The organism is Bradyrhizobium betae, assembly GCF_004123905.1.
GTDB lineage: Bacteria > Pseudomonadota > Alphaproteobacteria > Rhizobiales > Xanthobacteraceae > Bradyrhizobium > Bradyrhizobium betae_A.
Genome location: NZ_MZXW01000035.1, coordinates 387,641 through 598,801, shown reverse-complemented (window position 1 = coordinate 598,801; position 211,161 = coordinate 387,641). Strand labels below are relative to the sequence as shown.

Below are 211,161 nucleotides of genomic sequence, written 5' to 3'. Positions count from 1 at the left end.
GAGCAGCTGGCCGTCAGGCCGCTCGACCGCGACGGCCGTTACGGTGTCTTCTTTGCCAGCTGGCAGGTCGGCTCAATCGACTTGACCCGCGGTCAAACTGTCAGTGATGTGTCCGAACAACCGTCAGCTATGTCCCCGGTCTGAACATCAAGCCGGGCGATGACAGCGAGGATGTCGGTGCAGATGCGCGCGCAATGACTAACCAATCCGCCAACATGGAACCTGATGCGGCGGCTGGTCGCAGTCCTGCCGCCTTGATTCCGGCCCACCCGGCTTTAAGTGTGGGGAGAACAAGAATCCGGGCCCCTCTGGCGAGGACGCCGACAATGTCGGCAAACCTCGCGATGTCGGATGACCTGTCCCGCGCGAATGCGATGGATCGGCCGATCGTCGGGCCTTCTTGAGTTCCTTCCGACCCAATCGTCCCCATCGCAGCTCCGTGCGGCCATTCCGCAACATTGAGGAGCAACGATGTCTGACGCCAAATACTCCAATCCGATCGAGATCACCGAACCGTCGAGTCTGAACGAGCAGGCTGCGGTGGCGCTGGTCATCGCCGGTGCGCTCGTTGCGGTCGCCGACCGCCGTGTCTCGCCGGTCGAGCGCGACGAGGTGATCCGCTTCATCAGGGATCGTGGATTGGCGCCGCACATCAGCGACGAGCGGCTGTTCGCGATGTTCGACGAGCTGGCGGAACGATTGGAGGAGCCGGACTTTGCCAATGTGGTGATCGATACGCTGCGGCCGGTCTCGAACATGCCGCTCTCGTCGCACCTGATCGAGCTGTCGGAGCGCGTTGCGGCTGCGGACGAGGACGTGCATCCCCACGAAGTGCAGGCGATCAAGCTGCTGCGCCTGCTGACGCAGGTGTTGCCGCGGGCAAAGCAGGTCGGGCCGGGTGCGGTGAGCACCGCCCCCAAGGAGTGAGCATGAGCGCAGCATCGGACGAGCATACAACGAGGGACGAGGGCACCAATGGCCAGATGGCCGGCGGTGACCCGCGCCTCGACAAGCTCGTCCATCGCCTGCCGCCGCGCGTGGGTGACACCGTCTCCTATCTGCTCAAGCCGTCCAGCCGCTGGGTGAGGATTCCCTCGGGCGCGCTGCTCGTGGTCGGCGGCGTGCTCTCGTTCCTGCCGGTGCTCGGCATCTGGATGCTGCCGCTCGGCCTCGCACTGCTCGCCGAGGACGTGCCCGCGCTGCGCTCCTCCCGCTCAAAGGTCTTCGACTGGATCGAACGCAAGAAGCCGCATTGGCTCGATCCGTCCGCACCGAAACAAGATCAATCATGATTGAATTCATCACCGCTGATGCGCTGAGTGCGCTGCTTCAGGTCGTCCTGATCGACCTGGTGCTCGCCGGCGACAACGCCGTCGTCATCGGGCTCGCCGCCGCCGGCCTTCCGGCCGAGCAGCGCCGGCGTGCCATCGTCGTCGGCATCATTGCCGCGACCGCACTGCGCATCGTCTTTGCCGGCGTTGCGACCCAGCTGTTGCAGGTGATCGGCCTGTTGCTCGCCGGCGGCGTGCTGCTGCTCTGGGTGTGCTGGAAGATGTGGCGCGAGCTGCGCGAGCAGGCCGCGCACGCAGAGCTCGCGTTCAACCATGGCGGCGGCGGAAGCGCTGCGCCAGCACCGCGAAAGACCTTCGGCCAGGCGGCGGCGCAGATCGTCGCTGCCGACGTCTCGATGTCCCTGGATAACGTGCTCGCGGTGGCGGGCGCCGCGCGCGAGCATCCGTACATCCTGGCCTTCGGCCTGCTGCTCTCGGTCGCGCTGATGGGCGTCGCCGCCGATCTGCTCGGCCGCGTGCTCCAGAAGCAGCGCTGGATCGCCTATGTCGGTCTTGCCATCATCATTTACGTCGCCTTCGAGATGATCTATCGCGGCTCGCTCGAGCTTGCGCCTGTCATTGCGAGTCTCTGAGGCGACAACTCTTAATCCGCAATCCGGAGTGATCCATGACGTCTGAACCCAAAGCACCTTCGGCGCTCTCCGCGCCGCGGCCGCAGATCGGCCCGTTCGCCCAGCTGATCTTCGGCTCGCGCTGGCTGCAAGTGCCGCTCTATGTCGGCCTCATCATCGCGCAGGGCGTCTATGTGCTGCTGTTCCTGAAGGAGCTCTGGCACCTCGTCGTGCATTCCTTCGACGCCAGCGAGCAGCAGATCATGCTGGTCGTGCTCGGGCTGATCGACGTCGTCATGATCTCGAACCTCTTGGTGATGGTGATCGTCGGCGGCTACGAGACGTTCGTTTCCCGGCTGAACCTGAACGGCCATCCCGACGAGCCGGAATGGCTCAGTCACGTCAACGCCAGCGTGCTCAAGATCAAGCTGGCGATGGCGATCATCGGCATCTCCTCGATCTCGCTGCTGCGGACCTTCATCGAGGCCGGCAATCTCGGTACCACGCGCAGCAATTTCACCGAGAGCGGAGTGATGTGGCAGGTGCTGATCCACCTGACCTTCATCATTTCCGCGATCGGCATCGCCTGGGTCGACCGCCTCAGCGAGAGCGGTCACCGCAAGCAGGCGGGGCACGGCTGAGTGCCGTGTTTGTCCGGAGCTGTCTCACCGGTACGAGCTCTCGTCCGCAAAATCACGGGCCTGCGCCAGCGTCCCGGATGGCATCTCGCCGAACGTCGTCTTGTAGAGCTTCGAGAATTCGCCCATGTGCCAGAAGCCGTTCGCGAGCGCAGCGGCCTTCACGCTCATTCCGTTGCCCCCGGTCATCAGCTGCGTGCGGGTCGACCAAAGCCGCTTTAGCCTGAGATGGTGATGCAGGCTGACGCCATGCACCGCCTGTGTCGCGCTCTGGAGCGTGCGGACGGAGACGCCGAGCGTGTTGGCGAGGTCGCCGCTGTACAGCGGGATGCTGCCGGATAGCATGGCGGCCTCGTCCAGCCGTGCGACCAGCCTGCGTTGCTTGTCGAACGACCCGCGGCGGAGATCTTGCGCATCGACGGGGGCAAGCGCGGCATCGAGGCTAGCGAGAAGCCTTTCCTGAACTGGCCGGTTGATGGCTTCGAATTGCCTCGGATCGTTGCACCGCGAGGCGAGGCAGAACATGTCGAGGATGGCTGCCCGCAGGCGCGCCATCGCGTCGTCGTCGAGGCGCGTGAATTCGAGCCCGGTTTCATAATCCGCCCAGCCGCGATGGCGCATGTCGGAGTTGAAGCGCAGCATCAGATAGGTGTTGGGATGATGCTCGACCGCCTCGGTGGCGACCTTGCCGCGCACGATTCCGATCATCGAATTGTCGATCTCGCACCCGTTGGCGATGAAATGACAGGCCAGCGGGATGACGAGGCCGACGCCGTGGTCGGTGCCGACATCGGCCTCCAGGCGACGGGCGAAGGTCCGTTGCAGCACGAAGAGACCCTCCTGCAGCGGCAGGATGGCGCGGTGCAGCGAGAAGTGGCGCGGATCGAGCGGCGTGCTGGTGCTGCCGCCGAGCACCTCGCTCGGACGGAAGGTCTCGAACTCGGTGTAGTGCTCGATGCCCAGAACTCGCGACGGCTTCAGCCAACGTACCGGCATCTCGGGGTCCCAGTGAGTTTGCGGCGTTGGGGCGTGCCGGCGTGTCGATCTCGCGCGCGCGACATCGGCCGCAAATGTTGCCGGAGCAACCGTGCTTCACGCAAGTCCGCAAGACCACGGGCGCGGCGTCACGACGTCTGCGGATAGGCGACATTCTCCCGCCGTTCGCGCTCGCCGAGTTCGCGCACCAGCTCTTGGAGAAAAGACTCAGTGTAGGCGGGCAGGGTGCGTTCGGCGCGGACATAGATGCCGAGATCGGACCAGACGGGGCTGCCGGCATTGTCGAGCGGCAGGAACACGAGCTGGCTGTCGCGCGACAGGCGGCCGATGCCGAGCTGGGTCTGGAAGGCGACGCCGACGCCGCGCGCGGCAAGCTCGCGCATCAGGTCGATCGAGTTGGCCTGGATTGCCGGCTCCGGGGTCTCGGAGAGCTGGGCGATCAGCGGCTGGAGCAGATGGTAGATCGACAGCTCCGGCAGTGCCTGGATGACGGGGAAGGCGAGGCACTGCTCCAGCGTGACCGTCTTGCGGCGCGCTAGCGGATGCTCGCGCGCGACGAGCGCGCCCAGGCGAAAGCGCTTCAGCGCGACCTGGCGCAGGTCCGGAGGGTGCCGAAGCGCGATGGCAATGCCGATATCGGCTTCCCCGCGGCTCAGCGCCTCCAGCACGTCCGACGAGCCCTTCACCTCGGTGGTGAAGCTGACCCGCCGGGCCCGGCCGCGATGCGAGGCGATCAGGTCCGGCAGCACCGATTCAGTGAGCGACTCGATACAGGCGATGCTGACGGTGCCGTGCCAGGCGCCGGAGAGGGACGCCACGTCCGAGCGGAAGCGGTCTAGGTCCTGGAGCACGTTCATGACATGCCGGGCCAGCATCTCACCGACCGTCGTCAGTGTCAGTCCGCGTGCATTGCGCTCGAACAAAGGTGATCCAACCTCTTGCTCCAGCTTGAGAATTTGGCGGCTGACGGCCGAGGAGGCAACGTTCAGGACGCGCGCTGCGGCGCGGATCGAGCCAGTGCGGCGGACCGCATGGAAGTACTGGATGGCCGGTGAGTGAAATCGCATGGAACCCCCGACGACACTATAGCTGTTGCCGAAACGGCATCAACATGTACGAAATTCTCTGCCTTTTGAGAGCGCTACTTTCACCCTAGTGTCATGTGCGCACGGGCCTGTCGGGCCCGCGCCGCGACGCGCCCGCAACGATGCGGCAGGGGATTTTGGGGTGAACGAGAACATCGCTTGCGAGCTGGAGCACGGGCCGGACACCCGTCTGGTCGATCGGCGTCGGGCAGCTGCCTATGTTGGCGTGACCGCGGGCCGTTTCGAGCAATTGGTGCGCGACAACGTCGTGCCGCCGCCGGTCATGGTGGACAACAAGCGGCGCTGGCCGATCGCATTGCTCGATGTCGCCAGGGAAGCCGTCGCCGGCAGCATGCCGTGCCTGCCAGCGGTCGTGGCCGATGTCGTCGCCGAGGCGCGTCCCTGCGAACGGGACCCGGCGCCGCCGTCGCATGAATTGCCCGACCAAGCCTGGTTCGAGCAGCGCGTCCGGTTCGTTCAGCGCGTGCGCCGGTCGCTGCTGTCGGGCAACGAGATCCGCCTCTTGCGCGAGTTCAAGTTGCTCAAGCTGAATGAAATCAGCATGTTCGGCTACTATGGCAGCTTCGAAGCGTTGATGGTGCGCGGCTACATCGTAGAGATCGACCGCAAGCCACCGTCGAGCCGTCCGCTGGTGACCTATCGCCTGACCGACCGCGGCGAGCAGGTGGTGTCGGCGCTGAAGGACCAGCCGTTGATCTGACCTTCTATTTGAAACTCCGGCGCCTCGCGCTCGCAGCCGAGCTTGACGCTCATGCCGCCGGCGACCCAGTGCTTTGTAGCCGCGCGAGATCGAGCCGGCATTACGCAATTGAAACGCGGCTTGAGAATAGAATTGCCGATTGATTGGGGCGGGCGCTAAAAACATTGCCCAATCCGCCTGAACTAGAGAATCGAACTGCCAGCTCGCCAGCCTAAAGTTTGTGGGTGTGCAGAGGTGGCAGGCGATGAACGGTGTTCGAACAGGTTTCCTGGATTCGATCGGCAACACGCCATTGATCAGGCTGCGGAGGCCCTCGGAGGCGACGGGCTGCGAAATCTACGGCAAGGCCGAATTCCTCAACCCCGGCGGTTCGATCAAGGATCGCGCGGCGCTGGCGATGATCAACGATGCCGAGCGATCCGGCAAGCTGAAGCCGGGCGGTGTCATCGTCGAAGGAACGGCCGGCAATGTCGGCATCGGCATCGCGCTGGTGGCGAATGCACGCGGCTATCGCAGCGTGATCGTGATGCCTGACACGCAAAGTCAGGAGAAAAAGGACATGTTGCGGCTGTGCGGTGCCGATTTGCGCCTGGTGCCCGCCGTGCCGTATTCCAATCCCGGTCATTACGCGCGCTATTCCGGTCAGCTCGCGGAGGAGCTCGGTGCGTTCTGGGCCAATCAGTTCGACAATGTTGCCAATCGGGAGGGCCACTATCGCACGACCGGTCCCGAGATCTGGCAGCAAACGGGCGGACGTATTGACGGCTTTACCTGTGCCGTCGGCAGCGGCGGTACCTTGGGTGGGATCGCGCGAGCGCTCAAAGAACGAAATTCGCACATTCAAATCGCGCTCAGCGATCCTATGGGGGCGGCGCTCTATAACTGGTTCACCAAGGGCGAGCTGACGACAGAAGGAGAGTCCATCACTGAAGGTATCGGGCAAATCCGCGTGACCAGGAATTTGGAAGGCACGCCGATCGATATCGCCTATCAGATCACGGACGAGGAGGCCTTGCCTGTTCTGTTCGACCTGATCGCGGATGAAGGACTGGTGCTCGGCGGCTCGAGCGCGATCAATATCGTCGGGGCGATGCGGCTTGCGCGCGACCTCGGCCCAGGCAAAACCATCGTGACCATTCTCGCGGATGGCGGACAGCGCTATCAATCCAAGCTGTTCAACCCGGAATTCCTGCGCCAGAAAAACCTGCCCATACCACGTTGGATGGAATAGCAGGCCGCGGGCCGAATGATCATCCGTTCACGATCTGCGCGAACGGGCGATGTCGCTCCTGAGCGCTTCCAGCTCCTTGTGCACGGCGCGCGCGGCGTCGCGCTCGATCTTGCGGTAGCGCGCAACAAGTTTTTCGCCGAAGGGCGTGAGCATCGCGCCGCCGCCGTTCTTGCCACCAGCCTGCGGTTCGACCACGGGATGGCCGCACATTCGGTTGATCTCGTCGACGAGATCCCAGGCGCGCTTGTAGGACATGTCCATGGCCCGGCCGGCCGCCGAGATCGAGCCTTGCTCGCGGATCTGCTCCAGAAGCTCGATCTTGCCGGGCCCGATCCGATCCTCGCCGTCGAGGTCGATGCGAAGGCTCAGTTGGGGAAGCGATTTGGCGCTGGCGCGCGACATGGTGGATTCTCTTGGGCCAATTGCAGCAGAGACTGCCATTCTTGCCTGTCGCGGACAAGGCGAGGGCGCCATGCATCATCGCACCGCGTGCATCTCCAGAAATGCCTTCACGCCGGTCACCGCACCCGTATCCGATGGCACGTAGCCGGGCAGCGTCGCGATCGCCGCGCGAAAATCGGCGCTGCGGATGATTTCGAGGATGCGCTGCATCGGCCCGGTATCGAGGAAGGCGCGCTTGCAGACGAAGAAATAATCCTCGGTGAGGATGCGGATGAAATCGAGACCGAAATGCCGGGCGGCGGCTTCGACACCAAAGCTCGCATCCGCCATGCCGCTCGCGACATAGGCGGCGACGGCGGCGTGGGTGAACTCGATCTGCTGTGCGCCGTTGATCCTGCTCTCGTCGATGCCGTTTGCGGCGAGCAGCTGATCGAACAGGAGGCGCGTGCCGGAATCGTGGTCGCGGTTGACGAAGCGGACGTTGGGTCTGGTGAGGTCATCAAGCGAGGCGATGCGCAGCGGATTGCCGCGCGCCACCATCAGGCCCATCTCGCGGGTGACAAAGCTGATGATGCGGTCCTCGCGCGGATCGAGCCATTCGCGCGCCGCCTTGATGCCTTGCGCACGCAGCGCGCCGTGCGGCAGATGCAGGCCGGAAAGGTCGCAGGCGCCTTGCGCCAGCGACACCAGCGAATTCTGGTTGCTGACATAGCGCAAATCGACGCCGATGCCGGGCTCGCGATCGAGGAATTCGCGCAGCTTTGCCACCGCAAAGCCGTGGCTCGCATGCACCCTGATCACCGAAGGTCGCTGCTCGAGGAATGGCTTGATCTCGCTTGCGAGCTCCTGCGCCAGGTTTTCGAGCTGCGGCCCGAGGCGGGCCTGCATGCGTTCGCCGGCCCACACCAGCCGCTCGCCGAACGGCGTCAGCTTTGAGCCCTTGCCGCGCTTGGTCTCGACCAGCGGCGTGCCGAAGAACTCCGACCATTGCTCGATCAGATTCCAGACGTGGCGATAGGAGAGATGCACATCATTGGCCGCGCTGGTGATCTTTCCGGTCTTCCGGATTTCGTTGAGGACGCCGATCATGATGATGGCGGTGCGCGGGCTGCCCTCGTGGCGAAACCGCCAGACGGCCTCGATCTCGATCTGAAGCATTCGCTTTCCTTATGAACTTCGCTTCATATGTTGAGCGTCCATTTGCACTCCATATCATATTTACTCGGGGCAATTGTGGCCTAGTCTGGTATACCAGATCAGGAGAAAATATGATGTCTGTTGCATATGACTTTGCGCACTCGCCGGCGACCGAGTTCATGTCCCGGCCACAGCATCTGCTCATCGACGGCCGCCGCGTGCCCTCGAGCTCCGGCCGCACCTTCAACTCCCTCAACCCCGCCACCGGGCAAATCATCGCCACCATCGCCGAGGGGGGCGAGGTCGATGTCGAGCTCGCCGTGGTTGCCGCGCGCCGGGCGTTCGAAGGTCCGTGGCGCACGATGCGGGCCTCCGAGCGCGGGCAGATCCTGCTGCGCTGGGCTGACCTGCTCAAGGCGCACGCCGAAGAGATCATCGAGTTGGAGTCGATCGATGCCGGCAAGCCGATTTCCGCGACGGCGCGCCAGGACTTTCCCGCCGCCGTCGACACGTTGATCTACTATGCCGGCTGGGCCGACAAGATCAGCGGCGACGTCGTGCCGGTGCGCGACGATGCTCTGACCTACACCGTGCGCGAGCCGGTCGGCGTGGTCGCGGCGATCGTGCCGTGGAATTTTCCGCTGATGATCGGGATGTGGAAGCTCGCGCCGGCGCTGGCCTGCGGCTGCACCGTCGTGATGAAGCCGGCCGAGCTGACCTCGCTGTCGGCGCTGCGCATCGCCGAGCTCGCGCTCGAAGCGGGCCTGCCGGCGGGCGTCTTCAACGTCGTGACGGGACCGGGCCGCGTCGTCGGCGATGCGCTGGTCAATCACCCCGATGTCGACAAGGTCACCTTCACCGGCTCGCCCGGTGTGGGGCGCGGAATCATGAAGGGCGCTGCCAGCAATTTCAAACGCGTCTCGCTCGAGCTCGGCGGCAAGTCGGCCAATGTCATTTTCGACGACGCCGATCTTGAAGCCGCCAGCAAGGCGGCGGGCTCCGGCATATTCTTCAACGCGGGCCAGGTGTGCTCGGCCGGCTCCCGCGTGCTGGTGCAGGAGAGCGTCTACGACGAGGTCGTCGAGCGGATCGCGGCGCGCGCCAAATCGCTCAGGATCGGCGATCCCCTTGATCGCAAGACGGCGCTCGGCCCCGTCATCTCCGAGAAGCAGATGAAGTCGATCCTCGACTATGTCGACATCGGCCAGAAGGAGGGCGCGAGACTCGTCACCGGCGGGACGCGGGTTGGCGAGCGCGGCTATTTCATCGGCCCGACCGTGTTCGCCGATGTCGAGCACGAGATGCGGATCTCGCAGGAGGAGATTTTTGGTCCCGTCGTCAGCGTCATCAAGTTCAGGGATGAGGCCGACGCGCTCAGGATCGCCAACGGCACGGCCTACAGCCTCGCCGCCGGCGTCTGGAGCCGCGACATCGGCAAGCTGCAGCGTTTTGCCAAGCGGGCGCGCGCTGGCACGGTCTGGATGAACACCTATGGCTATACCGACGTGCGCCTGCCCTGGGGCGGCGAGCGCGACTCCGGCCTCGGCCGCGAGCACGGCACCGCCGCGATCGACAATTTCACCGAGCCCAAGGCGGTGTGGATGAACTTGGCCGTTTGATTTGGCCGTCTGATACCTCCCGAGCGGCCAAGCCTGGAGCCCGCCTGATCCGCCCGGTCAGGCGGGCTCTCTTTTTGAAATCGATAAAATTGTCTGCAATCCGCTCAGGCGCGGCAAACCCTGCGGATAAGAACCGCGCGGCCTTAAACCTCGGCTTTGGAACCGACGTGCATCCTGCCCGCAACAGGTTGGGGCATCAGCATGTCAGTTCTCAGGGAGATCGTCGCGGCGGTTGCGGGAGTCTACGCGCTCCTGTTCGTCTGCGACGCATTGTTCGGCGTCGGCGAGGCGCGCTTCGACGATTCCTATTACAGCGCCAGTTTTTACGCGCCGAAGCCGAAGGAGTTCCGCTTCGCCGGCGACACGCCGCCCGCGGTCCGCATCAGCGACGCCTTCGCGCAGTTCTCGGCCAGCGTGGCCAAGCCGAACAAGCGCTACTCGTCGCTGACGACGATCATTCGCTAGGCTTCCCCCTGAATCCATTCCGCGACGCCGCGCCACAGCGTGTCGCGGTGCTCGGGGCGGAAGAAGCCGAAATGGCCGATGGTCTTGGCGCCGACGTCGGACGGCTTCACCGTCAGCACCTCCGGCTTGATCGCGGTGAAGCCGCTGGTGAGCAGCTCGACTGCGGGCCGCGTCGCCCAGGGGTCGTCGGAGAAGCAGAGCGCGCGCAGCTCGCCCTTGAACTTTGCAAAGTTCTCCAGCGCGGGCAGTTTTGAATCGAAGAGATAGCGGGGGCTGGAGACCCAGTCGGCCCATTGCAGGAACACGCCCTTGGGCAAATCCTCGCCGATTCCGGCCCAGCCCGGCGCATAGCCGAGTGCGTGCACCAGCGGCACGCCGACGAAATTCATGAACGCGAAGACGCGGTATTTCTCCGGCGAGGTCATCAGCCGCCAGGTCGCCGCCTGCGAGGCCACGAAGGCGGCGCGCGAGATGTCGGTGTTGTTCTCGATCAGCCCGAGCGCCTGGCCGCCGAAGGAGTGGCCGACATAGGCAAGGGGCAGGGTGGTGTAGCGCTCGCTCATCCAGCGCACCGCAGCGGTGACGTCTTGCGCGGCCCAGTCCGACATCGAGGTCTTGAAGCCGACCAGCGATTTCGGCTGGTTGTAGCCGACCATCGCCGGCAGCCGGGAGTCGCCGATGCCGCGATAGTCGTAGGTCATGACCGCGCAGCCGCGATGGGCAAGGTAGGAGGCAAAGCCGCGATAGATTTTTCTCGGCACGGCGGTCGCCGAATTGATCAGCACGGCATGGCGCTTGGTGCCGCGCGGCAGGAACAGGGTGCCGGTCAGCGCATACCCGTCGGTCGCCGGGAAGCTGATCTCGTCGATGAAAACGTCGTCGCTTGCGCCGTCCATGGGCCGCCGGTGTCCTGACCGAGTTTCCTCAATTCCGCAGCAAATGCGAATTCGGCTTTGCCCGCAAGGGTTTGCAGTGCGAAATGGATTTACAACTGGCGGCCGGGGATTAGCCTGTGTATAAGGCGGCCCTCGCAACCCACAGATCAGGTTGTGCTTTTTGCTTCACGGAGAGATTGCGATGTCCGAGCGGTGGACGCCCGAGTCCTGGCGCAGCAAGCCGGTGCTACAGGTGCCCGGTTATCCCGACGCCAAGGCTTTGGCCGACGTCGAGGCGCAGCTTGCGACATTTCCCCCGCTGGTGTTCGCGGGCGAGGCGCGCAACCTGAAGAAGGCGTTGGCGCGCGTTGCGGCCGGCGAGGCCTTCCTGCTCCAGGGCGGCGACTGCGCCGAGAGCTTTGCCGAGCACGGCGCCAACAATATCCGCGACTTCTTCCGCGTGCTGCTCCAGATGGCCGTGGTGCTGACTTATGCCGGCGCCGTCCCAGTCGTGAAGGTCGGTCGTATCGCCGGTCAGTTCGCAAAGCCGCGCTCGTCGCCGACCGAGAAGATTGATGGCGTCGAGCTGCCGAGCTATCGCGGCGACATCGTCAACGACATCGCTTTCACCAAGGAAGCGCGCGTGCCGGATCCGCAGCGCCAGTTGATGGCCTACCGGCAGTCGGCCGCGACGCTGAACCTGCTGCGCGCTTTCGCGACCGGCGGCTTCGCCAATCTCGGCAGCGTGCATCAGTGGATGCTCGGGTTCCTGAAGGATAGTCCGCAGTCCCGCCGCTACAAGGAATTGGCCGACCGCATCTCGGACGCGCTCAACTTCATGCAGGCCTGCGGCCTCGACCTCGAGAGCCATCCCGAGCTGCGCGCGACCGACTTCTACACCAGCCACGAGGCGCTGCTGCTCGGTTACGAGCAGGCCATGACGCGCGTCGATTCCACCACCGGCGACTGGTACGCGACCTCCGGCCACATGATCTGGATCGGCGATCGCACCCGCCAGCTCGATCACGGTCATGTCGAATATTTCCGCGGCATCAAGAACCCGATCGGCCTCAAGTGCGGCCCGTCGCTCAAGCCCGACGAGCTGTTGAAGCTGATCGACGTGCTCAATCCGGACAACGAGCCGGGCCGGCTGACGCTGATCAACCGTTTCGGCTCCGACAAGGTCGCCGATCATCTGCCCGGCCTGATCCGCGCCGTGAAGCGCGAGGGCAAAGTGGTGGTCTGGTCGTGCGATCCCATGCACGGCAACACCATCACCTCGACGTCGGGCTACAAGACGCGCCCGTTCGACCGCGTCCTGTCCGAGGTGAAGTCGTTCTTCACCATCCACGCGGCGGAAGGCACCCATGCCGGCGGCGTGCATCTGGAGATGACCGGTCAGGACGTCACCGAATGTATCGGCGGCGCCCGCGCGATCACCGACGAGGATCTCAACGACCGCTACCACACGGTGTGCGATCCCCGTCTCAACGCCGAGCAGTCCATCGACATGGCTTTCCTGGTCGCCGAGCTCCTCAAGCAGGAGCGCGCCGGCAAGGCCAGGCCGATGCCGGCCGCAGCGGGGCTCTAGGACCTTGCTGCGGATCTGGAAGGCTACGCTCAATTCGCGCAACGGACTGGCCTTTGCGTTCCGCTCGGAGCAGGCCGTCCGCGAGGAGATTGTCGCGCTGCTGTTGTCGCTGCCGCTCGCCTGGTTGGTCGGCACGACCGCAACGCGCGCGGTCGAGCTGGTTTGTGCGGTCGCCTTCGTGCTGGTGGTCGAGCTGCTCAACACCGCGATCGAGAAGCTCGCCGATCGCCTGACAATGGATCACGACAAGCAGATCGGGCGGGTCAAGGACATGGGCTCGGCCGCCGTCGGCGTTGCACTGCTGATGGCCGGGGCATTCTGGATTTTGGCGGTCGTCGAGCGACTGGGTTTCATCTAGCCGGATGACCGGAGTAGGGCGGCCATGACCGAACGTCTCGACGCATTCGCGGTCACGCTCGCCCAGCTCAATCCGACCATGGGCGACATCGACGGCAATGCCGCCAAGGCGCGGGCCGCGCGTGCGCGAGCTATCGCGGATGGCGCCGATCTCGTGCTGTTTCCGGAATTGTTCATCACCGGCTACCCGCCGGAAGATCTGGTGCAGAAGCCGGCCTTCCAGGCCGCCTGCCGCGCTGCGATCGAAAGCCTCGCCCGCGAGACTGCCGATGGCGGCCCGGCGATGCTGGTCGGCACGCCTTGGGTCGAGGACGGCAGGCTCTACAATGCCTGCGCGCTGCTCGACGGTGGCCGCATCGCTGGCCTGCGCTTCAAGTGCAATCTGCCGAATTACGGCGTGTTCGACGAGAAGCGGCTGTTTTCGCGCGGGCCTGCCGCAGGCCCCGTGACCGTGCGCGGCGTGCGTATCGGCGTGCCGATCTGCGAGGACATCTGGCTGGATGAGTCCGAAGACTACGAGAACGTGGTCGAGACGCTGGCCGAGACCGGCGCCGAGATCATTCTGGTGCCGAACGGCTCGCCTTACGCCCGCGACAAGAACGACGTGCGCCTGTCGGTCGCGGTCGCGCGGGTCACCGAGAGCGGGCTGCCGCTGGTTTATCTCAACCAAATCTGCGGGCAGGACGAATTGGTATTCGACGGCGCTTCCTTCGCTCTGAACGGCGATCTCTCGCTCGCGGCGCAATTGCCGGCGTTCGAGGAGAGCATCACCACACTGCGCTTCACCAGAAACGGCGACGATTGGCGCTGCAATGGCCCGATCACCACGCTGCCCGAGGGCGACAAGGCCGACTACGCGGCCTGCGTGCTGGGCCTTCGCGACTACGTCGCCAAGAACGGCTTTCCAGGTGTGCTGCTTGGCATTTCCGGCGGCATCGATTCCGCACTGTGCGCAGCGATCGCGGTCGATGCGCTCGGCGCCGATCAGGTGCATGGCGTGATGCTTCCTTTTCGTTACACCGCACCACACTCGATCGCGGACGCTGGCGAGCTCGCCGGCCATCTCGGCATCCGTTACGAGGTTTTGCCGATCGCGGAAGCGGTGACCGGGTTCGAGACCATCCTGTCCGGCATCTTCAAGAACCTGCCGCCAGATATCACCGAGGAAAACCTCCAGGCGCGGACCCGAGGCACGGTACTGATGGCGATCTCCAACAAGACCGGGCTGATGGTGGTGACGACAGGCAACAAGTCGGAAATGTCGGTCGGCTACGCCACGCTCTATGGCGACATGAATGGCGGCTTCAATCCGATCAAGGACATCTACAAGACGCAGGTGTTTCGGCTGGCGGGCTTGCGCAACAGCTGGAAACCCGACGGGGCGCTCGGGCCGGCCGGCGAGGTGATCCCGCCCGACATCATCACGCGCCCGCCGACCGCGGAGCTGCGCGAGAACCAGACCGACCAGGATTCGCTGCCGCCTTACGAGGTGCTCGATGTCATCCTCGTGCGTCTCATTGAGCGCGAGGAGCCGCTCGATAAAATCATCGCTGCCGGCTTCGACCGTGAGACGGTCACCCGCATCGACCATCTCCTCAATGTCGCCGAATACAAGCGCCGCCAGGCCGCGCCCGGTGTGAAGGTGACACCCAGGAATTTCGGCCGCGACCGCCGCTATCCCATCACCAACCGCTTTCGCGACAGGGGCGAGCCGCTGCCCGCTCCGGACGAGACGCTGGTCTCGCGCGCCAACGGCGCCTCGGCGAACGCATATGATGGTTGAACGCCCGATCCGGGCGGCAAGACGCAGCTAGGCCGGGGTCGCGAAAAACATGACCCGGAGGAAGTGCGTATACTCGGACTCGAGCACCATGATCGACACAAAGACCAATACCGCCACCGGCGGTAGCAGGATGGCATAGGCGAGGGCCAGCCGCTCCCAGGCCATGTGCATGAAGACGGCAACGATCAGGCCGGCCTTCAACATCATGAACAGCAGGATCAGCGACCATCTCAGACTGCCCTGCAGGCCAAAGTAGTCGACCAGGTAGGAGCAGGTGCTGAGCACGAACAACCATGCCCAGACGACGAGATAGAGCTTGATCGGGTGCTGCTGGCCCTTGGCGTGTGCCGCCGCAGGTGCGACCGCGTCGTGCACATGATCTTGGAGCTGGCCTTCCATCTGTACAGTGGCGTTTGTCATATGCCGACCTCACCAAAGATAGAAAAAAGCAAAGATGAACACCCACACGAGATCGACGAAGTGCCAGTACAGGCCGGTGATTTCGACGATCTCGTAATAGCCCCTCCGGCTCGTGAAAAAGCCGCGCCTTCCCACATCAAAATCGCCTCGCCAGACCTTGCGCGCGATCGCGATCAGGAAGATCACGCCGATCGTCACATGGGTGCCGTGGAAGCCGGTGATCATGAAGAAGCTCGAACCGAACTGCGCCGCGCCCCACGGATTGCTCCAGGGGCGAACGCCCTCCATGATCAGCTTGGTCCATTCGAAGGCCTGCATGCTGACGAAGGTCGCGCCGAATGCCGCCGTGACCAGCATCAGGATTGCGGTCCTGACGCGATCCCTGCGGTAGCCGAAATTGACGGCCATCGCCATCGTCCCACTGCTGCTGATCAGGACGAAGGTCATGATGGCGATCAGGATGAGGGGGATGTGCTTGCCGCCGAGATTAAGTGCAAAGACCTCGCTTGGGTTCGGCCATGGCACGGTCGTCGACATCCGTGCGGTCATGTAGGACAGGAGGAAACAGCTGAAAATGAAGGTGTCGCTGAGGAGGAAGATCCACATCATGGCCTTGCCCCAGGACACGTTCTTGAAGGCTCGCTGATCCGAAGCCCAGTCCGCGGCGATGCCTCGCCAGCCCGGAAGTCGCCCAGCACCTGGGCCTGTATTCGTCAGAATGGTCTCAGCCATCTGGTTTCGCTCTCCCTAGCTCAGCAACTGGCGACAAATGTCGACGAAATCGTTCGTCCAACCCGTCAGGAGACCGAGCAGGACAAGCCAGACCAGCAGGAGGAAATGCCAGTAGATGGCGCATAGCTCGATGCTCAGATGCATCTCGTCCGTCGCAGCGTTACGGTGCCATACCTTGGCTGTGGTCCTGCCGAGCGCCACCAAGCCGCCGGTCAGATGCAGCCCATGTACCGCGGTGATCATGTAGAAGAAGGCATTGGCCGGATTGGACGCCACGAAATAGCCAGCGGCGCTGAGCTGTTGCCACGCCACAAGCTGCCCCGCGAGAAACGTGATCGCTGCCGCGCCACCGGCGAGCAGACCGACGATGACGCCGTCGATGTCGTTCCGGCGCGTGGCAACGTACGCCCATTGCAGTGCGACACTGCTTAAGACCAGCACGCCCGTGTTGAACCACAGCACCGTCGGCACCGGCATTGTCCGCCAGTCCGCCATGTTCATGCGCATGGAATAGGCGCTGATGAAGAGTGCAAATAACGAGCCGGCGACAGCGAGGAATACGCCAAGTCCGACCTTCGCTGCCGGCCAGGTCGTTGCGTCCGTGCCAGGGAAGTCATCGATCGGACCTGCCTCCAGCCACGGTTTCGCAGTCAACCGTTGCTGCGAGAGCCACCATCCCGCGATGACCGCGATCACGGCCAGGAACAGGATAACGGCGCTCACGGAGTAGCTCCCTGAACGGCCCCCGTCGTGGGCGGCTGGTTCTGTGGAATGAAATCCTCCGCAGCACCCGGCACGCTATAGTCATAGGCCCAACGATAGACGATCGGGAGCTCCTTGCCCCAGTTGCCGTGCCCTGGCGGCGTCTCCGGCGTCTGCCATTCCAGCGTCGTTGCTCGCCAGGGATTACCCCCCGAAGGCGCACCCTCGAACAGGCTCCAGGCCAGATTGAACAGGAACACCATCTGGGCGAAGCCGACCGTCAACGCGACCACGGTGATAAACTCGTTCAGCGAGTGGGCCGACGGCGGAATGAACGCCGCCTCGCCGAGTTCGAAGTATCGGCGCGGAACGCCGAGCAGCCCGAGATAGTGCATGGGGAAGAAGATCAGGTAGGCGCCGAGGAACGTGACCCAGAAATGAAACTTGCCCAGAACATCGTTCAACATTCGTCCCGTGACCTTCGGGTACCAGTGATAGATCGCCCCCAGCACGACCATGATCGGCGCGACGCCCATCACCATATGGAAATGCGCGACGACGAACATCGTATCCGAAAGGGGCACGTCGACGACGACGTTGCCGAGGAATAGACCGGTCAACCCACCGTTCACGAAGGTGACGATGAAGCCAAGGGCGAACAGCATCGGTGGTGTGAGATGTATGTTGCCACGCCACAAGGTCAGGACCCAGTTGTAGACCTTGAGGGCGGTGGGAATGGCGATGATCAGCGTCGTCGTGGCGAAGAAGTACCCGAAATATGGGTACATGCCGCTCACGTACATGTGGTGCGCCCACACGACGAAGCTGAGCGCACCAATTGCCACGATGGCCCAGACCATCATGCGATAACCAAAAATGTTTTTTCTCGCATGCGTGCTGATCAAGTCGGAGACGATACCGAAGGCGGGCAACGCGACGATGTAGACTTCGGGGTGACCGAAGAACCAGAACAGGTGCTGGAAAAGGAGCGGGCTGCCACCGCCGTATTTACTGAGTTGGCCCATCTCGACCAGAGACGGCATGAAGAAGCTGGTTCCCAGTAGACGGTCGAGCAGCATCATCACCGAGCCGACGAACAGCGCAGGGAAGGCCAACAGCGCCATGACGGTGGCTGTGAAGATACCCCACACCGTCAGGGGCAGACGCATCAAGGTCATGCCGCGGGTGCGCGCCTGCAGCACGGTCACCACGTAATTCAGCCCGCCCATGGTGAAGCCGATGATGAACAGGATCAGCGAGGACAGCATGAGGACGATGCCCCAATCCTGTCCGGGCGTGCCGGAGAGAATCGCCTGCGGCGGGTACAGCGTCCAGCCGGCGCCGGTGGGGCCACCGGGCACGAAGAAGGTCGAAGCCAGCACCAGGACCGCGAGCAGATAGATCCAGTAACTCAGCATGTTCACATAGGGGAAGACCATGTCCCGTGCGCCGACCATCAGTGGGATCAGGTAGTTGCCGAAGCCTCCGAGGAACAAGGCGGTGAGCAGATAGATCACCATGATCATGCCGTGCATGGTGATGAACTGGAGGTATTGGTTGGCATCGATAAAGGAGAACGTGCCTGGAAATCCCAGTTGCAGTCGCATCAGCCACGACAGCACCAGGGCCACGAGCCCGATGGCAGAGGCCGTCAGCGAGTACTGAATGGCGATGACCTTGGCATCCTGCGAAAAGACATACCGTGTCAGCCAGCTCTTCGGATGGTAGAGCTCGACATCGGGCGCTTCGGCAGGCGGAATGCCTGCGATCCTGTCATATGGAACATCGACCATAGAGTACCTCCTCGGTCGTTTCCTTCGGGCCAATGAGTTGGCTCACGCGCCCGATCTATGTTCGCAGCGGCATCCCTATTTGCCGCCGGATTGGTACGTCGCTCTCACGACGGCCGTTGGGCCAGATAATTCCGCAAACGTCTTCTGCTGATCGAGCCAGGCGTGATAGTCGCTCTCTTCCTCGATGATCACCTTGGCCCGCATTTGATAATGAGCGGCGCCACATAGCTCCGCGCAGAGAACATCAAAGGTCCCGGTTCGGATCGGCCTGATCCAGAAATAGGTGACCATGCCCGGGACCATATCCATCTTGGCCCGGAACTCCGGCACATAGAAATCGTGCAGGACGTCGACCGAGCGGAGCAGAACCTTGACCGGCTTGCCGATTGGAAGATGCAGGTCGCCGTTCTCGACCACGACGTCGTCCTGGCCATGCGGATCGTCGCGATTGAGGCCCATCGGATTATCTGGATTGATGTTGCGGACGTCGGACGTGCCCAGCCGACCATCCTTCCCCGGCAAGCGGAAGCTCCATTGCCATTGCTGGCCCATGACTTCGATCTCGGTGGCGTCTGCGGGCACCGTCACGAACTGGTGCCAGACGACCAGGCCGGGTGCGAGCATGGCGGCGACGCCGACGCCGGTCCCGACACTGAGCCACCATTCAAGTTTTTTGTTTTCGGGATTGTAGTCTGCCTGTCTTCCCTCCCTGTGGTGGAAGCGAAAGACGCAATAGGCCATGAACGCAACGACCGCGGTAAAGACGAACCCGGTGATCCAGAACGTGATGTTGATCGTCTGGTCGATGTAGCTCCAGTTGGTGGCGATGGGCGTCCACCACCACGGACTGTAGAGGTGAAACAGCACCGAGCCGATCGCGACCAGAAGCAGTAGTAATGCGACAGCCATCCTGATCCATCCTTGCCATCAAAGGCTGCGGATACGAATCCAGGGCGGAGCTCACGTCTGTCGCGATGGCGACTTTTCTATGCTGACCTTTTCGCTGCCGACATATGCGCCATCGCCGCGCCTCTTGCCTCGCCCATTCAACCGGTCGCGACATTAAAGAGAAACATCGCGACCGCTGGGGCGTCCAGGCTTTTAAAATGATCCCCCGCGAACCCGGCGTCAATAGCATGTCAACGCGCTTAGGCGGCGTGGGCGATGTTGCCGTGCGAGCTGGCGCGCGTCAGTCGCATGCTCGATGTGATGCATCGCACAACATATGCGATGCACAATTCCCTCAGCCGGGAGTGCTGGTCATTCCAAGTCGCGCGCGCTAAGCTCGGGGCGCAGGTCGCGACGGGTTTCGTCCGGCTAAGCTCCTTCCTCGTTGAGCCTGGAACTGCCGTACTCGGCCCGATCGCGTCTCCCGCACACAAAGGCGGATACGCGTGGCCGGAAAGCGCGCCGATCGCCGCCGCGACTTTCAGCAGAGGAGGGTGTGTCGATGGCCACTCTTTATTCCGACAACATCGTAAAGCGGCACCTGTTCGGTGAGGCGGCCTCTTATCCCATTCGCAAGATCGGCTTGTCCGACCTGAGAGAGGTGCTCCGCCTGGGCTGGGAAGATTTCCAGGCGATGCCGAGTCACGCACTCGTTGTTTGCCTGATTTATCCCGTTCTCGGTCTCGTCCTATTCAGGATGGTCCTTGGCTATTCGGTCCTTCCGCTGCTGTTTCCGCTGGCGGCCGGGTTTGCCTTGATCGGTCCCTTTGCTGCGATCGGTCTCTACGAACTCAGCCGTCGCCGCGAGCGCGGCGAGGAGGTCGCGGCGTGGGACGCGATCAAGGTCCTGCGTGCACCGTCCTTCGGCGCCATGCTCGAACTCGGCGTGCTCTTGCTCGTCCTGTTCGGGATCTGGATTGGTGCCGCGAACGCAATCTATGTCACCATCTTCGGTCACGCGGCGGCTGCCAGCATTCCCGACTTCGCGACCCGCGTGCTGACGACGCCGGAAGGATGGTCGCTCATCATCGTCGGTTGCGGTGTCGGCTTCCTGTTTGCGGTTGCGGCCCTATGCGTCAGCGTCGTATCGTTTCCGTTGATGCTTGATCGTCATGCGACGGCGATCGATGCGATCCGCACGTCGTTGCGGGTGGTGGCTGCCAATCCGGTTGCGATGGCGGGGTGGGGGCTGACCGTCGCGGCGCTGCTCGTGATCGGCTCATTGCCGCTCTTCGTCGGTCTCGCGGTCGTCCTGCCGGTGCTCGGTCATGCCACCTGGCATCTTTACCGGAGGGTGGTCGAGCCGAATCCGAATCCACCGGACGAGACGCCGCTTCCGCCGAAGGGAAAGCGCTATGCTGCGGACTTCCCGGCCAATCTCTTTCCTTGGAGCCGTGAGGGCGAGCAGTAACGGCGAGCGAGCCGATTCCTTGCGGTCGGCTTCGCCCGGTTAGCAGCGGACCTACTGTTTCGGTGGGATGAAGGTCGGTCCGACCGAGCGGATCGGCTTGTTCTCGGTGGTCGCGGCCGTGCCGGTGTCGGCCGGCGGCGTGGTGGCGGGCGCGCTGGCAGTCGCAGGCGCCGGAGCTGCGCCTTTCTTCGCCGTCGTCGCAGGCGCGCCCTTGTTGAGCCGCTGCTGCTGCATCTTCTTGGCGCTCTCTTCGGTGACGATGATGTCGCCCTGCTGCTCGGCGGCGGCCTTGTCGTCGGCTGATTTCAGCGCATCCGCCCAGGTCTGGCCCGCCGCCTTGCAGGAGCAGGACGGGTTGAACTCGCTGCGGAATTTGAATGCGGTCGGCAACGCCGTGTAGGGCTGGCCTCCGATCGAGACCGCCGAGTTCATGTCCTCGCCGGGATTGCGATGGGTGTAGAGCACGGCTTCCGCGGCCGGGCACAGCGCCTTGCAGGTCTTCTCGTCGTCGGGGAAGCGCGCGGGGACCGTCGCAAACGAGACCGGGAAATAGGCGCCGTCGCAGGTGCGCACGCACACGGTGCGATAGGTGCCGGATTGCGGGCCGAGATCCGAGGGCGGGCCGCCTTGCGGATTGTTCGGGTTGTTGTTGCCGCCGAACAGATTGGTCAGAAAATTGCCGCCGCCTTGCGACTGCGCGGCGTTGGCATATTGCGGGCCGCAATTGTTCTGCGCCAGCGCCGCCAGCACCGAGCGGCGCTGGTTGTCGCGTTCCGGGCTGAAGCCGCCGGGGCCGCCGCCGCGCAGGCGCTCGAGGTTGCCGGTGATCTGATCCAGATTGGCGCGCATCTGCTGGATCTGGGTGTTGACTGGACCGCATTGCGCCGACTGGCCGTTGAACAGCGAGAAGAAGCCGGAGGAATCGCACCCCATGCGCTTGGCCTGCATGGTGACGCGGTCGAGTTCGGCCTGCTGCTTGGCCTGGGAATCCTGGTAGCGGCGGATCTGGTCTTCGCGCGCGGGGTCACCGCCACCGCCGCCACGATCGAGCCCGGCGAGCTGGCCTTCCAGCCGCGAGCACATCGGATTGGGTCCGAGCCCGTTCTGGCCGGGCTGAGGCGGCGGGCCGGGCGGGCCGGCCTGCGCGAAAGCGGCGTTGACGAGCATGACGGTGCTCAGGAGCACGGTGCAGGCAAGGATCGAGCGGGCACGGGAGAGAGACAAAAATTCAGGCATATCCGCCATTCTAGCGAGGTCACGGCCCAGCGTGAGTTGGGGGGCCGACGCGCGCCCTCCCATAGCCGCTTCCTGCGGCATCGTCACGTCGTTTCAGGGGCCGAAAACTGGTCCTAAGGTCCGCCAGCTCCGAGGGAATTCAGCGCTGGCAGGTGATTGCGACATATTCGTCGCAATGGCCATGGGAGCAGTTTGCGCCGGTTTTGGGGACGGAGCCGGTAATTTCGTCGGGATCGACCCGGCGATAGCTCGATGCCTGGGCAAAATCCCGTGACTGGCAGTAGGTCCGCGCGGCCTGCGCGCCGCATTTGTCGCTCTTGGCCAGGCACTGGTCGACGCCGTAGCCGTCCGCCTGGTTGGCGATGATGAAGACGCGGGTCTCGGCGAATGCGCTGGATGAAGCAAGGATGGAGGCGCAGGAAATGAGCGCGAACAATGATCGCATGAAAACACCGGGGGCAAAAAGAAGGAACCGCCAGTTCCAGAATGGCCTCAAAAGGTTAAGGATAATGGAACCATCATGGCGGGAGGCTGCGCATTGCGGGCAGCAGACGGCTTTTTGGCGGCTCCCTTGACGCAAGGGCCCCTCGTGGCCCATATGTTCCCGCATGAACGGTCTCCTCGCCATTTGCACCATTTGCGAGATTACGAGCTAGCGATTCGCTGGCTGGAGCCGTCTTTTCTCAAAACCATTGAGAGCACTGGACGCCCGGCCGAGAGGGATGGGTTGTCATGGAATTGCGCCTTTACGATACGCTGACCAGGGAGAAGCGGCCGTTCGTGCCGCTCGATGCGAACAACGTCCGCATGTATGTCTGCGGACCGACCGTCTATGACTTCGCCCATATCGGCAATGCGCGGCCGGTGATCGTGTTCGACGTGCTGTTTCGGCTGCTGCGCCACATCTACGGCGAGGCGCATGTCAAATACGTCCGCAACATCACCGACGTCGACGACAAGATCAACGACCGTGCCGCGCGTGATTTTCCAGGGCTTCCGCTGAACGAGGCGATCCGCAAGGTCACCGAGCAGACCGGACAACAGTTTCACGCCGACGTCGATGCGCTTGGCGCGCTGCGGCCGAGCGTCGAGCCGCGTGCGACCGAGCACATCGTCGAGATGCGCGAGATCATCGAGCGGCTCGTCAAAGGCGGCTTTGCCTATGTCGCCGAGGACCACGTGCTGTTCTCGCCGCAGGCGATGAACGCGGCCAATGCCGGATTGCCGCGCTATGGTGCGCTGTCCAATCGCTCGCTGGACGAGATGGTCGCCGGTGCCCGCGTCGATGTCGCGCCCTACAAGAAGGGCAACACCGATTTCGTGCTGTGGAAGCCGTCCAAGCCGGGCGAGCCGTCATGGCCGTCGCCGGCGGGGATCGCCGCACAAGGACGTCCGGGCTGGCACGTCGAGTGCTCGGCGATGGCCTGGAAGCATCTCGGCGAATACTTCGACATCCACGGTGGCGGCATCGATCTCGTGTTTCCGCATCATGAGAACGAGGTCGCGCAGACCTGCTGCGCCTTCCACCGCGAGCGCATGGCGAACTACTGGATGCACAATGGCTTCCTGCAGGTCGAGAGCGAGAAGATGTCGAAGTCGGTCGGCAACTTCATCACCATCCATGAGCTACTCAAGGACTGGCCCGGCGAGGTGCTGCGTCTGAACATGCTCAAGACGCATTACCGCTCGCCGATCGACTGGACCATGAAGTCGCTGGAGGAGAGCGCCAGGACGCTCGACGACTGGTATCGCGTTGCCGCCGACGTCGCGCCGGGGAAGCCGGCTGCGTCCGTGGTCGAGCCGCTGCTCGATGACCTCAACACGTCGCTCGCGATCGCGGCGCTGCATAGCCTGCGCAACAGCGATGCGAGCGCCTTGGCGGGCTCATTGCGGCTGCTCGGCTTCTTCTCCGAGAGCGCAGCACAGTGGGAAAGTCGCAAACAGCAGGCCACTGGCGTCGATGCCGGCGAAATCGACCGCTTGATCGCGGAGCGCGCGGCTGCGCGTGCGCGAAAGGATTTCAAGGAATCCGATCGCATTCGCGACGAACTCGTCGCCAAGGGCGTCGTGCTGAAGGACGGCAAGGATGCCGACGGCAAACCGGTGACGACATGGGAGCTCGCGTGATGGCACAAGCGCTGCCAAAGCCTGCGTTGCGGCCGTTTTTGCCGGCCGACGTTCCGATCCTCGCCGCGATCTTTGCAGCAAGCATCGAGGAGCTGACCGGCGACGACTATAACGAAGCGCAGCAGCAGGCCTGGATGGAGGCGGCGGAAAGCGAAGAGTTCGGCAAGCGGCTCGGGGCGGACCTGACGCTGGTCGCGACGCTGGAGGGCTCGCCCGTCGGCTTCGCCTCGCTGCACGGGGCCGATCACATTCGCATGCTCTATGTTCATCCGGCGGTGAGCGGACAGGGCATCGCGACGATGCTGGTCGACGCGCTGGAGAAGCTTGCCGGCGGCCGTGGTACGGAAAAGCTGACGGTCGACGCCAGCGATACCGCGCAGGGCTTTTTCGCCAAGCGCGGCTATGTCGCCATGCAGCGCAACAGCATCACCGTCAACGACGAGTGGCTCGCCAACACCACCATGCAGAAGACGCTCGGCACCGGACCCGCGTCGGGAGCGCTGCAATGAGCAAGGAGCGCCTTTATCTGTTCGATACCACGCTGCGCGACGGGGCGCAGACCAATGGCGTCGACTTCACATTGACCGACAAGCAGGTCATCGCGGCGATGCTCGACGATCTCGGCATCGATTATGTCGAGGGCGGCTATCCCGGCGCCAATCCGACCGACACCGAGTTCTTCGGCACCAAACCCAAGCTCAAGCACGCACGCTTCACCGCCTTCGGCATGACGCGCCGGGCCGGGCGCTCGGTCTCCAATGATCCCGGCGTCGCCGGGCTTCTCGAAGCGAGGGCGGATGCGATCTGCTTCGTGGCAAAATCCTCAGCCTATCAGGTACGTGTTGCGCTGGAGACGACTGGGGACGAAAACCTTGCCTCGATCCGCGACAGCGTCGCGGCGGCGAAGGCGGCCGGCCGCGAGGTCATGCTCGACTGCGAGCATTTTTTCGACGGTTACAAGGAAGATTCCAGTTTTGCGTTGGCCTGCGCCAAGGCTGCCTATGACGCCGGCGCGCGCTGGGTGGTGCTGTGCGACACCAACGGCGGCACCATGCCTGATGAGATCGAGGCCATCGTCACCGAGGTGACGAAGCAGATCCCCGGCGATCATCTCGGCATCCACGCCCATAACGACACCGAGCAGGCGGTGGCCAATTCGCTCGCCGCGGTGCGCGCCGGCGCGCGGCAGATCCAGGGCACGTTGAACGGTCTCGGCGAGCGCTGCGGCAACGCCAATCTCTGCTCGCTGATCCCGACGCTGAAATTGAAGACGGCGTTTTCGGACGCCTTCGAGATCGGCGTCACGGCAGAGAAGCTGGCAACGCTGGTCAAGGTCTCGCGCACGCTGGACGACATGCTCAACCGCGTGCCGAACCGGCATGCGGCCTATGTCGGCGAGAGCGCCTTCGTCACCAAGACCGGCATTCACGCCTCCGCCGTGTTGAAGGATCCGCAGACCTATGAGCACGTGTTGCCGGAGCTGGTCGGCAATCACCGCAAGGTGCTGGTGTCGGACCAGGCCGGCCGCTCCAACGTCATCGCCGAGCTCGATCGCGCCGGCATCGCCTATGAGAAGAGCGATCCGAAGCTGACGCGGCTGGTCGAGGAATTGAAGGAGCGCGAGGCGCAAGGCTACGCCTATGAATCCGCCAACGCCTCGTTCGACCTCTTGGCGCGCCGCACGCTCGGCAAGGTGCCGCATTATTTCGAGGTCGAGCAGTTCGACGTCAATGTCGAGCAGCGCTACAACTCGCACGGCGAACGCGTCACGGTCGCGCTCGCAGTGGTCAAGGTCGACGTCGCCGGCGAGCATCTGATTTCGGCCGCCGAAGGCAACGGCCCGGTCAACGCGCTCGACGTTGCGCTCCGCAAGGATCTCGGAAAATACCAGAAATACATCGAGGGCCTGACGCTGATCGACTACCGCGTGCGTATCCTCAACGGCGGCACCGGCGCGGTGACGCGCGTGCTGATCGAGAGCGAGGACGAGACCGGCGATCGCTGGACCACGGTCGGCGTGTCCCCGAACATCATCGATGCCTCGTTCCAGGCGCTGATGGATTCGGTGATCTACAAGCTCGTGAAGTCGGGCGCACCGGCGTAAGGGACGGTGTAGGCAGCGTCGGCGCCACAAACGCGTCATTGCGAGCGAAGCGAAGCAATCCAGGATCTTTCTGCGGGGGCAGTCTGGATTGCTTCGCGACGCTCGCAATGACGAGGAGGAGAGAGGGAAGCGCGACAATGATCGACCACATCTCCGTCGGCGTCAGCGATCTCGATCGCTCTGCAAAATTCTACGAAGTCACGCTCGTAGCCCTCGGCCTCACCCGCCTCGTCACGCGGCCGCGCACGGTCGGCTTCGGCAAGGCCTATCCGGAATTCTGGATCAATCTGCGCGAAGGCATGCCGCCCGTAGCACCGGAGAGCGGCGTGCACATCTGCCTGCGGGCAAAGACGACCAGCGAAGTCGATGCGTTTCATGCCGCAGCGCTTGCGGCCGGCGGCGCATCCGACGGCGCGCCGGGTATCCGCCCGCACGACCGTGTGCGCTACTACGCAGCCTTCGTCACCGATCCCGACGGCAACCGGATCGAGGCGGTGACGTTTCCGAGTGAATAGCGGTCAGAGCTTGCGTGCCACTTCCGGCGCGAGCTGCTTTTCCGCGTCAGCGAGCTGTGCCACCGCCGATTTCAGCTTCGGCAGGATCTCCTCGATGCGATCGGCCTTGAGGATGTCGACCGAAAGGCCGGCGCGGATGAACTCGGTCTGGCGCATATGCGACAGCAGCGAGAACAGCGGCTCCCAGAAATTGTCGATATTGGCGAGCAGGACGGGCTTGGCGTGACGGCCGAGCTGCTTCCAGGTCAGCTGCTCCACCAGCTCTTCCAGCGTGCCGACGCCGCCGGGCAGCGCCACGAAGGCATCGGAGCGTTCGAACATCAGCCGCTTGCGCTCGTGCATGTCGGGGGTGACGATCATCTCCTGCACGCGGGTCAGCGCGTTCTCGCGCTTGCGGAGGAATTCGGGAATGATGCCGGTAACGGTGCCGCCGTGATCCAGCACGGAGGTCGCGACCGAGCCCATCAGGCCGAGCGAGCCGCCGCCATAGACCAGGCGGATGTTGTTCTCGGCGAGGGCCTTGCCGAACGCCTTGGCGCCTTCGGTGAAGCGGGGATTGGTTCCGGGGCCGGAGCCGCAATAGACACAGACGGTTTTGATCGTGCTCATTGGTGCCATGATGCATTGCAGCGAAGGGGCGTCAAGCCCCTCAGGTGATTCGGACTACCCGGAAATCTACCGGTAAATGGCGACAAACAATCAAAGATTCGCCATCTGGCGGGGTGCGCTCGCCGCCGGAAGCTTCTATATGACGAGCGAAAATCGCAAATCGCCCCGCGCCCGCATCCGGCGGGCCCCTAGGTTTCTTGATGAGCCCACCCCATTCGCCAGACGTTCCCGACGCGCCCGATCCCTCAGCCGGGACGCTCGAGCGGGCGACCCTGATGGGCACGCTGGCGCATCTGTGGCCCTATATCTGGCCCGGCGACCGTTTCGACCTGAAGATGCGCGTGGTCTGGTCGATGGTACTGCTGCTCGCGGCCAAGCTGATCACGCTGACCGTGCCGTTCAGCTTCAAATGGGCGACCGATGCGCTGACCGGCGCCAACACCGCGCCGGTTGCGGCCGACAATTGGCACCTCTGGGTGATTGCCTCGCCGTTGTTGCTGACCGCGAGCTACGGCGTGATGCGCATCGTGATGGCGGTGCTGACGCAATGGCGCGACGGCATCTTCGCCCGCGTCGCCATGCATGCGGTGCGCAAGCTCGCCACCATCACCTTCATCCACATGCACGAACTGTCGCTGCGCTTTCACCTGGAGCGCAAGACCGGCGGCCTGACGCGTGTGCTCGAGCGCGGCCGCGAGGGCATCGAGGTCATCGTGCGCATGGTGATCCTGCAACTGATCCCGACCATCGTCGAGGTCTCGCTGCTGATGGCCGTGCTGCTCTGGCAGTTCGACTGGCGCTACGTGCTGACGACACTGATCACGGTCGCGGTCTACATGTACTACACCTACATCGCGACCGAGTGGCGGATCGGCATCCGTCGCAAGATGAACGATTCAGATACCGAGGCGAACACCAAGGCGATCGATTCGCTGCTCAATTACGAGACCGTGAAATATTTCAGCGCCGAGACCCGCGAGGCCCAGCGCTACGACAAGTCGGTCGCGCGCTACGAGGAGTCGAGCGTCCACGCCTATACGTCGCTCGCGGTGCTCAACACCGGACAGGCCGTGATCTTCACGCTGGGGCTGACCGCGACCATGCTGATGTGCGCGATCGGCGTGCGCAACGGCACCAACACGGTCGGCGATTTCGTGCTGGTCAACGCCATGATGATCCAGCTCTACCAGCCGCTGAACTTCATGGGCATGGTCTATCGCGAGATCAAGCAAGCGATCATCGACATCGAGAAGATGTTTGGCGTGCTGGGACGCGAGGCCGAGATCAAGGACGCGCCCGACGCGAAACCGCTGGTGATTTCGGCCGGCACGGTGCGCTTCGAGGACGTGCGTTTCGCCTATGAGCCGTCACGGCCGATTCTCAAGGGCATCAGCTTCGAGGTGCCGGCCGGCAAGACGGTGGCGATCGTCGGCCCCTCCGGCGCGGGCAAATCGACCATGTCGCGGCTTCTGTTCCGCCTTTATGACATCTCCGGCGGCAAGATTTTGATCGACGGCCAGGACATCCGCGGGGTCACGCAGGCCAGCCTGCGCGCCTCGATCGGCATGGTGCCGCAGGATACCGTGCTGTTCAACGACACCATCCGCTACAACATCCGCTACGGCCGCTGGGACGCAACCGACGCCGAAGTCGAGGAGGCGGCACGGCTGGCGCAGATCGACCATTTCATCCGCATGGCGCCGATGGGCTACGAGACCCAGGTTGGCGAGCGCGGCTTGAAGCTGTCCGGCGGCGAGAAGCAGCGCGTCGCCATTGCGCGCACCGTGCTGAAGGCACCGCCGATCCTGGTGCTGGACGAGGCGACCTCGGCGCTCGACACCCATACCGAGCACGAGATCCAGGGCGCGCTCGAGCGCGTGGCGAAGAACCGCACCTCCTTGGTGATCGCGCACCGGCTTTCCACCATCGTCGGCGCCGACGAGATCATCGTGCTGGACCAGGGCCGGATCGCCGAGCGCGGCACCCACGCCAAGCTGCTCGCCCTGGGCGGCCTCTATGCCAGCATGTGGAACAGGCAGCGCGAAGCCGAGGCGGCTCGCGAGAAACTGGCCCAAATGGCCGACAGTAGCGAGGCCCCCAATCGGGAGCCGCCGCCGGTCCAGGACGCCCTCGTGGCGCCTGCGGCGGCGGAGTGACCTTGTCTCCGGTCCCAACTCTGGCCTAAACAACCGCGCGGGGCACCCCGCGTGCCATGAACTCCTAGGCGGCAAATAGCGATGTCCATTCTCGATTCGATCCAGCGTCAGATCCCGCCGATCCACAGGGAAGGCTATCCCTTCATCGGTGGCTTTGCGCTGGCAAGCCTGCTCCTGTTCTGGCTGTGGTCGCCTCTCGGGTGGATCGGCACCATCCTGACCGTGTGGTGCGCGCTGTTCTTCCGTGACCCCGTCCGCGTGACACCGGTGCGCGAGGGGCTCGTGGTGTCACCGGCCGACGGCCGTGTCTCGATGATCACCATGGCGCTGCCGCCGGCGGAGCTCGGGCTCGGCGACCGGCCGTTGCCGCGCATCTCGGTGTTCATGAGCGTGTTCAACTGCCACGTGAACCGCAGCCCAATCGCCGGCAGGGTGGACCGCATCGCCTACCGGCCCGGCCTGTTCATCAACGCCGAGCTCGACAAGGCGAGCGAGGACAATGAGCGCAACTCGCTGGTGATCACGACGCCGTCGGCGCGGATCGGCGTGGTCCAGATCGCAGGTCTCATCGCCAAGCGCATCGTCTGCTTCGTCAAGGAAGGGCAGGCGATCGGCGCCGGCGAGCGTTTTGGCCTGATCCGCTTCGGCTCGCGGCTCGACGTCTATTTGCCTGTTGGCACCAAGGCACTGGTGTCGGAAGGCCAGACCGCGATTGCCGGCGAGACGGTTTTGGCCGACCTCTCCGGGGACGACCCAAGCCGCGCCTACCGCGCCAATTAACCATTAGTCGGGTCCACTGGGGCCTTCCGCCGCGATGGCGGAGGGGAGCGCGGCTTGCTATATCTCGCTTGAGATAAGGACGAGCCATGCAGACGCCCTATGATTTGAGAGATCCCGACGTGCGCCGCCGGCGGTTCCGCCCAATCCCGGTGCGGATGCTGGTGCCGAACGTCATCACGCTGCTGGCGATCTGTGCCGGCCTGACCGCGATCCGGCTGTCGATCGAAGGGCGGATGACGCTCGCGGTCTACGCCATCGTGTTCGCAGCTGCGCTCGACGGCATCGATGGCCGCGTCGCGCGGCTGATCAAGGGGCAGTCGAAGTTCGGCGCCGAGCTCGACAGCCTCGCAGACTTCGTCAATTTCGGCGTGGCGCCCGGCTTGATGCTGTATTTCTGGCAGCTGCACGAGCTCGGCAATGCCGGCTGGATCGCGGCCATGGTGTTTGCAATCTCCATGTGCCTGCGGCTCGCGCGCTTCAACGCCACACTGGACGATCCGAACAAGCCGGCCTTCGCCGCCAATTTCTTCACCGGCGTGCCGGCGCCTGCCGGCGCGATCACCGTGATGTTGCCGATCTACGCGGCATTCCTGGATCTGGGGCGCTGGCCTGCAGCCCTGACGGCCGGCTACACGCTGCTGATTGCTTTCCTGATGGTGTCGCGCCTGCCGGTGTTCTCCGGCAAGAGCATGCGCATGCGGGTGCCTCCGGAGCTGGTGTTGCCGGCGTTCGTCGCGGTGGTCTTCTTTATCGCGCTTCTGATCAGCTATCCCTGGTACGTGCTGTCGATCGGCACGGTGCTGTATCTCCTCGCTTTGCCGCTCGGCTACAAATCCTACCGCGACCAGGCGCGCGCGATGGGAGGCGCCGCGCCGTCGTCGGGAGGCGAAGTCCCGTCGCCACCCTCAGCGCCGACGATGGCCAATTTGTCGGAGCCGCCGCACGACGACGACCGGCCCGGACGGCTGCACTAAAGCGCGATGAGATTTGCCGGAACCGTCATCGCGCTTTAGGTCTTTGTTCGAGCATGATCTTTTCGGAAAACCGCTGCGCACTTTTCCGGATCATGCTTTAGGCGATTTTCGCGGATATCTGCCATGAGGCGCGCTGAGTTGGGTTGAGGCCCGATCTCGGCTATATCGCCTGTGCCGGCGGCACCGCGCCAACAGCGGCCGCCAATCTGGGAGAGAACGCCGTGACTGATACCGCGACCGGGCCGCTGCCCGCTTCCGTCCTCGAAGCGCTGGGCCGCTATGATACGCCGACGATCTGCAACGCCATGGAGATCGTGGCGCCCGAGCGCCGCCTGATCGGCTACACCACCAAGCAACTGGTCTGCCCGTTTCCTGACCTGCCGCCGATCGTCGGCTATGCCCGCACGGTCGCGATCCGCTCGGTGCTGAAAAACTCGCTACCAGCGGAAGAGCAGTCCAAGCGCCGCATCGACTATTACGAATATGTCGGCACCGGCCATGGTCCGCGCATCTCGGTGATCCAGGACATCGACGGTCCCGATGTCGGTTACGGCGCATTCTGGGGCGAGGTGCAGAGCAACGTGCACAAGGCGCTCGGCTGCCTCGGCGTCATCACCGACGGCTCGATCCGCGACATCCCGCAGTGGGCGCCTGGCTTCCAGGCGCTGGCCGGCTCGATCGGCCCGTCGCATGCCTGGGTGCATGCCGAGAGCTTCGGCGGCGAGGTGCGCGTCGCCGGCATGACGGTGAAATCGGACGACCTCGTCCACGCCGACCTGCACGGCGCCATCGTGATCCCGCTCGACATCGCGGCAAAGCTGCCCGAGGCTGCCGAGCTCTGCGGCCGCCGCGAGACGCCGATCCTCGAGATCGCCCGCAGCCCCGACTTCTCGCTGGAGAAGCTCAAGGCCGCGCTGAAGCGCTCGGCGGAGATCCACTAGGCGATCTATGGCCGCGATGCCGACCGTCCTTGTTCCGTCAGGAGCAGGACGGCCTGATCCGGCTCACCGAAGACCGCGGCGGCGCATCCGATCAGGGTGAAGCCGCCCGCAAGATCCCACAGGGTGACGTTGTCCGCATTGTCAGGGACGTCAATCAAGCGCGCTGCGATCACGGCGAAGGCGGCCTCGGCAAAGAGCAGAAGGCTGAATGCCGGCAACACCAGCTCCGGTTCGAGCAGATGGAGTGCCAGCACCGCGGGCAGCGCGGTGAGAAGACCGAACAGCATCAACATTGCAGAACGGGCTTTCGCGATGGAGCATGCCGAATGGCCATAGAATACTGCAGGATCTCTCGTCGCGGATGTGGCGCAGGGCCGCAGTCGGAGGGCGCACAATGAACATGAATGGCAAGACAGTTCTGATCACCGGCTCTACCGACGGTGTGGGCCGCTACGTCGCGCGCCGGCTGGCTGAAGAAGGTGCGGAAGTCTTGATCCATGGCCGCGATGCGGGGCGGGCAAGGGCATTAGGCGACGAGATCGTAAGGGCCGGTGGTTCCGCGCCGACCTTCTACCAGGCCGACTTGTCATCCATGTCGGGCACGCGTGCGCTCGCCGAAGCCGTCATGCGCGATCATCAACGTCTCGACGTCTTCGTCAGCAATGCCGGCATCGGCTCGCAGAACGATGGGCCGCAACGGCAAGTCAGCGCAGACGGTCACGAGTTACGCTTCGCCGTGAACTATCTGTCGGGCTTCCTGCTCGTCCGTCTTTTGTTGCCGCTGCTCAAGGCCGCGGCGCCGTCGCGCATCGTCAACGTGGCCTCGCTCGGTCAGCATCCGATCGATTTCGACGACGTCATGATCACGAAAGGCTACAGCGGCTCGCGCGCCTATGCGCAGAGCAAGTTGTCGCAGATCATGTTCACGATCGATCTCGCAACGGAATTGAAGGGCGCCGGCATCACGGTCAATTCGCTCCATCCCGCGACTTATATGAACACCACGATGGTGCGCGCCGGCGGGATCAGCCCGATCTCGACGGTGGAGCAGGGCGGGGCGGCGATCCTGCATCTCGTCGAAGGCGACGACGTCGCGGCCAAGAGCGGGTTGTTCTTCAACGGCATGAACGAGGCGCGCGCCAATCCGCAGGCCTACGATGCCGACGCGCGCAGGCGCCTGCACGCGCTCAGCCTGGAGCTGACGGGCCTGTCCTCCTAGCGCGCGGCAGCTATGACTGCCGCAGGCATGGCCACCGTCATTCGGTGATCAAGCCTCTGTTCGCGCGATCTGGAAATTCAGCGCTGTACCTCTGAACGGACGGTCTTCACCACCGCCCTGTCCATGACCGATAGCCCAATGCCGCGGCCAGGAGAGCTGCTCTACTCCGCGCGCGGTCGCAGAGTGGAAGGACGACCAACGTGGCGTGTTGTGGTGACGGTACAATAGGCCGCCAGGGCCCATGTCCGGATATATCAGGATGTGGATGTCGAAACTCTCACCGTCCGGAAAGTCGGGTCCAAACCAGTAGGATGGGCTACGCCCGGGATCACGGCCGACGATGGCTGTCAGAGTCTGCCTCGGCCCCCGAAGTCCCAGCCAGAACGGTGCGATCGAGCCGGGCGCGAAAGCCGTAAAGATCGTCTGCGCCGATGCGACATCGGTCGTGGCGCTTTGCCCCGTCAGTCGCAGCTCAATCCGGCATCCGCTCTGCACCGGGCCAGGGAACGTCGCCTCCGCTTCGCCGCGTGGCAGTTGCATCCACTGGGCAGGATGAGGATCGAGCGGAGGCCATTCCAACCTCTCCCTCACGGCACCGTCGATGTCGAGCACCTGGTAACGTAGGCCTTGCTCATCAAGCGCGGCCTGGACGCAATGCAGGTATTCAACGCCCTCCGGCATTCTGTGAGCCGTTCCAGCGCCTGCCGTACAGATTTGCAGGACGCCGCTGTGCGCCTGTACGTCGAAAGCAAGGATGTGGCTGCAGAGGTAGGCAAGGACGTTTTCGTTCACAAGAACGTCCCAGAACGGACGCGTGTATTCGTGGCCGATCTCGCGCTGATACGTGCCGGTAAAGCCATTGATGGGAAACACCGGATGATGGCCAAGGACGAGCTTGTGCCGGGCATCGCGATGAGCCCTCAGCGTTGCCTCGAGCCAGTCGATCTCGACATGTCCCTCACCTCCGAGGCCGCTCCAAAGCGTGTTGACGAATACCATCAACAGGTCGTCGCGCCGCACAAAGTAGGAGAGACCAGCTTGCCCTGGCGGTCCGTTCTTCGGCAAGTCGAGCAGGGTACGGAATACCGCCTCGCTCGTCAGGTCGTAGGTCGTATGATTGCCGGTCGTGTGCCAGACGGGGATGGCTGCACGATCAAGCCACGCCATTTCCGTGTCGAACCAATATCGCCACTGCGTGCGCAGAGCGTCGGCATCCGGGGTTAAGCCAATGATTTCATCGCCTGGAAAGAGAATAAATTCAGGCTGTGGTTTCAGGCGTTGGACAACTGCGTTGACCGAGGCGAAGGTCTTTTCGTGCAATGCGCCCGGCACGCCCGAGCAGGAGTCACCATACAAGACAAACTGGTGACCTTTGCCGCGTGGAAGAATCGCGGGAATAGAATCGTTCACGGAGGTGATGGCCTTTGCATTGCGGTGATCGGCTCGGAGCATGGCGATTTCCATTGAAGGCGGCAATGGTTCGTTTTCGACCCCAGCGCGCGCCAATCATGGTTAGCAAAGTGTTGAGATTCCTGTCGGCAGCCGGCAAAGCGAGCGTCCTTTCCGTACGCTGCGTCGGTCTGGCGCGCCGGCTCAACTTAACCTTTACGCGGCTTTAAGGGCGGCGCTCTAGGTTTCCGATGCGGTTCGGGGTTGGGCCGCACCATCGGCCAGGACGGCCGTTGTTGCGTGTGCGTTGGAGTCTCCCATGGATATCATGACGGGCGTCGGCCTCGTGGTGGGCATGATCGTCATCGCGACGATGGTGTTTCTGGGCGGCGATCTGCACATGTTCATCAGCGAGCATGCGGCGATCATCATCTTCGGCGGCTCGGCCGCGGCGACCATGATCCGCTTTCCGCTCTCAGTGCTGATGCACGGCCTGCCGCTCGGTATGAAATTCGCGTTCACGATGAGCCGGCTCTCGGCCCACGACCTGGTCGATGAACTCGCCCGCATCGCCGAGATCGCCCGCAAGCAGGGCCCGGTCGGGTTGGAAAAGGTCGAGACCGACGAGCCGTTCCTCGCCAAGGGCATCCGTTACGTCGCCGACGGCTACGACCTCGATTTTATCAGGGACAATCTGGAACGCGACCGCGACAATTTCCTGATGCATCTCAACGAAGGCAGCAAGATCTACCGCGCCGTCGGCGACTGCGCGCCTGCGTTCGGCATGATCGGAACCCTGATCGGCATGGTGCAGATGTTTTCGAACATGTCGGATCCCTCGAAGCTCGGCCCCTTCATGGCGACCGCCCTGCTGGCAACTCTGTACGGTGCGCTTGTCGCGAACCTGCTCTGCCTGCCGATCGCCGACAAGCTGCATGGCAAGCTGATCGACGAGGAAACCAACCGCACGTTGATCATCGACGGCATCCTGATGATCCGCGACTCCAAGAGCCCGACTTTGGTGCGCGAAATGCTGCTGGCCTATCTGCCCGAGAAGCACCGCCACGCCGAAGGCGAGCCGGTTCCGGCGTAACGCCGGACGCCGGGATCTGACCCATGGCAAAGAAGAAACGCGAAGAAGCACATGGCGGCCATGGCTGGTTCGTCACGTTTGCCGATCTGATGGCCTTGCTGCTGGCGTTTTTCGTGATGCTGGTCGCATTCTCCACCCAGGACGCCAACAAGTTGAAGATCGTCGCAGGCTCCATGCGCGACGCCTTCGGCGTCCAGAGCGAAGCGCGCTATGCCGGCATCGTCGAGTCCGACGGCCTGCCGACACGCGCGCGGCTGAAGAACGTCGATCACATCCAGCCTGAGGATGCCTCCAACACGCCGACGCCGGATCAGGAGGATCACGACAAGACGTCCGGTGCGAGGCTCAAGGTCGACCGCAATTTCGCGCTCGCCGCCGCCTCACTGCGCCAAGCCTTGCAGGACATGCCGGAACTGACCGAGATGTCCAAGCACATCATGTTCGAGGAGACCAAGCAGGGTCTTAACCTTGAGATCGTCGACCAGGACGGCCGCTCGATGTTCGCCGACGGCTCCAAGGTGCCGTTCGACCGCACCCGCCGCCTGATCGAGAAGCTCGCGATCCCGCTCAAGGCCACGCCGCTGCGCGTCTCCATCGCCGGCCATACTGCGGCGGGCTTCGTTCCGACCCGCAGCGACTACGGCGCCTTCGACCTGTCGGCCGACCGCGCCAATGCCGTCCGCCAGATCCTCGAGCGGGAAGGCCTGCCGGCCTCCCACATCTTCGCCGTCTCCGGCAAGTCGGACACCCAGCCGCTGTTTCCGGACGATCCCTCGCTCGCCGCCAACCGGCGCGTCACCATCACCCTGATGCGGGAAGATCCGCCGCTGCCGCCGAATTTGAAGCCGTAAGGCAGTAGGACACTTGCGCTACCATTTTACCTGAGGCATGTCGTCGCGCAGGCGGTGACCGTTGCTGTGACGTCACAGCATCTGCCTCGCCGCCTGCTATGGTGGCGTGCCGATTGACAGGTGCGCCGGAAGCGTCAAAAGGCGCCGGATCAAATTCAGGGACGAAGCGTTTTTTACCTTCATGACGGCGAGCATCACACAGGCCGAGACCCAGGACGGGCCGGTCACCTCGGGCTTTTGGTCCCTCACTCTCGGGAGCATCGGCGTCGTTTTCGGCGACATCGGCACCTCGCCGCTCTACGCATTCCACGAGGCTGTCCGCGGTGCGGCCCATGGCGAGCCTGTGACTCGGGTGATGGTGCTTGGCGTGCTCTCGCTGATCCTGTGGGCGCTTTTTATCGTCGTCACCGCCAAATACGTCCTGCTGCTGCTGCGCGCCGACAACAACGGGGAGGGCGGCACCCTTTCGCTGATGGCGCTCGGCCAGCGCGCGCTCGGGCGGCGAAGCTGGTTCCTGCTCGCGCTCGGCGTGGTCGGCGCCTCCATGTTCATCGGCGATTCCATGATCACCCCGGCGATCTCGGTGCTGTCGGCGGTCGAAGGCCTCAAGCTCGTGACGCCCGCGTTCGAGCACTACGTCGTGCCGCTCACCGTCATCATCCTGGTATTGCTGTTCGCGGTTCAGAGCAAAGGCACTGCGCTGGTGGCATCGGCCTTCGGTCCGGTGATGGTGATCTGGTTCACCGTCCTCGCAGTGACGGGCGCTGTCCACATCGCCGACGATCCGTCGGTGCTCGCTGCGATCAATCCCTATTACGCGCTGCAATTCCTGCTGTCGCACGGCACCATCGGCCTCGTGACGTTAGGCGCCGTGTTCCTGGCGGTGACTGGCGGCGAGGCGCTCTACGCCGATCTCGGCCATTTCGGCCGCAAGCCGATCCAGTCGGCCTGGATGTTCTTCGTGCTGCCCTCGCTGCTGATCAACTATTTCGGGCAGGGCGCGCTGGTACTGTCGGATCCGAGCGCGATCGAACATTCCTTCTACCGCATGGTGCCGGAGCATCTGGTGCTGCCGCTGGTCGGGCTTGCGACCGCGGCGACGGTGATCGCGAGCCAGGCGGTGATCACCGGCGCCTATTCGCTGGTCTATCAGGCCGTGCAACTCGGCCTGCTGCCGCGCTTCGAGGTGCGCTTCACCTCCGAAACCCACGCCGGCCAGATCTATCTGCCGCGCGTGAACCGGCTGCTGCTGATCGGCGTCATGCTGCTGGTGTTGCTGTTCCACACTCCCAGCAATCTGGCGTCGGCCTACGGCATCGCGGTTTCCACCACTATGGTCGCCGACGGCATCATGGGCTTCGTCGTGATCTGGAAATTGTGGAACTGGCGCGCCGCGACGGCTGCGGCCGTGATCGTGCCCTTCGTTGTCGTCGACATCAGCTTCTTCAGCGCCAATCTGCTGAAGCTGCTCGAGGGCGCCTGGGTGCCGCTGCTGTTCGGCGCGGCCATGGCCGGGACGATCTGGACTTGGCGCAAGGGGACCGGCATCCTGCTCCAGAAGACGCGCCGGATCGAGGTGCCGCTCGACGACTTGATCCGCAGTCTCGAAAAGCGCCCGCCGCACATCGTCAAGGGCACCGCGGTGTTCCTGACCAGCGATCCCTCTTTCGTGCCGACCGCGCTGCTGCACAACCTCAAGCACAACAAGGTGCTGCACGAGCACAACGTGGTCCTGACCATCGAGACCGCGCACACGCCACGGGTCGATCTGTCCGAGCGGTTCCGCATGGAGAAGATCAGCGAGAAGTTCTCGAAGGTCCGGCTGCGCTTCGGCTACATGGAGCAGCCGAACGTGCCCAAGGCGCTCGCGATCGCGCGCAAGCAGGGCTGGCAGTTCGACATCATGTCGACGTCGTTCTTCGTGTCGCGGAGGTCGCTGAAGGCCTCCGCGCAGTCGGGCATGCCGCTGTGGCAGGACCATCTGTTCATCGCGCTGAGCCGGTCTGCCAACGACGCCACCGACTATTTCCAGATTCCGACCGGCCGGGTGGTTGAAGTCGGCACCCAAGTCACCATTTGAACGCAATCGGCAGACCCATGCGAATTTCGCATGGCAAGGGCCCAAAATCGGGCTAGGCTATGCCGGCAGCGCAGGCCTATAAGCCGCGCGCTCTTCCGCCGTTGTGCAGTGAAGCATTTTAGAGGCCATCAGGCTCTCCCATGACAAGTGACGTAGCGATTTCCGCCCCGGAAACGGCGGCGGCCAATGGGCATGGCGATGCCCACACCACGGCCGGTTTCGGCGCGCTGACGCTCGGCAGCATCGGGGTCGTCTATGGCGATATCGGCACCAGCCCGCTCTACGCGTTCCGCGAGGCGGTGATGGCGGCCTCGGGCGCGGAGGGGCTGCCGACGCCGGCGGCCGTACTCGGCGTGGTCTCGCTCATCCTGTGGGCGCTCATCGTCGTGGTGACGCTCAAATACGTCGTGATCCTGCTCCGCGCCGACAACAATGGCGAGGGCGGCACGCTGGCGCTGATGGCGCTGGCGCAGCGCGCGGTCGGCACCGGGGGGGCGACCATCGTCCTGCTCGGCATCATCTCCGGCGCCCTGTTCTACGGCGATGCCGTGATCACGCCGGCGCTCTCGGTGCTGTCGGCGATCGAAGGCATGAAGGACGTCACGCTGCACTTCGAGCCCTACATCGTGCCGCTGACCGTGATCATCCTGGTCCTCCTGTTCGCCGTGCAGTCGCGTGGCACGGCCCGTGTCGCGGCCTTCTTCGGCCCCGTGATGTGCGTCTGGTTCGCGGTCATTGCGGTGGCGGCGATCCACCCCATTATCGAGCAGCCGCAGATCCTGTTCGCGCTCAACCCGCTCTACGCCGTGTCCTTCATGCTCCACCACGGGATCATCGGCTTCGTGACGCTGGGCGCCGTGTTCCTGGCGGTCACGGGCGCCGAGGCGCTCTATGCGGACCTCGGCCATTTCGGCAAGCGGCCGATCCAGACCGCTTGGCTGTTCATCGTGCTGCCATCGCTGGCGCTGAACTATCTGGGGCAGGGCGCGCTGGTGCTCGGCGATCCCGGCGCCATCGTGAGCCCGTTCTTCCAGCTCTTCCCGCAAGGCTTTTTCCGCGGCTGCATGGTTGTGCTGGCGACCGCCGCCACCGTGATCGCGAGTCAGGCCGTCATCACCGGCGCCTATTCGCTGACGCGCCAGGCGATCCAGCTCGGGCTGCTGCCGCGCTTCGAAATTCGCCATACGTCTGAAGCCCATTCCGGCCAGATCTTCATCCCGCGCATCAACCAGCTGCTGCTGGTCGCGGTGGTGCTGCTGGTGCTGTTGTTCCGCTCCTCCAGCGCGCTGGCCTCGGCCTATGGCATCTCCGTCACCGGCACCATGGTGGTCACCGCGATGATGGGCTTTGTCGTGATCTGGAAGGTGTGGCGGTGGTCGCCGTTCGCAGCGGCTGCCCTGATCATTCCGTTCCTGTGCCTCGACCTGACCTTCCTCGCAGCCAATCTGCTCAAGGTGTTCGAGGGCGGCTGGGTGCCGCTGGCGCTCGGCGCGCTCATGATCATGCTGATGTACACGTGGCGGCGCGGCAGCCGGCTGCTGTTCGAGAAGTCGCGCAAGCTCGAATTCCCGCTCGCCGATCTCGTGGCGATGCTGGAGAAGCGACCGCCGCAGCGCGTGCCCGGCACCGCGGTGTTCCTGACCTCGGACCCGCTCAGCGCCCCGACCGCGCTGATGCATAGCCTGAAGCACTACAAAGTGCTCCATGAGAAGAACGTCATTCTCACCATCGAGACCGCGCAGACCCCGCGGATCGATTTGGCCGAGCGGGTGAAGCTGGAGCAGATCTCACCGACCTTCTCCAAGGTGACGCTGAAATTCGGCTTCATGGAATCGCCCAACGTGCCGAAGGCGCTGGCCATCGCCCGCAAGCTCGGCTGGCAGTTCGACATCATGTCGACCTCGTTCTTCCTGTCGCGGAGGGCGCTCAAGCCCGCCGCCCATTCCGGCATGCCGCGCTGGCAGGACCGGCTGTTCATCTCGCTCAGCCGTTCCGCCAACGACGCCACCGACTATTTCCAGATCCCCTCTGGGCGCGTGGTCGAGGTCGGCACCCAGGTGACGATCTAACTCCGACGTCGTCGCCCGGCTTGACCGGGCGACCCAGTATTCCAGAGACGGTGCGGCTAGAACCGAGAAGCCGCGGCGTACTGGATTCCCCGCTTTCGCGGGGAATGACACCGAACGAGTGGGTGAGACGTGAAGCAGGAGCTTCAGACATCCTGAAACCCCACTTCAAGTCGCTGCGATTTAGCTTTAACTTGCGCAAGCCAGCTCAAGCCTTTGTAGCGCTTGATTTTCGCTGGCTGAGAGGCGAGGTTGCCGCCCGCCGGGATCGCCCCGGCAAAGGATACGCGACGTTGGAGGATGATGTGGCAAATCAAGTACAGGATCTGACCCCGGACGAGGTTTCCAAAGGTGTCGCGGAAGGCCGCTATCTGCTCGTCGACGTGCGCGAGCCGAACGAGGTCGAGGCCGAGGCCTATCCCTACGGCGTGGTCGTGCCGCTCTCGACCTTCGATCCCAAGGCGATCCCCGATCCCCAGGGCAAAGAGGTCGTGTTCGCCTGCCGCTCCGGAAAACGCTCGGTGACGGCCTCGCTCGCGGCGCAGGCGGCGGGCCTGCCCTACGACAAGCATCTGGCCGGCGGCATGCTGGGCTGGAAGGCGGCGGGTCTTCCCAGCAAGGTCGGTGACTGACCTGCCGATGTCCAAAAGCTCGTCCCTGAACACGGTCTTCGCCGACCTTCCCGTCACCATCTTCGAGGCGATGTCGCAGGCCGCGCGCGACAACAATGCCATCAATCTCGGCCAGGGTTTTCCTGACGATCCCGGCCCCGAGGACATCCGCCGCGCCGCGGCCGACGCATCGCTGAACGGCTATAACCAGTACCCGTCGATGATGGGCATCCCGGAGTTGCGGCAGGCGATCGCAACCCATTACGGCCATTGGCATGGGCTCAAGCTCGATCCGATGAGCGAGGTGATGGTCACCTCCGGCGGCACCGAGGCGCTGACCTCGGCCATTCTCGCCGTGGTCCAGCCGGGCGACGAGGTGGTCTGCTTCCAGCCGGTCTATGATTCCTACCTGCCGATCATCCGCCAGGCCGGCGGCATTCCGCGCCTGGTGCGCCTTGAGCCACCGCACTGGCGGCTGAATGAGGACATGCTGAAAAGCGTCTTCAATTCAAAGACCAAGGCGGTGCTCTTCAACAATCCCCTGAATCCGTCCGCGGTGGTCTATCCGCGCGAGGACCTCGAACTCTTGGCGCGCTACTGCCAGGAGTTCGACGTCATCGCGATCACCGACGAGGTCTGGGAGCACGTCACCTTCGACGAGCACAAGCACATCCCGCTGATCACCATCCCCGGCATGCGCGAGCGCACCATCAAGGTCGGCTCGGCCGGCAAGATCTTCTCGCTCACGGGATGGAAGATCGGCTTCGTCTGCGCCGCGCCGCCGCTGCTGCGGGTCGCCGCCAAGGTGCACCAGTTCCTGACCTTCACCACCGCGCCGAACCTGCAAGCCGCAGTCGCCTACGGGCTTGGCAAGCCGGACGAGTATTTCCTGTCGATGCGCAAGGATCTGACGCGGAGCCGGGACCGCCTGACCATGGGCCTCGAAAGCCTCGGCTTCCCCGTGCTGAAGTCGCAGGGCACCTACTTCCTCACCGTGGACCTGTCGCCGCTAGGGCTCAACGAGAGCGACACCGAGTTCTGCTGGCGGATCGTGAAGGACTACAAGGTCGCGGCGATCCCGGTGTCGGCCTTCTACGAGCAGGACCCGGTGACCTCGGTGGTGCGCTTCTGCTTTGCCAAGAAGGACCAGACGCTCGACACCGCGCTGGAGCGGCTGTCGGACGCGGTGCGTGGACGCAAGAGGTAGACAGAAATGACGAACGTCAGCCGCTCTTGGCGTTGCTTTTCCTGGCTTTGCCTTGGTTTTGCGATCGCAGCCGCGCTGACGCTTTCCGCTCCTGCAAAGGCCGAGGAGCGCGTCGTCAACTTCTACAACTGGTCCAACTACATGGCCCCCGATGTCCTGGAGGCCTTCACCAAGGAGACCGGCATCAAGGTGGTCTACGACACCTTCGATGCCAACGAGACGCTGGAGACGCGCCTGATGGCCGGCAAGTCCGGCTACGACGTCGTGGTGCCCACGGCCTATTTCCTGCAGCGCCAGATCAAGGCCAGCATCTTCCAGAAGCTCGACAAGGCGAAGCTGCCGAACCTCGCCAATGCGTGGGGCGTGGTGACGCAGCGGCTCGGCATTTACGACCCCGGCAATGTCTACGCCGCGAACTACATGTGGGGCACGACAGGCATCGGCTACAACGTCGCCAAGGTGAAGGCCATCCTCGGGCCCGACGCGAAGATCGACAGCTGGGACATCGTCTTCAAGCCGGAGAACCTCGCCAAGTTCAAAGACTGTGGCGTCCACATGCTCGACTCCGCCGACGACATCTTTCCGGCGGCGCTGAGCTGGCTCGGGCTCGATCCGAACTCGACCAGGCAAGCCGACCTCGAGAAGGCCGCCGATGTCGTCGCCAAGGTTCGGCCCTCCGTGCGAAAATTTCACTCCTCCGAATATCTCAGCGCGCTCGCCACCGGCGAGATCTGCTTCGTGGTCGGCTGGTCCGGCGACATCATGCAGGCCCGTGCGCGTGCGGCGGAAGCCAAGAGCGGGGTCGAGATCGGCTACACCATTCCGAAGGAGGGCGCGCAGATGTTCTTCGACAATCTCGCGATCCCCGCCGATGCCAAGAATGTCAAAGAGGCCTACGAGCTGATCAACTATCTCTATCGCCCTGATGTGGCCGCCAAGAACTCGGACTTCCTGTCCTATGCCAACGGCAATCTCGCCAGCCAGAAGCTGGTCGACCCAAAAATACTGAACGACAGGAACATCTATCCGGACGAGGCGACGCTCGCAAAACTGTTCGTCATCACGGCGCGTGAGCCGGCGACGCAGCGGATCATCAACCGGCTCTGGACCAAGGTGAAGACGGGGCGGTGAGGCGCGGCAGATTCTTAGATCTACAGCCGAAATCTCAGTCTGAGGCTTCGCCGCAGATCGTACCAGATGATATACGCCGGAAGCAGTGCCAAGAACATGCTCAGGCATGATATCAAGAGCCAATCGATTATCGTCCCTGGAGCGCTGGCGAACCAGCCTTCCGGCTGAACGGATCGTTCCGAACGCGGCAGCAATGAGAGCTCGGCCCAAACAAAGACGGCAAGGCCGACAATCGAGCTCGCTATCAGGGCGTAGCGCTTTCGATCGAAGCCGAACACCCATCGGATGAGATGAAGCAGTGCAAGGAAGGCGACGAAGGCGTAAATAAGCAAGGCAGCGTATATTGCCGCTACTGCTAGAGGCCTTAGCAAATAGATCATCGTCTCGAATTGATGGGAAAAGTATGCCCATACTATCTGAGGGATTCCAATACACAGTCCGAGAATTCCAGCGGCGACGACTATCCGCACAATGGCTGGACGTTTCCGGTGTGCGGATTTCAAGGGCTCCGTCGCAAAAAGATTAAATGCGACCGCGGTCGTCGAGCCAATCAACACGGTTTGAGTTAGGACTGCATAGTATTTCAGAATGCTTGTGCCGAGCGAATTTGCATCAAGGCTAGCGCGTAGGAAATTTGTTGTGTCGGCACCCAAAAGCGAAATCGGTAATTCAAAAGCTGCAACCGACACAACGCTAAATGCAGAAAAGAGACTGACCCGAACCGATCCAAACATTCCAGGCAGGTAAAACCAAAATTGGGAGCAGGCAACTATCGTGCAAAGAAGCAAAAAGAACGCATTCTTGAAAACGTGAATGATCAGGATAAACGAACGATCCAAAAGCGTGTCTCGCTTTAATGGATACTCAGACATAATTTCACGAATAGCAAAATCGGGAAAGAATTTCATCGGTACCTTCAGAGCCAGAGCCACGGCAACAAACGGGACCGCGTACTCAGCAATGTCTTCTAGAACATAAGATCCCACCAAAGATGCTGGCCCACCAATCCGTCCGGCGAATCCAAATGTGTCGGGCAAGAAATCCGGAACGATGGAGAGAAGCGGCAAGCATATGAAAAGCCAGGAGGAAAAGACTGCAAGGCCTCCAATAGCCAACACGTCTTCAAGAGAAGGCTTCATATCGAAGATTTCCTTGGCCGTGAACCGTACAGGCAAGCAAGTAAGAAAGAATGCAACTATAAGGTGCCACAGCGGATGCGGTACGCAACAGGAAATGTTGCCGCGGGCTGGTCGAGCATGCGTAGCGCTAGGCGCCACAACCGTACCTCGGTGTGATTTGGACAATGTGGATATTGGGCTCGATCTCTGAATGGTCGAAGGCACTGCAACAGCGGAGCGAAGGTGAGCGGGTCTCCTTGAACCGGAGGGGCAAGGAGGGAGGGGCTCAGACTTCAGACCGGAGCAGCCTTGCTCAACTTCATGCCCTCAGCGAATGCGTCGGATCGACCTTTGTGTAGGGTGGATCAATTCGTTCAGGCCACGATCGACGCAGGATTGCAGGAGCAGTGAACGGGGCGTAGGCCGAAGCGCCTATCGCCACCTGCGATGCAGCCACAGCCACTGCTCGGGATGCTCGCGCACCCAGCTCTCCACCACATTGGTGATCGCCTGCGTCGTGCCCTGGATGTCGATCTTGCCGTCGGCACCGCGCACCGGCGGGACTTCCTCGGTGAGCTCGGCGGTGAAGCGGCCGCCGGGGAGGCGGATGATGCGGACGCCGTGGATCGGGCATTCGACCTGGCGCAGGAGGCGCGCCAGCATCGGGTTGGCGCGGGTCTTGCGGCCGAAGAAGGTGACCTCGACGCCGCCGGTCAGATACTGGTCGATCAGCATGGCGACGTGCTTGCCGTCCTTGAGCGCCTGCGCGAGCCGCAGCGGCGCATCGCGCCCCGCCGGGATCAGCGTGCCCATGTTGACCTGGCGCATCTCCTGGATGATGCGATCGGCGGAGGCGATATTGGGCCGGCGGTAGAGGATTGCAGCGTCCAGCCCGTGCGCGACGGCCGCCAGCGCCGGTAATTCCCAGTTGGCGAGATGCGAGGCGAAGATCAGCGCCGGCTTGCCGTCGTCGCGGATGTGGTCGAACAGCTCGATGCTGCGCGCCGGGAGTTCGATCCTGCTGTTCTCCGGATGCGCGCGGTCGTAATCCCAGACGTGGTCCATATGGGCGAATTCGGCGCCGACGCGGCCGAGATTGTCCCACACGCCCATCAGGATCGCTTCGATCTCTTCCGGCGATTTCTCGGGAAAGGCCGCGGTGAGGTTGGCGCGGCCGATGCGGTGCTCGCGCAGGCGCGGGCCGATGGTCTTGGTGACGCGCGCGAAGAAGTCGGAGGTCTTGGCCGGATCGAAATAACGCGTGGCGCGCAGCATGCCGACGGTGGCCGCACCGATCAGGCCGCCGCCGATCGATTTGGCGGCCTCCCGCGCGCGGGCCTTCGTGCTCGCAGGAAGCAGCGCCATCCGTCCGGTCAGGCCGGTTCGCGGGTCAGGATCAGCGAGGCGTTCTGGCCGCCGAAGCCGAACGAGTTCGACATGACAGCGGTGACGCGGGCGTCGCGCGCCTTGTTGCCGACGACATCAAACAGGATCGTAGGATCCGGAGTATCGTAGTTGATCGTCGGCGGGATGCGCTGATGCTCCAGCGTCAGCAGCGAGAAGATCGCCTCGACCGCGCCCGCGGCCGAGATGGTGTGGCCGACCATCGACTTGTTGGAGGTGACCGGAATCTTTGTGACGAGTTCGCCGAACACGGCCGATGTCGTGTTGTACTCCATCTTGTCGTTCTCGGGCGTCGCGGTGCCGTGCGCGTTGATGTGGTCGATCTGGTCCGGAGTCATGCCGGCATCGGCCAGCGTCTTGTTCATGCAGCCGATGATCGGCTTCCCATCAGGCGACGAGCGGGTGCGATGGAAGGAATCGGTAAGCTCGCCGCAGCCGGCGATCACACCGAGAATTTTTGCGCCACGCGCGACAGCAGCCTCGTAGCTTTCCAGCACCAGCGCGCCGGCGCCTTCGGCCATGACAAAACCGTCGCGGTTCTTGGAGAAGGGACGGGAGGCCGCCTGCGGCGGATCGTTCTGGGTCGACAGCGCCGAGAGCAGCGAAAAGCGCACCAGGGCTTCCGGATTCACGGTGCCGTCGGTCGCGACGCACAGCGCGGCATCGGTCTCACCGCGACGGATCGCCTCGACGCCGAGCTGGATCGAGGTGGCGCCGGATGCGCAGGCCGTCGACAGCGAGATCGGCGAGCCCTTGGTGCCAAAGGTCTCGGCGAGGTGAGCGGCCACCGAGCCGAACATGAAGCGGTGGTGATAGGCGTTGTACTTGCCGCCGCCCGAGATGCGCAGCAAATCGTCATAGGTGAAATCCTGCGCGCCGACGGCGCGGCCGAGCTCACGGCGTTGCGGCCACTCGACCTCGACTGGTGCAACCGCCAGGAAGAGGGGGCCGGGGAAATCGGCCTTGGCGCCGATGCCGGCCTGCGCGAGCGCTTCCTCCGTGACCAGCTCAGCCATCCGCTCGGACAGGCCGGTGGAGGAGAACGGATCGACGCTGACGAAATCAACCGTGCCGGCCATCGTCGTCCTCAGGCCGTCGACCGGAAAGCGCGTGATGGTGCGGATGCCGGATTCACCGGCGACGAGCTTCGCCCAATTGTCGGCCTTGCCGTTGCCGAGCGAGGTCATGATGCCCATGCCGGTGACGACGACGACGGGACGCCCGAGTTTGTCGCGTGGTGCAGTCATGTCGATCCCCCGCTTGAACTAGCTTACGGCCTCGACCAGCGCCATGCCTTCGCCGCGCCAGTGTCCGGCCCCCACCACCACAATCTGGGTGGGCGCTCCCTGCATTTCAATCTCGGTCCCCGTGGAATCGTTCGGCGGGAACAGCGCGCCGCGCGAGATCGACAGCGCGGCCAGCGCAAGGCCGAGCGGAAATTGCGTTTCCATGGTGTGACCGAACATCGTACCGGTCGAACGCACGGGGAAGTCGGTGTGCTGCTTCAGGAAGCCGCGCTCCTCGCTCGTCGCCGGCTCCGCACCGGTTGCGCCCGAGATGATCGCGCCCTTGCCCTCGCGCTTGGGCAGCTTGTCCCAAAGCTTCTCCAGCGTCGCTTCCATGTCGCCGGACTGCTTGCGTCGGGCCAGATCAGTCACCACGCTCGACAGCTTTGCGTAGGGCTTGGCGCCGCGCGCTTCGGCGTGGGCCCTCGATTCCAGCACCAGGAAGGCGCCGGCCGAGCCGAGCGCGAAGCCGGCGTGGTCCTTGCGCGCCCAGACGGGTGCGAACTTGTTCTTGAGGTTAAAGTCGCCGAATTCGTAGAGGACCATCAGGTCCTTGCGCTCGCCATTATGCGAGCCGCCGACCAGCGCGATGTCGCTCTCGCCCGAGGCGATGCGCGACAGCGCGATGCGCGCGGCATCGGCGCCGGCGACCTCTTCGCCCATGAAGGTGCGCGAGGTACCGCCCAGACCGTTGACGATGGCGATGTTGCCGGCGAGCAGATTGGAGAGCTGGGCCAGGAACAGCGTCGGCCGCAGGTCGCTCATCAGCCGCTCGTTGAGGAAGCCCGGCGCATTGGCGCCCTTGGCCTCGGCAGTCAGCACGCCGGTGTCGACGTTGAGATCGCGTTCGCCGCCGCCGGCGGCCACCACCATGTCGATCTTCGACAGGATGTCCTTGTTGCCCTTGATGCCGGCCGAGTCGAGCGCCAGGCCCGCGGCATAGACGCCGATGCGCTGCCAGGCTTCCATCTGGCGCTGGTCGCCCTTCTTCGGGATCTGGCTGTCGAAGGTCACCGGCATCAGGGGATGCACGATGAAGGGCGCAAAGCCCTTCTCATCGACATTGATGCGCTTCTCCTGGAGCGCGGCCCAGTTGGCGTCGAGACCCTCGCCGAGCGAGGTCGCAAGTCCAATGCCGGTGATCCAGACTTCCGTCTGGCCGGGCTTCGCAGCGGTGTCGGTCATGGCGATACGGCCTGTAGCGGAAAGCCGACGCGTTGTGCGACCGCGTCCATGTATCCGCGCATATCGGAATTGGGGAAGGGGATCAGCGTGAAGGTGAGCTGCGAGTTCGCACGCAGCTTGCCGCCGACCCGGATCTTGGCCTCGGTCATCGCATAGCCCGAGCCCTCATGGGCCACGCTTGCCTCGAGGGTCATCAGGTCACCCGGAAACACCGAGCCGCGCACCTTGGCTTCCTTCACGGCGGCGAGAATCGGCATGCGCTCGAACTTCAAGACGCCAAGCAGGAGAAAGCCCGAGGCCTGTGCCATCGATTCGATCAGGAGCACGCCCGGCATCAAGGGATAGCCCGGGAAGTGACCCTCGAAGATGGTGCTCTCCTTGGGGACCTGGGCTTCGACGACGATCGTCTTCTCGTCGACCTTGAGGTCGACGATGCGATCGATCATGTGGAAGTATTCGAGTTGCATGATCGCCCGATTAGGCGCTCGCGCCCTTGGCGGCAACCAGTTCGTCGATGCGGGCGCACAGATTCTTCAACACGAAATACTGTTCCGTGGTCGCCTTGCCGTCGTTGACCTCCTGGGTCCACTTTTCGAGCGGCAGCTTGATGCCGAACTGCTTGTCGATCGCAAAGGCGATATCGAGGAAATCGAGGCTGTCGATGCCGAGGTCATCGATGGCGTGGCTATCCGGCGTGATCGTGTCGCGCGGGATGTCGCAGGTTTCAGCGATGATCGTAGCGACCTGATCGAATGTGGAGGACATCACTAAGCCTTTGATATATTGCGGGTATTTGTCAGATTTTCCAGAGTGGAACGGTGGGTTGGGCATCGCGCCCCGATGACGCCCTCAAACCCCCCTCTGGCCGGGTCGAGAGCCCGTATAACGGAGCGCCGCCCTGAGTTCAATGGAGCCGGACGGGGCGGGGGACAGGGCTGGGGACGCCTGCCAGAACCCATTTTGCCGGGGACCGGCGGCGGGCGGGGCCTAGATGTGCGGCGTCGTGATCTTGACGCAGTCGCGGCGGCCCATCAGCACGCAATCCTGGGTCCGCCTGAGGTCGGCGATGCTCACGGCGAGCCAGATCCCGATCGCGGTCAGCGCGATGGTGAAGGCGAGAGCTGCGATGTTGGCGAGCATGCGGTGGCGGAATTCGTTCGGCTCGGTGCGAGGCTGCTCGTAGCGGGACAGGTCGAGCGGCTCGGGCTCGGGTGCGATGCGCAACGGCCGCACGGTGCCGTTGCCCCGGTGGACCGCCGGGGAAGGCGAGGTGCGCGGCCTGAATTGGAGCACCCGGTGCTCGTCATCCGAGCTTATGGGCCGCTGGATTTTCATGGTGTGAGGATCACTCCGAAGCAGCGATTTTTAGATAGCACACGTGGTGAAAGCATTGCAGGAAATCTTCTCAACGCGCACGTGCATTGCGCTTTCGCACTATCTTTCATGGGGCTGCGAGCGGTCGCGGCGTGGCGCTGTCATCCCGGCGTCAGGAATGCGCGGGTTGCGTTGCAGCAACCGACATCGAACCCGCACGCGTGAACAGCGGCTTGTGATCCGCGCCCCGACCGAACGCATTTTGCCGCCGCGATGCTCGTGGCATAGTCCGGGGAACCCGGTCCGCCGGTCCAACGATGCGAGGGACTCTTCGACCATGACCACCACCAACGCGCGCGAACCGCGAGTGCACCCGGTGCCGATCCTGTCGCTTCGGCCGACGCAGATGACGGTCGGCATGCGCGAGGTCAAGGAGAAGCGCAAGCGTTGGCGCGAGCATGGCAAGAATAAGCAATCCGACCTGCTCGGCACCCACATGATCCCCGTCGTCCACGGACCTGACGGGCGCTATTACGTGATCGACCATCATCATCTCGGCCGCGCGCTGCATGACGAGGGCGTCAAGCAGGTGCTGGTGACCGTCGTGGGCGATCTCAGGATGGTCGAGCGCGAGGCGTTCTGGGGCGTGATGGACAACAAGCGCTGGGTCTATCCCTACGATGCCAAGGGCGAGCGGCGTCCGTTCCGCGACCTGCCGAAATCGGTCGTCGATCTCAAGGACGATCCGTTCCGGAGCCTTGCCGGCGAGCTGCGCCGCATGGGCGGCTTCGCCAAGGACACCACGCCGTTCTCCGAATTCCTGTGGGCCGACTATCTGCGCCGGAAATTGTCGCGCAAGGCGGTGGATGCCAATTTCGACAAGGCGCTCGAAAAGGGTTTGGCCGCGGCCAAGAGCAAGGATGCGATCTATCTGCCGGGCTGGTGCGGCCCGGCGGAGGACGATTAGGCGCGCAACGCTCGCATCAGTCGCGCTGGAAGATCTTGGCGCCAGGATAAGCGCGACGGGCGTAAGTCACGACCAGCGCGCGGTCCTGGGTTTCCAGGAACGGCGTTCGGATCTGGCTTGCCCCGACGATCAGGTGCCACAGACCATTGAGCTTCCGGATGACGATTTTCATTTGAGTATCCTCGATCACTCCGCACTTCATCAGACGCTGCTTGTCGCGGTCGTCTTGCGATTCACGATCGTGATGGCGCGCTCCTAATTCCCGATGCGGCTCGCGCCCGCTGCAAGACGACGGCAATACTTATGAGTTGGTTACGGCGGGCGGCCCGATAAGCCGGATGTCATCACAGGCGCTTGAGCGAAGTCATTTTCAGCGGCGACGAAACCGTCCTGAAACAAAGCCGTCCCATCTCTATCGGGTGGTGGAGTTTACACAGGAGGCGGACATGCGCCGTCTGGTTTTCGTTATTGCCTTGCTCGCGGTCGCTTCAGCGGGAATCTCGGCATCGTTCGCCGCGGTTCATCACGCCAAGACGTTGACATTCTCCGAGCGCTTTGCCCCGGCGCTCGAGTTGATGGGCAAGCGCTAGCGGCATAGCGCTTCGCAGCCGCAGGCGACGCTGGTCATTTCGGGTCTTGAACGCGAGGTGACGACAGCATGCGCTCCATCTCGGCGGCGGCTTCGCCGTCGCGCACCTTTTGCAACAGCGCGTGGCGCTCGACACCGGCTGGCAGCCTTCTGGCGGCGGCGCGGGCGTCCTGGGTGAATTTGTTCAGGCGCTCCTGGAGTGAGAGGACCGGTCGCGTGCGATTGCGCTTCTTGGTCATGAATTGCCCTTTCCTGCACCAAACACAATCACGCCCCGGCAAGCACCGTCCTTAACTTTTGTTGGAACTGCGAACCGATCGCGGGCTTTTCATAGGATGGCGCCGCGAGTTCGATGACTCGCAAATTGCCACGAGTTCGAATTTTTGGTCCGGAGGGAGCCGTGCCCAGCGATGCGATCCGCGCGGCGCTTATCAAGCGTCTGCGCATCTCCTCCGCAATTGCAGACGAGGACATCGCGGAGATCGAAGCCCTTCCGATTTCCGTCCGGCACTTCCCGGCGGAACAGCCTGTGGTACGTGATGGCGAGCGGGCGACCAACTGCTGCCTGATCGCCGACGGTTTTTGCGCACGCTCCAAGACGATCGCGAACGGCAAGCGGCAGATCCTCTCGATCCATATCCCCGGCGAGATTCCGGACCTGATGAGCCTGTTCCTGCACGTGATGGATCATGACCTCGCGACGCTGACGCCGTCGACCCTCGGCTTCATCAGCCACGAAACGCTGCAAAGGCTGCATCGCCGTCGGCCGGTTGTCGCCGAGATGTTCTGGCGGGACACGCTGATTGACTCCGCGATGTTCCGCGAATGGATCGTCAATGTCGGCCAGCGCCCGGCGCCCGCGCGTCTTGCCCATGTCATGATCGAACTGCGTGAGCGACTCAGGATCATCGGCCGCCTGGACGGCAACAATTTCGAGATGCCGCTGACGCAGGAGCAGATCGGCGAAGCCCTGGGGATCACCGCCGTGCACGCCAACCGCGTCATCAAGCAATTGCGCCAGGAAGGCATCGTCGATCTGCACCGCGGCCGGGTCACCGTACTGGACGAACGCAAATTTTTGGAATTGGCGGATTTTGACAACCGTTATCTGCACCAGTCGCCAACGCTTTGAGGGCGCCCGATGCCGCGATTCCATTTCGACATTCACGAGAACGGCCATCTCACTCCGGACGAGGACGGCCGGGTTTTTGCCGACGGGAACGCCGCACGCAAGGAGGCGGTGCTGACCGGCGCCTCGATCGCCCGCGACGCCTTCACCACCGGCAGCTCGCATCGCATCGTCGTCGACGTCCGCGAGGAGGGCGCGCCGTTCCTGAAAGTGTCGATCACGCTCGAGGTCGAGGAGGCCTAGGACGCGGACGGGCTTGATCTCCCGCAAATCCACTGGGATGCGCACTGTTAAGGTCTGCCGGCATGATTGCCCGGAGACCTCACCGTGAGCGCGATCTTTCGCATTCTTTTCGTCGTTGCCGGCGCCATCACCGCGCTGTTCGTTGCGCGTGATGCGCTGAACTTCACCATCATCCAGACCTTTGTCGCCGTTCTGCTCGTCACCGCTATCGTCGGTTTGGGAAGTTTCTGGAGCCAGCGGCGAAGGACGTGACGGATGCGAAGGCCGTGTGCTGATACAGCCGGACTAGGTCCGCGGTGGCGCGTCCGGCGACGTCTCAGAGCTGCGCGTCTCGTCCTTGCCGCCGAGGATCCGGTGCAGCCGGCGTTCGATGCGGCGGCCGATTGTCAGCAGAACGAAGGCCAGCGCCAGCGCGACGACGACGATCTTCCATTGCCCGGCACCGCAGACGATGCCGAGGCAGGCGGCGAGAAAGGTGCAGGCGGCGCTGGTCAGGCCGCGGACACGAAATCCCGTGCTCTGGTGCACGATGACGCCGGCGCCGAGAAAACCGATGCCGGTGAGGATGCCCTGGATCACCCGGCTCGCCGCATCGGCGACCTTGGCGGGTTCGGCGAGCTGCAAGGCGAGCAGCACCACGGTCGCGGTGGAGAGGCCGACGATGCCGAGCGTCTTCAACCCGATCGGCTTGCCGTGCAGGTCGCGATCGAGCCCGACCGCTCCGGCAGCGACAGTCGCGGTGCCGAGACGCGCAATGATTTCAGGCCAGTCGAGCTCCGTCATTGCTTTTCAGTCACTTCTTGGGAAGACGTCCCATCAGGTAGAACTCCTCGTTCGGCCGCATGCCTGTGAAATTGGCCAGCCGATTCGACAGGGCGAAGAAGGCCGAGATCGCCGCGATGTCCCAGATGTCGTCGTCGCTGAAGCCGTGGGGCGCGAGCGCTGCGAAATCCTCCTCCGAGACGCGCTGCGCATCGGCCGAGACCTTCATTGCGAAATCCAGCATCGCCTTTTGCCGCGGCGTGATGTCGGCCTTGCGGTAGTTCACCGCGACCTGGTCTGCGATCAGCGGGTTCTTGGCGCGGATGCGCAGGATCGCGCCATGCGCGATCACGCAATATTGGCACTGGTTGGCCGCCGAGGTCGCCACCACGATCATCTCGCGCTCGGCCTTGCTGAGGCCGCCGTCCTTCTCCATCAGCGCGTCATGATAGGCGAAGAAGGCGCGGAACTCGTCGGGGCGGTAGGCCAGCGTCAGGAACACGTTCGGCACGAAGCCGCTTTTTTCCTGCACGCCGAGGAGGCGCGTGCGGATGTCCTCGGGCAGCGTGTCGAGGGCGGGAGCGGGGAAGCGTTGCGCGGCGGGTTTTGTCATGGGGATGGATTCCGGCTTGGGGCCGGGAACCATAGTCGATGCGGGCGGCGGGCTCAACGCGCTGCTCTCGTGCCCCGGACGCAGCGCAGCGCTTCTTCAGCGGTGCGCTGCAGAGCCGGGGCCCAGAATTTTGGAGGGCGGTGATTGTGGCGTGGGTCCCGGATCTGCGCAGCAGCGTTGCACGCTGCAGCGCGTCCGGGACACGGGACTGTGCTACCGCAGCGGCTTCTTCAGCAGCGAGAAGCGATCCGGATCGAGCCCCATCGAGGGCTGCAGCATCGGTGTCTCGGCCGGGGCGAGCGTCTTGGCCGGCGGGGCGGAGAACACCGGGTCGTTCGGCGTGTCGCGCTGCGAGGTGGCGCCGCGCCAGCGTTCGAGCACCGCGCCGACGAAATGCATGTCGTGGCCTGATGTCACCGACGGCACGCTCGAGATGGTGGCCTCGCCGCGCGGCAATTGGTGCGGCGGCACCTCCTTGAAGCGCAGGCGGGTCGGCAGTGCGACGCCTTCGCCGAAGGCCAGCACCTCGCGGGTGCCGAGCGATGGCACGAAGGAGAGCAAGTTCGCGGCCGCGTCCGACACGGCGGCGCGCAGCAGCGCCTGGTCGCGTTCGTTGGCAAGACGCATCGTGAACAGCGTGTTGCACTGGGAGATGATGGTGGCGTCGAGTTCTGCCGGGCGCTGCGTGATCAGGCCGAGATAGACGCCGTATTTACGGCCTTCCTTGGCGATGCGCGACACCGCCTTGCGGGTCGGCCCGAAGCCGACATTGCGGTCGGCGGAGGCGTAACGGTGGGCTTCCTCGCAAACGAACAGCATCGGCGACACCCCGTCGCTCCACAGGCCGAAGTCGAAGGCCATGCGGCACAGCACCGAGACGACGGAATCGATGACCTCGGCCGGAAAGCCCGCGAGCTGCATCACCGTCATCGGCTTGCCGTTGGCGGGCAGGCGGAACAGATGGCTGATCACCTCGGCCATGGTGTCGCCGCCGACATTGGCGTTGTCGAACATGAAGGCGTAGCGCGGGTCGTTGCGCACCGCTTCGATGCGCGAGATCAGCTTGTGATAGATGATGCGCGAGGAGCGGTTTTCCAGCTTGCCCATGCGCTCGTCGATCAGCGAGATCAGATCGACCAGGCGGTAGGGCACCGGCGTATCGACGGTGAAGCCGATCTGTTTTGGATCGATGCGCTTGAGGCCGAGGCGATCGGCGTTCTGGTACTGCGTGTAGATGCCCTTGGCGATCGGGATCACCTCGGCGAGGACGTCGAGCTCCTCGGGCACGCCGGCGCGGCCGCCGAACAGCACGTCGACGATTTCCTCGAAATTGAACAGCCAGAACGGCAGCTTCAGGTTCCGCGGGTTGAGCACCAGCGCGCGGTCGCCGAAGCAGCGGCCATATTCGTTGTGCACGTCGAGCAGGAAGATGCGCAGGTTCGGGCGCGCTTTCAGGATCTCGTTGAGCAGCAGCGACACGCCGGTGGATTTGCCGACGCCGGTCGATCCGAGCACCGCAAAGTGCTTGGACAGCATTTCCTCGATATCGACATAGGCGATGACCGAGCGATCCTGCTGCAGGAAGCCGACATTGATCTGGTCCGACCCGGTCGGCGCGTAGATCGTGCGCAGCTCCTGGCTGGTGATCAAGTCGACGGAATCGCCGATGGTCGGATAATTGGTGACGCCGCGCTGGAATTTGGCCTTGTCGGCGGCGTTGAGGATCTCGCCGAGCAAGTCGACTGAGGCGATCGCGATCAAATTGTCGCTGCTCGAGAGGTTCTCGCAGGACACCTCGGTGATCATGGCAACGATGACCGAGCTGGCGCAGCGGATGCTGACGAACCGGCCGACGGTGGCCCGAACTTCCGAGACCGGCATCCGGCTTTCCGCCAGAAGCCCGACCCGGGCGAGCGATCCGCGAACCGAAATCACGCGTCCAAAGGATGTCACGATGAATGAACCTGGCAAGAGCGAGGAGTTTGCCCGACTATGCGTGGACGGGGCTGCACAAACTGTTAAGCGGCAGGGGCGGGAGCTTTGTTAAATCCGCGACAATTCGGCTAATAGAGTTGTTCCTAATGCATACTTGCCGGCGAAATTGGCCGGAAAATGCTGCTTTTCCAGGCCGATGGCCCGAAAGGGGCTTAAGGAAGGTTTTACCATTCGAGCATCGGGTTCCGTCCGTTCGGAGGATCGTCGCCGGGATGCTTCTCCCGACCGTGGAGCCGGTTTGTTGACGGGACCTAATCATTTGTACATTAGTACAAATGACCCGGCCGGCCATGCGTCTGCCATGCCCAGGAGGAACCCATGCAGCCCGAACCGATCCTCGATCTGGCCCATCTCGGCCACATGGAACTGCTGACGCCGAAGCCGGACGAGAGCCTGAAATTCTTCGTCGACGTCATGGGCATGACCGTCAGCGGGCAAAAGGGCGAGTCGGTCTATTTGCGCGGCTGGGACGATTACGAGCGCTATTCGCTGAAGCTCACTGCGTCGAAGACATCGGGCATGGAGCACATGGCGCTGCGCGCGCGCAGCCAGCAGGCGCTCGAGCGCCGCGTCGCCGCGCTCAAGGGCTCCGGCTTCGACATCGGCTGGATCGACGGCGACATGGGGCAGGGGCCGACCTTCCGCTGCCGCGATCCTGACGGTCACATCGTCGAGCTCTATTACGAGACCGAATGGTACCAGGCCCCGCCGGAGCTGAAGCCCGCGCTGAAGAACCAGGCGCAGCGCTTTCCGGCGCGCGGCGTCAATGTGCGCCGGCTCGACCATCTCAATTGCCTCGCCGTCGATATCAAGGCCAACCGCGAGTTCTTCGAGAATTACCTCGGCTGCCGCCTCACCGAGCAGATCGTGCTCAATGACGGCCGGGAAGCGGCGATGTGGCTGACCATGTCGAACAAGAGCTACGATTTCGCCTATTCGCTCGATCACTCAGGCACGCCCGGCCGCTTTCACCATGTCACCTACGCGCTCGACAGCCGTGAGGAGATTCTTCGCGCCGCCGACATCTTCCTGGAGAACGGAATCCACATTGAGACTGGGCCGCACAAGCACGCGATCCAGCAAACCTTCTTCCTCTATGTCTACGAGCCCGGCGGCAACCGCGTCGAGGTCGCCAATGCCGGCGCGCGCCTCATCCTCGCGCCGGACTGGAAGCCGATCGTGTGGACTGAGGAGGAACGCAAGAAGGGCCAGGCCTGGGGCCTGAAGACGATCGAGTCCTTCCACACCCACGGCACGCCGCCGGTGGAGGCAAAGAAGCACGGCTGATTTAGTGCGCTGAGGTCCGCACGCGCGCGACCGTCTCGCGGACGCCGGTCCAGGCCGGCTTGGCCGGTGCGAACTGCTTGCGCAGGAAGCCGACGAGTTCCTCGACCTGCGCGTCGCTCATGCTGTTCCTGAACGCGGGCATGTAGCCGAGATCGCTCGACACGGGATCAGTGATGCCGTGCAGGATCACCTGCACCAGATTGTCCGATGTCGCGCTGTGCAGATTGCTGTTGAGCGCGAGCGAGGGCCGGCTGCCGAACAGCGGCAGGCCGCCGACCTCGTGGCAGACGGCACAGGCGCCCTGATAGAGCCGCGCACCGGTGGACGAGGCAACGGTGACTTGCGTTGCGCTCTCAAGCGTCGCTGCCAGCACGGGCGCATCGGCCGCTTTGTCGTTGAACGAATTGAGATAGACCGCCATCGCGCGGATGTCGGGGTCGGGCAGGGCTTTGAGATCCCTGACGATGGGCGCCATCGGGCCGGCGGCGACGCCGTGATAGCGGGAATGGCCGGTGCGCAAATAGGCAAACAGCTCGTCCTCGCTCCACGGGATCGGCGCGTGCGACAGCGAGGTCAGCGGCGGTGCCTCCCAGCCCTCGGCAAAGCCGCCGGCGAGATAAGCCTGGCGCCGCTCGGCGCCGAGCGCGTTGCGCGGCGAATGGCATGCGCTGCAATGGCCAAGGCTCTCGACCAGATAGGCGCCGCGATTCCAAACCTCGGACTTGGCGGGATCGGGCGTGAACTCTCTCGTCTGGTGAAACAGCGCGTTCCAGCCCGCCAGCAGCGGACGGAGGTTGAACGGGAAGGCGAGCGTGTTCGCGGGCGCGGTTGCGCGCACCGCGGACTGCGCCATCAGATAGGCGTAGAGCGCCTGCATGTCGGCATCATCAGTCTTTGAAAAATGCGTGTAGGGGAAGGCGGGGTAGAGCTGCCGTCCGTCGCGATGCAGCCCGTCGCGCATCGCGCGCTCGAAGGCGGGATAGGACCAGGCGCCGATGCCGGTCTCGACGTCAGGTGTGATGTTGGTCGAGAAGATCGTGCCGAACGGCGTCTCCAGCGCACGGCCGCCGGCGTTGGGCACGCCGTTGATCGTGGTGTGGCACTCCGCACAATTGCCGAGCGCGGCGAGCTGCTGGCCGCGGGCGATAGTCGCTGCGGAATAGACCGACGCATCGGGCCGGGCGATCGGCGCGATGGCACGGCCGGGCAGAAGCGTCGCACCGATGCCGATCGCGGTGGTGCAGAGGGCGGCAATCGTCGCAAAGATGCCGGCGTGTTTGGCGAACGGATTTTCCCAGACGCGCGACGGCGGCGGCGCCGGCGGGGGCAGGGCCTGCGGCGTGCCCGGTGCATCGCCGCGTAGCCCTTTCAGGATACGTTCCGGCGTGAACGGCGGCTCGCGGAAGCGCACGCCGGTGGCATCGAAGATCGCATTCGCGATCGCCGCCGCGCTCGGCACCGAGGCGGACTCGCCGACGCCGAGCGGCGGCTGATCGGAGCGCGGCAGCATCAGGACGTCGATCTTGGGCACATCGGGGAAGGGGATGATCGGATAGGCGCCCCATTCGCGCGCCGCCACCGCGCCGCGTTCGAACGAGACCTCCTCCATCAACGCGCGGCTGGTGGACTGGATGACGTTGCCGTGGATCTGATGGCGCACGCCATCCGGATTGATCATCAACCCGGAATCCTGCCCCGCGACGACGCGCGTCACGCTGACGTCGCCAGTCGCTTTGTTCACGGCGACGTCGGCAACCCAGGCCGACCATGCCGCGCCGTAGCCTGGAAACTTGCTGTGGACGTAGAGGGCATAGGCAAAGCCGCGGCCATGCACGATATCGCCGTCCTTCTCCTCACGCATCGGTCGTGGCGTCCAGCCTGCGCGTTCAGCCACCGCATTGACGAGATCGACGGCGCGCTGGTCCTTCAGGTAGCGCAAGCGATATTCGATCGGGTCGACACCGGCTTCGGTTGCGGCCTCGTCGATATAGGACTCGTGGGCAAACGTGTTCGGCAACGCCGAGACGCCGCGGAACCAGGAGGCGCGCACGATCGGCGCCATGTCATGGGCAACGACGCGCATGTGATCGTAATCGTAGGGCGGGATCGCGGTGCGGTCGCCCATCTCGAGCACCGCGGGTTCGGATGAGATGCGCCCGGTGAGCAGCAGCGCCAGCGTCGGTGCTGCGTTCGACGGATAGCGCGTGGCGAGATCGTATCCGGCGATGCCGCCTTCAGCGTCGAGACCGCCATTGACGTCGATGAGCTGCGCAGTGCCCTTGGGCTCCCAGGCGTGCTCCTGCTCCCGCGTCAACTGCACGCGCACGGGACGGCCGACCGCGCGGGACAGCAGCAGCGCGTCGGCGCTGACGTCGTCGGCGCAGTTGCGGCCGTAGCAGCCGGCGGCTTCCAGCCGGATCACCTCGACCTCGCTCTCGGGACGCTCGATCAGCAGCGCCAGATCGTTGCGCAGCACGTGCGGGTTCTGTGTGCCCGACCAGACGCGGATGTTGCCGTCCTGGAAATCGGCGACCGCACAGGACGGGCCGATCGAGGCGTGCATCTGATACGGCCAGACGTAGGTGCGCCGCATCGGCCTGGCCGCGCCTGATATCGCCGCATCGACGTCGCCCTTGTCGATCAGCGTGCGCGGCGTCGATGGATGGGCGCGCAGTGCTTTCTCGACATCGGCGAGATCGGCGAGTGTGGGCGTCGGCTTCCAGCTCACCGCGAGCTGCTCCGCCGCGCGGATCGCATTCTCCTCGCGCTCGGCGACGATACCGACGAAATCACCGATCTGCACGACGGCAACGAGGCCGGGAATGTCGCGCACCGAGGCCTCATCGACCGCGATCAGGCTGGTGCCGACGAATGGGCCGGCATCGACGCCTGCATAGGGCGGGCGCACGACTCGGCCATGCAGCATGCCGGGCAAGCGGATGTCGTGCACAAAGGTCAGCTCACCCGTGGCCTTGGCCGGAAGATCGACGCGCGGCATCGACTGGCCGACGATGGCGTAATCGCCCACCGCCTTGACGGCAACGTCGTCGGCAAGCTCAAGACGAATGGTCTCGCCGCCGATCAATTCGCCATAGCTGACGCTGCGATTATGGCCACGGATAAGCCCGTCTTCGATTGTGAGGTCAGCCGCCGGAAGCTCCAGCCGCTCGGCCGCGCGTGCGATCAGGAAGTGCCGCGCCTGGGCTGCGGCCTTGCGCAAGGGAACGGCGGTGATCTGGATGGTTTCGCTGGCGATCGTCGCGCCCTGGTTCGGCACCACGGCGGTGTCGCCGAGCACGACGACGACGCGGGCAAGGGAGACGTCGAGCTCTTCGGCGACGATCTGGCCGAGCGCGGTGCGGATGCCGGTGCCGAGATCGACATGGCCGTTATAGGCGCTTACCGAGCCGTCCGCGGTGATGCGGATGAATGTCTCGGATGTAATCTCGTCCACGGTGCGGACGACGACGAGCGAGCCCCGCTCAGCTCCGTTCGAGAGAGGGGAGGCCATCAATCACGGGCCTCGGCAAGCTGGCCCGATGCGCGCATGACCGCGCGCAGGATTTCGACATGCGCGCCGCAGCGGCAGAGATTGTAGCGCAGTGCGGCCAGCGCCTCCTGCTCTGAAGGCTGCGGGTTGATCGCGAGCAGCGCCTTGGTGGTCATGATCATGCCGTTGAGGCAGTAGCCGCATTGCGCGGCCTGCTCGTCGATGAAGGCCTGTTGCACGACGTCTGGCTTGTCGCGCGTGCCGAGGCCTTCGAGTGTCACGATGTCGCGCCCGACGCAGCCGCCGATCGGAATCACGCAGGCGCGCGCGGCTGCGCCGTCTATCAGGACAGTGCAGGTGCCGCATTCACCGAGGCCGCAACCATATTTCGGTCCGTTGAGCGCGAGGTCGTTGCGCAGCACGTAGAGCAGCGGCGTCTGCCGCTCTGCCGTGACCTCGTGGATCCTGCCGTTCACGGTGAGGCGGATCGGTGTCTGCGTCATCATCTTTGCCAAGCGCTCGATCAAGTCATCTCAAAATCTACGTCGCGACGATACCGTTTGTACACAAACGTGCAAGCCGTGCATGCCGCACTGCAACGCGACTGCCCGCTTTGTGGACAAAGCGGATAGGCAAATGAGGTTTTATGCGGCAGGCGCATCTTTTGCGCTGCACCGCCGCTTGACAGCCCAGGGGACCGCGCGCAACATCGTTCGTATACGAATGATAACCGCGGTGTCCGCTGGCTCTGGCATGGTGATGGAAACAACGAGCGCTGCCATCGACAAGATCCGCTGCGATGCCTGTCCGGTGATGTGCTACATCAAGCCGGGCGCGGCAGGCGCCTGCGACCGCTATGCCAACCATGACGGAAAGCTCGTTCGCGTCGATCCGCATGTGATCCTGGAGCGCACCGTCTCGCATGGTGGAAAGCTCGTTCCGTTCAGCCGCACCGAAGACTGGGACGGCAAGATCGTCCATGAACCCTCGACCTTCGTCACCGCGATCGGCGCGGGCACGACCTATCCCGACTACAAGCCGGCGCCCTTCATCGTGTCGTCCGAGATCGACGGCGTCGACATGGTGACCGTGGTCACCGAAGGCATCTTCTCCTATTGCGGAATCAAGGTGAAGATCGACACCGACCGCTATCTCGGCCCGGAAACCGCGACCGTTCGCGCGCAGGGCGAGGCGGTCGGCCACGTCACCACCAGCGAATATGGTTCGCAGATGCTGTCGCTCGGCGGCGTGCATCATCTGACCGGCGGCTCCAAGAAGGAGGGCCGCGTCACCTGCGACACGCTGATGGACCTCGCCAATTGCAAGGCGGTCGAGCTGACCATCGACGGCGGCGCCAGCGTCGTGGTGCAGGCTGGCCAGCCGCCGATCGTCAACGGCGTGAAAGAAGAGCGCATGCGCGTCGGCTGCGGCTCGGCGACGATCGGCATGTTCGCCAAGCAATGGCACGGCAAGGTCGACGAGGTCGTCGTGGTCGACGACCACATCACCGGCGTGCTCAGCGAGCATCAGGCCGGCAAGCTGCTCGACATCGCCGACACCGGCATCAAGATGAAGGGCCGCCGCTCGACGCCCGGCCGCTATTTCCAGGTCGCCGATCCCGGCACCGGATGGGGCGGCACCAACATCTCTGATCCGCTCGCGATCCTCGGTCCGTTCGACGCCAAGGAGGCCAGGGCCGGCCTCTCGATGCTGATGGTCTCCACGACCGGCGAGCATTCGTCCTATTACGTGCTCGACGAGGCCTTGAAGCCGGTCGAGACCGAGATGCCCGCTGACCTCAAGTTCTCGGTCGAGCGCATCCAGGAGAATTGCGAACCGGCGTTGTGCACGGTGCTGTTCATGGCCGGTGCCGGCGGCTCGCTGCGCGCGGGTGTCACCGACAATCCGGTGCGGCTGACGCGCTCGGTCAAGGACGCGCTGACGCGGGTCACCAGCGGCGGCGCGCCGGTCTATGTCTGGCCCGGCGGCGGCATCACCTACATGGTGGATGTGACGCAGATGCCCTCAGGCGCGTTCGGCTATGTGCCGACGCCGGCGCTGGTTGCGCCGATCGAGTTCACGATGAAGCTGTCCGACTACGCCGCGCTCGGCGGGCACATGGATTATGTCAAACCGCTCTCCGAGGTGCAGAGCGGCGATGATGTCCGCCAGCTACCCTGGCAGAACCCGATTCCGGGGCCGCGGGCATGACGCGGCTCCCGCAAATCGCATTGCTGTCTGATGGCCGGCGGCTGCATTTGCAGGATGGACCGATTGATTTGATCGTTGAGGCGAGGGGGCGCGCGGATGCCGTGCGCGCGGCTTACGAGGCTGCGGCGCGCCGTTTCACCGGGCTACTTGACGAGCTTTGCGCGGAACTGCCGGAATTGCGGACGTCTGCCGAGAGGCAGACTTCGCTGAGGGGCGTAGTGGCGCGGCGGATGCACGCAGCTGTCGCGCCCTATGCTCCTGATTGCTTCATCACGCCGATGGCGGCAGTTGCCGGCAGTGTGGCGGAAGAAATTCTCGGCGCGATGACCGGCGCGGCGTCGCTCGACCACGCTTACGTCAATAATGGCGGCGATATTGCCCTTCATCTCGGGCGCGGCGAGCATTTTTCGGTCGGTCTGATGGATCGGCCTGATCGTGAGGGTGTCATGCGCACCATGCGGGTCGATTCGAATGACGCTGTGCGGGGCATCGCGACCAGCGGGCGGCACGGCCGCAGCTTTTCGCTCGGCATTGCCGATGCGGTGACGGTGCTCGCCGTGACGGCATCGCAAGCCGATGCGGCAGCGACGGTCATCGCCAATGCCGTCGATCTGCCCGGGCATCCCGCCATCACAAGGCTACCCGCCAACGAGCTTCAGCCCGACAGCGATCTCGGCGCGCGTCTTGTCACCCGCGCTGTCGGTGAATTGTCGCAGAACGAGATCACCGCCGCGCTGGAATCTGGCGCGGAATGTGCACGGCAATTAATCGATCGCGGATTGATCGAGGGGGCCGTGTTGCAGCTTTGTGGTGATATGCTCGTCATCGGACCGAAAGATATTGAACGGCAACGACCGCGCCCGGCTATGTTGGAGAATGCGGTTCATGCCTGAGCAGGGAAGCGAGACATGAGCGCGATCATTCGCAAGATCGTCACCGTCGTCGAAGAGACGCAGATGGAAATGGGCCGCCAGGTCTCGCCGCCGACCCGGCGCGCCGCTGCGATCGCCGTGATCGAAAATCCCTTTGCCGGAAAGTATGTCGAGGACCTGTCGCCGCTGATCGCGATCGGCGAGGAGCTCGGCGAGCTCTTGTCGAAGCGCGCGGTGGCCGCGCTCGGCATCGATGGCGCGAGGGCGCAGAGCTATGGCAAGGCCGCGGCTGTCGGCGAGAACGGCGAGCTGGAGCATGCGGCCGCGATCCTTCACCCGAAGATGGGCGCGCCGGTGCGCAAGGTCCTGAGCAAGGGCGCGGCGCTGATCCCGTCGTCGAAGAAGCGCAGCGGTCCGGGCACGACGCTCGACATTCCGCTCGGCCACAAGGATGCGGCCTTCGTGCGCAGCCATTTCGACGGCATGGAGGTGCAGATCAACGACGCACCGCGCGCCAACGAGATCATGGTCGCGGTCGCCGTCACCGATAGCGGCCGTCCGCTGCCGCGCGTCGGCGGGCTGACGGTCGCCGAGATCAAGGGCGAAGACGGTTTGAAATAGAAGACGTAGAGAGAGTTCAAAACTGGAGGTTGGGATGCGAGCAAAGAATTACTTCGTCGGCGCGGCCTTCGCGCTTCTGGCGGGCGGCATGGCTCATTCGGCCGTGGCGCAGGAGATCAAGATCGGCGAGATCAACAGCTATTCGCTGCTGCCGGCGTTCACAGAACCCTATCGCAAGGGCTGGCAGCTCGCGGTCGAAGAGATCAACGCATCAGGCGGCATCAACGGCAAGAAGCTCGTCGTCGTCTCCAAGGACGATGGCGGCAAGCCGGCGGATGCGCAGACCGCGGCCAATGAGCTCGTCTCCAGCGAAGGCGTCGCGATGCTGACGGGCACGTTCCTGTCGAACATCGGTCTCGCGGTCAGTGACTTCGCCAACCAGAAGAAAGTGTTCTTCCTCGCGGCCGAACCGCTGACGGACGCCGTGACCTGGGCAAAGGGCAACAAGTACACCTTCCGCCTGCGTCCCTCCAACTACATGCAGGCTGCGATGCTGGTGGAAGCCGCCAGCAAGTTGCCCGCAAAACGCTGGGCGACGATCGCGCCGAACTATGAATATGGCCAGTCGGCAGTCGCCGTGTTCAAGAAGCTGATGTCGGAGAAGCGCCCGGACATCCAGTGGGTCGACGAGCAATGGCCGCCGCAGGGCAAGATCGACGCGGGTCCGGTGGTGCAGGCGGTTGCGGCGGCCAATCCCGAGGCGATCCTCAACGTCACCTTCGGTCCCGACCTCGTCAAGCTCGTGCGTGAAGGCAACACCCGCGGCGTGTTCAAGGGACGCGAGGTCGTGTCCTTCCTGACCGGCGAGCCCGAATATCTCGACCCGCTCAAGGACGAGACGCCCGAGGGCTGGATCGTCACCGGTTATCCCTGGTACTCGATCAAGACGCCCGAGCATGACGCGTTCCTGAAGGCCTATCAGGCCAAGTACAACGACTATCCGCGCCTCGGCTCGATCGTCGGTTACCAGACCATCAAGGCGGCCGCGGCCATCCTGGCGAAGGCCGGCTCGACCGATACCGACAAGATGATCGCAGCGGCCGAAGGCCTCTCGATGCCGTCGCCATTCGGCGAGATCACCTTCCGCAAGATCGACCATCAGTCGACGCTCGGTGCCTATGTCGGCAAGACCGCGCAGAAGGACGGCAAGGGCGTGATGGTGGATGCCACCTACAAGAAGGGCGCGGACTATCTGCCCAGCGACGCCGAAGTCGAGAAGTTGCGCCCGAAGGATTGATCTCTCTTTCCTTCTCCCTCTCCCCACCCTTCGCGGGGAGAGGGTAGGGGTGAGGGGGAGCCTCCGCGAGGGAGGTGAGAGACGACTCGCGGAGGCTCCCCCTCACCCGAATTGCACCGGACGATGCTTCGCATCGCCGGGCACAATTCGACCTCTCCCCGCAAGCGGGGCGAGGTGACTCAAACACCTGACCCGGACCGCCGATGGCCTTTTATGTCGTACAGTTTCTCACCGGTCTCGCTAGCGCAGCGTCGCTGTTTCTGGTGGCCTCGGGCCTGTCGATCATCTTCGGCGTGACGCGGATCGTGAATTTCGCGCATGGCGCCTTCTACATGATCGGCGCCTACATCGCCTTCACGCTGACGGAGCGTTTCTCCGGTGCGTTCGGCTTCTGGGGCGGCGTCGTTGTCGCAGCCCTTGCCGTGGCGCTGATCGGCGTGCTGGTCGAGATGGTGCTGCTCCGGCGCATCTATCACGCGCCCGAACTGTTCCAGCTGCTCGGCACCTTCGGCCTGACTCTGATGGTCGAGGATCTCGTGGTGCTGATCTGGGGGCCTGACGATCTCGTCGGCCGCCGCGCGCCGGGCTTCAAGGGGGCGGTCGACTTCTTCGGCCAGAACATTCCGAGCTATGATCTGTTCCTGATCGTGCTCGGGCCGGTCGTACTCGGCATTCTCTGGCTGCTATTCCAGCGCACGCGCTGGGGCGTGCTGGTGCGCGCGGCGACGCAGGATCGCGACATGGTCGCAGCGCTCGGCGTCAATCAAAAATGGCTGTTCACGAGCGTGTTCGCGGTCGGCGTCTTCCTTGCGGCCCTCGGCGGCGCGCTCCAGATCCCGCGCGATGCCGTGCATCATGCCATGGATCTGCGCATCATCGTCGAGGTCTTCGTCGTGGTGGTGATCGGCGGCCTCGGCAGCATTATCGGCGCGTTCGTCGCGGCCGTGCTGGTCTCCGAGCTCAACGCGTTCGGCATTCTCATCTTTCCGAAAATCTCGATTATCCTGGTCTTCCTGGTGATGGCGGCGGTGCTGATCGTGCGGCCCTGGGGCCTGTTCGGCAAGCCGGAAGCGGCCGCGCGCAAGACGCCTGGCCTGACCGTCAATCCCTGGCGGCCGTTGACGTCGAATGAGCGGCTGGCCTCGCTGGCGGCGTTGGTCATCGCGGCGATGCTGCCGCTGTTCGCCGGCAATTACGCGCTGACCGTCGGCTCTGAGATCGCGATCTTCGTGATCTTCGCCGTCAGCCTGCACTTCCTGATGTCGGTCGGCGGGCTCGCGTCCTTCGGCCACGCCGCGTATTTCGGTCTCGGCGCCTACGGCGTCGCGTTCCTCGCCAAGATGGCGGGTCTGCCGATGATCGTGTGCCTCCTGCTCGGACCGCTGCTCGGCTGCATGGGCGCCGCGGTGTTCGGCTTCTTCGCCGTGCAGCTCTCCGGCGTCTACTTTGCGATGCTGACGCTCGCCTTCGCGCAGATCGTCTGGTCGATCGCGTTCCAATGGGTGAGCGTAACGGGCGGTGACAATGGCATTTTGAGCATCTGGCCGGAAAAATGGGCGGCGAGCCCGTCGCACTTCTATTGGCTGGCGCTCGGCGTCGCCGCGCTCGTGACCGTCGCGCTGCGGATCATGGTGTTCTCGCCGTTCGGCTATGCGTTGCGGGCGACGCGCGACTCGGTGCTGCGCAGCGAGGCCGTCGGCATCAATGCCAAGCGCATCCAGTGGACCGCCTTCGTGATCGCGGGCACCACCGCCGGCATCGGCGGCGCCCTGTTCGCCTACCTCAAGGGCAGCGTCTTCCCGGATAATCTCGGCATCTCGCTGTCGGTCGATGCGCTGGTCATGGTACTGCTCGGCGGCGTGGAGACCGTCTCGGGCGGGGTGATCGGCGCGATCGTCTACAAAGCCCTCAACATCTGGCTGGTCAGCCAGACCGATCTGTCGAAGCTGGTGCTCGGCGGCTTCATCGTTCTGATCGTCGTTGTCTTCCCCAAGGGCATCGTCGGCATGCTGGAGATGCTGGCGCAGCGCCGCCGGAAGTCATCGCCGCCGGGATCGCCTCTCATTGCCAAGCCGATCGAGTCCGCCGAATGAGCGTCGCGCCCCCACTTCTCGCGGTCGAAGGCCTGACCAAATCCTATGGCGGCATCCATGCCGTGCGCGGCGTCTCGTTCTCGCTGCGATCAGGCGAAATTCTGGCGCTGATCGGCCCGAACGGCGCCGGCAAGAGCACGTGCTTCGACATGCTCAACGGCCAGAACAAGCCGGATACCGGCCACGTCCGCCTGCTCGGCGAGGAGACCACCGGCAAGAAACCGCGCGAGATCTGGCGCATGGGCGTGGGCCGGACCTTCCAGATCACCGCGACCTTCGCGACCATGACGGTGCGCGAGAACGTGCAGGTCGCGCTGATCTCTCACGGGAAGCAGTTGTTCAATCTCTTCGGCTCGGCCCCAAACTTCGACCGCGGGGAGGCTGGGCGTCTGCTCGAACTCGTCGGCATGGGTGGCTACGCCGATCGTCCCTGCGGTGAGCTTGCCTATGGCGACCTCAAGCGGCTCGAGCTTGCAGTCGCGCTCGCCAACCAGCCAAGACTGCTGTTGATGGACGAGCCGACCGCCGGCATGGCGCCGCGGGAGCGCGTCGATTTGATGCGGCTCACCGCGCAGATCGCGCGGGAAAAATCGATTGGCGTGCTCTTCACCGAGCACGACATGGACGTGGTGTTCGAGCATGCCGACCGCATCATCGTGCTTAACCGCGGCTCGCTGATTGCCGAGGGCTCGCCGGCCGAGGTGCGGAGCAATCCGCAAGTGCAGGCGGTCTATCTCGGCGAGGGCTTGCTCTACGATGGCGAGCATCGCGAGGGGGCCTCGACATGAAGCTCACGGTGCAGGACCTCAACAGCCATTACGGCCCGGCCCATATCCTGTTCGACATCGGCTTCGAGGTGGGCGAGGGCGAAGTGGTGGCGCTGCTGGGCCGCAACGGCGCCGGCAAGTCGACAACCTTCCGCTCGATTGTCGGCCTCGTCGCGCAGCGAACCGGCCGTATCATGTTCGAGGGCAAGGATGTCTTGGCCCGTCCGACGCACGAGATCGTGCGCGACGGGCTTGGCTACGTGCCCGAGGAACGGCGTATCTTCACTGATTTGACGGTGGAGGAGAATCTCGAGGTCGGCCGCCAGCCGAAGCGCCCGAACGCGCCATACTGGACCCGCGAAAAACTGTTCGCGCTGTTTCCAAATCTGGGCGAGATGAAAAACCGCCCGGGCGGCCGCATGAGCGGCGGCGAGCAGCAGATGCTGACGATCGCACGCACGCTGATGGGCAATCCGTCGCTGGTGCTGCTCGACGAGCCCTCGGAAGGCCTGTCGCCGAAAATCGTGGAGCAGATGGTCGAAGCCATCCTGACCATGAAGAAGGAGGGCGTCAGCATCGTCGTCTCCGAGCAGAATCTGCACTTTGCGCGGTTGATCTCCGATCGCGCCTATATCATCGAGCGCGGCCGCATCTGCTTCGGCGGCACCATGGCCGAGCTCGATTCGCGTCCGGACATCCGCGACGCGCATCTGTCGTTGTGACGACAAAGGGAAGGGCGGCGAGCGGATGGCGAGAAGCGTTGCGGCGAAGAAGAGCGTCAAACCGGCAAAACCGCCTTACGTGCTCGACGAGCAAGTCGGCTTCATCCTGCGCCAGGTCTGGCAGCGCCACAGCTCGATCTTCTCCCGCGACATCGGGACCAACATCACGCCGACCCAGTGGGCGGCCTTGTCAAAGCTCGCCGAGACAGGGGCGTGCTCGCAGAACCAGCTCGGGCGTCTCACGGCCATGGATGTCGCGACCATCAAGGGCGTGATCGACCGCCTCACGGCGCGCGGCCTGACCGAGACCAGCCAGGATCCCGAGGACGGACGGCGGCTGCTGGTGAGCCTGACGCGCGCGGGTCAGCAGCTTGCGGAGAAGGTCGCGCCGAACGCGCTCGCCATCACCCGCGAGACGCTGGCGCCGCTCGACCCCAAGGAGCGCGAGATGCTGATGGCGCTGTTGAACAAGCTGCGGTGAGGAAGGTGCCGTAGGGTGGGCAGGATTTCGCTTTCCGCTCGCATTGGCTATTGTCCGACCGTCACCCTGAGGCGGCCGCTTCTTCAGCGGCCCTCGAAGGGCGACGGCCCAGCCGCATCGTGGCCGTTCATCCTTCGAGGCTCCCCATGGGACGCGTTGCGTCCCATGCCTCGCACCTCAGGATGACGGGCAACGCAAAGCAAAGCAGTGATGAGCACACTTTCGCTTTGCTCTCCTTGAACAAGCTGCGGTGAGGCGCGACTAATCTCGATGAGGATGTTATCGAGGTCTAGCGGCATGAGAGCGGCGACGCGATTTGCGATGGTTCTGGGTCTCGGTGCCGCGCTGGCGGGCGAGTGCGCTCCCGCCTTTGCTGCGCAGCCTTACGAAGGCTTCTGGGCGTCGACTAAAAAGGATTGCCGCGATCAGGACAGCGCCAACCGCATGAGCATCGAAGGCGGCAATCGCTTGTACTGGTACGAGACGCACTGTCGCGCCAGTGAGATCACTGCCGACGGGAAACTCGGCTGGAAGATGCGGCTTGCCTGCGAAGGCGAGGGCGAGAAGTTTCGCTCCAACCCCCGGGTGTCCATCGCGGCGGATGGCAAGCTCGTGATGGACAACGGCCCGGTCGGACGCGACAAGCGCCAGACCTATGTGCGCTGTGAGATACCCAAGGAAGCACCCAAGTCGCGTTGATCCGCTTCAAGTCTTTCCCGGCCATTTCGCCCGGTAGCGGATCTCGCTGCCATCGCCGAGCCGCCGCCATGTTCCTAACTCCGGCGTATGCGGTGCCCGGGCCGTCAGATCGATCGGATAGATCCGGCTCGGCTGGCCCTGGATGGTGACGGCCAGCTGGCGGTGCGAGGTGCGAAATGCCAGCTCGACCTCGCCTGCGATGACGGGCTGGTCGCCGTCGCGATAGAAGGCGGCGGGGGTGACTTCGCCCGGCATGGTGTTGAGGTCGGTCTGCAATTCGATGGTGATGCCCTGCGCTGATGTCGGCACGGCTACGCCGGCCGGAAAGCGAACCTCGAATACGAGCAGGGGATTGGCGCCGTTCCGGTTGAGCCAGGGCGTGGCCGTCATGTACGCGACGCCGATGTAAGTGGCGGCGGCGGCAACGCAGAGCAGGGCGACGATGCCGAGCGACTTCAGGCTGTTGCGTGTGACGCCGCCGTTGCTTGCATCCTTGCCTGAACGCGTCACCAGCCAGCTGGCAAAGACCACGCCGGCGATCGCGCCGATGGGGCAGTAGACGAACAGTGCCAGCAGACCCGATGTGATCGGGTCCGCGCGGTTGCCGAAGTCGAGCAGGGAGAACAGCGCAAACATCGCGATATAGCCCGCCACCGCGCCGGCAACGCCGGCGGCAATCCGCGACGAATTCTTCATGTCTCCCTCGATGGTCCAGCAATGAACTGCCGCCACCAAGGGCTGCCTGCGTTAGACGCAGCAGGCAGGAGACTTGTTCAACGCGTTCGAGGGTAACGCGAAGCGCCGAGCCGCTCCGGCTGCGTCACTTCGCCACCACCTCCGGCACCTTGCCGGCCGGCGGGGTGTTGCGGCTGCGTTGCGTCCGCACGATGCCGTCGATGATGGTCATGCCGATGCCGGGGAGGTCGCCGAGCTGCACGCTCTCTAAAATGGTCTTGCCGGGGGAGTGCTGCGCCTTGTCCATGATGACGAAATCGGCGGAGCGGCCCACTTCAATGAGGCCGCAGTCGAGCTGCCGCATCCGCGCGGTGTTGCCGGTGGCGAGACAAAACGCGAGCTCGGCGGGCAAGTCACCGAGCGCGGACAGCATCGAGACCATGCGCAAGATGCCGAGCGGCTGCACGCCGGAGCCGGCCGGCGCATCGGTGCCGAGGATGACGCGATGCAGGTCGCCCATCTCGCGCGCGATGCGAAGTGTGAACAGGGCCGAGCGCTCATTGCCGTTGTGCACGATCTCAAGGCCACGCCTGCAGCCCTCGCAGATGCAGCGGATCTGGTCGTCGGGGAGGGCAGTGTGGCCGCCATTGATGTGGCCGATCACGTCGGTGTCGGCTTCCAGCACCACGTCCTTGTCGATCAGGCCGGAGCCGGGGATCGAGGGGCCGCCGGTGTGGATCGTGCTCTGGATGCCGTATTTGCGCGCCCAGCCGACCATTTTTCGCGCGGTGGGTCCATCCTTGACGCCGCCGAGGCCGACCTCGCCGAGCAGCTTGACGCCGGCGGCGGCCAATTCCTTGAAGTCTTCTTCGACCATCTCGCATTCGATCACCGGCGCACCGGCGTGAACCTTCACGCCGCCTGGCCGCAGATTCCAGAATGCGCGCTGGGCGAAGATCGCCATGGCTTTCAGTCCGACGACGTCGCGGGGGCGGCCGGGCATGTGAACTTCGCCTGCGGAGATCATCGTGGTGACGCCGCCATGAAGGTTGCTGTCGATCCAGCCGATCTGGTTCTGCCGGGGCGTCCAGTCGCCCGCAACGGGGTGGACATGGCTGTCGATCAGCCCGGGCGCGACCGTGGTGCCGTTGGCCTCGACGATGGTGGTCGCGCCTTCGGTGTTGAGGTCCTTGAAGCGGCCGATCGCGGTGATCTTGCCGTTCTCGGCGACGATGGTGTCGCCATCCAGGATCGGCTTTTCCAGCGCTCCCGACAGGATCAGGCCGATATTCCGGATCACGAGCTTCGAGGGTCCGGTGGCCTGGGGTGCGTCATGCGCCATGGAAGGGGTCCTTATCCTGAACTGCAACGCTTGCGATCTTGAGCAGCCTTGACCCCGGGAGCAAGCGGGATTATTCATTAGTACACGAATGATCGTGTACAAACGACGCATAGCTGCCCGCCTCGAAAACCGCATTGACGCGACACGGATAGGTGAGATGAGCAATTTCAATCAGGAAAGCGTTTTGAGCGTCCACCACTGGACCGACACGCTGTTCTCCTTCAAGACCACCCGCAGCCCGACCTTCCGTTTCCGCAACGGCGAATTCACCATGATCGGGCTCAAGGTCGGCGAGAAGCCGCTGCTGCGGGCCTACAGCGTCGCCAGCGCCAATTACGAGGACACCCTCGAATTCTTCTCGATCAAGGTGCCCGACGGTCCGCTGACCTCGCGGCTCCAGCATCTGAAGCAAGGCGACGAGATCATCGTCAGCCGCAAGGCCACCGGCACGCTGGTGATCGACAATCTGGAGGAGGGCCGCAACCTCTACCTCATCGGCACCGGCACCGGCCTCGCGCCGTTCCTGAGCGTGATCAAGGACCCCGAGACCTACGAGCGCTTCGAAAAGGTCGTGCTGCTGCACGGCTGCCGGCATGTGAAGGAGCTCGCCTATGGCGAGATGATCACCGAGCATTTGCCCAAGGACGAACTGCTCGGCGAGTACATCAGCAACCAGCTGATCTACTACCCGACCGTGACCCGCGATCCCTTCCGCAACCGCGGCCGCATCACTGACCTCATCACCTCGGGCAAATTGTTTTCCGATATCGGCCTGCCGGGGCTGGAAGCCGCCCATGACCGCGTCATGATCTGCGGCAGCCCGGCGCTGGTGGCGGATACCCGCGTGCTCCTCGGCGAGCGCGGCTTTGTCGAAGGCAACCACGGCGAGCCGGCCCAGTTCGTGGTCGAAAAGGCTTTTGCCGAGCGCTAAGTCCACAAGCCGAGCGGGAGAAGCCGTATTTTCGCCCTCGGGCGGGCGTTGCGGCGCCGATTCGGCGCGCGATACACTGTGGGAGCGAATCACCGGAGTTCCCACATGGTTGCGGACAGCGACAGCAACATCGCCTGGCACCGGGTTCAGTTGAAGAAGAACCGCGCCGAGTTGAAGGCGCTCGAGACCGCGCGCTTCACAATGGGCGAGATCGCGTCCTCGAAGCGCGACGGCCAGACCCAGAAATCGGTCGCGGAACTCAAGCGCAAGATCGCGCAGTCCGAGCGCGCCATCGCCGATCACGACAAGCGCACGCGCCGCCCGCTCGGCACCGACGTGCAAAGCCTCAGCAATGGCAGCTGGAGCCATTGGGACTCCTATACCAACCAGCAGCAGCGCAAGACCGGTCCGCGCTCGCCGGGGCGGGGTTAGTTCCGCTGCGCGAAGGACGAGCTCCGGCCCCTTGAGCCTGTGACGTCGCTCACCATCTCGTTGAGGCACCCCTAACCACTCCGGTGATCCCATGGCACCGCGCCTCGATTTCACCAGCGAGGCCTTCTTCCGCGATCCGCCCAAGGCGATCGCGGCGCTGCGCGCCTACGGCCCCGTAGTTGCGACGCGATTTCCGCTTGTTGGCGACGTCTGGATCACCACCACGCACGATGCGACCGCGCAGGTGCTGAAAGACAGCACGATCTTCACGCTGCGCAAGGAAGATGGCGACGTCGCGGGCCTGCGCTGGTGGATGCCGGGGCTTGTCAGGACCATCGCCAACAACATGCTGACGATGGACGAGCCCGACCACACAAGGCTGCGCAGCATCGTGGACGAGGCTTTTCGCCGCCGCGCCATCGTCGCTATGGAGCCGCGCATCCGCGCCATCGCGGACGGTCTCGCCGATGAGCTGTTCGCCAAAGGAAGCCCGGCCGATCTCGTCCAGCGCTACGCACGCATCCTGCCGCTCTCGGTGATCTCCGAGCTGCTCGGCCTGCCGCAGGCCGACCGCCCGCGATTCATCGCCTGGGCCAATGCGATGTCTTCGTTGACGGGCATCGTCAGCTTCTTTCGCCTGCTGTTCGCGTTTCGCAAGATGCGGGGCTACCTGGAAGAGCAGTTGCGGCTCGCACGCGTGCAGGGCGGCGAGGGCCTGATCGCCGAACTTGTCCAGGTCGAGCGCGAGGGCGGCCAGATCACGCCGGACGAAATGGTGTCGATGGTGTTCCTGCTGCTCGCAGCGGGCTCAGAGACCACCACGCATCTCATCAGCGGTTCGATTTACGAGCTGCTCAGGAATCCGGGTCTGCGCGACTGGCTGGAACAGGACTGGGGCCGCGCCGGGCTCGCGGTCGAGGAGTTCTTGCGCTTCGTCTCGCCGGTGCAATTCTCAAAACCGCGCTATGTGCGGCGGGAAGTCGAGCTCGGTGGCGTGCGCCTGAGGAAGGGCGATCGCGTCATGGTCATGCTCGCTGCCGCGAACATGGATCCGGCGGTGCACGAGCAGCCGGAGCGGCTCGATCTCGAACGCAAGCCCAACCGCCACATCTCCTTCGGCACGGGAATCCATTTCTGCCTCGGTCATCAGCTCGCGCGGATCGAAGGTGCGTGCGCGCTCCAGGCGTTGTTCGCGCGCTGGCCACGGCTCGGTCTCGCTGTCGATCCGTCGCAGGTTCATTGGCGCAAGCGGCCGGGGCTCCGCGCGATCGCAAAGCTGCCCGTTGTGGCCGACGCCGGTGAGCGGCGTCAGCCAAGTGCGGCGGATGTGCAGCAGCGGCTCGCAAGCTGAGGGAACCACGATCGTCGTTCCCCGAGGAAACCGCGAAACAAACCCGGCAGTGCAGGCGTTGGCGAGATGCGGACAACAATGATGGAGTCATCCATGCCCCACGGAGGCAAGACGCATATCGGCTCAGGTGCGCACGGCAAGGGCGCAGGCAACGGAGCGCTGACTGACATTCCCAAGGACAAGATTGGCGACAACATGATCCTGTCGAACCGCGACAAGGCGCAGCATTCCGACATTCGCGGCATGGACAGCAAGTTCATCCAGACCGAACAATATCAGGACCATTCGGCCAACCGGCTCACCGACGACGATGACGCCGACGACTAGGCGCGCTCAGGTGCCGGTCGACTTCTTCGCGGCGACGAGATCGCGCTCCCAGCCGAATACGGAGCGGCCGTCGAGGTCGGGCGAGGCCGCGCGCTCGCCGGCGATGTAGGCCTCGACTGACGGCCCTCGTGCGGTACGCTCGAGCCGGCGCGCCTGATCGTCGAGCCGCTTGACTGCCTGCATCTCTTCCTCGCGCCCGAGCTTGGCGTTCTGGATCGCACTCTTCAGCACGCGAATGGTCTCGTCATAGACCTTGATCGGGACGGGGTAGGGATGCCGGTCCTTGCCGCCATGGGCGAGCGAGAAGCGCGCGGGGTCGTTGAAGCGGTAGGGCGCGCCGTGCACGACCTCGGCGACCATCGCCAGCGAACGCACGGTGCGCGCGCCGACGCCGGGCGTCAGCAGCAGTTCCGGGAAGTCGACGGGGCCACGCTCGGCGGCGGCGGCCAGCGTGCCGTGCAGGCGCCGCGCGAACACGTCCTTTGGTCGCACGTCGTGATGATCAGGCATGATCAGATGCGGCAGCATCGCCTGCGCCGGCTCGGGCGCAGTGCCGGTCAGGCGCTCGAATTCGGTGAGGATGCGATCGGGGCCGAGATCGCTCAGAAGCTCGAGCTGCGCAGAGCGCGAGAGATCGGCGCGATGGTCGGTGAGATTGACGATCTCGCCCTGCTGCGGGCCGTCGATCGCGCTGTGCGGCGTATCGACAAAGCTCTTCAGCGACTCGGAATGCCAGTGATAGCGGCGGGCCTGCCGCTTGTCGCCGTTCATGCCCTGCTGCACGACGGTCCATTTGGCGTCCGCAGTGACGAAGAAGCCGTGCAGGTAGAGATCAAAACCGTCCTGGACGGCCGCGCTGTCGACCTTGGCCACCAGCCGGCTCGCGCGCGTGAGGCTGACGCTATCGAAGCCGACGCGGTCGCCGAGCTGCATCAATTCGTCCGGCGTCTTGCGCGAGTGCTGGCCACGGCCGCCGCAGACATAGATGCCGAGCTCATCCTGGAGCGGGCCGAGCCCGCGCTTCAGCGCACCGATCACGGAGGTGGTGATGCCGGAGGAGTGCCAATCCATTCCCATCACGGCGCCGAACGATTGGAACCAGAACGGATGCGACAGCCGCTGGAGGAACGCATCGCGGCCGTAATGATGCACGATCGCCTGTGTGACAATTGCGCCCAGAGACGCCATGCGGCTCGCGAGCCACGGTGGAACCCGCCCGGTGTGGAGAGGAAGATCGGCGCTGCCGGTACGTCTGGTCATGAATGCCCAATATTAGCGCAGTTCGGCGACGGTTGCACCTGCGGAATGCTGCACTGCACGGAGCGGGGGAGCGAAGCCCGGCGGAATGCGTTGGCGAGAGGCAAATGCAATTCCGGGGGACATGAATGAACAGGCAGGCGCTCATGGCCGACATCGAGAAGATGTTCGGGTGGATACCGTCATGGTTCATCGGCCTCGGCCTCGTTGCCGGGGCGATGTTGCTTGCGCTGTCACTTTATCGGCTTGCCGTCTGGCTGCTCAATCGCACCTTCGGAACCCGGCTGCCGCTCTTGAGCGTGTTCATCGAGCGCACCTCGGGCCCGGCGCAGCTGGCGCTGTGTCTGGCCGCCGTTGCGCTGGTGCTGCCGCTCGCGCCGCTTGACAGTGCGTTCCGCACCCCCCTGACGAGCCTGTTCGTCGTCGCCTTCATCGCGCTGATCGGCTGGATCTCGATCCGGGTCGTCGACATGAGCGCGGCGCGCTATCTCCAGAATTTTCGCGACGTCACGGAGAATTTCGTCGCGCGCAAGCATGTCACGCAGGTGCGCGTGTTCAAGCGCGTCACCGACACCATCATCGTCATCATCACGGTCTCGACAGCCTTGATGACGTTCGACTCCGTCAGGCAATACGGCGTCAGCCTGTTCGCCTCAGCCGGTGCCGCTGGTATCATCGTTGGTCTTGCCGCGCGGCCGCTGCTGAGCAATCTGATCGCCGGCGTGCAGATCGCGATCACCCAGCCGATCCGGATCGAGGATGCCGTGATCATCGAGAACGAGTGGGGCTGGGTCGAGGATATCGCCTCGACCTATGTCGTGATCCGGCTGTGGGACTGGCGGCGTATGGTGGTGCCGCTGTCCTACTTCATCGAAAAGCCGTTCCAGAACTGGACGCGCGACACCGCGTCCCTGATCGGCGTGATCGCACTCCATGTCGACTACCGCGCTGACGTGCCGCGCATCCGCCGCTGGCTGGAGGGCGCGGTGAGGGAGGCCGAGCTCTGGGATGGCGCGGTGGTCAACCTTCAGGTGATCGACGCGGATTCGCGCACCATCGAGCTGCGCGCGCTGGTCAGCGCGCGGAATGCGCCGCAATCCTGGGACCTGCGCTGCGAGATGCGGGAGAAGCTGATTGCTTTCATCCGCGACGAGATGCCGGAAGCCCTGCCGCGCGAGCGCGCCATCCTGATTCCGCAGGGAGGCAGCGACGACGCCGAGTTCCTTCAGCGAGCCACTGCGCCGGAGAAGATGCGGGCGGGCGCCCACAACTGACCGGCGCGAGGCTTCTTATTGCCCGTCGCTTGGAGACCTTACTGCGCGCGGATGTCGGCGGCCTTCAGCACCGGCTCCCATTTGGTCGCCTCGGCATGCATGTAGGCATCAAACTCCTTGGCCGAGGAGCCGACGGGGGCTGCGCCGATCTTGCCGAGCGTCGACAGCACGTTCGCATCCTGCAGCGCTGCCTTCAGATCGGTCTCAAGCTTCGCCACGATCTCCGGCGGCATCTTTGCAGGCCCAAGAACACCCCACCAGACCGAGACGTCGTAGCCAGGCACGCCTGATTCCGCGACCGTCGGAACGTTCGGCAATGTCTTGGAGCGTTCGGCCGAGGTCACCGCGAGCGCGCGCACCGGGCCGCCCTCGAGCTGGCTGATCGCTTCCGCGAGTGGGTTGATGCTGAGCGGGATATCGCCGGCGATGACGGCGGTCAGCGCCGGCGCGCCGCCCTTGTAGGGGATTGAGACGATCTTGGTGCCGGACATGTATTTCAGAAGCTCGCCGGCGAGATGCGCCGAGGTCCCGTTGCCGGACATGCCGTAAGAGAGCTTGTCCGGCTCCTTCTTGGCAGCAGCCAGGAGATCACTGAGCGTCTTGTAAGGGCTGTCCTTGGCCACCACGATCGCGAGCGGCGAGGACGCAACTTCTGTGATCGCGGTAAAATCCTTGAACGTGTCGTAGGGCACGCTCGGATAGATGAACTGGTTGAGCGGATGACCGCTCGCGACCAGGATCAGCGTGTAGCCGTCGGGCGCGGCCTGCGCCAGCGTCTGCGAGGCGACGATGCCGCCGGCGCCGGGACGGTTGTCGATCACCGGTTGCTGGCCCCAGGTCTTGGCCAGTGCCTGGCCCAGCGTGCGCGCGAGCACGTCGACCGCGCCGCCGGCCGCGTAGGGCACGAGGATGTGGACCGGCTTGCTCGGATAAGTGTCGGCGGCCTGCGCGGCGCTACTCGCGAGCAGCAGACCGGCGCCGAGCATCCAAGCGCCGACCTTCTTGTTCAAACCCAGCATTATTCAGCACTCCTTGGGGCATTCACGTCCGCGCGGTGGTCTTCCGAGCCGCTCCCGGACATTGCCCCGTGGTTTTTGTTGACGAGACCTGATCTTTTGTACGATAGTACAAATCACATGGTACGCAAGCCCACCAGCAAGGAAACGGCCCGCAAGCCGAACATGCGCGAGGCGATCCTCGCCGCGGCCGAGGAGCTGTTCGCCACCAACGGCTTCAACGCTGTTTCGGTGCGCGATATCGCGCAGGCGGCCGGCGCCAATCCCGGCAGCGTCACCTATCATTTCAAGACCAAGGACGGCCTGCTGCTGGAGATCTACCGGCGCCATTGCGGGCCGATGAACCTCCGCCGTTCCGAGCTGCTCGCCGCCGCCAGGCGCGTGCGCGATCTCCAGGACCGGCTCGAGGCAGTGGTGCGGGCCTATGTGGTGCCGGCCTTCACCTCCGGCAGCGATCTCGCCGGCGGCGGCGCGCGTTTCACGCGGCTGCGTGCCGTGATGTCGGCGGAAGGCAACGAGGTCGCGCGAAAAATCATCGCGCAGACTTTTGACGACACCAGCCACGCCTTCATCGACGCGATCCACGACAGCCTGCCGCACATTCCGCGCACCGATATCGTCTGGCGCAGCCATTTCCTGCTCGGCGCACTCTATTATTCGCTGGTGACGCCGGACCGCGTTTCGCGGCTGTCGCGCGGCGAGGCCGACGGCAGCGACGCCGCCAGCGCCATCGAGCAATTGGTGCAGGCCACCGTGGCAGCGTTCCAGGCACCGGCGCTCGATCAGGCCGCACCAGTGCGGCGGCGGCCGGTCGTCAGCAGCAAGACTTGAAGGAAGCGGTCTCGCTCTGCGGTTGAAGTGATGACGATGACATACACACCGACCATTCCGCCGCCCGATCCGAACACGCGCACGCCGAAATTCAAGCTGCCAAGGCTGTCCTGCGACGCGCATTGTCACATCTTCGGCCCTGGCGCCAAATACCCTTACGCGCCTGATCGCTCCTACACGCCGCCGGATGCGCCACTTGAGGACTTTCGCACGCTGCACGCCAAGCTCGGGGTGGAGCGCGCCGTCATCGTCAATGCCAGCGTCCATGGCACCGACAACACGGTCGCGCTCGACGCCATCGCGCAGAGTAAAGGGGCCTATCGTGCGGTCGCCAATATCGACGGCGCCATCACCGAGCGCGAGCTTCGTGTGCTGCATGAAGGCGGCTTCCGCGGCTGCCGGTTCAATTTCGTCCGCCATCTCGGCGGTGTCCCCGACAAGGGTGTGTTCGATCGCATCGTCGCGATGGTCGCGCCGCTCGGCTGGCACATCGATCTGCATTTCGATGCGATCGACCTGCCTGAATATGCCGACATGCTGACAAGGCTGCCGCTGAGCTACACCATCGATCATATGGGGCGGGTGAAGGCGTCCGAGGGGCTCGACCAGCTGCCGTTCAGGATTTTGATCGAGCTGATACAGCGTGACGAGAAATGCTGGGTCAAGATCTGCGGCTCCGAACGTGTCTCCTCGGTCGGCCCACCGTTCGCCGATGCAGTGCCGTTCGCGCGAAAGATCGTCGAGACCGCGCCTGACCGCGTCATCTGGGGCACCGACTGGCCGCATCCCAACGTCAAGGTGATGCCGAATGACGGCGACCTCGTCGATTTGATCCCGCTGTTCGCGCCGGAGCCGGAGTTCCAGCAGAAGATCCTGGTCGACAATCCCGCGCGGCTGTTCGAGTTCGACCGATGACGGCTCTCGCGATCGACAAGCCGCGCGCCCGCGCCTGGTGGAAGGAGCTCTGGATCCAGGTGCTCATCGCCGTGGCGGCCGGCATCGCGCTTGGCATCGTCAATCCCGAGGCGGGCGCCAAGATGCAGCCGCTCGGGGATGCCTTCATCAAGGCGATCCGGATGCTGATCGCGCCGATCATCTTCTGCACCGTCGTGAACGGCATCGCCCACATGGCCGACATGGCGCGGGTCGGGCGCGTCGCGGTCAAGGCGATCGTCTATTTCGAGATCATGACCACGATCGCACTGATCATCGGTCTCATAGCGGTGAACCTGCTCAAGCCCGGCGTCGGCATGAACATCGATCCCGCCAGCATCAATGCCAGTGCGGTCGAGCCCTACGTCAAGCAGACCGCGGTGATCGGCTTCGTTCCATTTCTCCTCAACATCGTGCCTGCGACATTCATCGGCGCCTTTGCCGAGGGCAACATCCTCCAGGTGCTGTTCATCTCGGTGCTGTGCGGCTTCGCGCTGGTCCAGCTCGGCGAGCGCGCAGCGCCGCTGGTCAGCCTGATCGACATTGCCGCCAAGATGGTGTTCGCCGTGGTCGGCTTCGTGATGTGGGCCGCGCCGATCGGCGCGTTCGGCGCCATTGCCTTCACGGTCGGCAAGTTCGGCGTGGGCTCGCTGGCGTCGCTCGGCAAGCTGCTGGGCGGCTTCTACCTTACTTGCGTCATCTTCATCGTCGTGGCGCTCGGCCCGGTCGCGCGGCTCTGCGGCTTCTCGCTGCTCAAGCTGATCCGCTACATCTGGGAAGAGCTGCTGATCTGCATCGCGACGACATCGTCCGAGACAGTGTTGCCGCGGATGCTGACCAAGCTGGAGAAGGCGGGCTGCGAGAAGAGCGTGGTTGGGCTGGTGATCCCGACCGGGTATTCCTTCAATCTCGACGGCACCTGTCTCTATCTCGCCGCTGCCTCCGTGTTCCTGGCGCAAGCAACCAATACGCCGTTCGGGCTCGCCGAGCAGATCGAGCTGCTGCTGATCCTGCTCGTGACCTCCAAGGGCGCGGCGGGGATCGCGGGCGCCGCCTTTGTGGTGCTGGCGGCGACGCTGTCCGCCACCGGCTCAATCCCGGTGACCAGCGTCGCGCTGGTACTCGGCATCCATCGCCTGATGTCGCAGGGGCTGACGCCGACCAATCTGATCGGGAACGCGGTCGCGACCATCGCGATTGCCAAATGGGAAGGCGCGCTCGACAGCGAACGCCTGAAGCACGTGCTCGACGGTGAGGAGCCTGCGGCCACTGCCGCCTGATGAATTGGCTGCCGGCATGACGCAGGCGGCCTATGATGCTTACGAATGAAGAGGGGAGTTCGTCCCATGAAAACAGGTCTCGTGGTCACGGCACATCCAGGCGATTTCGTCTGGCGCGCCGGCGGCGCCATCGCGCTGCATGCGAAGAAGGGCTATCGTATGAGGATCGTCTGCATGTCCTTCGGCGAGCGCGGCGAGAGCCAGTTCGCCTGGAAGGAAAAGGGCGCGACGCTGGAATCGGTCAAGGCCGGCCGCAAGGACGAGGCGGAGCGGGCGGCAAAGCTGCTCGGCGCCGAGATCGAGTTCTTCGACTGCGGCGACTATCCACTCAAGCTGACTGAAGCGCATTTCGACCGCATGGTCGACATCTACCGCGAGCTCAATCCGAGCTTCGTGCTGACCCACGCGCTGGAAGACCCTTATAATTTCGACCATCCGAACGCAGCGCATTTCGCGCAGGAGACCCGTGTCGTTGCGCAGGCGATGGGCCACAAGCCCGGCGCGCAGTACAAATATTCGGCGCCGCCGGTGTTCCTGTTCGAGCCGCACCAGCCCGAGCAATGCAATTACAAGCCGGATTTGCTCCTCAAGATCGACGAGGTCTGGAAGGAGAAGTACGAGGCGTTCCAGATCCTCGCCGCACAAAAACATCTCTGGGGCTATTACGAGCGCGTCGCGCTCAACCGCGGCATCCAGGGCAGCCGCAACACCGGTGTGCCCATGACCTATGGCGAGGCCTATCAGCGCCTGTTCCCGACGGTTGCGGAGGAGCTGGCATGAAGCCGGTCGTCGTTCGCAACATCAAGCGTGCCGATCCCGCAGGGATGGCGGACTACGGCGTCTCGACCGTGCACGAGGCCTACGGCCGCATCGGCCTGATGAAGCCTTATCTGCGGCCGGTCTGGGCGGGTGCGTCGATTGCCGGTCCGGCGGTCACCGTGCTGGCGCAGCCCGGCGACAACTGGATGATCCATGTCGCGGTCGAGCAGTGCAAGAAGGGCGACATCCTCGTCGTCGGCTGCACCACCGACAACACCGATGGCATGTTCGGCGAGCTGCTCGCGACCTCACTTCAGGCGCGCGGCGTGCAGGGGCTGATCATCGATGCCGGCTGCCGCGACGTGAAGGCCCTCCACGAGATGAACTTTCCGGTGTGGTCGCGCGCGATTTCAGCCAAGGGGACGGTGAAAGCGACGCTCGGCTCGGTCAACATCCCTGTGGTCTGCGCCGGCGTCAACGTCGATCCCGGCGATATCATCGTGGCAGATGACGACGGCGTCGTGGTGGTGCCGAAGCGGTACGCCGCCGAGGTCGCCGAGAAGGCCAAGAAGCGCAACGCGGACGAAGGCGGCAAGCGCAAACGGCTCGGTTCGGGCGAGCTGGGCCTCGACATGTACGGCATGCGCGATGCCCTGGCGAAGGCCGGGCTCGTCTATGTCGACAATCCCGAGGATGTCTGAAGAGGAGCGGAGCGGGCGGATGGATCGTGTCAAGCTGAAGGCCGTGCTCGGCAGTCACCCCCACGTCCAGGCGGTGAAGAGCGGCGCGCTCCGCTCTGACCTCTTCGATCTCGACTTCATCGAATACACGCCGACCAACACCGCGTTCAAGCCGATGGTGCGTGAGCAGGCCTTTGACGTCTGCGAGATGGCGATCGTCACCTATCTGATGGCGAAGGCCCACGGCAAGCCGCTGGTGCTGTTGCCGGCGACTATGATGGGCCGCTTCCAGCATTCCTATGCGCTGTATAATCCGGCGCATGGAACACTCGGGCCGGGCGATCTCGAAGGCAAGCGCGTCGGCATCCGCTCGTTCACGACGACAACGGGCGCCTGGATCAGGGGCATCCTCGCCAACGACTACGGCGTCAATCTCGACAGGATCAAATGGGTGACCTTCGAGGATCCGCACGTCGCCGAATATGTCGACACCACCGAGCGGGCGCCGAAGGACAAGAAGGTCTTGCAGATGCTGCTCGACGGCGAGATCGACGCCGTGCTCGGGGAGACGTCTAACGATCCCCCGTTGAAGTCGCTCTTCCCTGATCCCGCAGCGGAGGCCACCAAATGGTACGCTCGCCGCGGCGTCGTGCCGGTCAATCATCTCGTGGTCGTGACCGAGCAGCTTGCGAAATCGCGGCCTGATGTGGTCGCGGGCGTCTATGATCTGCTCAAGCGGAACAAGGAACAGATGGGCACCGCGGCAACGCCTGACTTCGTTCCATTCGGGATCGAGGCCAACAGGAAGCCGCTCGAGCTGATCGTCGACTACGCGTTCCAGCAGGCGCTGATCCCGCGCCGCTATGCGGTCGAGGAGCTGTTCGACGCAACGGCACGAGGATTGAATTGATGGCGGATCCCAAGCGGTGGCAGATCGGGCTGGTCGGTTATGGTGAGGTCGGCCGCATCCTGGCCGAGGATTTGCGCCAGCAGGATATCAAGGTCTCAACCTACGACATCAAGCTCGGAGGTGAGCAGGGCGTTGCACTGAAGGAGCATGCGGCGAAATTCGGCGTTTCGCTCGCAGCGTCTCACGCCGAGCTAACCGCGAAATCCGACTCCATCATCTCGGCCGTTACGGCGAGCCAGGCCGTGTCGGTCGCAAAGGCCTGCGCGGCCGCGATCAATCAGGGCACCTGGTTCCTCGATTTCAATTCGGCCTCTCCCGGCGCCAAGCAGCGCGCCGCGGCGCTGATCGACGGCGCCGCGGGGCGCTATGTCGAGGGTGCGGTGATGACGTCGGTGCCGCCGTATCGCATCAAGGTGCCGCTGCTGCTCGGCGGCCCTGGCGCCAGGGAGCTGGAGCCGCTGCTGAACACGATCGGCTTTGCGGCGAAGGTTGCGAGCGACAAGCTCGGTGTGTCCTCGGCCGTAAAAATGTGCCGCAGCATCATGATCAAGGGCCTGGAGGCCATGGTCATCGAAAGCTTCACCACCGCGCGGGCCTATGGCGTCGAGGATGCCGTGCTCGCTTCACTGACGGAAACCTTTCCCACGATCGATTGGGAGAAGCAGGGCGCCTATTTCTTCCAGCGCGTGATCGAGCACGGCCGCCGCCGCGCCGAGGAAGTCCGCGAGGTCGCAGAGACCGTGCGCGAGGCGGGGCTGACGCCGTGGTCGGCGCAGGGCACGGCCGAGCGTCAGGCCTGGGTGGCCGATCTCGCCGACGAAGGCCTGTTCGGAACGAAGGGTACGAAGGAGTTCGCCCGCAGCGCCGACTGGCGCACCGAGGCGGATCGGATCCTGGCGAAGATCAGGCGCCAGGGGTAGCGCGGCTTCAGGCTACGACCGTGCCGCGATAGTTCAAGACTTCGTCGCGAGCCTGCTCGATCAGCTCAATCAGATACCTTGATTTGCGGGCGAGTTGGTCTGTCGCCGGTTGCACGCGAAATTCGGCGAGCACCGCCCGGATGCATTTGGCTGCTGCGTCGAGGGTCCAGAGCGCGCGGGTCATGTCGCCCTGCGTCTGGATCGCGGACAGATCCAGATCCGACAGAACGTGGCCGATGCCGTCGAGCCGATTGGCGGCGGCGTCGGCGGGCGTGTTGGCCCGCATGGAATGATAGTCGATGCTGCTGAATGCGCTGAACATACCCATACTCCCCATTGAACGCTAATGGTCAGTGCAGGTCCCAATTAGGATCAGCGAGGGGCGACTCGCAACGCGTTGAGCTACGGACCGGGATTCTACCGGACTCGGGTGAGCCGAGATCGGCGGTAAAATCGGATGGGCGCGTCAGCTGCGCTTCCCCACAATCTTACCGTTGGAGGCGGCCAGCCTGCCTCCCTTGTAGACGGCGCGCCCCTGAGGCACCGCGACCACGGCCTCGGGCACGTGTTCCGCATTCAGCGTCACGAAATCGGCCTTGGCGCCGACGCGGAGGCCGTATCCTTCGAGCCGCAACGCCCTCGCGCCTGATGCGGTCACGACGTCGAATGCGGCGCGCAGCTCTTCGTCGATGTTGAAGCCGGAGCGATAGCCGAGCGTCGTGGCCCGGCGCAGCATGTCGCCGTCGCCATAGGGCCACCAGGAATCGCGGATGTTGTCGTTGCCGCTGAAGACGGTGACGCCGGCGTTACGCAGCGCCAGGATCGGCGGAAACGGTCGGGCGCCTGGCGCATTCGTCATGATTGCAACGCCGGAGCTCGCGAGGTTGTCGGCGATTGTCTTGAGGTAGTCTGCTGAGATATCGCCAAGCCCGTAAGCGTGGCTGATGGCGACGCGACCCTCCATGCCGAGTGCGCGCGTGCGCGCTGCGATCTGCTCGATCTCGAACGCGCCAAGCGTGCCCATGTCGTGCAGATGGATGTCGACATCGACACCGTGCTTGTCGGCGACGCCGAACACGACGTCCAGATGTTTCTCGACGTCGCGATCGAAACTCGCGGGATCGAGCCCGCCGACGAGGTTGGCGCCAAGGCCAATGGCTTCGTCGAGCAGCTGCGGGGTGCCCGGACTCGCGAGGATGCCGCTTTGCGGAAAGGCGACGAGCTGGATGTCGATCAAGCTGTTGTACTCTTCGCGCACGCGCAAAATTGTTTCGAGCGATTTCAGGCCGACCGAGCCGTCGACCATGACATGGCTGCGCATCTGCGTGGTGCCGTGGCCGATGCAGAGGTCGAGCTGGTTGCGCGCACGCACATCCATCGGTGCGGCCTCGGCCATGTTCTCGGCCTGGAAGGCGACGCGCTCATGCACGTTGAAGCCGTTGGGGCATGGCTTGTGCGGCTTCCAGGCATCGCCATAGAAGCTGGTGTCGAGATGGATGTGGCCTTCGACGAAGCCGGGAACGACGAGGGCGCTGTTGAGGTCGATGGTCTCGTTCGCGGCCGGACGCTCATCGACCGACGTGATCGCCGCAATGCGTCCGTCCTTGACCGCGAGGTGATGGCGCAACCCGTCGTCGAAGCGCGCGTTCAGGAAGATCGTGTCGAAGGCCATTTTGGTTCCTCCGTTGGTCGATTTAGCTTCGTGGGCGGAACAGAGTAGGCCGCTGCCGTGCAAACGTCTGCCGGCCAGCCTTGAAGCCCATCACGATGTCAGGCAGCTCCGCGATGGCGAAGCGGCTGTCCTGCGTATCAAGCGCGATGAGATCGGCGGGGTTGCCGACCTTGATGCCGTAATCGCCAAGGTTCATCAGCCGCGCCGGCAGCTCGGTGACGAGATTGAGGCAGGTGTCGAAGTCGCTGACGGAGGCGTGCGCGACATTGGCGTAAAAGTTCGCCATCCGCAGCAGCGAGGCGTCGCCGAAGGGCGTGAAGGGATTGAGCACGTTGTTGGTGGCGACCGAGCACAGCACACCGTCGGCTGCGAGCTTGTGGGCGAGGGTCAGCCCGCGCGGCGCGTTGTGGGTGGCTTCGCGTCCCATGAGATAGAGATCGGTTGCCGGCAGCACGGTGACGGCAACGCCGGCCTTTGCCAATTGCGTGGTGGCGGCCTTCATCCGCTCTGGCGGCAGTGCGGAGAGTTTTGTGGCGTGTCCAATCGCGACGCGGCCCCCGTAGTTGCGCCGCTCGGTCTGCCGGCAGACCTCGTCGAGGTGCCACCAGGAAGGGTCGAGATCGAAATCGAGATGGAGATCGACATCCACGTCAAATTCCTGGGCGAGGTCAAAAATGCGTTCGAGATGGGCGTTGGGGTCGGTGTCCATATAGGGACAGCCGCCGATCGCCTCGCCACCGTCGCGCAGCGCTTTGACCAGCAACTCTTCGCTGCCGGGATCGTTGGTCAGGCCTTCCTGCGGGAAGACGCAGAGCGAGAGGTCGATCGCCCAGGCGTAATCGCGCTTGAGCGTCTTGATCGCCTCGAAGCCGCGGAGGCCGATGCGCGGGTCAATTTCAACATGCGTGCGCATCCGCGTCGTGCCGTGCACGATGGCGCGTTCCAGCACCCGCGCGCCGCGCGCGTAGACGTCCTCGACGGTAAAATCCTTCTTCATCCCGGCAACGGCGCGGATGGCTTCCGAGACGCTGCCGTGATTGTGCCCGCAGCGGCCGAGCAGGCAGGCCTTGTCGAGATGGATGTGGGTGTCGACGAAGCCGGGCAGGGCAAGGTGTCCGCCGACATCGACCTCCACGGCCCCGCAGGCAAGCTTTTCGCTGCTTAGGCTGGGCTCGATCGCAACGATCCGGCCGCCTTTCACGCCGATATCGACGGGCGCGGCGGATGAGCGCAACAGCGCGTTACGGAAGATCAGGTCGAAGGCGGTCTGGCTGGTCATGGCGTCGGATTCAACTGTGATAGCCTAGCGGAAGGTTTTGGCGTGGGCAGCTCCAGATTGTGTGCAGTGCTGGCGGCAGGTTGTTTAAAAAATGTGCATACAGTTGGAGCCATGAATTGTATGATATCGACAGCCTCAGGAAATCCGCCAAGTGAGCCCGATATGTCCGCCCCTGCAAAAGCCGAACGCCCCAAGACCGATGCCGAGATCGTGGAGGCCTATCTCACGGCCTCGATGATACCCGATCCCGATGCTGCCGCGGTCTACATGAAGCCGGGCACGGTGATCACGTTCACCGGTGGACGCGAGTTCGATCATCCGCGCGGGCCGACCGGCTTCAACGCCAAACGCTATCGCTGGGTCAAGAAGAAGATGGACCGGTTCGACGTCTGCCCGGGCGCGGACGAGACCGTCGTCTATAGCGTCGGCACGCTCTATGGCGAATGGATGGACGGCACGCCGTTCGAGGGCAATCGCTATGTCGATCGCTTCGTCGTGAGAGGCGGGCAGATCGTGAAGATGGATGTCTGGAACGACAGCGCCGAGCGAATCCTCGTTCAGCGCGGCATCGAGGCTTAACCCCTTCGCGCGACTTTCGGCAGCTTGACGACGCGGTCGCTCGCGACCTCGTCGGCATAGGGCGCGAGAATATCCAGCAGGTCGCGGCCGCGCTGCGGAGTGGGGGCGACCAGCGCGCGATTGGCCACGGAATCGAGGTGATGATGCATCAATTCCATCACCTTGGCCTCGTCGCCCTTGGCGAGCGCGGCAATGATGGCGCGATGCTCGTTGATGGCGCATTCGGTTGAATGCGGCCGGCTGTAGAGCGACAGCGTCAGGCAGCAGCGATAGGCGACCTCGCTGACATAGCGCACCAGGATCGGGCTGCTCGTCATCTGCGCGAGCAGGATGTGGAATTCGGTGGCGAGCCGGATCGAGACCGCATCGGTGCCGCCGCGCGCGCGGTCCTCGGCGTCGACATGGTCGTTCAGCTCCGAGATCTGGCTCCTGGTCAGCTTGCCCGCGAGCTGGCGCACGACGAGCCGCTCGAGCTCGATGCGGATATCGAAGGCATCGCGCGCTTCCTGCCAGCTTGGCGTCGCCACCACCGCGATCCGGTTGCGGCGGAGCTCGACCAGGCCTTCGGCCGCGAGCTGTCCCAGCGCGTGGCGTGCAATGGTGCGACTGACGCCAAAGCGCTCGCCGAGCGAATCCTCGGGCAGCTTTGCGCCGGGCTCCAGCGCCTGCTCGATGATCGCGCGCCTGAGCGCGCGGCAGATCACGCTGACCTTGTCTGATGATTCAGAAGTCTTGCTAGTGGGGCGCGCCGCCATCGGCGAATCCTTGCGGGAAGGGACGAGGCCCCATCTTTAGCATAGCCTCGGGCGATCCAGCGCCCCAATTGCATGCAGTTTGGTGTCCGGATTGCCCAAAACGAATCCCGCCATTTGGCGGGCGGTTCGGTCAGACCGTCGATTTTGCTGAAGTCTAGGGCTGGCATCCAGCTTGCATGCACTTTGGCTGTGATGCGCATGCAACCCAACGCCCAGTTTGACGGCCAGCCTGTTCCCGAAGGCTCCGGCCCCGTTGCCATCGAGCTGTCCGAGGCCTCCGTGACCTTCGGGCGCGGCGACCGCGCCGTGCCCGCGCTGTCGAAGACGAGCTTGAGGATCGCCGACGGCGAGTTTGTCGCACTGGTCGGGCCATCAGGATGCGGCAAATCGACCATTTTGCGTCTCGTCAGCGGCCTGGTGCAGCCGACCAACGGCGTCGTCATTGTCGGCGGCCGCGAGGTTGCGGCGCGGGCGCTGCGGGTCGGCATGGCGTTCCAGAATCCGACCATGCTGCCGTGGATGACGATCGAGCGGAACATCATGCTGCCGCTGAAGATCGTCGAGCCGTTCCGCTCCAATTTTCGCAGGCTGCGCAAGACCGAGTTTCGCGACAAGGCCAATGCGCTGCTGGAGCAGGTCGGCCTCAAGGGATTTGGCAGCAATTATCCCTGGCAGCTGTCCGGCGGCATGCTCCAGCGCGCCAATCTCTGCCGTGCGCTGATCCACGAGCCGCGCATGCTGCTGCTCGACGAGCCCTTCGGCGCGCTCGACCAGTTCACCCGCGAGGAGCTGTGGGCGATCCTGCAAAACCTCTGGATGACGCACAAGCCGACGGTGCTGCTGGTGACGCACGATCTGCGCGAGGCCGGCTTCCTTGCCAGCCGCATCTGCGTGATGAGCGCGCGTCCCGGTCGCATCCTCGACGACAGTCGTGTCGAATTCGCGCGGCCGCGTACTGTCGCCATGACCTTCGAGCCGGATTTCGTCGCGCTGAACCAGAAGCTGCGCGCCTTCATCGAGGATGCCCGCAGCGCGGCCCAAGGCAGCGCGGCCCAGGAGGGGACAGGCTGATGATGTTCGGGATCAATGTCAGGCAGAAGGCGTGGTCGGCGGGGCTGATCGTGCTGTTCTTCGTTGCCTGGGAATTGTTCTGCCTGGTGACCGGCATGTCCGATCTGGTGCTGCCGCGGCCGTCACAGGTGTTCGTGACGCTGTGGCAGCGTTTTCCGGTGCTGTGGCCGCACATCGTGCAGACATTGGCGACCACGATGCTCGGGTTCGTGCTCGGTGTTGCCCTCGGCGTCGCCCTCGGCGCCATCATCGGCGTGTCCAAGACCGCCTATGACACCTGTTATCCGCTGCTGATCGGCTTCTCCTCGATCCCCAAGGTCGCGGTGGTGCCGATCTTCGTGCTGTGGTTCGGCTCCGGCACTGTGCCGGCGGTGCTGACGGCGCTCTCGATCTGTTTCTTCCCGATCGTCGTCAACATCGCAACGGGCTTGGCGACAACCGAGCCCGAGCTCGAGGACGTGCTGAAGGCGCTCGGTGCCAGCAAGTTCGACATCCTCTGGAATGTCGGCCTGCCCAGGACCATGCCGTTCTTCTTCGCCTCGCTGAAGGTCGCGATCTCCTACGCCTTTGTCGGCGCGGTGCTGTCGGAGACGGTCGCCTCCAACCGCGGCCTCGGCAACGTCATGATGTCTGCGTCCTCCAATTTCAACGTGCCGCTGGTGTTCGCCAGCCTGTTCGTGCTCGCCGCTCTCGGCGTCGCGCTCTACGTCGTTTTCTCGCTGATCGAAGGGCGCGTCACCGGCTGGGCCACGCGCAAGAACGACGTGATCGCCACCTGATTTTTCTGAACCGTCACGCAACGAAGCTTGAGGAGGTCTCGATGTTGAGAAAAGTAACTGTCGCGCTGCTGGGATTGGCCCTGTCCACGGGCGTCGCCGCTGCCGAAGACACCACGATCAAGTTCACGCTGGGCTGGAAGACCCAAGGCAGCGACGCCGCTTTCTTCTATGCCAAGGACAACGGCTACTTCAAAGAGGAAGGCCTCAACGTCGTGATCGACCAGGGCGAGGGTTCCGGCGCCACCGTCACCCGCGTGATGTCGGGCGCCTATGACGCCGGCTTCGGCGACGTCAACGCCATCATCCAGAACGCCTCGACCAAGCCGCAGGAGGCGCCCGTCATGGTCTACATGATGTGGAACCAGCCGCCGTTCGCGATCGTCGCCAAGAAGACCAGCGGCATCAACACCATCAAGGATTTTGAGGGCCACACCCTCGGCGGCGCGCAGGGCACGCCGACGACGCGCCTGCTGCCGGTGTTCACGCGCAAGAACGGGCTCGACGGCGAGAAGATCAAGATCTCCAATATGGCCCCGAACCTCCAGGAGCCGATGCTGATCAAGGGCGACATCGATGCCGCGCTCGTCTTCAACATCACCAGCTATTTCAACCTGGTGCTCAACCGCCAGGATCCTGACAAGGATTTTAAATGGTTCTCGTTCGGTGAGTATGGCCTCGACCTCTATTCCAACGGCGTGATGGTCTCCAAGAAATTGATCGCGTCGAACCCGAAGGCGGTCGCGGGCCTCGTGCGCGCCATCAACAAGGGCGCAATCGCGGTCGCCAAGGACCAGAACGCCGGCATGAAGGCCGCGCTGAACTACGACAATCTGATCGACGTCGCGGTCGAGAAGCGCCGGCTGCAATATTCCTTCGACAAGCTGATCGTCTCGCCGGAGATGAAGGAGATCGGCATCGGCGACATCAAGGATGACCGCATGACGCGCGCCATCGGCATCGTGGTCGAGGGCTATCAGCTCGCCCGCGCGCCGACGCCGGCAGAAGTGTTCTCGCGCGAGTTCCTGCCGCCGCGCGCGGAGCGGGAGTTGGTGTATACTGCCAACTGATCTTGGAGCGACGGTCATGGCCACGGAGATTTCGGCAAGCAGCCTGTTCCGTGGCCCCGACCTCGGTGCCGCCGATAATGTCGTGCTGCGGCACGACGGCGGTGTCATCACTGACATTTCGGAAGGAGCGCGGGCCGCCAGCGGCCCGCGCTCCTTCGTCATTCCAGCCTTCGTCAATGCCCACGATCACGCCCGCGCCACCGCGTCATCCTTCGGCGCGATGGGCATGCCGCTGGAAAGCTGGATTCTGCGGACGGCTCTCGGCACGCCGGTCGATCCCTATTTGACCGCGGCGTCCGCGCTGGCCCGTGCGGCCAAGGCCGGCTGCGCGGCGATGATGGTGCACTACACCCGGCCCAGCGGGACGATGCCGTTGCTCGACGAAGCCAAGGCGATTGCGCGGGCGGCATCCGACGTCGGTATCCGCATCGCCTTTGCGCTCGCTGTACGCGACCAGAATCCGATCGTTTATGGTGATGCCGAGCCCGTGCTCGCTGGCCTCCCCAGCGACGACCGCAAGACCATCGAAGACCTCTTCGTTCGCGCGCCGATGTCGCCAAGAGCGTATATCGAGCTGACCGATGCGATTGCTGCGGCCATCGCAGGCCCGATGGTCGACGTGCAGCTTGGGCCCGCAGGCGTGCAATGGTGCTCGAAGCCGCTGCTGGAGGCCGTCGCCGAGAACTCGGCGCTGACCGGCCGCCGCATTCACATGCATCTGCTGGAGACCGTCTACCAGCGGGCCTGGGCCGACCAGAACTTTCCGGACATGGTGCGGTGGCTGCGCGATATCGGATTCCTTTCGGAGCGGCTGACGCTCGCGCACTGCATTCATGCCCGGCCGGACGAGCTGGAGATGATCGCGGCCTCCGGCGCGCGCATCGTCACCAATTTCAGCTCGAACATGCATCTGCGCTCGGGGCTCGCCCCGGTCGCCGCCGCGCATCGATGTGGCTGCGCGATTGCCGTCGGTGTCGACGGGCTCGCGCTCGACGAGGACGACGACATTTTGCGCGAGATGCGGTTGGTGCAGATGGTCCATGGCGGCCTCGGCTTCAAGCCGACATGGACGCCGGCCGAGCTGTTCGCGCTCGCCGTCCGCAACGGACGCCGCGCCACTGGCGCGCCGGGGAGCGGGGAGTTGGCTGTCGGCAATCCCGCTGACTACGTCGTGATCGACCTCGATCGGCTCGACCGCGACCGGATCATGCCTGTTGATCCCATGGCGCTGCTGTTTGCGCGCGGCAACGCATCGTTGGTGAAGGAGGTCGTCGTATCAGGCAAGACGATCGTCAGGGACGGCGTGCCCGCAGGCGTTGACCTGCCGGCCATCGAACTGGAATTGCGCGCGATGTACCGCGGCAATGTCGGCAAATTCGAAAATTTCCAGCGAATGTGGCAACCCTTGTCGGAGCGGCTATCCGGTTGGTTCGAGCAGCAGCTCAGCTGCGAATAGGGCGGGCACGACCGTCGTCCCGGCCGATATAAAACCGCGATAGCTGATAGGCGGAACCTTGTCTGGCGATTGGTCCGGCTCTGGGCTATCACATGCGCGGCTGCGCGCCGGCGTAGCCGATATCTCTTGAGGAGCCCCCGATGCGTCTTCCCACCATTCTCCTGGCCGTCACATGTCTTGCCGGCGCAGCGTCCGCCGAAGACCTCACGGGCACGCTCCAGAAGGTGAAGGAGACGAAGAAGATCACGCTCGGCTATCAGGAGGCATCTGTGCCCTTCAGCTATCTCGACGGCAACCAGAAGCCGGTCGGTTTTGCCATGGATATCTGCCTCAAGATCGTCGATGCCGTGAAGAAGCAGCTCGGCATGCCCGACATCGCCGTCGATTATCTCGCCGTGACCTCGTCGAACCGGATTCCGCTGATGGTCAACGGCACGCTCGACCTGCATTGCTCGGCGACCACCAACAATGCCGATCGTCAGAAGCAGGTCGCCTTCACCAACACGCATTTCCTCAGCGCGACGCGGTTCGCCGCCAAGAAGGCGGCGAAGATCAACACCATCGACGATCTCAAGGGCAAGTCGGTCACGGCGGTGGGGGGATCGGTCAACCTGACCCAGCTCGCCAAGGTCAACACCGAGCGCAATCTCGGCATCAAGATCATGCCGGCCGTGGACCAGGCCGAGGCCTTCCTGCTGCTGGAGACCGACCGCGCCCAGGCCTACGCGCTCGACGACGTCCAGCTCGCGGTCGCGATCGCCCGCTCGAAAGAGCCCGCGCTGTTCATGATCAGCGAGGAGACCTTCTCGAAGGCCGAGCCCTTTGGGATCATGCTCCGCCGGGAGGATGCGCCGTTCAAGGCGCTGGCCGATCGCGCGACCGCGGAGCTTTACGCGAGCCCGGAGATCGAGGTCTTCTACAAGAGGTGGCTGGAATCGCCGACGCCGCCGAACGGCCTCAACTACAACGTCCCGATGTCGGCCGCCTTGCGCAACGCCTTCAAGAAGCCGAGCTCGAGCGCCGATCCGGATGTCTATGTGGTGAACTGAGGCGAGGGCGGCTTTGTTGTTGGTCTCATGACTGCGCTGTCCTTGTTCGCATTTACGTGATCGATCGCAATATGCCGGACTATATAGTTGCAGGCTAATAGTTCGTGTCCTACCTAATTTGGCATGGCGCCCTCGCAAGGCTTTATCCACGCCGAACTCGGCCGGCTCATCGCGCGGCTCGCGCGTGTGTGGCGCCATGAGTCCGATCAGGCGCTGTCCGATCACGGCTTGTCCTATGCGACCGCGATCCCGCTGCTGGTGCTGTCGCGCCAGGGCGAGACCGTGCGGCAGGGCGTGCTCGCCGACGAGCTCGGCATCGAGGGACCGTCGCTGGTCCGGCTGATCGATCTGCTCCAGGCCGAGGGTCTGGTGGAACGCCGCGAGGACCCGACCGACCGCCGTGCCAAAACGCTCCATCTGACGCGGGCAGGCGAGGCCAAGGTCGAGGAGACCAACCGCGTGCTGCGGCGGGTGCGGGCAAGCCTGCTGAGGGATATCGGGGCGGACGAACTTGCGATAACCTTCGAGACGCTCCAGCGCATCGAGCAGCGGGCCAGCCGCCTGCATCAAGCCAAGATGTTGTCCGAGGCGAAATAATCATGCGCGCAGGTGAGCCGTTCCTGGTCCGCCACGCGGACCTCGTTTTCGCGTTGAAGACGTTCGCCGCGTCGATGCTGGCGCTTGTCATCGCACTGGCCATGGATTTGCCGCGGCCCTATTGGGCGATGGCGACGGTCTACATCACCTCGCAGCCGCTGGCGGGTGCGACCAGCTCAAAAGCCTTCTTCCGCGTGCTGGGCACGCTGGCCGGCGCGACCATGACGGTGGCGCTGGTGCCGAACCTGATCAATGCGCCGGAGCTGCTCTGCCTCGCCATTGCCCTCTGGGTCGGACTTTGTCTTTACCTGTCCCTGCTCGACGGAACGCCGCGCAGCTACGTGTTCATGTTGGCGGGATATACGGTCGCGCTGATCGGCTTTCCTGCGGTGTCTGAGCCTGGCGCCATCTTTGACACCGCGGTATCGCGGGTCGAGGAGATTTCGCTCGGCATCATCTGCGCCAGCCTCGTCTCGACCATCATCTTTCCTCGCAGCGTTGCACCCGCGGTCGCAAGCCGGGTCGATCTCTGGCTGGCCGATGCGCGTCGCCTCAGCCAGGCCGTGCTGTTGCGCGAGGGCACCAGCGAATCGCGCCGCCCGAGGCGTCTCAAGCTCGCGACCGATATCGTCGAGATCGGCACGCTCTCCACCCATCTTGCCTATGACCGCCTGACCGACCGCAATGCAGTGAACGGCCTCGGCGAAATCCGGCTGCGCATGCTGATGCTGCTGCCGGTGATCGCCTCGCTGGAGGATCGGCTGGCGGCGCTGGGGGAAGAAGCTTTGCGCCGGCGGCCCGAGTTGAAGCGGCTGTTGGAGGACCTCGCGCAATGGATCACGAGCGATGTCGGCGCACGGCAGCCGGCCGAGCGGATCCGCGCTGCGATTGCGGAGCAGCAGGCTGTGCTCGACGACAGCGCCGACTGGGAGCGGATCATCACCACCAGCCTGTTGTCGCGGCTGCGCGAGCTGGTCGACCTCTCGCGCGACTGCCGCGTGCTGACCGAGGCGATCGCCGACAACCGTCATATCTCCACCGTCGATCTGGCATTCCATTCCGAGGCGGGTGCGAGGTCGGTGCGCCATCGCGACCGCGGTCTCGCATTGTGGTCGGCGGCGGGTGCAGCCACGGCCATCCTGATCTGCTGCGTATTCTGGATCGGCACCGGCTGGCCGGACGGAGCATCGGCGCCGATGATGGCGGCGGTCGCGTGCTCGTTCTTCGCCGCCCAGGACGAGCCCGCGCGCTTCATCCGCAGCTTTGGCCGGTGGTCGCTGGTCGCGATCGTCGTCGTCGCGATCTATTTGTTCGCGGTGGTGCCCGCGATCTCCCATCTCGAAGTGCTGATCGTCGCCCTGGCGCCGACGTTCCTGCTCTATGGCTTCCTGATTGGCCGCCCCGCCACGGCGGGCACCGGCATGGCGCTCGCGGCCAACACCGCGACCTTGCTCGCGATCCAGTCGACCTACAGCGCGGATTTTGCGTCCTACGCCAATTCGGCCGTCGCCTTCTTCGTCGGCGTCGTCGTCGCCGAGCTCGTGACCCGGATCGCGCGCGGCGTCGGCGCCGAGTGGATCGCCAATCGCCTGGTGCTGTCGAGCTGGAAAACGATCGCGGTCGCCGCCGAGCGTCGCGGCAAGCGCGATCGCGCGGAGTTCGCAGGCTTGATGCTGCATCGGCTCGGGCTGCTGGTGCAGCGTATCGCCTATCTCTCGGAGAGCGATCGCCGCGACACCGACAGCCTCGTCCAGCTCCGCATCGGTATCAACATCATCGATTTGCGCCGCGCGCGTTATGGGCTTGCGGCGTCCACCATTGCCGTCATCGACGACATGCTCGACCAGCTCGCCGTCGCCTGCCGCAGCTATGCGGGGGAGGGAATGCCGGCCGCCTTGCTGACAAGCGTGGACCGGGCGTTGGCCCGGGCGGTGAAAGATCCGAATGACAACGCACGCGAAGACGCCCTGATCGGTCTCGTCGGCATCCGCCGAGGCCTGTTCCCGGACGCGCCGGCCTACCGGTCGCGTGCGGGCGAGAGTGTTGCGGCATGAGATATGTGATCGACATCTACGGCGTGCTGGTGCCGTCGCTTCTGCTGTGGATCATCGTCGCCTATGTGCTGAGCGCGATTTTGCGCCGGCTGATGCAGCGCTTCGACTTCTACCGGCTGGTCTGGCACCGGGCCTTGTTCGATTTCGCCATTTTCGTCTGCCTGCTCGGCGGCGTCGTCTATCTCTCGGAGTTTTTGCCATGAAGGGGAATTTCGCCTGGCTTGGCCGCCTTGCGCTGACCGTGCTCGCCGTTATCGCGGCGCTTGCCGTCGGCCGCGAGCTCTGGATCTACTATATGGAGCAGCCCTGGACCCGCGATGGCCGCGTCCGCGCCGACGTCGTGCAGGTGGCACCCGATGTGTCCGGCTTCGTCACCGAGGTGCTGGTCAAGGACAACCAGAAGGTCCGTCGTGGCGACGTGCTGTTCCGGATTGATCGCGAGCGTTTTGCGCTGGCGCTGCGACAGGCCGATGCGTCAGTTGCCGGTCATCAGGCCACGCTCGATCAGGCCAATGCCGATTTGAAGCGCTACAGTGCGCTGACCACCGATGCAGTATCGCAGCAGAAGCAGGAGCAGGTGCTCGCCACCCAGCTCCAGGCCAAGGCGTCGTTCGACGCGGCCGTCGCCGATCGCGCGGTCGCCCAGCTCAACCTCGACCGCAGCGAGGTTCACGCGTCGGTGAACGGCGTGATCACCAACATGGATCTGCGCCCTGGCGCCTACGTTTCGGCCGGGAAGGGCGTGATGGCGCTGGTCGATACCGACACCCTGCATGTCGAAGGCTATTTCGAGGAAACAAAGCTCGCGCGCATTCGCGTCGGCGACAAGGTGCAGGTCCGCCTGATGGGCGAGAAGATCACGCTGTCAGGCCGCGTCGAAAGCATCGCCGCCGGCATCGAGGACCGCGACCGCGCCGAAGGTGCCAGCATGCTCGCGAACGTCAACCCGACTTTCAGTTGGGTGCGGCTGGCCCAGCGCGTGCCGGTGCGGATCGCGCTGGATCCGGTGCCTGACGCAGTGTCGCTTGTCGCGGGGCGATCGGCGACGGTAGAGGTGTTGGATTAGTCGCGCGCTTTGCGCTGCGCATGACTGCGCCCTCTCCCCTTGTGGGAGAGGGCATCTACCCTCCCGTCGTTTTTGCCAGCTGAGCGCCTCTCAAGCGTTCGAATATTTCTTCAGCTCGAACCTTGCAATCTGGTTGCGATGGACCTCATCCGGGCCATCCGCCAGCCGCAGCAGCCGCGCGGTCGCATAGGCTTGCGTCAGCCCAAAATCATTCGACGTGCCGCCGCCGCCATGGGCCTGGATCGCCCAGTCGATGACCTGGCAGGCCATGTTGGGTACGGCGACCTTGATCATCGCGATCTCGGCTTTCGCGACCTTGTTGCCGACCGTGTCCATCGCATAGGCGGCGTTGAGTGTCAGGAGCCGAGCTTGCTCGATCATGATGCGGGCTTCGGCGATGCGCTCCTGTGTGACCGTCTGCTCCGAGACCGGCTTGCCGAAGGCGACGCGGCTGCGGACGCGGCGGCACATTTTTTCCAGCGTGCGCTCGGAGAGGCCGATCAGCCGCATGCAATGGTGGATGCGGCCGGGGCCGAGGCGGCCCTGCGCGATCTCGAAGCCGCGTCCTTCGCCGAGCAGCATGTTCTCCTTGGGTACGCGGACATTGGTGAAGATCACTTCGGAGGCTCTGTCAGGCACGCCGTAGAAGCCGAACACGGGCAGGGGCCGCTTCACCTCGATGCCCGCCGTGTCCATCGGAACCAGGATCATGGATTGCTGCTTGTGGCGGTCCGCATTGTCAGGATCGGTCTTGCCCATGAAGATGCAGATCTTGCAGCGCGGATCGGTCGCGTTGGTCGTGTACCATTTGCGCCCGTTGATGACGTAATGGTCGCCGTCGCGCACGATCGAGCTTTCGATGTTGGTTGCGTCCGACGATGCGACGGCGGGCTCGGTCATGGCGAAGCAGGAGCGGATTTCGCCCGCGAGCAGCGGCTTCAGCCAGCGCTCCTTGTCCTCTTTCGTGCCGTAGCGCTCCAGCACCTCCATGTTGCCGGTGTCGGGCGCCGAGCAGTTGAACACTTCGGGCGCGAGATGCGAGCGGCCCATCACCTCGCAGAGCGGGGCATATTCGAGATTGGTGAGGCCCGCGCCGTGACTGGACTCCGGCAGGAACAGATTCCACAGACCTTCCGCGCGTGCCAGCGGCTTCAGCTCCTCGACAACGGGATAGACTTTCCACGGCCCGAGCTCTTCCGCCTCGTGATAGAAGCGCTCCTCATTCGGGTAGATGTGCCGGTCCATAAAACTTTCGAGCTTGCGCTTGAGCTCGACGACTTTGGGCGACATCGGGTAGAGCATCTTCGTCTCCTTGAGCGATCGGCGGCCTATGCGATTTCCAGATAGTCCGGCCCGGGCAGTTCTGGGAAAGGCGCCGTCGGCAACGTCTGGTACCAGAACGCGACCGAGGCGATGTCGTCCTTCAACGGAAGATATTTTCCGTCCCTCGCGCCGGGCAGCCAGCCCAGCGCCTGGATCGTCACGCGCAGATCGCTCTGGAAGCGCACGGGATCGGGGATGTGCCAGCGATACAGGCCAAAGCGCTGCTGCGATTTGTAGACGCCGTCGGGGCGGATCACCTGCGGCAGGCCGGCATAGGGCGTAGTGAACTCCAAATAGCGGGATTGCCCCTGGCCGCCATGCGCGACGTGAGGATCGAAATTATAGGCGCCGCAGAAATAATCCTCGGTGCCGGTGCCGCAGATCGTCGGGAATGCGCCGTCGCCGTCGATGAAGAATTTGATCTCGCCTTCGCCCCACCAGCCATTGTTGTTGACGCCCCACGCCATGTAGGTGCCGACATATTGGCCCGCGCCCTTGACACCATCGAGGATGGTGTAGACCTCCTTGTAGGGCAGCGGATTGGTGCGCCGGAATTGCGCATGGAAATAGGCGCAGTCCTCGGGCACGTCGGTCAGCGTATAGTTGATCTGATAGTAGACGGTCAGCTGCTCCTCGCTGCGGTTCTCCAGCGTGAAGCGAGCGCGCTTGCGAAACGGCATTTCCCAATAGCAGTTGAAGGCGCGGCCGGGATTGACGCAGACCGCGAGCGAGGACACCTGTGCAAACTCCTCCCAGCCGCAGGCGAAGAAATCGCCGGCCGGGCATTCGACACTCGGCTGTTCCTGATCGTCCCAGTAGATGCGTAGGATCGAATGGCGCAGCCGTCCGCGCGCCAGCGTCATCCAGATCTGCTGGATCGCGCCCTGGCCCTGGATCTCGGCGAGGGTAAAGGTCGCGCCGGGTTCGATGATGACGTAAGGAGAGACCTTCCAGCCCTGGCCGAGATCACGGGCCTGGCGTGCGGCCGGGCCGTCGACGGACATGCCGCCCTTGCCCTTCTCGCCCGAAAAGTTCTCGGGGCTGATCGAGCGCGTCTGCGCGTTCGACAGGCGCGACAGATTGCCGAGATGCAGGCCCAATCCGGAAAACGCCATGGTGTCCTCGATAAGGGGTTAGCGAGATCGAGATATATCGCGCCCGAATTGACCAAAAGATGAAGACGATCGCGCACAGTGAGGGGCCGGAGCGCGATCGCGGGCCGGCTCTCAAGCGACGCGGTATTCCCTGAACTTCTCGCGCAGCGCCGATTTGAGCACCTTGCCGGTGCCGGTCATGGGGAATTCGTCGAGGAATTCGACCGCGTCCGGCATCCACCAGTTCGCGATCCTGGGACGCATGTGGTCGAGCAGGGTCTTGCCGTCGACGGTCGCGCCTTTCTTGCGGACGACGAGGAGCAGGGGGCGCTCCTGCCATTTCTCGTGCGATATCGCAACGACGGCGGCTTGCAGCACGTCGGGATGGGAGAGCGCGACATCCTCGAGCTGGATCGAGGAGATCCACTCGCCACCGGACTTGATCACGTCCTTGGAGCGGTCGGTCAGCGTGACGTGGCCTTGGCTGTCGATCACGGCCATGTCGCCGGTGATCAGCCAGCCGTCGCGGTCGAGGCCTTCCTCCAGCTTCATGTAGCCCGAGGCGACCCACGGTCCGCGGGCGCGCAGATGGCCGACGGTCTTGCCGTCGCGCGGCAACTCGACGCCGCTATCGTCGACGATACGGAGGGCGGTGCCGAAACAGGCGCGGCCCGAGACCTGGCGCCGGTCGAATTTTTCCTTGTCGCCGAGATGCTCCGAGCCGGGACGCAGGCCCGGCATCGAGCAGCCCAAGGCTTCCGTCATGCCCCAGGCCTGGATGTAGTCGACATTGTGCTCGCGCTTGAGCTTTTCGACCATCGCGCGCGGCGGAGCTGAGCCCGACGACAGCGTCGCACGCAGCGTGGAGAATTTGCCGCCCGTGCGTCCCAGCCAGTCGAGCAGGATCAGCCAGAAGCTCGGCACGCCCGCCGACAGCGTCACCTTCTCGCCTTCGAGCAGTTCATAGAGCTTGTCGGGCTCGTAGTTGCGGCCGGGCAGCACCAGCTTCGAGCCGGTATAGGGCGCGGTGAACGGCATGTTCCAGCCATTGCCATGGAACAGCGGCGCCATCGGCATCATGACCTCGCGCACGCCTTCAACGTGGCCCGGCAGGAAGTCGAAATTGCAGCAGGTCATGGTCTGCAGGATCGCGGCGCGGTGCGAGTAGATCACGCCCTTGGGATTGCCCGTCGTCCCCGAGGTGTAGCAGATCGTGGACGCCGATTTTTCGTCGAACTCCGGCCAGGTGAAGCCGGTCTCGTTCTCCTTCGCGAGCAGGTCTTCGTAGCAATGGACATTGGCAAGTTTCGTCTCCGGCATCCGCTCACGCGAGGACATCACGACGTAAGCCTCGACCGTTGTCAGCTGCGGCGCGATCGCCTCGACGATCGGCAGCGTGGCGCGATCGATGAACAGCAGACGGTCTTCAGCGTGATTGATGATGTAGACGAGCTGCTGGGGAAACAGCCGCGGGTTGACGGTGTGCAGCACGTAGCCCATGCCCGGCGCCGCATAGAACATCTCGAAATGGCGGTGGGTATTCCAGGCCAGTGTGCCGACGCGATCGCCTTGCGTCATGCCGAGCCGCTTCAGCGCCAGCGCCATACGCTTGATGCGTGGATGGGCGTCCGCATAGGTATAGCGATGGATGTCGCCCTCGATCTCGCGCGCGACGATCTCGGCCTCGCCGTGATAGTCGGCGGCATATTGGATCAGGCCGCTGATCAGAAGCGGCATGTCCATCATCAATCCCTGCATGGTTTCCTCCGGATCGCCACGTCGTTGCGTGGCATAGGCGTATGATTTGCGCGCGAGGTTAGCGGAACGTCACGCGGCGTTCACGCAAAAAACGGCAGGCACGATTGCATGCGTCACTTTTTCAGGGCTAACGTGCGCTGAGCTGCCGGCGAAGCAGCATTCGCCGTGGAGGAAATGGATGTCAGCGGAAAGACACAAGACCGGTGCAGCCGGCGACTCTACGGTCGATATAGCCTCACTCCGTGCGCGCTATCGCGACGAGCGTGATCGCCGTTTGCGTGCCGAGGGCAAGTCGCAATATGTCGAGGTATCAGGCGATTTTGGCCGCTATCTCGACGATCCCTGGGCCGATCCCGGGTTAACGCGCCAGGCCATCAGCGAAGACACCGAAGTGCTCATCGTCGGCGGCGGCTTCGGCGGGCTTCTCTGTGGCGCGCGCCTGCGCGAAGCCGGCATCGATGATTTTCGTATCGTGGAAAAGGCGGCCGATTTCGGTGGCACCTGGTACTGGAATCGCTACCCCGGTGCGGCCTGCGATACCGAGAGCTATATCTATCTGCCGTTGCTCGAAGAGACCGGCTACATGCCGGTGCGGAAATATGCGCGGGCACCCGAGATCTACGAGCACTCCCGCCGTATCGGCCGTCATTTCGGTCTCTACGAGCGCGCGCTGTTTCAGACCATCATCTCGCGGATGGAATGGCAGGAGCAGGAGGCGCGCTGGCTGGTCGAGACCGATCGCGGCGATCGGATCCGCGCGCGCTTCGTCATTCTGGCCGGCGGACCGCTGAGCCGCCCCAAGCTGCCGGGTATTCCCGGCATCGACAGTTTCAAGGGCCACAGCTTCCACACCAGCCGCTGGGACTACGGCTACACCGGCGGTACCGCCGAAGGCGGTCTCACGGGCCTTGCAGACAAGCGGGTCGGCATCATCGGCACCGGCGCCACCGCCGTGCAATGCGTGCCGCATCTCGGCCGTTCGGCAAAGGAGCTCTACGTCTTCCAGCGCACGCCCTCGGCGATCGGCGTACGCGACGACCGGCCGACCGATCAAGGCTGGGCGCAAAACCTCAAGCCCGGCTGGCAGCGTGAGCGCATGGACAATTTCACCGCGGTAATATCAGGCGAGCCGTTCGAACGGGACCTGGTGCAGGACGGCTGGACCGGCCTGCTCGGCGAGATATTGCTCGCGCCGCGCCATCAGCCGCAGCCGGTGACCTCGATGGAAGAGGCGCTGAAGGTCATCGAGCAGGCCGATTATCGCAAGATGGAAGAGATCCGCGCGCGTGTGGATGCCATTGTAAAGGACGAAGCGGCCGCAGCTGCGCTAAAACCCTGGTACAAGGCGTTCTGCAAGCGGCCGTGCTTTCACGACGAATACCTCGACACGTTCAATCGTCCCCACGTGCATCTCGTCGACACCAAAGGGCAGGGCGTCGAGCGCATCACGGCGAATGCCGTCGTCGCCGACGGCAAGGCCTATGAGCTCGACTGCCTGATCTATGCCAGCGGGTTCGAGGTCGGCACCGATTACGCGCGCCGCATGGGTTTTGAGGTCTATGGCCGCGACGGCATGAGCCTGTCCGAACGCTGGCGCGACGGTGTCAAGACGATGCATGGCTTCTACAGCCGCGGCTTTCCGAACTGTTTTCTGATCGTCACCGTGCAGGCCGGCCAGAGCGCCAACTTCCCGCACATCATCGACGAGCAATCGCAGCACATCGCCTATGTGATTGTGGAGGCGCGCAAGCGCAAAGCGCGGACGCTGGAGCCGACGCTGGCCGCCGAAAACGCCTGGGTCGAGGAAGTCGTCAAGGCCGCAATCGGGCGCCAGACCTATCTCGCCGAATGCACGCCCGGCTATTACAACAATGAAGGCGTGTTCGATCCGATCGCGGCAAGAAACAGCCAATACTGGCGCGGGCCGGTGGCATTCCTGCGGCTGCTGGAAAAGTGGCGCAAGGAGGGCAATCTGGAAGGCCTCGAACTGTCGTATGATCACGCCATGGAGTCGGCGCCTTCGTCCGGGTAAGCTCGGGGATCGGATCGCCGCAGACAGAGAGGACGTCAGACATGATCAGGGGCAGGACTGTAGCTGGGGCGGTGTTTGGCGCGATGGCGTTGCTCGGTTGTCTGGCGCCCGCCGCTCACGCCGCCACCTGCGGCAACGGGCCCGGCGGCTTCGAGGCCTGGAAGCGCGAGTTTTCCGCGGAAGCTCAGGGCAAGGGCATCGGCCAGACTGCGATCTCGGCCCTGATGCAGACCAACTACGCCAGCGCCACCATCGCTGCCGACCGCGGCCAGCGCAGCTTCCAGCTGTCGCTCGATCAGTTCCTCGCCAAGCGCGGTGCTACCACCATCGTCGCCAAGGGGCGGCAGCTCAAGAACTCGCAAGGCGCCTTGTTCGCCTCGATCCAGCAGCGCTACGGCGTTCCGCCCGGACCGCTGATTGCGATCTGGGGCATGGAGACCGGCTTCGGCAGCCAGCGCGGCAACCAGAACATGCTGTCGTCGATCGCGACCCTTGCCTATGATTGCCGCCGTCCCGAATTCTTCACCGACCAGCTCTATGCCGCGCTGAAGCTGATCGACCGCGGCACGCTGTCGGGGGCGACCCGCGGCTCCATGCATGGCGAGGTCGGCCAGACCCAGTTCATGCCCAAGAACATTTTGGCCTATGGCACCGGCAATCTCGAGGTTGCCGCCAATGCGCTGAACTCGACCGCGAACTTCCTCAAGGCCCATGGCTGGCGTGCGGGAGCCGGTTACCAGCCGGGCGAGGCGAACTTTGCCGCGATCGAGGCCTGGAATGCGGCCGGCGTGTACCAGAAGGCAATTGCGTTGATGGGACGGCAGATCGACGAAGGTGGGGCGGCTGCTTCGCGCTGAGGTGAGCCCCGAAAACGCTCCGGCTCAGCAAGGCGTGATGCGCCGACGCAAGAAAGTTGTTGCCATCAGGAACTGACGGCATGAGGTTTGCTTTGTTGGGATTCAGGGCTGGGCATGAGGAGACTCAACGATGGCAACCCAGATCGTGATGGACCAGACTGGCGATACCCGCCACGAGTTTGATCCTGGCAATGCCGAAGCGCTGGCGCGGGCCGAACAGCGTTTTCGGGAGCTGACCGGAGCCGGCTTTACCGCCGCCTTCCGCACCGGGCCCGGTGAAGTGACCCGTATCAAAGCGTTCGACCCGACCGCGCAAGAAACGCTGTTCTATCCCCGCCTGGTCGGCGGTTGATCTGAGCTGCTCATGTTCGCGGCACTGTGGTTCCGCGCGCCGGCGCGTGCCCGTCTGCATGCGCTGCGCGAACTCTACCGACGCTTCTTCGGCGAGAACACGCCGGATGCGCGCGGTCGCCGGCTTTTGGCCGAGTGGTTGTCGCCGGCGCAACGCGACCAGTTCGAGCAGCACCGGTATTTCGACGTGATCGGCTGTGATACCGGCAAGAGATACCGCATCCACTACGGCACCGCCGCTAATGTCCACGAGATCGACGATGCCGGACTTGCGACGATGGGGTGGTGCTTCGTCCCGTCAGGCTTTCTCGTGCCCGGCGACGTGATGCTCGCGCAGAAGATCGCGCTCGAGACGGACGAGAAGGGCGCATTGGCCCTCGCCAACCGGTTTCCGCCGGCGACGCATTCGGAGCACTTCTACCGGCGGCCGTTCTAGCCTTGGGAAGGCGAAGCCTTCAGCTGTGCGTGGTGCGATAGGCATCCAACGCATGCGCCGCAAAGACGCCGACGCTGCAAAGCGCAAGCAGGGCTGAGATCATCTCGATCATAGCTGATCCTCCCCCAGTGGCTGGGCGACGAGGTTCCGGCAGCAGGAATAATCGTAGATCAGGTCGAGTAGGAATTGCATGGTGGCCGTCCCTGTATTTATTTTGACAACCACTTAACCGGCGAACTGTTTCAGGCGTGTTTCGTCGCACCGGGAATGCGGTTTCGTGGGGGAACCCCGGGCTGGTTTGTGCGGCGCGAAGCCGCTATCTCCGCTCCTGCTCAATTCCTTCAGCCGCGCAGTTCGGGCAGGCGGCGCATCACATTGCGAGGCAAAATCATGGCACAAAAAACCTTGGCGCATGAAATCATGGCGCAGGTCGAGTGGTTCGACGATCTCACCGTCGGAATGCGGTTCAAATCGCCTGAGGTCGAGGTCACCGAGGCCGACATCAAGCGCTTTGCCGCCGAGTTCGATCCGCAGCCGATGCATCTCGACCATGAGGCAGCGAAGCAGACCCTGTTCAAGGGGCTCGCCGCGTCAGGATGGCACACTGCTGCGATGGCCATGAACCTTGCGATCCAGGCCCGCCCGTTCGGCCCGCATCCGCTGATCGGCGCCGGCGTCGACGGCCTGCGCTGGACCATTCCGGTGCGCCCCAACGACCGCCTGCATCTGGTCGGCGAGGTCATGAGCCTGACGCCGTCGAAGTCGAAGCCGCAAGGAATCGCGCTGGTGAAATGGACGATGTTCAACCAGAACGGCGAGGAGGTTTACACCTTCACCCCGATCGCGATCGTGCCGCGGCGGGTGTAAAGCCGGCGCCTGAAACCCTTGCGGGCCGCTGGCAGAGGTGATCATCTCCGCGTGGGGAATACGCTGGAGGCTGACATGAAACGATTGCTTTTCGTCGCCGGAATGCTCGCCGGCGTCTTGAGCGCAGGCGCCTTGACCACAAGACCCGCGCTCGCGCAACAATCCAAGGTCGGCGACTGGACCATCGAGAAGCGCACGCAGGACACGCATTGCAATGCGAGCCGCGGCTACAAGGACAAGGACGACGAGAACCGCGACTACGTCATCGTCGTCACCTATTCCGACAAGGCGATCGTGATCGTGATGATCTATGACGGCTGGGAGTGGGACAATGTCGGCGAGATCCTCCGCGCCGATGTCGGCACCGACGATGCCGACATCATGAAGAAGGCGAAGTGGGAGGTGATGGACAAGACCACCGTGCGCGGCATCTTCGAGTACGATCAGTCGATCATGGACCGGCTCTCGAAGGCCAAGCGCCTCACGCTCGATTTCGAGGACGATGACGACGACAGCATCGAGATGCAGATCCCGCGTGCCGGCGAGGCGCTCGCCGCGCTGAAATTCTGCGAGGAGAACCGGAAGTAAATTGCCGGCGGCGGCTGCGAGGCACAGCTGCCGTAGGGTAGGCAAAGCGCAAGCGTGCCCACCAATTCCACATTCGACGCAAGATGGTGGGCATGCCGCTTGCGCGGCTTTGCCCGCCCTACGAGAGCAGACGTGACGCGAGCTGCTCACCGCCTCAGCGGGAACTGGGCAATAAAATCCGGCGGCAGCGCGCGAGCGCGTGACCCAACGCACACTGTCCGCGCGCTGTGCGCATTTATCCTAGTCTTTGGCGAAAACGTCCAAGCCGCACCCAGCGGTTGACGTTACGCAAGGACGATGTTCGATATTCCAGCATTTCGCTGCAACGTCTTTTCCGCGCCGAGGATGGTGCTCTGCCATCCCGTTTCCTTCACCAATTCCCGATGCGCCTGTCTCGTTCGCCACCGGGGCAACACGCAGATCGCATTGTTCTCCCGATGACGATCCTGCAGGCAAACCGGTTCTCGTCGCTGGTCGGCGAGATCTACGACGCGGCGGCCAACCCCGCGCTGCGCAGCGCCGCGCTGGAGCAGGTTTCGAATTTCGTCGGCGGGTGTGCCGCGACCATCCTGTCCAGAGACGCAGCCGGGCTCGCGATCGAGATCCACCAGCATTTCGGCACCGACCCGCGGTTCCGTCAGCTCTATCGCGACAGATATGTCGAGCTCGATCCGCTGCTCGACCGCCATCTCCATTTCGCCGCGGACCAGACGGTCGGCGTCACCGACATCATGCCGCATTCGGACTTCGTGGCGACCAGCTTCTATCGCGAGTGGGTGGAACCGCAAGGCGCGATTGATCTCGCAACCGTCGCGCTCGAGAGGTCGGGTGCGCGCACCACGATCCTGCAGGTGCTGCGTCACCGGTCGCGCGGCACTGTCGACGACGCCATGCGCGAGCGCATGCGGCTGCTCGCGCCTCACCTCCAGCGTTCCAGGGTCATGGGCCGCCAGATCGGGGCGCGCTCGCATACCGTGGACGATCTTGCCGATGTCCTGGACGGGCTCAGCACGGCGATCTGCCTGCTCGATGCGGAAGGACGGGTCGTGCATGCCAACGCGGCAGGCCGCCGGCTGTTTGCCGATGCCAATCTGCTCGCGATGGTCGGCGACAGGATCGTCGCCCGCAACACCCAGACCGACAAAATATTCCGCAGCCTGCTCGAAATCGTCTCCAGCAGCGAAATTGAGTCCGCACCTCGTCGGCAGGTCGGGCTCGCAACGTCGATCGACGGCGAGCATTATCTGCTTCACGCCTCCGCCTTGAAGCGGGAGCGCCATCTGTCGCGGGATATTGCAACCACCGTGCTGTTCGTTCAGAAGGCGTCGATGGTGTCATCGCTGGTGCCCGATGCGATCGCCGCGGCGTTCAGGCTGACGCCGTCGGAATTGCGCGTCATGATGGCCATTGTCGAGATCGGCGGCGTTCCCGACATTGCGGCCAAGCTCGGCATCGCCGAGACCACGGTGAAGACGCATCTCGGCCGGCTGTTCGAAAAGACGGGCGCCGGCAGACAGGCGGATCTCGTCAAGATCGCGGCCGGCTTTGCCGCGCCATTCGTTCAGCGGACGGGCAGCGGCAACGACACGATGTGATCCATTTCACATCGCGACCCCCAAGACTGCGCGATCTCAATCCATTGTGATGAGCAAGGGCCGCCGGTCCTCCGAACGTACGACGCGCATCATTTGATACTTTCGTATATCGCGCCGCACTCGACATGCGCCGCGTGCGCCACGGAGACGATGTGCAATGCGTATCGAACGCGAGGCGGGGCGGTGGTGCATGGCCGAGGCTTGCTCGTTGGTTGGAGAGGTTGCAGTGAGCGGCAAGGAAGAATTTTCGATTTTCAATGTTTCAACGGACCACATTCCGGAAGACGAGCGCGTGCCGCTGCTGCGCGAGTTCTACTGCCGTGGCGTGCTGAAGGCGGAGGTCGAGGCAAAGGAGGGAAGGCCGGCCGCGGCGAGCTTCACCTCGCACGTCCTGCCGGAAGCCCAGTTGCTGATCGGAGGATTGTGCGGGGCGCGGGTCATTCGGACGAAGCAGCTGGTTGCGGATGGCGACGACAGCCTCGCCCTGATCCTGAACAGGTCCGGCGTTCTCGGGATATCCGAGCGAGGACACGATCTGAGGCTTCAGGCGGGACAGGCGGTCCTGACGAGCGCGGAGGACGTCACGACCTTCGAGCGTCTCTCGCTGGGAAGTGGTTTCTCGCTGCGCGTGCCCCGACGCGTGCTGGCTCCGATGATCGTGGACGTGGACGATGTGGTGATGCGCGTCATCCCGGAGACCGCCACAGGGCTTCGGCTGCTCGTCGACTATGCGATGGCACTGGTGCACGAAAAGGCGTTGGCGGTGCCGGCGTTGCGACAATTCGGCGTCGCCCATCTGCATGATCTCCTGGCGCTGGTTCTCGGCGCCACGGATCACGCGAGGGAATCGACCGGGCGGCGGGGCATCAAGGCGGCGCGACTCCAGAAGGCGAAATTCCTCATCGTCAACAATTGCTGGCAGCAGGATATTTCGGTGGCGACGGTTTCCCAAGAGCTCGGCGTGACTCCGCGCTATCTCCAGCGGCTGTTCGAGGCTGACGGCAAGACCTTCTCGTCGTTCCTGACCGAGCAGCGTCTCAAGCGCGCCCATCGCATGTTGCGCGAGCCCGATTTCGCCGAGCGTCCCGTGAGCTCGATCGCCTACGACGTCGGCTTCGGCGATCTCTCTTATTTCAACCGCTGCTTCCGGCGCGCCTATGGCGCGACACCGAGTGACGTCAGGAGCGGCGGGGCGATGTGACCGCGCGCGGCTGAATTCAAACAACTGCCGATTTCAACCAGCAGACAGGGATCTGACGTGATCCTTGATTGCGAAGCCATGACCCAAGTGTTGCGTGCGGCATCCGCAGCCGGAGTGTTGAATGCGCCGTTTCTTTTTCGACCTCCTGGTCGGCAACATCGTGAAGATCGACCCGGGCGGCATGGTGTTCGAATGCGCGGAAGCGACATTCGTGGTGGCCAACGAGATGGCAAACCATCTGTTCGTCTGGCGCGATGATCTGCGCGACCGAGATGCCTGGATCCGCGTCAGGGACAACAGCGGGCGCGAAATCTATCGCGCCGCGGTCTGGGCCGAGAACGCGGAGAAGGCGGGATGGGACCAGGCCTGAACCCCGCTGGCAGTGTCGCAACTTTGCACCACTGACGGCCGAAAGGGCAACAGTTCGCTCTGAGCTGAGACCCGGTCGCATCAGTCCAAGTCGGAAGATGCCTGTCCTTCTAGCTTAGCGGTCAGCGATTCACAGTTGGCTGCGGCGTCCTCGTCCGATCGGAGGAGGACGGTTGCAATAAGCCTGCACACCTGCACGCCAGTCGTGCTGCAGGCTCGATTGGGGAATAAAAATGAAACGACGACTTCTCGCAACCGTCAGCCATCGCCTGCTGCGAATCTCCGTGCCGGTCGTTCTGCTGGCGCCGTGGATCGCGGTCGACCGGGCGAAGGCGGCCTGTTCGCCGGTAGCACCGGTAAACAACGCAGCCATTGTCTGCTCTGGAAACGTCGACACGCAGCAAGGCGGTGTTACCGGATACGGGACCATCAACGACAACAACAACACCTACCAAGTCGAAGCGGGGGCGAATGTTCACGGACCATCCTTCGGCATTGAGACTGGCTCGGGGGGCGTAGTAACCAATTTCGGCACAATCGACGGAGCCGGCGCGGCCGGCCTCAGGGCCGGCAATGTCACAGTCGCCAATGCCAGCGGGGCCACGATCTCGGGCTTCAGTGGCATCACGGCATCGACGCTCAATCTCGACAATGCAGGGACGATCACCAGCGGTCTCGGAGGGCGCGGCATTGAGGCGACTACTGTCACCGTGAGCAATGCTGGCATGATTGCCGGTATTGGTGCGGATTCCACCGGAATCCAGGCAACGATGTTGAACGTGACTGCGAATACCGGCACGATCGTCGGCGCCCGTTTTGGCGTTTCTGCGACGGCCGACGTCGCCGTCGCCAACAATGGAAGCATCAGGGCAACTGGTGCAAGTGGCGTAGCCGTTTCCGCCAGCGGCAACGCCTCGATCGACAACCGCGGGACCATCTCGGCGGTGGCGGCCGGGGGCATCGCTGTCAACGTTCTTGGTTCGGTTACGATGACCGCCAACACGTCACGTATCGAGGGCGACGCAATCGGTGCCAATGCGGGAACCGACGCCACCATCAACAATACGGGCCAGATCCTGGCGAACGCCGCAAACGGCATCGCCGTCCGAGTCGTCGGCACCGCCACAATCACCAATGCGGGCGACATCAACGCGCTCGCTGCGGGCGGCGTCGGCATCAAAGCAGGAACAGTCGTTTTGACCGCCAATTCTTCTCGCATTTCCGGAGGACGCAGCGGAATTGATGCTAACACCGCAACTATCACGAACAGCGCTGGCGGTACGATATCGGCATTTGACGCCGGCGGGGTTGCCCTCAAAGCGGTAACGGCGACCGTCTCGAATGCCGGAAGCATTACGGCCTCCGCCACTGGCGGTGTCGGAATCCGCGCAAGCACGGTGAACGTCACGTCCAACACCGGTGTGATCGCAGGCGAGAGCGGCGCAATCATGTCAGTCTCCGGGGCGGTGATCGCCAATAACAATGCCGGAGGCACAATTCAAAGCGCGAACGTCAACTCGACAGCGATCTCTTCTGTGACGGACGCGAACGTGGCAAATGCCGGTGCGATCAAGGGCGGCGTGACCGGCGGAACAGCCATTCACGCGACCGATACAGCGACAGTCGTGAACGCCGCCGGGGGCCTCATCTCCGCCGGGCTGTTTGGCATCGACGCCGATAAGGTCTCGGTCAACAATGCCGGCGTTGTCGAGGCAACGGGAGCGGGGGCTGCGATCAATGCCACGACCGTGAGTGTCACCAACTCAGGCACGCTTCGCGCGGCGACCGGGACCGTCGTTGAGGCTTTTGCTGCGGTGGCTTTGCAGAACTCCGGCACGATCAGCGGTGCCGCCGGCGCAAATGGTATCCTTTCCGGCGGCCAAGCGGATGTCGTCAACTCCGGGTCGATCACGGGAAAGAACGGCATCGTGACCGGGGGCGCGCTCAATCTGACCAACATGGCGGGCGGCACTATTGCCGGCACGATCGAAGGTGTTTTCGCTCAGGGCGTGGCCGTGATTGGCAATGCCGGCAATATCTCGGGAGGTGTGCTCGGTGTCGGGACGAATACCGACGCTACAATCGTCAACTCGGGCTTGATTTCCGGCCAGACCGGTCTCCGCGTGTTTGGTGCAGCGAATATCACGAACTCCGGCACAATCACCGGTACCAGCGGCACGGCGATCAAGCTGACGAACGCGGCCGACACTCTGACATTGCTGCCGGGCTCGAGGATCAACGGCGTGGTCGATTTCGGCTTCGGTGCCGACGTGATCAACGTCAACCTCACCCCGTTGAGCAGCAAAGTGTCGTCGCTGACGACCGTCGCGCTGCCGACCTTCATCAACTTCAACGGCACCATCAACACTAACGTCTCCGGCGGAAGCTTCAACGGCCCCTCCGTCGTTTCCGGCGGCGCACTTGCAACGCTCGATCCCACCGCGCTGGCGCAGACCGATCGCACGCTGATGGATTTTACCGGCGGCGTCTCGTCGCTGGTGCAGGGCCGGCTGAGCGGTGGTGGGACCGCCGGCAGCGACATGATGGCGATGGCCTATGCGCCGGAGACGGCGCAGGCTGGTCCCTTCACCAAGGCGCCGCACAGCCTCTGGACCGATCCGGCGCCGATCACGGTCTGGGCTAACAGTTTTGGCGGCCAGCGTATCCAGGACGAGACGGCCTCGACCTTGCGCGCGACCTCGACGGCGTGGGGTGGGGCGATCGGCATCGACCGCAAGGTGCAGCCGAACTGGCTGGTCGGCGCCTTCCTCGGCGGCGGGCAGGGCGGTCTCTCGGTTGATCTCAACTCGCAGTCGGTGGATACGAACTATGTCTTCGCCGGTGCTTACAGCCGGTTCGAATGGGCCGCGCAGTTCTTCGACTTCACGATCCAGGGCGGTAATGCCGACAACAGATCGCGCCGCCTGGTGCTGAACAATGCCGCGGTCGGCGGCATGGAGACCGCGACCGCCAACTACAGCGGCTGGTATATCAGCCCGGAGGTTGCCTATGGCACCAAGCTCGACATCGGCAACGGCTATTTGCTGACGCCGACGGCGCGGCTGCGCTACGTCGCGGGCCGGTTCGATAGCTACAGCGAAACCGGATCGGCGCAGGGGCTGTCGGTCGGCAGCCGCACGCTCCAGGACTTCGAGGAGCGCGGCGAGGTCGATCTCTCGCGGGTCACGAGCCTCGCCGGCGGCGAGCTCAAGGCCAACATCCATGGCGGCGTGATCGCGCTCCAGCGCGTCGGCGACACCAATATCAACACGGTGCTGCTCGGACAAAACCTCTCCTTCGTCACGCCGGGCAGCCGCAGCACCGTCGGCGCGGTCGCCGGCTTCGGCTTCGATTATCGGACGACCAGGAACGTGTCCGTGTTCGGCGCGGTGGAGGGCATGATGATGTCCGATCAGAGCCGCACCGGCACGGCGAAGGGCGGTGTTCGCGTCGCGTTCTGAGCCGGCACCAGCCCGTTGGCTTGAACGCGACGCCCGCCGGCCGGGCGCCATCCGCCCGGCCGGCGCCTCCTCCGATCGGAGGATGCCGCATGCACTGGTTGTGCTAGGCTTGGTGATATTGATCACTCTGGCCATTTAAAACCCATGCACGGACCTCGGAAGCTGCCGGAACTGGTCGAGTCCATCTATGACGCGGGGCTCGACCCCTCGCTGTGGGACAATGTCGTCACCGGCATTCGCGATTTCGTCGGCGGTCAGGCCTGCGGGCTGTTTTCCAAGGATTCGATCAGCAAGTTCGGCGTCACGCACTATTATTGCGGGGCGGACCCGCACTACATCCAACTCTATTCCGAGACCCATTCGAAATTCGACCCGCTGACGGTGCTGCCGCCACACGGCCGGATCGTCAGCATCCCCGAGCTGGTCAATTTCGAGGAATATCGGAGAGGGCGTTTCTACCAGGAATGGATGCGGCCGCAGGGGTGCAGCGATGCGGCCAATGTCGTGCTCGACAAGTCGAATGCGAGCTGCCCGGTGATGATGACGGTGTTGTCCGGCCGGCGCATGGTCGATCCCGCGATGAAGCATCGTCTCTCGCTCATCGTCCCGCACGCCAGCCGCGCGCTGCTGATCAACCGCGCCATCGATTCGAAATTGACCCTGGCGACCGCGCTGGCCGACGTCCTGGACAATCTGGCATCCGGCATCTTCCTGCTCGATGCGGCTTGCCGCCTGGTGCATGCCAATTCCGCAGGGCATGCCTTGCTCGCAGCCGACGACGTGGTTCGCGCCGTCGCAGGACAGCTCGTGACCTGCAGCCCGGAGGCCAATCAGACGCTGCGCGAAGCATTCGCGACGCGCAATGACGTTACTCGGCTTGCCGCCAGGGACCGTGCGATTCCGCTGCTGTCACCCACGGGCGAGCGCTATGTCGCGCATGTTTTGCCGCTGTCGTCCGTGCTGCGGAACGGTAGCGAGCAAGTGGTCGATACTGTCGGTGCGCTGCTGCTGCGCAAGGTGTCGCTCGGCGGGCAGTCCTATGGCGAATTGATTGCGCGGACCTTCGATCTCACGCCGGCCGAGCTGCGCGTGTTCCTCTCGATCGTCGAGGTCGGCGGCGTTCCGGAGACGGCGGCCGCGCTGGGAATTGCGGAAACGACCGCGAAGACGCATTTGCATCGCGTCTTCGCCAAGACCGGGGTGTCCCGGCAGGCCGATCTCGTCAAGCTCGCGGCCGGGTTCTCCAATCCGCTGGTCCATTGATCGTTGAATCGCCGCCGGAGTTGAACCTTTTGCTCCCGTGATCGACTCACAAAAGCCGCCGGGCACGAAGAACATTTCGCTGTCTCCATGTGACCATTGGCTCTTCCGATGCCCCGACCTCCCAAACAGTCCGAGTTGATCGAGAATATCTATGACGCTGGTCTCCACCCTGAGTTGTGGGGCGATGTCGTCGTTATGCTCAACGCGTTCGTCGGCAGCCAGGCCTGCGGCCTGATCTCGAAAGACCCGGTCAGCAAATCAGGCGCGACGCATTATTACTGCGGCGTCGATCCGCACTACATCCAGCTCTATGCCGAGACCTACGCGCAGTATGATCCGCTGGCGCGGCTGCCGCGGTACGGCGAGGTGCGCAACATCCCCGATCTCGTCGATTACGACGAATATCGCCGTGGCCGTTTCTATCAGGAATGGCTGCGCCCGCAGGGCTGCATCGATGTCGCCAACGTGGTGCTGGAGCAGTCGAAGTCGCCATGCCCGATGCTGATGACCGTGATCCCGGGCAGGCAGATGCTCGACGCGGAGCAGCGCGCGCGGATGCAGTCCCTGGTTCCGCATGCGAGCCGGGCGCTGCTGATCAACAAGGCGATCGAGCGGAAGCAGCAGCGGGCGACCGCGCTCGCCGATGTCGTCGACCGGTTGAATGCCGGCGTTATCCTGCTCGATGCAGCCTGTCATATCGTCCACAGCAATCCGGCCGCGGAGACGATTTTGGCCGCCGACGATGTCCTGCGGTCGGTCGCAGGCCGGCTGGTGGCAAGGTCCACTGCGGCGAGTTCAGCGTTGCGCGATATCTTCCGCGACGCCGGCGGGGTTGCCCTGGCTGCGGCTTCGGGGCGGAAGATTCCGCTGATGTCGCATGACGGCTCCCACTACGTCGCGCACGTCATCGCGCTGCCGTCGCTGCTGCGCGAGGGCGCGGCCGAACGCACGTCCGCCGTCGGGGCCCTGTTCATCTGGAAGGCGGAGCTTGACGGCCGCTCCTGTGCGGGCGTCATCGACCGCACGTTCGAACTCACGCCTGCGGAACTCAGGGTTCTACAATCGATCGTCGAGATCGGCGGCGTGCCGGAGACGGCTATCGCGCTCGGCATCGCCGAGACCACGGTGAAGACGCATCTGCATCGCGTGTTCGCCAAGACCGGCGTTTCGCGCCAGGCCGATCTCGTCAAGCTCGCGGCCGGATTCTCCAATCCGCTCGTGCACTGACGCGCATGCGGGTCGCTCCAGCTCGCAATAGGTTCAATCAGGAGCATCATTAGAAAGTTATCGCGCGTCATTCGATTGGGTGACGCGACTTTCGGCGTTCTCACCTACGAGACGTCATACGATCTGTTGTTTGACGCGTTCGATCGTTGTGTGAAGCAACTCACTGCAAGCGGGAGTGAATCCCGTCAATCTCGCCCACAGGTTGAGAGGAGATTGTCATGCGAACAAGGTTACCGAATTTGGCAGGCCGGTTCCGCAGCATTGCCGCGCGGGCCGGCGCGGCGTTCCACGTGCAGCGCGAGATCGAGGCGCGTCGCGCGTTGCAGCGCTACCGCCACCTGCTGGAGCAGCCGCACGACACATTGCCTTTGAATGAAATCATTCCGGTCAGCAACGAAGAGGACGTTTCAGGACATGCCTACGGATCTGATGCGCACGAGCGCGCCGCCGGCCACCCCGCGTTCGAACGCGCGTAACGCCAACATCGTTGCGGTCGCGCTGACCGCCGCACTGGTCGCGCTTCAGCTGGTCGGGCTCGCGATGCTGGAACGGTCTCACGCGCAGCCGGTCTCGTCGTCGCAGGTGAGTGGAAGCGAGCCGGTGCTCTGCACCGGCAGCGTCGAGGTCCCCGTACCACAATCGCATTACGATTGATCCGAGAGGACGCATCGTGCCTGACATCGCAACCAGCCTTCTGCTCAGCGTCGCCGTGTTCGCAGGCGCCTTCGTCTCGGGTCTCTCGGGCTTCGCCTTCTCCGCGGTGGCGGGCGCCATTCTGCTCCGGGTGTTTCAGCCGCTGGAGGCCGTGCCGCTGATGATGGCGTGCAGCATCGGCGTGCAGGCGACCAATCTGTGGGCGCTCCGGCGCAACATTCGCTGGGAGGGCAGCCTGCTGCTGATCGTCGGCGGATTGATCGGCGTTCCCATCGCGGTGTCGCTATTGCAGTCAACGGACACACATCTGCTCCGGCGCGGTTTTGGCATCATCGTCGCATTGTACGCGGCGTACATGCTGCTGCGGCCGACGCTGGTGACGGCCAGTGAAGCCGTCGGCCGCCACTGGGTCGCGCTGATCGGATTCGGGGGAGGGCTGGTCGGCGGGCTCACCGCCATGCCCGGGGCGATCCCGACGATCTGGTGCGACATGCGCGGCATGCCCAAGAGCGAGCAGCGCGGCCTGGTACAGCCGTTCATTGCGGCGATGCAGCTCTTTGCGATCGCGCTATTGGTCGGGCACCAAGATCTCTCGTCAAAAGTCTTGGTCGATCTCGCGATCAGCCTGCCGGCGTTGTTCGCAGGTTCGGCGCTCGGCGTGATCGCCTTTCACCGGGTCAACGAGACGGTCTTTCGCAAGACCGTGCTCGTTCTGTTGTTGATCTCGGGGATTTCCCTGATCTAGTGACCCGCAGTTTGAATCGGCGCCGCGCTGATGTCGCTGCCGTGATGCACCAGCGGCTTGTTGCCGGTGACGGTTCGCAGCAGCACGTAGAACACCGGCGTCAGGAACAGGCCGAACACGGTGACGCCGATCATGCCGGAGAACACCGCGACACCCATCGCGCGCCGCATCTCCGAGCCCGCGCCGGTCGAAAGCACCAGCGGCAGCACGCCCATGATGAACGCCATCGACGTCATCAGGATCGGGCGCAATCGCAGCCGGCTCGCCTCGATCGCAGCCCGGATCGGCGTGCGTCCGGCGAATTCGAGCTCGCGCGCGAATTCGACGATCAGGATCGCGTTCTTGGCCGAGAGTCCCACCAGCACGATCAGGCCGATCTGGGTGAAGACGTTGTTGTCGCCCTTGGAGATCCAGACGCCGAACATTGCCGCCAGCAGGCCCATCGGCACGATCATGATGATCGAGAGCGGCAGGGTCAGGCTCTCATAGAGCGCGGCCAGCACCAGGAACACCAGCAGGATCGCCAGCGGGAACACCCAGAGCCCGGAATTGCCGGCGATGAACTCCTGATAGGTCAGGTCGGTCCATTCGAAGGCAAAGCCTGGCGGCAACGTCTCCGCCGCGATCCGCGTCGCGACTTCCTGCGCCTGGCCCGATGAGAAGCCGGGCGCGGCGGCCGCGTTGATGTCGGACGACAGGAACCCGTTGTAGCGGATCGCGCGCTCGGGCCCCGCGCTCTGGCGGATCTTCAGCAGCGCCGACAGCGGCACCATGTCGCCGGAGGACGAGCGCACCTTCAACTGCCTGATGTCGTCGGCCCGCGCGCGGAACGGCGCATCGGCCTGGACGTAGACGGAGTAGGTGCGGCCGAATTTGTTGAAGTCGTTGACGTAGTAGGACCCCAAATAGATCTGCAGCGTGTTGAACACTTCCGTCACGGGCACGCCCAACTGCAGCGCCTTGGTGCGGTCGATGTCGGCGAACAGCTGCGGCACGTTGACCTGGAAGCTCGAGAACACGCCGGCGATCTCCGGCGCTTTCTGCATCGCCGCCATGAACGCTTTCGTCGCCTCGTTCAGCGCGTCATAGCCGAGACCGGCACGGTCCTCGATCTGCAGCTTGAAGCCGCCGATAGTGCCGAGACCGTTGACCGGCGGCGGCGGGAACATGGCGATGAAGGCTTCCTGGATCCCGGCGTATTTCTTGTTGAGGTCGGCGGCGATTGCATTGCCGCTCAGTTCGGGACCCTTGCGCTCGTCGAATGGCTTCAGCGTCGAGAACACGATGCCGGCGTTGGAGGAGTTGGTGAAACCGGCGATCGACAGACCCGGGAACGCGACCGAACTCTCGACACCGGGCTGGGTCAGCGCGACGTCGCTCATCTTGCGGATCACTTCTTCGGTGCGGTCGAGCGCAGCACCATCGGGCAACCGCGAGAAGCCAACCAGATATTGCTTGTCCTGGCCCGGCACGAATCCACCAGGCACTTGCTGGAACAGGAAGGCGGTCACGCCGACCAGCACCACATAGAGCCCCATCACCGCGGCCTTGCCCGAGATCACCTTGGTGACGGTGCCGCTGTAATTCTCCGAGGAGCGCGTAAAGGCCTTGTTGAAGCCGCGGAAGAACCAGCCAAGGCCCTTTTCCATGATGATCGTCAGCCGGTCCTTCGGCTCGTTATGCCCCTTGAGCAGCAGTGCCGACAGCGCCGGCGACAGTGTCAGCGAGTTGACGGCCGAGATCACGGTCGAGATCGCAATCGTCAGCGCGAATTGCTTGTAGAACTGCCCGGTGAGGCCGGAGATGAAGGCGAGCGGCACGAACACCGCAATCAGCACCATCGCAATCGCAATGATCGGCCCCGAGACTTCGCGCATCGCCTGGTAGGTGGCATCGCGCGGCGACAGCCCGCCCTCGATGTTGCGCTCGACGTTCTCGACCACGACGATGGCATCATCGACCACGATGCCGATCGCGAGCACCAGGCCAAACAGGCTGAGCGCGTTGATGGAGAAGCCGAACAGGTGCATCACTGCAAACGTGCCGACGATTGACACCGGCACCGCGAGCAGCGGAATGATCGAGGCGCGCCAGGTCTGCAGGAACAGGATCACCACCAGCACCACCAGCGCGATCGCCTCCAGCAGCGTGTGGATCACGGCCTCGATCGAGGAGCGCACGAACTGGGTGGGGTCGTAGACGATCTGGTAGGACACGCCCTCCGGCATGTTCTTCTTGATCTCGGCCATGGTGGCGCGGACGTGATCGGAAATCTCGAGCGCATTGGAGCCGGGCGCCTGGAAGATCGGGATGGCGACGGCCTGCTTGTTGTCGAGCAGCGAGCGCAGGCCGTATTCGGAAGCGCCAAGCTCGATGCGGGCGACGTCGCGCAGCCGCACCACTTCGCCGCGCGTGCCGGTCTTGACCACGATGTCGCCGAACTGCTCCTCGTTGGCGAGCCGCCCTTCCGCATTGACGGACATTTGCAGATCGATACCCCTGACATTCGGGGAGGAGCCGACCACGCCGGCGGCGGCCTCGACGTTCTGCGCCTGGATCGCCTTGACGATGTCGCTGGCGGTCAGGCCGTGCTCGGCGGCCTTCTGCGGATCGACCCAGACCCGCATCGAATAGTCGCCGGCACCATAAAGCTGCACGTCGCCGACGCCATCGATCCGCGCCAGCCGGTCCTTGACGTTGAGCACCGCGTAGTTACGCAGATACGTCATGTCGTAACGGCCGTTCGGCGATAGCAAATGCACGACCATGGTGAGGTCGGGCGACGACTTCTTCGTGATGATGCCGAGCTGGCGCACCACGGCGGGCAGGCGCGGCTCGGCCTGCTGCACGCGGTTCTGCACCAGCTGCGTCGCCTTGTCAGGATCGGTGCCGAGGCGGAACGTCACCGTCAGCGTCATCGCGCCGTCGGTGGTCGCCTGGCTCGACATGTAGAGCATGCCTTCGACGCCGTTGATCTGCTCCTCGATCGGTGTTGCCACCGTCTCCGCGATCACCTTGGGATTGGCGCCGGGATAGGTCGCGCGCACCAGCACCGAGGGAGGCACGACATCGGGGTACTCCGAGATCGGCATTGCGAACAGCGAGATCAGCCCCGCGAGGAAAATCAGGACCGACAGCACGCCGGCGAAAATCGGACGATCGATGAAGAATTTTGAGAGATTCATGGCCTTGCCCCTGCGCGAGAGACAGCTCTCCCGTCACCGGGACGCGAGCTGTGCCCGCGACTCCGGAATCGGGATGCGATGTCTTGGTCGTTATGACTTGATCATTCCGGGCGCGCGGCCCGGAATGAGGTAACTAGCGTTGCACCACGTCCTGGTCGCTGTGGTTCGATGCCTGCTGCCCACGCGCGCCCATCGCGGCGACCTCCGTCTTGAGGAGGGCGCCGGGACGCACGCGCTGCAAGCCGTTGACCACGATGCGGTCGCCGGGCTTCAGGCCCGTGGTGACAATGCGAAGACCGTCGACAGCGCCACCAAGCGTGATCGGACGATAGACGGCGCGGCTGTCGTCACCGACCGCCATCACGAACTTCTTGTCCTGGTCGGTGCCGATCGCGCGTTCGTCGATCATCACCAGCGCCTGCTGCTTGGGCTGGCCCATGCGCACACGGGCGAACTGGCCGGGGATGAGACGCCCGTCGTCGTTCCGGAACACCGCGCGGACGCGGATGGTGCCGCTCTGGCCGTTGACCTGGTTGTCGATGAGCTGGATGTGGCCCTTCGCCGAGAGGCCGCCCGACGTCGCCATCTCCACCGGGATCTGGTCGAGCTTGCCGCGCTGCCCGGAAGCGTCTGCGATCGAGTTCAGTGCGCGCAACACCACTTCTTCATCCGCATCGAACGAGGCGTAGATCGGATTGACCGAGACCAGCGAGGTCAGGACCGGCGAGGCGGTGCCGGCGGCGACGAGGTTGCCGACGGTGATCTCGAACTTGCCGACGCGGCCGTCCACGGGCGCGCGCACCTCGGTGTAGTCGAGATTGAGCTTTGCGGTCTGGAGCGTCGCTTCGGCTGCCTTCACATTCGCGATGGCTTCGCGATTGGCGTTGTCGCGCTGGTCATAGTCACGCCGCGTGACCACGGCGTTACCGACCAGCTGCGCGCCGCGCTCGAGCTCGCTCTGGGTGAAGACGACGCGCGCTTTCGCAGCCTCGAGCTGGGCGGCGGCCTTGTCGACCTCGGCCGCGTAAGGCGCCGGATCGATCTTGAAGAGCACGTCACCGGCCTTCACCAGCGCGCCTTCAGTAAAATTGGTCGAGAGGATCGCACCCGCAACGCGCGGGCGAAGCTCGACGCGCTGGATGGCCTCGAGCCGGCCCGAAAAATCGTCCCACAGCACGGTCTGCTTGGGTTCGATCAACGCGACGGTGACGGGCACGGCTTGTTCAGCCGCGGCGGCCGTTGCCGTCGCCTGGGCTGCACGGAAGTAGTGGCCGGTCGCGATCGAGCCGGCTGCGGCGAGGACGCCCACGATGGCGACGCCGCCGAGAAGACGGCGGACACGGCCCGGGCGAGAGGTGTTTTGGGACGGGGGCATTTGCGCGCTCCAGATATGTAGTGTTCACTACAGATGTGGATCTGGATATCGCAGCGCAAGATACTTATGTACCGTTCACTAAGAAAATTGTAGCCGCTTACCGCAAGAGTTGGCAAGCGGAACAGAAAATAAAGTGAGAACAAATAGATAGGGTCGGGTGTTAGGTTGAGGGACGGCGCCGATTCCAAGGAGAACAGGCACATGGGCATGGGACGCCCCCGCGAATTCGACGCTGAAATGGCGTTGGACCAGGCGATGGAAGTGTTTTGGCGCCATGGCTATGAGGGCGCCACCATTGCCCAGCTGACCGAGGCCATGGGCATCAACCCCCCGAGCCTCTACGCCTGCTTCGGCAATAAGGAAGGCCTGCTGAAGGCCGCGCTCGACCGCTACACCAAATTGCGCGGCGTCTGGATGGACGAGGTGGTGGCCGCACCGACCGCCCGCGAGGTTGCCGAGCGGATGCTGATGGGCATCGCCGACAAGCAGACCGATCCCGCCAATCCGCCCGGCTGCCTGCTGGTGCAGGGCGGCATCGCCTGCGGCACCGGCTCCGAAAACGTGCCCTTCGAACTCGCCGCCCGCCGTGCCCAGAACGAAGACCAGCTTCGCGACCGCTTTGTTCGCGCTAAGGCGGAAGGCGATCTCAAGGAGAGCGCGGATCCCGCCGCGTTGGCGCGCTATGTCTCGGCAGTGGCAGTCGGCATGGGCGTGATGGCGTCGTCAGGCGCGGATCGTGAAGCGCTGCGGCAAGTTGCCGATGTCGCCGTGCAGGCGGTCGAGGCGCAGTCGGCGGCTGAGGAGAGGCGAGTGGCAGGTCTCCGTGGGTGAACGATCATCTGCGCGCTCGGGGCCTGGTAACCGCTCAGCTCAGGTCGTGCAGGTCCTTTCCAAGCGGCGGTGTTAGACGAAACGTCGAGAATACGACTTCGAGCCCCGCGCGTTCGGGTGTGCAGGCCATCGGCCCCACAAGGTATGAGCTTGCGCTCGGAAACGGCGCGAGCCGCGTGAGAGGCCAGTACTTGCCGTCGGCCGAAACTTGCAGACGAAGGACGCCGTCGGCGACGGTTGCGCGCATCCAGAAGTCACCGGCGTCATGCTCATAGGGCGCCGTTGCCCAGTCCGATCGCCCATCCGTTAGCACGCTCGCGAGCATGGCGCGGCCGTCCGAGAGTTCGATCCCGGCCTTGACCCAATGGTGCGCGTCGATGCGCACCATGATGCCCGCCTGATCGTAGAGCGCCTGGAACTGACCCTGAACGCGCAAACTGGCGGTGAACGCCGCGCCGGTTGGAAAGCCCAGGAAATGCCCGCTGTCGCGATTGAAGCCGTAGTGGGTTTCGCGCCAGAAGTCGGAGCCTTTGTCAGTGACGATCCGGAGACTATCGCCCTCTGCCGTCCATCGTTCCGGTTCATTTAGCCACACACCATCACTTCTGCGGAAACTCATTTCTCACCTCGATTGCCGAAGTCTGCCGGGCTCGATCCATCGGCTGGCCAAGCATGGCATTGTGCAAACTGAGATCGCGGAGGCAACCTCGCCGGCCCGGATTTTTCGCGGCGGCTGGGGGCCAACGTCGCGTGCTGCGCTCGAGGCGCGATCGGCGCGGAATGAGGTCGCGATCAGTGAGCGCAGCAACGTATGACGCTCCGATGTGAGCATCGGAGCGTCCGCAGTGCAGGCCACCAATCGTCAGGACGCTTCCTTGAGAACCGGTGCCGCCGTTTCCTCGGCCTTCAGCTCCTCGAGGCTGCGATGCCTGGGCTCGATGCCCAGCGCCCAGACCGTGATGATCTGCACCACCAAGAGACCAATCATCAGCGCCATCACGCCGGCCACGCCGCGCGACTCGAACAGCGACACCACGAGGAACGGCGTGACGATGGTGGCGCCGCGCCCCAGCGTGTTGACGATGCCGGACGCGCGCAGGCGGACCTCGGTCGGAAACAGTTCGGGGATGTAGATGCCGAACAGGAGCGCGACCAGGACGTAGATCGGCACCGTCAGCGCAAAGCCCACCGCCGGCAGCAGGATCGGATCCGAGATCATGGGGTAGAGGATGCCCAGCGCCACCGTGACAAGGGACGCGCCGATGATGGTGGGTTTGCGGCCCCAGCGGTCGGCGGTCAATGCACCGATGGCCGAGCCGACGGGGGCGCCGAGTGCCATCAGCAGCGAATAGCCGAACGAGGTCGCGATCGAGAGGCCCTGCTTAACGAAGAATACGGGCAGCCAGGTCACGAAACCATAGAGCAGGGTGTTGATCGTGATCAGGCAGACGGCGCCGACGATCATCCGCGACAGCAAAGGCGCGGTGAACAGCGTGCCGAGATCGGCGGAGACCGGCGCCGGCAGGACGGGCGAGGGAGCAGGCAAGGGTTGGCCTTGCGCCGCCTCCTTCTCGATGGCTTGCATCAGCGCTTCCGCTTCTGCGGTGCGCCCCACCGCTTCCAGCCAGCGCGGCGATTCCGGCAGCGACTTGCGCATGTACCAAACCACCAGGGCGCCGACGCCGCCGAGCACGAACATCGAGCGCCAGCCGAATTGCGGCACCACCACGGACGCAATCAACAGCGCCACGGGCAAACCGGTGACGACGCACACGGTCGTGAAGCCGAGCCATTTGCCGCGGGTGCGCGCGGGCACGAATTCCGTCATCGTCGAATAACCGACGACGTTCTCGGCGCCAAGACCGACGCCCATCACGAAGCGGCAGGCGATCAGAAAGGCCATGTTTGGCGAGAACGCCGCGGCGAGCGAAGCGATGCCGAAGAGGAGCAAATTGAATTGATAGGTGAAGCGGCGTCCGTAGCGGTCGCCGAGGAAGCCGGTGCCGAACGATCCCAGCATCATGCCGACGAAGGTCGCGGAGATGAAAACAGCGTTCTGTGCGAGGGTCGAAAAGCCCGTCTTCAGCGTGACGCTGAGCACGGTGCCGGCGATGTAGATGTCGAAGCCATCGAAAAACATGCCGATGCCGATCAGCAGCATGATGCGGCGATGGAATGGCCCGATCGGCAGCCGATCGAGACGGCTGCCTGCGTTTACCGGTGTCGACATATACGCTCTCCCCTGACTGTTATTCTGGTTGATGCGGCCGCCTTCTATGAGCGATCTGCCGCTGGTCGTGTCTGGCTAGTTCAGTCGCTTCTGGTTGGCCGTGTCGCGATACCAGTCGAATGGCTGCTCGTGGGTCGCGACCATCACGCTCTTGGTGTTGAAGTGGTCGTTAAAACTCTCGGTGCCGCATTCGCGGCCGATGCCGGACTCGTCGACGCCGCCCCAGGGCGAGGCCGGATCGAGCCGGTGGTGATCGTTGATCCAGACGATGCCGGCCTTGACCGACGCCGCGACACGATGGGCGCGGGCGACGTCGCGGGTGCGGATCGCGGCAGCAAGCCCAAACGGCGAGTCGTTGGCCAGCCGCAGCGCATCGGCCTCGTCCTTGAACGGCGTCACCGAGGTGAAGGGCCCGAACACTTCCTCCTGGAAGATGCGCATGTCGGATCTGACGTCGGCGAACACGGTCGGCTCAACGAAATAGCCGTTGTCGTGACCCGGTACCTTCGCGGCAACGCCGCCGGTGACGAGACGCGCGCCGTCGGCATGACCGTAGCCCACGTAGGCGAGAACACGGTCGCGCTGCCGGGCGGAGATCACGGGGCCCATCTGCGTGCTCGCATCGAAGGGATCGCCGACGCGGATGGTGCGGGTCTTGGCCTGCAGCTTCTCGACGAACTCGTCGTAGATCGAGGCCTGGACGATATGGCGCGAGGCGCAGACGCAGGTCTGGCCGGCGCCGATGAAGGCGCCGAACGCGGCGTAGTTGACGGCGCGGTCGACGTCGAAATCGTCGAACACCATCACCGGCGTCTTGCCGCCAAGCTCCATGGTCTGATGCGCAAACACCTTTGCGGCCGCGCTGCCGGCGATGCGGCCTGCCTCGGTGCCGCCGGTCAGGACCAGCTTGTTGATGTCGCCATGCTCGGCCAGCATCTTGCCGGCGTTTTGGCCAAGGCCGAGCACGATGTTGAAGACGCCGGGCGGAAGGCCCGCTTCGGTGAAGATCTGCGCGAGCTTCAAGGTCGTCAGCGGCGTGTATTCGGACGGCTTGACCACCGTGACACATCCGGTCGCCAGCACCACGGCGAGCGACTTGCACAGGATCATCAGCGGATGGTTGAACGGCGTGCAATTGGCGACGATGCCGATCGGCGTGCGGAGCGTGTAGTTGAGATACGCGCCTTCGACGGGGATCACGGAGTCGCGGCGCGCGAGCGCAACACCAGCAAAGTACCGGAAGAAATCGGGCAGGCGGGAAAGCTGGGCGCGGGTTTCATTGATCGGGCGGCCGTTGTTGAGGGTCTCCAGCCGGTACAGGCTGTCGAGGTTGGCCTCGAACGCATCGGCGAGCTTGTTCACCAGCCTGGCCCGCGTGCGCGTGTCCATGCCACCCCAGGCCTTGCCTTCGAACGCGGCGCGGGCGCTTTTCATGGCGCGGTCAATGTCTTCGGCGGTCGAATTGGGGATGCGGGCGATCACGTCGCCGGTCGCTGGATTGCGGACATCAAGCATCGCGCCGTTGCCGGCTTCGACCTCACGCCCGTCGATGAAGTTACCATGGATTTCGACGTCGATGGACGCAGGCTTGGAGGAAATATTCATGATGACCTCTCTTCGACGATGACGGCGTTGCGCCTCAGCGCCGGCAGCACCCGTTTTTCGGTGGCCCCGATATGGGCCTTGATGATGCGCGCGGCGGTTCGGGTCTCGCGGCTCTGCATGGCGTCGATCAGGGCGACGTGCTCGGCGACGAGCTTTGCGGGGTCGTGGCCTTTCAAATTGGACACGCTGACGCGGACCAGCCGGTCGGCCTGGCCGATCAGGTCGCACAGAGCCGTCGCCATGCGGCGATTGCCGGACGCATGCGCGAGCGCGGTGTGAAAGCCGCGATTGTAGGCGATGAAGTCTTCGTGGTTGCCGGCGAAGCGGCGAAATTCGTCGAGCGATTTCAGAACGCTGTCGGGCGCGCGCTCGATCGCCTCGGCAACGCAGGCCGGCTCCAGCGCTAGACGGAAGCGCAGGAGATCGCGGGCGTCGGACAGCGAGATCGGGGTGACCCGGTAGCCCTGGCGCGGCTGCACCGTCACGAGGTGCTCGCGCTGCAGCCGCAGAAGCGCGTCCCGGACCGGTTGCCGGCTCACCTCATAGAGCTCGGCCAACTCCTGCTCGCGCATTTCGTCACCCGGCGCGAGGCGGCATGCTAAAATATCAGAGCGAAGCTGATCGTAGATGTTTTCGCGCAAAAGCATGTTATTTGGCCTCTTCTGGTGCCTAATATCTCAATCGTGATATTTCACGTCAAGGGCTAAAAGCTTGAATTCCCTGACAGTTGATTTATCAGTCAGGGCCTCCACGGCATGCAAACGACCGATAAAGTTGAAGGAAAGACCGGACATGGACAGGCTTCTTGCCAACGGGACCGTCAACGCCGCGCAATCGGGCGAGGGGCCGCCGCTGTTCCTGTTCCACTCGCTGCTGTCGGATCGCGCGAGTTTTGACGCGATCGTGCCTGACCTCGAAAAATCGTTTCGGACCATCGTGCCGGAATTGCCGGGGTTCGGCCGCTCACGTGCGGTCGAAGGTGGACTTGCCGCCATCGCGGACCGGATGGCCGAGGCCGTGAGGGATGCTGCGGCCGGCGCGCCGGCGATCGTGCTCGGCAACGGCTACGGTGGCTTCGTCGCCTTGCAGATGGCGATCCGTCATCCCGAGATCGCCAGCAAGCTTGTTCTCGCCGACAGCGGCGCAGCATTCTCGGAGCCCGGCCGCGACGCGTTTCGCAACATGGCGAAGGCATCGCGCGAGAAAGGCCTGGAGGCGATCACCGACGTCGCGATGCGTCGCCTGTTCGCGCCAGAATTTCAGGCGCAGCACCCGGAACTGATGCAGGATCGCCGTGCGGCGTTCCTGCGGACGGATCCTGATGTGTTTCGCGCTGCGTGCGACGCGTTGGCAAGCCTCGATCTCCGCTCAGAACTTTCCGCGGTGAAAGTGCCGACCCTCGTCCTGGTCGGCGAGCACGACGAAGCGACGCCTCCGCCGATGTCGCATGAGCTGGCCGCCGGATTGCCGCGCGCCGAGCTCAAGATCCTCGAGGGTTGCGCGCACGTGCCGCAGCTTCAATCGCCGCGCCAGTTTCTCGGAGCTCTCGAGGGTTTCTTGCCCTGATCGACAGCCACGCTTCGAAGCGGCGATGCCTTCCGAACGGTTAACGGCGTCGGCTCGGCGGCGAATTCGCGATTTCGGGATGATGCAATTCTCCTCCTGTTTTGCCCGACGTGTCAAACGCCCTCGCTGGCAAGGCCGCACCCATGCGGCGCGAAATTCTTCAGTGATTTGTACTGTGCATGGGGTTGTTTTCACGTTTTTTAGTTTGAACCGTCCCGGCCGTCCGCATTGAAGCGGACCTCCTAAGAATTTTTACACACAGTTCTGGCACGCTCCCGCGCGTCAAATCCGCAACCCGCATCGTCGCGTCTCATTGCGCGCACGAAAAGACGGGACCCGCGGGAATCGAGGGGGCGTGAGCCATGACTGCACTTGCTTCGGACGCCGGTCGCGCCAGGAGCGGGATCGTACCGATCCTGCTGTGCGTCGTGCCGTTCAGCCAGATCCCGCTCGATGCCTACACGCCCGGCCTGCCACAGATGGTGGTGGATCTCGCAACCGATTCCGCCTCGATGCAGAACACCGTCACCGCCTACATGCTCGGCATGAGTTTGGCGCTGGTGCCGGTCGGCATCGCCTCCGATACGCTCGGCCGCCGCAACGTCCTGCTCGCGGGGCTCTCGGTGCTGATCGCGATGAGCATCGCCTGCGCGCTCGCGACCAGCGCCTCGCTGCTGCTTGGCTTGCGCTTCCTGCAAGGCGTCGGCGGCTGCACCTGCCTCGTCGTTGCCTATGCGGTGGCGGCTGATTGTTTTCGCGGCCGTGAGCTCACGGCGATCTCCGGCCTGCTTGGCGCTGCCTGGGGGCTCGCGCCTGTGCTTGCGCCGGCGGCCGGCGGCTTCATCGTCGAGCTGACGTCCTGGCGCGGCGTCTTCGTCATCATTGCCATTGCAGCGGCTATCGTCGCCGCGATCGTCATGCTGCTTCTGCCGGAGACGTTGCCCGCGGAACGGCGCGCACCGTTCGACCCGCGCCGCACCGCCGGCATTTTGCGCGATGCGCTGGTTCGTCCCGGCTTCCTGGCCTTCGTGCTGGTGTTCGCCGCGGCGGCGAGCGCGCAGCTGGCGTTCGGCGTCGTCGCGCCGTTCTTCTACCAGACCGGTCTCGGCTATTCGGCGGCGATCTACGGCCTCGTTGCGCTCGGCCTTGGTGGCGTCAATCTCGCCGGCGAGCTCGGCTGCGCGCATTCCGCGAGCTGGATGCCGGCCCGCGTGATGGGCTTCGGCGCCTTCGCGCTGTTCCTCGCCGGTGCTGCGGTCCTGACCGTCACAGGCATGACCGTCGGTCTCGATTTTGCGTCGATCACGCTCGGCGGTGCGCTGGTGCTTGGCGGCTGCGGCGTGCTGTGCCCGATGATGTACGGCATGGCGCTCGGCCTGTTCGAGCGCGACCACGGCCTGATCGGCGGCCTCATCAGCGCGCTCTGCTATCTCGCGGTCAGCGGCGCCATGGCGATCGCGGCGGTGCTGCCTGAAGCCACGCAGGCGCCGATCGGCTGGCTCTATCTCGGCCTCTGCGCAATTGCCGGCACGCTGCTCGCGGTCTCGTTGCCTTCGGCGCAGCACGCCACACAGACCCAAGAAGGAACATCCTCATGACCACCGTCGGTATTCGCGGCACGTTCTTCGACTTCGTCGACGATCCCTGGAAGCACGTCGGCAACGAGCAGGCCGCCGCGCGCTTTCATCAGGACGGCCTCATGGTCGTCACTGACGGCGTCATCAAGGCGTTCGGTCCCTACGAGACGATCGCCGCCGCACATCCTGGCGTGCAGGTCACCCACATCAAGGACCGCATCATCGTTCCGGGCTTCATCGACGGCCACATCCATCTGCCGCAGACCCGCGTGCTCGGCGCCTATGGGGAGCAGTTGCTGCCGTGGCTGCAGATGTGGGTCTATCCCGAGGAGATGAAGTACAAGGACCGCAACTACGCACGCGAGGGCGTGAAGCGTTTTCTCGACGCGCTGCTCGCCTCCGGCACCACCACGTGCCAGGCCTTCACGAGTTCCTCGCCGGTCGCGACCGAAGAGCTGTTCGACGAAGCAGCCCGCCGCAACATGCGCGTGATCGCGGGCCTCACCGGCATCGATCGGAACGCGCCGGCCGACTATGTCGATACGCCCGAGAATTTTTATCGCGACAGCAAGCGGCTGATCGCAGAGTATCACAACAAGGGCCGCAACCTCTACGCCATCACGCCCCGCTTCGCCTTCGGCGCCTCGCCGGAGCTGCTGAAAGCGTGTCAGCGCCTCAAGCACGAGCATCCGGATTGCTGGGTCAACACCCACATCTCCGAGAACCCGGCCGAATGCAGCGGCGTGCTGGTCGAGCATCCGGATTGCCAGGACTATCTCGGTGTCTACGAGAAGTTCGACCTGGTCGGGCCAAAATTCTCCGGCGGCCACGGCGTCTATCTCTCGAACAACGAATTCCGCCGCATGTCGAAGAAGGGCGCGGCGGTGGTGTTCTGTCCGTGCTCGAACCTGTTCCTCGGCAGCGGCCTGTTCCGTCTCGGCCGCGCCACCGATCCCGAGCATCGCGTGAAGATGTCGTTCGGCACTGACGTGGGCGGCGGTAATCGCTTCTCGATGATCCACGTGCTGGACGATGCCTACAAGGTCGGCATGTGCAACAACACGCTGCTCGACGGCAGCATCGATCCGACGCGCAAAGACCTGGCCGAGGCCGAGCGCAACAAGCTCTCGCCCTATCGCGGCTTCTGGTCGATCACGCTCGGCGGTGCCGAGGGTCTCTACATCGACGACAAGCTCGGCAATTTCGAGCCCGGCAAGGAGGCCGATTTCGTCGCGCTCGATCCCAACGGTGGCCCGACGGCGCAGCCCTGGCATCAGTCGCTGATCGCCGATGGTGGCGGGCCGCGCTCGATGGACGAGGCCGCGAGCATGCTGTTCGCCATCATGATGGTCGGCGACGATCGCTGCGTCGACGAGACCTGGGTGATGGGCAAGCGTCTCTACAAGAAGAGCTGAAGCGGACCGCCGCGATGAACGGATCACCTGACACGGCTCAGCCGGTCGCCCTCGTCATCCAGCGTCGCATCGCGGACGACGGCTTTGCCGCGTTCGCGCGGTGGAACGGCGAGGTCGGCGAGGTGCTCAAGTCCTGGCCCGGCTTCCTCAGCCAGGAGGTGGTGCCGCCACAGCCGCCTGCGCATGTGGACTGGGTGACGATTGTGCGCTTCGCGAGCTCGGCCGCCGCACGCGCCTGGCTTCAGAGCGAGGTGCGGACGAAGCTGATCGGGCAGGTGCAGCGCTACTTCGTCGGGTCGGAGGATGTCCACATCCTGCCCGACACCGGCGTTCAGCGCGACAGCGCGGTCTCCGCCGTGATCTCCTTCAAGGTGCCTGCTGGATTGGAGGACGCCTTCCTCACCTGGCAGCAGCGCATCCAGGCGGCGGAAGCCGAGTTCAAGGGCTTCCTGCGCCATAAGATCGAGCGGCCGATTCCGGGCCTGCATGACGAATGGATCGTCATCCTGTCGTTCGACAGCGATGCCAACCTCAATGCGTGGCTCGACTCGTCCTTGCGGCAGACATTGCTGAGGGAGGGCGCGCGCTTCAACGCCGACATGAACGTGAAGCGGGCGAGCTACGGCTTCAATTTCTGGTTCCCTTCCGGCAAGACGAAGGCGCCCGAGCAGGGCCCTGCGCTGATCTGGAAGAGCAACCTGATTGTCCTGCTGGTGCTCTATCCCGTGGTCTACCTCTGGGGCTATTTCATCAGCCATCCGCTGATCGATAGCCACGGCGTGCCGATCTGGCTGTCGCTCTTCGTCGGCAATCTCGTCAGCACCCAGCTGCTCGGCTGGTGGCTCGTGCCCGCCGCCTTCAGGGCGTTGGACTGGTGGGTGACGCCAAAGGCGACGCTCGGCCGCCAGATCGCGGGCTACGCGCTTCTTGCCACGCTCTACGCTGCGTTGATGGGCCTGTACGCGCTGCTGCTCGCATGGCATTGGGGACGCTGAGGCCCACCAAGGTGCCGCTGGATGCGTGACCATGTTCGCCCTGACATTTCTCGGGACCTCCGCCAGTGTTCCCTCCGCGAAGCGCAACCATCCAGCCCTGCTGGTAGAGGTGGCCGGCCAGCGCATGCTGGTCGATTGCGGTGAGGGCACGCAGCGCCAACTGCTGCGCAGTGGCGCCGGCTTCCGGCGGCTTGACCGCATCCTGCTGACGCACGGCCATCTCGATCACGTGCTCGGCATCCCCGGTCTGTTCTCGACGCTGCGCTTGCGGCAGAGCTCCGATGTGATGACCATACATGGCGGCGCGGAGACGCTCGACATCGTCATCCGCATGCTGGCGGGCATCTGGGGCGAGGGCAGGGCGCCGGTCCCGGTGGAATTCGCGGCGCTGACCGAAGGGCGGTTCATCGAGGCCAGCGACTTCACCATCGACTGTTTTCCGGTCCGCCACCGCGACACCGATAGTTTTGGTTTCGTCTTCCAAAGCCCCGCGCGCCGTCACCTGTTGTCCGATCGCCTTGCTGCGCTTGGTGTCCCCGACGGTCCCTTGCGCGGAGAGCTGGCCGCGGGACGGCCGGTCATGACCGGTGATCGTACGATCGATCCGGAAGACGTTTTGGGGCCGCCGAGCGGCGGCAAGAAGCTCGTCGTGATCGGCGACACCGAAACCACGGATGGGCTTTCGAAAAGTGTCGCTGACGCCGACATGCTGGTGATCGAGGCGACGTTCCTCGATCGCGACGCCTCGACCGCGCGGGACTATGGCCATCTCACGGCAGCCGAAGCCGCTGCGTTTGCCGCTTCAAACAACGTCAAGCAGCTCGTGCTGGTCCATATGTCAGGGCGTTACGAGGACGAAGAGATTCTCGCCGAGGCGGCAAGGATTTTTCCGAACAGCAAGATCGCGGCCGATTTCGATCACATCGTGATCTAGACCGCCCTCAGCCCGACAAGCCCGACTTGATCGCGAGATCCTGCACCTGCGTCGTCACCTGCATCAGCCGTGGCAGCGCCTGGTCGCGAAAGGCCGGCATGTCTATGCGCATCGCATCGACAGTGACGCTCAATCCGCCGATCACGAGACCCTGGGCGTCGAAGATCGGCGTTGCCAGCGTGCGCAGGCCATAGGCATTCTCGCCGTCGGAGACGGCATGGCCCTTCTTCTTCACCTGATCGAGCCGGGCAAGCAGCGCATCGAGATCGGTCAGCGTTCGCTCCGACAGCTTGACGCGGGGGCGCGCTTCCAGCCGCGCGATCTGTTCGTCCCTTGCCAGATGCGCCAGCATGACATGGCCGAGCGCGGCGCTGTAGGCGGGAATGCGCGAGCCCGGCCGGCGATCCATCTTGTGGCGGTCGAGGCCGGCGCCGATGCGTGCAAGATAGATCACGTCGCCGCCGTCGAGGATGCCGAGCGAGGCGGCATCGCCGACATCAGGCACGAGGCCGCGCAACAGCGGCTCGACGATGGTCCGGAGCGATCCGTGCGACAGCACGGTGTAGCCGAGGTCGAGACAGGCCAGGCCAAGGCGGAACCGGCGGCTCTGCGGCATGGCCTGGAGATAACCCAGTTCGACCAGGGTCTGGATCAGGCGGAACGCGGTTCCGCGATCGAGATCGGCGCGTGCGGCAATCTCACTCAGGGTGAGCTCGAAGGCCTCGCTGGTGAAACTCTTCAGCACGGCGAACGCCTTGCCGACGGAGGCGACGTAGTTCTTTGGGTTTTTCGACGTCGTTTCCGCTGCGCGCTTTGCGGCCTTCTTTTCCGCCTTGGCCATGCTCCAATGCCCTGCCATGACAGCCGTCGCCCTTGACGCGGCGGCGGCCTGATCCTACCAACGTGGCAGATCATAACAAATGTTCGCAATCCGAACAACATCGATTTGACGATCGGAGGAAGTTTGTCGACATCATCGCTGCACCCTCATGGCGTGTTCTCCGCCGCGCTGACGCCGCTCGACGCCGAGCTCGCCCCCGATCATGCGCGCTTCATTGCGCATTGCCGTTACCTGCTCGACGAGGGCTGCGATGGCATCGCGCTGCTCGGCACCACCGGTGAGGCGAACTCCTTCTCGGCCGCCGAACGCGCCGCACTGCTGGAGGCAGTAGTCGCCGGCGGCATCGCGCCGCAGCGGCTGCTTCCGGGCACCGGCGTTGCCGCGCTCACCGAGACCATTGCGCTGACGCGTCATGCGCTGTCGGTCGGCGTCGACACCGTCGTGATGCTGCCGCCGTTCTACTACAAGGGCGTCAGCGACGACGGCATCTTCGCGTCCTACAGCGAAGTCGTGCAGCGCATCGGCGATGCCAGGCTCAAGGTCGTGCTCTATCATATCCCGCAGATGTCGGCGCAGCCGATCTCGCATGCGCTGATCGAGCGGCTGCGCAAGGTCTATCCGGCCACCTTCGTCGGCATCAAGGATTCCTCCGGCGACTTCGCCAACATGACCGCGATGGTCGATCGCTTCCCGGGCTTTGCGGTTCTGGTTGGCGCCGATCCGTTGCTGCTGCCGCTACTGCGCAAGGGCGGGGCGGGCTGCATCACCGCGACCTCCAATCTCATCGCGCGCGACCTTGCCTATGTCTACAAGCACTTTCGCGACAGCGACGATGATGCGGCGCTCAAGGCGGCACAGGCGCGCATCGTCAAGGCGCGCGAGCTGGTCTCGCGCTTCGCGCAGATGGCCTCGCTGAAGGCCATCGTTGCCGAGCGCACCGGTCAGGCCGGATGGCAGCGTCTGCGGCCGCCGCTGGAATCCCTGCCGCTGGCGCAAGTGAAAGAGCTGCTTGCGGATGCCGCTGCATTTGCGGCCGCTGCCGTCTAGACTTGGCGCGGGCGACGAGACGATCCGATGTCCTGTTCTCTTGAGGATGCGCTGGCCGGGCTCGCTGATATTGTCGGCGACAAATACGTCGTCGCGTCCGGACCCGACCAGGAGCCTTATGTGGTGGACTGGCGCGGGCGCTATCGCGGCCGCGCGGTTGCGGTGGTGAAGCCCGGCTCGACCGCCGAGGTCGCCTCCGTCGTGAAGTTCTGCGCGGCGAGGCGGCTCGCCATCGTGCCGCAGGGCGGCAACACCGGCATGTGCGGGGCTGCGACGCCGGACGATCGCGCGGGCAATGTCGTGATCCGGCTCGACCGCATGCGGGCCGTGCGTGACGTCAGCCCGCTTGCCAACACGATCACCGTGGAGGCCGGCTGCATCCTCGCCGAGGTGCAGAACGCGGCGAGGGACGTCGATCGCTATTTCCCGCTGAGCCTGGGTGCCGAGGGCTCTTGCCAGATTGGCGGCAATATCGCGACCAATGCCGGCGGTACCGCCGTGCTGCGTTACGGGCCGACGCGCGATCTCGTGCTCGGGCTCGAGGTCGTGCTGCCGGACGGGCGAATCTTCAACGGCCTGCGCGCGCTGCGCAAGGACAACACCGGCTACGCGCTCAAGCAGCTCATCATCGGTGCGGAGGGCACGCTCGGCATCGTCACCGCGGCGGTGCTGAAACTGTTCGCGCCGCCGCGCAGCTCGGCTCTGGCGTTGCTGAAATTACGAGGCGTCGAGCAGGCGCTGGAGATCATGGCGCGCCTGCGCGGCGCGGTCGGCGACCGGCTCGGCAGCCTCGAGATCATGTCGCGCTCACAGATCGAGGCGATCGCCGCGACGGTGCCGCACGTCACCGTGCCCTTCGAGCTGACGACGCCGTGGTATCTGATCGTTGAGCTGACCGACACGCTCGCAGGTGTCGATCTCGACGAGCCGCTTGCCACGGTGCTGGCGGACGCCATGGAAGCCGGGCTCGCCGAAGACGTGATCCTCGCAACCAACCTCGCGCAGGCGAAGGCGATCTGGGCTGTCAGGCACAGCGTGTCCGAAGGCAACAAGCGCAGCGGCTATGTGGTGTCGCATGACAGCGTGGTGCCACTGGAGCGCCAGGCGGCCTTCGTCAACAATGTCGAAGCCCGGATCAAGGCTGCCGTGCCGCATGCGAACGTCGTCATGCACGGCCATATCGGCGACGGCAATATCCATGTCGTCGCCCTGATCGACCGCGTGCATTGCCTGGACCCGGACGCTACCGCCGCACTGGTGGCTGCGATCAACGAAATCGTCGATGACGAGACCGCGGCGCAGGGCGGAGCGATCAGCGCCGAGCACGGCATCGGCATCACCAACCGCGGCCGGCTCGCCCGTGTCGCCGATCCCCTCGACATCGCGCTGATGCGCGACATCAAGCGCTTGCTCGATCCGAACGATCTGATGAATCCGGGCAAGATTTTCGGCGCGGGAGCAGCAGGACGATGACGAATGTCCGCCTGCTCGCTGACGATCTCACCGGTGCGCTCGACACCGCGGCGGAGTTCGTCGGCCTGTGCGGACCGTTCGACGTCACCTGGCCGGAGGCGCCCGCGGCGCAACGTTCCGGCAGCCTCGCGATCGACAGCGGGACCCGCGAACGATCGAAGGCCGAGAGCGTCGAGATTGTCGGACGGCTGGCGCCGCAGCTCCAGGGAGCGACGATCGCCTACAAGAAGGTCGACAGCCTCCTGCGTGGGGCGTGGGCGGCCGAGCTTGGCGCCTGCCTGCGCAGCGGCCATTGGGCGTCCTGCGTGGTCGCGCCAGCCTTCGACTATCAAGGGCGCCGCACCGTCGGTGGCCAGCAATTTGCCCGCACGGTGCAAGGCGAGTGGCATCGCGTCGGCGACAATCTGCTGGATCAATTGAGACAGGACGGCATCGATGCGCGGCCGGGGCAGATGGAGACCCTGTCGCAGGGCGGCGTTCAGGTGTTCGATGCCGAGAACGATCTTGATCTCGACCGCGTTGTCGAGATGGCGTGCCGCATGCCGGGGCCGCTGCTTTGGTGCGGAAGCGGAGGGCTGGCAGGCGCGCTTGCCCGCAGTCATGGCGCCGCTGCGCCGTCGCAGTTGAAACGGCCGGTATTGGGGCTGTTCGGCTCCGACCAGGCCGCCACCGCAGCACAACTCGCGGCGTGTGGCGAGGCGACCATCGCGCTTGCCGAGGGTGAGGGCACGGCGCGTGTCCAGCGCAAGCTGGTCGACGACGGCGTGGCGCTGGTGAAATTCGCGCTCGCGGATGGCCTGTCGCGCGTCGAAGCGGCGCAGCGCATCGCGCGCGAGCTGACGACGCTGATTGCGACGCTCGATCCGCCCGGCACCTTGATCGTCGCTGGCGGCGAGACCCTGAAGGCCGTATGCATTGCGCTCGGCGCGCATGCGCTCCAGGTGACGGGACGTATCGTGCCGGGGTTGCCCCGCTCGGTGCTGCAAGGCAGCCGGTGGGCCGGCGTCGACATCATCTCGAAATCCGGTGCATTCGGCCCCAGCGAGCTGTGGCGCGACCTGCTCCGGGACAATCATCTGCTCAGAATGGAGAGTCCGATATGACCTCTCGTCATCTTGCCATCACCATGGGCGATCCCGCCGGGATCGGGCCGGAGATCATCGTCAAGGCCTGCATCGGGCTGAAGGACCGGATCGCAACGGGCGATCTGCGCTTGCTGATCATCGGCAGCGGCACGGCGCTGGATGGCGCCAAGGCCGCACTCGGCGTCAACGTCGCGATCCCGCAAGTGACGGCCGACGATCGCGAATGGCCCAACCTCTGTTACCTGCAAGCCGATGCCGAGGGAGATCCGATCAAGCCGGGCGTGCTCAGTGCCGATGGCGGCCGCTTCGCCTACAAGGCGATCGAGCAGGGCGTGCGCCTGACGCAGGCCGGCCGGACTGGCGCCATCGTCACGGCGCCGCTCAACAAGGAAGCGCTCAACAAGGCTGGCTATCATTTTCCCGGTCATACCGAAATGCTGGCGCATCTCACCGGCGTGCGCGGCTCGGTGATGCTGCTCGCCCACGGCAACATGCGCGTCAGCCATGTCTCGACCCATGTCGCGCTGGAGGACGTGCCGAAGCGCCTGACGCCGGAGCGGCTGCGCATGGTGATCGACCTCACCAACGATGCCTTGCTGCGGCTCGGCATTGCCAAGCCGAAGATCGCGATCGCCGCCCTCAATCCGCATGCGGGTGAGGGCGGCCTGTTCGGCCGGCAGGATATCGACGTGTCCGCGCCGACGATCGCCAAGGCCGTTGCCGACGGTCTCGACGTCGTCGGCCCCGTACCCGGCGACACCATCTTCGTCAAGCTGCGCGCCGGCCAGTACGATGCGGCGGTCGCGATGTACCACGACCAGGGGCACATCCCGGTCAAACTGCTCGGTTTCCAGGTCGATCCCGCGACCGGCCGCTGGCAGGAGCTGTCCGGCGTCAACATCACGCTGGGTCTGCCGATCATCCGCACCTCCGTCGATCACGGCACCGCCTTCGATATCGCCGGCAAGGGCATCGCCAACGAGCACAGCCTGATCGAGGCCATCGACTATGCGGAACGGCTGGCGGCCGGCGCCTCTGCATCAAAGTCATGAGATCGAGCCCAGCTATGACCAACGCTTTCACGCCCATCGAAATCCAGCGTCCCACCATCCTCGAGTTCGGCAACGGCACGATCGGTGCTGCGGCGCGCTTCGCCGAGCGGATCGGCGCCAAGCGGCCGCTCGTGATCTCCGACCCGTTCAATGCGCGCCGCGTCGACACGCTGGCGCTGCCGGGCGCCGTAAAAGTGTTCGGCGACGTCAAGCCCGAGCCGGATCTGCCGAATCTCGAGAAGGCGGTGGCGATGGCGAAAGAGGCCAGGCCCGATCTCGTCGTCGGCTTCGGCGGCGGCAGCGCGATGGATCTTGCAAAACTGGTCGCGGTGATGTGCACGAGCGATGTGCCCTTTGCCGACATTGTCGGCCCGGAGAAGGTGGCCAGCCGCAGTGTTGCGCTGATGCAGATCCCGACCACGTCAGGCACCGGCAGCGAGGCCGGCACCCGCGCGCTCGTCACCGACCCCGTCAGCCAGAACAAGCAGGCGGTGCAGAGCCGCTTCATGCTCGCCGATATCGCCATCGTCGATCCCGACCTGACCATGACCGTGCCGAAGGAGGTCACTGCGGCAACCGGCGTCGATGCGCTGGCGCATTGCGTCGAGGCCTATACCAGCCGCAAGGCGCATCCGACCATCGACCTCTATGCGCTCGAGGGCGCGCGGCTGGTCGGGCGCTACCTCGCGCGCGCAGTGGCCGACGGCGGCGATCGCGAGGCGCGCGCCGGTCTTTCCCTGGCCTCGCTCTATGGCGGCTATTGCCTCGGACCGGTGAACACCACCGCAGGCCATGCCGTGGCTTATCCGCTCGGCACCCGCCATCACGTCGCGCACGGGCTCGCCTGCGCCGTGATCTTTCCCCACACGCTGGCCTTCAACATGCCGGCGGTGGAGGCGAAGACGGTCGCGGTGCTAGCGGCGCTCGGCCTGCCGGAGCAGCGCGATCCGAAGCATGCATTCGAGGCGACCTATGGGTTCTGCAAAAACCTCGGCATCGAGATGCGGCTGTCCGCGCTCGGCGTGCCCAAGAATGATCTCGGCGTGATGGCTGACGAGGCGCACGCCATTCGCCGCCTGCTCGACAACAATCCACGCGATTTGAGCCGGGATGCGATCCTGAACATGTACGAGGTCGCGTTCTAGCGCGCCCGCGGCGCGCGGCAGCCAATCAACGACACAGTGAACGTAGAGGAAACTTCGATGAGATCGATGTGGCTTGTTCTTGCCTCAGTGATGCTGCTGGCGACGTCGCCGGCGAAGGCGCAGGACGGCTATCCGTCCAAGCAGGTGACGGTGATCGTTCCCTTCGCCGCCGGCGGTACCGCCGACATCTTCGCGCGCATGGTCTCGAACCATTTGCAGATGAAGTTCGGCAAGCCCTTCGTGGTGGAGAATGTCGGCGGCGCCGGCTCGATCCTCGGCGTGACGCGGCTGGCGAAATCCGCGCCCGACGGTATCACGCTCGGCCTTGCCAGCACTTCCGCGCTCGCGATCAATCCGTCGCTCTATGGCCCCAAGCTCAGCTACCAGCCGGACAGGGATCTGGTGCCGATCGCCCAGATCAGCGTCGTGCCCAACGTTCTCGTGGTGAACCCCGACAAGATCAAGGCGCGGACCGTGCCGGAGCTGATCGCCTATCTGAAGGCGAATCCGGACAAGGTCTCGTTCGGATCGGCCGGCGTCGGCACCTCGCAGCATCTGTCCGGCGAGCTGTTTCAGCAGATGACCGGCACCAAGATGGTGCACGTGCCCTACAAGGGCTCGAGCCAGATGCTGACGGATCTCCTCAGCGGCCAGATCGATCTCGCCTTCGACAACGTGCCGTTGCTGCTGCCGCAGGTGAAGACCGGCCAGCTTGCGATGCTGGCGACCGCAACGCCGAAGCGTGCAGACTTCGATCCGCAAGTCCCCGCCGTCGCCGAATTCCTGCCGGGCTTCGAAGCGGTCGCCTGGCACGGCTTCTTCGTGCCCGCGGGCACGCCGAAGCCGATCGTCGAAAAGCTCTCCGCCGAGATCCGCGCCTATATGCAGCAGCCGGAGACAATGCAGAAGATGGCCGAGCTCGGCGCCACCCCGGTCGCGGTGGATTCGGAGCCGTTCGCAGCCTACATCGCCTCGGAGACCGCGCGCTGGAAGAAGGTGATCGAAGCGGCGAACATCAAGCTGGAGTAGGGGCTGGCTGGCGGGCTCCAGGGCGCGGGTCGCCGACCGGGATTGACAAGAAGGCTCGACGCTCAGCTGATGAACTCGCCGACCCAGTGGTGCCTGACAGCCTCGACGTGCCAGCCGAGCGCGCGCCGCGCGTTCGGCGAGGGATCCGGCATGTCGCAGCGGGCATGGCTATCCGGGCCCTTCGCGCTGTGGGCGTGGCGTCCTTCGCTCCGCAGCTGAAGCGTACCTTGTGACTCGAAAATCCGACAATAGCCGTCGGTCGGGAGAAATGCGCCCGCGATCGGAAAATGGGTCGGCTGCTGCCGGACCATCAGGAACGTGAGCTCTTCGGCTGTTTCCGAGAGGAGAACGCCAACCGCCGTGTTGATCGGCGCGAGGCCGATCGGGGCGTCGGCATCGAGCTCGACCTTGCCGGCCGCACTTGCGATGGTAACGAATTCCGAGCCTGGACCGCAGCGCGATACGATGATCCATCGCCGGGTCTTGCGTTGGATCGCAATCGGTCGGTGATAGGCTGCAAAGGAGAGTTCAGCAGCCATTGCAACGACAAAACCATTTTTCCACATACCGGCCATCTAAAGCATTGCGGTCGGTCCGGATCATCATGCCGCGGCGTGAAGCCAGCGTGAATTCGCACGGTTGCGGCCAAATCGCACGATTTCTTCGACCTTTCGCCGGGCCTTGGTGGCATGCTGGGGATCGGGCCTATACCTTGCAGGGGTCGTGGAACTCGACCGATGGACGCACCGAACGCAACCAGTCAGTTCGAGCGGTTGGCCGCATATCTGGCGGGCCCGCCCTCGTCAGGCCGCGACGGCGGCCTCGATGCCATTCTCGAGAAACTCGAATATCTCCCGCTGGAAGCAGCGGAGCCATCAGAAACGCGGAACCGCATTGCGCTGCTCCGGGCCGCGGCTGGATTTTCCGATGTCTTCCAGCTCGTCTCCCGTGACGCGCCGGGAGTGGTGTTTTTCGGCGCGGACATCAGCGCGGCCGGTGTCGATACCACCTTCTCGTATCAGGCTCGCTTAAGCGCGTCCGGTGCCGGTCTGTCGCTTCGTCAGGCGTTCGAATCATGTGTCGGGGAAGGGGTCGAGTACCTCTCGCAGTTCGAGACGGCGTCGGATCGGCTTCAGCGCGGCGCGATCGAAGATGGTCTTGACGCCTTCGATCCCGCATCGCGGGCGGTCCTCACTGAGGTCATGCGATTGTCCGCGCATCGCGACGTCGACTGGATCGATGCGAGGCAGCTCACGAGCGGCCGGTCGGTGCCGTTTCCGGCAGACCTTTGCCTGCGACGCACGCCGGAGCGCCGTGCGCTCACGCCGCCATTCAGCCTGAGCTCGGGCTGCGCGGCCGGACCTTCCTTTGAGGCGGCCGCATTGCATGGGATGCTGGAGCTGGTCGAGAGGGATGCCGCCAGTCTCTGGTGGCGCGGCGGCGTTCGCGGACGGCTGGTTGCGCTCGAAGGACATGCGATGGCGGCGGGCGCAGCGTTGGTGGCACAGGCACGCCGCGGCGTCACGACGAGACGGACCTGGCTCCTCGACATCACCACCGACATGGACGTTCCCTGCATTGTCGCGATGTCCTGCCGTCCGGACGGACGAGGGTTCGCCTGTGGGCTTGCGGCCCGCCTGAGCGTCGAGACTGCGGTCCGCTCCGCGCTGATGGAGATGTGCCAGATGGAGTTGGCCTATGCCGTCGTGGAGCAGAAGCGGCGGGAAGGAGGCGAGGCGGCGTTGAACGAATATGATTGTCGCCACGTCGCCCGCAGCACACTGATCGATGCGGCGAGCTGCGAATTGCTGCATCCGGTCGCACCAAGCCGGCCCATCGCCGAGTTCGGCCCGGGCCCTCCGGCGCGGCAGCTTGACGCGCTCATCGAGAGATTGTCCGCCAGGGGCGTCGAGACGTTTGCCGTCGATCTGACCCGTCCCATGTTCGGTATTCCGGTCGTGCGGATCGCCGCGCCGGCGCTCCAGATGGAGCCGTCCGAAGTCGCGACCGAACGCCTGGCGTCCGCGCGAAGCCGGACCGGCGGGGGCGACACCTATACACGCGGAGTTAGTTTGTTATAGTCGCTGCACTTCGCAAGTGCGGTTTATCGAGGCGGATCGGAAGTGAGCGCTCGAGTACCTCTCCCGAAGTCCCTTGCAAGGGACGGTGGAATTCCCAAGCCGCGCGAAAGCCTGACAATTTCTGTTTTGGGCGGCCTGTCCGTCGCATTCGCGGGCCGGGACATTCGCATCAAGAGCCGAAAGTCGCGCGCGGTTCTCGGCTATTTGGCCCTGACGGACCGCCACCAGGAAACGCGTGAGCGTCTGGTCGGGCTGCTGTGGAGCGAGTCCGACGAGTACAAGGCGCGTGCATCGCTTCGCCAGGTCCTCCATGAGTTGCGGGAGACCTTTCTGGAAGCGGGATACGAAGGGTTGCAGATCGAAAAGATGCTCGTCGAATTGGAGCGCGACCGGCTTCAAGTTGATCTCTGGGACGCCTTGCGGGAGGCCGAAGCCCAACATGCGCATCCAGCCCTGATGAGTGCGCCCGGACTGATGGAGACGCTCCTCGAAGGGCTCGACGATATCGACCCTTCGTTCCGCGTCTGGCTTCTCGCCAAGCGGCAGACCTTCCACGATCGCATTCTGCGTGCCCTTGAAGGCGGCCTCAGGAGCGTCGAGCTTGCCGCGGCAAACCGGCGCGAGCTGGCGCAAGCGATCCTCAGCCTCGACCCGACCCATGAGGAGGCGTGCCGCTACGCGATGCAGACGCGCGCGGAGGAAGGAGATCTGTCCGGCGCGCTCCGCGCCTACAGGACCTTGTGGAATATCCTCGACGAAGAATACGGCATGGAGCCCTCGGCCAAAACCCAGCAATTGATCGCCGACATCAAGAACGGTCAATTCGAGGGCGAGGTCGTGTCCATTGCGGGCGAACTTGGGTTGCGGGACAGCGCCCCGGCGCCGCCTTCCGACGAGACGCTGCGACAATCGCCGGCATTGTCCCGGACGGCTGCCAAGATCGCGATCCTGGTCGATCCTTTCAGCATGAACGGCGTGAGCGCCGATCGCGTCCATCTCGTGACCGGTTTCCGTCATCACCTCATCGCCTGCCTGACCAAATTTCGCGAATGGTATGTCGGTGACGGCACCGCGCAGCAGCCGCCGGAGTCGGGAGAGCGGGCGGCAGCCTCGCGCTATAGCGTGGCGGCAACCGCCTATCAGGCGGGTGACACGATCAGCATGGTGCTGACGCTGCGCGAGACGAATACCGGCGTCTACATCTGGAGCGACACGTTCGAGCTGAAGCTCGAGAACTGGTTCCAGGTCCAACAGAGGATCGTTCAGCGCACGGCGCTGTCGGTGAACGTCTACCTGTCCACCGAGAGGCTGACACGCGTGGCCACGGCGCCGGACGTGTCGCTGGACATATATGACCGCTGGCTCCGCGCGCAGGCGAGTTTTGGCAGCTTCAGCGCCGAAAATTGGCGGGAGTCGATCGCGCTCCTGACTGAGGCGATCAATGTCGCGCCAAACTTCTCTCCCAGTTACAGTGCGTTGGTTCAACTCAACAACACCGAGCATCTGGTCTTTCCCGGCCTGTTCCGCAATTTGACCAAAGCGAGGTCCACGCTCGAGCTTGCAAGAACGGCGGTGCAGCTCGATCCCGTCGATTCCCGGGCTCAGCTCTGCCTCGGTTGGTCGCAGGCGATGCTGATGCAATATTCGGACGCCAGCGCCCATATCGATCTCGCATGCGAACTCAACGGCAATGATCCCTGGACGTTGTTGTCGGCGGCTTCCTGCCAGGGTTTTTGCGGCAATTTCGAGCGTGGCACCGAACTCGTGGCGGAAGCTCTCAAGGTATCGTGGACACCGCCGCCGCTGCACTGGCCCTATAGAGCCGTGCTCCAATTCATGCGAGGCAACTACCAGGAGGCGATCGAGGGGATCGATCGCGCCAGCAACGTGGCGAAAACGCTTCCGGGCTGGAAGGCGGCCGCATTGTTTCATCTGGGAAGAACGGAGGAGGCGCGCCTCGAGGCGAGGAAGTTCCTCGACGGCATCCGCGCGATGTGGTTTGGCAAACCACCCAGCGACCGCGAGATCGCACTCTGGTTGCTCCATGCTCATCCGATTGCCAGACGCGAGGATTGGGAACGCCTGCGCGATGGAATAGGCGGCGCAGGCGTTCCGGTTGTCGACCTCAGGCATCACGCCTGGTGAGCACGCGTCGGCTCAACCGCAGAACTTGATCGTGTACTCGCCGACGCGCTTGGAATGGAAGAGCAGCCTGCCGTCGGGGGTGTCGTTCTCCAGATTGCTGTCCTTCATGTCGTCCGTGTAGAACAGCGGCAGCGGATAGTTTGCCGAGCCCATCAATGCCTTTTCGGTCTCGGCGAGCACGTCGGCGTCCGGCAGCTTGATGAGCAGTTTGCCGTCCTTGTAACTGGGCTGGATGAAGTTGATCTCGGTGAACGGGCGGGGGAATGTCGCTATCACGCCGTAGTCGTCGAGCTGTTTCTGGAATTCGGCGATGGTGGCCGGGCGCGTCGTCGGATCGCGTGCCCACTTCTTCACGAGGTCGCCCCAGACGTCATAGTTCACAATCTCGAACATCTCGGTTTGCATGACAATCTCCCTTGGTGTGCGACCGGCGGAATTGCCGGCCGTCAAATAAACGTCGGATCAGCATCTCGCAGGTTTGCGATGTCGGCGACGAACGGGACGAGGTCGCCCATGTTGTCGAGCTCCGGCACGAAGTCGAGTCGGTTGGCCGCGTAGATGCGCGACGACAGGCGGGAGAGCGCCTCCCTGAGTGGGCTCGATGCGGTTTCGTCCGGTATCCTGCCTTCGAGCATCGCTCCGAAAATGACCTCGGCAACGATGATCGAGCCCAACGTGCCAAGTGTCTTGCCCTGTTTCGCCGGATCATTGGGACCCGCGGCTGCTTCGAACAGAATGTAAAAGGACAGCGGCGGGTCGTTTGCGAGGGTCTGAATGTCGGCATCGGTCAGCTCGCCGCGGTTCTGCTCGAGCCAGGCTCGCAGCTGCGCCACGCGGTAGCCGCGATCCTCGAGCAGCGGATCGCTGCCGATCAGGGAGGGCTGGCGCGATCTGATCTCGTCGACGAGGCTGTTCACCGACCACAGGCCGGCGAAAGCGGCACTCATCAGATCCCTGTACGCGAGGCCCCATGCGCCGTCGCGCATGATCGGGGGAAATAGCGTCCTGTCGGAGAGCTGGCCGCTGAAATGAGGGCTGATGCGCATGCTCGATTGCGGTCGAGGTCTGCCCGGCACGTCGAAGAAGTGCGACCAGCTCGCGATCCATTTCCGATGCAATGGCATATTGCCAGGCGCGGAATAGGACGTCGCGCGCAGCACCTCGCCGAGCGCGAAGGCGTTGGCGGGATTGATCTGGTAGCTGTCGCGAACCATCGCGTGCCCAAAGCGAAACGCGGCATGCGTGAATTCCAGCGGTATCGACGATCCGCGAAAGGGGTGCTGCGCGGAGGAGGCACTCAGCAGGTGAGGCTGATCGACATTGTACCTATTGTAGATCTTGCGGTTGAGGACCCTGCGCATCACGTCACGGCGTATGATGTGGCGATAGATCAGCGTGGCTGCGCCGCGTGCGCAGAGAAATGCCTTGTCGGTCGCGGCCGTGTCGGACACGGTCGTGCCGGCCGTCGGTGGTGAGAGCTTGGCCAGCAGACCGTTGTGCAAATGGTGGAACAGCGTCGTGAGCTGGGACAGGATCGCATGATCGTCGTTGCGCTGGTCGGCGATCATGACATCGGTCAGCCGTTGCGGCTGGCTATTCGGATCCCAGGGGCAGGCCACGCGCGCGATGTCGCGGCCTTTCGGATTCATCGCGACCGGGTCGTCGCTGTTGACCTCGCCGCCACCCAGACGCAGCCTTGAGCGCGCGGCCTTCGGCCTGGCTTCGTAGGCAAACGGGCATACTTCGGGACCCCCGCCATAGATCGTATCCAGCTTCAGCCGGTAGGCCCGGTCGTTGCGCACGCCGGTTGCCGTATTTTCGAGCACCGACAGCGGGAATGAGGTCTGGACGAGGTCGTGCGCGACCAGCTGGAGGAGATAAGTATATCCGGCCGGAATGTCGGCATTTTCGAGCGGGCCTTGTCCGCCCTCCCATACCGGGACGACGAGCATGCGTCTGGCCAGGCGCTCCATCAGGCTCCGCAGCCGCTCCTTGCTCTCGTCCGTCCTGAGCGGATCGTCGCCGTCGACCTTGAAACGCTTCTCCAGTGGCAATGTGTCGACGTCTGACAGGAAATGCCGGAAGCCTGAAATGCCTGGCTCGGGTGGAGCGGATACTGCGGCCGGTAATGCGTCGGCCCTCAGCGGAGCGGACAATTGGTGGTCGCTGGTCCCGGCCCGCCTTGCGTCCGTGTCACCGCCGAGTCGCTCTCGTGCGATGGAGAAGCCGCCACCATGTCTGCCCATTGTTGACCTCCCGAAGTCAAGGGCGATCCTATTTTCGGCAACGTGATTTGAACGTGAATCGATCCTGCCCGGGAGCGACGAACCGCGATCCGTCGGCCGGATGTGTCATGGAGAGTGGCGCGAGCGCGGCGAGCAGGCCCGCCCGCGCTCACGTCGTCAGGAGATCATATCGGATTCACGGGCCATTCACGTTTCGCTTCGCTTCGCCGGCCTATGTTGCGTCCGTGACTGAAGGATCGCGCAACTTAGCATAGGAAGGACTCGTCATGGCTGTCCTGCTGAGAAACACCTTCAAGGCCTGGATCGACCGCGCACCGGGCGCGCCGCCGAAGCTGGTCATGACCGGCAACGTGCGGGTCCCGACCAACGGCTGGCAGGCCCGGCTGACCAAGCGCTCGCCGCAGGGGATCAATCCGAAGATCCTGATCCTCGACGTGAACACCGAGCACCCGGGCGGCGTGGGGCAGGAGGAGATCACCACGATCCCGCTGCGCTATGAGGAAAGCCCGCCGCAGGACGAGTACGGCCAGGTGATGATCGCGAACGGCCGGGGCGAAATCGTCGTCTGCGTTGGCCGCACGCTTTAGCCGGACGGTCGCGCCGGTGGTGTTCCGGCCCGCCAACGCGGTTGCGGGAGCGATCCACCGCAGCGCTTGCCAGCCCAGATGCGAGCGGGTAGAAGGCTGCCACGCCTGAGCCGTGATTTGCGCCCAAACGCGCTTCCGGCCGCAGTCGGACAAATGATCAAGTCGTTGAATTTGTTCGGCTATTCCGTTGGGGAATGGTGTAACGGTAGCACAACAGACTCTGACTCTGTTTGTCTTGGTTCGAATCCAGGTTCCCCAGCCAATTCCGGGCGCTTTTCCCACCTCGTGATTTTCGCCCCGGGGCCGCACCCTTGTAAAACTTCGCCCATCGCGACGGTTTGCCTCATCTGAAATCGCATCGTCCGGGTCGGATCGCCGCGCGCCCCGTCGTCCTTGGGACGCATAACCCAAGGAGATCCGTGATGCCCTATGTCGATGGTTTCGTGCTGGCGGTGCCGAAGGACAGGATCGAGGCTTACAAGGCCCTGGCGAAAATGGCCTGCGCAGTCTGGATGGAGCACGGCGCGCTCGATTACGTCGAATGCATCGGTGACGACGTACCCTATGGCGAGCTGACGTCGTTTCCGCGCGCGGTGATGGCGAAGGAGGACGAGGTCGTGGTGTTCTCCTGGATCGTCTACCGCGACCGAGAGACGCGTGATGCCGTCAACAAGAAGGTGATGGCGGACGAGCGGTTCAAGGGCGCCGACATGCCGTTCGACGGCAAGCGCATGATCTATGGCGGTTTCACGACACTGCTGCGGGCGAGCGAGATGGGTAGCTGAGCCCACGCTTCGTAGGGTGGATTAGCGATAGCGTAATCCACCTCTTTCATCCCCGCAGAGACAGACAGTGGTGGATTACGCCTGTCGGCTAATCCACCCTACGACCGCTCTTCGGGTTGTCTCACGCGAACAAAGCCACGGCAGATAGAGCGCGGCACGCCCGCGCGTCATTGCTGCTCCCTCATGCAGCATCGTCGCAATCCGTGTCACCTTGCCGGTACTCGGCTGGCATGCCATCCTCTCACCGCCAGGCATAATCAAACGGAAGCGGGCGGCTCGCCCAAGCCTTCCAAAAAATCTTGGTTGGGGAAACCCTTTGGGAGGTCTGATTTCATGAATTTGAAGCACGTCACCGGGCTGCTTTGCGCGGCCGCGATGTCCCTTGTGTTGGCCGCCGGCGCCCAAGCCGAGGACAAGGTCGTCAAGATCGGCGTGATCCTGCCGATGTCGGGCGGCACGGCCTCGATCGGGGCGCATGCCAAGGCGGCGCTCGAGGTCGCCACTGATATCGTCAACAACGCCCATCCCGAGCTCGGCAATCTGCCGCTGGCGAAGAACGCAGGCCTTGCCGGCCTCGGCGGCGCCAAGATCGAGGTCGTCATCGCCGACAATCAGGGCAACCCGGCGACCGGCCAGAACCAGGCGCTGCGCCTGATCACGGAAGACAAGGTGGCAGCTGTGTTCGGCGCCTACCAGTCCGGCATCACGCTGACCTCGAGCGCGATCGCCGAGAAATACGGCATTCCCTATCTGAACTCGGAATCGGTCGCCGCCAATCTCACCGAGCGCGGCTTCAAATGGTTCTTCCGCACCACGCCGATCGCGACCGATTTTGCCAAAGCCTATGTCGACTTCCTCGCTGATATGAAGGCTGCCGGTGCCAAGACCGATGCGATCGCACTGGTCCATGACAACACCGAATACGGCACCTCGGTCGCCAACACGATCGCCGGCGCCTTCAAGGAGAAGGGCCAGCCGGTCGCGCTCGACGTCGCCTATCCCGTCAATGCGACGGACGTGCAGGGCCAGGTGCTCCAGCTCAAGGACAAGAAGCCCGACGTGATCATCATGATCAGCTACACGTCGGATGCGATCCTGTTCGCCAAGACCATGCAGTCGCTCGACTACAAGCCGGCGATTCTGCTCGCCGACGATGCCGGCTATTCCGATCCGTCCTTCATCAAGGCGGTCGGCAAGATCTCGCAGGGCGTGTTCAACCGCTCGTCCTGGGCCGTCGGGCCATCAGGTTCGCCCTCGGCCATCATCGCCGACATGTACAAGAAGAAGAGCGGCGAGGAGATGGATGACACCGTCGGCCGCCAGATGCAGGGCTTCTTCGTGCTGGCGGATGCCATCGACCGCGCCGGCTCGACCGATCCCGCAAAAATCCAGGCCGCGCTGAAGGCGACGGACCTGAAGCCCGAGCAATTGATGATGGGCTACAAGGGCGTGAAGTTCGACGACAAGGGCCAGAACGTGCTCGCCTCCGGCCTCATCATCCAGCTCCAGGACGGCGAGAATTACACGGCCGTCTGGCCGAAGGCCAATGCCGAGAAGCCGCCGGTGCTGCCCTACAAGGGCTGGTGAGAGTTTTTGGAGGCGGGGTCACGCGCCCCGCCATTTGCCAATTGATTTGATCAGAGCAACGCGGCTCATGTCCTTTGTCCTCGTGCAGGTGATCGTCGGCGGGCTCCTGCTTGGCGCCGTCTACGCCCTGTTTTCCTCGGGCCTCACGCTGGTGTGGGGCATGATGAACATCGTCAATTTCGCGCATGGCGACTTCGTCATGCTCGGCATGTACGTCGCCTATGTGGTCTATACCCTGATGGGGGGCGGACCGATCCTCGGCGCGCCGCTGGCGACGCTGGTGCTCGCGACCGTCGGTGTCGTGGTCTATTTCGCCCTGATCCGCGGCATCATGAAGGGGCCGATGCTGGCGCAGATCCTCGGCACCTTCGGGCTTGCGCTGCTGCTGCGCTATTCGGTGTTCTGGTGGTTCGGCGCCAACTTCCTGTCGATGCCGCCGAACATTGTCGGCGGCACCTACGCGTTCGCAGGCTTGCGTATCGAGGCCTCGCGGTTGCTGGCTGGCGTCGTCGCGCTGCTGGTGACGCTCGGCCTGCATCTGCTGCTGACCCGTACCTCGCTCGGCTCAAAGATGCTGGCGGTGGCGGAGGACCAGACCGCAGCTCAACTCATGGGCATCCGTCCCGATACCATGCAGGCGATCGCCTGGGCGATCGCGGCGGGCGCCACTGGGCTAGCCGGCGCGCTGATCGCGAACTTCTTCTATATCGTGCCGACGGTCGGCGAGACGCTCGGCATCGTCGCCTTCGTCACGGTCTCGCTCGGCGGTTTTGGTAGCGTGCCGGGCGCGCTGGTCGCGGGCCTCTTGATCGGCGTGATCGAGTCGCTGTCCGGCTATCTGATCGGCGCGATCTACAAGGATATCGTCGTCTATGTCCTGTTCCTGCTCTTCCTCTCGTTCCGGCCACAGGGCCTGATGGGCAAGATGTGATGAGAAAGCTGTGATGCGGCGCTGGATCTGGCTCTCGGTCGTCGCAGTCTTTGCGATCGCCTATCCGCTGCTGCTGTCCTCGCCGTTCCAGCAGCGCCTGGGCGCGCTGGTGCTGCTCTATGCGATTGCGGCCTCGGCCTGGAACATCGTGGGCGGTTACGCCGGCCAGGTCTCGGTCGGCCATGTCGTGTTCTTCGGCTGCGGCGCTTATGCCGCGATGGGCTCCTACGCAAAATTCGGCCTGTCGCCGCTATTCGGCATTCCCGGCGGCATCGTGATCGCGGTCGGGCTCGCCGCAATCATCGGCGTGCCGACGCTGCGGCTGTCAGGCCATTATTTCAGCATGGCGACGATCGCGGTGGCCGAGACGATGCGGCTGATCGTGACCAACACCGACTGGCTGGGCGCCGCCGTCGGCCTCTCGGGTCCGACCGTGCCGCGCAACATCTTCGATCTCTCGTTCCTGTCGTCGCTGCCGTATTACTATCTCTTCCTGTTCGTGCTCGTGATCACGCTGTTTATCACCTGGTGGATGACCAACAGCCGGATGGGGTTTTACCTGCGCGCGATCAAGGATTCCGAGCGGGCCGCGCGCTCGCTCGGCGCGCCTGCCAGCCGCACAAAACTCTACGCCTACATGCTGAGTGCGGCGCTGACGAGCGTCGCCGGTGCGCTCTATGCGATGATGTTCGGCTTCGTCGATCCCGAGTCAGGGCTTGGCATCCTGATCTCGGTCAAAATCCTGATCATGGCAGCACTCGGCGGAGCGGGGCTGCTGTTCGGGCCGCTGGTGGGCGCGGCGATCCTGGTGCCGCTGGAGGAGATCTCCAACAGCTGGCTCGGCGGCAAGGGCGCCGGGCTCACCTTCGTGGTCTATGGCGCGATCATCGTGCTGATCGCGCGGTTCCAGCCGGGCGGCCTGCTCAGCCTGTTCACGCAGCGAAGAAAATCCAAGAGCGACACAGAATCCAAGAGCGACACAGGAGCGGGCCATGCTCCTTGAAGCGCGCGGCATCACAAAGGCGTTCGGCAGCTTCAAGGCGGTGGACGACGCGTCCGTGACGCTGGAGCAGGGCGACATTCTCGGCCTGATCGGCCCGAACGGCGCCGGAAAATCCACCTTCTTCAACTGCCTCACCGGCGATCTCAAGGCCACCTCGGGCCGCGTGCTGTTCGAGGGGCGCGACATCACCGACTTCACGCCGGAGCAGCGCGCTGGACTCGGGCTCGCGCGTACTTTCCAGGTGCCGCAGACGTTCGAAGGCATGACGGTGCTCGAGAACGTCATGATCGGCGCCTTCCTGCGCACCTCGCATCGCAAGGAGGCCGAGACCAAGGCGCGCGCCGTGCTGGAGCGTGTCGGCATGAGCAGGCTTGCGGATGCGCCGGCGCGCTCGCTCGGCACGCCCGGCCGCAAGCGGCTGGAGATTGCGCGCGCACTTGCGACCGAGCCAAAAGTGCTGCTGCTCGACGAGGCCATGGCCGGCCTCAACGCGCATGAGGTGAGGCTCGCGATCGATCTCGTCCGCGACATCCACCGTTCCGGCATCACGCTCGTCATCGTCGAGCACATCATGGAAGTGATCATGTCGCTCGCGAGCCGCGTGATGGTGTTTCACCAGGGCAAGGAGATCGCCCGCGGGTCACCTCGCGAAGTCACCTCCAACCCCGCGGTGATCGAGGCCTATCTCGGCAAGCGTGCGGCCAAGGCGGCCGCCGGCCACACGCCGGTCGAGCTGATGGGCGGGCCGGACCTATGAGTGGCGCGCTGCTGCGGATCGAGCATCTCGAAGTACGCTATGGCGACCTCATCGGCGTCTCCGATGTGTCGCTGGAGGTGCCCGAAGGCAGCGTCGTCGCGCTGCTCGGCTCCAATGGCGGCGGCAAGACCACGACGTTGAATGCGATCGCCGGACTCATTCCCGTGCATTCCGGATCGATCAGCTTTCGCGGCGAGGAGATCGCCGGCCAGAAGGCGTTTGCGATCGTGCGCAAGGGCCTTGCGCTGTCGCCGGAAGGCTGGCGGCTGTTCGTGCAGCAGAGCGTCGAGAACAACCTCATGCTCGGCGCGACGCCGCTGCACGATAGATCGCGCCAGGCGACGCTCTTGGAGCGCGTCTACGAGTTCTTCCCGCGCCTGAAGGAGCGTCGCAATCAGCGCGCCGGCACCATGTCCGGCGGTGAACGGCAGATGCTCGCAGTCGGCCGTGCACTGATGAGCGACCCGAAGCTGCTGATGCTGGATGAACCCTCGCTCGGCCTCGCGCCGGCGGTGGTCGAATCCATGTACGAAACCTTCGGCCGCCTGCATCGCGAGGGCCTGACCATCCTGCTCGCCGAGCAATCGATCGAGCTCGCGCTGGAGGTCTCGGATTTTGCCACCGTGCTTCAGGTCGGCAAGAGCGTGCTGTCGGGCACGGCGGCGGCGCTCGCGGAGGACCCGCAGGTGCAGAAGGCCTATCTCGGGGTGGGCTGATTGATCTCCAGGCCCAGCAACACCCCGGGGCAGTAGCTACTTGATCTTGTCGTAGGCCGCCGCGAAATCGCCCAGTGGCATCGGGATCGCGATGGTCTCCTTGGCCATGTTCTGGAAGGCGACCTTCAGCTGCTTGCCCGAGCGCAGGGTTGCCAGCAGGTCCGGCGCGATCGGCGTCGAGGCGTAGCAACCGCGGTTCTCGCAGGTCTGGATCTGGAGGTCGACCGCCTTGCCCTCGTCGACCTGGAGTTTTGCGCCGACGGGAAGGTTGAGGCCGAGCGGCAATTGCAGCAGCGCCACCGGCGTGCGGGTGTCGGGCGCGATGCGGATGTTGATCAGGACGATGGTCTGGCCAGTCTTGGTCAGCACCGCGTTCTGCTCCATCGCGCATTCGAGCGGCGCATCGCGGCTCACGCTGGTGCAGCGCACGACCCAGCCGGCCTGCTGCGCCGGAGCACCGTCGGTCTGCGGCTGCGTCGGGGCGGGCGCGGGCTGTGCGGCCGGGGCAGCAGGGGCGGCGTTCTTCTTGGCGCCCTGCTGGGCATACACGGCGCCGCTCGACAACAGGAGCACGGCGGCGAGGGCGACAAGTCTGGATTGCATGAGCATGGCAAAACCGCGTTGGCGTGAACCGAGGGCCCCGCTGTAGCGTCGCGGGAGCCGTGGCGCAAGCTTACTCGGCGGCTTCCTTGACGGTGCGGTGCTCGGGCGTCTCGTGGCCTTCGTCGTCGTCCGAACGGCCCCAGGCGGAGAACCAGTTGTTGAGCTTGTCGAGGTAGAGATAGACGACGGGCGTCGTGAACAGCGTCAGCGCCTGGCTGACGATCAGGCCGCCGACCATGGCGTAGCCGAGCGGCTGGCGGATTTCGGCGCCGGTGCCGTGGCCGAGCATCAAGGGCACGCCGCCGAGCAGTGCTGCCATCGTCGTCATCATGATCGGACGGAAGCGTAAGAGCGCAGCCTGGCGGATCGATTCCTCCGGCGTCTTGTGATGATCGCGCTCGGCGGCAATCGCGAAGTCGACCATCATGATGCCGTTCTTCTTCACGATGCCGATCAGCAGAATGACGCCGATCAAGGCAATGAGGCTGAACTCGAAGCCGGCCGCCATCAGGATCGCGAGCGCGCCGACGCCGGCCGATGGCAGGGTCGACAGAATCGTGATCGGATGGATGTAGCTCTCATAGAGGATGCCGAGGATCAGATAGACCACGACGAGAGCGGCGAGGATCAGCAGCGGCACGGTGCCGAGCGACTGCTGGAACGCCTGCGCCGTGCCCTGGAAGCTCGAGTTCAGTGTCGGCGGTGCACCGAGATCGGCCATCGCCTTCTGCACGGCCTCGGTGGCCTGACCGAGCGCGACGCCTTGCGCCAGGTTGAAGCTGATCGTGATCGCCGGGAACTGGCCCTGGTGGCTGATCGAGAGCGGACGGACCGGATCGGTGGTCCAGGTCGCAAAGGTCGACAGCGGCACCTGGTCGCCGGTCAGCGGCGATTTCAGGTAGAGCTTGTTCAGGCTGTCGAGACTGCCCTGCATCTCCGGCAGGATCTCGAGGATCACCTTGTAGGTGTTGAGCTGGGTGAAATACTGCGTGACCTGCCGCTGTCCGAACGCGTCGTACAGCGTGTCGTCGATCAGCTGCGGCTGGATGCCGTAGCGCGCCGCAGTATCGCGGTTGATCTTGAGCTGGACCGTGGTGCCTTGCGTCTGCTGGTCGGTCGCGACGTCGCGCAGCTCCGGCAGCGTCGCCATCTTGGCAAGGATCTTTGGCGCCCAGTCGTTGAGCTCGGCGAGATCGGCATCCTGCAAGGTGAATTCGAACTGCGTGCGCGTCGGCCGGCCGCCGAGCCGGACGTCCTGCGCCGCCTGCATGTAGAGGCGGGCACCCGACACCTTCTCGAGTTTGGGACGCAGCCGCGCGATGATCTGCTGTGCCGAGGCCTCGCGCTCGTCGCGCGGCTTCAGCGTGATGAACATGTTGCCGTTGTTGCCCGCGCGGCCGCTGCCGCCGATGTTCATCGCGATCGTGGCGACGTCCGGGTCTTCCATCACGATCTTCCCGAGCTCGACTTGGCGCCGCTGCATCTCCTTGAACGAGATGTCCTGCGAGGCTTCCGAGGTCGCGGTGATCAGGCCGACGTCCTGCTGCGGGAAGAAGCCCTTCGGGATCAGGACGAACAGGTAGACCGACAGAGCGAGCGTGGCGAAGAAGATCGCAAGCGTCGTGCGCCGCCAGGCAAGGGCGTGATCCAGTCCGTATTCATAACCGCGCAGCATGGCGTCGAAGGCGCGCTCGCTCCACTGGTAGAACTTGCCGTGGGTGACTTCCCCATGGGCGCGCAGGAAGCGCGAGGCCATCATCGGCGTCAGCGTCAGCGACACGAACATCGAGACGAAGATCGTCATCGCCAGCACGACCGCGAATTCGCGGAACAGGCGGCCGATGATGCCGCCCATCAGCAGCAGCGGGATCAGCACCGCGACCAGCGAGATAGAGATCGAGACGATGGTGAAGCCGATTTCCTTGGAGCCGCGGAAGGCCGCCGCCATCGGCGATTCGCCTTCTTCGATATAACGCGTGATGTTCTCCAGCATCACGATGGCGTCGTCGACGACGAAACCGACCGCGATGGTGAGCGCCATCAGCGACAGATTGTCGAGCGAATAGCCGGCCACCCACATCAGGGCGCACGCACCCAGCAGCGCCAGCGGAACCGTGATGGTGGGAATGACGGTCGCCCAGAAGCTGCGCAGGAAGATGAAGATGACCATGACCACGAGGGCGATGGTCAGAAGCAGTGTGAACTGGACGTCCTCGACGGCGGCGCGGATGGTCGTGGTGCGGTCGCTGATGAGCTCGATCTTGATCGCGGGCGGGATCGCCGCCACGAGGCGAGGCAGGGTCGCCTTGATCCGATCGACGGTCTCGATGACGTTGGCGCCCGGCTGCTTGAAGATGACCAGGAACACGCCGCGTTTGCCGTTGGCCCAGGCTGCCTGCTTGGCGTCTTCGGCGCCGCTGACGGCTTGGCCGATGTCGCGGATTCGCAACGGACCGCCGTTGCGATAGGCAATGATGACGTCGTTCCAGTCCTTGGACTGGGTCAGCTGGTCGTTGGCGTAGATCGTATAGGCGCGCTTCTCGCCGTCGATATTGCCCTTGGGGCTGTCGACGGTGGTGATCGCGATCTGACTGCGCACGTCCTCCATCGACAGGCCCTTGGCGACGAGTTTCGCCGGGTCGATCTGAATGCGGATGGACGGCTTCTGCTGGCCGCCGATGAAGACCTGCGCGACGCCGGAGAGCTGGCTGATCTGCTGGGCCAGCTGGGCGTCGACCGCGTCGCTGACGCTGGTCAGCGGCAGCGTCTCCGACGTCGCCGACAGCAGCAGGATCGGGGCGTCGGCCGGGTTGACCTTGCGGTAGGTCGGCGGCGAGGGCAGGTTCTTCGGCAATTGGCCGCTGGCGGCGTTGATCGCGCCCTGCACGTCGTTGGCGGCGCCGTCGATGCTGCGGTTGAGGTCGAACTGGATGGTGATCGAGGCGGTGCCGAGATAACTCGTCGAGGTCATCTGGGCGATGCCGGGAATCTGGGCGAACTGGCGCTCCAGAGGCTGCGCCACCGACGAGGCCATCGTCTCCGGGCTGCCGCCCGGCAAATTGGCCGTGATCTGGATGGTCGGGAAGTCCACTTGCGGCAGCGGCGCGACCGGTAGCAGGGGGTAGGCGACGAGACCGACAAAGAGAATGCCGGCCATCAGCAGCGAGGTGCCGATGGGATAACGGATGAAAGGTGCCGAAATCCCGCCCTCGGTCATTCCTGTCGTACCTTGTTCTGGGCCGGATCCGAGCTCGCCACCGCCGTCGAGACGAGGCTTCCGGGCTGGACCTTGAATTGACCGCCGGTGATCACCTGCTGACCCGGGCTCAAGCCGTCATCAACGACCGAACGACCGTCGATGCCGTAGCTGACCTTGATCTTGTGCACTTCGGCCTTGTTGTCCTGATTGACGGTATAGGCGTAGAGGCCATTGGTCGAATGCTGAACCGCGTCATCCGGAACCACGGTCGCATCCTTCAGCGTCCGGACCAGAAGGCGCGTCGAAACCGACTGGCCCGGCCACAGCGCGTGGTCCTTGTTCTCGAACACCGCCTTGAGCCGAATAGTCCCGCTGGACGTGTCGACCTGGTTGTTGATGACGGCAAGCTTGCCCTCGGCAAGCGTCTTTTTCCCGTCGGTGGTGTAGGCGATCACCTTCAATGCGCCGGCCTTCTGGCCTTCGCTGATGTAAGGCAGCTGATCCTCTGGCGCGGTGAAGATCACCGAGATCGGCTCGACCTGCGAGATCATCACGATGCCGGTCTGCGTAGAGGCGGTCACGATGTTGCCGACGTCGACTTGGCGCAGGCCGGCGACGCCGGTGATTGGCGTTTTGACCTGGGTGTAGTCGAGCTGGGTCTGGGCGTTGGAGATAGCGGCCTCGTCGGCGGCGATCTGCGCGGTGAGTTGGGCAACGGTGGAGCGCTGGGTGTCGACGCGTTGCGCGGTGGCGAACTCGCCGAGTTTCATGGCGCGCTGGAGTTCGAGATTGGCGTTGGCGAGGCTCGCCTCGTCCTGCGCCTTCTTGGCCTTGGCCTGGTCGAGCGTGGCTTGATAGGGGCGGGGATCGATCGAGGCGAGAAGGTCACCTTCCTTGACGATCTGGCCTTCGGCGAAGGCGATCTTGTCGATCTGGCCGTCCACCCTTGTCCGGACTTGTACGGTGTTGAAACCCTGCACCGTGCCGAGACCGGTCAGGTAGACCGGGAAATCGACCTTCTGGACCGGTGCAACGCTCACGGGAATGGCGGACGCGCGCGGCGGGCCTTTCTGTGCGGTCTGGGCTTTTCCGGCCTCGGGCGAGCCGTATTTCTGCCAACCATAGTAACCCGCGGTGGCCACGGCCGCGATGATGACAATCCAGAGTATCGGCCGTGATTTTTTCATATCGGCTCGTTGGCTCGTATGCCCAAAACGACAAATTATGGGGCAATCGTAGGGTTCCAGCGCGCTTGTATAATACACGCCAAGTTCCACTGTAAACAGCACTATCCGCTGAGAATCCTAAACAATTGGAAAGCTTTGCACTGCTTAGGCAACCCTCTGGCGCGTCGGTGTGCAGTGCTGCATTTTCCCGGCACGAACCATCAGCGTGCAAAAATTAGACAGCACTCGCAGACGGTGTGGACGGAGCGGAACGGGTCGCGCATCGCTTGATCAGCCGCCGCAGGATTAGCGCCTTTCGAGAACGGTTCTAAGTCGGGCGGGCGGCGTTTCGGTTGTCAGGAAAATCGGCATCGTCCATATCGGCGCCGCCACCAGGGGAGCACAGCATGGACGAATTGAACGGCAAGCTGATCGCGTGTCAGATCCTGATCACTGGATTGATCGCGCGCGTCGCCAACGAGCAGCGCGACCCCTTGCGCTTCCTCACCGACTTCCGCGACGAGATCAAAGCGGTTGTCAACGGCGTCAACATCGCGGGCATGGACAACAGCGATCGGGTGCGAGCGGTCGCGCAGAAGACCGTCGACGAATTGTTCTCGCTGATGAAGCCGCCGAGCAGCGATTGATGCCGCGCGCGAGCGCTGATTTAGCGGCATTTCTCGCGTTCGTTTTAGAACGAGTCCAATCTACGTTTAGAACCGTTTCAAACTGCAATTTAGAATCGTTTTGATCTGGACTTATTCAAGCGTTCTCGCGGCTTGCCCGCATTGACCCACTATTTTGCCACCGATACCAACAGCCTAATCGCTCATCGAAGTGAATGAGCGAACATGAAGATGGGGCGTGGTGTAATGGGGCAGGTGGTCGCACCGAAGTCGTTGCGTGCGGTGGCAGCGTTCAATCCGGTGGATGAGAAGTCCGCAGGCGTTTCCGGCAAGAAGGTCTCGGCCGTCGCGAGCCTGATCGCGGTGGCGTCGGTGTCGAGCGGCGCAGAAGCGCAGCAGTCGAACCTGCCGCCGGTGACGGTCGATGCGCCGGTACAACGTCCGCGTCCGACGGCTTCCAAGCCCACAGCGGATCAGGTCCGCGCGCGCAACGCGCTTCGCCGCGCCGCGCAGCGTCAGCAGGCAGCGCAGCAGGCTGCTCCCGCCACGCCGTCCGGTGCCCCCGACGGCAATCCCTATGCCGATCCGGCGGCGCCCTACAAGATCGACCGTGTCCAGGCCTCGGGCAAGTTTCCTGAGCCACTTCTGAACACGCCGAAGACCATCACCGTGCTCAGCAAGGAAGTGCTGGACGACAAGAACGCCACGTCGCTGAGGGAGGTTGGGCGCTCGACTGCCGGCGTGACGCTCGGCTCGGGCGAAGGCGGCAATGCGTTCGGCGACCGCTTTTTCATCCGCGGCTTCGATGCGCGCAACGACGTCTTCATCGACGGCATCCGCGATCCCGCGGTGTCCATCCGCGAGAACTTCTTCACCGAGCAGCTCGAGATCCTGCGCGGCCCGGCCTCCTCCTATGCAGGCCGCGGCACCGCGGGCGGTGCGATCAACATCGTCACCAAGCAGGCGACCGATCGTAACTTCCAGAACGCTGAGACCACCTTCGGCACCGACATGACCAAGCGCGTCACGATCGACGTCAACCAGGTCATCGATCCGACCTTCTCGGTGCGCGTCGGCGGCCTGTTCCAGGACGCCAATGTCGCCGGTCGCAACTACGTGACCGACAATCGATGGGGCACTTTCATCTCGACCAAATACGCCCCAACCAACGACTTCAAGATCACCACGAACTACGTCCACACCGATCTCAGCGGCTACCCGGATTTCGGTGTGCCCTACTACAAGCAGGGCAACGCCCCGGCCACCGAAGCAGGCATTCCGCGTGGGACCTGGTACGGCCTCCTCAATCGCGACTTCCAGACCGCGCGGCAGGATTTCGGCACGCTGACGGCAGAATATAAGCCGACCAACAACATCACCCTGACCAGCCGGACTCGCATGGAGCAGTCGACGCTGGAATATATCGGCACGTTGCCGCAGTCGCCCATAACGACCGACCCCGATCCGACAAAGTGGACGATCACCGCGAGCGCGCAGAGCCGCAATCAGTGGGTCGACGTCATCGCCAACCAGGAAGACGCCACGTTCAAGTTCAACACGGGATCGGTCAAGCACACGGCGGTGACCGGGCTCGAGGTCTCGAACGAGCGTATCGGAATCGGCCGCTACAACGGGCTTGCGTCGGAGGTGTTTGGATCGGGATTCAGCAGTAGTGGAGCTCTGACCCTCCAGAATATGTATTCACCGGGCTACACCTACACCCCTGGTCCGTTTAACCCGGTGCTCACCGGCGATCCGACCCGCTACAACGTCGACAGCGGTGCCGTCTACGTGATGGACACGGCGAACTGGGAAGACACCATCATCTTGAACGGCGGCGTGCGCTGGGACAGCTATAAGCTGAATTCGTCGATTGCCGCGGCTTCGAGCAGTGTCGACTCAGACTTCGTCAACTACAACGCCGGCATCGTCTACAAGCCGGTTTCGATCGGCAGCCTTTATGCGGCCTATGCGACCTCGACCAATCCGTTCGGTTCCGAGCTTGACGCAACCGGTACGGATTATGGCTCGTCTCCGCCGACCGGCACCACGATCCTGGGACCCGAGAAGAACAAGGCGGCGGAAGTCGGCACCAAATGGGAGCTGTTCGACCGCCACCTGCTGGTGAGCGGCGCGCTGTTCCACACGACCAAGGACAATGCCCGCGAGACCAACGCTGCCGGTCAACTCACCTCGGGTGCGGCGTATCGGATCCAGGGTATCGACATCGAGGCGAGCGGCAAGCTGACCGATCGCTGGAGCATCTTCGGCGGCATCGTGCTGATGGACTCGAAGGTGACCAAGAGCAACATCGCCAGCAATGTCGGCCTGCAGCTCGCCAACGTCGCGCATCAGTCGTTCAGCTTGCTCACCAAGTACAAGTTCGACGGCGACTGGGAGCTCGGCGGCCAGGCGGTGTTCCGCTCCAAGGTCTACGGCGGCACCTTCGGCGCCAACACCGGCACGCTGATCCCGAGCTATTGGCGCTTCGATGCGTTCGTCGAGAAGAAGATCGACAAGAACTGGACCATGAAGTTCTACGCGCAGAACCTCACCAACAAGCTCTATTACGACACGCTCTATCGCAGTGCGACGCCGTTCGTGGCGGTCGCGCCGGGCAGGGCGTTCTACATCGTGACAACGGCAAAGTTCTGAGCATGTTGACGTGCCTGCCTGGCGTTCTCAGCAAGGAAGATGTGGCGGAGTTCCGCCGCATCATGGACGCCAGCGAGTGGGAAGACGGCCGTTCCACCGCGGGCGCACAGTCAGCAATGGTCAAGCGCAACGAGCAGTTGCCGCCGGATAGCGAGGTCGCGCGCAAGCTCGGCAACCGCATCATTTCGGCGTTGACGTCGAACCCGCGGTTCCTGGCTGCGGCGATCCCGCTCCAGATCTTTCCGCCGCTGTTCAACCGCTATGCGGCGGACAGCGGCCATCATTTCGGCCTGCATGTCGACAACGCGATCCGCGGCGACCGCCTGACCGGCCTTCGCATCCGCACGGATTTGTCGGTCACGCTGTTCCTCAGCGAGCCGGAGGAATACGACGGTGGCGAACTTGTGATCGAGGACACCTACGGTTCGCACGAAGTCAAGTTGCAAGCAGGCGACTGCGTGCTCTATCCCTCGACCAGCCTGCATCTCGTCACGCCGGTGACCCGGGGAGTGCGGGTTGCGTCTTTCTTCTGGCTTCAGAGCATGATACGGGACGATCAAGCCCGGAGCATGATCTTTGACCTCGACACCGCGATACAGGCGCTGGTGGGACGGCTCGGGCGTGACGATCCCGAAACGGTCAAATTGACGGGTATCTATCACAATCTCATTCGCTACTGGGCCGAAGTATGAAGATCATGTCCTTCCAAGCAAGCCTTGCCACAGCCGCCATTCTGACGGCCGCCTGGCTCGCATCGCCCGTTTCCGCCCAGACACCGACCCAGCCGGCAGCGCCGGCCCAGTCGACGGCGCCCGCGGCCAGTCCGGTTCCGGCAGCTGCGGCCCCGACCGCGGCCGCGCCGGCGGCTCCCTCGGCCACCGTACCGGCCGCGAAGCCGGACGTGTTCGGTGCCCCGCCGGTCATGAAGGAATTGTCACCCTGGGTGATGTTCATGTCGGCGGACGTCGTCGTCAAGGCGGTGATGATCGGGCTCGCCTTCGCATCGCTGATGACCTGGACCGTCCTCATCGCCAAATCGATCGAGCTGTCGGTTGCTTCGACCAAGCTTCGTTCGGCGTTGAAGAAGATCGCGGAGGTGCGCTCGCTTGCGGAAGCGCAAATGGCGCTCGGCGCCAAGGAGGGCATCCTGCCGTCCTTCCTGGCGGCGGCGTTGCGCGAGGCGCGGATGTCGGCGGGCCTGTCCAGCGATACCGGTATCAAGGAGCGGGCGGCCTCGAGCTTCCAGGAGATCGTGCGTGCCGAGGCGCGGCGCATCCGCATCGGCATGGGCGTGCTGGCGACGATCGGCTCGACATCGCCCTTCGTCGGCCTGTTCGGCACGGTCTGGGGCATCATGAACAGTTTCATCGGCATCTCGAAGTCGCAGACGACCAACCTCGCGGTGGTCGCGCCCGGCATCGCCGAGGCGCTGCTCGCGACCGCGATCGGCCTCGTCGCCGCCATTCCCGCGGTCATCATCTACAACCACTTCTCGCGCGTGACGAAGAGCTATCTCGAACTCGTCAGCCGTGCCTCGGGCGCGGCGGGGCGGCTGCTCTCGCGCGATCTCGATCGCAGCCACGGCAGCGTGCATTCGCGCGCAGCGGAGTGACCCATGGCCGTTTCGCTCACGGACAATGATGACGACGACGATTTCTCGGAAACGCATGACATCAACGTCACGCCGTTCATCGACGTCATCCTGGTGCTGCTGATCATCTTCATGGTCGCTGCTCCGCTGTCCACGGTCGACCTGCCGATCGATCTGCCGACGTCGAGCTCGATGCCGCAGAAGAAGCCGGACAAGCCGACCTATCTCAGCATCAAGCGCGATCTGGGGCTTGCGATCGGAGAGGATGCCGTCCACCGGGCCGATTTGATCACGACCCTCGACTCGATGTCGGACATGAGCAAGGACAAGTACGTCTTCCTGCGTGCCGATCGTTCCGTTCCTTACGGCGAGTTGATGGGCGTCATGGAGCTGTTGCGCTCCGGCGGCTACACCAAGGTGAAGCTGGTGACGCTCGAGGGGCCTCCCATGGCGGCGGGAGCGCCTGCCGCGGGCGCTGCGCAGCCTTAGAGGTTCGTCATGTCTGACACCGAGCTCGAACCCAGATCATCCCGACGGCTTTGGATTTTGGCCGCCGTGACCGCGCTCGTCCTCCATGTCGGTGGTGCGGCGCTCGCGCTGGCGAACCTGAAGGCCGACGATGGCGACGAAGGGCTAGGCGCTGCGGGGGCGGAGTTCGCAGTCGAGATGACGTCGCCGCCGGCTCAGGAATCCGACCGGGCACCCGGGCCCCAGGATTCCGAGGAGCAGGAAGAGCGCCCGGAGATGCCCGAGCAGAAGGCCGAGGTCAAAGAGACGGATCTTCCACAGGACCGGCCGCAACAGGTCGAGGAGGCCGATCGCCTCGTCACCGAGAACAAGCCGAAGAAGGAGCAGGACGAGGAGCCGAAGATCGCCGCCGTCGAAACGCCGGCCATGGAGGCCGCACAGAAGTCGGTTGCGATGGAGCGGCAGACCTTTGAGGATGCGACCCGCGAGGCCGAGAAGGCCATGGCGCCGGTGCTCGGCATCGGCAAGGACCTTCTGAAGCTGACGGCCGACTGGAACCGCAAGATCAGCGCGCACCTTTCGGCGCACAAGGTCAATCCGGAGGGCAAGGAGCCCAATAACGAGGTGGCCAAGGTGAGCTTTGCGCTCAACCGCAGGGGCAACGTGCTTTCGGTCGATATCGCGACGTCGTCCGGGGATAAGGCGTACGATGCCGCCGCGATCGCCATGGTCCGCAAGTCCGACCCGTTCCCGCAACCGCCGGCCGGCCTGACCGAAGACCGGATCGAGCGCACCGTCGAGATATTCTTCAAGCCTCCGTCGGAGGAGAAGAAAAAGAAGAAGCAGGCTCAGCGCCAGTAGAGCCGGATCCCGACATAGACCACGACCAGGCAGGCGAAGATCAGCGCCACCGGGAGCGGCCGCCTCTGGGTGGCGCTGGCGGTCGACCCAAAGAAGCTGACTTTCGCCTTTGGCTTGGGCGCCGGGCGCCGGAAAGCGGTAACATTGTCCGCCGCCGCTTCGGGCGGTCGGGTGCGGACGTCGGGTGGGGTTCCGGCGCCGCCCATCTCGGCATAATAGGCCTTGTAGATCGCGGCGATGGTGGCCTCGGTGGCTTCGCCCTCACTCATCTGCGCCAGCAGGTTCTTGTAGCTCGCGAGGAACTCCTGGGCCTCCGGAGGCAACGCGGATGAGCCGTTGAGCTTGGCCATCATCTTCCAGGTCGCAAAATCAGCGCGGGCACGGGTGTCCGCGCGTCGCGCGATCAGCATATCGGCAGCTTTGACCAAGTCGGCCTCTGGCCCTTCGGCTTGTGTTCGGGTGTTCTGATCAACTACGCATTGCCGGTCAGAAAGAGAACAGCCTGAATCACATAACCGGTCAACGTTCGCAGTATTGCTGAAATAACATCAAGATTTAGACCGAACTGCGAGCCCGCGAGCGGCAGCAGGATCAGCAGGCCGATCAGGATCAGCATCCCGAACGGCTCGAGCCGGGCCAGCGGCAGCGCGAGCGGCCGCGGCAGCAGCCCGACCGCGACCCGCCCGCCATCGAGCGGCGGGATCGGCATCATGTTGAACACCGCCAGGACCGCGTTAATGAGCAGCGCGTTCTTGAGGTTGTCGAAGATCCACTGTGCCGAGCCGGCCGGTGCCAAGGGCAGGGCGTGCAGGGCGAGGGCCGCGGCGAGCGCCAGCAGGATGTTGGTGGCGGGACCGGCCAACGCGACCCAGACCATGTCGAGCCTGGGGTTGTTGAGCTTGCGGAAATTCACCGGCACCGGCTTGGCGTAGCCGAACAGGAACGGCGAATGCGCGAACAGCAGCATCGCCGGCAGGATGACGGTGCCGAACGGGTCGATATGCTTGATAGGGTTGAAGCTGACGCGGCCGAGCTGCGCGGCCGTGTTGTCGCCGAGACGGTCCGCAACAAAGGCGTGCGCGGCCTCGTGAAAGGTGATCGCGAGCACCAGCGGCAGCACCCACACGGAGAGTTCATAAAGGGAAATGTTCACGGCTCGTCCGTCCCGGTTCGCTCGCGGCCTTGCAGCCAACCCGGCCAATCCGGTGATGGGGCAACGCGTCAGGTCAGGATATGGGACGCCGGTTCCGAAATCCCAAGCTGTAAATGATCCGCCAGCAGAGCCGCCGGGCGCGACAGGTTGCGCGCGCGGTGGAGGCGGATGTCCGCTCCCGGCAGCGGCGGCAGGCCGTCGCGTTCGGTGAGGGCGCGGAGGCGGGGCGGCAGGGTGCCGGACTTCACCACGGTCACCGCGAGCCCCTCTGCCGCGATGGCTTCGACCGCAGCAAGCGTCCGGCTGACAAAGGCGAGCCGCCAGGGCCGGCCGACGGCATCGAGGGCCTCCGCGGCCCATTGCCGGAACAGGCAGCCCGGCGGGTAGAGTGCGACGGGCAGCGTGTCGTGCGCTCCGAGCGGATACGAGCCGGCCGCCGCCCAGACCGCCTGCTCGCGTCGCAATAGCTCGCCATCGCCGCGTCCTTCCGGATGCATGGCGATGACGAGGTCATAGGCCTCTCCGAGCCGGGCCGGCATCGTCGCGGTTAGCCCGGTCTCGATCTCGACGCGAATGTCCGGATGGCTTTCGGCAAAGCGCGCGAGCAATGGCGGAATGACGATCGTGCCGTAGTCGTCCATCACGCCAAGGCGGACCACCAATTCGCGCTTGCGCGTGCTGAGCGCATCGACCGCCTCTGCGTTGAGGTCGAGCAGCCGCCGCGCATAGACGAGGAGTTCATCGCCTGCTGCGGTCAGTGCGACGCCGGCCCTGGTGCGTTGAAACAGCTTTGTGCCGAGCCGCTCCTCCAAACGCCTGATCTGGACGCTGACCGCAGATTGCGTGCGGTTGAGCGTCGCGGCCGCACCCGTGAAGGAGCGGTGCTCGGCAACGGCGACAAAGGCCTTCAGCAGATCGGGATCGAGAACGGGTGCGCTCATGACGAAAACTTATCCTGGCATGACGGAAATTCCATTCCCTGTTTCGGCGCGCCTCGTATGCTGCTTTCAAAGCATCAACGGGAGGAAGCGTGGGCGAAATCTCCGGCGTTCTGGCTGCCGTGCTGTCGAGCGGCCTGGGCGGCACCTCGATCGGCGCCACGCGCTATCTCGTGAGCAGCCTCGATCCGCTGGCGATCGGCTCGTTCCGGTTCGGTATCGGCTTCCTCCTGCTGTTGCCCCTGACGCTGCTGCGCGGCGATCGCTGGCCGGGGCGACGGGATTTTGCCGCCGCAATCGGGCTCGGCGTCCTGTTCTTCGCGCTGTTCCCGATCCTGTTCAACGCATCGCTGATCTTCACGACCGCTGCGCGCGGCGCGCTCGCTTTGTCGACGCTTCCACTGCTGTCGCTCGTGATCGGGGCCGCGCTCGGTGCCGAAGCCCTGACCTGGCGCAAATCGATCGGCGTCGTGATCGCGACCTCAGGCGTAGCGGTCGCGCTGCTCTCCGACCTGACCTCGGCACCATCAGGCGCCTGGCGCGGTGATCTCCTGATGATGGCAGCCGCCCTGTGCATGGCGCTGTACGGCATCTGGTCAAAACCGCTGATCCGGCGCTCCAGCCCGATCGCCTTCACGACGATGAGCATGGCCGCCGGCGCGGCCTGTCTCATCCTGCTCTCGTATCTCAGCGGCAGTTTTGCGCCGGTCGCAGCTTTCGGCGCGCCGCAATGGCTGGCGGCCTCTTACCTCGGAGCGTTCGGCGCGGCGCTGACCTTCTATCTCTGGGCCTTCGCGCTGGAGCGGACGACCCCGACGCGCGTCGCGATCTCGGTGACGGTCAATCCAATCACGGCCTCGCTGGTCGGCGCCTGGCTGCTGGACGAACCGCTGCGCTGGAATCTGGCGGCCGGCATTGTCGCGGTGTTTGCCGGAATCTGGATCGCGACGACGACAGGCCGGCGCACGGACGCAGTGAGCGCGTCCGCTTCAAGCCAGGTCTGAGGTCACGCCGGGATCGTCCCCTGATATTGCGTCAGGCCGTCGTCGAGCTTCAGCCACGCCAGCTTCTCCGAGACCCAGATGTGCTCGGTCGGGGCAAAGGCGTTGCGGTCGTCGAAGGTCGTGAGCGAGACGCCCGCCAGCGTGCCGTTGCGCCGCCACGAGAACAGGCGCGTGCCGCAGCGCTTGCAGAACACGCGGTCGATGTTCTCGGACGAGGCATAACGCTCGGTGTCGCCCTCGACCGTCAGCGCGCGTTGATCGAATTGCGCGCGCGCAAAATAGGGCGAGCCCATCGCCTTCTGGCACATGCGGCAATGGCAGATGCGGACGTTGAGCGGCTCGCCTTCCGACTTGAACCGCACCGCGCCGCACAGGCACCCACCTTCCCGGATCATGGTGTCCTCAATAGGTTGCGCGTCCGCCCGAGATGTCAAACACCGCGCCGGTGGAGAAGGCACAATCTTCGGATGCGAGCCAGGCCGCCATTGCGGCGAGCTCTTCCACCAGCACGAAACGTGCCTTGGGGATTTTCGACAGCATGAAATCGATATGCTGCTGCGTCATCTGATCGAAGATCGCGGTCTTCGCGGCGGCCGGCGTCACCGCATTCACGAGGATGTCATGTGCGGCCAATTCCTTGCCGAGCGACTTCGTCAGCGCGATCAAGCCGGCCTTGGAGGCCGAATAATGCGAGGCGTTCGGATTGCCTTCCTTGCCGGCGATCGAGGCGATGTTCACGATCCGCCCGTATTTCTGCTTGAGCATCACGGGCACGATCGCCTTGCAGACGATGAAGGGACCGTCGAGGTTGATGCGCAGCACCTTGCGCCATTCCTCCAGATCAGTCTCCCAGACCGGCTTGTTGATCCCGGCGATGCCGGCATTGTTGACGAGGATGTCGATTTTGCCGAAGGCGGCAAGCGTCGCATCGCGGGCCTGCTCGACGCCTGCGGTGTCGGTGACGTCGACCTTGAAGACGCGGACGCTGTCGCCGATCTCTTTTGCGGTTTTCTCAGCCAGTGCGGCATCGAAATCCCAGATCGCAACCTTGGCGCCGGAGGAAACAAAACGCTCGGTGATGGCGCGGCCAAAGCCCTGCGCGCCCCCGGTGACGATGGCGACGCGGCCGTTGAGATCGATCTTGTTCATGCTGGAGGCCTCTGGCGTCAGAGCATGTAGCCGCCGTCGACGACGAGGTCGACGCCGGTGGTGAAGGCGCTCTCGTCGCTGCCGAGATAGACCGCCATGGAGGCGATCTCGTCGGCGGTGCCGAGCCGGCCCATCTTCTGGCGGGAGACGAACATCTCCTTGCCCTGCGGCCCCTGGGCTGCGGCACGGTCGAGCATCGAGGGCGTCTCGACGGTGCCGGGGCAGATCGAGTTGCAGCGGATGCCCTTGGTGATGAAGTCGAGCGCGACCGCGCGCGTCAGCAGTGACACCGCAGCCTTCGACGAGCTGTAGACATAGCGGTTGGCCGGCGGCCGCAGCGCGGCGCAGGAGGAGATGTTGACGATGCTGCCGCCGCCGCCTGCCAGCATGTCCGGCAGGAACGCCCGGATGGTCCGGTGCATGGATTTGACGTTGAGGTCGAACGAGAAATCAAAATCCTCTTCCGAGCATTCCAGGATGGTGCCGTGATGCACGAAGCCGGCCGCGTTGAGCAGGATGTCGATCTTGCCGATCCGCTTGGCAAAGGCGTTGACGTCGGCGGTGTTGCGGACGTCGAGTTTTGCGGTCTCGGTGATGCCTTCTTTCGTCAGGCTCGCGATGCCGCTTTCGTTGATGTCGGTGGCGATGACGGTCGCGCCTTCACGCGCGAATGCGATCGCGCAGGCGCGCCCGATGCCGGCCGCGGCAGCGGTGATGACGGCGCGTTTTCCCTTGAGGCGGTCTGCCATTTTGTTTTTCTCCTTCTTGAAAGGTCTATCCGATCGTCATCGCGAGCGCAGCGAACCAATCCAGAATCATGCCGCTGAGGCAGTCTGGATTGCTTCGTCGCTTCGCTCCTCGCAATGACGGTGTGGCTGCTAGTGATTGTCCCGCGCCACGCCAAACGTACCCGCGACATTCTGGTACCTTGTGGCGAGCTCCATGCAGGCGCCGGTCGATTGCTGGCCGACGGTGTTGCGATAAAGCTCCTGCCACGGCGTCTGGTTCGCCGGATGCTTGAAGCCGCCATTGGCCATCAGCTCGGCGTGACGCTTCTTCACCTCGTCGTCCGAGATCAGGATATTCGCGCTGCCCTTGTTGAGGTCGACGCGCACCTTGTCGCCGGTCCTGAGGATCGCAAGCCCGCCATTGGCGGCGGCTTCCGGCGAGGCGTTCAGGATCGAGGGCGAGCCCGAGGTGCCGGACTGGCGGCCGTCGCCGATGCAGGGCAGGGAGTGGATGCCGCGCTTGATCAGCGCTGCCGGCGGCTGCATGTTCACGACCTCGGCGCCGCCGGGATAGCCGATCGGGCCGGTGCCGCGGATGAACAGCACGCAGCGCTCGTCGATGTCGAGCGAGGCATCGTCGATCCGCTCGTGATAATCTTCCGGGCCCTCGAACACGATGGCGCGGCCCTCGAAGGCGTTCAGGTCCTTCGGATTGCTCAGATAGCGGTCACGGAATTCCTTCGAGATCACGCTGGTCTTCATGATCGCGGAATCGAACAGATTGCCCTTCAGCACGAGGAAGCCGGCGTCCTTCACCAGCGGCTTGTCGTAGGCGTGGATCACGTCGTTGTCGGGCGCGGGCGCATCCTTGCAGTTCTCGCCGATGCCGCGGCCGTTGACGGTGACCGCGTCCTCGTGGATGCGCTTGTGCTTCATCAATTCGCGCACCACGGCCGGCACGCCGCCGGCGCGGTGGAATTCCTCGCCGAGATAGAAGCCGGCCGGCTGCATGTTGACCAGCAGCGGCACGTCATGGCCGAATTTCTGCCAGTCGTCGATCGACAGCTCGACGCCGATGTGGCGGGCCAGCGCATTGATGTGGATCGGCGCATTGGTCGAGCCGCCGATCGCGGAGTTGATGACGATGCAGTTCTCAAACGCCTTGCGGGTCAGGATGTCCGAGGGCTTGAGGTCTTCCCAGACCATTTCGACGGCGCGTTTTCCGGTCTCGTAGGCGATCTGGCCGCGCTCGCGATAGGGCGCCGGGATCGCAGCACAGCCCGGCAGCGAGAAGCCGAGCGCTTCGGCAAGCCCGTTCATGGTCGACGCCGTGCCCATGGTGTTGCAATGGCCGACCGAGGGCGCCGATGACGCCACGATCTCCATGAATTCGTCGTAGTCGATCTCGCCCGCGGCGAGCCGCTCGCGCGACTTCCAGACGATGGTGCCGGAGCCGGTGCGCTCGCCATTGTGCCAGCCGTTCAGCATCGGGCCGCCCGACAGCACGATCGCGGGCAGATTCACGGTTGCCGCCGCCATCATGCAGGCGGGCGTGGTCTTGTCGCAGCCGGTGGTCAGCACGACGCCGTCAAGCGGATAGCCATAGAGGATCTCGACCAGGCCGAGATAGGCGAGGTTGCGGTCGAGCGCCGCGGTCGGGCGCTTGCCGGTCTCCTGGATCGGATGGGTCGGGAATTCCATTGCGATGCCGCCGGCCTCGCGGATGCCTTCGCGGACGCGATGCGCCAGCTCGATATGGTGGCGGTTGCAGGGGGAGAGGTCGTTGCCGGTCTGGGCGATGCCGATGATCGGCTTGCCGGACTGAAGCTCGGCGCGGGTGAGGCCGTAGTTCAGATAGCGCTCCATGTAGAGCGCGGTCATACCCGGGTTATGCGGGTTGTTGAACCATTCCTGGGAGCGAAGGTGGCGGCGGGTGCCGTTACCGGCGGGCGCGTGCCCATTGGTTGGCTTTTTTGTCATTGGTTTCTCCTGCAATGCAAACGCACTGGCGTCGCGTCTTAAGCTGTCGGCTTGTGCGATGCCCAACGGTGTGGGCGATGGTGGGCCTGCCCATTGGTGGGTCGTTTCCTCACAAGTTCGATACTAGTCATGGCCACTTGGTAACGCTACCATTTTGTTCTGCGCGCTGCCGCCTGATGCAGCCGGCCTGCTGTCCTGATGTCGCGACGATGAGCTTTGCCGCTCGATCACCTTGAAGCCGAGGTCGAGCACCGGCTGCTCCGGGCGCCGCCCGTCGATCGCCTCGATCAGCATGGTGGCTGCCGTTTTGCCCATCTCGTAACGGTTGGTGCGCACACTGGTCAGCGTCGGGACGGCGGAGGCCATGAATTCGAGATCGTTGAAGCCGACGATCGCGATCTGCTCGGGGATTGCGATCTCCCGGCGGCGGCATTCGAACAGGACACCGAGTGCAAGGTCGTCGTTGGCGCAGAACACCGCATCGATGCCGGGCTCTCGTGCCAGCAGATCGGTGAACAGGGCGCCGCCGAGTGTCACCGAGGTCGGCGTTGCCGTCGTGACGACGAGGCGCTGCTCGAACAGGGAGGCGTCCTTCATGGCTGAGACATATCCGTCCAGCCGCCGCTGCACCCGCGGATCCATGCGCGCGCCGACGAAGCCGATCCTGCGGTGGCCTTGCGCGAACAGATGCGCAATAGCCGCGCGTGCTGCATCATAGTGGGAAAAGCCGATCATCATGTCGACCGGGTTTGGGCCGATCTCCATGATCTGGACGATCGGGCAGTCGGCCGCCTCCAGCATCGCCCGCGATTCCGTGGTCTGGTCGATGCCGGTGACGATCAGCCCGGCCGGCTTCTGTGCGAGAAACAGGCGCAGCAGTCGCTCCTCCTGGAGGATGCTGTAGCGTGTGTTGGACAGCTGGATCGAGTAGCGGCTGCCCTCATAGGCGTCATAGATGCCGCGCAGCACGTCGGAAAACACGTTGTTGGTCAGTGACGGAATCAAGACACCGATCACTTCGGTGCGTTGTGAGGCCAGCGCGCGTGCCGCCAGGTTCGGCACATAGCCGAGCTCCTTGGCTGCGCTCTCGACCCGCGTCCGCTTGGCGACCGACAGCGCCTCCGGATTACGGAAGAATCGGGATGCTGTAATCGGGCTCACGCCGGCGAGCTCGGCGACTTCCGCCAGCCGGATTTTGCCTGACTTGGTGCGTTTTCGACCCATTTCCTGCTCATAGCATAGCCACTCCCGAAACCAAAGGATCGTTGACAGCGCTACCAGCACAGACTAACCAAAGACAAATTGCCAAAACCGCACAAACTGCCGACAATGTCGCCTGGTAAGATCGGGCTTCGGTTGGTGAAGTCTGAAAAAACAAGACGGTCGCGGCGCGAGAGGCGTCGTGGACTTTCGAGGAGGGAGCTAGATGTCGTCTGTGCAAATCCGCGACGTGCGGAAATCGTTCGGCAATTTTGAAGTCCTGCACGGCGTTTCGATTCCGATCGAGGATGGTCAGTTCGTCGTCCTGGTCGGCCCCTCCGGCTGCGGCAAGTCGACGCTTCTGCGCATGCTCGCCGGTCTCGAGAACATTACCTCCGGCACGATCTCGATCGGCGATCGCGTCGTCAACAATGTCCAGCCCAAGGAGCGGGACATTGCGATGGTGTTCCAGAATTACGCGCTCTATCCGCACATGACCGTCGGCGAGAACATGGGCTTCTCGCTGAAGCTGCGTAACGCAAGCTCCGACGAGATCAACAAGCGCGTCAAGCGCGCCGCCGAAATCCTCGCACTGTCGCCGCTGCTGGAGCGCTATCCGCGCCAGCTCTCCGGCGGCCAGCGCCAGCGCGTCGCCATGGGCCGCGCCATCGTGCGTGATCCCCAGGTCTTCCTGTTCGACGAGCCGTTGTCGAACCTCGATGCCAAGCTGCGCGTCGCGATGCGCACCGAGATCAAGGAGCTGCATCAGCGGCTCAAGACCACGACCGTCTACGTCACCCACGACCAGATCGAGGCCATGACCATGGCCGACAAGATCGTCGTCATGCATGACGGCATCGTCGAGCAGATGGGCACGCCGCTCGAGCTCTACGACAAGCCGGAAAACCAGTTCGTCGCCGGCTTCATCGGCTCGCCTGCCATGAACTTCCTCAAGGGTCATGTGCGCGTCAACGGCGTTGCGACCTTCGAGGGGCCGAACGGCGTCAAGCTGCCGCTCAAGAGCGCGCCGGCGGCGTCTGACGGACGCCCTGTCGTCTATGGCGTGCGGCCCGAGCATTTCACCATCGCGGACGACGGTGCCGATGCAGAGATCGTCGTGGTCGAGCCGACCGGCTCGGAGACACAGGTGTTCGCGAAGGTCGGCGGCGAGCAGGTCGTTGCGGTCTTCCGCGAGCGTCACCAGTTCAATCCGGGCGACAAGGTCAAGCTGAAGCCTGACCCGTCGCTGGTTCATCTGTTCGACGACGCGACGGGCAAACGCCTGTAGCGACGCCGAAGGACTGCCGAACTACCAAATAAATACAAATATAAAATCTTAGGGAGAGAACGATGAGCAATTTCGACAGGCGAAGTGTGCTTAAAGCCGGCCTGGGCGGCGCAGCGTTGCTGGCCGGCCCGGGCATCGTCCCGGTGCGTGCGGCGACCTGGACCAACACGCCGGAGCCGAACGCCTCCATTCGCGTGTTGCGCTGGAAGCAGTTCATCCAGGCCGAGTTCGACAAGTTCGCCGAGCAGACCAAGAAGTTCTCCGAGACGACCGGCGTCAAGGTCAAGCTCGAGGCTGAGAGCTGGGAAGACATCCGTCCGAAGGCGGCGGTCGCCGCCAATGTCGGCGCCGGCCCCGACCTGATCATCGGCACGCTCGATGATCCCCACAAATTCCCGGAAAAGCTGATCGACATGACTGACATCGCCGACTATCTCGGCGCGCAGTATGGCGGCTGGTATCCGGTTGCCGAGCGTTACGGCAAGAAGGGCAACAGCTGGATCGCCATTCCGCAGGGCGCGACCGGCGGCTGCCTGAACTACCGCATCAGCCATGTGAAGGCCGCGGGCTTCGACGAATTCCCCAAGGACACCGCCGGCTTCCTCAAGCTGTGCCAGGCGTTGAAGAAGAACAACACGCCGGCCGGCTTCGCGCTCGGCCACGCCACCGGCGATGCCAACGGTTGGTGCCAGTGGGCGCTGTGGGCGTTCGGCGGCAAGGTCGTCAGCGACAAGAACGAGGTCGTGATCGACTCGCCGGAGACGATCGCCGCGCTCGAATACGTCAAGCAGCTCTACGAGACCTTCATCCCCGGCGTGCTGTCCTGGAACGACTCGAACAACAACAAGGCGTTCCTGAACGGCGAACTCAGCCTGACCCTGAACGGCATCTCGATCTGGACCGTGGGCAAGAACTCCACCGATCCCAAGCAGCAGGAGATCGCCAAGGACATGAACCACGCGCCGATGCCGATCGGCCCGGTTGGCGTGTCGACCGAGCAGCAGAACGTACTGGTCTACTACGGTTACAAGCACTCGAAGTATCCGAAGGCGGTCAAGGAATACATCAAGTTCATGATGGACAAGGAGAACTACGACGCCTGGGAGGTTTCCTCGAACGGCTACGTGTCTCCGCCGCTGCCGGCCTATAACGACAATCCGGTCTGGACGTCGGACCCGAAGATCACCCCGTATCGTGACTGCCTGAAGCGCTGCCGTGACAACGGCTATGCCGGCGATCTTGGTTACGCCTCGGCCGCCGTGATGGGCGACTTTGTCGTCGTCGACATGTTTGCGGAAGCAGCCTCGGGCTCGGCGACGCCGAAGCAGGCGGCTGCGCGCGCCGCCGAGCGCGCCAAGCGCTACTACCAGGTCTGATCAACTCCAATCCGCGCGGCGTCCGGTTCGCCGGACGCCGTGATTGTTCGTTCCAGGGGAATCCGACATGGCAGTCATGGCCGAGTCCGCTGTCGCGCAGGTCAAGCGCAGCAGCATGTGGACCAGAGCATTCGAGAGCCGGAACTTTCTCGGCGCGATGTTCATGGTGCCGGCGATCGCGATTCTCATCCTGTTCCTGGCATACCCGCTGGCGCTGGGTTTCTGGCTCGGCATGACCGACACCAAGATCGGCGGGGCCGGGCGCTACATCGGCTTCCAGAACTTCGTCTCGCTGTCGAAAGACTCGGTGTTCTGGCTCTCGGTGTTCAACACCATCTTCTATACGGTCGCCGCGAGCCTCGTGAAATTCGCCATCGGGCTTTACCTGGCGCTGCTGCTCAACGAGCGGCTGCCGTTCAAGTCGATGGTCCGCGCGATCGTGCTGTTGCCCTTCGTGGTGCCGACGGTGCTGTCCGCGATCGCGTTCTGGTGGATCTATGACAGCCAGTTCTCGATCATCTCCTGGGTGCTGATCAAGGCCGGCCTGATCACGCGCTACATCGATTTCCTCGGCGATCCCTGGAATGCGCGCTGGTCGGTGGTGGCTGCCAATATCTGGCGCGGCGTACCTTTCGTGGCGATCACGCTGCTGGCGGGACTTCAGACCATCTCGCCCTCGCTCTATGAGGCTGCCAATCTCGATGGCGCCACCAACATGCAGCGCTTCCGCCACATCACGCTGCCGATGCTGTCGCCGATCATCGCGGTCGTGATGACGTTCTCGGTGCTGATGACCTTCACCGACTTCCAGCTGATCTACACCATCACGCGGGGCGGGCCGATCAATGCCACGCATCTGATGGCGACGCTGTCGTTCCAGCGCGCCATCACCGGCGGCAATCTCGGGGAGGGCGCGGCGATCTCGAACGCGATGATTCCGTTCCTGGTCGCGGCAATCCTGTTGAGTTTCTTCGGACTTCAGCGTTCCCGCTGGCAACAGGGCGGGAGGGACTGACCATGAGCACCGCAGACGACGAAAGCGTCGGAATGGACTATCTGGAAAGTTTTCCGCGCAAATTCCTGCGCGTCTACCTTCCGCTGCTCCTGATCATCTTCTTCCTGCTGTTCCCGTTCTATTGGATGGCGGTCGCGACGTTCAAGCCGGACGCGGAGATGTACGATTACGAGAAGTACAATCCGTTCTGGATCGTGAATCCGACGCTGGAGCATATCAAGAAGCTGTTCTTCGACACCGACTATCCGCTCTGGATGTGGAACACCGTGATCGTCTCGGTGTCCTCGACCTTCATCTCGCTGTTCGCGAGCGTCTGCGCCGCCTATGCGATCGAGCGTCTGCGCTATAAGGGCTCGCGCTATGTCGGGCTCGCGATCTTCCTCGGCTATCTCGTGCCGCCCTCGATCCTGTTCATTCCGCTGGCGGCGATCGTGTTCCAGCTCGGGCTGTTCGACGGCAATCTGGCGCTTATCCTGACCTATCCGACCTTCCTGATTCCGTTCTGCACCTGGCTGCTGATGGGCTATTTCCGCACCATTCCTTACGAGCTGGAGGAGTGCGCGCTGATCGACGGGGCGACGCGGCTTCAGATCCTCATCAAGATCACGCTGCCGCTCTCGCTGCCAGGGGTGATCTCGGCGGGAATTTTCGCCTTCACGTTGTCCTGGAACGAGTTCATCTACGCGTTGACCTTCATCTCCTCGTCCGAGAACAAGACCATCCCCGTCGGCGCCATCACCGAGCTCGTCAATGGCGACGTCTACCATTGGGGCGCGCTGATGGCGGCGGCCCTGACCGGCTCGGTCCCTGTAGTTATCCTTTATTCCTTCTTCGTGGAGTACTATGTGTCGGCAATGACCGGCGCCGTGAAGGAATGATCGCGGGGCCTGCCGAGGGCGCGTCAGGAGCGGCGCGTCCCGGCCAATAAGAAGGAGTAGGCTCTTGCACATTCTGGTTCTGGGCGCCGCCGGCATGGTCGGCCGCAAATTCTGTGAACGGCTGCTGCGCGACGGTCGGCTCGGCAAGAGCGAGATCACCAAGCTGACCATGCATGACGTGGTCGAGCCGAAGAAGCCGGAGAAGGCCCCCTTTGCCGTCGAAACGGTGTCCGGCGATTTCGCAGTCCCAGGTGCGGCCGAGAAGCTGATCGCGGGCCGCCCGGATGCGATCTTCCATCTCGCCGCGATCGTCTCGGGCGAGGCCGAGCTGGATTTCGACAAGGGTTACCGCATCAATCTCGACGGCACGCGGATGCTGCTCGACGCGATCCGGGTCATTGGCGGCGGCTACAAGCCGCGCGTGGTGTTCACGTCCTCGATCGCGGTGTTCGGCGCGCCGTTCCCGGACGCGATTGGCGACGAATTCTTCCACACCCCGCTGCTTAGTTACGGCACGCAGAAGGCGATCGGCGAATTGCTGCTCGCCGACTATTCCCGCCGCGGCTTCCTCGACGGCATCGGCATTCGCCTGCCGACCATCTGCATCCGGCCGGGCCTGCCCAACAAGGCGGCATCGGGTTTCTTCTCCAACATCCTGCGTGAGCCCCTGGCCGGCAAGGAGGCCGTGCTCCCGGTGTCCGAGGACGTCCGCCACTGGCACGCCACGCCGCGCTCGGCCGTCGGCTTCCTGCTCCATGCGGGTACCATGGACCTCGCCACGGTCGGCCCGCGCCGTAATTTGACCATGCCGGGCCTCTCGGCCACGGTCGGCGAGCAGATCGCGGCGCTGAAGCGCGTCGCCGGCGACAAGGTCGCCGCCCGCATCAAGCGGGAGCCCGATCCCTTCATCGTCGGCATCGTTGGCGGCTGGCCGCGCAACTTCAACGCAAAGCGGTCGCTCGAGCTCGGCTTCACCACCGCCGAGAAGACTTTCGACGATATCATCCGCATTCACATCGAGGACGAGCTCGGCGGCAATTTCGTCGCCTGATCGTATCAGATGAACAGCGTGGATATGACGATGGCGAGCGTAGCTTGCATCGGTGAATGCATGGTCGAGCTCCGGCAGGCCCAAGGTGGACATTCCACAGGGCAATCTGCCGGGCAGGGCGGCGGCCTGTACTCGCGCGGCTTCGGCGGCGACACCCTCAACACGGCGGTGTATCTGGCCCGGCTCGAGGTCAAGGTCGACTATCTCACCGCGCTCGGCGATGATGCCTTGAGCGATGAGATGATCGCGGCCTGGAATGCCGAGAGCGTGGGCACAAGGCGGGTCATGCGGCTGCCGGGCAAGCTGCCCGGCCTCTACATGATCCAGACGGATGCGAAGGGCGAGCGCCAGTTCTTCCACTGGCGCGACAGCGCGGCGGCGCGCCAGCTGATGAGCCTGCCGGAGACGGACGAGCTGCTCAACTCGCTGATGAGCTACGACATCGTCTATCTCTCCGCGATCACGCTCTCGATCTACGATGCCCCCGGGCGCGAGCGCCTGTTCGCGGCGATCAAGCGCGCGCGCCTGCTCGGCACCCGCTTCGTGTTCGACACAAACTTCCGCGCGCGCGGATGGCCGGACCGCGATGTCGCGCGCGAGGTGTTTGCGGCAGCCTTTGCCGCCGCCGACATCGTGCTGACCTCGACCGAGGATCTGCTCGCGCTCTATCCCGGCGAGAGCCATGAGCAATTGATGGCGCGCATTCCGGCGCCCGAGCTGGTGTTCCGGCTCGCCGAGCCCGTCAGCCTGCTGCGCTTCCCCGGCGGCACCAGCGAGGTCCGCGCCGAACCGATGACCAAACCGGTCGTTGACACCACGGCGGCCGGCGACAGCTTTGCCGCGGCCTATATCGCGGCCCGGCTTGCCGGATCCGAGCCGGTCGAGGCCGCCCAGGCCGGGCATCGCCTCGCCAGTCTCGTGATCTGCTATCCCGGCGCCATCATTCCGGGCTATGCCATGCCGCCGAAGAAGCGGCACCGGCCGGCGACCACGCGTCAAGCGACCAAGTGAAACGAAAGCCAAGATGACCACAGCAGCCCAACAGAACCACCTCGTCGCGCTGTTCAAGGCCGCGACCGTTATTCCCGTCCTGACCATCGAGCGCATCCAGGATGCCGTGCCGCTGGCGCGTGCGCTGGTGGCCGGCGGCGTCCGCACGCTGGAGGTGACCATGCGCACCCCTGTGGCGATCGAGGCCGCGCGGGCGATGATGTCCGAAGTCCCCGAAGCGGTGGTCGGCATCGGCACGATCCTCAATCCGGCCGACTTCACCCGCGTCGAGAAGCTCGGCGTCGCGTTCGGCATCAGCCCGGGCCTGACTCCCGATCTCCTCAAGGTCGCCGCCGACAGCTCCTTGCCGTTCGCGCCGGGCATTGCCACGGCGTCCGAACTGATGTTGGCGCTGTCCTACGGCCTCGACGTCGCAAAATTCTTCCCGGCCGAGCAGGCCGGCGGCATCAAGGGCCTGCGCGCCCTCGGTGGGCCGTTCCCGAACGTGCGGTTCTGCCCCACAGGCGGCGTCGGCGAGGCCAATGCGGCGACATGGCTCGCCGAGCCCAATGTCGTGGCGGTCGGCGGTTCCTGGCTGTGCCCGACGGCAGAGATCAGGGCCGGGAACTGGGCCGGCATAACTGCCATCTGCCAGCGCACCGTCCAGGCCCTCAAACCGGCGTGAAGTCTTGCCATCCTTGGGCTAAGACTTAGCTCAGGTAGAGATCCCAGGGAGAAGAGACCATGACCGCCAGCATCGTCGGATGGGCGCATACGCCGTTCGGCAAGTTCGACACCGAAACCGTCGAAAGCCTCGTCACCCGCGTTGCCAATGAGGCGATGGCGGACGCCGGCATTTCCGCCTCCGATGTCGACGAGATCGTGCTCGGCCATTTCAACGCCGGCTTCTCGCCGCAGGATTTTACCGCCTCGCTGGTGCTCCAGGCCGACCCAAAACTGCGCTTCAAGCCGACCACCCGCGTCGAGAATGCCTGCGCCACGGGCTCCGCCGCCGTGCATCAGGGTGTTCGTGCAATTGCCGCAGGCGCGGCCAAAATCGTGCTGGTCGTCGGCGTCGAGCAGATGACGCGCACGCCGGGGCCTGAGATCGGCAAGAACCTGCTCAAGGCGTCCTACCTGCCTGAAGACGGCGACACCGTCGGCGGCTTTGCCGGCGTGTTCGGCAAGATCGCCAGCTCCTACTTCCAGAAATACGGCGACCAGTCCGATGCGCTGGCGCTGATCGCGGCCAAGAACCACAAGAACGGCGTCGCCAATCCCTATGCCCAGATGCGCAAGGACTTTGGCTTCGACTTCTGCCGCGCCGAGAGCGAGAAGAATCCCTATGTCGCGGGCCCCCTGAAGCGCACCGACTGCTCGCTCGTCTCCGACGGCGCTGCGGCGCTGATTTTGGCCGATGCCGAGACCGCCAAGGGCATGGCTAAGTCGATTGGCTTCCGCGCCACCGCACACGCCCAGGACTTCTTGCCGATGTCCAAGCGCGACATCCTCCAGTTTGAGGGCTGCACGGTCGCCTGGCAGCGCGCGCTGGAGCAGGCCGGCGTGACGCTGTCCGATCTCTCCTTCGTCGAGACCCATGACTGCTTCACCATCGCCGAGCTGATCGAATACGAAGCGATGGGCCTGACGCCGAAGGGGCAGGGCGCCCGCGCCATCAAGGAAGGCTGGACGCTCAAGGACGGCAAGCTGCCGGTCAATCCGTCCGGCGGCCTGAAGGCCAAGGGCCACCCGATCGGTGCCACCGGCGTCTCCATGCACGTGATGACCGCGATGCAGCTCGCCGGACAGGCGCCCGAGGGCATGCAGCTCAAAAATGCAAAACTCGGCGGCATCTTCAACATGGGCGGCGCGGCCGTCGCCAATTACGTCTCCGTGCTGGAGCCGCTGAAGTAGGTCTCGTAGGGTGGGCAAGGGCGCGAAAGCGCCGTGCCCACCGTCTTTCCTTTGCGCCAGATCAAGGTGGGCCCGCTTCGCTTGGCCCACCCTGCGGCTTCTGATTGCTAGGACGACATTATGAGCAATGACTACGAAGACTCCCTTTCTCTCGACGCACTCAACGATCGCATTGCGATCCTCGAGGACAATATCCGCCAGCTGATCGAGCAGGCTGCGGCGGCTTCCGGCGAGCAGAACGAGTCGCGTATCGCCGACCGCATCAACCAGCAGAACGACGAGCTCGACCGCCTCATCAAGATCCGCGATTCCCGCCAGAAGAAATAGCGGCGTAGGCTGCGCATGCGGCCATACCCCGGCCGCCCTTGCGCATGCGGCGCCGCTGCCGTTAGCTGGACCGAAATTGCGGGATCGATTGAGCCCGCGCAATCGGGAGCGAACGAATGGGGCCGCTGAAGGGCATCAAGGTCGTCGACATGACCACCGTGCTGATGGGGCCCTATGCGACCCAGATGCTCGGCGATTACGGTGCCGATGTCATCAAGGTGGAATCGCTCGACGGTGACGTTACCCGCCTGATCGGCCCGATGCGCCATGCCGGCATGGGTCCGGTGTTCCTCAACACGAACCGCAGCAAGCGCTCGATCTGCCTCGACCTGAAGAAGCCTGCGGGTCGCGATGCCGTGCTGCGGCTGCTGAAGGATGCCGACGTTCTCGTCTACAATGTCCGTCCGCAGGCGATGGCACGGCTTCAGCTCGGCTACGACGTCGTCTCCAAAATCAATCCGCGCCTCGTCTATGCCGGGGTGTTCGGTTTTGGCCAGGACGGGCCCTATGCCGCAAAGCCCGCTTATGACGATTTGATCCAGGGCGCCACCGCATTGCCCGCGCTGATGGCGCAGACCGGCGACGGCGTGCCGCGCTACGTGCCGAACGCGCTGGTCGACCGCATCGTCGGCCTCACCGCCGTCGGCGCGATCTGCGCCAGCCTCGTGCACCGCGACCGCACCGGGCGCGGCCAGCGCGTCGACATCCCGATGTTCGAGACCATGGCCGGCTTCGTCATGGGCGACCACATGGGTGGGCTCACCTATGAGCCTCCGCTCGACAAGGGCGGCTATGCCCGCCACCTCTCGCGCGACCGCCGGCCGTACAAGACCTCGGACGGTTATCTCAGCGTCATCGTCTATAACGACAAGCAGTGGGAGAACTTTTTCAAAGCCACCGGCCGCGACGATCTGCGCGCCGATGCAAAGTTCGCGACCTTCGCCGGCCGCGCCGCCAACATCGATGTCGTCTATGCCGAGCTCGCCCGCATCTTCGAGACACGCACTACCGCCGAGTGGATCGACCTTCTGACGAAGGCCGACGTCCCGGTCATGCCGATGCACGACCTCGCCTCGATCCTGCACGACGAACATCTGGAGGCGACCGGCTTCTTCCCGGTCGTCGAGCACCCGACCGAAGGCCCGATCCGCAGCATGAAGGTGACAGCGAGCTGGTCCGAGACCGAGGCCGAGCCGCAGCGGCTTGCGCCGCGGCTCAACGAGCACGGCGCGGAGATTTTGAGCGAGGTCGGGTACTCCACTGATGAGATCGCCGCCATGATCCGCGATGGCGCCACGCGCTCGGCGCCGGAGCAGGGGGCATCATGAGCTTCATCACCGGGGTCGGCCTCACATCTTTCGGCAAGCACGAAGGCTCGTCCTCGCTCGACCTGATGAGCAAGGCCGCGCAAGCGGCGCTCGACGATGCCGGGCTCAAGCGCGCCGAGATCGACGGCATTCTCTGCGGCTATTCCACGGTGTCACCGCACATCATGCTGGCGACCGTGTTCGCCGAGCATTTTGGTATCCGCCCGGCTTACGCCCACGCTGTGCAGGTCGGCGGCGCCACGGGCCTCGCGATGACGATGCTCGCCCATCACCTCGTGGACGCAGGCGTCGCGCGCAACGTACTCGTGGTCGCCGGCGAGAACCGTCTCACTGGACAGAGCCGCGATGCCTCGATCCAGGCACTCGCGCAAGTCGGCCATCCCGACTACGAGGTGCCGCTCGGGGCGACCATTCCCGCCTATTATGGTCTGGTCGCCACACGCTACATGCACGAATACGGCGTGACCGAACAGGACCTCGCCGAGTTCGCGGTGCTGATGCGCGCGCACGCCTGCACGCATCCCGGCGCGCAATTCCACGATCCCATCGAGGTCGCTGACGTCATGGCCTCGAAGCCGGTCGCGATGCCGCTAAAACTGCTGGATTGCTGCCCGGTCTCCGACGGTGGCGCCGCCTTCGTCATCAGTCGCGAGCGGACCGGGGAGGCCGGCGTGCGCATCCGCGGCTGCGCCCAGGCGCATACGCATCAGCATGTCACGGCCGCGCCCGCGCTCAGCGAGCTCGGCGCCGAGATCTCCATCGCGCGCGCCAGGGAGGCCACGGGCCTTGCGATCTCCGACATCCGCTACGCCGCGATCTACGACAGCTTTACCATCACGCTTGCGATGCTGCTGGAAGACCTCGGCCTCGCGGCTCGCGGCGAAGCAGCGGCGCGCGTGCGTGCGGGTCATTTCGGCCGCGACGGCGCCATGCCGCTCAACACCCATGGCGGATTGCTCAGCTACGGCCATTGCGGCGTCGGCGGCGCCATGGCGCATCTGGTCGAGGCGCATTTGCAGATGACGGGGCGGGCGGCGAATCGTCAGGTACGGGATGCTTCGATCGCGCTGCTGCACGGCGACGGCGGCGTGCTGTCGTCCCATGTCAGCATGTTCCTGGAGCGGGTGCGATGAGTAAGCGTCTAGCGGACTGGACCAGGGGCGAACAGGCCATCACCTACCAGACCTGCACCGCATGCGGCCATGTGCAGTATTTTCATCGCGCCTTCTGCGCGACCTGCGGCGCATCCGATTCGCGCGAACAACGCGCCAGCGGCAAGGGCAGGGTCTACGCAACCTCGCTGGTCTGCCGCGCTGCCACGCCGGAGACGCGCGCGCATGTGCCCTACAATATTTTGCTGGTCGATTGCGCCGAGGGTTTTCGCATGATGGCGCATGGCGAGAACGATCTCGCTATCGGCGACGACGTGATCGCGGGCTTCAAGCCGTTTGCCGGAAAGCTGGTGCCCTTCTTCACGAAGAGGAAGTAGTGGGATTCGTCATTCGGGGGCGGTCCTGAGAGACCGAGCCTGGAACGGGAATTCTGGGCCTGGCTTGTGCGAGGGCCACCCCGGAATGACGAAAACTCTCACACAACTCTTACTAACGCCCGTAAAACAAGATGCTGGCGATGACGAGCATTGCCATCACCGCCAGCATATGCGCGAACGCTTCCGAGGCCGCCCCCTTGGTGGCTTCCTTCATGCCGTTTTCTCCCTAGACTTGGGCGTGACTCATCGATGCGCGTTTGAAGCGCAAAGACGGCCAATTGTTTTTACTCGGAACACCCCTTGCGAGTACTCACCGCGATTTGTCCCCACGCGGCGAATATCGACTGTGCCAAGGTCGTTCAGCAATGCGGCGGCATTTTGACTCGATGATGTTGCTGTTGCGGTCGTGGCGCAGAGGGTGTGCGGAAACTTTATTCAACCGCGGCAAATCACCGGATTTTTCCACGAGAATTCGTAGGCTTGGTCGTGGCCATCGATTTGGCCTTCGAAGCCTCCATCAGCGCATCCCTGATATTGTTGAGATGACGCGTCATGGCACCACTCGCCTTGCGCGGGTTCCGCGCCTGAACGGCGTCGAAGATGGCTTCGTGATCCCGGCGCCACATGGGACGATAATCCTCCATCTGCATGTGGTTGTGAATCTCCTGCCAGATGCCGGACTCGGTTTGCGCGCGCCACAGCGAGTCGCTGATCGACACCAGCGCGCCGTTCCCGGTCGCTTCGGCCAGCACCATGTGGAAGCGGTGGTCCGACGTGTCGGCCTCGCGTCCCTGCGCATGTTCCCAGCGCATCATGGCGAGCGCTTCTGCAAGCTGGGCGAAGGTCGTCTCCGACCCACGCTGCGCCGCGATCGCGGCGATCTGCGGCTCGATCAGCTGACGCGCTTCCAGGTTTTCGAACGGTCCAAAGCCTTCGAGCGCATGCACGTCAGGCGCTTCCTGACGGCTGATCACATAGACGCCGCTGTTGCTGCGGACCTTCAGCATCCCCGCCATCGCCAGCGACAGGATGGCCTCGCGCACCGTCGGCCGCGACACGCCAAACGTCTTTGCGAGATCGCGCTCGGCCGGCAGGCGCTGGCCGATCCGGTAACTCGCCTGGATCATTGCAGCAATGCGCCGCGCGACGATCTCGAAGCTGCGTTCAGGCCTGGACGGAGGGTCGTGCAACATCTTCGTGCTCATCAGCTGTTTTTTTGAATTTGACAAGCTGCCGCACGAAAGCCAAGCTGGTCAGACCAATTTGGCCTGACCAATTTGGGTCGACTGACGCCGGATCTGCCTCACCGGCGGGAATACGGAGCGTCTGCGCGTGTCCGACAGAAGACTGAATTCAGCCGAGGCGCGCGACATCGCGTTCCATCTGCACTCGCAGACCAACCCTCAGCGTCATGCAGAAATCGGACCGCTGATCATGGCGCGCGGCGAGGGCGTCCATGTCTATGACGCAAGCGGCAAGCGTTATCTGGAAGCGATGGCAGGGCTCTGGTGCACCTCGCTCGGCTTTTCCGAGACGCGGCTCAAGGCGGCGGCGCTTGCTGCCTACGACAAGTTCGGCTTCTATCACAGCTTCAATCACAAGACGCCCGACAACACGATCGACCTCGCCGAGAAGCTGGTCGAGATCTCGCCGATCCCGGATGCGCAGGCCTATTTCGCTACGTCCGGCTCGGAGGCCACCGAGACCATGGTGAAGCTCGCCTGGGTGTATCACGCGGTCCACGGCAAGCCCGGCAAGCGCAAGATCATCGCGCGCGACCGCGGCTTCCATGGCTCGACGATCGTTGCGGCCTCGATGTGCGGTCTGCCCCGCATGCACCGCGAATTCGGCCTCCCGCTCGACGGCTTCCTGCACACGCATTGCCCGGATGCCTATCGCGGCACCAGGCCCGGCGAGAGCGAGGAAGCGTTCGTCGCCCGTCTCGCGGCCGATCTCGAAGCGCTGATCATGGCCGAGGGACCTGACACGATCGCCGCCTTCATCGCCGAGCCGATCAACGCGGGCGGCGGCATCGTCGTGCCGCCGAAGGGCTACTTCACTGCGATCGAGGCAGTGCTGCGCCGTCACGATATCCTGGTGCTCGGCGACGAGGTGGTCTGCGGTTTTGGTCGCACCGGCAACTGGTTCGGCTGCCAGACGGTCGGCATGAAGCCGGACATGGTGGCGCTCGCCAAGGGCATCACCTCGTCCTACTTCCCGATGTCAGCCGTGCTGCTGGGACGTCCGATCCGGGATGCGCTCGCCGAGATGAACAGGGGCGGCGAGCTGTTTGGCCACGGTTTCACCAATTCCGGACACCCGGTCGGCGCGGCCATCGCGCTCGAGACGCTAAAAATCTATCACGAGATGGATGTGGTGCCGCATGTGCGCCGCATGGGCGGCAGGCTCCGCGCCGGGCTGGAGCAGATCGCGCGGGATTCGCGCATCGTCGGCCAGGTCAGGGGCGAGGGACTGATGATCGGCGTCGAGCTGGTCGCTGATCCCGCGACGCGGCAGGCGTTCGATCCCGCGCTGAAGGTCGGCGCAATGTTCGATGCACTTGCGATCGAGACTGGCCTGATCATCCGCGCCATGGGCGACACGATCGGGTTCTGCCCGCCGCTGATCATCAACGAGGCCGGCGTCGACGAGGCGCTCGACCTGTTCGCGAAAACCTTGTCCAGCGCCGAAGCCAGGCTTGCCGAGACACGTCCATCTGCGTAACCCCTGAGGAGACTTAGCATGCGCCGTCGAGACCTGCTCCGATCCACACTGGGCGCCGGTCTCGGCGTCGCCTTGGGCTCGACTTTTCCGATGCCACGGCTCGCCCGTGCGCAGGGGTCGCGCGTGCTGCGTTTCGTGCCGCAGGCCGATGCGGCCATTCTCGATCCGATGATCACCACCGGTCTGGTCAACCGGAACCACGGCTTCCTGATCTGGGACACGCTCTACGGCGTCGATGAGAAATTCCGGGTTCAGCCGCAGATGGTCGCCGGTCATACGGTCGAGAACGACGGCAAGCTCTGGACCATGACCTTGCGCGACGGCTTGAAATTCCACGACGGCGAGCCGGTACGCGGACGCGACGTGGTGGCGAGCCTGAAGCGCTGGGCCTCGCGCGATGCGTTTGGCAATTCCCTCTTCACTCTGGTCGACGAGCTCTCCGCACCTGATGACAAGACCGTGCGCTGGCGGCTCAAGTCGCCGTTTCCGCTGCTGCCGGAGGCGCTCGGCAAGGTCGGTGCCATCATCGCCTTCGTCATGCCGGAGCGTCTTGCGCTGACCGACAGCGTCACGCCGGTCAAGGAACTGATCGGCTCCGGTCCGTTCAAATTCCAGGCCGATCAGCACGTGCCCGGCGCGCGTCTTGTTTACTCGCGCTTCGACGGCTATGTGCCGCGCCCCGAGGGGACGCCGAGCCTGCTCGCCGGTCCGAAGGTCGCTTATTTCGACCGGGTCGAGTGGCAGGTCCTGCCGGATCCCGCGACGGCCGCGGCCGCGCTTCAGCAGGGCGAGATCGACTGGTGGGATCAGCCGATCGTCGACCTGCTGCCGAAGCTGAAGGCAAACAAGGCGCTGAACGTCGAACTGCTCGACCCCATCGGTAATGTCGGCGTGCTGCGCTTCAACCACACGCAGCCGCCGTTCGACAATCCGGCCATCCGCCGTGCCGTGCTCTCCGCCATCAGCCAGAAGGAGTTCATGTCCGCGATTGCGGGAGACGACACCAGCCTGTGGCGCGACAAGATCGGCTTCTTCGCGCCCGGTGGCGTCATGGCGAACGACGCCGGCATGGAAGCGTTGACCGGCCCCCGCGACATAGCCGCAGCCGCCAAGGCCATCAAGGACGCCGGCTACAAGGGCGAGAAAGTGCTGTTGATGGCGCCGGGCGATTTCCCCGTCATCGGACAGATGAGTGAGGTCACCGCCGATCTGTTCCGCAAGCTCGACCTCAATGTCGACTACGTGATGATGGACTGGGGCTCGATGCTGAGGCGCATGGGTAACCGCGAGACGCCGGACAAGGGCGGATACAGCGCCTTCTGCACCTATTCCGCCGGCGTCACCCAACTGAACCCGTCGGCCCATAACTTCATCCGCGGCAGCGGTGACAAGGCGACCTTCGGCTGGGCCAAGAGCGAGAAGCTCGAGCAACTGCGTGATGCCTGGTTCGCCGCGCCCGATGCCGCCGCGCAGAGCAAGATCGGCATCGAGATGCAGAAGCAGTGCTTTGTCGATGTTCCCTATGTGCCGCTTGGTGTCTTCTATCAGCCGACCGCGTACAAGAAGAGCCTGACCGGCATGCTCAAGGGCTTGCCGTTGTTCTGGAACGTGCGCGGCGCCTGAAGGATTTTCGATGCTTCCAATCACCGGCTATGCGGACCGCTGGAGCGTGCGCTCCGGCGACGACATCAAGTTCATGATCGCGGTCAAGGGCGGCGGCCGCTATTCGGCGCGGATCGCGCGCGTGATCTGTGGCGACCCGAACCCCAGGGGACCGGGCTATCGCGAGATTCCGGTCAAGTGGGATCTCGAAGGCCAGCACGAGGGGATCGAGCAGACCATCGCCAAGGGCTCATGGGTCGATGTATCAGCACTGGCTTTGCCGCCAGGTCCGGTCGCCTTTGCTGCGACCGTCTGGCCGACCTTGCTCGCCGCGGGCAAGCAGGCCGTGCTGAATTTTGCGGGCGCCGGCGGCGCGCTGACGCTCGGCATCAGTGAAAGCGGCGCTTTCGCCGGGCTCGTGACCGGCGAGGGCACCGTCGAGGTCGAGGCCGGTGTCGCGCTCACCGAGCGTGCCTGGCACGACATCGCGTGCCTGTTCGACCCGGCCACAGGATCGCTGGCGATCGCGCAGGCGCCGCGCAAGATCAGACTGGACCGCGACGAGCGCGCGACGAAATCATCGAGCGTCGCAAAGGCTGTCTTGGCCGGCACGGGGGCCGTCGCGATTGCCGCTGAGCGTGCAGGGCAGGGTGTCGTCCACCACTTCAACGGCAAGATCGAACGACCGCGCATCGTCGATGGTAGCGCTGGGCTCGACGGCGTTATCGCCGCGCTTGCCTCTGGCGCGGCGACACCCGCCATCGCTGAATGGGATTTCTCCATCGGCATTCCGACCGACACCGCGACCGATATCGGCGCCGCCAAGGCGCACGGCACCTGCATCAATTTGCCGACGCGCGCGATGACGGGCTCGCGCTGGACCGGCGGCGTGACGCATCGCTGGACCGAAGAGCCGAAGCTGTGGGGCGCGATCCATTTCCACGACGACGACATCGGCGATTCCGGCTGGCAGCCGTCGCTGAGCTTCACCGTGCCGGACGATTGGAAAAGCGGCGTCTATGCGCTGCATCTCGAAAAGGACGGCGCGCGCGACAACATCGTCTTCTATGTCCGCGCCAAGATACCGGGATCGCAGGCCAAGGTGGCGTTCCTCGCGCCGACCTTCAGTTACACGGTCTACAGCCAGTATCAGAAGAAGGGCAGGCAGGCCCTGATCACGGAGCGCTCGCTGGCCTGGGGCGCGCTGGCGCAGGCGCCGGACGGCCATCCGGAATACGGCGTCTCGCCCTACAATTTCCATTCGGACGGCAGCGGCGTGGTGATGTCGACCATGCGCCGGCCGCTGATCGACAAACGCGTCAACCAGATCCATCTGGTCGACCCCAGCGATGCCGGCTCGGGCCTCTACTGGATCTCCGCCGACAGCGCCATCACCGATCTTCTCACGCGCAAGGACATCGACTTCGAGGTCATCACCGATCATGATGTCCATGCCGAGGGCGTCGAGCTGTTGTCGAAATATGCGGTCGTTCTCACCGGCCAGCATCCGGAATACCACACCCATGAGACGCTCGATGCGCTCGGTGCCTATCTCGGCAATGGCGGTCGCTTCATGTATCTCGGCGGCAACGGCTTCTACTGGAAAGTGGTGCCCCATGCGACGGGTACCTGGGCGTTCGAGCTGCGGCGCGCCGAGGGCGGCATCCGGCTCTGGGAGACGCTGCCCGGCGAGAGCTATCATGCGTTCGACGGCTCCTATGGCGGCCTCTGGCGACGGCTCGGCCGGCCGCCGCAGGCGCTGGTCGGCGTCGGCTTCAGCACGCAAGGGGAATATAAGGGTTTCCCCTACACCTTCCTCGACGGCATTCTCGATCCCCGCGTCGCGTTCATGCGCGAGGGGATCGAGGACCTGGCGAGCCCCGGTGCCAGGCTCGGCGAGCGCGGCTTCATGGGCGGCGGCGCGGCCGGCCACGAGCTCGATCGTGCGGATACACGCCTCGGCACGCCGCATCACGCGATCATCATCGGCCGCGCCGTGCTTGATGATCCGACCTATCAGCCCGTCAACGAGGAGCGCTACGACCACACCTGGCCGGCCTCGCGCGAGGACATCATCCGCTCCGACCTGACCTTTTTCGAAACGCCGAACGGTGGCGCGGTGTTTTCGGTCGGCTCGATGAATTTCATCGGCGCGTTGCCGGTGGACGGCTACAACAACGTGGCGGCCCTGCTGGTGACCAACATCGTCAGGCGCTTCGCCGATTCGACGCCGTTTCCGGAGCCCAAATCCTCGGCATGATGTTGCTCTCGGGTCGTCGCAAGAATAGTCTTGGGGACTGCCAAAAAACGACAACAAGACCCAAGGTGACTGATGGCCCGTATCCTCTACAGCGACCCGATCAACGCGTCCGACCGCACCCGCGAAATCCTCGACAAGAACCGCCACGCCAACATCTTCCGCATGATGGCGCATTCGCCGAGCTATTTTGAGCAGTATTGCCGCCTCGGTGGCGCCATCCGCCACAAGGGCGAGCTCGATCCTGTGGTCCGCGAGCTTGCGATCACGCGCACCGGGATCCTGTGCGAGGCACCGTACGAGATCGTCGCGCACAAGCGTATCGGCAAGAATGTCGGCGTCACCGACGAGCAGAACGAGGCGCTCGACAACTGGCAGGCGGCGAGCTGTTTCAATGAAGTGCAGCGCGCCGCCCTCGCGTTCACGGACGAGATCGTGAAATTGAACAAGCCGACCGATGCGACCTTCAAGGCGATCGCCGCAAAGCTGACGCCGGCCGCGCTGGTCGAACTCCAGCTCTCGGTCGGCTTCTACATCATGACCTCGAAATTCCTGGAGACATTCGAGATCGATCTCCAGCCCGTCACGGAAGTGGTGGGCTGATTCAAAAACCGCGGCGAGGTCTGCCGATGACGATCGATGAATACGCGGCCTGGGCCGCAAGCGTTGCGAAAGTCGATGAGCATCCGTCCAACGAGCGGCTGTCCTATCTCGGTCTTGGCCTCGCAGGTGAATCCGGCGAGGTTGCCGAGCACATCAAGAAGCTGTTGCGCGATGACTGGTTGGACAAGGCGGGTCTCATCGAAGAGCTCGGCGATGTCGTCTACTACTGGGCCTGCCTGTGCGCCGCGACCGGCCAGCAGCCATCCGAATTGCTCGAGGCCAGCGCCGCCAAGATCAAGCGGCGGATCAGCGAGGCGGCGAGCCGATAGGCGCCGCTCACGTCGACGTCAGGATGTCCACCTTGGCGTTGGCGACGATCAGGCGGTCCGCCAGCAGCTGCGCCAGATTGCGCATGATCCGCTCGGATGCGCGCGGGTGCTGCTCACGGAAGCGTTCGAAATCCTTGAGCGGAACCTCGAACGCCGTCGCCGCCATATCCGCGAACACGTCGGCAGAGCGGGTCGCTTCAAGCAGCGCCATCTCGCCAAAAGCCATGCCCGCGGTCAGCGTCGCCAGCCGCACGCCGTCGGGCAGCGTGACGTGGACGGCGCCGCTGCGCAGGAAATGCAGCATATCGGCGGGATCGCCGGTGGTGACGATCTTCTCGCCCGAATGATGTGTCCGGATCGTGCTGAGCGACGCCAGGTCGGCCAGCTCTTCGTCGCTGAGACCTGCCAGCAATGGCTGCTCGGACAGCTCGGTGGTTTCGTGAAAGTCGATGGAGCCACCATGGCGGTACACGATCTGGTCTTCCGCCCATTCGATCGCGGCGTCGAGCAGGTAGAAGTCGCGGACGTTCTTCAGCTCGGCCGTCCACTCCCGCAGCGTATTCCATTCCTTGGAGGCGCGCCTGACGCCTGAAATCACGACGGTGACATTCAGCGCGGCCAGCTCCTCGAAGGCTTCAGCCACGAGCCGCGCCCCGGCACGGGTGGTGGAGGTGACGCGATGCAGATCGAAGATCACGAATTGCGGCCGTGGCCGCCCGGCGAGCCGGCGCGAGACGTAGTCGACCGCCGACAGCGACAATGTGCCGACCAGCTCGATGATCCGCACCTCCTGCTCGTGCGCGGCCAAAATCTCGCGCTCCTGCGGACGGCGGACGCGGCGGGACGGGCTCTTGCCGATATCGTAGTCTGCAATAACCGCGTTGCGTGCGTCGTCGCTGCGATTGAGCATATGCAGATCGTAGTGCGAGGACAGCGCTTCGCAAACCTTGATGCCGCGCACGCTGTTGCCGTGCTTGTCGAGCTTTGGCGAATAGCTGCCGAGGCCGAGGCGGGCGGGGAGGGCCGCCAAGATGCCGCCGCCGACGCCGCTCTTGGCGGGGATGCCGATCCGGTAGATCCATTCGCCGGCATAGTCGTACATGCCCGACGACGTCATCACCGACAGCGTGCGCGAGATCGCGTAAGGCGTCAGCACCTGCTCGCCCGTCACCGGGTTGATACCGCGATTGGCGAGCGTCGCCGCCATCACCGCGATGTCGCGCGCGGTGACCAGCACCGCACATTGCCGGAAATAGACGTCGAGGACGCCGGCGACATTGTCGGAGATCACCGCGTTGGTCTTGAGGAGATAGCCGATCGCGCGGTTGCGGTCGCCGGTCTGGCTTTCGGAAGCGTAGACGGCCTCGTCCACCGCGAGATCGCGCCCGGCAAAGCGGCTGAGCGCGAGGCGGATCTGCTCGAAGGCGTCCGCGCCCTTGCTGTCATAGATCAGCCCGGTGCAGGCGATCGCGCCGGCATTGACCATCGGGTTGAACGGATGGTTGTCGGAATTGAGCCGGATCGAGTTGAAGGGATCGCCCGAGGGCTCGACCCCGATCGCGCTCTCGACCTTGCTCGCGCCGAGCAGGTCCAGCGCCAGCGCGAACACGAACGGCTTCGACATCGACTGGATGGTGAAGGGCACCCTGGAGTCACCGACCTCGTAGACATGGCCGTCCAGCGTCGCGAGGCTGATGCCAAAATGGGCAGGGTCGGCCTTGCCAAGCTCGGGAATGTAGTCGGCGACATGACCTGACGTTTCGGCGGAGAATTCGTTGAGGCAAGTGTCCAGAAACCGCAGCAAAGGCGGTTTTGAGCGGATCCAGGCGGAGGCGGGCGGCGATTGGGTCATCGCCTCCCTTGTGCAACGCAATCAGGGGATGCGCAACCCGTCCGGCATCGGCGGTTGCCGCCGGACCAGCAGCAGGGCGATCAGGACCGTGGGCACGAGGATGGCAAGGCCCAGCAGCGTCACCTGCATTTGCGACAGCGGCATGATCCCGCCGCCCGGGGTCGCCACCACGAAGCCGCCGATCACCAGCAGCACGCGCAATGGCCACTCCAGCGCACCGGCACCGCGGAGGTCGCCGACGAAGGGCTGATAGCCTTGGATGCCGCCGCAGATGAACAGCGTGCCGAAGGCCGCCAGCGCCATCAGACCGAGACCGGTGAGATAGGGGCTCGGCCCCTGCAACACCAGCGCCGGATTGAGCACGAAGAAGAACGGGATGAAGTAGATGATGCTGCCGACCCACATCGATTCCCATCCCGTCTTCATCGCCGGCGACCCGGCGATGCCGGCCGCGGCGAACGAGGCGATCGCGACCGGCGGCGTGATCGACGACAGCATGCCCCAGTAGAAGATGAACATGTGCACGGCCATCTTGTTGAGCCCGAGCTTCTCCAGCGCGGGGGCCACCAGAATGGCGAGGAAGATATAGCAGGCCGTCGTCGTCAGCCCGAGCCCCAGGATGAGGCTGGTCAGCGCACACATGCCGAGCAGCAGGAACGGATTGTCGCCGGCAATGTGCAGCAGGTCGTTGGCGAGGCTCGACACCACGCCGGTCATCGAGAACGCCCCGATCAGCAGGCCGCAGCCGGCGAGGATGCCGACCAGCTCGACGAAGGTGCGGCCATTGACCTCGAGGAATTTTCCGATCGTTGCCAGCGTCCAGCGCGTGTCCCTGGAGAACAGCTGGTTGAGAACCAGCAGCAGCGCGGTCGCGTAGAACGGCGCGTGGCTCTCGCGCTTGAAATAGAGCAGCATCACGATCAGCAGCGCGATGACGAACACGTAGTACCAGCCGTCCTTGATCGTATCCATGATCCGCGGCAGATCGGCGCGCGGAATGCCCTTCAGGCCGTGGCGGGCGGCATAGGAATCGACCTGCATGAACAAGCCGATGTAATAGAGCGCGGCGGGAATGATCGCGGCGATCGCGACGTCGGCGTAGCTGACATTGAGGAATTGCGCGATCACGAAGGCGGTCGCGCCCATCACCGGCGGCGCCAGCACCGCGCCGGTCGAGGCGCAGGCCTCGATCGCGCCGGCATAGGAGGCGCGGAAACCGCTCTTCTTCATGACGGGAATGGTCATGGTGCCGGCGGTGAGCACGTTGGAGATGATCGAGCCCGACATCATGCCGAGCAGGCCGCTCGCAAAGATGCAGACTTTTGCGGCACCCCCGCGAAACGTGCCGCACAGCGCAAACGCAAGGTTGATGAAGAATTTTCCGGCGCCCGTCATCATCAACGCCGTGCCGAACACGAGGAAGCCGATCACGGTGTCGGCAAAGGCCTGGATGGGAATGCCGAGCAGGCTCTCGCCCGACAGCACGTGATAGGCGGTCGCCTGCTCCAGCGTCGACTGCGTGCCGCGGAACGGCCCGAGCCAGCCGGACTCCGCGAACAGCGGATAGACCGTGAAGGGGAAGACGCTGAGCAGCAGGCTCCAGCCGCCGGTGCGGCGCAGCGCCTCCATCAGCATCACCCACATCACGAGGCCCGCGGCGATCACCTTGGTCGGTGCGCCCCCGAACTCCCATCCGGCCTCCGCCGCCTTGCGTACGTTCGACATCAACAGCAGCGCCGCGGCGAAGGTCACGAGGGAGAACAGCAGATCGTACCAGGGAATGCGGTCGAGCGGCGCGCGTTCCGTGCCCGGAAAGATCAAAAACGTGAACGGCAGCATCAACGCGATCAGGAGATAAAAATACTCCGTGTTGAGCTGGGTGTAGCCGACGAAGAAGCGCAGCGAGAATTGCTGGTTGATGCAAAGCAGGATCGTTGCCGCCGTCGCGATGACCAGTGCCCAGCGCCAGACGCCCCGAAGCGCGCGAACCCGCGTGACCTCGGCTTCCTGCATGTTGGCGGCAGCCCCATGCGGATCGTCGAACACGACCCGCTTGGCCTCGCTCTCGGGGATGGTGGAGATGGAAGCAGACGACATGATCGACCCCGCGCGTGCGTTGAGCACTAATCCTCGAACCCGTTCGGCATGTCGGCTTTCGCAAGCGCCGCGGCACGCGCCTTCATCCATCCCTCCAAGAACGCCTTGTCATCCGCAGGCGGATTGGACTTGCCGTAGTCGGTCCACGCTGCGCCAAGCACTTCTTGCCGCTTGATCAGCTTGCTGTTGTGCGCGTCCTGCGCGTCGCTCCATTGTCCGGCCTCCTTCAGCGCCTTCACCGCGCCGGGATGCACCGGCACCACCCAGTTCTTGGTCTGCCGGTCGGCGGCAAGCCCGCCGGCGCCGGGCGCGGAGCCCTTATAGGCATCGTAGTTTGTGATCATCGCCTTGGTGATGGCATAGACCTGGTCGGGCGCTTGCGAGGCGTAGGCGACGAAGATCGGGTAGGGGTAGTTGCCAAGCTCAATTGGTTTCTCGGGCGTGATGCCGGCGCCGCAGGTCGCCGTCTGCGGGAAGAAGAACGAGCCGACCTTCTGCATCCGCGCCCAGCCTTCCTTGTCCTTGGCCGGCAGCGGCGGCCAGATCAGGCCGCGCGGCGAGGTCTCGGCTTCCTTGGCGGGGCCGGTGATGGTGGTGCCGAAGGCCGCATCCGTGTCGTTGTTGATCAGGCCCTTCCACATCGCGCCGTAACTCGCGAACTCGACGATCTTGACGTCCTTCTGCGTCAGGCCGGCGAAGGCGAGCACCGCGAGCGAATTCTGGTTCAGCGCGGGCGAGCCGACTACGAAGCCGACGCGCTTGCCTTTCAGGTCCTTCAGATCTTTCACACCGCTATCGGCGGCAACGCCAAGCGAACCGCAATTGCAATCGACGCTCGACAGCATGATCTGGAGCGGCTGCGGACCCCATTCCCGCGAGCCAAACTCGAACACGCCCTCCTGCGCGAAATAGGTGCCCGATCCCATCGCCGCAGACGCCGCGCGCTTGGCGCGCAGCGGCGCGAGTCGCGCGACGTCGTTGCCCGCGGGGAGCACGCGCACGTCGGTGGAGTATTTATCCTTCATCATCTTGCCGACGCCGACCGCGATGTTGAAGCCGGCGGTGCCGGTGTCATAGGCGGTGAACGTCAATGTCGCCGGCAGCTTGATGTCCTCGGCGCATGCGTAGCGTGTAGACGCAAAAGAAATGCCCGCAGCCAAGGCAGGCGCGAGCATGACCAGCCCACGAAACATGTTTCCCTCCAATGCTCCTCGCGTTTGCCGCGAAGATTTTCGTTCTTTGTTTGAAACAGATTTTGTTTGAGGCGGATCATGTCATCGCGACCGAGCGATGGCAACGCCGTACCGCGAACGCAGGAAAGAAGCAGACAGATTGTCGCGGAAGCTGCGGTGAATGCGGTCAGCTCACGACGATTGCGATCGCCTGTCCCTCGGCAACGACATCGTCGAGCTTGACGAGCAACGATGTGATCGTGCCGCTCGCGGGTGAGAGCACGGGTATCTCCATCTTCATGGCTTCGACCACCACAACGTCGTCACCGTCCGCAACGGTTCCTCCAACTTGCACGGGCGTTGCGCAGATACGTCCCGCGACCTCAGTGACGATCTTTATTTCTGGCATGCCATCGCCTTTTTGTTGTCGGCGCAAAATGCCTGAGGTAGCGTCGTCTGCAAGTGGAATTTAATTCCGCACAGCGGAACAAACGGTAGGGAACATGGGACGACGTTCAGAGCGGTTAAGCAGGCAAGGTGCGCTCGCTGGCGATGCCGGCGAGGGTGATGTCATCCAGGTGGTTTCGCGCGCGTTCGACGTGTTGCGATGCTTCGAGGGCCACGAAGCCAGGCTCGGCAATCTCGAAATTTCAAACCGCTGCGGCCTGCCGCGCTCCACCGTGTCGCGGCTCACGCACACGCTGACGCGCATGGGCCAGCTGGTTTACCTGCCGCGCGACCAGAAATATCGCATCGGCCCGAGCGCGGTGGCGATGAGCGCCTCGATGATGAAGGGCGCGCAACTGCGCAGCATGATCCGGCAGCGGCTTCAGGAAGTCGCCGAGCAACTGCCCGGTACGGTCGGCTTCGTCGTCCCCGATCGCTTCCATCTGGTCTATCTCCAGTTCGCGCGCTCGGCCTCGGCGCTTGGCCTGCACGAGGGCACCGGCAGCCGCATCTCGATGGCCTCGACGGCCGCTGGCGCGGCCTATACCGCGGCGCTGGCGCCGGAGGTCGGCGACACCTTCATTACGGACATGGAGCGTGAAGCTCCCGAAGCCGCAAAAATCCTGCGTCCCCGCATCGAGGCCAACAGGCAGTCGCTGCGCGAGCACGGCTATGTGACGGCCTGCGGCATCTGGAGCCCGCACATCAACGGTCTCGCGGTGCCGATCTGGTCGCCGCAATACCAGACCTTCGTCGTCATCACGATCGGCCTGCTGTCGTCGATGTATGACGAGCAGCGCCTGCATGCCGAAGTCGCGCCGCTGATGGTCGCGCTTGGCCGCTCGCTCGGCAGCCTGCTCGAGGGTGCGGAAGGCGACGTCTTCAACAACCGCATCTCGCGCAAACCGGTCGCCATGGCGGTGCATAACAATAACAAGCCGATCAATTCGGAGGGAGTGGATGAACTGGAAGCCGGAACTCGACGAGCTCGCCCGGCGCGAAGCCTTCGCGCGGGAGATGGGCGGCGTTGACAAGGTCAAGCGCCAGCATGACCAGGGCCGGCTGACTGTTCGGGAGCGCATCGAGGGACTGACCGACAAAGGCAGCTTTCACGAGATCGGTGCCGTCTCAGGCATCGGTGAGTACGATTCCGGCGGCGAGTTGCAGAAATTGACGCCGGCGAACTGCGTGTTCGGCCGCGCGCGCGTCGATGGCCGCACTGTGGTCGTGGTCGGCGACGATTTTACGGTCCGCGGCGGTTCGGCGGATGCTTCCATCTCCGCAAAGCCGCTGATGGCGGAGGAGATGGCGCACGATTTCCGCCTGCCCATCATCCGCATCATCGAGGGGTCCGGCGGCGGCGGCTCGGTCAAGACCATCGAGACCAAGGGCGCGGCGAATTTGCCCGGCGGCATCGGCGGCACGCGCTGGTATCGCTTCACGACCGAGAATCTCTCGCGCGTGCCGGTGGTCGCGCTCGGCCTCGGCTCGGTTGCTGGCCTCGGCGCCGCGCGTCTCGCTGCCAGCCACTATTCGATCATGACGCGAAAATCCGCGATGTTCGTTGCGGGCCCGCCGGTGGTGAAGGCGCTGGGGCAGGATCTCTCGAAGGAGGAGCTCGGCGGCGCCGACATCCAGACCCGCGCCGGCGCGGTCGATCATGCCGTCGACTCCGAAGAGGAGGCGTTCGCCTGCGCGCGGCGTTTCCTCTCTTACCTGCCGTCATCAGTCTACGAGCTGCCGCCGACCTTGCCCTGCGCCGACAATCCCGAGCGCAGCGAGGAAGCGCTGATGAACGCGGTGCCGCGCAACCGCAAGCAGGTCTACAAGATCCGGCCGATCATCGAGCAGGTCGTCGACAAGGGCTCGTTCTTCGAAGTCGCCAAGAACTTTGGAAAGCCGCTCATTGTCGGCCTGGCACGGCTCGAAGGCCGGGCAGTGATGGTGCTCGCCAGTGACAGCTTCCACTACGGCGGCTCCTGGACCGCGGATGCCTGCCAGAAGGTGGTGCGCTGGGTCGATTTCGCCGAAACCTTCCATCTGCCGATCGTCTATCTCATGGACTGCCCCGGCTTCATGATCGGCCTCGATGCCGAGAAGGCGGCGACCATCCGCCACGGCGTCCGCGCCATGGCCGCGGTCAACCAGACCACCGTGCCCTGGTGCACCGTCATCCTGCGCAACGCTTTTGGTGTCGCCGGCGTCGTGCATCAGCCGGCCGACCGCTTCTCGATCCGCTACGCCTGGCCGTCGGCCTATTGGGGCTCGCTGCCGCTCGAAGGCGGCATTGAAGCCGCCTACCGCGCCGACATCGATGCGGCCGAGGACAAGGGAGCGAAGCTGGAGGAAATCCAGGAGCGCCTCAACAAGCTCCGCTCGCCGTTCCGCTCGGCCGAAAAGTTCTGGGTCGAGGAGATCATCGATCCCAGGAAAACCAGGTCGCTGCTGTGCGAGTTTGCAAGGCTGGCAGAGCCGCTGCGGAAAGCCGGGCCGCCGGCAAATTTTTCGATCAGGCCCTAGGCTCGTCTCTCCAACGTCGTCCCGGACAAGCGAAGCGGAGTGCCGAAGGAACGATTCCCGGCGCTCGGCATTCAACGCGCATGAGGAAACTCTATTTCGGCATCGGCGCTCTCGCCGGCGCGCTGGTTCTCCTCATGGTTTGGTTGGGCCAGCACGAACAGCAGGCGTCAATCGATCGTCTCCAGCAATGGGAGATTCCGCGCGCGCCTGACCGCTAGCGGACAGTAACGGCATTCACTCGCTACCGCGGTTCGCTGCGACACAGCCGTAGCGAATGCACAAATGGTCGCGTCTCAGTTGCGACGATACGCATTCGTCCTCTGCGAGCTAATCATTTCCGTCGCTACGTGTGGGCTATGATGATTGCAGGGAGCGGCCCGCAATTGCAGCCACTTTCAGCCGCTCTTTGAGCCCATTTCGGCCAAACTGTTATTGGTTTCTCGTTGCCCGGGGCGGGGCCCTCAATTTGGAGCCCTGCAATGTTCAAGCCAGTTCTTTCTGCGTGTCTCTTCGTTGCCTTGAGCTCCGTCGCTTCCGAAGCGCGGACCTATCGCATTCATCAAGCACCTGGGTGCAATGTCACCATGCCCTGCGACTTCTCTTATTCGCAAACGCGACGCGAGCGGTCTCCCCGCCAGTCATTGCAAGCCTATCGCGCAACGCAAATGACGGTGACCGACGCAGGTAATACCGCGACGACAATCAGCGTCTCCGGTGATCGCGTCGTCGGCGGCCGTCCGGCCGGTTGTCCCTCGTCCTTCTGCGGCTGCGGCGCGGCCCTGCGCGTGTTCGGTCATGTCGTGCCGGAGTTGAATCTCGCGGCCAACTGGCTCCGTTTCCCGCGGACGTCGCCGGCGCCAGGAATGGTTGCGGCGCGCCGCGGGCACGTCTTCGTTCTGGAGCAGCACCTCGGCGGCGACATGTGGATGGCCTATGACGCCAATTCGGGCGGTCACGCCACCCGCATGCACGCGCGTTCGCTGCGAGGCTACACCATCGTCAACCCGCGCGGCTGAGACGACGGGGAGGGTGCTCGGTCTCCATCACACCCGCAGCACCTTCCCCGGATTCATGATATTCTGCGGATCGAGCGCGCGCTTGATGGTGCGCATGATGTCGAGCTCGGTCTTCGAGCGGTAGTGGCTGAGCTCGTCGAGCTTGTCGATGCCGATGCCGTGCTCCGCCGAGATCGAGCCGCCCATCGAGGTGACAAGATCGTTCACGGCGCGCGTGATGGCGGCCGTGTATTGGTTCAGCGTCTGCTGATCCATCCCAACAGGCCCCATGAACGAGAAATGCAGATTGCCGTCGCCGATGTGTCCGAGCGGATAGGGACGAATGCTCGGGAGAATATCGAGCACGGCCTTGAGCCCCTTGTCGATGAAGTCAGGAATCTTGGAGATCGCCACCGACACGTCATAGCTGAGCCCCGGTCCTTCGGCCCGCGACGCCGCGGCGGCACCCTCGCGGATGCGCCACATGTTGCGCGATTGACCGACCGATTGTCCGATCGCCGCATCGAGCACGCGACCGGCCTCGAGCTGATCGGCGAGGAATTGCTCCATCTTCTCCGACATGCCCTCGGTGCCGTCCCGGCGAGCGCGCGCGGACGACCATTCGAGCAGCAGGTACCATGGCGTGTCCGCCCTCAACGGATCCTGGACGCCGGGAATGTGGCGCAAGATCATGTCGATGGCGCTGCGGCTCATCAGCTCGCAGGAGCCGACATTGTCTTCAGAGGCTGCATGCGCTTCGGACAGGATCTCCAGCGCCGCACTGGGATCGCGGACTGCCAGCCACGCCGTGCAGATGTCCTTGGGTGCCGGCCACAGCTTGAGGACGGCCTTGGTGATGATGCCGAGCGTGCCTTCCGCGCCCATGAAGAGGTGTTTTAAGTCGTAGCCGGTGTTGTCCTTCTTCAGCGCACGCAATCCGTCCCAGACGTCGCCGTTGGGCAAGACGACCTCGAGCCCCAGCACGAGATTGCGCGCATTGCCATAGCGCAGCACCTGCACGCCGCCGGCATTGGTCGAGAGATTGCCGCCGATCATGCACGAGCCCTGGGCGCCAAGGCTGAGGGGCAGGAACCTGTCGTGCTGGCTTGCTGTCTCCTGAAGCGTCTGCAAAACGCAGCCGGCCTCGACCGTCATCGCGTAGCCGACGGGATCGACGTCGAACACGCGGTTCATCCGGCCCAGCGACAACAAGATGCCGGTGTGCGCAGGCCAGGGTGTGGCGCCACCCATCAGCCCGGTGTTGCCGCCCTGTGGCACGATCGCGACGCCGTGCTGATGGCAAAGCCGCACGACCTTGGAGACCTCCTCAGTGCTGCCAGGGCGAACGACGGCGCCGGCACCGCCAACCAGCAGGCCCCGCCAATCCGTCACGTACGGCTGCATGCCGTGCTCGTCCTCGATCAGGCCTTTCTCGCCAACGATCGCACGCAATGCATCGCGTATCCGGGCGGTCAAAGGCGCGGTCGGGATGGTGGGTACGGACGACGGGAAGGCAGCCGGCATTTTGTTTCCCCTGGCGCATCTTGATGTGCACTGCGCGCGCGAAGCGCTTGGGCCGCATTGTCCACGTTTGGGACGGGGAGTCTAACGGCAATATCGGCAACACCAGGACAATTTACCGCAACATCCGGCAACGTCTTCGCCAACATGTTGCGGCTGTCTCGGCCTAGGAGGCGACAGGAATTTAAGAATCAGGATGGATGGAATGCGATTGAACTCTTGGGTGGCATGTCTCGGCGCAGGCGCTGCCTGCCTGCTACTCGTAGACATCACCCCGGTGCGCGCCGAGCCGGTGTTCGAAAGTCTCGGCGGCACATGGTCGGGCACCGGCTCGATGAAGCCGTCGGACGGCCCGCGTGAGAAGGTCCGTTGCAAGGTGGCCTACAACATCACCAAGCCCGGACGTTCCGTGAGCCTCGACCTGCGCTGCGCGAGCGACGCGTACAAGATGATTCTGTCAGCCAACATCGATCAAAACGGGACGGAGCTTTCGGGCAACTGGTTCGAGAGCGAATACCGGCAGGGCGGCAAGGTCTATGGCACCAACAAGGACGGCCTGATCGAAGCGCGGATCGAGGGACAGACCGTGGCGGCGCTGGTGACGATCCAGACCAAGGGTAGTCATCAGTCGTTCCTGATGGAAGCGCCAGGATCCTGGATGTCGGAGGTGGCGATCGAATTGAACAAGGAGGCGAAGTAGCCTGGCCTCCTCGTCGGGCCGTAGCGCTCAACCGTCATTGCGAGGAGCTCTTGCGACGAAGCAATCCAGAAATCCCTCCGCGTAGATCGTCTGGATTGCTTCGCCGCGCTCGCAATGACGAGCCTGTGGAGTCATCCGGCCCCCCGTGCGCAATTGCGCAACGGACAAGGGTCAAGCCGAAGAGGTTCGACGGGTCTCTCGTTTGTGATTGTGCTCTTGCGGTTCCTTCTTGCTGCCGTCCGAATGCACCAATAGGGTTGACAACCCAAGGTTTATTGAGAGGCGAGCGATGATCTGTCCCTCGTGTTTCGGTGCCGGCAAGATCACTTGTTTTGCGTGCAACGGCAAAGGCCAAGGCAAACCCATTCCGAAGCCAGGCGGTTTCCTCGACTTTCCCATCTGCGGTCCTTGCGGTGGGAGAGGAAAGTTGAACTGCAATTCTTGTCATGGATACGGCACGATCCCCGATCCGGTACCTCCGCCGCAGCCGCCTCCAATCCCGAAAGACCCGTTTGTCGGGGCGTGGGTCAACCCGTCGGGGGGCGTGATGACGGTTGTGAAGACGCCCGGCGGCTACGGATTGAGCGAGAATGGCCAGACTGTCCCGGCAAACTTCTCCATGTCCGGCGACAAGGTGATCATGCAAGTCAACCTCAATGGAATGCAGGTTCGGTTCGACGGTATCATCGATGTCGACGAAATGCGGGGGCAACTCACCAGCTCACAACCGATGAGTTACCGCAGGCAATCGTGATGCGTCAGCGAGCCTATGGGTATCGAGACCAACCCGCCGAGGCTCTGCTTCACGTCGTCGAAAGGTCAAAACGTTCGGGGAACGATCATGCCATCATGCCCCTGTTTTGCCCGACGGGTCAAGTTTTATTTCGGCAAATCGAAAGTCATTGATCGTCCACGCTCCGGCTACTGTGCATGGGGTTGTTTTCGCATTTTTGTTTTGAGTGAACTGTGAGCGCGTTTTTCTACGCGCTCTCCGTCTCCCGGTGCACATCATGCACCACCAGCCCCATGCCTTCGTCCGGCATCTTGATCCAGTCGCGGCGCTTCAGCGTGCGCTTGGTGTCCTCGTAGCCGGAGGTCCAGTGCTCGCGCATCGAGGTGCCCGAGAACTCGTGGTCCTTGGCGTCGCCCTCATAGGCCTTCTGCTGGTAGATCAGGTGCAGGATCGCGATCTCCGGCATGTTGCGCAGGCTCGCCTTGAGGCTGCGATCCTCATCGGACAGTTGTTCGTCCGGGACCTTCGCCAACGCCTTGTAGAGCAGGACCTTGAGATTGTGGGTGCGGCGATAGACGTCGGTGTTGTGGCGGGTGCGCGAGGAATACATGATGTCCTTGTGGCGGGCCATCACGTCCTGCATCGAGCGCGGCAGCACGCCGCGCGCGCTGAACAGGTCGACCTGGAACACCAGCGAATTGAGCGCGTCCTCCTGGTCGAGCAGATGCTGCAGCGGCGTGTTGGAGACGATGCCGCCGTCCCAGAAATGATCGGTGCCGATCCGCACCATCGGCAGCGCCGGGGGGAGGGCGCCGGAGGCCATGATGTGCTCCGGCTCGATCTCGTCATGGGCGTTGTCGAAATAGATGAAGTTGCCGGAGAGCACGTTGACCGCGCCGACCGCGAAGCGGACCTTCTTCTCGTTGATGAGATCGAAGTCGCAGAGCTCGAGCAGGCTCTCCTTCAGCGGCATCGTGTCGTAATAGCTGGTCGCAGTGCGTGCGCCGACCGGGCTGAGCCAGGGATTGACCTGATGCGGGGTGAAGAAGCCGGGCTGGCCCATCGCTGACGTCATCCAGGCGCTGGTGAGATTGCGCCACTGACGGAAGATGTCGCCGTCGGGCGTGTAGTGCCAGATCTTGCGGTTGGTGATGCGCTCCCAGAAGATGCGCAGCGCCTCCAGCCGCTTCTCCGGCTTGTTGCCGGCGATGATGGCCGAATTGATTGCACCGATCGAGACACCGCAGACCCAGTCGGGCTCGATGCCGGCTTCGTGCAGCGCCTGGTAGACGCCGGCCTGGTAGGCGCCGAGCGCGCCGCCGCCTTGCAGCACCAGCGCGACGCGGTCGCAGCGCTCGGGACGCCAGCCTTTGGACGGGGGCTGATGGGTCTGATGGGTCGGTTGCGACGTCCGGGCGTCCATGGCGATGCCTCCTGCCTTCCCAAACGATTGCGTCGCGCGGTGACGGCGTGATGACAATGTTGGCGTCGATGCATCCTTTGCATGCACCTCAACCGCGCCGGGAATGGCAGCCGGTCGTGCCGCTGACGGAAATCCTTCACATCGCAGTCAATGACAGCGGCTAGCAATTTACATCAGGCCGGAAGCGAGCGTCACAGACATCACACAGGAGACCAGCGATGCGCAGGGAAGATTTGCTGAGACTTCCGTCCATGCCGGCCGCAGGGCCAAGCTATCCGGCCGGGCCCTACCGCTTCGTCAACCGCGAATTCCTCGTCATCACCTACGAGACCGATGCGGACCTTATCCGCGCCGGCCTGCCTGAGCCGCTGGAGCCGATCGACCAGCCGATCGTGCATTACGAATGGATCAAGATGCCGGATTCCTCCGGCTTCGGCAGCTACACCGAATCCGGCCTCGTCATCCCCGCGCGCCTCAACGGCGAGGAGGTCAATTTCGTCTCGCAGATGTACCTGGACGATGATCCGCCGATCGCCGCCGGCCGCGAGATCTGGGGCTTTCCCAAGAAGTATGCCCATCCAAAACTCGAGATCGTCAAGGATACGCTGACGGGCACCTTGGAATATGCCGGCCAGCTCGTCGCCATGGGCACGATGGGCTACAAGCATGAGAGCATGGCCGGCAACGGCGATCTCACCCGCGCCACGCTGTCGAAGACGCAGATCAATCTGAAGATGATCCCGGGTGTCGACGGCCGGCTCGAGATCTGCCAGCTGGTCGCGATCAACCTGATCGACATCGTGCCGAAGGGCTCCTGGATCGGCCCGGGCCGGCTGCATCTGGTGCCGCATGTCAATGCGCCGGTGGCCGATTTCCCGGTCCGCCGCTGTCTCGGCGCGCATCACTATATCGCCGACCTGACGTTGCCGTTCGGCCGTGTCGTGCACGACTATGTCAGGGAAGCCGAGGCGGCCGCCGCAACGGGGCTGGCCGCGGAATAGGGCGCCATCATCAAACTGTAACAATGCCGTAATTGAGTACCCGTGCTCCGGAGGATGCCGTCAGCCATCTTCCGGAGACGGGGCATCTGTTGACGGTTGGGGTTGGCCATGGCTGAGCCGGCAAAGCTTGCCAGCGCGATATCGAACACCGAACCTGCCATTCCGGGCTTGGTGTGGGCGTTCCGCCTGCACAGCGACGGCAGCGCCGAGGCGCTCGCGATCGACCAGCCGATCGAGTTCAGCCATGACGGCCGGCTCTGGCTGCATTTCAACCTGACCGATGCGCGGGCGCGGCCGTGGATCGCAGCCTCACACCTGCCGCCGCTCGCGCGCGAATTGCTGCTCTCGAACGACACGTTCCAGCAGCTCCATGTCATCGACCATTGCGTCTACGGCGTGTTCTCCGACCTCGTGCGCGACATCGGCAGCGCGACGGAGGACACGGCATTCCTGCGCTTCGCCATGACCGAGCGCCTTCTGGTCAGCGGCCGTCATCAGGCGCTGTGCTCGGCGGATGCGACGCGCCGGGTGCTCGAAGGCGGCTACCGCGTCGACAACGTCGCCCATCTCTTGGAGAAGATCGTCGACGAGGTCGCCGACACGCTCGATCGGATGGCCGACAAGCTCGGTCAGGAGATCGATGGCATCGAGGAGCGGATCCTGGCCGACGATGTCAAACCCGAGATGCGCCGCGATCTCGGCCGTCTCCGCCGCACCTGCGTCAGGCTGCATCGCCAGCTTACCGGCCTGCGCGTGCTGTTCCACCGGCTCGATCAGAAGAACACCGATCATCTATCGCCGGCGCTGCGCATTCAGGCCGGCAAGCTGGCGCAACGGCTGGATGGCCTCGACCACGACATCGTCGAACTACGCGAGCGCAGCCGGCTGCTCGAGGAGGAACTGCGCTTCAAGAACGAGGAGGAGAGCAACCGGCACCTCCACACGCTCTCCGTCGTGACCTCGCTCTTGCTGCCGCCGACGCTGATCACCGGCATCTTCGGCATGAACACCAAGGGGCTGCCGCTGACCGACGTCGAGAGCGGATTTCTCTGGGCGGCGGTGCTGATGGCCTCGTCGATCGCTGGGGCCTATCTCTTTATGCGGCGCACGGGCATATTCAAATAGAGTATGCCAGCGGATATCAGCCGTGATCGGGACTGCCCATAGTTCTCTGTTGCGATGGACGGCCGCGATTGCGCTGGCCTCCGCGGTGACGAGCACCAGCGCGTTCGCCGGCGCCAAGGACGAGAGCGCGGCCGCATGGCTGGCACCGAAATGGTTCAACGAATGGCATGACGGCCTCGCCAACAAGGGCCTGAATTTCGGCGCCACCTATATCGCCGACAACATCGGCAACGTCTCCGGCGGCGTGAAGCGCGGCGCCATCCATTTCGGCCGGCTCGATCTGTCGGTCGATGCCGATCTGGACAAGCTGGTCGGCTGGACCGGCGGCCGCTTCTACGCCAATGCATTCGTGATCTACGGCCAGGGGCTCTCCCGCAACTACGTGATGAATCTCGCGACCATCAGCGAGATCGAGGCGCTGCCGGACCAGCGGCTCTATAACGCCTATTTCGAGCAGAGCTTCTTCGACGGAAGGCTGAACATCAGGGCCGGCCAGCAGGCCGCCGACGTCGAGTTCTTCGACAGCGAGACCGACGACCTCTTCATCAACGGCACCTTCGGCTGGCCCGCGATCAAGGCTTCCAACCTTCCGGCCGGCGGCCCGGCGCCACCGATTGCGGTGCCCGGCATTCGCATCAAGGCGGCGCTGACCGACAAGATCACCATCTTCGGCGCTGTCTTCAACGGCGATCCGTCCGGGCCTGGCGATGCCGATCCGCAATTGCGCGACCATCACGGACTCGCGTTTCGCGTCAACGATCCGCCGTGGGTGATCGGGCAGGTCAGGTTCGATTACGACATCGATATCGGCGGTCGCCCGCTCGCCGGCAATTTCACGCCGGGCGCCTGGAAGCACTACGGCTCGTTCGACAGCCAGCGCTTTACGGTGCAGGGCCAGTCGATCGCCGATCCCGACGGCAGCGGCATTCCGGCAAAGCTCCGCGGCAATTACGGCATCTTCGCCGTGATCGAGCAGGTGCTGTACCGGCCGCCGGAGGTCAAGGACAACACCACGTCAGCCTCGGTCCCCGGCGTCACCGCGTTCGGCCGTATCGCCTACAGCCCGCCGGACCGCAATCTGATCGATCTCTATCTCGACGGCGGCGTCGGTTTCGTCGGCTTCGTCCCCGGCCGTCCGATCGACCGCTTCGGCGTGGCGGCGGCCTATATGCGGATATCGAACACCGCGCGCAATCTCGATATCGATACGCAGACCTTCACCGGTGTGCAGAGCCCGGTGCGCAGCAACGAGACCCTGATCGAGATGATCTACGAGGCGCACATCAAGCCGGGTTGGCTGATCGCGCCTTACTTCCAGTACGTGTTTCGTCCCTCGGGCGGCATCCCGAACCCGAACGATCCGAGCGGCGTGGCGCGGATCGGTGACGCCGCAGTGTTCGGCGTCACCACCACGATCAGGTACTAGGCCATCGCAGGTTTCGCTTGCGGCTTCGGCTGCCGGGACAGCGCCAGCACGATCAGTGAGGCGAACACGCAGAGCGCGCCGGCGATGAAGAAGGCGGGCAGGTAACTCTGATAGACCGTCCGCGAGAAACCGGCGCCGAACGCGGCGGTACCGGCGCCGAGCTGGTGGCCGGCAAAGATCCAGCCGAACACCAGATTGGCGCGCTCGGGTCCGAACTTCCGCGCGGTGAGACGTACCGTCGGCGGCACCGTCGCGATCCAGTCGAGCCCGTAGAACATCGCGAAGATC

General features: G+C 64.1%; 202 protein-coding genes, 1 tRNA gene and 1 pseudogene (1 of these 204 running past the window's edge). 135 read left to right on the top strand and 69 right to left on the bottom strand.

Annotated elements, in window-relative coordinates; all coding sequences use genetic code 11:
• The 5 genes and pseudogenes from B5V03_RS42490 to B5V03_RS28010 form a co-directional block, all read left to right on the top strand.
• Window positions 1-144 (top strand): annotated as a pseudogene (locus B5V03_RS42490) (IS481 family transposase); the annotation flags it as partial.
• A 327-nt stretch (window positions 145-471) separates the two neighbouring features.
• Window positions 472-927 carry a tellurite resistance TerB family protein gene (locus B5V03_RS28025; protein WP_129273577.1) on the top strand — a complete coding sequence of 152 codons (456 nt, stop codon included), beginning with the start codon at window positions 472-474 and terminating at the stop codon, window positions 925-927.
• A 2-nt stretch (window positions 928-929) separates the two neighbouring features.
• Window positions 930-1,292 (top strand): hypothetical protein, encoded by a 363-nt coding sequence (locus tag B5V03_RS28020; RefSeq protein ID WP_164988331.1) that lies wholly within the window; start codon window positions 930-932, stop codon window positions 1,290-1,292.
• On the top strand, window positions 1,289-1,924 hold the full coding sequence (locus tag B5V03_RS28015; protein WP_129273575.1) for a TerC family protein: 636 nt from the start codon (window positions 1,289-1,291) through the stop codon (window positions 1,922-1,924). Before B5V03_RS28020 ends, B5V03_RS28015 begins: the two co-directional genes overlap by 4 nt.
• A 35-nt stretch (window positions 1,925-1,959) precedes the next feature.
• Window positions 1,960-2,544 carry a TIGR00645 family protein gene (locus B5V03_RS28010; protein WP_129273574.1) on the top strand — a complete coding sequence of 195 codons (585 nt, stop codon included), beginning with the start codon at window positions 1,960-1,962 and terminating at the stop codon, window positions 2,542-2,544.
• Between the two features lie 24 nt (window positions 2,545-2,568).
• Here B5V03_RS28010 and B5V03_RS28005 read toward each other — a convergent pair whose 3' ends face one another.
• Together B5V03_RS28005 and B5V03_RS28000 are read right to left on the bottom strand one after the other, a co-directional pair.
• Window positions 2,569-3,537: an AraC family transcriptional regulator gene (locus B5V03_RS28005; protein WP_164988330.1), complete on the bottom strand. Its 969-nt coding sequence runs from the start codon at window positions 3,535-3,537 to the stop codon at window positions 2,569-2,571.
• A gap of 128 nt (window positions 3,538-3,665) precedes the next feature.
• On the bottom strand, window positions 3,666-4,604 hold the full coding sequence (locus B5V03_RS28000) for a LysR family transcriptional regulator (protein WP_129273573.1): 939 nt from the start codon (window positions 4,602-4,604) through the stop codon (window positions 3,666-3,668).
• Window positions 4,605-4,764: 160 nt separating this feature from the next.
• Between B5V03_RS28000 and B5V03_RS27995 the strand changes: the two genes are divergently transcribed.
• Together B5V03_RS27995 and B5V03_RS27990 are read left to right on the top strand one after the other, a co-directional pair.
• Window positions 4,765-5,343, top strand: a complete 579-nt coding sequence (locus B5V03_RS27995; RefSeq protein WP_129273572.1) for a hypothetical protein — start codon at window positions 4,765-4,767, stop codon at window positions 5,341-5,343.
• 244 nt (window positions 5,344-5,587) lie between these two features.
• Window positions 5,588-6,574 (top strand): cysteine synthase A, encoded by a 987-nt coding sequence (locus tag B5V03_RS27990; protein WP_129273571.1) that lies wholly within the window; start codon window positions 5,588-5,590, stop codon window positions 6,572-6,574.
• Between the two features lie 27 nt (window positions 6,575-6,601).
• Here the strand turns inward: B5V03_RS27990 and B5V03_RS27985 are convergent, their stop codons facing one another.
• Both B5V03_RS27985 and B5V03_RS27980 read right to left on the bottom strand, forming a co-directional pair.
• A complete protein-coding gene (locus tag B5V03_RS27985) occupies window positions 6,602-6,976 on the bottom strand; it encodes a winged helix-turn-helix domain-containing protein (RefSeq protein ID WP_129273570.1) in 375 nt (124 codons plus the stop codon).
• A 75-nt stretch (window positions 6,977-7,051) separates the two neighbouring features.
• A complete protein-coding gene (locus B5V03_RS27980; protein ID WP_129273569.1) occupies window positions 7,052-8,134 on the bottom strand; it encodes a substrate-binding domain-containing protein in 1,083 nt (360 codons plus the stop codon).
• A gap of 113 nt (window positions 8,135-8,247) precedes the next feature.
• Here B5V03_RS27980 and B5V03_RS27975 point away from each other — a divergent pair, with 113 nt between their 5' ends.
• Both B5V03_RS27975 and B5V03_RS27970 read left to right on the top strand, forming a co-directional pair.
• Window positions 8,248-9,732 (top strand): aldehyde dehydrogenase family protein, encoded by a 1,485-nt coding sequence (locus B5V03_RS27975; RefSeq protein ID WP_164988341.1) that lies wholly within the window; start codon window positions 8,248-8,250, stop codon window positions 9,730-9,732.
• Between the two features lie 201 nt (window positions 9,733-9,933).
• Window positions 9,934-10,197 (top strand): hypothetical protein, encoded by a 264-nt coding sequence (locus B5V03_RS27970; RefSeq protein WP_129273567.1) that lies wholly within the window; start codon window positions 9,934-9,936, stop codon window positions 10,195-10,197.
• Here B5V03_RS27970 and B5V03_RS27965 read toward each other — a convergent pair.
• Entirely contained in the window at window positions 10,194-11,093 is a 900-nt protein-coding gene (locus tag B5V03_RS27965) for an alpha/beta hydrolase family protein (protein ID WP_129273566.1), read from the bottom strand. The genes B5V03_RS27970 and B5V03_RS27965 overlap by 4 nt on opposite strands.
• A 181-nt stretch (window positions 11,094-11,274) precedes the next feature.
• Between B5V03_RS27965 and B5V03_RS27960 the strand changes: the two genes are divergently transcribed.
• The 3 genes from B5V03_RS27960 to B5V03_RS27950 are packed head-to-tail and all read left to right on the top strand — an operon-like array spanning window position 11,275 to window position 14,803.
• On the top strand, window positions 11,275-12,663 hold the full coding sequence (locus B5V03_RS27960; RefSeq protein ID WP_129273565.1) for a class II 3-deoxy-7-phosphoheptulonate synthase: 1,389 nt from the start codon (window positions 11,275-11,277) through the stop codon (window positions 12,661-12,663).
• A gap of 4 nt (window positions 12,664-12,667) precedes the next feature.
• Window positions 12,668-13,021 carry a diacylglycerol kinase gene (locus B5V03_RS27955; protein ID WP_129273564.1) on the top strand — a complete coding sequence of 118 codons (354 nt, stop codon included), beginning with the start codon at window positions 12,668-12,670 and terminating at the stop codon, window positions 13,019-13,021.
• Window positions 13,022-13,045: 24 nt separating this feature from the next.
• Window positions 13,046-14,803, top strand: coding sequence for an NAD+ synthase (locus B5V03_RS27950; protein ID WP_129273563.1), 1,758 nt, complete (start codon window positions 13,046-13,048; stop codon window positions 14,801-14,803).
• Window positions 14,804-14,830: 27 nt separating this feature from the next.
• Here the strand turns inward: B5V03_RS27950 and B5V03_RS27945 are convergent, their stop codons facing one another.
• The 5 genes from B5V03_RS27945 to B5V03_RS27925 form a co-directional block, all read right to left on the bottom strand.
• Window positions 14,831-15,223: a cytochrome C oxidase subunit IV family protein gene (locus B5V03_RS27945; protein ID WP_164988329.1), complete on the bottom strand. Its 393-nt coding sequence runs from the start codon at window positions 15,221-15,223 to the stop codon at window positions 14,831-14,833.
• A gap of 9 nt (window positions 15,224-15,232) precedes the next feature.
• Window positions 15,233-15,955 (bottom strand): heme-copper oxidase subunit III family protein, encoded by a 723-nt coding sequence (locus B5V03_RS27940; RefSeq protein ID WP_129273562.1) that lies wholly within the window; start codon window positions 15,953-15,955, stop codon window positions 15,233-15,235.
• 15 nt (window positions 15,956-15,970) lie between these two features.
• Window positions 15,971-16,678, bottom strand: a complete 708-nt coding sequence (locus B5V03_RS27935; protein WP_129273561.1) for a cytochrome c oxidase subunit 3 — start codon at window positions 16,676-16,678, stop codon at window positions 15,971-15,973.
• A complete protein-coding gene (locus B5V03_RS27930) occupies window positions 16,675-18,450 on the bottom strand; it encodes a cbb3-type cytochrome c oxidase subunit I (protein WP_129273560.1) in 1,776 nt (591 codons plus the stop codon). Before B5V03_RS27930 ends, B5V03_RS27935 begins: the two co-directional genes overlap by 4 nt.
• Window positions 18,451-18,525: 75 nt before the next feature.
• Window positions 18,526-19,359, bottom strand: coding sequence for a cytochrome c oxidase subunit II (locus tag B5V03_RS27925; protein WP_129273559.1), 834 nt, complete (start codon window positions 19,357-19,359; stop codon window positions 18,526-18,528).
• 541 nt (window positions 19,360-19,900) lie between these two features.
• Between B5V03_RS27925 and B5V03_RS27920 the strand changes: the two genes are divergently transcribed.
• Window positions 19,901-20,809: a DUF2189 domain-containing protein gene (locus tag B5V03_RS27920; RefSeq protein WP_164988328.1), complete on the top strand. Its 909-nt coding sequence runs from the start codon at window positions 19,901-19,903 to the stop codon at window positions 20,807-20,809.
• A gap of 51 nt (window positions 20,810-20,860) precedes the next feature.
• Here the strand turns inward: B5V03_RS27920 and B5V03_RS27915 are convergent, their stop codons facing one another.
• Window positions 20,861-22,054 carry a DUF2865 domain-containing protein gene (locus tag B5V03_RS27915; protein ID WP_129273557.1) on the bottom strand — a complete coding sequence of 398 codons (1,194 nt, stop codon included), beginning with the start codon at window positions 22,052-22,054 and terminating at the stop codon, window positions 20,861-20,863.
• 130 nt (window positions 22,055-22,184) lie between these two features.
• Window positions 22,185-22,490, bottom strand: a complete 306-nt coding sequence (locus B5V03_RS27910) for a hypothetical protein (RefSeq protein WP_129273616.1) — start codon at window positions 22,488-22,490, stop codon at window positions 22,185-22,187.
• A gap of 287 nt (window positions 22,491-22,777) precedes the next feature.
• Here B5V03_RS27910 and cysS point away from each other — a divergent pair, with 287 nt between their 5' ends.
• From cysS to B5V03_RS27890, 4 genes are all read left to right on the top strand, one after another.
• Complete coding sequence (gene cysS / locus B5V03_RS27905; RefSeq protein ID WP_129273556.1) at window positions 22,778-24,172, top strand: cysteine--tRNA ligase; 1,395 nt, start codon at window positions 22,778-22,780, stop codon at window positions 24,170-24,172.
• Window positions 24,172-24,681, top strand: a complete 510-nt coding sequence (locus B5V03_RS27900) for a GNAT family N-acetyltransferase (RefSeq protein ID WP_129273555.1) — start codon at window positions 24,172-24,174, stop codon at window positions 24,679-24,681. Before cysS ends, B5V03_RS27900 begins: the two co-directional genes overlap by 1 nt.
• The gene (gene cimA / locus B5V03_RS27895; protein ID WP_129273554.1) at window positions 24,678-26,276 is read left to right on the top strand and encodes a citramalate synthase; all 1,599 of its coding nucleotides are present in this window, start codon (window positions 24,678-24,680) and stop codon (window positions 26,274-26,276) included. The genes B5V03_RS27900 and cimA overlap by 4 nt, the downstream gene beginning before the upstream one ends.
• Window positions 26,277-26,413: 137 nt before the next feature.
• Complete coding sequence (locus B5V03_RS27890; protein WP_129273553.1) at window positions 26,414-26,791, top strand: VOC family protein; 378 nt, start codon at window positions 26,414-26,416, stop codon at window positions 26,789-26,791.
• 3 nt (window positions 26,792-26,794) lie between these two features.
• On the opposite strand, the gene B5V03_RS27885 is transcribed toward B5V03_RS27890, so the two are convergent.
• Window positions 26,795-27,400, bottom strand: coding sequence for a TIGR00730 family Rossman fold protein (locus B5V03_RS27885; RefSeq protein WP_164988327.1), 606 nt, complete (start codon window positions 27,398-27,400; stop codon window positions 26,795-26,797).
• Between the two features lie 200 nt (window positions 27,401-27,600).
• Between B5V03_RS27885 and B5V03_RS27880 the strand changes: the two genes are divergently transcribed.
• The 4 genes from B5V03_RS27880 to B5V03_RS27865 all read left to right on the top strand — a co-directional run bounded on the left by B5V03_RS27880 (window position 27,601) and on the right by B5V03_RS27865 (window position 32,251).
• Window positions 27,601-29,556: an ABCB family ABC transporter ATP-binding protein/permease gene (locus B5V03_RS27880; RefSeq protein WP_129273551.1), complete on the top strand. Its 1,956-nt coding sequence runs from the start codon at window positions 27,601-27,603 to the stop codon at window positions 29,554-29,556.
• Between the two features lie 81 nt (window positions 29,557-29,637).
• Window positions 29,638-30,336 (top strand): phosphatidylserine decarboxylase, encoded by a 699-nt coding sequence (locus B5V03_RS27875; RefSeq protein WP_129273550.1) that lies wholly within the window; start codon window positions 29,638-29,640, stop codon window positions 30,334-30,336.
• A gap of 86 nt (window positions 30,337-30,422) precedes the next feature.
• Complete coding sequence (locus tag B5V03_RS27870; protein ID WP_129273549.1) at window positions 30,423-31,310, top strand: CDP-alcohol phosphatidyltransferase family protein; 888 nt, start codon at window positions 30,423-30,425, stop codon at window positions 31,308-31,310.
• Between the two features lie 221 nt (window positions 31,311-31,531).
• Window positions 31,532-32,251, top strand: coding sequence for an RraA family protein (locus tag B5V03_RS27865; protein WP_129273615.1), 720 nt, complete (start codon window positions 31,532-31,534; stop codon window positions 32,249-32,251).
• A 5-nt stretch (window positions 32,252-32,256) separates the two neighbouring features.
• On the opposite strand, the gene B5V03_RS27860 is transcribed toward B5V03_RS27865, so the two are convergent.
• A complete protein-coding gene (locus B5V03_RS27860; RefSeq protein WP_129273548.1) occupies window positions 32,257-32,544 on the bottom strand; it encodes a hypothetical protein in 288 nt (95 codons plus the stop codon).
• A gap of 101 nt (window positions 32,545-32,645) precedes the next feature.
• Here B5V03_RS27860 and B5V03_RS27855 point away from each other — a divergent pair, with 101 nt between their 5' ends.
• The gene (locus B5V03_RS27855; RefSeq protein WP_164988326.1) at window positions 32,646-33,470 is read left to right on the top strand and encodes an SDR family NAD(P)-dependent oxidoreductase; all 825 of its coding nucleotides are present in this window, start codon (window positions 32,646-32,648) and stop codon (window positions 33,468-33,470) included.
• A gap of 48 nt (window positions 33,471-33,518) precedes the next feature.
• On the opposite strand, the gene B5V03_RS27850 is transcribed toward B5V03_RS27855, so the two are convergent.
• A complete protein-coding gene (locus B5V03_RS27850) occupies window positions 33,519-34,922 on the bottom strand; it encodes a metallophosphoesterase family protein (protein ID WP_129273547.1) in 1,404 nt (467 codons plus the stop codon).
• A 256-nt stretch (window positions 34,923-35,178) separates the two neighbouring features.
• Here B5V03_RS27850 and B5V03_RS27845 point away from each other — a divergent pair, with 256 nt between their 5' ends.
• The 7 genes from B5V03_RS27845 (at window position 35,179) to B5V03_RS27815 (ending at window position 43,898) form a co-directional block, all read left to right on the top strand.
• Window positions 35,179-35,952: a motility protein A gene (locus tag B5V03_RS27845; protein ID WP_129273546.1), complete on the top strand. Its 774-nt coding sequence runs from the start codon at window positions 35,179-35,181 to the stop codon at window positions 35,950-35,952.
• A 23-nt stretch (window positions 35,953-35,975) separates the two neighbouring features.
• Window positions 35,976-36,803: an OmpA/MotB family protein gene (locus tag B5V03_RS27840; RefSeq protein WP_129273545.1), complete on the top strand. Its 828-nt coding sequence runs from the start codon at window positions 35,976-35,978 to the stop codon at window positions 36,801-36,803.
• Window positions 36,804-36,984: 181 nt separating this feature from the next.
• Window positions 36,985-38,883, top strand: coding sequence for a potassium transporter Kup (locus B5V03_RS27835; protein WP_164988325.1), 1,899 nt, complete (start codon window positions 36,985-36,987; stop codon window positions 38,881-38,883).
• Between the two features lie 140 nt (window positions 38,884-39,023).
• Window positions 39,024-40,952: a potassium transporter Kup gene (locus tag B5V03_RS27830; RefSeq protein WP_129273543.1), complete on the top strand. Its 1,929-nt coding sequence runs from the start codon at window positions 39,024-39,026 to the stop codon at window positions 40,950-40,952.
• 302 nt (window positions 40,953-41,254) lie between these two features.
• The gene (locus tag B5V03_RS27825) at window positions 41,255-41,581 is read left to right on the top strand and encodes a rhodanese-like domain-containing protein (protein WP_129273542.1); all 327 of its coding nucleotides are present in this window, start codon (window positions 41,255-41,257) and stop codon (window positions 41,579-41,581) included.
• Between the two features lie 7 nt (window positions 41,582-41,588).
• Window positions 41,589-42,767, top strand: a complete 1,179-nt coding sequence (locus B5V03_RS27820) for an aminotransferase (RefSeq protein WP_129273541.1) — start codon at window positions 41,589-41,591, stop codon at window positions 42,765-42,767.
• A gap of 6 nt (window positions 42,768-42,773) precedes the next feature.
• A complete protein-coding gene (locus tag B5V03_RS27815; protein ID WP_129273540.1) occupies window positions 42,774-43,898 on the top strand; it encodes a polyamine ABC transporter substrate-binding protein in 1,125 nt (374 codons plus the stop codon).
• A 20-nt stretch (window positions 43,899-43,918) separates the two neighbouring features.
• On the opposite strand, the gene B5V03_RS27810 is transcribed toward B5V03_RS27815, so the two are convergent.
• The 7 genes from B5V03_RS27810 to B5V03_RS27780 form a co-directional block, all read right to left on the bottom strand.
• The gene (locus tag B5V03_RS27810; RefSeq protein ID WP_129273539.1) at window positions 43,919-45,037 is read right to left on the bottom strand and encodes a hypothetical protein; all 1,119 of its coding nucleotides are present in this window, start codon (window positions 45,035-45,037) and stop codon (window positions 43,919-43,921) included.
• Between the two features lie 411 nt (window positions 45,038-45,448).
• Window positions 45,449-46,381, bottom strand: coding sequence for a lipid A biosynthesis lauroyl acyltransferase (locus tag B5V03_RS27805; protein WP_129273538.1), 933 nt, complete (start codon window positions 46,379-46,381; stop codon window positions 45,449-45,451).
• A gap of 8 nt (window positions 46,382-46,389) precedes the next feature.
• Window positions 46,390-47,667, bottom strand: coding sequence for a beta-ketoacyl-ACP synthase (locus B5V03_RS27800; RefSeq protein ID WP_129273537.1), 1,278 nt, complete (start codon window positions 47,665-47,667; stop codon window positions 46,390-46,392).
• Window positions 47,668-47,685: 18 nt separating this feature from the next.
• Entirely contained in the window at window positions 47,686-48,891 is a 1,206-nt protein-coding gene (locus B5V03_RS27795) for a beta-ketoacyl-ACP synthase (RefSeq protein ID WP_129273536.1), read from the bottom strand.
• The gene (locus B5V03_RS27790) at window positions 48,888-49,358 is read right to left on the bottom strand and encodes a 3-hydroxyacyl-ACP dehydratase FabZ family protein (protein ID WP_129273535.1); all 471 of its coding nucleotides are present in this window, start codon (window positions 49,356-49,358) and stop codon (window positions 48,888-48,890) included. Before B5V03_RS27790 ends, B5V03_RS27795 begins: the two co-directional genes overlap by 4 nt.
• Before the next feature lie 10 nt (window positions 49,359-49,368).
• Window positions 49,369-49,656: an acyl carrier protein gene (locus B5V03_RS27785; RefSeq protein WP_007592476.1), complete on the bottom strand. Its 288-nt coding sequence runs from the start codon at window positions 49,654-49,656 to the stop codon at window positions 49,369-49,371.
• A 222-nt stretch (window positions 49,657-49,878) separates the two neighbouring features.
• Window positions 49,879-50,226 carry a hypothetical protein gene (locus tag B5V03_RS27780; RefSeq protein ID WP_129273534.1) on the bottom strand — a complete coding sequence of 116 codons (348 nt, stop codon included), beginning with the start codon at window positions 50,224-50,226 and terminating at the stop codon, window positions 49,879-49,881.
• A 316-nt stretch (window positions 50,227-50,542) separates the two neighbouring features.
• Here B5V03_RS27780 and B5V03_RS27775 point away from each other — a divergent pair, with 316 nt between their 5' ends.
• Window positions 50,543-51,172: a ParB-like protein gene (locus B5V03_RS27775; RefSeq protein ID WP_129273533.1), complete on the top strand. Its 630-nt coding sequence runs from the start codon at window positions 50,543-50,545 to the stop codon at window positions 51,170-51,172.
• A gap of 16 nt (window positions 51,173-51,188) precedes the next feature.
• Here B5V03_RS27775 and B5V03_RS41705 read toward each other — a convergent pair whose 3' ends face one another.
• The gene (locus B5V03_RS41705; protein ID WP_164988324.1) at window positions 51,189-51,344 is read right to left on the bottom strand and encodes a hypothetical protein; all 156 of its coding nucleotides are present in this window, start codon (window positions 51,342-51,344) and stop codon (window positions 51,189-51,191) included.
• Window positions 51,345-51,618: 274 nt separating this feature from the next.
• On the opposite strand from B5V03_RS41705, the gene B5V03_RS41700 reads away from it, so the two are divergent.
• A complete protein-coding gene (locus tag B5V03_RS41700) occupies window positions 51,619-51,762 on the top strand; it encodes a hypothetical protein (RefSeq protein ID WP_164988323.1) in 144 nt (47 codons plus the stop codon).
• A 34-nt stretch (window positions 51,763-51,796) separates the two neighbouring features.
• Here the strand turns inward: B5V03_RS41700 and B5V03_RS27770 are convergent, their stop codons facing one another.
• Window positions 51,797-52,000, bottom strand: coding sequence for a hypothetical protein (locus tag B5V03_RS27770; protein ID WP_129273532.1), 204 nt, complete (start codon window positions 51,998-52,000; stop codon window positions 51,797-51,799).
• A gap of 161 nt (window positions 52,001-52,161) precedes the next feature.
• Between B5V03_RS27770 and B5V03_RS27765 the strand changes: the two genes are divergently transcribed.
• The 3 genes from B5V03_RS27765 (at window position 52,162) to B5V03_RS41695 (ending at window position 53,385) form a co-directional block, all read left to right on the top strand.
• Window positions 52,162-52,893, top strand: a complete 732-nt coding sequence (locus B5V03_RS27765; RefSeq protein ID WP_245502355.1) for a Crp/Fnr family transcriptional regulator — start codon at window positions 52,162-52,164, stop codon at window positions 52,891-52,893.
• A 9-nt stretch (window positions 52,894-52,902) separates the two neighbouring features.
• A complete protein-coding gene (locus tag B5V03_RS27760) occupies window positions 52,903-53,133 on the top strand; it encodes a DUF6894 family protein (RefSeq protein ID WP_129273530.1) in 231 nt (76 codons plus the stop codon).
• Window positions 53,134-53,217: 84 nt separating this feature from the next.
• On the top strand, window positions 53,218-53,385 hold the full coding sequence (locus tag B5V03_RS41695) for a hypothetical protein (RefSeq protein WP_164988322.1): 168 nt from the start codon (window positions 53,218-53,220) through the stop codon (window positions 53,383-53,385).
• A gap of 33 nt (window positions 53,386-53,418) precedes the next feature.
• Here B5V03_RS41695 and B5V03_RS27755 read toward each other — a convergent pair whose 3' ends face one another.
• The 3 genes from B5V03_RS27755 to B5V03_RS27745 all read right to left on the bottom strand — a co-directional run bounded on the left by B5V03_RS27755 (window position 53,419) and on the right by B5V03_RS27745 (window position 56,461).
• A complete protein-coding gene (locus tag B5V03_RS27755) occupies window positions 53,419-53,916 on the bottom strand; it encodes an MgtC/SapB family protein (RefSeq protein WP_129273529.1) in 498 nt (165 codons plus the stop codon).
• A gap of 10 nt (window positions 53,917-53,926) precedes the next feature.
• Entirely contained in the window at window positions 53,927-54,508 is a 582-nt protein-coding gene (locus tag B5V03_RS27750) for a peroxidase-related enzyme (protein ID WP_129273528.1), read from the bottom strand.
• A gap of 213 nt (window positions 54,509-54,721) precedes the next feature.
• Window positions 54,722-56,461, bottom strand: coding sequence for an ATP-binding protein (locus tag B5V03_RS27745; RefSeq protein WP_129273527.1), 1,740 nt, complete (start codon window positions 56,459-56,461; stop codon window positions 54,722-54,724).
• Between the two features lie 360 nt (window positions 56,462-56,821).
• On the opposite strand from B5V03_RS27745, the gene B5V03_RS27740 reads away from it, so the two are divergent.
• Window positions 56,822-57,790 (top strand): catechol 2,3-dioxygenase, encoded by a 969-nt coding sequence (locus tag B5V03_RS27740; RefSeq protein WP_129273526.1) that lies wholly within the window; start codon window positions 56,822-56,824, stop codon window positions 57,788-57,790.
• 1 nt (window position 57,791) lies between these two features.
• Here the strand turns inward: B5V03_RS27740 and B5V03_RS27735 are convergent, their stop codons facing one another.
• Window positions 57,792-61,301, bottom strand: a complete 3,510-nt coding sequence (locus B5V03_RS27735; protein ID WP_129273525.1) for a molybdopterin cofactor-binding domain-containing protein — start codon at window positions 61,299-61,301, stop codon at window positions 57,792-57,794.
• Window positions 61,301-61,783, bottom strand: a complete 483-nt coding sequence (locus B5V03_RS27730; protein ID WP_129273613.1) for a (2Fe-2S)-binding protein — start codon at window positions 61,781-61,783, stop codon at window positions 61,301-61,303. The genes B5V03_RS27735 and B5V03_RS27730 overlap by 1 nt, the downstream gene beginning before the upstream one ends.
• 250 nt (window positions 61,784-62,033) lie before the next feature.
• On the opposite strand from B5V03_RS27730, the gene B5V03_RS27725 reads away from it, so the two are divergent.
• The 9 genes from B5V03_RS27725 (at window position 62,034) to B5V03_RS27685 (ending at window position 70,983) form a co-directional block, all read left to right on the top strand.
• Window positions 62,034-63,491 carry a 6-hydroxynicotinate reductase gene (locus tag B5V03_RS27725; protein WP_164988340.1) on the top strand — a complete coding sequence of 486 codons (1,458 nt, stop codon included), beginning with the start codon at window positions 62,034-62,036 and terminating at the stop codon, window positions 63,489-63,491.
• Window positions 63,488-64,384, top strand: a complete 897-nt coding sequence (locus tag B5V03_RS27720; protein ID WP_129273524.1) for a UPF0280 family protein — start codon at window positions 63,488-63,490, stop codon at window positions 64,382-64,384. Before B5V03_RS27725 ends, B5V03_RS27720 begins: the two co-directional genes overlap by 4 nt.
• Before the next feature lie 15 nt (window positions 64,385-64,399).
• Window positions 64,400-64,984, top strand: coding sequence for an amino acid synthesis family protein (locus B5V03_RS27715; RefSeq protein ID WP_129273523.1), 585 nt, complete (start codon window positions 64,400-64,402; stop codon window positions 64,982-64,984).
• 34 nt (window positions 64,985-65,018) lie between these two features.
• On the top strand, window positions 65,019-66,221 hold the full coding sequence (locus B5V03_RS27710) for an ABC transporter substrate-binding protein (protein WP_129273522.1): 1,203 nt from the start codon (window positions 65,019-65,021) through the stop codon (window positions 66,219-66,221).
• A gap of 203 nt (window positions 66,222-66,424) precedes the next feature.
• Window positions 66,425-68,314 (top strand): ABC transporter permease, encoded by a 1,890-nt coding sequence (locus B5V03_RS27705; RefSeq protein WP_129273521.1) that lies wholly within the window; start codon window positions 66,425-66,427, stop codon window positions 68,312-68,314.
• Window positions 68,311-69,102: an ABC transporter ATP-binding protein gene (locus B5V03_RS27700; RefSeq protein WP_129273520.1), complete on the top strand. Its 792-nt coding sequence runs from the start codon at window positions 68,311-68,313 to the stop codon at window positions 69,100-69,102. Before B5V03_RS27705 ends, B5V03_RS27700 begins: the two co-directional genes overlap by 4 nt.
• Window positions 69,099-69,803: an ABC transporter ATP-binding protein gene (locus B5V03_RS27695; RefSeq protein WP_129273519.1), complete on the top strand. Its 705-nt coding sequence runs from the start codon at window positions 69,099-69,101 to the stop codon at window positions 69,801-69,803. The genes B5V03_RS27700 and B5V03_RS27695 overlap by 4 nt, the downstream gene beginning before the upstream one ends.
• Window positions 69,804-69,828: 25 nt before the next feature.
• Window positions 69,829-70,284 (top strand): MarR family winged helix-turn-helix transcriptional regulator, encoded by a 456-nt coding sequence (locus B5V03_RS27690; RefSeq protein WP_129273518.1) that lies wholly within the window; start codon window positions 69,829-69,831, stop codon window positions 70,282-70,284.
• Between the two features lie 297 nt (window positions 70,285-70,581).
• Window positions 70,582-70,983, top strand: coding sequence for a hypothetical protein (locus B5V03_RS27685; protein WP_129273517.1), 402 nt, complete (start codon window positions 70,582-70,584; stop codon window positions 70,981-70,983).
• Window positions 70,984-70,989: 6 nt separating this feature from the next.
• On the opposite strand, the gene B5V03_RS27680 is transcribed toward B5V03_RS27685, so the two are convergent.
• Both B5V03_RS27680 and B5V03_RS27675 read right to left on the bottom strand, forming a co-directional pair.
• Entirely contained in the window at window positions 70,990-71,679 is a 690-nt protein-coding gene (locus tag B5V03_RS27680; RefSeq protein WP_129273516.1) for a hypothetical protein, read from the bottom strand.
• Between the two features lie 124 nt (window positions 71,680-71,803).
• A complete protein-coding gene (locus B5V03_RS27675; protein ID WP_129273515.1) occupies window positions 71,804-73,000 on the bottom strand; it encodes an amidohydrolase family protein in 1,197 nt (398 codons plus the stop codon).
• Window positions 73,001-73,157: 157 nt separating this feature from the next.
• On the opposite strand from B5V03_RS27675, the gene B5V03_RS27670 reads away from it, so the two are divergent.
• The 4 genes from B5V03_RS27670 (at window position 73,158) to B5V03_RS27655 (ending at window position 76,041) form a co-directional block, all read left to right on the top strand.
• A complete protein-coding gene (locus B5V03_RS27670) occupies window positions 73,158-73,931 on the top strand; it encodes a ferredoxin--NADP reductase (RefSeq protein ID WP_129273514.1) in 774 nt (257 codons plus the stop codon).
• Between the two features lie 105 nt (window positions 73,932-74,036).
• Complete coding sequence (locus B5V03_RS27665) at window positions 74,037-74,363, top strand: hypothetical protein (protein ID WP_129273513.1); 327 nt, start codon at window positions 74,037-74,039, stop codon at window positions 74,361-74,363.
• 91 nt (window positions 74,364-74,454) lie between these two features.
• Complete coding sequence (locus B5V03_RS27660) at window positions 74,455-75,714, top strand: cytochrome P450 (protein WP_129273512.1); 1,260 nt, start codon at window positions 74,455-74,457, stop codon at window positions 75,712-75,714.
• A gap of 93 nt (window positions 75,715-75,807) precedes the next feature.
• The gene (locus tag B5V03_RS27655) at window positions 75,808-76,041 is read left to right on the top strand and encodes a hypothetical protein (RefSeq protein WP_164988321.1); all 234 of its coding nucleotides are present in this window, start codon (window positions 75,808-75,810) and stop codon (window positions 76,039-76,041) included.
• A gap of 6 nt (window positions 76,042-76,047) precedes the next feature.
• Here B5V03_RS27655 and B5V03_RS27650 read toward each other — a convergent pair whose 3' ends face one another.
• Complete coding sequence (locus tag B5V03_RS27650; RefSeq protein WP_129273510.1) at window positions 76,048-77,301, bottom strand: DUF763 domain-containing protein; 1,254 nt, start codon at window positions 77,299-77,301, stop codon at window positions 76,048-76,050.
• Window positions 77,302-77,426: 125 nt separating this feature from the next.
• On the opposite strand from B5V03_RS27650, the gene B5V03_RS27645 reads away from it, so the two are divergent.
• Window positions 77,427-78,572 (top strand): mechanosensitive ion channel family protein, encoded by a 1,146-nt coding sequence (locus tag B5V03_RS27645; RefSeq protein WP_129273509.1) that lies wholly within the window; start codon window positions 77,427-77,429, stop codon window positions 78,570-78,572.
• Between the two features lie 38 nt (window positions 78,573-78,610).
• Here the strand turns inward: B5V03_RS27645 and B5V03_RS27640 are convergent, their stop codons facing one another.
• Entirely contained in the window at window positions 78,611-79,591 is a 981-nt protein-coding gene (locus tag B5V03_RS27640; RefSeq protein WP_129273508.1) for a tripartite tricarboxylate transporter substrate binding protein, read from the bottom strand.
• A 117-nt stretch (window positions 79,592-79,708) separates the two neighbouring features.
• On the opposite strand from B5V03_RS27640, the gene B5V03_RS27635 reads away from it, so the two are divergent.
• From B5V03_RS27635 to B5V03_RS27605, 7 genes are all read left to right on the top strand, one after another.
• On the top strand, window positions 79,709-80,419 hold the full coding sequence (locus B5V03_RS27635) for a TetR/AcrR family transcriptional regulator (protein WP_129273507.1): 711 nt from the start codon (window positions 79,709-79,711) through the stop codon (window positions 80,417-80,419).
• 30 nt (window positions 80,420-80,449) lie between these two features.
• On the top strand, window positions 80,450-81,334 hold the full coding sequence (locus B5V03_RS27630; protein ID WP_129273506.1) for an amidohydrolase family protein: 885 nt from the start codon (window positions 80,450-80,452) through the stop codon (window positions 81,332-81,334).
• Window positions 81,331-82,632, top strand: a complete 1,302-nt coding sequence (gene dctA / locus B5V03_RS27625; protein ID WP_129273505.1) for a C4-dicarboxylate transporter DctA — start codon at window positions 81,331-81,333, stop codon at window positions 82,630-82,632. The genes B5V03_RS27630 and dctA overlap by 4 nt, the downstream gene beginning before the upstream one ends.
• A gap of 66 nt (window positions 82,633-82,698) precedes the next feature.
• A complete protein-coding gene (locus B5V03_RS27620) occupies window positions 82,699-83,412 on the top strand; it encodes a PIG-L deacetylase family protein (protein WP_129273504.1) in 714 nt (237 codons plus the stop codon).
• Window positions 83,409-84,092: a 4-carboxy-4-hydroxy-2-oxoadipate aldolase/oxaloacetate decarboxylase gene (locus B5V03_RS27615; RefSeq protein ID WP_129273503.1), complete on the top strand. Its 684-nt coding sequence runs from the start codon at window positions 83,409-83,411 to the stop codon at window positions 84,090-84,092. The genes B5V03_RS27620 and B5V03_RS27615 overlap by 4 nt, the downstream gene beginning before the upstream one ends.
• A gap of 19 nt (window positions 84,093-84,111) precedes the next feature.
• Window positions 84,112-84,981, top strand: coding sequence for an ABC transporter substrate-binding protein (locus tag B5V03_RS27610; RefSeq protein WP_129273502.1), 870 nt, complete (start codon window positions 84,112-84,114; stop codon window positions 84,979-84,981).
• Window positions 84,981-85,901: a DUF1932 domain-containing protein gene (locus B5V03_RS27605; RefSeq protein WP_129273501.1), complete on the top strand. Its 921-nt coding sequence runs from the start codon at window positions 84,981-84,983 to the stop codon at window positions 85,899-85,901. The genes B5V03_RS27610 and B5V03_RS27605 overlap by 1 nt, the downstream gene beginning before the upstream one ends.
• Before the next feature lie 7 nt (window positions 85,902-85,908).
• On the opposite strand, the gene B5V03_RS27600 is transcribed toward B5V03_RS27605, so the two are convergent.
• The 3 genes from B5V03_RS27600 to B5V03_RS27590 all read right to left on the bottom strand — a co-directional run bounded on the left by B5V03_RS27600 (window position 85,909) and on the right by B5V03_RS27590 (window position 88,852).
• Window positions 85,909-86,223 carry a hypothetical protein gene (locus B5V03_RS27600; protein ID WP_129273500.1) on the bottom strand — a complete coding sequence of 105 codons (315 nt, stop codon included), beginning with the start codon at window positions 86,221-86,223 and terminating at the stop codon, window positions 85,909-85,911.
• 144 nt (window positions 86,224-86,367) lie between these two features.
• Window positions 86,368-87,573: an amidohydrolase family protein gene (locus B5V03_RS27595; protein WP_129273499.1), complete on the bottom strand. Its 1,206-nt coding sequence runs from the start codon at window positions 87,571-87,573 to the stop codon at window positions 86,368-86,370.
• A gap of 22 nt (window positions 87,574-87,595) precedes the next feature.
• Complete coding sequence (locus tag B5V03_RS27590; RefSeq protein ID WP_129273498.1) at window positions 87,596-88,852, bottom strand: amidohydrolase family protein; 1,257 nt, start codon at window positions 88,850-88,852, stop codon at window positions 87,596-87,598.
• Window positions 88,853-89,014: 162 nt separating this feature from the next.
• Between B5V03_RS27590 and B5V03_RS27585 the strand changes: the two genes are divergently transcribed.
• Window positions 89,015-89,431, top strand: a complete 417-nt coding sequence (locus B5V03_RS27585; protein ID WP_129273497.1) for a nuclear transport factor 2 family protein — start codon at window positions 89,015-89,017, stop codon at window positions 89,429-89,431.
• Here the strand turns inward: B5V03_RS27585 and B5V03_RS27580 are convergent.
• Window positions 89,428-90,186, bottom strand: coding sequence for a GntR family transcriptional regulator (locus B5V03_RS27580; RefSeq protein WP_129273496.1), 759 nt, complete (start codon window positions 90,184-90,186; stop codon window positions 89,428-89,430). The two genes, B5V03_RS27585 and B5V03_RS27580, sit on opposite strands and share 4 nt — an antisense overlap.
• A 198-nt stretch (window positions 90,187-90,384) precedes the next feature.
• Here B5V03_RS27580 and B5V03_RS27575 point away from each other — a divergent pair, with 198 nt between their 5' ends.
• The 9 genes from B5V03_RS27575 to B5V03_RS27535 all read left to right on the top strand — a co-directional run bounded on the left by B5V03_RS27575 (window position 90,385) and on the right by B5V03_RS27535 (window position 99,325).
• Window positions 90,385-91,257, top strand: coding sequence for an ABC transporter ATP-binding protein (locus tag B5V03_RS27575; protein WP_245502353.1), 873 nt, complete (start codon window positions 90,385-90,387; stop codon window positions 91,255-91,257).
• A 2-nt stretch (window positions 91,258-91,259) separates the two neighbouring features.
• Window positions 91,260-92,036: an ABC transporter permease gene (locus tag B5V03_RS27570; protein WP_129273611.1), complete on the top strand. Its 777-nt coding sequence runs from the start codon at window positions 91,260-91,262 to the stop codon at window positions 92,034-92,036.
• A gap of 41 nt (window positions 92,037-92,077) precedes the next feature.
• The gene (locus tag B5V03_RS27565; protein ID WP_129273494.1) at window positions 92,078-93,103 is read left to right on the top strand and encodes an ABC transporter substrate-binding protein; all 1,026 of its coding nucleotides are present in this window, start codon (window positions 92,078-92,080) and stop codon (window positions 93,101-93,103) included.
• 16 nt (window positions 93,104-93,119) lie between these two features.
• Window positions 93,120-94,559, top strand: a complete 1,440-nt coding sequence (locus B5V03_RS27560; RefSeq protein WP_129273493.1) for an amidohydrolase family protein — start codon at window positions 93,120-93,122, stop codon at window positions 94,557-94,559.
• Window positions 94,560-94,699: 140 nt separating this feature from the next.
• Entirely contained in the window at window positions 94,700-95,608 is a 909-nt protein-coding gene (locus B5V03_RS27555; RefSeq protein ID WP_129273492.1) for an amino acid ABC transporter substrate-binding protein, read from the top strand.
• 123 nt (window positions 95,609-95,731) lie between these two features.
• On the top strand, window positions 95,732-96,205 hold the full coding sequence (locus B5V03_RS27550; protein WP_129273491.1) for a MarR family winged helix-turn-helix transcriptional regulator: 474 nt from the start codon (window positions 95,732-95,734) through the stop codon (window positions 96,203-96,205).
• A 2-nt stretch (window positions 96,206-96,207) separates the two neighbouring features.
• On the top strand, window positions 96,208-98,259 hold the full coding sequence (locus tag B5V03_RS27545) for an FUSC family protein (protein WP_129273490.1): 2,052 nt from the start codon (window positions 96,208-96,210) through the stop codon (window positions 98,257-98,259).
• Complete coding sequence (locus B5V03_RS27540; protein WP_129273489.1) at window positions 98,256-98,462, top strand: DUF1656 domain-containing protein; 207 nt, start codon at window positions 98,256-98,258, stop codon at window positions 98,460-98,462. Before B5V03_RS27545 ends, B5V03_RS27540 begins: the two co-directional genes overlap by 4 nt.
• Window positions 98,459-99,325 (top strand): efflux RND transporter periplasmic adaptor subunit, encoded by an 867-nt coding sequence (locus B5V03_RS27535; RefSeq protein WP_129273488.1) that lies wholly within the window; start codon window positions 98,459-98,461, stop codon window positions 99,323-99,325. Before B5V03_RS27540 ends, B5V03_RS27535 begins: the two co-directional genes overlap by 4 nt.
• A gap of 90 nt (window positions 99,326-99,415) precedes the next feature.
• Here the strand turns inward: B5V03_RS27535 and B5V03_RS27530 are convergent, their stop codons facing one another.
• The 3 genes from B5V03_RS27530 to B5V03_RS27520 form a co-directional block, all read right to left on the bottom strand.
• On the bottom strand, window positions 99,416-100,627 hold the full coding sequence (locus tag B5V03_RS27530) for an acyl-CoA dehydrogenase family protein (protein WP_129273487.1): 1,212 nt from the start codon (window positions 100,625-100,627) through the stop codon (window positions 99,416-99,418).
• A 26-nt stretch (window positions 100,628-100,653) separates the two neighbouring features.
• Window positions 100,654-101,763, bottom strand: coding sequence for a glycoside hydrolase family 172 protein (locus B5V03_RS27525; protein WP_129273486.1), 1,110 nt, complete (start codon window positions 101,761-101,763; stop codon window positions 100,654-100,656).
• Window positions 101,764-101,874: 111 nt separating this feature from the next.
• Complete coding sequence (locus tag B5V03_RS27520; protein ID WP_129273485.1) at window positions 101,875-103,500, bottom strand: long-chain fatty acid--CoA ligase; 1,626 nt, start codon at window positions 103,498-103,500, stop codon at window positions 101,875-101,877.
• Between the two features lie 178 nt (window positions 103,501-103,678).
• Between B5V03_RS27520 and B5V03_RS27515 the strand changes: the two genes are divergently transcribed.
• From B5V03_RS27515 to B5V03_RS27445, 15 genes are all read left to right on the top strand, one after another.
• Window positions 103,679-105,532, top strand: a complete 1,854-nt coding sequence (locus B5V03_RS27515) for a flavin-containing monooxygenase (protein WP_129273484.1) — start codon at window positions 103,679-103,681, stop codon at window positions 105,530-105,532.
• Window positions 105,533-105,573: 41 nt separating this feature from the next.
• Window positions 105,574-106,389, top strand: a complete 816-nt coding sequence (locus B5V03_RS27510; protein ID WP_129273483.1) for a lytic murein transglycosylase — start codon at window positions 105,574-105,576, stop codon at window positions 106,387-106,389.
• Between the two features lie 130 nt (window positions 106,390-106,519).
• A complete protein-coding gene (locus B5V03_RS27505) occupies window positions 106,520-106,741 on the top strand; it encodes a hypothetical protein (RefSeq protein WP_129273482.1) in 222 nt (73 codons plus the stop codon).
• A gap of 12 nt (window positions 106,742-106,753) precedes the next feature.
• On the top strand, window positions 106,754-107,176 hold the full coding sequence (locus B5V03_RS27500) for a hypothetical protein (RefSeq protein WP_129273481.1): 423 nt from the start codon (window positions 106,754-106,756) through the stop codon (window positions 107,174-107,176).
• Between the two features lie 420 nt (window positions 107,177-107,596).
• A complete protein-coding gene (locus B5V03_RS27495; RefSeq protein WP_129273610.1) occupies window positions 107,597-108,043 on the top strand; it encodes a MaoC family dehydratase in 447 nt (148 codons plus the stop codon).
• Between the two features lie 75 nt (window positions 108,044-108,118).
• Window positions 108,119-108,631, top strand: coding sequence for a hypothetical protein (locus B5V03_RS27490; RefSeq protein WP_129273480.1), 513 nt, complete (start codon window positions 108,119-108,121; stop codon window positions 108,629-108,631).
• Between the two features lie 437 nt (window positions 108,632-109,068).
• On the top strand, window positions 109,069-110,226 hold the full coding sequence (locus tag B5V03_RS27485; protein ID WP_129273479.1) for a helix-turn-helix transcriptional regulator: 1,158 nt from the start codon (window positions 109,069-109,071) through the stop codon (window positions 110,224-110,226).
• Between the two features lie 226 nt (window positions 110,227-110,452).
• Window positions 110,453-111,427 (top strand): helix-turn-helix transcriptional regulator, encoded by a 975-nt coding sequence (locus tag B5V03_RS27480; RefSeq protein WP_129273478.1) that lies wholly within the window; start codon window positions 110,453-110,455, stop codon window positions 111,425-111,427.
• Between the two features lie 121 nt (window positions 111,428-111,548).
• Entirely contained in the window at window positions 111,549-111,797 is a 249-nt protein-coding gene (locus B5V03_RS27475) for a DUF6894 family protein (RefSeq protein WP_129273477.1), read from the top strand.
• Between the two features lie 232 nt (window positions 111,798-112,029).
• Window positions 112,030-115,257 (top strand): autotransporter outer membrane beta-barrel domain-containing protein, encoded by a 3,228-nt coding sequence (locus tag B5V03_RS27470; RefSeq protein WP_129273476.1) that lies wholly within the window; start codon window positions 112,030-112,032, stop codon window positions 115,255-115,257.
• 144 nt (window positions 115,258-115,401) lie between these two features.
• Entirely contained in the window at window positions 115,402-116,520 is a 1,119-nt protein-coding gene (locus B5V03_RS27465; RefSeq protein ID WP_129273475.1) for a helix-turn-helix transcriptional regulator, read from the top strand.
• Between the two features lie 108 nt (window positions 116,521-116,628).
• Entirely contained in the window at window positions 116,629-117,747 is a 1,119-nt protein-coding gene (locus B5V03_RS27460) for a helix-turn-helix transcriptional regulator (protein ID WP_129273474.1), read from the top strand.
• Window positions 117,748-117,986: 239 nt separating this feature from the next.
• Window positions 117,987-118,223 (top strand): hypothetical protein, encoded by a 237-nt coding sequence (locus B5V03_RS27455; protein WP_349643403.1) that lies wholly within the window; start codon window positions 117,987-117,989, stop codon window positions 118,221-118,223.
• The gene (locus tag B5V03_RS27450) at window positions 118,177-118,401 is read left to right on the top strand and encodes a hypothetical protein (RefSeq protein WP_245502352.1); all 225 of its coding nucleotides are present in this window, start codon (window positions 118,177-118,179) and stop codon (window positions 118,399-118,401) included. The genes B5V03_RS27455 and B5V03_RS27450 overlap by 47 nt, the downstream gene beginning before the upstream one ends.
• Window positions 118,402-118,417: 16 nt before the next feature.
• Window positions 118,418-119,146 carry a sulfite exporter TauE/SafE family protein gene (locus tag B5V03_RS27445; RefSeq protein WP_129273471.1) on the top strand — a complete coding sequence of 243 codons (729 nt, stop codon included), beginning with the start codon at window positions 118,418-118,420 and terminating at the stop codon, window positions 119,144-119,146.
• Here B5V03_RS27445 and B5V03_RS27440 read toward each other — a convergent pair.
• Window positions 119,143-122,331: an efflux RND transporter permease subunit gene (locus B5V03_RS27440; protein ID WP_129273470.1), complete on the bottom strand. Its 3,189-nt coding sequence runs from the start codon at window positions 122,329-122,331 to the stop codon at window positions 119,143-119,145. The genes B5V03_RS27445 and B5V03_RS27440 overlap by 4 nt on opposite strands.
• Before the next feature lie 133 nt (window positions 122,332-122,464).
• Window positions 122,465-123,706, bottom strand: coding sequence for an efflux RND transporter periplasmic adaptor subunit (locus B5V03_RS27435; RefSeq protein ID WP_129273469.1), 1,242 nt, complete (start codon window positions 123,704-123,706; stop codon window positions 122,465-122,467).
• A gap of 201 nt (window positions 123,707-123,907) precedes the next feature.
• Here B5V03_RS27435 and B5V03_RS27430 point away from each other — a divergent pair, with 201 nt between their 5' ends.
• Window positions 123,908-124,537 carry a TetR/AcrR family transcriptional regulator gene (locus B5V03_RS27430; RefSeq protein WP_129273468.1) on the top strand — a complete coding sequence of 210 codons (630 nt, stop codon included), beginning with the start codon at window positions 123,908-123,910 and terminating at the stop codon, window positions 124,535-124,537.
• 34 nt (window positions 124,538-124,571) lie between these two features.
• Here the strand turns inward: B5V03_RS27430 and B5V03_RS27425 are convergent, their stop codons facing one another.
• The 4 genes from B5V03_RS27425 to B5V03_RS27410 form a co-directional block, all read right to left on the bottom strand.
• Window positions 124,572-125,156, bottom strand: a complete 585-nt coding sequence (locus B5V03_RS27425) for a DUF1349 domain-containing protein (protein ID WP_129273467.1) — start codon at window positions 125,154-125,156, stop codon at window positions 124,572-124,574.
• Between the two features lie 243 nt (window positions 125,157-125,399).
• Window positions 125,400-126,767 carry an MFS transporter gene (locus tag B5V03_RS27420; RefSeq protein WP_129273466.1) on the bottom strand — a complete coding sequence of 456 codons (1,368 nt, stop codon included), beginning with the start codon at window positions 126,765-126,767 and terminating at the stop codon, window positions 125,400-125,402.
• 75 nt (window positions 126,768-126,842) lie between these two features.
• A complete protein-coding gene (locus tag B5V03_RS27415) occupies window positions 126,843-128,372 on the bottom strand; it encodes an aldehyde dehydrogenase (protein ID WP_129273465.1) in 1,530 nt (509 codons plus the stop codon).
• Window positions 128,369-129,019 carry a GntR family transcriptional regulator gene (locus B5V03_RS27410; RefSeq protein ID WP_129273464.1) on the bottom strand — a complete coding sequence of 217 codons (651 nt, stop codon included), beginning with the start codon at window positions 129,017-129,019 and terminating at the stop codon, window positions 128,369-128,371. The genes B5V03_RS27415 and B5V03_RS27410 overlap by 4 nt, the downstream gene beginning before the upstream one ends.
• A 145-nt stretch (window positions 129,020-129,164) precedes the next feature.
• Here B5V03_RS27410 and B5V03_RS27405 point away from each other — a divergent pair, with 145 nt between their 5' ends.
• From B5V03_RS27405 to rnz, 5 genes are all read left to right on the top strand, one after another.
• Complete coding sequence (locus B5V03_RS27405; RefSeq protein ID WP_164988319.1) at window positions 129,165-129,938, top strand: alpha/beta fold hydrolase; 774 nt, start codon at window positions 129,165-129,167, stop codon at window positions 129,936-129,938.
• A 362-nt stretch (window positions 129,939-130,300) separates the two neighbouring features.
• The gene (locus B5V03_RS27400; protein ID WP_129273462.1) at window positions 130,301-131,536 is read left to right on the top strand and encodes a multidrug effflux MFS transporter; all 1,236 of its coding nucleotides are present in this window, start codon (window positions 130,301-130,303) and stop codon (window positions 131,534-131,536) included.
• Window positions 131,533-132,930, top strand: a complete 1,398-nt coding sequence (gene guaD, locus B5V03_RS27395) for a guanine deaminase (protein WP_129273461.1) — start codon at window positions 131,533-131,535, stop codon at window positions 132,928-132,930. Before B5V03_RS27400 ends, guaD begins: the two co-directional genes overlap by 4 nt.
• Before the next feature lie 14 nt (window positions 132,931-132,944).
• Window positions 132,945-133,925 carry an antibiotic biosynthesis monooxygenase gene (locus B5V03_RS27390; protein WP_129273460.1) on the top strand — a complete coding sequence of 327 codons (981 nt, stop codon included), beginning with the start codon at window positions 132,945-132,947 and terminating at the stop codon, window positions 133,923-133,925.
• A 31-nt stretch (window positions 133,926-133,956) separates the two neighbouring features.
• Complete coding sequence (rnz, locus tag B5V03_RS27385; RefSeq protein ID WP_129273459.1) at window positions 133,957-134,859, top strand: ribonuclease Z; 903 nt, start codon at window positions 133,957-133,959, stop codon at window positions 134,857-134,859.
• Window positions 134,860-134,866: 7 nt separating this feature from the next.
• Here rnz and B5V03_RS27380 read toward each other — a convergent pair whose 3' ends face one another.
• Complete coding sequence (locus tag B5V03_RS27380; protein WP_129273458.1) at window positions 134,867-135,700, bottom strand: IclR family transcriptional regulator; 834 nt, start codon at window positions 135,698-135,700, stop codon at window positions 134,867-134,869.
• Between the two features lie 123 nt (window positions 135,701-135,823).
• Between B5V03_RS27380 and B5V03_RS27375 the strand changes: the two genes are divergently transcribed.
• The 6 genes from B5V03_RS27375 to B5V03_RS27350 are packed head-to-tail and all read left to right on the top strand — an operon-like array spanning window position 135,824 to window position 142,531.
• Window positions 135,824-136,747 carry a dihydrodipicolinate synthase family protein gene (locus B5V03_RS27375; RefSeq protein ID WP_164988318.1) on the top strand — a complete coding sequence of 308 codons (924 nt, stop codon included), beginning with the start codon at window positions 135,824-135,826 and terminating at the stop codon, window positions 136,745-136,747.
• A gap of 27 nt (window positions 136,748-136,774) precedes the next feature.
• On the top strand, window positions 136,775-138,220 hold the full coding sequence (locus B5V03_RS27370) for an FAD-binding oxidoreductase (protein WP_129273457.1): 1,446 nt from the start codon (window positions 136,775-136,777) through the stop codon (window positions 138,218-138,220).
• On the top strand, window positions 138,217-139,323 hold the full coding sequence (locus B5V03_RS27365) for a four-carbon acid sugar kinase family protein (RefSeq protein WP_129273456.1): 1,107 nt from the start codon (window positions 138,217-138,219) through the stop codon (window positions 139,321-139,323). Before B5V03_RS27370 ends, B5V03_RS27365 begins: the two co-directional genes overlap by 4 nt.
• Window positions 139,320-140,357, top strand: a complete 1,038-nt coding sequence (pdxA, locus tag B5V03_RS27360) for a 4-hydroxythreonine-4-phosphate dehydrogenase PdxA (RefSeq protein ID WP_129273455.1) — start codon at window positions 139,320-139,322, stop codon at window positions 140,355-140,357. Before B5V03_RS27365 ends, pdxA begins: the two co-directional genes overlap by 4 nt.
• Before the next feature lie 14 nt (window positions 140,358-140,371).
• A complete protein-coding gene (locus B5V03_RS27355; protein ID WP_129273454.1) occupies window positions 140,372-141,502 on the top strand; it encodes an iron-containing alcohol dehydrogenase in 1,131 nt (376 codons plus the stop codon).
• A gap of 57 nt (window positions 141,503-141,559) precedes the next feature.
• Entirely contained in the window at window positions 141,560-142,531 is a 972-nt protein-coding gene (locus tag B5V03_RS27350) for a Bug family tripartite tricarboxylate transporter substrate binding protein (RefSeq protein WP_164988317.1), read from the top strand.
• A 62-nt stretch (window positions 142,532-142,593) separates the two neighbouring features.
• Here the strand turns inward: B5V03_RS27350 and B5V03_RS27345 are convergent, their stop codons facing one another.
• Window positions 142,594-143,070, bottom strand: a complete 477-nt coding sequence (locus B5V03_RS27345; protein WP_129273452.1) for a hypothetical protein — start codon at window positions 143,068-143,070, stop codon at window positions 142,594-142,596.
• 423 nt (window positions 143,071-143,493) lie between these two features.
• Here B5V03_RS27345 and B5V03_RS27340 point away from each other — a divergent pair, with 423 nt between their 5' ends.
• Window positions 143,494-144,612, top strand: coding sequence for a YcaO-like family protein (locus tag B5V03_RS27340; RefSeq protein WP_164988316.1), 1,119 nt, complete (start codon window positions 143,494-143,496; stop codon window positions 144,610-144,612).
• 126 nt (window positions 144,613-144,738) lie between these two features.
• The gene (locus B5V03_RS27335; protein ID WP_129273450.1) at window positions 144,739-146,757 is read left to right on the top strand and encodes a BTAD domain-containing putative transcriptional regulator; all 2,019 of its coding nucleotides are present in this window, start codon (window positions 144,739-144,741) and stop codon (window positions 146,755-146,757) included.
• Window positions 146,758-146,769: 12 nt separating this feature from the next.
• Here B5V03_RS27335 and B5V03_RS27330 read toward each other — a convergent pair whose 3' ends face one another.
• A complete protein-coding gene (locus B5V03_RS27330) occupies window positions 146,770-147,162 on the bottom strand; it encodes a hypothetical protein (protein ID WP_129273449.1) in 393 nt (130 codons plus the stop codon).
• A 41-nt stretch (window positions 147,163-147,203) separates the two neighbouring features.
• Window positions 147,204-149,003 carry a peroxidase family protein gene (locus tag B5V03_RS27325; RefSeq protein ID WP_129273448.1) on the bottom strand — a complete coding sequence of 600 codons (1,800 nt, stop codon included), beginning with the start codon at window positions 149,001-149,003 and terminating at the stop codon, window positions 147,204-147,206.
• 266 nt (window positions 149,004-149,269) lie between these two features.
• Here B5V03_RS27325 and B5V03_RS27320 point away from each other — a divergent pair, with 266 nt between their 5' ends.
• The 8 genes from B5V03_RS27320 to B5V03_RS27285 all read left to right on the top strand — a co-directional run bounded on the left by B5V03_RS27320 (window position 149,270) and on the right by B5V03_RS27285 (window position 155,369).
• A complete protein-coding gene (locus B5V03_RS27320) occupies window positions 149,270-149,590 on the top strand; it encodes a hypothetical protein (protein WP_129273447.1) in 321 nt (106 codons plus the stop codon).
• Between the two features lie 188 nt (window positions 149,591-149,778).
• A tRNA-Gln gene (locus tag B5V03_RS27315) sits at window positions 149,779-149,852 on the top strand.
• 160 nt (window positions 149,853-150,012) lie between these two features.
• On the top strand, window positions 150,013-150,375 hold the full coding sequence (locus B5V03_RS27310; protein WP_164988315.1) for a DUF1428 domain-containing protein: 363 nt from the start codon (window positions 150,013-150,015) through the stop codon (window positions 150,373-150,375).
• A 333-nt stretch (window positions 150,376-150,708) separates the two neighbouring features.
• A complete protein-coding gene (locus B5V03_RS27305; protein ID WP_129273445.1) occupies window positions 150,709-151,962 on the top strand; it encodes an ABC transporter substrate-binding protein in 1,254 nt (417 codons plus the stop codon).
• A gap of 67 nt (window positions 151,963-152,029) precedes the next feature.
• On the top strand, window positions 152,030-152,893 hold the full coding sequence (locus B5V03_RS27300) for a branched-chain amino acid ABC transporter permease (protein ID WP_129273444.1): 864 nt from the start codon (window positions 152,030-152,032) through the stop codon (window positions 152,891-152,893).
• 13 nt (window positions 152,894-152,906) lie between these two features.
• The gene (locus B5V03_RS27295) at window positions 152,907-153,896 is read left to right on the top strand and encodes a branched-chain amino acid ABC transporter permease (protein WP_129273443.1); all 990 of its coding nucleotides are present in this window, start codon (window positions 152,907-152,909) and stop codon (window positions 153,894-153,896) included.
• Entirely contained in the window at window positions 153,886-154,653 is a 768-nt protein-coding gene (locus B5V03_RS27290; protein WP_129273442.1) for an ABC transporter ATP-binding protein, read from the top strand. The genes B5V03_RS27295 and B5V03_RS27290 overlap by 11 nt, the downstream gene beginning before the upstream one ends.
• The gene (locus B5V03_RS27285; protein ID WP_129273441.1) at window positions 154,650-155,369 is read left to right on the top strand and encodes an ABC transporter ATP-binding protein; all 720 of its coding nucleotides are present in this window, start codon (window positions 154,650-154,652) and stop codon (window positions 155,367-155,369) included. The genes B5V03_RS27290 and B5V03_RS27285 overlap by 4 nt, the downstream gene beginning before the upstream one ends.
• Window positions 155,370-155,405: 36 nt before the next feature.
• Here B5V03_RS27285 and B5V03_RS27280 read toward each other — a convergent pair whose 3' ends face one another.
• The 3 genes from B5V03_RS27280 to B5V03_RS27270 all read right to left on the bottom strand — a co-directional run bounded on the left by B5V03_RS27280 (window position 155,406) and on the right by B5V03_RS27270 (window position 160,358).
• Window positions 155,406-155,978, bottom strand: coding sequence for an invasion associated locus B family protein (locus B5V03_RS27280; protein ID WP_164988314.1), 573 nt, complete (start codon window positions 155,976-155,978; stop codon window positions 155,406-155,408).
• Window positions 155,979-156,042: 64 nt separating this feature from the next.
• Window positions 156,043-159,189, bottom strand: a complete 3,147-nt coding sequence (locus B5V03_RS27275) for an efflux RND transporter permease subunit (protein WP_129273439.1) — start codon at window positions 159,187-159,189, stop codon at window positions 156,043-156,045.
• Window positions 159,186-160,358 carry an efflux RND transporter periplasmic adaptor subunit gene (locus B5V03_RS27270; RefSeq protein WP_129273438.1) on the bottom strand — a complete coding sequence of 391 codons (1,173 nt, stop codon included), beginning with the start codon at window positions 160,356-160,358 and terminating at the stop codon, window positions 159,186-159,188. The genes B5V03_RS27275 and B5V03_RS27270 overlap by 4 nt, the downstream gene beginning before the upstream one ends.
• 386 nt (window positions 160,359-160,744) lie before the next feature.
• Here B5V03_RS27270 and B5V03_RS27265 point away from each other — a divergent pair, with 386 nt between their 5' ends.
• The 6 genes from B5V03_RS27265 (at window position 160,745) to B5V03_RS27240 (ending at window position 166,538) form a co-directional block, all read left to right on the top strand.
• A complete protein-coding gene (locus B5V03_RS27265) occupies window positions 160,745-160,984 on the top strand; it encodes a hypothetical protein (protein WP_028146580.1) in 240 nt (79 codons plus the stop codon).
• A 225-nt stretch (window positions 160,985-161,209) separates the two neighbouring features.
• Window positions 161,210-163,618: a TonB-dependent receptor domain-containing protein gene (locus tag B5V03_RS27260; RefSeq protein ID WP_164988339.1), complete on the top strand. Its 2,409-nt coding sequence runs from the start codon at window positions 161,210-161,212 to the stop codon at window positions 163,616-163,618.
• A gap of 2 nt (window positions 163,619-163,620) precedes the next feature.
• A complete protein-coding gene (locus B5V03_RS27255; RefSeq protein WP_129273437.1) occupies window positions 163,621-164,310 on the top strand; it encodes a Fe2+-dependent dioxygenase in 690 nt (229 codons plus the stop codon).
• Entirely contained in the window at window positions 164,307-165,230 is a 924-nt protein-coding gene (gene exbB, locus B5V03_RS27250) for a tonB-system energizer ExbB (protein WP_129273436.1), read from the top strand. The genes B5V03_RS27255 and exbB overlap by 4 nt, the downstream gene beginning before the upstream one ends.
• 3 nt (window positions 165,231-165,233) lie before the next feature.
• Window positions 165,234-165,698, top strand: a complete 465-nt coding sequence (gene exbD / locus B5V03_RS27245; protein WP_129273435.1) for a TonB system transport protein ExbD — start codon at window positions 165,234-165,236, stop codon at window positions 165,696-165,698.
• Between the two features lie 9 nt (window positions 165,699-165,707).
• Window positions 165,708-166,538, top strand: a complete 831-nt coding sequence (locus B5V03_RS27240; protein ID WP_129273434.1) for a TonB family protein — start codon at window positions 165,708-165,710, stop codon at window positions 166,536-166,538.
• Here B5V03_RS27240 and B5V03_RS27235 read toward each other — a convergent pair.
• The 3 genes from B5V03_RS27235 to B5V03_RS27225 all read right to left on the bottom strand — a co-directional run bounded on the left by B5V03_RS27235 (window position 166,526) and on the right by B5V03_RS27225 (window position 168,632).
• Window positions 166,526-166,948 carry a hypothetical protein gene (locus tag B5V03_RS27235; RefSeq protein ID WP_129273607.1) on the bottom strand — a complete coding sequence of 141 codons (423 nt, stop codon included), beginning with the start codon at window positions 166,946-166,948 and terminating at the stop codon, window positions 166,526-166,528. The two genes, B5V03_RS27240 and B5V03_RS27235, sit on opposite strands and share 13 nt — an antisense overlap.
• Window positions 166,949-167,010: 62 nt before the next feature.
• The gene (locus tag B5V03_RS27230; protein WP_129273606.1) at window positions 167,011-167,691 is read right to left on the bottom strand and encodes a site-2 protease family protein; all 681 of its coding nucleotides are present in this window, start codon (window positions 167,689-167,691) and stop codon (window positions 167,011-167,013) included.
• Window positions 167,692-167,759: 68 nt separating this feature from the next.
• The gene (locus tag B5V03_RS27225) at window positions 167,760-168,632 is read right to left on the bottom strand and encodes a LysR family transcriptional regulator (RefSeq protein ID WP_129273433.1); all 873 of its coding nucleotides are present in this window, start codon (window positions 168,630-168,632) and stop codon (window positions 167,760-167,762) included.
• A gap of 89 nt (window positions 168,633-168,721) precedes the next feature.
• Between B5V03_RS27225 and B5V03_RS27220 the strand changes: the two genes are divergently transcribed.
• Complete coding sequence (locus tag B5V03_RS27220) at window positions 168,722-169,633, top strand: DMT family transporter (protein ID WP_129273432.1); 912 nt, start codon at window positions 168,722-168,724, stop codon at window positions 169,631-169,633.
• A gap of 2 nt (window positions 169,634-169,635) precedes the next feature.
• Here B5V03_RS27220 and B5V03_RS27215 read toward each other — a convergent pair whose 3' ends face one another.
• From B5V03_RS27215 to B5V03_RS27195, 5 genes are all read right to left on the bottom strand, one after another.
• The gene (locus B5V03_RS27215; RefSeq protein ID WP_129273431.1) at window positions 169,636-170,028 is read right to left on the bottom strand and encodes a GFA family protein; all 393 of its coding nucleotides are present in this window, start codon (window positions 170,026-170,028) and stop codon (window positions 169,636-169,638) included.
• Window positions 170,029-170,035: 7 nt separating this feature from the next.
• Window positions 170,036-170,782 (bottom strand): SDR family NAD(P)-dependent oxidoreductase, encoded by a 747-nt coding sequence (locus tag B5V03_RS27210; protein ID WP_129273430.1) that lies wholly within the window; start codon window positions 170,780-170,782, stop codon window positions 170,036-170,038.
• Window positions 170,783-170,799: 17 nt separating this feature from the next.
• Window positions 170,800-171,531, bottom strand: coding sequence for an SDR family oxidoreductase (locus B5V03_RS27205; protein WP_129273429.1), 732 nt, complete (start codon window positions 171,529-171,531; stop codon window positions 170,800-170,802).
• A gap of 129 nt (window positions 171,532-171,660) precedes the next feature.
• On the bottom strand, window positions 171,661-173,490 hold the full coding sequence (locus tag B5V03_RS27200) for an IlvD/Edd family dehydratase (protein WP_129273428.1): 1,830 nt from the start codon (window positions 173,488-173,490) through the stop codon (window positions 171,661-171,663).
• Window positions 173,491-173,613: 123 nt separating this feature from the next.
• Window positions 173,614-174,714 carry a LacI family DNA-binding transcriptional regulator gene (locus B5V03_RS27195; RefSeq protein WP_129273427.1) on the bottom strand — a complete coding sequence of 367 codons (1,101 nt, stop codon included), beginning with the start codon at window positions 174,712-174,714 and terminating at the stop codon, window positions 173,614-173,616.
• 202 nt (window positions 174,715-174,916) lie between these two features.
• Between B5V03_RS27195 and B5V03_RS27190 the strand changes: the two genes are divergently transcribed.
• From B5V03_RS27190 to B5V03_RS27135, 12 genes are all read left to right on the top strand, one after another.
• Window positions 174,917-175,978: an ABC transporter ATP-binding protein gene (locus B5V03_RS27190; protein ID WP_129273426.1), complete on the top strand. Its 1,062-nt coding sequence runs from the start codon at window positions 174,917-174,919 to the stop codon at window positions 175,976-175,978.
• 62 nt (window positions 175,979-176,040) lie between these two features.
• Window positions 176,041-177,354, top strand: coding sequence for an ABC transporter substrate-binding protein (locus B5V03_RS27185; protein ID WP_129273425.1), 1,314 nt, complete (start codon window positions 176,041-176,043; stop codon window positions 177,352-177,354).
• Window positions 177,355-177,421: 67 nt separating this feature from the next.
• Window positions 177,422-178,369 (top strand): carbohydrate ABC transporter permease, encoded by a 948-nt coding sequence (locus tag B5V03_RS27180; protein WP_129273424.1) that lies wholly within the window; start codon window positions 177,422-177,424, stop codon window positions 178,367-178,369.
• A gap of 2 nt (window positions 178,370-178,371) precedes the next feature.
• Complete coding sequence (locus B5V03_RS27175; protein ID WP_129273423.1) at window positions 178,372-179,247, top strand: carbohydrate ABC transporter permease; 876 nt, start codon at window positions 178,372-178,374, stop codon at window positions 179,245-179,247.
• 64 nt (window positions 179,248-179,311) lie between these two features.
• Entirely contained in the window at window positions 179,312-180,298 is a 987-nt protein-coding gene (denD, locus tag B5V03_RS27170) for a D-erythronate dehydrogenase (protein ID WP_129273422.1), read from the top strand.
• Between the two features lie 30 nt (window positions 180,299-180,328).
• A complete protein-coding gene (locus tag B5V03_RS27165; RefSeq protein WP_164988313.1) occupies window positions 180,329-181,309 on the top strand; it encodes a sugar kinase in 981 nt (326 codons plus the stop codon).
• A 13-nt stretch (window positions 181,310-181,322) separates the two neighbouring features.
• Window positions 181,323-181,973, top strand: a complete 651-nt coding sequence (gene eda, locus B5V03_RS27160) for a bifunctional 4-hydroxy-2-oxoglutarate aldolase/2-dehydro-3-deoxy-phosphogluconate aldolase (RefSeq protein ID WP_164988312.1) — start codon at window positions 181,323-181,325, stop codon at window positions 181,971-181,973.
• 59 nt (window positions 181,974-182,032) lie between these two features.
• Window positions 182,033-183,202 carry an acetyl-CoA acetyltransferase gene (locus B5V03_RS27155; RefSeq protein ID WP_129273419.1) on the top strand — a complete coding sequence of 390 codons (1,170 nt, stop codon included), beginning with the start codon at window positions 182,033-182,035 and terminating at the stop codon, window positions 183,200-183,202.
• Window positions 183,203-183,322: 120 nt separating this feature from the next.
• Window positions 183,323-183,529: a hypothetical protein gene (locus B5V03_RS27150; protein ID WP_129273418.1), complete on the top strand. Its 207-nt coding sequence runs from the start codon at window positions 183,323-183,325 to the stop codon at window positions 183,527-183,529.
• A 116-nt stretch (window positions 183,530-183,645) separates the two neighbouring features.
• Entirely contained in the window at window positions 183,646-184,857 is a 1,212-nt protein-coding gene (locus B5V03_RS27145) for a CaiB/BaiF CoA transferase family protein (RefSeq protein ID WP_129273417.1), read from the top strand.
• A complete protein-coding gene (locus B5V03_RS27140; protein ID WP_129273416.1) occupies window positions 184,854-185,990 on the top strand; it encodes a thiolase family protein in 1,137 nt (378 codons plus the stop codon). Before B5V03_RS27145 ends, B5V03_RS27140 begins: the two co-directional genes overlap by 4 nt.
• Window positions 185,987-186,346 carry a Zn-ribbon domain-containing OB-fold protein gene (locus B5V03_RS27135; protein WP_129273415.1) on the top strand — a complete coding sequence of 120 codons (360 nt, stop codon included), beginning with the start codon at window positions 185,987-185,989 and terminating at the stop codon, window positions 186,344-186,346. The genes B5V03_RS27140 and B5V03_RS27135 overlap by 4 nt, the downstream gene beginning before the upstream one ends.
• Window positions 186,347-186,795: 449 nt before the next feature.
• Here B5V03_RS27135 and B5V03_RS27130 read toward each other — a convergent pair whose 3' ends face one another.
• The gene (locus B5V03_RS27130) at window positions 186,796-187,539 is read right to left on the bottom strand and encodes a FadR/GntR family transcriptional regulator (protein WP_245502351.1); all 744 of its coding nucleotides are present in this window, start codon (window positions 187,537-187,539) and stop codon (window positions 186,796-186,798) included.
• 139 nt (window positions 187,540-187,678) lie between these two features.
• Between B5V03_RS27130 and B5V03_RS27125 the strand changes: the two genes are divergently transcribed.
• From B5V03_RS27125 to B5V03_RS27105, 5 genes are all read left to right on the top strand, one after another.
• Window positions 187,679-189,070: an aspartate aminotransferase family protein gene (locus B5V03_RS27125; RefSeq protein WP_164988311.1), complete on the top strand. Its 1,392-nt coding sequence runs from the start codon at window positions 187,679-187,681 to the stop codon at window positions 189,068-189,070.
• An 18-nt stretch (window positions 189,071-189,088) separates the two neighbouring features.
• Complete coding sequence (locus tag B5V03_RS27120; protein ID WP_129273412.1) at window positions 189,089-190,693, top strand: ABC transporter substrate-binding protein; 1,605 nt, start codon at window positions 189,089-189,091, stop codon at window positions 190,691-190,693.
• A 10-nt stretch (window positions 190,694-190,703) separates the two neighbouring features.
• Window positions 190,704-192,932, top strand: a complete 2,229-nt coding sequence (locus B5V03_RS27115; RefSeq protein WP_129273411.1) for a N,N-dimethylformamidase beta subunit family domain-containing protein — start codon at window positions 190,704-190,706, stop codon at window positions 192,930-192,932.
• 72 nt (window positions 192,933-193,004) lie between these two features.
• Complete coding sequence (locus tag B5V03_RS27110; RefSeq protein WP_129273410.1) at window positions 193,005-193,532, top strand: carboxymuconolactone decarboxylase family protein; 528 nt, start codon at window positions 193,005-193,007, stop codon at window positions 193,530-193,532.
• Between the two features lie 26 nt (window positions 193,533-193,558).
• Window positions 193,559-193,861: a nucleoside triphosphate pyrophosphohydrolase family protein gene (locus B5V03_RS27105; protein ID WP_164988310.1), complete on the top strand. Its 303-nt coding sequence runs from the start codon at window positions 193,559-193,561 to the stop codon at window positions 193,859-193,861.
• A gap of 7 nt (window positions 193,862-193,868) precedes the next feature.
• Here the strand turns inward: B5V03_RS27105 and glsA are convergent, their stop codons facing one another.
• The 4 genes from glsA to B5V03_RS27085 form a co-directional block, all read right to left on the bottom strand.
• Window positions 193,869-195,713 carry a glutaminase A gene (gene glsA, locus B5V03_RS27100; protein ID WP_129273408.1) on the bottom strand — a complete coding sequence of 615 codons (1,845 nt, stop codon included), beginning with the start codon at window positions 195,711-195,713 and terminating at the stop codon, window positions 193,869-193,871.
• A gap of 21 nt (window positions 195,714-195,734) precedes the next feature.
• The gene (locus B5V03_RS27095; protein ID WP_129273407.1) at window positions 195,735-197,810 is read right to left on the bottom strand and encodes a TRAP transporter permease; all 2,076 of its coding nucleotides are present in this window, start codon (window positions 197,808-197,810) and stop codon (window positions 195,735-195,737) included.
• Between the two features lie 26 nt (window positions 197,811-197,836).
• Window positions 197,837-199,003: a TAXI family TRAP transporter solute-binding subunit gene (locus B5V03_RS27090; RefSeq protein ID WP_129273406.1), complete on the bottom strand. Its 1,167-nt coding sequence runs from the start codon at window positions 199,001-199,003 to the stop codon at window positions 197,837-197,839.
• Between the two features lie 166 nt (window positions 199,004-199,169).
• Entirely contained in the window at window positions 199,170-199,391 is a 222-nt protein-coding gene (locus B5V03_RS27085; RefSeq protein WP_129273405.1) for a biotin/lipoyl-containing protein, read from the bottom strand.
• Window positions 199,392-199,485: 94 nt separating this feature from the next.
• Here B5V03_RS27085 and B5V03_RS27080 point away from each other — a divergent pair, with 94 nt between their 5' ends.
• From B5V03_RS27080 to B5V03_RS27070, 3 genes are all read left to right on the top strand, one after another.
• Window positions 199,486-200,460, top strand: a complete 975-nt coding sequence (locus B5V03_RS27080; RefSeq protein ID WP_129273404.1) for an IclR family transcriptional regulator — start codon at window positions 199,486-199,488, stop codon at window positions 200,458-200,460.
• The gene (locus tag B5V03_RS27075; RefSeq protein ID WP_129273403.1) at window positions 200,390-201,949 is read left to right on the top strand and encodes an acyl-CoA carboxylase subunit beta; all 1,560 of its coding nucleotides are present in this window, start codon (window positions 200,390-200,392) and stop codon (window positions 201,947-201,949) included. The genes B5V03_RS27080 and B5V03_RS27075 overlap by 71 nt, the downstream gene beginning before the upstream one ends.
• 665 nt (window positions 201,950-202,614) lie before the next feature.
• Window positions 202,615-202,965 (top strand): hypothetical protein, encoded by a 351-nt coding sequence (locus B5V03_RS27070; RefSeq protein WP_349643402.1) that lies wholly within the window; start codon window positions 202,615-202,617, stop codon window positions 202,963-202,965.
• Between the two features lie 27 nt (window positions 202,966-202,992).
• Here B5V03_RS27070 and B5V03_RS27065 read toward each other — a convergent pair whose 3' ends face one another.
• Entirely contained in the window at window positions 202,993-204,468 is a 1,476-nt protein-coding gene (locus B5V03_RS27065; RefSeq protein ID WP_129273402.1) for an FAD-binding oxidoreductase, read from the bottom strand.
• 202 nt (window positions 204,469-204,670) lie between these two features.
• On the opposite strand from B5V03_RS27065, the gene B5V03_RS27060 reads away from it, so the two are divergent.
• Window positions 204,671-205,165 carry a hypothetical protein gene (locus B5V03_RS27060; protein ID WP_129273401.1) on the top strand — a complete coding sequence of 165 codons (495 nt, stop codon included), beginning with the start codon at window positions 204,671-204,673 and terminating at the stop codon, window positions 205,163-205,165.
• Window positions 205,166-205,712: 547 nt separating this feature from the next.
• A complete protein-coding gene (locus B5V03_RS27055) occupies window positions 205,713-205,919 on the top strand; it encodes a hypothetical protein (RefSeq protein ID WP_129273400.1) in 207 nt (68 codons plus the stop codon).
• Window positions 205,920-206,145: 226 nt separating this feature from the next.
• On the opposite strand, the gene B5V03_RS27050 is transcribed toward B5V03_RS27055, so the two are convergent.
• Entirely contained in the window at window positions 206,146-207,321 is a 1,176-nt protein-coding gene (locus B5V03_RS27050) for a patatin-like phospholipase family protein (RefSeq protein ID WP_129273399.1), read from the bottom strand.
• 218 nt (window positions 207,322-207,539) lie between these two features.
• Between B5V03_RS27050 and B5V03_RS27045 the strand changes: the two genes are divergently transcribed.
• From B5V03_RS27045 to B5V03_RS27035, 3 genes are all read left to right on the top strand, one after another.
• Window positions 207,540-208,322 (top strand): acetoacetate decarboxylase, encoded by a 783-nt coding sequence (locus B5V03_RS27045; RefSeq protein ID WP_129273398.1) that lies wholly within the window; start codon window positions 207,540-207,542, stop codon window positions 208,320-208,322.
• Window positions 208,323-208,430: 108 nt separating this feature from the next.
• Window positions 208,431-209,447 carry a transporter gene (locus B5V03_RS27040; RefSeq protein ID WP_129273397.1) on the top strand — a complete coding sequence of 339 codons (1,017 nt, stop codon included), beginning with the start codon at window positions 208,431-208,433 and terminating at the stop codon, window positions 209,445-209,447.
• Between the two features lie 22 nt (window positions 209,448-209,469).
• Complete coding sequence (locus tag B5V03_RS27035; RefSeq protein ID WP_129273396.1) at window positions 209,470-210,873, top strand: carbohydrate porin; 1,404 nt, start codon at window positions 209,470-209,472, stop codon at window positions 210,871-210,873.
• Here the strand turns inward: B5V03_RS27035 and B5V03_RS27030 are convergent.
• Window positions 210,870-211,161 carry the 3' portion of an MFS transporter gene (locus B5V03_RS27030; RefSeq protein ID WP_129273395.1) on the bottom strand. It continues 1,004 nt past the right edge of the window, so 292 of the gene's 1,296 nt are visible here — the last part of the coding sequence; its start codon lies off the right edge, out of view; the stop codon is at window positions 210,870-210,872. The genes B5V03_RS27035 and B5V03_RS27030 overlap by 4 nt on opposite strands.

Excerpts from the sequence above, each read along its gene's own strand:
- B5V03_RS27045 (WP_129273398.1), top strand. The coding sequence starts at position 207,540 with ATGCGCAGGGAAGATTTGCTGAGACTTCCGTCCATGCCGGCCGCAGGG.
- cysS (WP_129273556.1), top strand. The coding sequence starts at position 22,778 with ATGGAATTGCGCCTTTACGATACGCTGACCAGGGAGAAGCGGCCGTTC.
- B5V03_RS27580 (WP_129273496.1), bottom strand. The coding sequence starts at position 90,186 with ATGGCGGCGCGCCCCACTAGCAAGACTTCTGAATCATCAGACAAGGTC.
- B5V03_RS28005 (WP_164988330.1), bottom strand. The coding sequence starts at position 3,537 with ATGCCGGTACGTTGGCTGAAGCCGTCGCGAGTTCTGGGCATCGAGCAC.
- B5V03_RS27390 (WP_129273460.1), top strand. The coding sequence starts at position 132,945 with ATGAACGGATCACCTGACACGGCTCAGCCGGTCGCCCTCGTCATCCAG.
- B5V03_RS27555 (WP_129273492.1), top strand. The coding sequence starts at position 94,700 with ATGCGTCTTCCCACCATTCTCCTGGCCGTCACATGTCTTGCCGGCGCA.
- B5V03_RS27425 (WP_129273467.1), bottom strand. The coding sequence starts at position 125,156 with ATGAGTTTCCGCAGAAGTGATGGTGTGTGGCTAAATGAACCGGAACGA.
- B5V03_RS27970 (WP_129273567.1), top strand. The coding sequence starts at position 9,934 with ATGTCAGTTCTCAGGGAGATCGTCGCGGCGGTTGCGGGAGTCTACGCG.
- B5V03_RS27980 (WP_129273569.1), bottom strand. The coding sequence starts at position 8,134 with ATGCTTCAGATCGAGATCGAGGCCGTCTGGCGGTTTCGCCACGAGGGC.
- B5V03_RS27950 (WP_129273563.1), top strand. The coding sequence starts at position 13,046 with ATGACCGAACGTCTCGACGCATTCGCGGTCACGCTCGCCCAGCTCAAT.
- B5V03_RS27150 (WP_129273418.1), top strand. The coding sequence starts at position 183,323 with ATGAGCAATGACTACGAAGACTCCCTTTCTCTCGACGCACTCAACGAT.
- B5V03_RS27195 (WP_129273427.1), bottom strand. The coding sequence starts at position 174,714 with ATGGGTCGAAAACGCACCAAGTCAGGCAAAATCCGGCTGGCGGAAGTC.
- B5V03_RS27820 (WP_129273541.1), top strand. The coding sequence starts at position 41,589 with ATGTCCAAAAGCTCGTCCCTGAACACGGTCTTCGCCGACCTTCCCGTC.
- B5V03_RS27800 (WP_129273537.1), bottom strand. The coding sequence starts at position 47,667 with ATGACTGCACCACGCGACAAACTCGGGCGTCCCGTCGTCGTCGTCACC.
- B5V03_RS27115 (WP_129273411.1), top strand. The coding sequence starts at position 190,704 with ATGCTTCCAATCACCGGCTATGCGGACCGCTGGAGCGTGCGCTCCGGC.
- B5V03_RS27805 (WP_129273538.1), bottom strand. The coding sequence starts at position 46,381 with ATGGCGCTGCTTCCTGCGAGCACGAAGGCCCGCGCGCGGGAGGCCGCC.
- B5V03_RS27885 (WP_164988327.1), bottom strand. The coding sequence starts at position 27,400 with ATGAGCACGATCAAAACCGTCTGTGTCTATTGCGGCTCCGGCCCCGGA.
- B5V03_RS27535 (WP_129273488.1), top strand. The coding sequence starts at position 98,459 with ATGAAGGGGAATTTCGCCTGGCTTGGCCGCCTTGCGCTGACCGTGCTC.
- B5V03_RS27690 (WP_129273518.1), top strand. The coding sequence starts at position 69,829 with ATGGCGAGAAGCGTTGCGGCGAAGAAGAGCGTCAAACCGGCAAAACCG.
- B5V03_RS27225 (WP_129273433.1), bottom strand. The coding sequence starts at position 168,632 with ATGAGCGCACCCGTTCTCGATCCCGATCTGCTGAAGGCCTTTGTCGCC.
- B5V03_RS27420 (WP_129273466.1), bottom strand. The coding sequence starts at position 126,767 with ATGTCGACACCGGTAAACGCAGGCAGCCGTCTCGATCGGCTGCCGATC.
- B5V03_RS27960 (WP_129273565.1), top strand. The coding sequence starts at position 11,275 with ATGTCCGAGCGGTGGACGCCCGAGTCCTGGCGCAGCAAGCCGGTGCTA.
- B5V03_RS27735 (WP_129273525.1), bottom strand. The coding sequence starts at position 61,301 with ATGGCCTCCCCTCTCTCGAACGGAGCTGAGCGGGGCTCGCTCGTCGTC.
- B5V03_RS27270 (WP_129273438.1), bottom strand. The coding sequence starts at position 160,358 with ATGAAAAAATCACGGCCGATACTCTGGATTGTCATCATCGCGGCCGTG.
- B5V03_RS27120 (WP_129273412.1), top strand. The coding sequence starts at position 189,089 with ATGCGCCGTCGAGACCTGCTCCGATCCACACTGGGCGCCGGTCTCGGC.
- B5V03_RS27590 (WP_129273498.1), bottom strand. The coding sequence starts at position 88,852 with ATGACCAGCCAGACCGCCTTCGACCTGATCTTCCGTAACGCGCTGTTG.
- guaD (WP_129273461.1), top strand. The coding sequence starts at position 131,533 with ATGACCACCGTCGGTATTCGCGGCACGTTCTTCGACTTCGTCGACGAT.
- B5V03_RS27500 (WP_129273481.1), top strand. The coding sequence starts at position 106,754 with ATGTTCGCGGCACTGTGGTTCCGCGCGCCGGCGCGTGCCCGTCTGCAT.
- B5V03_RS28025 (WP_129273577.1), top strand. The coding sequence starts at position 472 with ATGTCTGACGCCAAATACTCCAATCCGATCGAGATCACCGAACCGTCG.
- B5V03_RS27780 (WP_129273534.1), bottom strand. The coding sequence starts at position 50,226 with ATGAAAATCCAGCGGCCCATAAGCTCGGATGACGAGCACCGGGTGCTC.
- B5V03_RS27620 (WP_129273504.1), top strand. The coding sequence starts at position 82,699 with ATGAAAACAGGTCTCGTGGTCACGGCACATCCAGGCGATTTCGTCTGG.
- B5V03_RS27320 (WP_129273447.1), top strand. The coding sequence starts at position 149,270 with ATGGCTGTCCTGCTGAGAAACACCTTCAAGGCCTGGATCGACCGCGCA.
- B5V03_RS27645 (WP_129273509.1), top strand. The coding sequence starts at position 77,427 with ATGAACAGGCAGGCGCTCATGGCCGACATCGAGAAGATGTTCGGGTGG.
- B5V03_RS27610 (WP_129273502.1), top strand. The coding sequence starts at position 84,112 with ATGGATCGTGTCAAGCTGAAGGCCGTGCTCGGCAGTCACCCCCACGTC.
- B5V03_RS27295 (WP_129273443.1), top strand. The coding sequence starts at position 152,907 with ATGCGGCGCTGGATCTGGCTCTCGGTCGTCGCAGTCTTTGCGATCGCC.
- B5V03_RS27900 (WP_129273555.1), top strand. The coding sequence starts at position 24,172 with ATGGCACAAGCGCTGCCAAAGCCTGCGTTGCGGCCGTTTTTGCCGGCC.
- B5V03_RS27650 (WP_129273510.1), bottom strand. The coding sequence starts at position 77,301 with ATGACCAGACGTACCGGCAGCGCCGATCTTCCTCTCCACACCGGGCGG.
- B5V03_RS27070 (WP_349643402.1), top strand. The coding sequence starts at position 202,615 with ATGACGGTGACCGACGCAGGTAATACCGCGACGACAATCAGCGTCTCC.
- B5V03_RS27675 (WP_129273515.1), bottom strand. The coding sequence starts at position 73,000 with ATGGCGCATGACGCACCCCAGGCCACCGGACCCTCGAAGCTCGTGATC.
- B5V03_RS27050 (WP_129273399.1), bottom strand. The coding sequence starts at position 207,321 with ATGGACGCCCGGACGTCGCAACCGACCCATCAGACCCATCAGCCCCCG.
- B5V03_RS27355 (WP_129273454.1), top strand. The coding sequence starts at position 140,372 with ATGACCAACGCTTTCACGCCCATCGAAATCCAGCGTCCCACCATCCTC.
- B5V03_RS27235 (WP_129273607.1), bottom strand. The coding sequence starts at position 166,948 with ATGCTGATCGCGCGACGCGCGGACACCCGTGCCCGCGCTGATTTTGCG.
- B5V03_RS27155 (WP_129273419.1), top strand. The coding sequence starts at position 182,033 with ATGACCGCCAGCATCGTCGGATGGGCGCATACGCCGTTCGGCAAGTTC.
- B5V03_RS27485 (WP_129273479.1), top strand. The coding sequence starts at position 109,069 with ATGACGATCCTGCAGGCAAACCGGTTCTCGTCGCTGGTCGGCGAGATC.
- B5V03_RS27635 (WP_129273507.1), top strand. The coding sequence starts at position 79,709 with ATGGTACGCAAGCCCACCAGCAAGGAAACGGCCCGCAAGCCGAACATG.
- B5V03_RS27975 (WP_164988341.1), top strand. The coding sequence starts at position 8,248 with ATGTCTGTTGCATATGACTTTGCGCACTCGCCGGCGACCGAGTTCATG.
- dctA (WP_129273505.1), top strand. The coding sequence starts at position 81,331 with ATGACGGCTCTCGCGATCGACAAGCCGCGCGCCCGCGCCTGGTGGAAG.
- B5V03_RS27215 (WP_129273431.1), bottom strand. The coding sequence starts at position 170,028 with ATGATCCGGGAAGGTGGGTGCCTGTGCGGCGCGGTGCGGTTCAAGTCG.
- B5V03_RS27165 (WP_164988313.1), top strand. The coding sequence starts at position 180,329 with ATGGCGAGCGTAGCTTGCATCGGTGAATGCATGGTCGAGCTCCGGCAG.
- B5V03_RS27985 (WP_129273570.1), bottom strand. The coding sequence starts at position 6,976 with ATGTCGCGCGCCAGCGCCAAATCGCTTCCCCAACTGAGCCTTCGCATC.
- B5V03_RS27615 (WP_129273503.1), top strand. The coding sequence starts at position 83,409 with ATGAAGCCGGTCGTCGTTCGCAACATCAAGCGTGCCGATCCCGCAGGG.
- B5V03_RS27095 (WP_129273407.1), bottom strand. The coding sequence starts at position 197,810 with ATGTCGTCTGCTTCCATCTCCACCATCCCCGAGAGCGAGGCCAAGCGG.
- B5V03_RS27350 (WP_164988317.1), top strand. The coding sequence starts at position 141,560 with ATGAGATCGATGTGGCTTGTTCTTGCCTCAGTGATGCTGCTGGCGACG.
- B5V03_RS27830 (WP_129273543.1), top strand. The coding sequence starts at position 39,024 with ATGACAAGTGACGTAGCGATTTCCGCCCCGGAAACGGCGGCGGCCAAT.
- B5V03_RS27700 (WP_129273520.1), top strand. The coding sequence starts at position 68,311 with ATGAGCGTCGCGCCCCCACTTCTCGCGGTCGAAGGCCTGACCAAATCC.
- B5V03_RS28015 (WP_129273575.1), top strand. The coding sequence starts at position 1,289 with ATGATTGAATTCATCACCGCTGATGCGCTGAGTGCGCTGCTTCAGGTC.
- B5V03_RS27605 (WP_129273501.1), top strand. The coding sequence starts at position 84,981 with ATGGCGGATCCCAAGCGGTGGCAGATCGGGCTGGTCGGTTATGGTGAG.
- B5V03_RS27810 (WP_129273539.1), bottom strand. The coding sequence starts at position 45,037 with ATGAAGCCTTCTCTTGAAGACGTGTTGGCTATTGGAGGCCTTGCAGTC.
- B5V03_RS27775 (WP_129273533.1), top strand. The coding sequence starts at position 50,543 with ATGACCACCACCAACGCGCGCGAACCGCGAGTGCACCCGGTGCCGATC.
- pdxA (WP_129273455.1), top strand. The coding sequence starts at position 139,320 with ATGACCTCTCGTCATCTTGCCATCACCATGGGCGATCCCGCCGGGATC.
- B5V03_RS41705 (WP_164988324.1), bottom strand. The coding sequence starts at position 51,344 with ATGAAAATCGTCATCCGGAAGCTCAATGGTCTGTGGCACCTGATCGTC.
- B5V03_RS27305 (WP_129273445.1), top strand. The coding sequence starts at position 150,709 with ATGAATTTGAAGCACGTCACCGGGCTGCTTTGCGCGGCCGCGATGTCC.
- B5V03_RS27640 (WP_129273508.1), bottom strand. The coding sequence starts at position 79,591 with ATGCTGGGTTTGAACAAGAAGGTCGGCGCTTGGATGCTCGGCGCCGGT.
- B5V03_RS27705 (WP_129273521.1), top strand. The coding sequence starts at position 66,425 with ATGGCCTTTTATGTCGTACAGTTTCTCACCGGTCTCGCTAGCGCAGCG.
- B5V03_RS27965 (WP_129273566.1), bottom strand. The coding sequence starts at position 11,093 with ATGGACGGCGCAAGCGACGACGTTTTCATCGACGAGATCAGCTTCCCG.
- B5V03_RS27075 (WP_129273403.1), top strand. The coding sequence starts at position 200,390 with ATGAACTGGAAGCCGGAACTCGACGAGCTCGCCCGGCGCGAAGCCTTC.
- B5V03_RS27680 (WP_129273516.1), bottom strand. The coding sequence starts at position 71,679 with ATGAAGAATTCGTCGCGGATTGCCGCCGGCGTTGCCGGCGCGGTGGCG.
- B5V03_RS27080 (WP_129273404.1), top strand. The coding sequence starts at position 199,486 with ATGGGACGACGTTCAGAGCGGTTAAGCAGGCAAGGTGCGCTCGCTGGC.
- B5V03_RS27875 (WP_129273550.1), top strand. The coding sequence starts at position 29,638 with ATGTCCATTCTCGATTCGATCCAGCGTCAGATCCCGCCGATCCACAGG.
- B5V03_RS27190 (WP_129273426.1), top strand. The coding sequence starts at position 174,917 with ATGTCGTCTGTGCAAATCCGCGACGTGCGGAAATCGTTCGGCAATTTT.
- B5V03_RS27110 (WP_129273410.1), top strand. The coding sequence starts at position 193,005 with ATGGCCCGTATCCTCTACAGCGACCCGATCAACGCGTCCGACCGCACC.
- B5V03_RS27715 (WP_129273523.1), top strand. The coding sequence starts at position 64,400 with ATGAGCGCGATCATTCGCAAGATCGTCACCGTCGTCGAAGAGACGCAG.
- B5V03_RS27435 (WP_129273469.1), bottom strand. The coding sequence starts at position 123,706 with ATGCCCCCGTCCCAAAACACCTCTCGCCCGGGCCGTGTCCGCCGTCTT.
- B5V03_RS27770 (WP_129273532.1), bottom strand. The coding sequence starts at position 52,000 with ATGACCAAGAAGCGCAATCGCACGCGACCGGTCCTCTCACTCCAGGAG.
- B5V03_RS41700 (WP_164988323.1), top strand. The coding sequence starts at position 51,619 with ATGCGCCGTCTGGTTTTCGTTATTGCCTTGCTCGCGGTCGCTTCAGCG.
- cimA (WP_129273554.1), top strand. The coding sequence starts at position 24,678 with ATGAGCAAGGAGCGCCTTTATCTGTTCGATACCACGCTGCGCGACGGG.
- B5V03_RS27325 (WP_129273448.1), bottom strand. The coding sequence starts at position 149,003 with ATGGGCAGACATGGTGGCGGCTTCTCCATCGCACGAGAGCGACTCGGC.
- B5V03_RS27755 (WP_129273529.1), bottom strand. The coding sequence starts at position 53,916 with ATGACGGAGCTCGACTGGCCTGAAATCATTGCGCGTCTCGGCACCGCG.
- B5V03_RS27465 (WP_129273475.1), top strand. The coding sequence starts at position 115,402 with ATGCACGGACCTCGGAAGCTGCCGGAACTGGTCGAGTCCATCTATGAC.
- B5V03_RS27845 (WP_129273546.1), top strand. The coding sequence starts at position 35,179 with ATGGATATCATGACGGGCGTCGGCCTCGTGGTGGGCATGATCGTCATC.
- B5V03_RS27560 (WP_129273493.1), top strand. The coding sequence starts at position 93,120 with ATGGCCACGGAGATTTCGGCAAGCAGCCTGTTCCGTGGCCCCGACCTC.
- B5V03_RS27545 (WP_129273490.1), top strand. The coding sequence starts at position 96,208 with ATGCGCGCAGGTGAGCCGTTCCTGGTCCGCCACGCGGACCTCGTTTTC.
- B5V03_RS27475 (WP_129273477.1), top strand. The coding sequence starts at position 111,549 with ATGCGCCGTTTCTTTTTCGACCTCCTGGTCGGCAACATCGTGAAGATC.
- B5V03_RS27740 (WP_129273526.1), top strand. The coding sequence starts at position 56,822 with ATGCAGCCCGAACCGATCCTCGATCTGGCCCATCTCGGCCACATGGAA.
- B5V03_RS27855 (WP_164988326.1), top strand. The coding sequence starts at position 32,646 with ATGAACATGAATGGCAAGACAGTTCTGATCACCGGCTCTACCGACGGT.
- B5V03_RS27760 (WP_129273530.1), top strand. The coding sequence starts at position 52,903 with ATGCCGCGATTCCATTTCGACATTCACGAGAACGGCCATCTCACTCCG.
- B5V03_RS27415 (WP_129273465.1), bottom strand. The coding sequence starts at position 128,372 with ATGAATATTTCCTCCAAGCCTGCGTCCATCGACGTCGAAATCCATGGT.
- B5V03_RS27205 (WP_129273429.1), bottom strand. The coding sequence starts at position 171,531 with ATGGCAGACCGCCTCAAGGGAAAACGCGCCGTCATCACCGCTGCCGCG.
- B5V03_RS27405 (WP_164988319.1), top strand. The coding sequence starts at position 129,165 with ATGGACAGGCTTCTTGCCAACGGGACCGTCAACGCCGCGCAATCGGGC.
- B5V03_RS27105 (WP_164988310.1), top strand. The coding sequence starts at position 193,559 with ATGACGATCGATGAATACGCGGCCTGGGCCGCAAGCGTTGCGAAAGTC.
- B5V03_RS27440 (WP_129273470.1), bottom strand. The coding sequence starts at position 122,331 with ATGAATCTCTCAAAATTCTTCATCGATCGTCCGATTTTCGCCGGCGTG.
- B5V03_RS27240 (WP_129273434.1), top strand. The coding sequence starts at position 165,708 with ATGTCTGACACCGAGCTCGAACCCAGATCATCCCGACGGCTTTGGATT.
- B5V03_RS27265 (WP_028146580.1), top strand. The coding sequence starts at position 160,745 with ATGGACGAATTGAACGGCAAGCTGATCGCGTGTCAGATCCTGATCACT.
- B5V03_RS27310 (WP_164988315.1), top strand. The coding sequence starts at position 150,013 with ATGCCCTATGTCGATGGTTTCGTGCTGGCGGTGCCGAAGGACAGGATC.
- B5V03_RS27750 (WP_129273528.1), bottom strand. The coding sequence starts at position 54,508 with ATGACAAAACCCGCCGCGCAACGCTTCCCCGCTCCCGCCCTCGACACG.
- B5V03_RS27285 (WP_129273441.1), top strand. The coding sequence starts at position 154,650 with ATGAGTGGCGCGCTGCTGCGGATCGAGCATCTCGAAGTACGCTATGGC.
- B5V03_RS27515 (WP_129273484.1), top strand. The coding sequence starts at position 103,679 with ATGTCAGCGGAAAGACACAAGACCGGTGCAGCCGGCGACTCTACGGTC.
- B5V03_RS27785 (WP_007592476.1), bottom strand. The coding sequence starts at position 49,656 with ATGTCCTCCACATTCGATCAGGTCGCTACGATCATCGCTGAAACCTGC.
- B5V03_RS28000 (WP_129273573.1), bottom strand. The coding sequence starts at position 4,604 with ATGCGATTTCACTCACCGGCCATCCAGTACTTCCATGCGGTCCGCCGC.
- B5V03_RS27275 (WP_129273439.1), bottom strand. The coding sequence starts at position 159,189 with ATGACCGAGGGCGGGATTTCGGCACCTTTCATCCGTTATCCCATCGGC.
- B5V03_RS27725 (WP_164988340.1), top strand. The coding sequence starts at position 62,034 with ATGGTGATGGAAACAACGAGCGCTGCCATCGACAAGATCCGCTGCGAT.
- B5V03_RS27145 (WP_129273417.1), top strand. The coding sequence starts at position 183,646 with ATGGGGCCGCTGAAGGGCATCAAGGTCGTCGACATGACCACCGTGCTG.
- B5V03_RS27695 (WP_129273519.1), top strand. The coding sequence starts at position 69,099 with ATGAAGCTCACGGTGCAGGACCTCAACAGCCATTACGGCCCGGCCCAT.
- B5V03_RS27345 (WP_129273452.1), bottom strand. The coding sequence starts at position 143,070 with ATGGCTGCTGAACTCTCCTTTGCAGCCTATCACCGACCGATTGCGATC.
- B5V03_RS27065 (WP_129273402.1), bottom strand. The coding sequence starts at position 204,468 with ATGCCGGCTGCCTTCCCGTCGTCCGTACCCACCATCCCGACCGCGCCT.
- B5V03_RS27600 (WP_129273500.1), bottom strand. The coding sequence starts at position 86,223 with ATGTTCAGCGCATTCAGCAGCATCGACTATCATTCCATGCGGGCCAAC.
- B5V03_RS27585 (WP_129273497.1), top strand. The coding sequence starts at position 89,015 with ATGTCCGCCCCTGCAAAAGCCGAACGCCCCAAGACCGATGCCGAGATC.
- B5V03_RS27540 (WP_129273489.1), top strand. The coding sequence starts at position 98,256 with ATGAGATATGTGATCGACATCTACGGCGTGCTGGTGCCGTCGCTTCTG.
- B5V03_RS27365 (WP_129273456.1), top strand. The coding sequence starts at position 138,217 with ATGACGAATGTCCGCCTGCTCGCTGACGATCTCACCGGTGCGCTCGAC.
- B5V03_RS28010 (WP_129273574.1), top strand. The coding sequence starts at position 1,960 with ATGACGTCTGAACCCAAAGCACCTTCGGCGCTCTCCGCGCCGCGGCCG.
- B5V03_RS27370 (WP_129273457.1), top strand. The coding sequence starts at position 136,775 with ATGTCCTGTTCTCTTGAGGATGCGCTGGCCGGGCTCGCTGATATTGTC.
- B5V03_RS27055 (WP_129273400.1), top strand. The coding sequence starts at position 205,713 with ATGACGGTTGTGAAGACGCCCGGCGGCTACGGATTGAGCGAGAATGGC.
- B5V03_RS27665 (WP_129273513.1), top strand. The coding sequence starts at position 74,037 with ATGGTTGCGGACAGCGACAGCAACATCGCCTGGCACCGGGTTCAGTTG.
- B5V03_RS27525 (WP_129273486.1), bottom strand. The coding sequence starts at position 101,763 with ATGGCGTTTTCCGGATTGGGCCTGCATCTCGGCAATCTGTCGCGCCTG.
- B5V03_RS27330 (WP_129273449.1), bottom strand. The coding sequence starts at position 147,162 with ATGCAAACCGAGATGTTCGAGATTGTGAACTATGACGTCTGGGGCGAC.
- B5V03_RS27400 (WP_129273462.1), top strand. The coding sequence starts at position 130,301 with ATGACTGCACTTGCTTCGGACGCCGGTCGCGCCAGGAGCGGGATCGTA.
- B5V03_RS27085 (WP_129273405.1), bottom strand. The coding sequence starts at position 199,391 with ATGCCAGAAATAAAGATCGTCACTGAGGTCGCGGGACGTATCTGCGCA.
- B5V03_RS27915 (WP_129273557.1), bottom strand. The coding sequence starts at position 22,054 with ATGGCGGATATGCCTGAATTTTTGTCTCTCTCCCGTGCCCGCTCGATC.
- B5V03_RS27890 (WP_129273553.1), top strand. The coding sequence starts at position 26,414 with ATGATCGACCACATCTCCGTCGGCGTCAGCGATCTCGATCGCTCTGCA.
- glsA (WP_129273408.1), bottom strand. The coding sequence starts at position 195,713 with ATGACCCAATCGCCGCCCGCCTCCGCCTGGATCCGCTCAAAACCGCCT.
- B5V03_RS27815 (WP_129273540.1), top strand. The coding sequence starts at position 42,774 with ATGACGAACGTCAGCCGCTCTTGGCGTTGCTTTTCCTGGCTTTGCCTT.
- B5V03_RS27660 (WP_129273512.1), top strand. The coding sequence starts at position 74,455 with ATGGCACCGCGCCTCGATTTCACCAGCGAGGCCTTCTTCCGCGATCCG.
- B5V03_RS27910 (WP_129273616.1), bottom strand. The coding sequence starts at position 22,490 with ATGCGATCATTGTTCGCGCTCATTTCCTGCGCCTCCATCCTTGCTTCA.
- B5V03_RS27945 (WP_164988329.1), bottom strand. The coding sequence starts at position 15,223 with ATGACAAACGCCACTGTACAGATGGAAGGCCAGCTCCAAGATCATGTG.
- B5V03_RS27200 (WP_129273428.1), bottom strand. The coding sequence starts at position 173,490 with ATGACAAAAAAGCCAACCAATGGGCACGCGCCCGCCGGTAACGGCACC.
- B5V03_RS27925 (WP_129273559.1), bottom strand. The coding sequence starts at position 19,359 with ATGGCTGTCGCATTACTACTGCTTCTGGTCGCGATCGGCTCGGTGCTG.
- B5V03_RS27430 (WP_129273468.1), top strand. The coding sequence starts at position 123,908 with ATGGGCATGGGACGCCCCCGCGAATTCGACGCTGAAATGGCGTTGGAC.
- B5V03_RS27575 (WP_245502353.1), top strand. The coding sequence starts at position 90,385 with ATGCAACCCAACGCCCAGTTTGACGGCCAGCCTGTTCCCGAAGGCTCC.
- B5V03_RS27130 (WP_245502351.1), bottom strand. The coding sequence starts at position 187,539 with ATGTTGCACGACCCTCCGTCCAGGCCTGAACGCAGCTTCGAGATCGTC.
- exbB (WP_129273436.1), top strand. The coding sequence starts at position 164,307 with ATGAAGATCATGTCCTTCCAAGCAAGCCTTGCCACAGCCGCCATTCTG.
- B5V03_RS27510 (WP_129273483.1), top strand. The coding sequence starts at position 105,574 with ATGATCAGGGGCAGGACTGTAGCTGGGGCGGTGTTTGGCGCGATGGCG.
- B5V03_RS27835 (WP_164988325.1), top strand. The coding sequence starts at position 36,985 with ATGACGGCGAGCATCACACAGGCCGAGACCCAGGACGGGCCGGTCACC.
- B5V03_RS27570 (WP_129273611.1), top strand. The coding sequence starts at position 91,260 with ATGTTCGGGATCAATGTCAGGCAGAAGGCGTGGTCGGCGGGGCTGATC.
- B5V03_RS27300 (WP_129273444.1), top strand. The coding sequence starts at position 152,030 with ATGTCCTTTGTCCTCGTGCAGGTGATCGTCGGCGGGCTCCTGCTTGGC.
- B5V03_RS27550 (WP_129273491.1), top strand. The coding sequence starts at position 95,732 with ATGGCGCCCTCGCAAGGCTTTATCCACGCCGAACTCGGCCGGCTCATC.
- B5V03_RS27210 (WP_129273430.1), bottom strand. The coding sequence starts at position 170,782 with ATGAACAAGATCGATCTCAACGGCCGCGTCGCCATCGTCACCGGGGGC.
- B5V03_RS27795 (WP_129273536.1), bottom strand. The coding sequence starts at position 48,891 with ATGACCGACACCGCTGCGAAGCCCGGCCAGACGGAAGTCTGGATCACC.
- B5V03_RS27410 (WP_129273464.1), bottom strand. The coding sequence starts at position 129,019 with ATGCTTTTGCGCGAAAACATCTACGATCAGCTTCGCTCTGATATTTTA.
- B5V03_RS27090 (WP_129273406.1), bottom strand. The coding sequence starts at position 199,003 with ATGTTTCGTGGGCTGGTCATGCTCGCGCCTGCCTTGGCTGCGGGCATT.
- B5V03_RS27920 (WP_164988328.1), top strand. The coding sequence starts at position 19,901 with ATGGCCACTCTTTATTCCGACAACATCGTAAAGCGGCACCTGTTCGGT.
- B5V03_RS27185 (WP_129273425.1), top strand. The coding sequence starts at position 176,041 with ATGAGCAATTTCGACAGGCGAAGTGTGCTTAAAGCCGGCCTGGGCGGC.
- B5V03_RS27685 (WP_129273517.1), top strand. The coding sequence starts at position 70,582 with ATGAGAGCGGCGACGCGATTTGCGATGGTTCTGGGTCTCGGTGCCGCG.
- B5V03_RS27460 (WP_129273474.1), top strand. The coding sequence starts at position 116,629 with ATGCCCCGACCTCCCAAACAGTCCGAGTTGATCGAGAATATCTATGAC.
- B5V03_RS27495 (WP_129273610.1), top strand. The coding sequence starts at position 107,597 with ATGGCGCAGGTCGAGTGGTTCGACGATCTCACCGTCGGAATGCGGTTC.
- B5V03_RS27790 (WP_129273535.1), bottom strand. The coding sequence starts at position 49,358 with ATGCAACTCGAATACTTCCACATGATCGATCGCATCGTCGACCTCAAG.
- rnz (WP_129273459.1), top strand. The coding sequence starts at position 133,957 with ATGTTCGCCCTGACATTTCTCGGGACCTCCGCCAGTGTTCCCTCCGCG.
- B5V03_RS27140 (WP_129273416.1), top strand. The coding sequence starts at position 184,854 with ATGAGCTTCATCACCGGGGTCGGCCTCACATCTTTCGGCAAGCACGAA.
- eda (WP_164988312.1), top strand. The coding sequence starts at position 181,323 with ATGACCACAGCAGCCCAACAGAACCACCTCGTCGCGCTGTTCAAGGCC.
- B5V03_RS27930 (WP_129273560.1), bottom strand. The coding sequence starts at position 18,450 with ATGGTCGATGTTCCATATGACAGGATCGCAGGCATTCCGCCTGCCGAA.
- B5V03_RS27870 (WP_129273549.1), top strand. The coding sequence starts at position 30,423 with ATGCAGACGCCCTATGATTTGAGAGATCCCGACGTGCGCCGCCGGCGG.
- B5V03_RS27730 (WP_129273613.1), bottom strand. The coding sequence starts at position 61,783 with ATGACGCAGACACCGATCCGCCTCACCGTGAACGGCAGGATCCACGAG.
- B5V03_RS27135 (WP_129273415.1), top strand. The coding sequence starts at position 185,987 with ATGAGTAAGCGTCTAGCGGACTGGACCAGGGGCGAACAGGCCATCACC.
- B5V03_RS27180 (WP_129273424.1), top strand. The coding sequence starts at position 177,422 with ATGGCAGTCATGGCCGAGTCCGCTGTCGCGCAGGTCAAGCGCAGCAGC.
- B5V03_RS27530 (WP_129273487.1), bottom strand. The coding sequence starts at position 100,627 with ATGCTCTACCCGATGTCGCCCAAAGTCGTCGAGCTCAAGCGCAAGCTC.
- B5V03_RS27630 (WP_129273506.1), top strand. The coding sequence starts at position 80,450 with ATGACGATGACATACACACCGACCATTCCGCCGCCCGATCCGAACACG.
- B5V03_RS27520 (WP_129273485.1), bottom strand. The coding sequence starts at position 103,500 with ATGCAGGGATTGATGATGGACATGCCGCTTCTGATCAGCGGCCTGATC.
- B5V03_RS27720 (WP_129273524.1), top strand. The coding sequence starts at position 63,488 with ATGACGCGGCTCCCGCAAATCGCATTGCTGTCTGATGGCCGGCGGCTG.
- B5V03_RS27290 (WP_129273442.1), top strand. The coding sequence starts at position 153,886 with ATGCTCCTTGAAGCGCGCGGCATCACAAAGGCGTTCGGCAGCTTCAAG.
- B5V03_RS27840 (WP_129273545.1), top strand. The coding sequence starts at position 35,976 with ATGGCAAAGAAGAAACGCGAAGAAGCACATGGCGGCCATGGCTGGTTC.
- B5V03_RS27595 (WP_129273499.1), bottom strand. The coding sequence starts at position 87,573 with ATGGCCTTCGACACGATCTTCCTGAACGCGCGCTTCGACGACGGGTTG.
- B5V03_RS27565 (WP_129273494.1), top strand. The coding sequence starts at position 92,078 with ATGTTGAGAAAAGTAACTGTCGCGCTGCTGGGATTGGCCCTGTCCACG.
- B5V03_RS27850 (WP_129273547.1), bottom strand. The coding sequence starts at position 34,922 with ATGCTCCGAGCCGATCACCGCAATGCAAAGGCCATCACCTCCGTGAAC.
- B5V03_RS27940 (WP_129273562.1), bottom strand. The coding sequence starts at position 15,955 with ATGGCTGAGACCATTCTGACGAATACAGGCCCAGGTGCTGGGCGACTT.
- B5V03_RS27175 (WP_129273423.1), top strand. The coding sequence starts at position 178,372 with ATGAGCACCGCAGACGACGAAAGCGTCGGAATGGACTATCTGGAAAGT.
- B5V03_RS27255 (WP_129273437.1), top strand. The coding sequence starts at position 163,621 with ATGTTGACGTGCCTGCCTGGCGTTCTCAGCAAGGAAGATGTGGCGGAG.
- B5V03_RS27380 (WP_129273458.1), bottom strand. The coding sequence starts at position 135,700 with ATGGCCAAGGCGGAAAAGAAGGCCGCAAAGCGCGCAGCGGAAACGACG.
- B5V03_RS27060 (WP_129273401.1), top strand. The coding sequence starts at position 204,671 with ATGCGATTGAACTCTTGGGTGGCATGTCTCGGCGCAGGCGCTGCCTGC.
- B5V03_RS27655 (WP_164988321.1), top strand. The coding sequence starts at position 75,808 with ATGCCCCACGGAGGCAAGACGCATATCGGCTCAGGTGCGCACGGCAAG.
- B5V03_RS27450 (WP_245502352.1), top strand. The coding sequence starts at position 118,177 with ATGCGCACGAGCGCGCCGCCGGCCACCCCGCGTTCGAACGCGCGTAAC.
- B5V03_RS27670 (WP_129273514.1), top strand. The coding sequence starts at position 73,158 with ATGAGCAATTTCAATCAGGAAAGCGTTTTGAGCGTCCACCACTGGACC.
- B5V03_RS27990 (WP_129273571.1), top strand. The coding sequence starts at position 5,588 with ATGAACGGTGTTCGAACAGGTTTCCTGGATTCGATCGGCAACACGCCA.
- B5V03_RS27490 (WP_129273480.1), top strand. The coding sequence starts at position 108,119 with ATGAAACGATTGCTTTTCGTCGCCGGAATGCTCGCCGGCGTCTTGAGC.
- B5V03_RS27505 (WP_129273482.1), top strand. The coding sequence starts at position 106,520 with ATGGCAACCCAGATCGTGATGGACCAGACTGGCGATACCCGCCACGAG.
- B5V03_RS28020 (WP_164988331.1), top strand. The coding sequence starts at position 930 with ATGAGCGCAGCATCGGACGAGCATACAACGAGGGACGAGGGCACCAAT.
- B5V03_RS27860 (WP_129273548.1), bottom strand. The coding sequence starts at position 32,544 with ATGTTGATGCTGTTCGGTCTTCTCACCGCGCTGCCCGCGGTGCTGGCA.
- B5V03_RS27880 (WP_129273551.1), top strand. The coding sequence starts at position 27,601 with ATGAGCCCACCCCATTCGCCAGACGTTCCCGACGCGCCCGATCCCTCA.
- B5V03_RS27280 (WP_164988314.1), bottom strand. The coding sequence starts at position 155,978 with ATGCTCATGCAATCCAGACTTGTCGCCCTCGCCGCCGTGCTCCTGTTG.
- B5V03_RS27260 (WP_164988339.1), top strand. The coding sequence starts at position 161,210 with ATGGGGCAGGTGGTCGCACCGAAGTCGTTGCGTGCGGTGGCAGCGTTC.
- B5V03_RS27710 (WP_129273522.1), top strand. The coding sequence starts at position 65,019 with ATGCGAGCAAAGAATTACTTCGTCGGCGCGGCCTTCGCGCTTCTGGCG.
- B5V03_RS27040 (WP_129273397.1), top strand. The coding sequence starts at position 208,431 with ATGGCTGAGCCGGCAAAGCTTGCCAGCGCGATATCGAACACCGAACCT.
- exbD (WP_129273435.1), top strand. The coding sequence starts at position 165,234 with ATGGCCGTTTCGCTCACGGACAATGATGACGACGACGATTTCTCGGAA.
- B5V03_RS27470 (WP_129273476.1), top strand. The coding sequence starts at position 112,030 with ATGAAACGACGACTTCTCGCAACCGTCAGCCATCGCCTGCTGCGAATC.